The 230,686-nt window shown below is 69.2% G+C and carries 155 protein-coding genes, 1 tRNA gene, 8 pseudogenes and 1 riboswitch (2 of these 165 cut by a window edge); of the genes and pseudogenes, 102 read left to right on the plus strand and 62 right to left on the minus strand.

Annotated features, from left to right (window positions below; genetic code table 11):
* The 8 genes from QGN31_RS10450 to QGN31_RS10485 all read left to right on the plus strand — a co-directional run.
* Positions 1 to 2,524: the 3' end of a non-ribosomal peptide synthetase gene (locus tag QGN31_RS10450; RefSeq protein WP_201409449.1), read on the plus strand. The gene continues 7,739 nt to the left of window position 1, outside the view; 2,524 of the gene's 10,263 nt are visible here — the last part of the coding sequence; its start codon lies beyond the left edge, outside the window; the stop codon is at positions 2,522 to 2,524.
* The gene (locus QGN31_RS10455; RefSeq protein WP_014942394.1) at positions 2,521 to 10,179 is read left to right on the plus strand and encodes a non-ribosomal peptide synthetase; all 7,659 of its coding nucleotides are present in this window, start codon (positions 2,521 to 2,523) and stop codon (positions 10,177 to 10,179) included. The genes QGN31_RS10450 and QGN31_RS10455 overlap by 4 nt, the downstream gene beginning before the upstream one ends.
* A gap of 529 nt (positions 10,180 to 10,708) precedes the next feature.
* Complete coding sequence (locus QGN31_RS10460; protein WP_326544699.1) at positions 10,709 to 35,482, plus strand: non-ribosomal peptide synthase/polyketide synthase; 24,774 nt, start codon at positions 10,709 to 10,711, stop codon at positions 35,480 to 35,482.
* A gap of 121 nt (positions 35,483 to 35,603) precedes the next feature.
* Positions 35,604 to 36,179: a carboxymuconolactone decarboxylase family protein gene (locus QGN31_RS10465; RefSeq protein ID WP_014711947.1), complete on the plus strand. Its 576-nt coding sequence runs from the start codon at positions 35,604 to 35,606 to the stop codon at positions 36,177 to 36,179.
* A gap of 69 nt (positions 36,180 to 36,248) precedes the next feature.
* Positions 36,249 to 37,373, plus strand: a complete 1,125-nt coding sequence (locus tag QGN31_RS10470) for an NAD(P)H-dependent flavin oxidoreductase (protein WP_008257872.1) — start codon at positions 36,249 to 36,251, stop codon at positions 37,371 to 37,373.
* 82 nt (positions 37,374 to 37,455) lie between these two features.
* Positions 37,456 to 37,639: riboswitch (M-box (ykoK) riboswitch) on the plus strand.
* 286 nt (positions 37,640 to 37,925) lie between these two features.
* Entirely contained in the window at positions 37,926 to 38,171 is a 246-nt protein-coding gene (locus QGN31_RS10475; protein WP_008257871.1) for an Rv1535 family protein, read from the plus strand.
* Positions 38,172 to 38,377: 206 nt separating this feature from the next.
* Positions 38,378 to 41,491 (plus strand): isoleucine--tRNA ligase, encoded by a 3,114-nt coding sequence (gene ileS, locus QGN31_RS10480; protein WP_038536613.1) that lies wholly within the window; start codon positions 38,378 to 38,380, stop codon positions 41,489 to 41,491.
* Positions 41,492 to 41,684: 193 nt separating this feature from the next.
* Positions 41,685 to 43,085: a DNA polymerase IV gene (locus QGN31_RS10485; protein WP_038536610.1), complete on the plus strand. Its 1,401-nt coding sequence runs from the start codon at positions 41,685 to 41,687 to the stop codon at positions 43,083 to 43,085.
* Here QGN31_RS10485 and QGN31_RS10490 read toward each other — a convergent pair.
* On the minus strand, positions 43,050 to 43,976 hold the full coding sequence (locus QGN31_RS10490) for an asparaginase (protein WP_201406953.1): 927 nt from the start codon (positions 43,974 to 43,976) through the stop codon (positions 43,050 to 43,052). The two genes, QGN31_RS10485 and QGN31_RS10490, sit on opposite strands and share 36 nt — an antisense overlap.
* 70 nt (positions 43,977 to 44,046) lie before the next feature.
* Here QGN31_RS10490 and lspA point away from each other — a divergent pair, with 70 nt between their 5' ends.
* Together lspA and QGN31_RS10500 are read left to right on the plus strand one after the other, a co-directional pair.
* On the plus strand, positions 44,047 to 44,649 hold the full coding sequence (gene lspA, locus QGN31_RS10495; protein WP_080749728.1) for a signal peptidase II: 603 nt from the start codon (positions 44,047 to 44,049) through the stop codon (positions 44,647 to 44,649).
* On the plus strand, positions 44,642 to 45,568 hold the full coding sequence (locus tag QGN31_RS10500) for an RluA family pseudouridine synthase (protein WP_008257866.1): 927 nt from the start codon (positions 44,642 to 44,644) through the stop codon (positions 45,566 to 45,568). Before lspA ends, QGN31_RS10500 begins: the two co-directional genes overlap by 8 nt.
* A gap of 44 nt (positions 45,569 to 45,612) precedes the next feature.
* Here the strand turns inward: QGN31_RS10500 and QGN31_RS10505 are convergent, their stop codons facing one another.
* Positions 45,613 to 46,371 (minus strand): class I SAM-dependent methyltransferase, encoded by a 759-nt coding sequence (locus QGN31_RS10505; RefSeq protein WP_008257865.1) that lies wholly within the window; start codon positions 46,369 to 46,371, stop codon positions 45,613 to 45,615.
* A 42-nt stretch (positions 46,372 to 46,413) separates the two neighbouring features.
* On the minus strand, positions 46,414 to 46,821 hold the full coding sequence (locus tag QGN31_RS10510; RefSeq protein ID WP_009955507.1) for a group I truncated hemoglobin: 408 nt from the start codon (positions 46,819 to 46,821) through the stop codon (positions 46,414 to 46,416).
* A 221-nt stretch (positions 46,822 to 47,042) separates the two neighbouring features.
* Here QGN31_RS10510 and QGN31_RS10515 point away from each other — a divergent pair, with 221 nt between their 5' ends.
* The 4 genes from QGN31_RS10515 (at position 47,043) to dnaE (ending at position 53,279) form a co-directional block, all read left to right on the plus strand.
* Entirely contained in the window at positions 47,043 to 48,083 is a 1,041-nt protein-coding gene (locus QGN31_RS10515) for an SDR family NAD(P)-dependent oxidoreductase (RefSeq protein ID WP_008257863.1), read from the plus strand.
* A gap of 3 nt (positions 48,084 to 48,086) precedes the next feature.
* Positions 48,087 to 48,890, plus strand: coding sequence for an SDR family NAD(P)-dependent oxidoreductase (locus QGN31_RS10520; protein WP_008257860.1), 804 nt, complete (start codon positions 48,087 to 48,089; stop codon positions 48,888 to 48,890).
* 302 nt (positions 48,891 to 49,192) lie between these two features.
* Positions 49,193 to 49,624: a type II toxin-antitoxin system Rv0910 family toxin gene (locus QGN31_RS10525; RefSeq protein WP_201406956.1), complete on the plus strand. Its 432-nt coding sequence runs from the start codon at positions 49,193 to 49,195 to the stop codon at positions 49,622 to 49,624.
* 121 nt (positions 49,625 to 49,745) lie between these two features.
* Positions 49,746 to 53,279 carry a DNA polymerase III subunit alpha gene (gene dnaE / locus QGN31_RS10530; protein WP_008257857.1) on the plus strand — a complete coding sequence of 1,178 codons (3,534 nt, stop codon included), beginning with the start codon at positions 49,746 to 49,748 and terminating at the stop codon, positions 53,277 to 53,279.
* 69 nt (positions 53,280 to 53,348) lie between these two features.
* On the opposite strand, the gene QGN31_RS10535 is transcribed toward dnaE, so the two are convergent.
* The gene (locus QGN31_RS10535) at positions 53,349 to 53,810 is read right to left on the minus strand and encodes a PPOX class F420-dependent oxidoreductase (protein WP_008257855.1); all 462 of its coding nucleotides are present in this window, start codon (positions 53,808 to 53,810) and stop codon (positions 53,349 to 53,351) included.
* A gap of 60 nt (positions 53,811 to 53,870) precedes the next feature.
* On the opposite strand from QGN31_RS10535, the gene QGN31_RS10540 reads away from it, so the two are divergent.
* Positions 53,871 to 54,260: a helix-turn-helix domain-containing protein gene (locus tag QGN31_RS10540; RefSeq protein WP_020822850.1), complete on the plus strand. Its 390-nt coding sequence runs from the start codon at positions 53,871 to 53,873 to the stop codon at positions 54,258 to 54,260.
* Here QGN31_RS10540 and QGN31_RS10545 read toward each other — a convergent pair.
* Positions 54,239 to 55,110 (minus strand): annotated as a pseudogene (locus QGN31_RS10545) (class I SAM-dependent methyltransferase). The gene QGN31_RS10540 and the pseudogene QGN31_RS10545 overlap by 22 nt on opposite strands.
* A 100-nt stretch (positions 55,111 to 55,210) precedes the next feature.
* Here QGN31_RS10545 and fadD11 point away from each other — a divergent pair.
* The 6 genes from fadD11 to QGN31_RS10575 all read left to right on the plus strand — a co-directional run bounded on the left by fadD11 (position 55,211) and on the right by QGN31_RS10575 (position 63,121).
* A complete protein-coding gene (gene fadD11, locus QGN31_RS10550) occupies positions 55,211 to 57,040 on the plus strand; it encodes a fatty acid--CoA ligase FadD11 (RefSeq protein ID WP_326544700.1) in 1,830 nt (609 codons plus the stop codon).
* Positions 57,037 to 58,941: a lysophospholipid acyltransferase gene (locus QGN31_RS10555; RefSeq protein WP_095580231.1), complete on the plus strand. Its 1,905-nt coding sequence runs from the start codon at positions 57,037 to 57,039 to the stop codon at positions 58,939 to 58,941. The genes fadD11 and QGN31_RS10555 overlap by 4 nt, the downstream gene beginning before the upstream one ends.
* Before the next feature lie 87 nt (positions 58,942 to 59,028).
* Complete coding sequence (locus QGN31_RS10560) at positions 59,029 to 59,814, plus strand: DUF6065 family protein (RefSeq protein WP_201409259.1); 786 nt, start codon at positions 59,029 to 59,031, stop codon at positions 59,812 to 59,814.
* Positions 59,815 to 60,438: 624 nt separating this feature from the next.
* Positions 60,439 to 60,876, plus strand: a complete 438-nt coding sequence (locus QGN31_RS10565) for a nitroreductase family deazaflavin-dependent oxidoreductase (protein ID WP_036459140.1) — start codon at positions 60,439 to 60,441, stop codon at positions 60,874 to 60,876.
* Between the two features lie 38 nt (positions 60,877 to 60,914).
* On the plus strand, positions 60,915 to 62,198 hold the full coding sequence (ilvA, locus tag QGN31_RS10570) for a threonine ammonia-lyase (RefSeq protein WP_008257839.1): 1,284 nt from the start codon (positions 60,915 to 60,917) through the stop codon (positions 62,196 to 62,198).
* Between the two features lie 17 nt (positions 62,199 to 62,215).
* Entirely contained in the window at positions 62,216 to 63,121 is a 906-nt protein-coding gene (locus tag QGN31_RS10575; RefSeq protein WP_043955017.1) for a phosphatase PAP2 family protein, read from the plus strand.
* Positions 63,122 to 63,123: 2 nt separating this feature from the next.
* On the opposite strand, the gene QGN31_RS10580 is transcribed toward QGN31_RS10575, so the two are convergent.
* Complete coding sequence (locus QGN31_RS10580) at positions 63,124 to 63,807, minus strand: pyridoxamine 5'-phosphate oxidase family protein (protein WP_095580225.1); 684 nt, start codon at positions 63,805 to 63,807, stop codon at positions 63,124 to 63,126.
* A 28-nt stretch (positions 63,808 to 63,835) separates the two neighbouring features.
* Here QGN31_RS10580 and QGN31_RS10585 point away from each other — a divergent pair, with 28 nt between their 5' ends.
* Positions 63,836 to 65,164 carry an aminotransferase class I/II-fold pyridoxal phosphate-dependent enzyme gene (locus QGN31_RS10585; protein WP_201409260.1) on the plus strand — a complete coding sequence of 443 codons (1,329 nt, stop codon included), beginning with the start codon at positions 63,836 to 63,838 and terminating at the stop codon, positions 65,162 to 65,164.
* Positions 65,165 to 65,171: 7 nt separating this feature from the next.
* Here QGN31_RS10585 and QGN31_RS10590 read toward each other — a convergent pair whose 3' ends face one another.
* From QGN31_RS10590 to QGN31_RS10620, 7 genes and pseudogenes are all read right to left on the minus strand, one after another.
* On the minus strand, positions 65,172 to 65,336 hold the full coding sequence (locus QGN31_RS10590; protein WP_009954057.1) for a hypothetical protein: 165 nt from the start codon (positions 65,334 to 65,336) through the stop codon (positions 65,172 to 65,174).
* A 37-nt stretch (positions 65,337 to 65,373) separates the two neighbouring features.
* Positions 65,374 to 67,116, minus strand: a complete 1,743-nt coding sequence (gene treZ / locus QGN31_RS10595; RefSeq protein WP_201409261.1) for a malto-oligosyltrehalose trehalohydrolase — start codon at positions 67,114 to 67,116, stop codon at positions 65,374 to 65,376.
* Positions 67,109 to 69,418: a malto-oligosyltrehalose synthase gene (gene treY, locus QGN31_RS10600; protein ID WP_009954059.1), complete on the minus strand. Its 2,310-nt coding sequence runs from the start codon at positions 69,416 to 69,418 to the stop codon at positions 67,109 to 67,111. The genes treZ and treY overlap by 8 nt, the downstream gene beginning before the upstream one ends.
* A 3-nt stretch (positions 69,419 to 69,421) precedes the next feature.
* Positions 69,422 to 71,632: a glycogen debranching protein GlgX gene (gene glgX, locus QGN31_RS10605; RefSeq protein WP_014380376.1), complete on the minus strand. Its 2,211-nt coding sequence runs from the start codon at positions 71,630 to 71,632 to the stop codon at positions 69,422 to 69,424.
* 59 nt (positions 71,633 to 71,691) lie between these two features.
* Positions 71,692 to 73,878, minus strand: coding sequence for an acyltransferase family protein (locus QGN31_RS10610; RefSeq protein WP_201409262.1), 2,187 nt, complete (start codon positions 73,876 to 73,878; stop codon positions 71,692 to 71,694).
* 314 nt (positions 73,879 to 74,192) lie between these two features.
* Positions 74,193 to 74,861, minus strand: a pseudogene (ripD, locus tag QGN31_RS10615) (NlpC/P60 family peptidoglycan-binding protein RipD); the annotation flags it as partial.
* Positions 74,862 to 75,194: 333 nt separating this feature from the next.
* Complete coding sequence (locus QGN31_RS10620) at positions 75,195 to 75,632, minus strand: hypothetical protein (RefSeq protein ID WP_008257820.1); 438 nt, start codon at positions 75,630 to 75,632, stop codon at positions 75,195 to 75,197.
* Positions 75,633 to 75,694: 62 nt separating this feature from the next.
* Between QGN31_RS10620 and QGN31_RS10625 the strand changes: the two genes are divergently transcribed.
* From QGN31_RS10625 to QGN31_RS10645, 5 genes are all read left to right on the plus strand, one after another.
* On the plus strand, positions 75,695 to 76,999 hold the full coding sequence (locus tag QGN31_RS10625; RefSeq protein ID WP_064893630.1) for an adenosylmethionine--8-amino-7-oxononanoate transaminase: 1,305 nt from the start codon (positions 75,695 to 75,697) through the stop codon (positions 76,997 to 76,999).
* Positions 77,000 to 77,272: 273 nt separating this feature from the next.
* A complete protein-coding gene (locus QGN31_RS10630) occupies positions 77,273 to 78,430 on the plus strand; it encodes an 8-amino-7-oxononanoate synthase (protein ID WP_064893629.1) in 1,158 nt (385 codons plus the stop codon).
* A 9-nt stretch (positions 78,431 to 78,439) separates the two neighbouring features.
* Positions 78,440 to 79,120 carry a dethiobiotin synthase gene (bioD, locus tag QGN31_RS10635; protein WP_014385133.1) on the plus strand — a complete coding sequence of 227 codons (681 nt, stop codon included), beginning with the start codon at positions 78,440 to 78,442 and terminating at the stop codon, positions 79,118 to 79,120.
* Complete coding sequence (locus tag QGN31_RS10640; protein ID WP_009954660.1) at positions 79,120 to 79,629, plus strand: 2'-5' RNA ligase family protein; 510 nt, start codon at positions 79,120 to 79,122, stop codon at positions 79,627 to 79,629. Before bioD ends, QGN31_RS10640 begins: the two co-directional genes overlap by 1 nt.
* A gap of 271 nt (positions 79,630 to 79,900) precedes the next feature.
* On the plus strand, positions 79,901 to 80,410 hold the full coding sequence (locus QGN31_RS10645; protein WP_009954662.1) for a methyltransferase family protein: 510 nt from the start codon (positions 79,901 to 79,903) through the stop codon (positions 80,408 to 80,410).
* 66 nt (positions 80,411 to 80,476) lie between these two features.
* Here the strand turns inward: QGN31_RS10645 and QGN31_RS10650 are convergent, their stop codons facing one another.
* The 6 genes from QGN31_RS10650 to QGN31_RS10675 form a co-directional block, all read right to left on the minus strand.
* Complete coding sequence (locus QGN31_RS10650) at positions 80,477 to 81,892, minus strand: mechanosensitive ion channel domain-containing protein (RefSeq protein ID WP_038536589.1); 1,416 nt, start codon at positions 81,890 to 81,892, stop codon at positions 80,477 to 80,479.
* Positions 81,893 to 81,903: 11 nt separating this feature from the next.
* Positions 81,904 to 84,087: an adenylate/guanylate cyclase domain-containing protein gene (locus QGN31_RS10655; RefSeq protein WP_014385131.1), complete on the minus strand. Its 2,184-nt coding sequence runs from the start codon at positions 84,085 to 84,087 to the stop codon at positions 81,904 to 81,906.
* A gap of 51 nt (positions 84,088 to 84,138) precedes the next feature.
* Positions 84,139 to 85,503, minus strand: a complete 1,365-nt coding sequence (locus tag QGN31_RS10660) for a hypothetical protein (RefSeq protein ID WP_014385130.1) — start codon at positions 85,501 to 85,503, stop codon at positions 84,139 to 84,141.
* Positions 85,500 to 85,862 carry a hypothetical protein gene (locus QGN31_RS10665; protein WP_014385129.1) on the minus strand — a complete coding sequence of 121 codons (363 nt, stop codon included), beginning with the start codon at positions 85,860 to 85,862 and terminating at the stop codon, positions 85,500 to 85,502. The genes QGN31_RS10660 and QGN31_RS10665 overlap by 4 nt, the downstream gene beginning before the upstream one ends.
* 4 nt (positions 85,863 to 85,866) lie before the next feature.
* Complete coding sequence (locus QGN31_RS10670; RefSeq protein ID WP_014382779.1) at positions 85,867 to 87,699, minus strand: hypothetical protein; 1,833 nt, start codon at positions 87,697 to 87,699, stop codon at positions 85,867 to 85,869.
* Positions 87,700 to 87,812: 113 nt separating this feature from the next.
* Entirely contained in the window at positions 87,813 to 88,013 is a 201-nt protein-coding gene (locus QGN31_RS10675; protein WP_009954668.1) for a hypothetical protein, read from the minus strand.
* A gap of 133 nt (positions 88,014 to 88,146) precedes the next feature.
* On the opposite strand from QGN31_RS10675, the gene bioB reads away from it, so the two are divergent.
* From bioB to QGN31_RS10690, 3 genes are read left to right on the plus strand one after another with little or no spacing between them, the layout of a single operon-like run.
* Complete coding sequence (bioB, locus tag QGN31_RS10680) at positions 88,147 to 89,184, plus strand: biotin synthase BioB (protein WP_201409264.1); 1,038 nt, start codon at positions 88,147 to 88,149, stop codon at positions 89,182 to 89,184.
* Positions 89,185 to 89,214: 30 nt separating this feature from the next.
* Positions 89,215 to 89,442: a biotin synthase auxiliary protein BsaP gene (gene bsaP / locus QGN31_RS10685; RefSeq protein ID WP_008257787.1), complete on the plus strand. Its 228-nt coding sequence runs from the start codon at positions 89,215 to 89,217 to the stop codon at positions 89,440 to 89,442.
* A complete protein-coding gene (locus tag QGN31_RS10690; RefSeq protein ID WP_201409265.1) occupies positions 89,439 to 90,104 on the plus strand; it encodes a DUF2567 domain-containing protein in 666 nt (221 codons plus the stop codon). Before bsaP ends, QGN31_RS10690 begins: the two co-directional genes overlap by 4 nt.
* On the opposite strand, the gene QGN31_RS10695 is transcribed toward QGN31_RS10690, so the two are convergent.
* Together QGN31_RS10695 and QGN31_RS10700 are read right to left on the minus strand one after the other, a co-directional pair.
* The gene (locus QGN31_RS10695) at positions 90,099 to 91,430 is read right to left on the minus strand and encodes a lipase family protein (RefSeq protein WP_014380365.1); all 1,332 of its coding nucleotides are present in this window, start codon (positions 91,428 to 91,430) and stop codon (positions 90,099 to 90,101) included. The two genes, QGN31_RS10690 and QGN31_RS10695, sit on opposite strands and share 6 nt — an antisense overlap.
* Positions 91,431 to 91,593: 163 nt before the next feature.
* On the minus strand, positions 91,594 to 92,319 hold the full coding sequence (locus QGN31_RS10700) for an NUDIX hydrolase (protein ID WP_014942362.1): 726 nt from the start codon (positions 92,317 to 92,319) through the stop codon (positions 91,594 to 91,596).
* A gap of 45 nt (positions 92,320 to 92,364) precedes the next feature.
* Here QGN31_RS10700 and nadA point away from each other — a divergent pair, with 45 nt between their 5' ends.
* From nadA to nadC, 3 genes are read left to right on the plus strand one after another with little or no spacing between them, the layout of a single operon-like run.
* On the plus strand, positions 92,365 to 93,414 hold the full coding sequence (gene nadA, locus QGN31_RS10705; RefSeq protein ID WP_008257783.1) for a quinolinate synthase NadA: 1,050 nt from the start codon (positions 92,365 to 92,367) through the stop codon (positions 93,412 to 93,414).
* A complete protein-coding gene (locus tag QGN31_RS10710; RefSeq protein ID WP_014380363.1) occupies positions 93,411 to 94,991 on the plus strand; it encodes an L-aspartate oxidase in 1,581 nt (526 codons plus the stop codon). The genes nadA and QGN31_RS10710 overlap by 4 nt, the downstream gene beginning before the upstream one ends.
* The gene (nadC, locus tag QGN31_RS10715; RefSeq protein ID WP_009954930.1) at positions 94,988 to 95,848 is read left to right on the plus strand and encodes a carboxylating nicotinate-nucleotide diphosphorylase; all 861 of its coding nucleotides are present in this window, start codon (positions 94,988 to 94,990) and stop codon (positions 95,846 to 95,848) included. The genes QGN31_RS10710 and nadC overlap by 4 nt, the downstream gene beginning before the upstream one ends.
* 127 nt (positions 95,849 to 95,975) lie before the next feature.
* Here the strand turns inward: nadC and QGN31_RS10720 are convergent, their stop codons facing one another.
* Positions 95,976 to 96,389: a nitroreductase family deazaflavin-dependent oxidoreductase gene (locus QGN31_RS10720; RefSeq protein ID WP_014380362.1), complete on the minus strand. Its 414-nt coding sequence runs from the start codon at positions 96,387 to 96,389 to the stop codon at positions 95,976 to 95,978.
* A 108-nt stretch (positions 96,390 to 96,497) separates the two neighbouring features.
* On the opposite strand from QGN31_RS10720, the gene hisD reads away from it, so the two are divergent.
* The 9 genes from hisD to QGN31_RS10765 all read left to right on the plus strand — a co-directional run bounded on the left by hisD (position 96,498) and on the right by QGN31_RS10765 (position 104,213).
* Complete coding sequence (gene hisD, locus QGN31_RS10725; RefSeq protein ID WP_008257770.1) at positions 96,498 to 97,901, plus strand: histidinol dehydrogenase; 1,404 nt, start codon at positions 96,498 to 96,500, stop codon at positions 97,899 to 97,901.
* Complete coding sequence (locus QGN31_RS10730) at positions 97,898 to 99,031, plus strand: histidinol-phosphate transaminase (protein WP_008257769.1); 1,134 nt, start codon at positions 97,898 to 97,900, stop codon at positions 99,029 to 99,031. Before hisD ends, QGN31_RS10730 begins: the two co-directional genes overlap by 4 nt.
* The gene (hisB, locus tag QGN31_RS10735) at positions 99,028 to 99,660 is read left to right on the plus strand and encodes an imidazoleglycerol-phosphate dehydratase HisB (protein WP_008257768.1); all 633 of its coding nucleotides are present in this window, start codon (positions 99,028 to 99,030) and stop codon (positions 99,658 to 99,660) included. The genes QGN31_RS10730 and hisB overlap by 4 nt, the downstream gene beginning before the upstream one ends.
* Positions 99,657 to 100,277, plus strand: a complete 621-nt coding sequence (gene hisH / locus QGN31_RS10740; protein ID WP_008257767.1) for an imidazole glycerol phosphate synthase subunit HisH — start codon at positions 99,657 to 99,659, stop codon at positions 100,275 to 100,277. Before hisB ends, hisH begins: the two co-directional genes overlap by 4 nt.
* Before the next feature lie 82 nt (positions 100,278 to 100,359).
* Positions 100,360 to 101,103, plus strand: coding sequence for a bifunctional 1-(5-phosphoribosyl)-5-((5-phosphoribosylamino)methylideneamino)imidazole-4-carboxamide isomerase/phosphoribosylanthranilate isomerase PriA (priA, locus tag QGN31_RS10745; RefSeq protein ID WP_008257766.1), 744 nt, complete (start codon positions 100,360 to 100,362; stop codon positions 101,101 to 101,103).
* Positions 101,104 to 101,110: 7 nt separating this feature from the next.
* Positions 101,111 to 101,911 carry an inositol monophosphatase family protein gene (locus QGN31_RS10750; protein WP_008257765.1) on the plus strand — a complete coding sequence of 267 codons (801 nt, stop codon included), beginning with the start codon at positions 101,111 to 101,113 and terminating at the stop codon, positions 101,909 to 101,911.
* Position 101,912: 1 nt separating this feature from the next.
* Positions 101,913 to 102,701 (plus strand): imidazole glycerol phosphate synthase subunit HisF, encoded by a 789-nt coding sequence (hisF, locus tag QGN31_RS10755; RefSeq protein WP_008257764.1) that lies wholly within the window; start codon positions 101,913 to 101,915, stop codon positions 102,699 to 102,701.
* Complete coding sequence (hisI, locus tag QGN31_RS10760) at positions 102,698 to 103,045, plus strand: phosphoribosyl-AMP cyclohydrolase (RefSeq protein ID WP_008257763.1); 348 nt, start codon at positions 102,698 to 102,700, stop codon at positions 103,043 to 103,045. The genes hisF and hisI overlap by 4 nt, the downstream gene beginning before the upstream one ends.
* A 61-nt stretch (positions 103,046 to 103,106) precedes the next feature.
* The gene (locus QGN31_RS10765) at positions 103,107 to 104,213 is read left to right on the plus strand and encodes a calcium:proton antiporter (RefSeq protein WP_008257762.1); all 1,107 of its coding nucleotides are present in this window, start codon (positions 103,107 to 103,109) and stop codon (positions 104,211 to 104,213) included.
* A 9-nt stretch (positions 104,214 to 104,222) separates the two neighbouring features.
* Here QGN31_RS10765 and QGN31_RS10770 read toward each other — a convergent pair whose 3' ends face one another.
* Positions 104,223 to 104,681: a peroxiredoxin gene (locus QGN31_RS10770; protein WP_008257761.1), complete on the minus strand. Its 459-nt coding sequence runs from the start codon at positions 104,679 to 104,681 to the stop codon at positions 104,223 to 104,225.
* A gap of 53 nt (positions 104,682 to 104,734) precedes the next feature.
* Here QGN31_RS10770 and QGN31_RS10775 point away from each other — a divergent pair, with 53 nt between their 5' ends.
* The 11 genes from QGN31_RS10775 (at position 104,735) to usfY (ending at position 116,518) form a co-directional block, all read left to right on the plus strand.
* Positions 104,735 to 106,273, plus strand: coding sequence for an anthranilate synthase component I (locus tag QGN31_RS10775; RefSeq protein ID WP_014385120.1), 1,539 nt, complete (start codon positions 104,735 to 104,737; stop codon positions 106,271 to 106,273).
* A complete protein-coding gene (locus QGN31_RS10780) occupies positions 106,266 to 106,946 on the plus strand; it encodes a TIGR02234 family membrane protein (protein WP_201409266.1) in 681 nt (226 codons plus the stop codon). Before QGN31_RS10775 ends, QGN31_RS10780 begins: the two co-directional genes overlap by 8 nt.
* Positions 106,947 to 107,059: 113 nt before the next feature.
* On the plus strand, positions 107,060 to 107,878 hold the full coding sequence (gene trpC / locus QGN31_RS10785; RefSeq protein ID WP_008257758.1) for an indole-3-glycerol phosphate synthase TrpC: 819 nt from the start codon (positions 107,060 to 107,062) through the stop codon (positions 107,876 to 107,878).
* 70 nt (positions 107,879 to 107,948) lie between these two features.
* The gene (trpB, locus tag QGN31_RS10790; protein ID WP_201409267.1) at positions 107,949 to 109,211 is read left to right on the plus strand and encodes a tryptophan synthase subunit beta; all 1,263 of its coding nucleotides are present in this window, start codon (positions 107,949 to 107,951) and stop codon (positions 109,209 to 109,211) included.
* Entirely contained in the window at positions 109,208 to 110,023 is an 816-nt protein-coding gene (trpA, locus tag QGN31_RS10795) for a tryptophan synthase subunit alpha (RefSeq protein ID WP_201409268.1), read from the plus strand. Before trpB ends, trpA begins: the two co-directional genes overlap by 4 nt.
* A complete protein-coding gene (locus tag QGN31_RS10800; protein WP_201409269.1) occupies positions 110,020 to 111,639 on the plus strand; it encodes a prolipoprotein diacylglyceryl transferase in 1,620 nt (539 codons plus the stop codon). Before trpA ends, QGN31_RS10800 begins: the two co-directional genes overlap by 4 nt.
* 51 nt (positions 111,640 to 111,690) lie before the next feature.
* A complete protein-coding gene (locus tag QGN31_RS10805) occupies positions 111,691 to 112,134 on the plus strand; it encodes a DUF2752 domain-containing protein (protein WP_201409270.1) in 444 nt (147 codons plus the stop codon).
* Between the two features lie 66 nt (positions 112,135 to 112,200).
* Positions 112,201 to 113,619: a pyruvate kinase gene (pyk, locus tag QGN31_RS10810; RefSeq protein ID WP_008257742.1), complete on the plus strand. Its 1,419-nt coding sequence runs from the start codon at positions 112,201 to 112,203 to the stop codon at positions 113,617 to 113,619.
* A 26-nt stretch (positions 113,620 to 113,645) separates the two neighbouring features.
* Positions 113,646 to 114,521 carry an acyl-CoA thioesterase II gene (locus tag QGN31_RS10815; protein ID WP_026071347.1) on the plus strand — a complete coding sequence of 292 codons (876 nt, stop codon included), beginning with the start codon at positions 113,646 to 113,648 and terminating at the stop codon, positions 114,519 to 114,521.
* Positions 114,522 to 114,664: 143 nt separating this feature from the next.
* Positions 114,665 to 116,062, plus strand: a complete 1,398-nt coding sequence (locus QGN31_RS10820) for a bifunctional lysylphosphatidylglycerol flippase/synthetase MprF (protein WP_014385115.1) — start codon at positions 114,665 to 114,667, stop codon at positions 116,060 to 116,062.
* Positions 116,063 to 116,206: 144 nt separating this feature from the next.
* Entirely contained in the window at positions 116,207 to 116,518 is a 312-nt protein-coding gene (usfY, locus tag QGN31_RS10825; RefSeq protein ID WP_014385114.1) for a protein UsfY, read from the plus strand.
* 26 nt (positions 116,519 to 116,544) lie between these two features.
* Here the strand turns inward: usfY and cydC are convergent, their stop codons facing one another.
* From cydC to QGN31_RS10855, 6 genes are all read right to left on the minus strand, one after another.
* On the minus strand, positions 116,545 to 118,218 hold the full coding sequence (gene cydC, locus QGN31_RS10830) for a thiol reductant ABC exporter subunit CydC (protein ID WP_051019743.1): 1,674 nt from the start codon (positions 118,216 to 118,218) through the stop codon (positions 116,545 to 116,547).
* Positions 118,205 to 119,794: a thiol reductant ABC exporter subunit CydD gene (cydD, locus tag QGN31_RS10835; protein WP_236593115.1), complete on the minus strand. Its 1,590-nt coding sequence runs from the start codon at positions 119,792 to 119,794 to the stop codon at positions 118,205 to 118,207. Before cydD ends, cydC begins: the two co-directional genes overlap by 14 nt.
* 86 nt (positions 119,795 to 119,880) lie before the next feature.
* Positions 119,881 to 120,885: a cytochrome d ubiquinol oxidase subunit II gene (gene cydB, locus QGN31_RS10840; RefSeq protein WP_442792212.1), complete on the minus strand. Its 1,005-nt coding sequence runs from the start codon at positions 120,883 to 120,885 to the stop codon at positions 119,881 to 119,883.
* A gap of 78 nt (positions 120,886 to 120,963) precedes the next feature.
* Positions 120,964 to 122,436, minus strand: a complete 1,473-nt coding sequence (locus QGN31_RS10845; RefSeq protein WP_008257715.1) for a cytochrome ubiquinol oxidase subunit I — start codon at positions 122,434 to 122,436, stop codon at positions 120,964 to 120,966.
* Positions 122,437 to 122,522: 86 nt separating this feature from the next.
* Positions 122,523 to 123,128, minus strand: a complete 606-nt coding sequence (locus tag QGN31_RS10850; RefSeq protein ID WP_373307890.1) for an HdeD family acid-resistance protein — start codon at positions 123,126 to 123,128, stop codon at positions 122,523 to 122,525.
* Between the two features lie 38 nt (positions 123,129 to 123,166).
* Positions 123,167 to 124,498, minus strand: coding sequence for an adenylate/guanylate cyclase domain-containing protein (locus tag QGN31_RS10855; protein ID WP_008257712.1), 1,332 nt, complete (start codon positions 124,496 to 124,498; stop codon positions 123,167 to 123,169).
* Positions 124,499 to 124,695: 197 nt separating this feature from the next.
* On the opposite strand from QGN31_RS10855, the gene QGN31_RS10860 reads away from it, so the two are divergent.
* Positions 124,696 to 124,890 (plus strand): hypothetical protein, encoded by a 195-nt coding sequence (locus QGN31_RS10860; RefSeq protein WP_131810781.1) that lies wholly within the window; start codon positions 124,696 to 124,698, stop codon positions 124,888 to 124,890.
* A gap of 341 nt (positions 124,891 to 125,231) precedes the next feature.
* Here QGN31_RS10860 and QGN31_RS10865 read toward each other — a convergent pair.
* Positions 125,232 to 125,308: transfer RNA gene (locus tag QGN31_RS10865), tRNA-Leu, on the minus strand.
* 113 nt (positions 125,309 to 125,421) lie between these two features.
* Between QGN31_RS10865 and QGN31_RS10870 the strand changes: the two genes are divergently transcribed.
* Complete coding sequence (locus tag QGN31_RS10870; protein WP_008257686.1) at positions 125,422 to 126,036, plus strand: ANTAR domain-containing response regulator; 615 nt, start codon at positions 125,422 to 125,424, stop codon at positions 126,034 to 126,036.
* 171 nt (positions 126,037 to 126,207) lie between these two features.
* On the opposite strand, the gene QGN31_RS10875 is transcribed toward QGN31_RS10870, so the two are convergent.
* Together QGN31_RS10875 and QGN31_RS10880 are read right to left on the minus strand one after the other, a co-directional pair.
* Positions 126,208 to 127,410, minus strand: a complete 1,203-nt coding sequence (locus QGN31_RS10875; protein ID WP_008257683.1) for a lipid-transfer protein — start codon at positions 127,408 to 127,410, stop codon at positions 126,208 to 126,210.
* 5 nt (positions 127,411 to 127,415) lie between these two features.
* Positions 127,416 to 127,898 (minus strand): Zn-ribbon domain-containing OB-fold protein, encoded by a 483-nt coding sequence (locus QGN31_RS10880; RefSeq protein ID WP_009954952.1) that lies wholly within the window; start codon positions 127,896 to 127,898, stop codon positions 127,416 to 127,418.
* A gap of 164 nt (positions 127,899 to 128,062) precedes the next feature.
* Here QGN31_RS10880 and polA point away from each other — a divergent pair, with 164 nt between their 5' ends.
* The 5 genes and pseudogenes from polA (at position 128,063) to coaE (ending at position 135,704) form a co-directional block, all read left to right on the plus strand.
* Entirely contained in the window at positions 128,063 to 130,729 is a 2,667-nt protein-coding gene (gene polA, locus QGN31_RS10885; RefSeq protein WP_201409273.1) for a DNA polymerase I, read from the plus strand.
* Positions 130,730 to 130,742: 13 nt separating this feature from the next.
* A complete protein-coding gene (locus QGN31_RS10890; RefSeq protein WP_029384787.1) occupies positions 130,743 to 131,372 on the plus strand; it encodes a TetR family transcriptional regulator in 630 nt (209 codons plus the stop codon).
* Positions 131,373 to 131,389: 17 nt separating this feature from the next.
* Positions 131,390 to 132,925 (plus strand): annotated as a pseudogene (locus QGN31_RS10895) (carotenoid oxygenase family protein).
* 103 nt (positions 132,926 to 133,028) lie between these two features.
* A complete protein-coding gene (gene rpsA, locus QGN31_RS10900) occupies positions 133,029 to 134,471 on the plus strand; it encodes a 30S ribosomal protein S1 (protein WP_008257673.1) in 1,443 nt (480 codons plus the stop codon).
* 18 nt (positions 134,472 to 134,489) lie between these two features.
* Positions 134,490 to 135,704 carry a dephospho-CoA kinase gene (gene coaE, locus QGN31_RS10905; protein WP_008257672.1) on the plus strand — a complete coding sequence of 405 codons (1,215 nt, stop codon included), beginning with the start codon at positions 134,490 to 134,492 and terminating at the stop codon, positions 135,702 to 135,704.
* Between the two features lie 12 nt (positions 135,705 to 135,716).
* Here the strand turns inward: coaE and QGN31_RS10910 are convergent, their stop codons facing one another.
* The 5 genes from QGN31_RS10910 to QGN31_RS10930 are packed head-to-tail and all read right to left on the minus strand — an operon-like array spanning position 135,717 to position 139,491.
* Positions 135,717 to 136,130, minus strand: a complete 414-nt coding sequence (locus tag QGN31_RS10910) for a hypothetical protein (protein WP_008257671.1) — start codon at positions 136,128 to 136,130, stop codon at positions 135,717 to 135,719.
* A gap of 47 nt (positions 136,131 to 136,177) precedes the next feature.
* Positions 136,178 to 136,963, minus strand: a complete 786-nt coding sequence (locus QGN31_RS10915) for an Fpg/Nei family DNA glycosylase (protein WP_201409271.1) — start codon at positions 136,961 to 136,963, stop codon at positions 136,178 to 136,180.
* A complete protein-coding gene (ligD, locus tag QGN31_RS10920; RefSeq protein WP_008257668.1) occupies positions 136,956 to 137,846 on the minus strand; it encodes a non-homologous end-joining DNA ligase in 891 nt (296 codons plus the stop codon). Before ligD (QGN31_RS10920) ends, QGN31_RS10915 begins: the two co-directional genes overlap by 8 nt.
* Positions 137,846 to 138,844, minus strand: a complete 999-nt coding sequence (gene ligD, locus QGN31_RS10925) for a non-homologous end-joining DNA ligase (protein ID WP_201358412.1) — start codon at positions 138,842 to 138,844, stop codon at positions 137,846 to 137,848. Before ligD (QGN31_RS10925) ends, ligD (QGN31_RS10920) begins: the two co-directional genes overlap by 1 nt.
* Before the next feature lie 5 nt (positions 138,845 to 138,849).
* On the minus strand, positions 138,850 to 139,491 hold the full coding sequence (locus tag QGN31_RS10930; RefSeq protein WP_008257666.1) for a chemotaxis protein CheB: 642 nt from the start codon (positions 139,489 to 139,491) through the stop codon (positions 138,850 to 138,852).
* Positions 139,492 to 139,577: 86 nt separating this feature from the next.
* Between QGN31_RS10930 and QGN31_RS10935 the strand changes: the two genes are divergently transcribed.
* Positions 139,578 to 139,739, plus strand: a complete 162-nt coding sequence (locus QGN31_RS10935) for a hypothetical protein (protein ID WP_014385108.1) — start codon at positions 139,578 to 139,580, stop codon at positions 139,737 to 139,739.
* Between the two features lie 11 nt (positions 139,740 to 139,750).
* On the opposite strand, the gene QGN31_RS10940 is transcribed toward QGN31_RS10935, so the two are convergent.
* Positions 139,751 to 140,191 carry a DUF402 domain-containing protein gene (locus QGN31_RS10940; protein WP_014711906.1) on the minus strand — a complete coding sequence of 147 codons (441 nt, stop codon included), beginning with the start codon at positions 140,189 to 140,191 and terminating at the stop codon, positions 139,751 to 139,753.
* Between the two features lie 94 nt (positions 140,192 to 140,285).
* Positions 140,286 to 142,880, minus strand: a complete 2,595-nt coding sequence (locus QGN31_RS10945) for an FHA domain-containing protein (protein WP_225346160.1) — start codon at positions 142,878 to 142,880, stop codon at positions 140,286 to 140,288.
* A 157-nt stretch (positions 142,881 to 143,037) separates the two neighbouring features.
* Here QGN31_RS10945 and QGN31_RS10950 point away from each other — a divergent pair, with 157 nt between their 5' ends.
* The 3 genes from QGN31_RS10950 (at position 143,038) to QGN31_RS10960 (ending at position 149,074) form a co-directional block, all read left to right on the plus strand.
* Complete coding sequence (locus QGN31_RS10950) at positions 143,038 to 145,077, plus strand: serine/threonine-protein kinase (RefSeq protein WP_014380346.1); 2,040 nt, start codon at positions 143,038 to 143,040, stop codon at positions 145,075 to 145,077.
* 343 nt (positions 145,078 to 145,420) lie between these two features.
* Positions 145,421 to 147,598 carry an excinuclease ABC subunit UvrB gene (uvrB, locus tag QGN31_RS10955; protein WP_009954231.1) on the plus strand — a complete coding sequence of 726 codons (2,178 nt, stop codon included), beginning with the start codon at positions 145,421 to 145,423 and terminating at the stop codon, positions 147,596 to 147,598.
* Between the two features lie 57 nt (positions 147,599 to 147,655).
* The gene (locus QGN31_RS10960; RefSeq protein ID WP_009954230.1) at positions 147,656 to 149,074 is read left to right on the plus strand and encodes an MFS transporter; all 1,419 of its coding nucleotides are present in this window, start codon (positions 147,656 to 147,658) and stop codon (positions 149,072 to 149,074) included.
* 11 nt (positions 149,075 to 149,085) lie between these two features.
* On the opposite strand, the gene QGN31_RS10965 is transcribed toward QGN31_RS10960, so the two are convergent.
* Positions 149,086 to 150,669 carry a glycosyltransferase family 39 protein gene (locus tag QGN31_RS10965; protein WP_009954229.1) on the minus strand — a complete coding sequence of 528 codons (1,584 nt, stop codon included), beginning with the start codon at positions 150,667 to 150,669 and terminating at the stop codon, positions 149,086 to 149,088.
* A 284-nt stretch (positions 150,670 to 150,953) separates the two neighbouring features.
* Here QGN31_RS10965 and QGN31_RS10970 point away from each other — a divergent pair, with 284 nt between their 5' ends.
* Entirely contained in the window at positions 150,954 to 151,397 is a 444-nt protein-coding gene (locus QGN31_RS10970) for a universal stress protein (protein WP_009954226.1), read from the plus strand.
* An 18-nt stretch (positions 151,398 to 151,415) separates the two neighbouring features.
* Here QGN31_RS10970 and QGN31_RS10975 read toward each other — a convergent pair whose 3' ends face one another.
* Positions 151,416 to 152,114, minus strand: coding sequence for an MBL fold metallo-hydrolase (locus QGN31_RS10975; RefSeq protein ID WP_041785038.1), 699 nt, complete (start codon positions 152,112 to 152,114; stop codon positions 151,416 to 151,418).
* Positions 152,115 to 152,247: 133 nt separating this feature from the next.
* On the opposite strand from QGN31_RS10975, the gene uvrA reads away from it, so the two are divergent.
* Complete coding sequence (gene uvrA, locus QGN31_RS10980) at positions 152,248 to 155,166, plus strand: excinuclease ABC subunit UvrA (protein ID WP_014382759.1); 2,919 nt, start codon at positions 152,248 to 152,250, stop codon at positions 155,164 to 155,166.
* An 82-nt stretch (positions 155,167 to 155,248) separates the two neighbouring features.
* Here the strand turns inward: uvrA and QGN31_RS10985 are convergent, their stop codons facing one another.
* Positions 155,249 to 155,494 carry a hypothetical protein gene (locus QGN31_RS10985; RefSeq protein WP_014385102.1) on the minus strand — a complete coding sequence of 82 codons (246 nt, stop codon included), beginning with the start codon at positions 155,492 to 155,494 and terminating at the stop codon, positions 155,249 to 155,251.
* Between the two features lie 337 nt (positions 155,495 to 155,831).
* On the opposite strand from QGN31_RS10985, the gene QGN31_RS10990 reads away from it, so the two are divergent.
* Positions 155,832 to 156,566: a hypothetical protein gene (locus QGN31_RS10990; RefSeq protein ID WP_014385101.1), complete on the plus strand. Its 735-nt coding sequence runs from the start codon at positions 155,832 to 155,834 to the stop codon at positions 156,564 to 156,566.
* 83 nt (positions 156,567 to 156,649) lie between these two features.
* Complete coding sequence (locus tag QGN31_RS10995; RefSeq protein WP_009954197.1) at positions 156,650 to 157,252, plus strand: class I SAM-dependent methyltransferase; 603 nt, start codon at positions 156,650 to 156,652, stop codon at positions 157,250 to 157,252.
* Positions 157,253 to 157,290: 38 nt separating this feature from the next.
* On the opposite strand, the gene QGN31_RS11000 is transcribed toward QGN31_RS10995, so the two are convergent.
* Both QGN31_RS11000 and QGN31_RS11005 read right to left on the minus strand, forming a co-directional pair.
* Positions 157,291 to 159,156: a putative bifunctional diguanylate cyclase/phosphodiesterase gene (locus QGN31_RS11000; RefSeq protein ID WP_009954196.1), complete on the minus strand. Its 1,866-nt coding sequence runs from the start codon at positions 159,154 to 159,156 to the stop codon at positions 157,291 to 157,293.
* A gap of 139 nt (positions 159,157 to 159,295) precedes the next feature.
* On the minus strand, positions 159,296 to 160,666 hold the full coding sequence (locus QGN31_RS11005; RefSeq protein ID WP_009954195.1) for a cytochrome P450: 1,371 nt from the start codon (positions 160,664 to 160,666) through the stop codon (positions 159,296 to 159,298).
* A gap of 273 nt (positions 160,667 to 160,939) precedes the next feature.
* On the opposite strand from QGN31_RS11005, the gene QGN31_RS11010 reads away from it, so the two are divergent.
* A complete protein-coding gene (locus tag QGN31_RS11010; protein ID WP_225324252.1) occupies positions 160,940 to 161,782 on the plus strand; it encodes a class I SAM-dependent methyltransferase in 843 nt (280 codons plus the stop codon).
* Between the two features lie 40 nt (positions 161,783 to 161,822).
* Here the strand turns inward: QGN31_RS11010 and QGN31_RS11015 are convergent, their stop codons facing one another.
* The 5 genes from QGN31_RS11015 to lysX all read right to left on the minus strand — a co-directional run bounded on the left by QGN31_RS11015 (position 161,823) and on the right by lysX (position 170,150).
* A complete protein-coding gene (locus QGN31_RS11015; RefSeq protein WP_201406984.1) occupies positions 161,823 to 163,955 on the minus strand; it encodes an Rv1355c family protein in 2,133 nt (710 codons plus the stop codon).
* Between the two features lie 60 nt (positions 163,956 to 164,015).
* A complete protein-coding gene (locus QGN31_RS11020) occupies positions 164,016 to 164,681 on the minus strand; it encodes a TetR/AcrR family transcriptional regulator (protein ID WP_014380336.1) in 666 nt (221 codons plus the stop codon).
* 135 nt (positions 164,682 to 164,816) lie between these two features.
* Positions 164,817 to 165,236, minus strand: a complete 420-nt coding sequence (locus QGN31_RS11025) for a DUF6653 family protein (protein ID WP_026071355.1) — start codon at positions 165,234 to 165,236, stop codon at positions 164,817 to 164,819.
* A gap of 4 nt (positions 165,237 to 165,240) precedes the next feature.
* Complete coding sequence (locus QGN31_RS11030) at positions 165,241 to 166,719, minus strand: alpha/beta hydrolase (RefSeq protein WP_026071356.1); 1,479 nt, start codon at positions 166,717 to 166,719, stop codon at positions 165,241 to 165,243.
* A gap of 77 nt (positions 166,720 to 166,796) precedes the next feature.
* Positions 166,797 to 170,150: a bifunctional lysylphosphatidylglycerol synthetase/lysine--tRNA ligase LysX gene (gene lysX / locus QGN31_RS11035; RefSeq protein WP_372457224.1), complete on the minus strand. Its 3,354-nt coding sequence runs from the start codon at positions 170,148 to 170,150 to the stop codon at positions 166,797 to 166,799.
* A 460-nt stretch (positions 170,151 to 170,610) separates the two neighbouring features.
* On the opposite strand from lysX, the gene infC reads away from it, so the two are divergent.
* The 4 genes from infC (at position 170,611) to QGN31_RS11055 (ending at position 172,767) form a co-directional block, all read left to right on the plus strand.
* Complete coding sequence (gene infC / locus QGN31_RS11040; protein WP_026071357.1) at positions 170,611 to 171,216, plus strand: translation initiation factor IF-3; 606 nt, start codon at positions 170,611 to 170,613, stop codon at positions 171,214 to 171,216.
* Between the two features lie 50 nt (positions 171,217 to 171,266).
* On the plus strand, positions 171,267 to 171,461 hold the full coding sequence (gene rpmI / locus QGN31_RS11045; protein ID WP_008257635.1) for a 50S ribosomal protein L35: 195 nt from the start codon (positions 171,267 to 171,269) through the stop codon (positions 171,459 to 171,461).
* Between the two features lie 88 nt (positions 171,462 to 171,549).
* Entirely contained in the window at positions 171,550 to 171,945 is a 396-nt protein-coding gene (gene rplT / locus QGN31_RS11050) for a 50S ribosomal protein L20 (protein ID WP_008257634.1), read from the plus strand.
* Positions 171,946 to 171,975: 30 nt separating this feature from the next.
* Entirely contained in the window at positions 171,976 to 172,767 is a 792-nt protein-coding gene (locus QGN31_RS11055; protein WP_085978378.1) for a TrmH family RNA methyltransferase, read from the plus strand.
* Here the strand turns inward: QGN31_RS11055 and QGN31_RS11060 are convergent.
* A complete protein-coding gene (locus QGN31_RS11060; RefSeq protein WP_008257632.1) occupies positions 172,754 to 173,821 on the minus strand; it encodes an oxygenase MpaB family protein in 1,068 nt (355 codons plus the stop codon). The two genes, QGN31_RS11055 and QGN31_RS11060, sit on opposite strands and share 14 nt — an antisense overlap.
* 201 nt (positions 173,822 to 174,022) lie before the next feature.
* Here QGN31_RS11060 and QGN31_RS11065 point away from each other — a divergent pair, with 201 nt between their 5' ends.
* The 19 genes and pseudogenes from QGN31_RS11065 (at position 174,023) to QGN31_RS11155 (ending at position 208,855) form a co-directional block, all read left to right on the plus strand.
* The gene (locus QGN31_RS11065) at positions 174,023 to 174,943 is read left to right on the plus strand and encodes an adenylate/guanylate cyclase domain-containing protein (RefSeq protein ID WP_014380329.1); all 921 of its coding nucleotides are present in this window, start codon (positions 174,023 to 174,025) and stop codon (positions 174,941 to 174,943) included.
* Positions 174,944 to 174,952: 9 nt separating this feature from the next.
* The gene (locus QGN31_RS11070) at positions 174,953 to 175,771 is read left to right on the plus strand and encodes a rhomboid-like protein (RefSeq protein ID WP_020188598.1); all 819 of its coding nucleotides are present in this window, start codon (positions 174,953 to 174,955) and stop codon (positions 175,769 to 175,771) included.
* Between the two features lie 139 nt (positions 175,772 to 175,910).
* The gene (gene pheS, locus QGN31_RS11075; protein WP_014380327.1) at positions 175,911 to 176,954 is read left to right on the plus strand and encodes a phenylalanine--tRNA ligase subunit alpha; all 1,044 of its coding nucleotides are present in this window, start codon (positions 175,911 to 175,913) and stop codon (positions 176,952 to 176,954) included.
* Positions 176,954 to 179,440 (plus strand): phenylalanine--tRNA ligase subunit beta, encoded by a 2,487-nt coding sequence (gene pheT / locus QGN31_RS11080; RefSeq protein WP_014380326.1) that lies wholly within the window; start codon positions 176,954 to 176,956, stop codon positions 179,438 to 179,440. Before pheS ends, pheT begins: the two co-directional genes overlap by 1 nt.
* A 30-nt stretch (positions 179,441 to 179,470) precedes the next feature.
* A pseudogene (gene argC, locus QGN31_RS11085) lies at positions 179,471 to 180,530 on the plus strand (N-acetyl-gamma-glutamyl-phosphate reductase).
* Entirely contained in the window at positions 180,527 to 181,738 is a 1,212-nt protein-coding gene (gene argJ, locus QGN31_RS11090; protein ID WP_009954341.1) for a bifunctional glutamate N-acetyltransferase/amino-acid acetyltransferase ArgJ, read from the plus strand. The pseudogene argC and the gene argJ overlap by 4 nt, the downstream one beginning before the upstream one ends.
* Positions 181,735 to 182,619 (plus strand): acetylglutamate kinase, encoded by an 885-nt coding sequence (gene argB, locus QGN31_RS11095; protein WP_008257625.1) that lies wholly within the window; start codon positions 181,735 to 181,737, stop codon positions 182,617 to 182,619. Before argJ ends, argB begins: the two co-directional genes overlap by 4 nt.
* Positions 182,616 to 183,809: an acetylornithine transaminase gene (locus QGN31_RS11100; protein WP_014385095.1), complete on the plus strand. Its 1,194-nt coding sequence runs from the start codon at positions 182,616 to 182,618 to the stop codon at positions 183,807 to 183,809. The genes argB and QGN31_RS11100 overlap by 4 nt, the downstream gene beginning before the upstream one ends.
* Positions 183,802 to 184,728, plus strand: coding sequence for an ornithine carbamoyltransferase (gene argF, locus QGN31_RS11105; RefSeq protein WP_014385094.1), 927 nt, complete (start codon positions 183,802 to 183,804; stop codon positions 184,726 to 184,728). Before QGN31_RS11100 ends, argF begins: the two co-directional genes overlap by 8 nt.
* Positions 184,725 to 185,219 carry an arginine repressor gene (locus tag QGN31_RS11110; protein ID WP_009954337.1) on the plus strand — a complete coding sequence of 165 codons (495 nt, stop codon included), beginning with the start codon at positions 184,725 to 184,727 and terminating at the stop codon, positions 185,217 to 185,219. The genes argF and QGN31_RS11110 overlap by 4 nt, the downstream gene beginning before the upstream one ends.
* 27 nt (positions 185,220 to 185,246) lie before the next feature.
* The gene (locus QGN31_RS11115) at positions 185,247 to 186,464 is read left to right on the plus strand and encodes an argininosuccinate synthase (protein WP_014385093.1); all 1,218 of its coding nucleotides are present in this window, start codon (positions 185,247 to 185,249) and stop codon (positions 186,462 to 186,464) included.
* Positions 186,461 to 187,891, plus strand: coding sequence for an argininosuccinate lyase (argH, locus tag QGN31_RS11120; RefSeq protein WP_095763347.1), 1,431 nt, complete (start codon positions 186,461 to 186,463; stop codon positions 187,889 to 187,891). Before QGN31_RS11115 ends, argH begins: the two co-directional genes overlap by 4 nt.
* A 111-nt stretch (positions 187,892 to 188,002) precedes the next feature.
* A complete protein-coding gene (locus QGN31_RS11125) occupies positions 188,003 to 189,064 on the plus strand; it encodes a type III polyketide synthase (protein WP_201358413.1) in 1,062 nt (353 codons plus the stop codon).
* A 129-nt stretch (positions 189,065 to 189,193) separates the two neighbouring features.
* Positions 189,194 to 195,583, plus strand: coding sequence for a type I polyketide synthase (locus QGN31_RS11130; protein ID WP_201406987.1), 6,390 nt, complete (start codon positions 189,194 to 189,196; stop codon positions 195,581 to 195,583).
* Positions 195,564 to 201,959 carry a type I polyketide synthase gene (locus tag QGN31_RS11135; protein WP_201406992.1) on the plus strand — a complete coding sequence of 2,132 codons (6,396 nt, stop codon included), beginning with the start codon at positions 195,564 to 195,566 and terminating at the stop codon, positions 201,957 to 201,959. The genes QGN31_RS11130 and QGN31_RS11135 overlap by 20 nt, the downstream gene beginning before the upstream one ends.
* A gap of 2 nt (positions 201,960 to 201,961) precedes the next feature.
* A complete protein-coding gene (locus QGN31_RS11140; RefSeq protein WP_014385090.1) occupies positions 201,962 to 205,063 on the plus strand; it encodes a type I polyketide synthase in 3,102 nt (1,033 codons plus the stop codon).
* A 160-nt stretch (positions 205,064 to 205,223) separates the two neighbouring features.
* Complete coding sequence (locus tag QGN31_RS11145) at positions 205,224 to 206,285, plus strand: type III polyketide synthase (RefSeq protein WP_008257608.1); 1,062 nt, start codon at positions 205,224 to 205,226, stop codon at positions 206,283 to 206,285.
* Positions 206,286 to 206,341: 56 nt separating this feature from the next.
* A pseudogene (locus QGN31_RS11150) lies at positions 206,342 to 207,397 on the plus strand (HNH endonuclease signature motif containing protein); the annotation flags it as partial.
* An 18-nt stretch (positions 207,398 to 207,415) separates the two neighbouring features.
* Positions 207,416 to 208,855 (plus strand): recombinase family protein, encoded by a 1,440-nt coding sequence (locus tag QGN31_RS11155; RefSeq protein WP_082408944.1) that lies wholly within the window; start codon positions 207,416 to 207,418, stop codon positions 208,853 to 208,855.
* A 193-nt stretch (positions 208,856 to 209,048) separates the two neighbouring features.
* On the opposite strand, the gene QGN31_RS11160 is transcribed toward QGN31_RS11155, so the two are convergent.
* The 3 genes from QGN31_RS11160 to QGN31_RS11170 form a co-directional block, all read right to left on the minus strand.
* Positions 209,049 to 210,656 carry a replication initiator gene (locus QGN31_RS11160; RefSeq protein WP_082632479.1) on the minus strand — a complete coding sequence of 536 codons (1,608 nt, stop codon included), beginning with the start codon at positions 210,654 to 210,656 and terminating at the stop codon, positions 209,049 to 209,051.
* Between the two features lie 23 nt (positions 210,657 to 210,679).
* Positions 210,680 to 212,128, minus strand: coding sequence for an FtsK/SpoIIIE domain-containing protein (locus tag QGN31_RS11165; protein WP_054585836.1), 1,449 nt, complete (start codon positions 212,126 to 212,128; stop codon positions 210,680 to 210,682).
* 101 nt (positions 212,129 to 212,229) lie between these two features.
* A complete protein-coding gene (locus QGN31_RS11170) occupies positions 212,230 to 212,568 on the minus strand; it encodes an SCO3933 family regulatory protein (RefSeq protein ID WP_054585837.1) in 339 nt (112 codons plus the stop codon).
* A gap of 288 nt (positions 212,569 to 212,856) precedes the next feature.
* Here QGN31_RS11170 and QGN31_RS11175 point away from each other — a divergent pair, with 288 nt between their 5' ends.
* The 5 genes and pseudogenes from QGN31_RS11175 to QGN31_RS11195 all read left to right on the plus strand — a co-directional run.
* Positions 212,857 to 213,198: a putative quinol monooxygenase gene (locus QGN31_RS11175; RefSeq protein WP_224188578.1), complete on the plus strand. Its 342-nt coding sequence runs from the start codon at positions 212,857 to 212,859 to the stop codon at positions 213,196 to 213,198.
* The gene (locus QGN31_RS11180; protein ID WP_054585855.1) at positions 213,185 to 214,402 is read left to right on the plus strand and encodes a helix-turn-helix domain-containing protein; all 1,218 of its coding nucleotides are present in this window, start codon (positions 213,185 to 213,187) and stop codon (positions 214,400 to 214,402) included. Before QGN31_RS11175 ends, QGN31_RS11180 begins: the two co-directional genes overlap by 14 nt.
* A gap of 345 nt (positions 214,403 to 214,747) precedes the next feature.
* Complete coding sequence (locus QGN31_RS11185) at positions 214,748 to 214,930, plus strand: hypothetical protein (protein WP_054585838.1); 183 nt, start codon at positions 214,748 to 214,750, stop codon at positions 214,928 to 214,930.
* A gap of 71 nt (positions 214,931 to 215,001) precedes the next feature.
* Positions 215,002 to 215,961: a cation diffusion facilitator family transporter gene (locus QGN31_RS11190; protein WP_054585839.1), complete on the plus strand. Its 960-nt coding sequence runs from the start codon at positions 215,002 to 215,004 to the stop codon at positions 215,959 to 215,961.
* Positions 215,962 to 216,401: 440 nt separating this feature from the next.
* Positions 216,402 to 216,584 (plus strand): annotated as a pseudogene (locus tag QGN31_RS11195) (IS1380 family transposase); the annotation flags it as partial.
* Positions 216,585 to 216,727: 143 nt separating this feature from the next.
* On the opposite strand, the gene QGN31_RS11200 reads toward QGN31_RS11195, so the two are convergent.
* The 7 genes and pseudogenes from QGN31_RS11200 to QGN31_RS11235 form a co-directional block, all read right to left on the minus strand.
* Positions 216,728 to 217,078, minus strand: coding sequence for a hypothetical protein (locus tag QGN31_RS11200; RefSeq protein WP_224188581.1), 351 nt, complete (start codon positions 217,076 to 217,078; stop codon positions 216,728 to 216,730).
* 1,069 nt (positions 217,079 to 218,147) lie between these two features.
* Positions 218,148 to 218,495, minus strand: a complete 348-nt coding sequence (locus tag QGN31_RS11210) for a DUF732 domain-containing protein (RefSeq protein ID WP_224188582.1) — start codon at positions 218,493 to 218,495, stop codon at positions 218,148 to 218,150.
* 261 nt (positions 218,496 to 218,756) lie between these two features.
* A complete protein-coding gene (locus QGN31_RS11215) occupies positions 218,757 to 220,355 on the minus strand; it encodes an Nramp family divalent metal transporter (RefSeq protein ID WP_054585856.1) in 1,599 nt (532 codons plus the stop codon).
* Between the two features lie 77 nt (positions 220,356 to 220,432).
* Positions 220,433 to 221,725: a magnesium transporter MgtE N-terminal domain-containing protein gene (locus tag QGN31_RS11220; protein WP_054585841.1), complete on the minus strand. Its 1,293-nt coding sequence runs from the start codon at positions 221,723 to 221,725 to the stop codon at positions 220,433 to 220,435.
* Positions 221,726 to 221,909: 184 nt separating this feature from the next.
* Entirely contained in the window at positions 221,910 to 224,156 is a 2,247-nt protein-coding gene (gene ctpC, locus QGN31_RS11225; protein WP_054585842.1) for a manganese-exporting P-type ATPase CtpC, read from the minus strand.
* A gap of 10 nt (positions 224,157 to 224,166) precedes the next feature.
* Complete coding sequence (locus QGN31_RS11230; RefSeq protein ID WP_054585843.1) at positions 224,167 to 224,448, minus strand: DUF1490 family protein; 282 nt, start codon at positions 224,446 to 224,448, stop codon at positions 224,167 to 224,169.
* 95 nt (positions 224,449 to 224,543) lie between these two features.
* A pseudogene (locus QGN31_RS11235) lies at positions 224,544 to 224,698 on the minus strand (IS21-like element helper ATPase IstB); the annotation flags it as partial.
* 122 nt (positions 224,699 to 224,820) lie between these two features.
* On the opposite strand from QGN31_RS11235, the gene QGN31_RS11240 reads away from it, so the two are divergent.
* Both QGN31_RS11240 and QGN31_RS11245 read left to right on the plus strand, forming a co-directional pair.
* Positions 224,821 to 225,135 (plus strand): hypothetical protein, encoded by a 315-nt coding sequence (locus QGN31_RS11240; RefSeq protein ID WP_054585844.1) that lies wholly within the window; start codon positions 224,821 to 224,823, stop codon positions 225,133 to 225,135.
* Positions 225,136 to 225,158: 23 nt separating this feature from the next.
* On the plus strand, positions 225,159 to 225,872 hold the full coding sequence (locus QGN31_RS11245) for a hypothetical protein (RefSeq protein WP_054585845.1): 714 nt from the start codon (positions 225,159 to 225,161) through the stop codon (positions 225,870 to 225,872).
* A gap of 58 nt (positions 225,873 to 225,930) precedes the next feature.
* Here the strand turns inward: QGN31_RS11245 and QGN31_RS11250 are convergent, their stop codons facing one another.
* Complete coding sequence (locus QGN31_RS11250; RefSeq protein WP_054585846.1) at positions 225,931 to 227,070, minus strand: PPE family protein; 1,140 nt, start codon at positions 227,068 to 227,070, stop codon at positions 225,931 to 225,933.
* Positions 227,071 to 227,425: 355 nt separating this feature from the next.
* Between QGN31_RS11250 and QGN31_RS11255 the strand changes: the two genes are divergently transcribed.
* From QGN31_RS11255 to QGN31_RS11265, 3 genes and pseudogenes are all read left to right on the plus strand, one after another.
* Complete coding sequence (locus QGN31_RS11255; RefSeq protein ID WP_054585857.1) at positions 227,426 to 227,725, plus strand: PE family protein; 300 nt, start codon at positions 227,426 to 227,428, stop codon at positions 227,723 to 227,725.
* A gap of 13 nt (positions 227,726 to 227,738) precedes the next feature.
* Positions 227,739 to 228,917 carry a PPE family protein gene (locus QGN31_RS11260; protein ID WP_054585847.1) on the plus strand — a complete coding sequence of 393 codons (1,179 nt, stop codon included), beginning with the start codon at positions 227,739 to 227,741 and terminating at the stop codon, positions 228,915 to 228,917.
* Positions 228,918 to 229,010: 93 nt separating this feature from the next.
* Positions 229,011 to 229,157 (plus strand): annotated as a pseudogene (locus tag QGN31_RS11265) (IS256 family transposase); the annotation flags it as partial.
* Between the two features lie 155 nt (positions 229,158 to 229,312).
* Here QGN31_RS11265 and QGN31_RS11270 read toward each other — a convergent pair.
* Positions 229,313 to 230,686 carry the 3' portion of an NRAMP family divalent metal transporter gene (locus tag QGN31_RS11270; RefSeq protein WP_054585848.1) on the minus strand. Its footprint extends 294 nt past the window's final position, so 1,374 of the gene's 1,668 nt are visible here — the last part of the coding sequence; its start codon lies beyond the right edge, outside the window; its stop codon occupies positions 229,313 to 229,315.

Here is a 230,686-nt window from a genome sequence, read left to right on the forward strand (position 1 = left end):
GGATCGGCACGCGATGCTGCGGGTGCGCGTCGAGGACGACGGCGTGGGCGGCTGGTCGTTCGAGGTGCCCGAGCCCGGCTCGGTGCAGGCCGGCGACGTCCTGGAGACCGTCGACGAGTTGTCCGAGGAGGCCCTGGTCGAGGCCCGGTCGCGGCTGAACCTGGCCGACGGCCTCCTGGTGAGCGCCGTATGGGCAAGCGCGACAAGCCAATTGGCGTTGATCATCCACCACCTGGCCGTCGACGGTGTGTCGTGGCGGACCCTGATCGAGGACCTCAACATCGCCTGGGCGCAGCACCACAGCGGCCAGCCGGTGGCCCTGCCGGCCGGCGGGACCTCGTTCGCCCGGTGGTCGTCGCTGCTGGACGAGCACGCGCGCCGCCCCGAGGTGGTCGAGCGGGCCGAGGAGTGGCGGCAGGTGGCCGCGATCCCGGCGGTGTTGCCGGCCGCGCAGCCCGAGGACACCTACGCGACGGCCGGGCAGCTGTCGGCGTCGCTGGACGTCGAGACGACCCGCCTGTTGCTGGGTGAGGTGCCCGCGGCGTTTCACGCTGGGGTGCAAGACATTTTGCTGATCGCGTTCGGGTTGGCGTGGACGCAGTTCATGGGCACCGGCGCGCCGATCGCCATCGACGTGGAGGGCCACGGGCGCAGCGAGGAGCTCGGCCCGCAGGTGGACCTGTCGCGCACGGTCGGGTGGTTCACCGCCAAGTACCCGGTGTCGCTGCGCGTCGGCGGCCTGTCGTGGGGCCAGGTGATCGGCGGAGACGCGGCGCTGGGCCCGGTGATCAAGGACGCCAAGGAACAGCTGCGCGGCCTGCCCGACGGCCTCACCTATGGGTTGCTGCGTTACCTGAATCCCGATGTGGACCTTGGTGATTCGGATCCCGCCATCAGCTTCAACTACCTGGGCCGGCTCGGCGGCGGGGCCGCCGACCTGTCGCCCGACCTGTGGCAGCTCAGCGAGGACAGCTTCGCGTTGGCCGGTGCGGCCGGGGCGGTGGCCTTGCCGCTGCCGCACACGGTGGAGCTCAACGCCGGCACCATGGACACCGCGGACGGCCCCCACCTGCAGGCCAACTGGACGTGGGCGCGCTCGGCGCTGGACGAAAAGCAGATCGGCAAGCTCAGCGAGTTGTGGTTCGACGCGCTGGCCGGAATCTGCGCGCACGTCCGCGACGGCGGCGGCGGGTTGACCCCGTCCGACATCGCGCCCGCCCGGCTGACCCAGCGGGACATCGACGAACTGCAGCAGCAGCACCGCGTCGCCGACGTGCTGCCGCTGACCCCGCTGCAGCAGGGCTTGCTGTTCCACACCGGCACGGCGCAGGGCGCCCAAGGCTCCGAGGACCTCTACGCCGTGCAGCTCGACATCTCGGTCAGCGGCGCCATCGACCCGGAGCGGCTGCGCGACGCCGTGCAGACCGTCGTCACCCGCCACCCCAACGTGGTGGCCCACTTCAGCGAGGACTTCGGCGAGCCGGTGCAGGTCTTGTCGGCCGATCCGGAACTGGCCTGGCAGTACGTCGAGCTGGACGCCACCGGCGACCAAGACCACCGGATCGAGGAGCTGTCGGCCGCCGAACGCGTCGCCGTCTGCGACCTGGCGGGCAAGCCGCCGTTCCGGGGCACGCTGATCCGCACCGGGGACGACACCTACCGCTTCGTGCTCACCAACCACCACATCGTGCTCGACGGCTGGTCCAAGCCCGTCCTGCTGCAGGAGATCTTCGCCAGCTACTTCGGGGTGCGGCTGCCCGCGCCGGTGCCCTACCGCAGCTTCATCACCTGGCTGTCCGAGCAGGACCGCGCCGCCGCCCAGGCGGCGTGGCGCGAGGTGCTCGCCGGATTCGACACCCCCACGCTGGTGGGCCCGTCGGGCCGGATGGGACTGGGTCCGCGCGGCGTCGCCGAATTCCACGTGTCCGCGGAGACCAGCCGCCTGCTCGGCGAATTGGCCCGCTCGTGCCGCACCACCGTCAGCACCGTGCTGCAGGCGGCCTGGGCGCAGCTGCTGATGTGGCTGACCGGCCAGCACGATGTGGTCTTCGGCACAGCGGTTTCGGGCCGGCCCACCGATTTGGCCGGTTCGGAGTCCATGGTGGGCCTGCTGATCAACACGGTGCCGGTGCGGGCGACGATCGGCGCCGAAACCACCATCGCCGACCTACTTGACCAGCTACAACAGGCCTACACCAGGACCCTGGACCACCAGCACCTGGCGCTGAACGAAATTCATCGTGTAACGGGACACGATCAAATTTTCGACACAATGTTCGTGTACGAGAACTATCCCATCGATACCGCCGCGCTATCGGCCGTGGACGAGTTAACTATTAGGGGATTCACGAATCGGGAATACAACCATTACCCGCTTTCGGTTCAAGCCGTGCCGGGCCACGAAATTGGCCTCCGCGTCGAGTTCGATACCGACGTGTTCGGCGAGGCGAGGATCGAGAAGCTGGTCGAGCGTTTCAAGCGGGTGCTGGAAGCCATGACCGTGGACTTGGAGGAGCAGTCATGACCGTCGGTGCGGGACGGCGATTGTTGTCGATTGATCTACTGGATGGCGGCGAGCACGACCGACTCGACGAGTGGGGCAACCGGGCGATATTGACCAAGCCGGTCAAGGCGCCCACGTCCATTCCCGAAATGTTCGCGGCCCAGGTGGCGCGCGCCCCCCATGCGGCGGCGCTGAGTTTCGAGGGTCGCTCGATGACGTACCTGGAGCTCGATGAGGCCGCCAACCGGCTGGCGCACCTACTGGCCGAGCAGGGCGCCGCCCCGGGCGAGTGCGTGGCGCTGCTGTTCTCCCGCTCGGCCGAAGCCATCATCTCGATCCTCGCGGTGTTGAAGACCGGGGCGGCCTACCTGCCGATCGACCCCGCCCTGCCCGCCGCCCGCATGGAGTTCATGCTCGGCGACGCCACCCCGATCGCCGCGGTCACCACCGCCAGCCTGCGCACGCGGCTGGACGGCTTCGACCTGCCCATCATCGACGTCGACGAGGCCGCGGCCGACAGCCAGCCCAGCAGCGCGCTGCCCGGACCGGCGCCCGACGACATCGCCTACATGATCTACACCTCGGGCACCACCGGCGTCCCCAAGGGTGTCGCGGTCACGCACCGCAACGTGACCGAATTCCTGAAGACCCTGCACGCCAAGCTGCCGTCCGGCGCGGGCCAGGTGTGGTCGCAGTGGCACTCCCTGGTGTTCGACGTCTCCGTGTGGGAGATCTGGGGCGCGCTGCTGCACGGCGGGCGGCTGGTCGTGGTCCCCGAATCGGTCGCGGGCTCGCCCGACGACCTGCACGACCTACTTGTCGCCGAGAAGGTCAACGTGCTGAGCCAGACCCCGTCCGCGGTCGGGATGCTCTCGCCCGAGGGCCTGGAGTCCACGGCGCTGGTGGTGGCCGGCGAGGCCTGCCCCGCCGAGGTCGTCGACCGGTGGGCGCCCGGACGCGTGATGATCAACGCCTACGGCCCGACCGAGGCCACCGTCTACGCCGCGATGAGCGCGCCGCTGACGGGGGACTCGGGCGCGCCGCCGATCGGCTCGCCGGTGCCCGGCGCGGCGCTGTTCGTCTTGGACAAGTGGTTGCGGCCCGCGCCCGAGGGCGTGGTCGGTGAGCTCTACGTGGCCGGCCGCGGCGTGGCCACCGGGTACGCGCGACGGTCCGGCCTGACGGCATCGCGGTTCGTGGCCTGCCCCTTCGGCGGCCCGGGCGCGCGGATGTACCGCACCGGCGACCTGGTGCGCTGGGGCACCGACGGGCAGCTGCAATACCTGGGCCGCGCCGACGAGCAGGTCAAGATCCGCGGCTACCGCATCGAACTCGGCGAGATCCAGTCGGCCCTCGCCGCGCTCGACGGCGTGGACCAGGCCGCGGTCATCGCCCGCGAGGACCGCCCCGGCGACAAGCGCCTCGTCGGCTACATCACCGGCACCGCCGACCCGGCGGAGCTGCGCACCCAGCTCGGCAAGCGGTTGCCCGCCTACATGGTCCCCGCCGCCGTGGTGGTGCTCGAGGCGCTGCCGCTGACGGTCAACGGCAAGCTCGACAAGCGCGCCCTGCCCGCGCCGGAGTACCACAAGCGCGCCGGTGAGTACCGCGCCCCGTCCAACCACACCGAGGAGATCCTGGCCGGCATCTACGCCCAGGTGCTGGGTGTGGAGCGCGTCGGCGTGGACGACTCGTTCTTCGACCTGGGCGGCGACAGCATCCTGTCCATGCAGGTCGTGGCCCGCGCCCGCGCCGCCGGCGTGGTGTGCCGCCCCCGCGACGTGTTCGTCGAGCAGACCGTGGCCCGGCTGGCCCGCGTGGCCACCGACCGCGACGACGAGGAGGACGTGGTCGACGAGGGGATCGGCCCCGTCGTGGCCACCCCGATCATGCGCTGGCTGCAGACCGTTGACGGCCCGATCGACGACTTCAACCAGACCATGGTGCTGGCGGCCCCCGCGGGCGTCACTGCCGACGAGGTCGTCGTCGTGCTGCAGGCCCTGCTGGACCGCCACCCGATGCTGCGGCTGCGCGTCGAAGACGACGGCGAGGGCGGCTGGAAGTTGCACGCGCCCGACCCGGGCACGGTGCAGGCCGGCGACTGCCTGCAGACCGTCGACACCCTGACCGACGCCACGCTCGTGGAGGCGCGGTCGCGGCTGAACCCGGGTGCCGGCGCGATGGTGAGTGCCGTATGGGCAAGCGAGACAAGCCAATTGGCGTTGATCATCCACCACGTGGCCGTCGACGGTGTGTCGTGGCGGACCCTGATCGAGGACCTCAACATCGCCTGGGCGCAGCACCACAGCGGTCAGCCGGTGGCCCTGCCGGTCGGCGGGACCTCGTTCGCCCGGTGGTCGTCGCTGCTGGCCGAGCACGCGCAGAGCCCGGCGGTCGTCGAGCAGGCCGACGCCTGGCGCGAGGTGGTGTCCACCCCGGCCCTGCTGCCGGCGGTGCGACCCGAGGAGGACACCTACCAGACGGCCGAGCAGCTGTCGGTGTCGCTGGACGTCGAGACCACCCGGCTGCTGCTGGGTGAGGTGCCCGCGGCGTTCCACGCCGGGGTGCAAGACATTTTGCTGATCGCGTTCGGGATGGCCTGGACGGAATTCCTGGGTTCCAAGGCCGCTGGCGCGCCGATCGGCATCGACGTCGAGGGTCACGGGCGCCAGGAAGAGCTGGGACCGCACGTCGACCTGTCGCGCACCGTGGGGTGGTTCACCACCAAGTACCCGGTGGCCCTGACCATCGACGGGCTGGACTGGGCCAGCGTGGTGGGCGGTGACGACGCGCTGGGCGCCGCCGTCAAGGCCACCAAGGAGCAGCTGCGCGCCCTGCCCGACGGGCTGACCTACGGCCTGCTGCGCTACCTGAACCCCGACGTCGATCTGGGTGGGTCCGACCCGGTGATCGGCTTCAACTACCTGGGTCGGCTCGGCGCGGCCGCCGACCTGCCCGGCGAGTTGTGGCGGTTGAGCCCCGACAGCCTGTCGCTGAGCGGCGCGGCCGCCGCGGTGGCGATGCCGCTCATGCACACCGTCGACCTCAACGCCGGCACCATGGACACCGAAGAGGGCCCGCACCTGCACGCCAACTGGACGTGGGCGGCCTCGGCGATGGACCGCGAGCAGATCAGCCGGCTCAGCCGGCTGTGGTTCGAGGCCCTGGCCGGCATCTGCGCCCACGTGCAAGCCGGCGGCGGCGGGCTGACCCCGTCCGACATCGCGCCGGCGCGCCTGAACCAGCGGCAGATCGACGAGCTGAGCAAGCAGCACCAGGTCGCCGACATCCTGCCGCTGACCCCGCTGCAGCAGGGCCTGCTCTTCCACGCCAGCTTCGCCCAAGACCCGGGCGACGACGTCTACGCGGTGCAGCTGGGCATCACCGTGACCGGCGCCCTGGACTCGCACCGGCTGCACGAGGCGGTGCACACCGTGGTGAACCGCCACCCCAACCTGGCGGCCCGGTTCTGCCCGCAATTCGGCGAACCCGTCCAGGTGATCCCGGCCGACCCGGTCATGGCGTGGCGCTACATCCAGCTCGGCCCCGAAGACCTCGACCCCGAACAGCGGGTCGAGGAGCTGTGTGCCGCCGAGCGCGCCGCGGTGAGCGACCTGGCCAATCGGCCGGCGTTCCGGGCCGCGCTGATCCGCACCGCGGATAACCGGTACCGGTTCGTGCTCACCAACCACCACATCGTGATGGACGGCTGGTCGCTGCCCATCCTGCTGCGCGAGATCCTGGCCAACTACTACGGCGACCAGCTGCCCGCGCCCGCGACCTACCGCAGCTACCTGACCTGGCTGGCCGGCCAGGACCGCGCCGCCGCGCAGGCGGCGTGGCGCGAGGTGCTCGACGGATTCGACGCCCCCACCCTGGTGGGCCCGGCCGGCCGGATGCGGCTCGGCCGGCGGGCCGTGGAGTCCTACCGGCTCTCCGCGGAAACCACGCGCGCCCTGGGCGAGCTGGCCCGCTCGTGCCACACGACCGTCAACACCGTGCTGCAGGCCGGGTGGGCGCAGCTGCTGATGCGGCTCACCGGCCACCACGACGTGGCGTTCGGCACCGCCGTCTCCGGTCGGCCCGCCGACCTGGCCGGCGCCGAATCGATGGTGGGCCTGCTGATCAACACCGTCCCGGTGCGCGCCAACATCGACGCGGAGACCACCGTCGCCGACGTGCTGGACCAGCTGCAGCAGCACCACAACGACACCCTCGAACACGAGCATCTGGCGCTGAGCGAGATTCACCGCGTGACCGGCCACGACGCCCTGTTCGACACCCTGTTCCTGTACGAGAACTACCCGATCGACACCAGCGTGCCGTTGGGCTTCCACGAGTTGGCCATCACCGATGTCACCAACCGCGAGTACAACCACTACCCGCTGTCGGTGATGGCGCTGCCGGGCCGTGAACTGGGCCTGCGCGTCGAATACGACACCGACGTGTTCGACGCCGCCGGCATCGAGAAGATGACCGAGCGGTTCCAGCGCGTGCTCTCCGAGATGACCGTCGACCCCACCCGACGGCTGATGGCGCTCGACGTCGTCGACGAGGCCGAGCACGAGCTGCTCGACTCCTGGGGCAACCGGTCGGTGCTGAGCCAGCCGGCGACCGGCACGTCGATCCCGGGGTTGTTCGCCGCGCAGGTGGCCCGCATTCCGGACGCGGCGGCGCTCAGTTTCGACGGCCGCTCGATGACCTATCGGGAACTCGACGAGGCCGCAAACCGGTTGGCGCACTTGCTGATCGAGGAGGGCGCGGGGCCGGGCGAGCGGGTCGCGCTGCTGTTCTCCCGCTCGGCCGACGCGATCGTCTCGATCCTCGCCGTCCTCAAGACGGGCGCGGCGTATCTGCCGATCGACCCGGCGCTGCCGACCGCCCGGATCGAGTTCCTGCTCGGCGACGCCGAGCCGGTCGCCGTGGTCACCACGACGGGCCTGCGGTCGCGGCTGGAGGGCTGCCGCCCGACGGTCATCGACGTCGACGACCCGGCGCTGGACGCCCAGCCCAGCGACCCGCTGCCGATCCCGTCGTCGGACAACATCGCCTACCTCATCTACACGTCGGGCACCACCGGCGTCCCCAAGGGCGTGGCCGTCACCCACGACAACGTCACCCAGCTGGTGGAGTCCCTGCACGCCGACCTGCCGGAGGCGGGGGTGTGGGCGCAGTGGCACTCCCTGGTCTTCGACGTGTCGGTGCACGAGATCTGGGGCGCGCTGCTGCACGGTGGCCGCCTGGTCGTGGTGCCCGAATCGGTCGCGGCCTCCCCGGATGAGCTGCACGCGCTGCTGGTCTCCGAAGGCGTCACCGTGCTGAGCCAGACCCCGTCGGCGGTGGGCATGCTCTCGCCGGAGGGCCTGGACTCGACGGCGCTGGTGGTGGCCGGCGAGGCCTGCCCGGTCGAGGTCGTCGACCGGTGGGCGCCGGGGCGCGTGATGATCAACGCCTACGGCCCGACCGAGGCCACCGTCTACGCGGCGATGAGCGCGCCGCTGCAGGCCGGGGCAGCGTCGGCGCCGATCGGTTCACCGGTGCCGCGGGCCGCGTTGTTCGTGCTCGACCGGTGGCTGCGCCCGGCGCCCGAGGGTGTCGTGGGCGAGCTGTACATCGCCGGCCACGGTGTGGCGACGGGATATTCGCGACGGTCCGGTCTGACGGCGTCGCGGTTCGTCGCCTGCCCGTTCGGCGGCCCGGGCGCGCGGATGTACCGCACCGGCGACCTGGTCCGGTGGAGCCACGACGGTCAGCTCGAGTACCTCGGCCGCGCCGACGAGCAGGTCAAGATCCGCGGCTACCGCATCGAACTCGGCGAAGTGCAGGCGGCGCTGGCCGGGCTGGACGGGGTCGAGCAGGCGGCGGTGATCGCCCGCGAGGACCGTCCCGGCGACAAGCGGCTGGTCGGTTACATCACCGGCACCGCCGACCCGGTCGGCATCCGCATCCAGCTGGCCGACCGGCTGCCGGCCTACATGGTGCCGGCCGCGGTGGTGGTGCTCGACGCGCTGCCGCTGACGGTCAACGGCAAGCTCGACAAGCGCGCCCTGCCCGCGCCGGAGTACCAGAAGCGCGGCGGCGAATACGTCGCCCCGTCCAACCCGACCGAGGAGACCATCGCCGGCATCTTCGCCCGGGTCCTCGGGATGGAGCGGGTCTCGGTCGACGACTCCTTCTTCGAGCTCGGCGGCGACTCGCTGTCGGCGATGCGGGTGATCGCCGAGATCAACACCGCCCTGGACGGCGCCCTGTCGGTGCGCACCCTGTTCGACTCGCAGTCCATCCGGGCTCTGAGTCAGCGGATCGCCAGCGGCGCCGACACCGAGAACGCCGCGGGGCCCGGCTTCGCGGCGGTGCACGGCGCCGACGCCACCGAGGTGTACGCCCGCGACCTCACGCTGGACAAGTTCATCGACGCGACGACGCTGGCGACCGTGCCGTCGCTGCGCGCTCCCAGCTCCGAGGTCCGGACGGTCCTGCTGACCGGCGCGACCGGATTCCTGGGTCGCTACCTGGTGCTGGAATGGCTCGAGCAGCTGGAACAGGTCGAGGGCAAGCTGATCTGCCTGGTGCGGGCCCGCTCCGACGAGGACGCCTGGCGCCGGCTGGAGAAGACCTTCGACAGCGGCGACCCCGAGCTGCTGCGGCACTTCCGGGAACTGGCCGAAGACCACCTGCAGGTGGTCGCCGGCGACAAGGGCCAGGCCAACCTGGGCCTGGACGACCAGACCTGGCGGCAGCTGGCCGACACCGTCGACCTCATCGTGGACTCCGCGGCCGTCGTCAACGGGGTGCTGCCCTACAACGAGCTGTTCACACCCAACGTCGGCGGCACCGCCGAGCTGATCCGCTTGGCGCTCACCACGAAGATGAAGCCGTACGCCTACGTGTCGACGTCGGACGTGGGGCGCCAGATCGAGCCGTCGGCGTTCACCGAGGACGCCGACATCCGGGTCATCAGCGCCACCCGCGTCGTCGACGGCAGCTACGCCAACGGCTACGGCAACAGCAAGTGGGCGGGCGAGGTCCTGCTGCGCGAGGCCCACGACCTGTGCGGCCTGCCGGTCTCGGTGTTCCGCTCCGACATGATCCTGGCCGACACCAGCTACGCGGGCCAGCTCAACGTGGCGGACATCTTCACCCGGATGATCCTGAGCGTCGTGGCCACCGGCTGCGCGCCCAAGTCGTTCTATCAGCTCGACGCCGAGGGCAACCGGCAGAGCGCGCACTTCGACGGCCTGCCCGTCGAGTTCGTCGCCGAGGCGATCGCCAAGCTGGGCGCCCAGGTGATGGAGGGGTTCGAGACCTATCACGTGATGAACCCGCACGACGACGGCATCGGGCTCGACGAATACGTCGACTGGCTGATCGAGGCCGGCTACCCGATCGAGCGCGTCGGCGACTTCGGGGAGTGGCTGCAGCGCTTCGAGACCGGCCTGCGCGGCCTGCCGGAACGGCAGCGCCAGAACTCGGTCCTGCAGATGCTCCTGTTGCTGCTGCGCGATCCGAAGAACCTGCAGCCCGCCGAGCCGGCCCGCGGCGCGTTCGCGCCGACCGACCGGTTCCGCGCCGCCGTGCAGGAAGCGAAAGTCGGTCCGGACAACGACATCCCGCACGTCAGCGCGCCGGTGATCGTCAAGTACGTCACCGACCTGCAACTGCTCGGCCTGCTCTAACCGATCGCGGAACTTCAGCGCGGCGTGGCCCCTACGGACCGCGCCGCGCTGCTGCATGGGCAATTCCCGTTTGTGATTGAGTGACGCCCGACCAGCGCCCGCCGCCAATCACGCGGCAATAACGGTCACCTCCGCGAAAGGCGTCGGCGAAACCGTCAAACCCCCTGATCCAATCAATACTGTATGTAGCTACACTATCCACGATCAGTACCTCAGGTATCTGAAGTACGGGATTAGCAGGTGCAGTCTACGGTTTTGGGTAATTCACAGGACATTAAGTTTGGATAACCCTGGACTACCGGGGTTCGCGTCTACTAGCCTTCCCAACTGTTGCACTCGTGTTGAAGACGAGATTTCCGGAGTCGGTGAGCGTCGGCCGTTCGATAGCGACACCCGCCAGCCTGGTCGTCTCGGTCAACGACGAACTGCGACGCCGGGGCTACATCGAACGGAAGCGGACCGGGCTTCTGCGCGAGCGGTATCAGACAACCGGGGGGTTGAAAGGAAGACCCTGTGGTTGGGGCGTGGGATGCAGCTTGATCGTCAAGCACTTCCGCTGACGCGCGGACAGCTGGACATCTGGCTGGCGCGCGAGACAGGTCACTCCAACACCGAGTGGCAGCTCGGTCTGTTCGTACGGATCGACGGCGTGGTCCAGCGCGATGCCCTGCAGTGGGCGATCCGGCAGGCGGTGCGGGAGGCCGAGCCGGCCAGGGCGGCCTTCTTCGAGGTGGACGGCCAGGTCTTCCAGCGGGCGATCGATTACCCCGACGTCGAGCTGGCCTTTGACGACCTGACCGACGCGCCCGATCCCGTGCGGGAAGCGCGCCGGCGGGCGCTGGCGATCCAGCGCACGCCCATGCCGCTCACCGGGCCGCTGTTCCGGTTCGTCCTGTTTGCGACCCGGCGCGACGAGTTCTTCTTGTTCGCCTGCTGCCACCACATCGTCATCGACGGGACCGGCGTCGCGCTGGTCGGTCACCGCATCGCCTCGATCTACTCCGCGATCGTGTCCGCCGGACCCATTCCCACGGCCGTCTTCGGCTCCTTGCAGGAGCTGATCGACTGCGAATCGCAGTACGAGCGCTCCGGTGATTACCGCGACGACGAGGCGTATTGGACGGCGAACCTGCCCCCCGCCGGCCAGGGTCACCATCGGCCGCCCGACGGCACCACGGAGCGCGACCCGTGGCCGTCCGCCCCGACGACCCTGGACCCCGGGGTGCTGCGCCGCGTCAATCGGTTCTGCGAGGTGTGGGCGGTGTCCCAGACGTCGGTCATCACCGCGGCCTGCGCGCTGCTGGTGCGCGGGTGGTCCGCCGACGGCTCGGACGTGGTGCTCGATTTCCCGGTCAGCCGGCGCGTGCGCCCGGAGCAGAAGACGCTGCCCGGGATGGTCGCCGGCGTGGTGCCGCTGGTGTTGAGCGTCTCGCCGCAGTCCACCGTCGCCGCCTTCTGCAAGCACGTCGAGACGCGGATCGACGAAGCGATCCAGCACCAGCGCTTTCCGGTGCACGCGCTGGAGCGCAAGGTCCGCGGCCTGACGCAACCGCCCGAACGGGTCAGCGTCAACTTCATCCCGTCGGCGTTCACGCTGCCCTTCGGCGGCGTCATGGCCTCGGCGTCGTACACGAACTCCGGTCAGGCGGACGGCTTCGGGCTGATCTTCTCCGGCGACGGCGACGACCTCTTCCTCAGCACGGCGGGCGCGTGGGAACCGTGGGCCCACCTCGACGCCGCCGGCCTGGCGGACCGACTCGAACAGCTCTTGGTCGCGATGACGGCCGATCCGACCCGGCGGCTGCTGTCCCTCGACGCCGTCGACGCCGACGAGCGCGCCCGGCTCGACGAATGGGGCAACGCGTCCGCGTTGCGCCGGCCGGCGGCGCCCGTGACCGTGGTCGAGCTGCTCGCCGCGCAGGCGGCGCGCACCCCGGATGCGGTGGCGCTGACGTTCGAAGACCGGTCCATGACCTACCGCGAGCTCGACGAGGCCGCCAACCGGCTGGCGCACGTGCTGGTCGACCGCGGCGCCGGCCCGGGTGCGTTTGTGGCGCTGCTGTTTTCGCGGTCGGCCGAGGCGATCGTGGCGATCCTGGCGGTGCTCAAGTCCGGCGCGGCGTATCTGCCGATCGATCCCGCCCTGCCGGCGGCCCGGGTGGAGTTCATGCTCACCGACGCCGCCCCGGTGGCCGCGGTCACCACCGCCGACCTGGCCGACAGGTTCGACGGCTTCGACCTGATCGTCGTCGACGTGGCCGACCCGGCCGTGGCGGGCGCGCCGTGCACCGCTTTGCGGGCGCCGGATCCGACGGATTTGGCCCATTTGATCTACACCTCGGGCACCACCGGTGTGCCCAAAGGCGTTGCGGTGACTCAACACAACGTCGCGCAGTTGTTCGACGACCTGCGGCTCGGTTTCGCCTTGTCGGCCGAGCAGGTGTGGACCCAATTCCACTCCTATGCGTTCGACTTCTCGGTGTGGGAGATCTGGGGCGCGCTGCTGCATGGCGGGCGCCTGGTCGTCGTGCCGGATGCGGTGGCCCGCTCACCCGAGGAGTTCCACGCCCTGCTGGTGCGCGAGGGCGTCACGGTGTTGACCCAGACCCCCTCGGCGGTGGGGCTGCTGCCCACCGACGGCCTGGACTCCACGGCGTTGGTGATCGGCGCCGAGCCCTGCCCGCCGGAGCTGGTGGACCGCTGGGCGCCGGGTCGGGTGATGGTCAACGTGTACGGCCCGACCGAGACCACGATGTGGGCGTGCAAGAGCGCGCCCTTGACGGCGGGGTCGGGCTTCCCGCCGATCGGCTCCCCGGTGAGCTGGGCGGCGTTCTTCGTGCTCGACGAGTGGTTGCGCCCGGTGCCCGCCGGGGTGGTCGGGGAGCTGTACCTGGCCGGCGAAGGTGTCGGTGTCGGCTATTGGCGGCGTCCCGGGCTGACCGCGTCGCGGTTCATGGCCTGCCCGTTCGGCGAACCCGGCACCCGCATGTACCGCACCGGCGACCTGGTCTGCTGGGGCCGCTCCGGATCCGGGGAGGGGCAGCTGCAGTATCTGGGCCGCGCCGATGAACAGGTTAAGGTGCGTGGGTATCGCATCGAATTGGGCGAGATCCGCGCCGCGCTGCTCGAGGTGGAGGGCGTTGAACACGCGGCGGTGCTCGTCCGTGAAGATCGTGCCGGCGAGAAGCGTCTCGTCGGCTATGTGACAGGAGCCGCTGACCCGACCGATATTCGGGCCCGGTTGGGTCGGCGGCTCCCCACGTACATGGTCCCGTCGGCGGTCGTGGCGCTCGACGCGCTGCCGATGACGGTCAACGGCAAGCTCGACACCCGCGCCCTGCCCGCCCCGGACTACCAGGGCGGCAACGGATATCGCGCCCCGGAAAGCGCCATCGAGGAAATCCTGGCCGGCATCTTCGCCCGGGTCCTCGGCGTCGAACGCGTCGGGATCGACGACTCCTTCTTCCACCTCGGCGGCGACTCGCTGTCCGCGATGCGGCTGGTCTCCGCGGTCAACACCGGCCTCGACGCCCACCTCGGGGTGCGGACCTTGTTCGAGTCGCCCACGGTCGCCGAGCTGGCGCCGCGGGTGTGCGGCGGGGGAAGCACGCTCGCGCGGGTCGTCGCGGCCGAGCGGCCGGCCGTGGTGCCGCTGTCGTTCGCGCAATCCCGCCTGTGGTTCCTCGACCAGCTGCACGGTCCGTCGCCGGTGCACAACATGTCCGTCGCCCTGCGGCTGCGCGGGCCGCTGGACCCCGACGCCATGGGCACCGCGCTGGGCGACGTGGTGGCACGCCATGAAAGCTTGCGCACGGTGTTCGTCGCGTCCGAGGGGACGCCCCGGCAGGTGGTGGTCCCGGTCGAGCGCGCCCGGGTCGGCTGGCAGGTCATCGACGCCGGCGGATGGCCGGTCGGCCGGCTGAGCCAGGCCATCGAGACCGAGGCGTGCCACCGATTCGACCTTTCCAACGAAATCCCTTTGCGGGCAAAGCTTTTCCGGCTCGCCGAGGACGACCACGTGTTGGTGGCGGTGGCCCACCACATCGCCGCGGACGGATGGTCGCTGACCCCGCTGGCGCGCGACCTCGGCGCGGCCTACGTGCGCAGGTCCCGCGGGCAGGCCCCGGATTGGGCGCCGCTGCCGGTGCAATACGTCGACTACACGCTATGGCAACGCGCCCAATCCGGTGACCTCGACGATCCGGGCAGCCCCATCGCCGCGCAGCTGAGGTACTGGCAGGACGCGCTGGCCGGGATGCCCGAACGCCTCGAACTGCCGACCGATCGCCCCTACCCGCCGGTCGCCGACCACCGCGGCGCGCGCATCGACGTCGAGTGGCCGGCCGAACTGCAGCAGCGGGTCGCGCAGGTGGCGCGGGCCCACAACGCGACCACCTTCATGGTCGTGCAGGCGGCCCTGGCCGTGCTGCTGTCGAAGGTCAGCGCGAGTTCCGATGTGGCGGTGGGCTTCCCGATCGCCGGCCGCGGCGATCCGGCGCTCGACGATGTCGTCGGCTTTTTCGTCAACACCCTGATTTTGCGGGTCGACCTGAGCGGCGACCCCAGCGTCGCCGAGCTGGTGGCCCGGGTGCGCCAGCGCAGCCTGGCGGCCTACGAACACCAGGACGTACCCTTCGAAGTCCTGGTGGACCGGCTCCATCCCACCCGCGACCTGGCGCATCATCCGCTCGTCCAGGTGGTGTTGGCCTGGCAGAACCTGCCCTGGCAGCACGACGGCCCCGCCGCCGGGCTGGAGCTGGGCGACGTTCGGGTCACCCCGCTGCCGGTCGACACCCAGGTCGCCCGCATGGACCTGGTGTTCTCCCTGGCCGAACGGTGGGACGAGGAGGGCGCGCCCGCCGGCATCGGCGGCATGGTGGAGTTCCGCACCGACGTGTTCGACGCGGACAGCATCGAGACGCTGATCGAGCGGCTGCGCCGGATGCTCGCGGCCATGACCGCCGACCCCGACCGCCCGCTGTCGGCGATCGACCTGCTCGACGCCGCCGAGCGCGAACGGCTCGACGACATCGGCAACCGCGCGGTGTTGACCATGCCGTCCATGGCCGCCCTGGTGTCGATCCCGGCGTTGTTCGCCGCGCAGGTGGCCCGCGGCCCGGGGGCGGTGGCGATCACCTGCGGCGGGCGGTCGTTCACCTACCGCCACCTGTACGAGGCCACAAATCGGTTGGCGCACTTGCTCGTTGAGCGGGGCGCGGGCCCGGGCCAGCGGGTCGCGGTCGCGGTGCCGCGGTCGGCCGAGGCGATCGTGGCGATCCTGGCGGTGCTCAAGACGGGCGCCGCCTACGTGCCGATCGACCCGAGCGTGCCGGCGGCGCGGGTGCAGTTCGTGCTCGGTGACGCCGCGCCGATCGCGGCGGTGACCACCGCCGAGGTGCGGCCGCAGTTGGGTGGCTTCGCCGGGCAGATCATCGACATCGACGACCCCGCCGTCGCCGGCCAGCCCGCCACGGGCCTGCCGGTGCCGTCGGCGGACAGCATCGCCTACATCATCTACACCTCGGGGTCCACCGGCGTTCCCAAGGGGGTGGCGGTCACCCACAGCAACGTCACCCAGCTGCTGGAGTCCATCGACGCTCAACTCGACGTCGGGCAGGTCTGGACCCAGTGCCATTCCCTGGCTTTCGACTTCTCGGTGTGGGAGGTCTTCGGCGCTCTCCTGCACGGAGGTCGCCTGGTCGTCGTGCCCGACGATGTCGTGCGATCACCAGATGACTTGCGCGCCTTGCTGGTTCGCGAGCAGGTCAGCGTGCTCAGCCAGACGCCGTCGGCGTTCTATGCGCTGCAGAGTGCCGACGCGTTGGCCCCGGAGCTGGGTGAGCAGCTGAAGTTGCAGACGGTGGTGTTCGGCGGGGAGGCGTTGGAGCCGCGCCGGCTGTCGACGTGGCTGCATCACCATCCCGGCCTGCCGCGGATGATCAACATGTACGGCATCACCGAGACCACGGTGCACGCCTCGTTTCGCGAGATCCTTCGCGGCGACGTCGACAACAACGTGAGCCCGATCGGGGTGCCGTTGGGCAACCTCGCCTTCTTCGTGTTCGATGGGTGGCTGCGCCCGGTGCCGGTCGGGGTGGTCGGCGAGTTGTGCGTCGCCGGTAAGGGATTGGCCACCGGCTACGTGGGCCGCCCGGGGCTGTCGGCCACCCGTTTCGTGGCCTGCCCCTTCGGTGGGCCCGGCGCGCGGATGTATCGCACCGGTGACCTCGTCCGCTGGAGCGCCGACGGGCAACTGCAGTACATCGGCCGCGCCGACGAGCAGGTCAAGATCCGCGGCTACCGCATCGAGTTGGGCGAGATCCGTGCCGCGCTGGCCGACGTCGAGGGCGTCGAGCAGGCGGCGGTGCTCGTTCGTGAGGATCGTGCCGGCGACAAGCGTCTCGTCGGTTATGTGACCGGAGCCGCCGACCCTTCCGAGATTCGGGCCCGGTTGGGTCGGCGGCTCCCCACCTACATGGTGCCGGCGGCGGTGGTGGTGCTCGACGTGCTGCCGCTGACGGTCAACGGCAAGCTCGACACCCGCGCCCTGCCCGCCCCGGAGTACTCCGACGTCGACCGCTACCGGGCGCCGGCGAGCGCCATCGAGGAGATCCTGGCCGGCATCTACGCCCAGGTGCTGGGGGTGGAGCGCGTCGGTGTGGACGACTCCTTCTTCGACCTCGGCGGGGACTCGCTGTCGGCGATGCGCCTGATCGCGGCCGTGAATGCCGCTCTGGATGCCGGGGTTTCGGTGCGCGCGTTGTTCGAGGCGCCCACGGTGGCCCAATTGGCTCCGCGCCTCGACGAGGGTGCGGAGCGGCTCTCGCGGGTCGCGGCGGCCGACCGGCCGGCGGTGGTGCCGTTGTCGTTCGCGCAGTCCCGGCTGTGGTTCATCGATCAGCTGCAGGGGCCCTCGCCGATGTACAACATGGCAGCAGCGTTGCGGCTGCGCGGGCCGCTGCAGGTGGAGGCGCTGCGGGCCGCGCTCGTCGACGTGGTGGGCCGCCACGAGAGTTTGCGCACGGTGTTCGCCGTGTCCGACGGGACGCCACAACAGGTGGTGTTGCCCGCCGAGGGGGTCGATATCGGGTGGGAAGTAATAGATGCCGCCGGCTGGTCGCCGGCACGGATAAAGGAGGGCGTTGATGCCGCAGCCGATTATGCATTTGATCTGTCAGCCGAAATACCCTTGCGGGCCAAGCTTTTCCGTGCCTCCGACGACGAGCATGTGCTGGTGGCGGTGGTCCATCATATTGCTGCGGATGGTTGGTCGCTGAATCCTCTGGTGCACGACCTGGGGGTCGCCTATGCCGGCCGCTGCGCCGGACGGGCCCCACAATGGTCTCCGCTGGCGGTGCAGTACGTGGATTACACCCTCTGGCAGCGCGCCCAATTCGGAGACCTCGACGACCCGGAGAGCCCGATCGTCGAGCAACTCGCGTATTGGGAGCGGACGCTGGCGGGCCTGCCCGAAAGGGTCGAGCTGCCGACGGATCGACCGTACCCGGCGGTGGCCGACTACCGCGGCGCCAACGTGGACATCGACTGGCCAGCCGAGTTGCAGCAACACATCCGCGCCGTGGCGCGGGCGCACAACGCCACCAGCTTCATGGTGGTGCAGGCCGCCCTGGCGGTACTGCTCGGCAAGATCGCCGCGACTTCCGATGTGGCCGTGGGCTTTCCGATCGCCGGGCGGCGCGATCCCGCCCTGGACGAACTGGTGGGCTTCTTCGTCAACACGTTGGTGCTGCGGGTCGATCTGGCCGGCGATCCCAGCGTTGCCGACGTGTTGGCCCGGGTCCGCCGGAGCAGCCTGGCGGCCTACGAAAATCAGGACGTGCCGTTCGAGTTCCTGGTGGAGCGACTCAACCCCACCCGTTCCCTGGCGCATCATCCGCTGACGCAGGTGATGTTGGCCTGGCAGGGCAACGATCCCGCCGAGCTGAGCCTGGGTGAACTGCAGATCACCGCGGTTCCGGTGCAGACCCGCACCGCGCGTACCGATTTGACGTTCTCCTTGTTAGAACGCCGCAGCGGCGACGGCCGGCCCGCGGGAATCGGCGGCACCGTCGAGTTCCGCACCGACCTGTTCGACGCGGACACCATCCGTGTGCTCACCGAACGGTTGCGGCGGGTGCTGGTCGCCATGGCCGCCGACCCCGGTCGCAGACTCTCGTCGATCGACGTGCTCGACGACGACGAGCACGCCCGCCTTGACCAGTGCGCCAATCGTTCGGCATTGCGCCGGCCGAGCGCGGGGGCGTCGGTCCCGGCGCTGTTCGGCGCGTGGGTGCAGCGCGCGCCGCACGCGGTGGCGATCAGGTGCGCTGGGCGATCGTGGACCTACGAGCAAGTGGAGTCGGACGCGAATCGGCTGGCGCACCTGCTGGTTGGCCGCGGTGTGGGCCGCGGCCAGCGCGTGGGCCTGCTGCTCGAGCGCTCGGCCGAGGCCGTAATCGCGATTCTGGGGGTGCTGAAAACGGGGGCGGCCTATGTGCCGATGGACCCGGCGGTGCCGGCGGCGCGGATCGGCTTCATGGTCGCCGACGCCGGCATGCGGTCCGTGGTGACCAGCGCCGAGTTGCGTTCGCGGCTAGGAGAATTCGGCGGGGCGATCGTCGAGGTCGACGACCCGGCCCTGGCGGCGCATCCGGCGACGCCGGTGGCGGCGGGGCCGGCGGCCGACGACGTCGCACACGTCATCTACACGTCGGGCACCACGGGTACGCCCAAAGGGGTGGCGGTCACCCACGCGAACGTGACGCAGCTGTTCGGTGCGCTGGACGCCGGGGTGGAACTGGGGCCCGATCAGGTGTGGAGCCAGTGCCATTCGCTGGCATTCGATTTCTCGGTGTGGGAGATCTGGGGTGCGCTGCTGCACGGCGGGCGGCTGGTGGTGGTGCCCGATACGGAGGCCCGGTCGCCGGAAGAGTTGCGCGCCAAACTCATTGGCGAGCGTGTCACCGTGTTGACCCAGACGCCGTCGGCGCTGGGGATGCTGTCGCCGCGGGGCTTGGAGACGGTCACGGTGGTGGTGGGCGCCGAACCGTGTCCGGCTGAGCTGGTGGATCGGTGGGCGCCCGCCCGGGTGATGGTCAACGTGTACGGCCCGACGGAGACCACCATGTGGGTGTCGCACAGCCCACCTCTGACAGCGGGGCGGGCGCGGTCCGGGCCACCGGCAATCGGGTCGCCGGTGGCCGGAGCCGCGCTCTTCGTGCTGGACGGGTGCCTGCGCCCGGTGCCCGCCGGCGTGGTGGGGGAGTTGTACGTCGCCGGTGCCGGGGTGGGCGTGGGCTATCTGGGGCGGGCGGGGCTGACGGCGTCGCGATTTGTGGCGTGCCCGTTCGGTGGGGCCGGCGCACGGATGTATCGCACCGGCGACCTCGCCCGATGGGACCGCGACGGACAGTTGCACTATGTCGGCCGCGCCGACGAGCAGGTCAAGATTCGCGGCTATCGCATCGAGTTGGGCGAAATCCGCTCCGCCCTGGCCGAATTGGAGGGTATCGAGCAAGCCGCGGTGCTCGCCCGCGAAGATCGTGCCGACGAGAGGCGTCTCGTCGGCTATGTGACCGGAGCCGCTGACTCCGCCGACATTCGGGCCCGGTTGGGTCAGCGGCTCCCCACCTACATGGTGCCGGCGGCGGTGGTGGTGCTCGACGCGATGCCGTTGACGGTCAACGGCAAGCTCGACACCGCCGCCCTGCCGGCCCCGGACTACCGGGACGCCGGCCGGTATCGGGCCCCGGACAACGCGGTCGAGGAGACTCTGGTGGGCGTCTACGCCCGGGTGCTCGGCGTCGAACGGGTCGGCGTCGACGATTCCTTCTTCGACCTCGGCGGCGACTCCCTCTCGGCGATGCGTTTGATCACCGCGATCAACGCCGACCTGGACGCCGGGCTGACCGTCCGATCCGTGTTCGAGGCCCCCACGGTCGCGCAGCTGGCGCTCCGGGTCGAGGCCGGCGCCGGCCGCGCCGGACGATTGGTGGCCGGCGAGCGCCCGGCGCTGCTTCCGTTGTCGTTCGCCCAGACCCGCCTGTGGTTCATCGATCAGCTGCAGGGGCCCTCGCCGATGTACAACATGGCGGTCGCCCTGCGCCTTTCCGGCCGCCTGGATGCCGACGCGATGGGGGCCGCCCTGGACGACGTGGTGGCCCGACACGAAAGCCTGCGGACGATCTTCCTCGCCCCCGAGGGCGCCCCCCAACAGGTCGTGCTGCCCGCCAAACGGGCCGACGTCCACTGGCAGGTCGTCGACGCGACGCGGTGGCCCTCGTCCTGGCTGGCGGAGGCCACCCAGGACGCGGCGCGCTACACCTTCGACCTCGCCACCGAAATCCCGTTGCGGGCCTGGCTATTCCACACCGGCGAGGACGAACACGTGTTGGTGGCGGTCGTCCACCACATCGCCGCCGACGGATGGTCGGTGACCCCGCTGGTGCGCGATCTGGGGGAGGCCTACGCGGCCCGCCGCGGCGGGCGGGCGCCGGATTGGGCGCCGCTGCCGGTGCAATACGTCGACTACACCCTGTGGCAACGGGGCCGATTCGGCGACCTCGACGACCCCGACAGCCCCATCGCGGCGCAACTGGACTATTGGGAGCGCGCCCTGGCCGGGCTGCCGGAACACGTTGAGCTGCCCACGGATCGGCCCTACCCGCTGGTGGCCGACCATCGCGGGTCCAGCGTGGACGTGCACTGGCCGGCCGCCCTGCAGCACCAAGTCGCCGAGCTGGCGCGGGCACACAACGCAACGAGCTTCATGGTCGTCCAGGCGGCCCTGGCGGTGCTGCTGTCCGCGTTGAGCGCCAGTCCCGATGTGGCCGTGGGGTTCCCGATCGCCGGGCGGAGCGACCCCGCCCTGGATGAGGTGGTCGGGTTCTTCGTCAACACCCTGGTTCTGCGGGTCGACCTCAGTGGCGACCCCACCGTCGCCGAACTGCTGGGCCGGGTGCGCCGGCGCAGCCTGGCGGCCTACGAACACCAGGATGTGCCGTTCGAGGTGCTGGTGGAACGGCTCAACCCAGCCCGCGACATGGCGCATCATCCGCTGGTCCAGGTCATGCTGGCCTGGCAGAACAACGACCCCGTCGACATGAGCCTCGGCGACGTGCGGGCGACGCCGCTGCCGCTCGAAACCCAGGTCGCCCGCATGGATCTGGTGTGGTCGCTGGCCGAACGGTGGGACGAGGACGGAGAGCCCGTCGGCATCGCCGGGGCGGTGGAGTTCCGCACCGACGTCTTCGATGCGGCCAGCATCGAGTCACTCGTCACGCGCTTGCAACACGTGCTGGCCGCCATGACCGCCGACCCCACCCGGCCGCTGTCCGCGATCGACGTCCTCGACGAATCCGAGCGCGCCCACCTCGACGCCATCGGCAACCGCGCCGTGCTGACCCGGCCCGCGACCGCACGCGCGTCCATCCCGGCCTTGTTCGCCGCGCAGGTGGCACGGGACCCCGAGGCAGTCGCGATCACCTGCGGCGAGCGGGCGTGGACCTACCGTGAAGTGTACGAGATCACAAACCGGTTGGCGCACAGTCTGATTGGTTGCGGCGCCGCGCCGGGCCAGCGGGTCGCGGTGGCGATGCCACGGTCGGCCGAAGCGATCGTGGCGATCCTGGCGGTCCTCAAGACCGGGGCCGCGTATGTGCCGATCGACCCGGCGCTGCCGACCGCCCGCATCGAGTTCATGCTCACCGACGCCGAACCGATCGCGGCGGTGACCACCGCCGAGGTGCGGCCACGGTTGGGCGCATTCGCCGGGCACATCATCGACGTCGACGACCCCGCCCTGGCCACGCAGCCCGCCACCGGGCTGCCGGACCCGTCGCCCGACGACATTGCGTACGTCATCTACACCTCCGGGACCACCGGCGTGCCCAAGGGTGTGGCGGTCACGCACCACAACGTCACCCAGCTGTTGCGGTCGGTGGACGCCCAACTGGACCTGGGGCGGGTGTGGGGCCACTGCCACTCGCCGGCCTTCGACTTCTCGGTCTGGGAGATCTTCGGCGCGCTGCTGCGCGGGGGACGCCTCGTCGTCGTCCCCGACGACATCGTCGGCTCGCCGGAAGACCTGCACGCCTTGCTGATTGCCGAACGCGTCACCGTGCTGAGCCAGACCCCGTCGGCGGTGGCGGCGCTCTCGCCGCACGGGCTGGACTCGGTGGCGCTGGTCGTCGGCGGCGAGCCGTGCCCGGTCGAGGTCATGGACCGGTGGGCCCCCGGACGGGTGATGGTCAATCAATACGGCCCCACCGAGACCACGATGTACGCGGCCATGACGGCGCCGCTGACGGCGGGCTCCGCTCCGGTGCCGATCGGGTCGCCGGTGCCCGGGGCCGCCCTGTTCGTGCTGGACCGATGGTTGCGCGCGGTGCCGCCCGGCGTGGTCGGCGAGCTGTACATCGCCGGACGCGGCGTCGCCGCGGGCTACCTGGGCCGGGCGGCGCTGACGGCCTCGCGGTTCGTGGCGTGCCCGTTCGGCGGTAACGGAACGCGGATGTATCGCACCGGGGACGTGGTGCGCTGGGGCCGCGACGGTCAGCTGGAGTACCTCGGTCGCGCCGACGAGCAGGTCAAGATCCGCGGCCACCGCATCGAACTGGGCGAAATCCGCTCCGCCCTCGCCGAATTGGACGGCGTCGAGCAGGCCGCGGTGATCGCCCGGAACGACCCTGCCGCCGCGCGGCTGGTGGGCTACGTGACCGGGACCGCCGACCCGTCCGAGACCCGGGCGCGGCTCGCCGAGCGGCTGCCGTCCTACATGGTGCCGTCGGCGGTGGTGGTGCTGGACGCGTTGCCGTTGACGGCCAACGGCAAGCTCGACACCCGCGCCCTGCCGGCACCGGACTACCAGGGCGGCAACGGATATCGCGCTCCGGAAAACGCCATCGAGCAGATCTTGGCCGGCATCTACGCCCAGGTGCTGGGCGTCCAACGGGTCGGGGTGGACGACTCGTTCTTCGACTTGGGCGGCGACAGCATCCTGTCGATGCAGGTGGTGGCCCGGGCTCGCGCGGCCGGCGTAATGTGCCGGCCCCGCGATGTTTTCGTCGAGCAGTCGGTGGCCCGGCTGGCGCGGGTCGTCACGCTGGCCACCGGCGAGGACGACGTGGTCGACGAGGGGATCGGGCCGGTGGTGGCCACCCCGATCATGCGTTGGCTGCGCGACATGGACGGCCCCATCGAGCAGTTCAACCAGACCATGGTGCTGGCGGCGCCCGCCGGGGTGGGCCAGGCTGACGTGGCGGTCGTGCTGCAGGCGCTGCTGGACCGCCATCCCACGCTGCGGCTCTGCGTCGACGACGACGGGGCCGGCGGCTGGGACATACACGTTCCCGAAGCGGGCTCGGTGGACGCCCGGGCCTGCCTGCGCACCGTCGACGCGCTCTCGGAGGAGGCGCTGATGCGGGCCCGCGCGCGGCTGAACCCCGGCGCCGGCGTGCTGGTGTGCGCGGTATGGGCAAGCGCGACAAACCAATTGGCATTGATCGTCCACCACCTGGCCGTCGACGGTGTGTCCTGGCGGACCCTGATCGAGGACCTCAACATCGCCTGGGCCCAACATCACCGCGGCCAACCGATCGAGCTGCCCGCCCCCGGCACCTCGTTCGCCCGCTGGTCGTCGCTACTGGCCCAGCACGCGAAGGATCCGGCGGTGACCGAGCTGGCGGAGGTGTGGCGGCGAATCACCGAGACGCCGCCGGCGTTGCCGCCCGCCCAGCCGTGGGACACCTATGAGACGGCCGGGCAGTTGTCGGCGGCGCTGGACGCCGAGACGACCCGCCAGCTGCTGGGCGAGGTGCCCGCCGCGTTTCACGCCGGGGTGCAAGACATCCTGCTGATCGCCTTCGGGCTGGCATTCACCGAATTCCTGGGAACGGCGAGGCCGATCGGCATCGACGTCGAGGGCCACGGGCGCAACGAGGAACTGGCCCCCCACGTGCACCTGTCCCGCACCGTCGGGTGGTTCACCGCCAAGTACCCGGTGGCCCTCGACGTCGGCGGGCTGGACTGGGCTCGCGTGGTCGCGGGTGAGGCCGCGCTGGGGGCGGTGATCAAGGACGCCAAGGAGCAGTTGCGCGGGCTGCCCGACGGCCTGACCTACGGGCTGTTGCGCTACCTGAATCCCGAAGCGGACCTGGGCGGTCCGGACCCGGCCATCGGCTTCAACTACCTGGGCCGCCTCGGGGGAGCGCCCGCCGAATCGTCCGACGGGCTATGGCAACTCAGCCCGAACAGCCACGCGCTGGGCGCCGCGGCGGCGGCGGCGGCCCTGCCGTTGCCGCACACGGTGGAACTCAACGCCGGCACCATGGACACCGAGGACGGCCCGCACCTGCACGCCAGCTGGACGTGGGCGTCCTCGGCGCTCACCCACGATCAGGTAAACCGGTTGAGCCGGTTGTGGTTTGACGCCCTGGCCGGCATCTGCGCACACGTGCGCCGCGACGGCGGCGGGCTGACGCCGTCGGACATCGCACCGGCCCGCCTGGACCAGCAGCAGATCGACGAACTCGAGCGGCGATACGACGTCGCCGATATCCTGCCGTTGACCCCGCTGCAGCAGGGGCTGCTCTTTCATTCGACGACGCAACCCGACGGCGACGTGTACGCGGTGCAGCTGACCATCACGCTGCGCGGCGGCCTCGACCCCCAGCGGCTCCACCACGCCGTGCAGAACGCCGTCGCCCGCCACCCCAACCTCGCCGCCCGATTCTGCTCCGGCTTCGGCGACCCGGTGCAGATCATCCCGGTCACCCCCGAAATCGCCTACCGCCACGTCGAACTCGACGGCGACGCCGACGACATCGACGACCAGGTCCGGCGGATGTCCGCCGCAGAACGCGCCGCGGTGCGAGACCTCGACGACCAGCCACCCCTGCGGGCCACGCTGATTCGCACCGCGGACCAGGAATTCCGGTTCGTGCTCACCGTCCACCACATCGTGATGGACGGCTGGTCACTACCGATCCTGCTGCAGGAGATCTTCGCCTGCTACTACGGGTCGCGGCTACCGGCTGCGCCGCCCTACCGCCGCTTCGTCACCTGGCTGGCGGCCCGCGACGCTCCGGCCGCCCGCGCCGCGTGGCGCGACGCGCTCGACGGTTTCGACACCCCCGCCCTGGTGGGCCCGGCGGGTCGGGCGGAGCTCGGGCCGCGGGGAGCCGCCGCTGTCCGGCTCTCCGCCGAAACCACCGGTGCGCTCGGCGAACTCGCCCGCTCCTGCCGCACCACCCTCAACACCGTGCTGCAGGCCGCCTGGGCGCAACTGCTGATGTCGCTGACCGGCCGGCACGACGTCGCCTTCGGCACCGCGGTGTCCGGCCGGCCGGCGGAATTGCCCGGCGCCGAATCCATGGTGGGCCTGCTGATCAACACCGTGCCGGTGCGCGCCCAGGCCACCGCGACGACGACCGTCGCCGAATTTCTGGACCGGCTGCAACGCGCCCACAACGACACCGTCGAGCACCAGCACCTGGCGCTGAACGAAATCCACCGCGTCACCGGACACGACCAACTGTTCGACACGTTGCTGGTGTACGAGAACTATCCGATCGACGCCGCCGCGCTATCGGCGGCCGACGACCTGACCGCCACCGAATTCACCAGCCACGACTACAACCACTACCCGCTGTCGCTGCAAGCCGTGCCGGGCGACGAACTGCGCCTGCGCATCGAATTCGACACCGACGTCTTCGAACCCGCCGCCGTCGACGCCCTGGCCGACCGCCTGCGCCGGCTCCTGACGGCCATGCCCGCCGATCCGGATCGGCCGTTGCGATCACTGGATGCGCTCGACGCGCCGGAGCGCGCCCAGCTGCAACTGTGGGGAAACCAAGCAGTGCTGGCCGCCGAGTCGAGCGCCGCCCTATCGCTCCCGGCGCTGTTCGCCGCGCAGGTCTCCCGCGTCCCCGACGCGGGAGCGGTCACTTTCGAGGGCCGTTCGATGACCTACCGCGAACTCGACGAGGCATCGAACCGATTGGCGCACAGGCTGATCGAGCGCGGCGCGGGGCCCGGGGAGTGCGTGGCGCTGCTGTTCCCGCGTTCGGCCGAGGCGATCGTGGCGATCCTCGCGACGCTCAAGGCGGGGGCCGCCTACCTGCCGATCGACCCCGCGCTGCCCGCGGCGCGCCTCGAGTTCATGCTCGGCGACGCCACCCCGGTCGCCGCGGTCGCCGCCGCCGGCCTGCGGGCCCGGCTGGACGGATTCGAGCTGCCGGTCCTCGACGCCGGCGAGGCCGACGCCGGGCCCACCGGGCCGTTGCCGGCGCCCGCGCCCGAGAACATCGCCTACGTCATCTACACCTCGGGGACGACCGGCGTCCCCAAAGGTGTTGCGGTGACCCACCGCAACGTCACCCAGCTGCTGGAATCGCTGCACGCGACGCTGCCCGAGGCGGGGGTATGGTCACAATGCCACTCGTACGGCTTCGACGTCTCGGTGCAGGAGATCTGGGGCGCGCTGGCCTGCGGCGGTCGGCTGGTGGTGGTGCCCGAGTCGGTGACACGCTCACCGGACGAGCTGCACGCCCTGCTGGCCGCCGAGCGGGTGAGCGTGCTGAGCCACACCCCGTCGGCGCTGACCGCTCTGTCACCGCGAAAGCTGCGCTCGGCGTTGATCATCGGCGGCGAGCCCTGCCCGGCCGCGCTCGCGGACCAATGGGCGCCGGGCCGCGTGATGATCAACGCCTACGGCCCGACGGAAACCACCGTGGACGCGACGCTCAGTGCGCCGCTGACCGCGGGCGCCGGAGCGCCGCCCCTGGGGTCGCCGGTGCCCGGGGCGGCGCTGTTCGTGCTGGACGACTGGCTGCGGCCGGTGCCCGCCGGTGCGGTCGGTGAGCTGTACGTGGCGGGGCACGGGGTCGCCGTCGGGTATCCGCGCCGTCCCGGTTTGACGGCGTCGCGGTTCGTCGCCTGTCCGTTCGGCGCGGCCGGTGCGCGCATGTACCGCACCGGGGACCTGGTGCGGTGGGCGCCGGACGGGCGGCTGCACTACGTCGGCCGCGCCGACCACCAGGTCAAGATCCGCGGCCACCGCATCGAGCTGGGCGAAATCCAGTCCGCGCTCGCCGAATTGGACGGCGTCGGGCGGGTCGCGGTGATCGCCCGCGAGGACACGCCCGGCGACAAGCGGCTCGTCGGCTACATCACCGGCACCGCCGACCCGGTCGAGCTGCGCGCCCGGCTGGCCGACCGGCTGCCGGCCTACCTGGTGCCGGCCGCGGTGGTGGCGATCGAGGCATTGCCCCTGACACCGAACGGCAAACTCGACACCGGGGCCCTGCCGGCGCCCGAATACACCGGCGGCCGGTATCGGGCGCCGGCCACGCCCACCGAGGAGATCTTGGCCGGCATCTACGCCCAGGTGCTCGGGCTCGAGCGCGTCGGCGCGGACGACTCCTTCTTCGACCTGGGCGGGGATTCGCTGTCGGCCATGCGGGTGATCGCCGCGATCAACTCCGGTCTCGACGCGCACCTCGGCGTGCGAACGCTGTTCGAAGCGCCCACAATCGGCGAGCTGGCGGCGCGCGTCAGCGCGAACGGCGGGCGCCTGGCCGGCGTGGAGCCGCGCGAGCGGCCGGCGGTGGTGCCGTTGTCGTTCGCCCAATCGCGGCTGTGGTTCATCGATCAGCTGCACGGCCCGTCGCCGGTGTACAACATGGCGGCGGCACTGCGCCTCGCCGGGCGCCTGGACGCAGGTGCGCTGGGTGCCGCGTTCGCCGATGTGGTGGCGCGGCACGAGAGTTTGCGGACGGTGTTCGCCGCCACCGAGGGCATACCGCAGCAGGTGGTGCTGTCGCCCGATCGGGCCGACGTCACATGGCAGACCATCGACGCCACCGGCTGGTCACCGGCCCGGCTGGAGGGCGCCATCCGCGACGCGGCCCGGCACACCTTCGACCTGGCGACCGAAATCCCGCTGCGGGCAATGCTTTTCCGGGTGAGCGACGAGGAACACGTGCTGGTGGCCGTGGTGCACCACATCGCGGCCGACGGGTGGTCGCTGACTCCGCTGGTGCGCGACCTGGCGCTCGCCTATGCCAGCCGGTCGGTCGGGGATGCGCCGGGCTGGGCGCCGCTGCCGGTGCAGTACGTCGACTACACGCTCTGGCAGCGCGCCCAGTTCGGTGACCTGGAAGACCCGGGCAGCCCGATCGCCGCGCAGCTCGCGTACTGGGAGGAGGCGCTGGCCTGCCTGCCGGAACGGCTGGAACTGCCCACCGATCGTCCGTATCCGTTGGTGGCCGATTTCCGCGGGGCCAGCGTGGCCATCGACTGGCCCGCGGAGTTGCAGCAGCGGGTGCGCGCGGTGGCGGGCGCGCATAACGCGACGAGCTTCATGGTGGTGCAGGCCGCGCTGGCGGTGCTGTTGGCCAAGATCAGCGCGAGTTCGGATGTGGCGGTGGGCTTCCCGATCGCCGGGCGGCGCGATCCGGCCCTCGACGATGTGGTGGGCTTCTTCGTCAACACCTTGGTGCTGCGCGTCGATCTCGGCGGCGACCCCACGATTGCCGAACTACTGGCGCGGGTGCGCCAACGCAGCCTGGCCGCCTACGAGCATCAGGACGTGCCGTTCGAGGTCCTCGTCGAACGGCTCAACCCGGCCCGCAGCCTCGCGCACCATCCGCTGGTGCAGGTCATGCTGGCCTGGCAGAACGACGAACCCACCGACGTGAGCCTGGGCGACGTGCGCGTCACCGCGCTGCCGGTCGACACCCGCACCGCCCGCACGGATCTCGCGTGGTCGCTGGCCGAACGCTGGAGCGCCGACGGCCGGCCCGAGGGCATCGGCGGGGCCGTGGAGTTCCGCACCGACGTGTTCGACACCGCCACCATCCAAAGTCTGATCGAACGATTGCAGCGGGTGCTGGCGGCCATGACCACCGACCCCGCCCGGCGGCTGTCGTCGATCGACGTGCTCGGCCCCGACGAGCACGCCCGGCTCGACGCGATCGGCAACCGGGCGGCGTTGACCCGGCCACCGCACGCATCGGCCTTGACCCGGGCCTCGATCCCGGCACTGTTCGCCGCCCACGTCGCGCGCACCCCCGAAGCGGTGGCGCTGAGCGACCGGGACCGTTCGATGACCTACCGCGAATTCGATGAGTCCACAAACCGGTTGGCGCACTTGCTCGTTGAGCGGGGAGCGCGGCCGGGGCGGTGCGTCGCCGTCCTGATGGAGCGCTCGGCGCCCGCGATCGTCGCGATCGTGGCGGTGCTGAAGACGGGGGCCGCCTACCTGCCGATCGACCCGGCGATGCCGGACACCCGGGTCGCATTCATGCTGACCGACGCCGCACCGATCGTCGCCCTCACCACCGCGGAACTGCGAGACCGGCTCGACGGTTTCGACGGAGCTGTCATCGACGCCGACGACCCCGCCGTGCACACCCGGCCCGCCACCGCCCTGCCGCCGCCGGCCGACGACAACATCGCCTACGTCATCTACACCTCCGGCACCACCGGCACCCCCAAGGGCGTGGCGGTCACCCACCACAACGTCACCCACCTGCTCGCCTCGCTGCACGACCGGCCGGCGCCGGCGGGGGTGTGGAGCCAGTGCCATTCGCTGGCCTTCGACTTCTCGGTGTGGGAGATCTTCGGCGCCCTGCTGGGCGGCGGACGCCTGCTGGTCGTGCCCGACGAGGTGGTGCGCTCGCCGGAAGACCTGCACGCCTTGCTGATCGCCGAGAACGTCAGCGTGCTGAGCCAAACCCCGTCGGCGTTCTCGGCGCTGCAGAGCCTGGACGGCGCGCGGTCGGGCCCGCGGCTCAACGTCCGGGCCCTCGTGTTCGGGGGCGAAGCGCTGAGCCCGCAACGGCTGGCGAAGTGGCTCGACAGCCATCCCCACCGGCCGCGCGTGATCAACATGTACGGCATCACCGAGACGACGGTGCACGCCTCCTACCGGGAGATCGTCGACAACGACATCGACACCAACGCCAGCCCCATCGGAATGCCATTGGCGCATCTGGGATTTTTCGTGCTCGACGCGTGGCTGCGGCCGGTGCCCGAGGGTGTGACGGGCGAGCTGTACATCGCCGGTTCCGGCGTCGCGGCCGGTTACGTCGGCCGGGCCGGCCTGACGGCGTCCCGGTTCGTCGCCTGCCCGTTCGGCGAGGACGGCGCGCGCATGTACCGCACCGGGGATCTGGTGCGGTGGGGCCCGGGCGGACAGCTGCACTATCTCGGCCGCGCCGACGAGCAGGTCAAGATCCGCGGCTACCGCATCGAGCTCGGCGAGATCCAGTCCGCGCTCACCGAATTGGACGGCATCGAACAGGCCGCGGTCGTCGCCCGCGAGGACCGGCCCGGCGACAAACGGCTCGTCGGCTACATCACCGGGACCGCCGATCCGGTCGAGGTCCGCGCCCGGCTGGCCGAGCATCTGCCGGCCTACATGGTCCCGGCCACGGTGCTCGCCGTCGACGCAATGCCGCTGACCGCCAACGGAAAACTCGACACCCGCGCGCTGCCCGCACCCGACCACTCGCACCGGTCGCAGGGCTCCGATCACTACCGCGCCCCGACCACCGCCGTCGAGCGGGCCCTGGCCGACATCTACACCCACGTCCTGGGCGTCGAGAACGTCGGGATCGACGACTCCTTCTTCGACCTCGGCGGGGACTCGCTGTCGGCCATGCGCCTGGTCGCGGAGGTCAACGCCGGCCTCGACGTCCACCTCGGCGTGCGGGCCCTGTTCGAGGCGCCCACCATTCGCCGGCTGGCGGCGCGCCTGGGCACCGACGGCGGAGCGCGCGCGCCGCTGGTGGCCGCCGAGCGGCCGGAGATGGTGCCGTTGTCGTTCGCCCAGTCGCGGCTGTGGTTCATGGGCCAATTGCACGGGACCTCACCGGTGCACAACATGGCGATCGCGTTGCAGCTGCACGGGCGCCTGGACGCCGAGGCCTTCGGCGCGGCGCTGGCCGACGTGATGGCCCGCCACGAGAGCCTGCGGACGAGGTTCCCGGCGCGGGAGGGGATACCGCGGCAGCTGGTCGTCGATGTGGACGACGCCGACTGCGGCTGGCAGATCAGCGACGCGCGCGGGTGGTCGACCACCCGGCTGGGCAACGCGGTCGAGACCCTGGTGGGTCACCGGTTCGACCTGGCCACCGAAATCCCGCTGCGGGCAATGCTTTTCCGGGTGAGCGACGACGAACACCTGCTGGTGGCCGTGGTGCACCACATCGCCGCCGACGGGTGGTCGCTCACCCCGCTGGTGCGCGACCTGGGGGAGGCCTACGCCAGCCGCTCGGCCGGCTGCGCCCCGGACTGGGCGCCGCTGCCGGTGCAGTACGTCGACTACACGCTCTGGCAGCGCGCCCAATTCGGCGAACTGCAGGATCCGCACAGCCTGATCGCCGGACAGCTGCGGTATTGGGAACACACCCTGGCCGGAATGCCCGAGCAGCTCGAATTGCCCACGGACCGTCCGTATCCGTTGGTGGCCGATTTCCGCGGCGCGAGCGTGGCCATCGACTGGCCCGCGGAGTTGCAGCAGCGGGTGCGCGCGGTGGCGGGCGCGCATAACGCGACGAGCTTCATGGTGGTGCAGGCCGCGCTGGCGGTGCTGTTGGCCAAGGTCAGCGCGAGTTCTGATGTGGCGGTGGGCTTCCCGATCGCCGGGCGGCGCGACCCGGCCCTCGACGATGTGGTGGGCTTCTTCGTCAACACCTTGGTGCTGCGCGTCGATCTCGGCGGCGACCCCACGATGGCCGAACTACTGGCGCGGGTGCGCCAACGCAGCCTGGCCGCCTACGAGCATCAGGACGTGCCGTTCGAGGTCCTCGTCGAACGGCTCAACCCGGCCCGCAGCCTCGCGCACCATCCGCTGGTGCAGGTCATGCTGGCCTGGCAGAACACCGACTCAGCGGAGCTGAGCCTGGGCGACGTGCGCGTCACCCCGCTGCCGGTCGACACCCGCACCGCGCGTATGGATCTCGCGTGGTCGCTGGCCGAACGCTGGAGCGCCGACGGCCGGCCCGAGGGCATCGGCGGGGCCGTGGAGTTCCGCACCGACGTGTTCGACACCGCCACCATCGAGGCGCTGATCACCCGGCTGCATCGCGTACTGGAAGCCATGACCGCCGACCCCGCCCGGCGGCTGTCGTCGATCGACGTGCTCGGCCCCGACGAGCACGCCCGCCTCGACGCGATCGGCAACCGCGCGGTGCTGGACGGCCCGTCGCGCCCGCCGATGTCGATACCCGAGGTGTTCGCCGACCACGTCGCGCGCACCCCGCAAGCGGTGGCCGTCACCCACGGTGCGGATTCCTGGACCTACCGCGAACTCGACCAGTCAGCAAACCGATTGGCGCACTTGCTCGTTGACCACGGCTGCGGGCCGGGGCAGTGCGTGGCGCTGCTCACCGAGCGCTCGGCGCGGGCCGTCGTCGCCATCCTGGCGGTGCTCAAAACCGGGGCCGCGTACGTCCCGATCGACCCAGGCCTGCCCGCCGCCCGAATCGACTTCATGCTCGCCGACGCCGCACCGGCGGCGGTGCTCACCACCGCCGAACACCGCTCGCGCCTCGACGATTTCGACGTGCTCGTCATCGATATCGATGACCCGGCGATCCAGCACCGGCCCACCACGGCGTTGCCGGCGCCCGCGCCGCACCACATCGCGTACACGATCTACACCTCGGGCACCACCGGAGTTCCCAAGGGCGTGGCGGTCACCCACCACAACGCCACGCAATTGTTCGCCTCCCTGGGGGCCGCCGGTCTGCCCGCGGCACCGGCACGGGTGTGGAGCCACTGCCATTCCCTGGCGTTCGACTTCTCGGTGTGGGAGATCTTCGGCGCGCTGCTGCACGGCGGGCGGGTGCTCGTCGTACCGGACGAGGTCGTGCGTTCCCCGAAAGACCTGCACGCCTTGCTCGTCGCCGAACGCGTCGACATGCTGACCCAGACACCGTCCGAGGTGACGATGCTCTCGACCGAGGGCCTGGAGTCCGCGGTGCTGGCGGTCGCGGGCGAAGCGTGCCCGGCCGAAATCGTGCAGCGGTGGGCGTCCGGGCGGGTGATGGTCAACGTCTACGGCCCCACCGAGATCACGATCGTCGCGGCCGTCAGCGCGCCGCTGACACCGGGACCCGAAGCGCCGCCGATCGGTTCGCCGGTATCCGGGGCCGCGCTGTTCGTGCTCGACGGATGCCTGCAGCCGGTGCCCGCGGGCGTGGTCGGCGAGCTGTACGTGGCCGGGGGCGGCGTGTCGACCGGTTACCTGGGCCGGCCCGGTCTGACCGCGTCCCGGTTCGTGGCGTGCCCCTTCGGCGGGGAGGGCGCGCGCATGTATCGCACCGGCGACCTGGCGTCGTGGGGTTCCGACGGGCAGCTGCGCTACGTCGGGCGCGCCGACGAACAGGTCAAGATCCGCGGGTATCGCATCGAACTCGGCGAAATCCAATTGGCGCTGGCCGCGCTGGACGGTGTGGAGCAGGCGCTGGTGATCGCCCGCGAGGACCGCCCGGGCGACAAGCGTCTGGTCGGCTACATCACCGGGACGGCCAACCCGGCCGAACTCCGCACCCTGCTGGCCGACCGGCTGCCCGCCTACATGGTGCCGGCCGCGGTGGTGGTGCTCGACAGGCTGCCGCTGACACCCGCCGGCAAACTCGACGTCCGCGCCCTGCCCGCCCCCGATTACCAGGGCGGCGACGACTACCTCGCCCCGGCCACCGCGGTCGAGGAGATCCTGGCCTGGCTCTACGCCCAGGTGCTGGGCCTCGAGCGGGTCGGGGTGCAGGAGTCGTTCTTCGACCTGGGCGGGGATTCCCTGTCGGCCATGCGCCTGGTCGCCGCGATCTACAACGCCCTCGACATCCACCTGCCCGTGCGCGCCGTCTTCGAGGCGCCGTCGGTGCGCAGCCTGAGCCAGCAGCTCAACCGCGATCACGATGCCGGGGAAGGCCACCAGGGCGACTTCGCGTCGGTGCACGGCCGCGACGCCACCGAGGTGTACGCCTGCGACCTCACGCTGGACAAGTTCATCGACGCCCCGACGCTGGCCGCCGCGCCGTCGCTGCCGGGGCCGAGCGCCGAGGTGCGCACGGTGCTACTGACCGGGGCCACCGGCTTTTTGGGTCGCTACCTGGTGCTGCAATGGCTGGAACGGTTGGAACTGGCCGACGGCAAGCTGATCTGCCTGGTGCGGGCCACCTCCGACGAGGACGCGCGGCGCCGGCTGCAGAGGACCTTCGACCCTCCCGGTTTTGCAGGGGACCCCGCTTTGCGGCGGTATTTCGACGAGCTCGCTTCCGACCACCTCGAGGTCATCGCCGGCGACAAGGGCCGCGCCAATCTCGGCCTGGACGAACAGACCTGGCAGCGGCTGGCCGACACCGTCGACCTCATCGTGGACTCCGCGGCGGTGGTCAACGGCGTGCTGCCCTACAGCGAGCTGTTCGCCCCCAACGTCGCCGGCACCGCCGAGCTGATCCGGCTCGCGCTGACCACCAAACTCAAGCCGTACACGTATGTCTCGACCGCCAACGTCGGCGACCAGATCGAGCCGGCCGCGTTCACCGAGGACGCCGACGTCCGCGTCGCCGGCCCGATCCGCACGATCGACGGCAGCTACGGCAACGGCTACGGCAACAGCAAGTGGGCCGGCGAGGTGCTGCTGCGCGAGGCCCACGACCTGTGCGCGCTGCCCGTCGGCGTGTTCCGCTGCGACATGATCCTGGCCGACACCACCTACGCGGGCCAGCTCAACCTGTCCGACATGTTCACCCGGTTGCTGTTCAGCGTCGTCGCCAGCGGCGTCGCGCCGCGTTCGTTCTACCAGCTCGACGCCCGCGGCAACCGGCAACGCGCGCACTTCGACGCCCTGCCGGTCGAGTTCGTCGCCGAGTCGATCACCACGCTGGGCGCCCAGGTGGGCCGCGATTCGGCCGCAGGGTTCGAGACCTATCACGTGATGAACCCGCACGACGACGGCATCGGGCTCGACGAGTACGTCGACTGGGTCATCGAGGCCGGATATCCGATCGAGCGGGTCGACGACTTCGGGGAGTGGCTGCACCGGATGGAGACCGCGCTGCACGCCCTGCCGGAACGCCAGCGCCACCAGTCGGTGCTGCAGCTGCTGCAGTTGCGCAACGCCCAACACGTGCCGCCGGCGGACCCGGCGCGCGGCTGCCTGGGACCGACCGAACGGTTCCGCGCCGCGGTGCAGGAAGCCAAAATCGGCCCCGATAACGACATCCCGCACATCACCGCGGCGGTGATCGTCAAATACGTGACCGACCTGCGGTTGCTCGGTCTGCTCTGAAATATTTTGGGCTGCAGCGTATTTCGCCGCCGCGTCCGAAGTCGTCGTCGCCGCGCCTCCCGCTGACTACCATGACCCGTAGAACGCGACGGTCCCGCCGCCGGAGAGGAGTGCTCATCCGATGACAACAGCGCGCCTGCCCAAACTGCCACTGGACGAAGCCAAAGCCGCCGCCGACGAAGCGGCCGTCCCCAACTACATGGCCGAACTGAGCATCTTCCAAGTGCTGCTCAACCATCCGCCGCTGGCGCGCGCCATCAACGACCTGCTCGCCACCATGCTCTGGCACGGCGCCCTCGACGCGCGGTTGCGCGAGTTGGCGATCATGCGGATCGGCTGGCTGACCGCCTGCGACTACGAGTGGACGCAGCATTGGCGCGTCGCGTCCCGGCTCGGCGTCCCGGGTGACGACCTGCTCGGCGTGCGAGATTGGCGGAACTACGCCGGGTTTGGGCCCGCCGAGCGGGCCGTGCTGGCGGCGACCGACGACGTGGTGCGCGACGGCGCGGTCAGCGCCGCGAGCTGGGCGGCCTGCGAGCGCGAATTCGACGGCGACACAACGGTTCTCGTCGAGCTGGTTACGGTCATCGGCGCGTGGCGCATGGTCTCCTCCATCCTGCAGAGCCTCGAGGTGCCGCTGGAGGAGGGCGTATCGAGCTGGCCTCCGGACGGCCGGCCGCCCGGGCCCAAGGGTTGAGCCGGCGGCGCGAATTGCACAGGGCCGTAAGCGATTGACTTATCAAGCGGGAACTCTTAGCGTCGGGCAATGAGAACCAGGGTCGCCGAGATGCTCGGTGTCGAATTCCCGATCTGCGCCTTCAGCCATTGCCGCGACGTGGTGGCCGCGGTGACCAACGCGGGCGGATTCGGCATCCTGGGCGCCACCGCGCACAGCCCGGCGCGACTGCGCAGCGAGCTGACCTGGATCGAGCAGCAGACCGGCGGCAAGCCCTACGGGGTCGACCTGCTGCTGCCGCCCAAATACGTCGGCGCCGAGCAGGGCGGGATCGACACCAACCAGGCCCGGACCCTGCTGCCCGAGGAGCATCGCGCGTTCGTCGACGACCTGCTGGCCCGCTACGGCGTGACGGCGCCCGCCGGGGACGCCCGCCCGTCCGTGGGCGGTTTGAACATCTCGCCCAAGAGCTACCAGCCGCTGCTCGACGTGGCCTTCGACCACGACATCCGGCTGATCGCCAGCGCGCTCGGCCCACCCCCGGCGGACCTCGTCGAACGCGCCCACGACGCCGGCGTGCTGGTGGCCGCGCTGGCCGGCACCACCCGCCACGCCCAGCGGCACGCCGCCGCCGGCGTCGACCTGATCGTCGCGCAGGGCACCGAGGCGGGCGGCCACACCGGCGAGGTGGCGACGATGGTGCTGGTGCCCGAGGTCGTCGACGCCGTGGCCCCGGTGCCGGTGCTCGCCGCCGGGGGGATCGCCCGCGGCCGCCAGATCGCGGCGGCGCTGGCGCTGGGCGCCGAGGGCGTGTGGTGCGGGTCGGTGTGGCTGACCACCGAGGAAGCCGAGACGGTGCCCGTGGTCAAGGAGAAGTTCCTGGCCGCCACGTCGTCGGACACGGTGCGGTCGCGCTCGATGACCGGCAAGCCGGCGCGCATGCTGCGCACCGCGTGGACCGAGGAGTGGGACCGGCCGGAGAACCCCGACCCGCTGGGCATGCCGTTGCAGACCGCGCTGATCACCGAGCCGCAGCTGCGCATCAATTCCGCCGCCGCCCACGACGGTGCCAGGGCGCGTGAGCTGGCGACTTACTTCGTCGGGCAGGTGGTGGGCTCGCTCGATCGGGTCCGGCCGACGCGCTCGGTGGTGCTGGACATGGTCGAGGAATTCATCGACACGATCGGCCGGCTCGACGGCCTGGTCGAGAAGTGATCGCGGTCCGGTCGGTAACGAATCGCGGACACGCTGTCCAGGGATTTGACCGCGTCAGACCGCTCGTGCATTATCGGTCGGGTAAGCACCTCGTTAGGTGAGGCGTCTACACGAATACAGGCCACTGACCCCGAACGTCGAAAGACGCCCCGGGTCAGGACAGCTCCTCCCGGCTTAAGGGTTGAGCCCAGGTGGCTTCCGGTTTGGATTTTTTCCAGGCCAGGACACGTCGTGTGGTGCCGAAGCTCTGACGAGAGGGGTGCGGATCTCCGGCGGTCGTCGGATTCTGCTCCTTTTGCTGCGCCTAGATCGCATGCGACCCCGCATGCGTCGCGACCGCGAGGAGGTGAGGGACACATGAGTTCTTGCGATAGTCCGGATCGAAGTCCGAACCCTGTTTCGTCCCGATCCGTTCTCCGGCGCGACCTCCTCGGCTGAGGCGTCGCACACGCTAAGTGCTTATCCGCCAAGCGTTCTGAGATCGGACCCACCCGGGACGGGACACGTCAGTCCTTTTTGGTCCCCGTTGGAATTCTCCTCTAGGAGTCGATCATGACCGCAGCTCTCTACGACGACGTCGTCACCGTCGCGCCCGCCCGCACCCTGAGGGTGGTACGCGACGTCCCCGAAATCCACGTCCCCGAGCCCGTGGAAGAGCCGCGCCGCAGCGACTTCCCGCTCTTCGGCCCGGGCGGCGACCCGCTGATCCACGGGGCCTGCCGGTTGCTCAGCATTCCGCTGCGCCACGTGTACGCGGCGCTGTGGCGGGTGGGTGTGCTCGAGGTTCGGGGCCAGTAGAATCGTTCCATTGGCGTCGATCCGGCCATCACCGGGGAGCTTTCGGAAGAACAGCCGTTCCGGCTCAGTAGAACCGAACGGGTAGGCCCGTCACAGCCTTCGATGAGCGGTCGCGCGTGAGCGCGGCAAGCGGGGTGGTACCGCGGCGCTCGCGCAGCCGGCGCGTCGTCGTCCCCAGGCCTGGAGACTGGCACAGGAGACGACGTTTGACCGAGCACACATACCCGAAGCCGGCGGGCGGGGCGCCCGACTTCCCGGCCCTCGAGGTCGAGGTGCTGGACTACTGGGCCCGAGACGACACCTTCCGCGCCAGCATCGCCCGCCGCGACGGCTCGCCGGAGTACGTGTTCTACGACGGGCCGCCGTTCGCCAACGGCCTGCCGCACTACGGGCACCTGCTCACCGGCTACGTCAAGGACATCGTCCCGCGCTACCGCACCATGCGCGGCTACAAGGTGGAGCGCAGATTCGGCTGGGACACCCACGGGCTGCCGGCCGAACTCGAGGTCGAGCGCCAGTTGGGCATCACCGACAAGTCCCAGATCGACGACATGGGCATCGCCGCCTTCAACGACGCCTGCCGCGCCTCGGTGCTGCGCTACACCGACGAGTGGCAGGCCTACGTCACCCGCCAGGCGCGCTGGGTCGATTTCGACAACGACTACAAGACGCTGGACCTGCCGTACATGGAGTCGGTGATCTGGGCGTTCAAACAGCTGTGGGACAAGGGCCTGGCGTATGAGGGCCACCGGGTGTTGCCCTATTGCTGGCGCGACGAAACCCCGCTGTCCAACCACGAATTGCGGATGGACGACGACGTCTACCAGAGCCGACAGGACCCCGCGCTCACCGTCGGATTCCGGGTGGTGGGCGGTTCGCTTGATGGCGCGCATCTGCTGGTGTGGACGACGACGCCCTGGACGCTGCCGTCCAACCTCGCCGTCGCCGTCAACCCCGACGTGACCTACGTGCAGGTGCGGGTGGGCGAGCGTCGTTTCGTGCTGGCGGAGGCGCGGCTGGCCGCCTACGCCCGCGAGCTGGGCGAAGAGCCCGAGGTGCTGGGCACCTACCGGGGCGCGGACCTGCTCGGCACCCGATACCTGCCGCCGTTCCCGTATTTCGTGGACACCCCCAACGCGTTTCGGGTCCTGCCGGGCGAGTTCGTCACCACCGAGGACGGCACCGGCATCGTGCACATGGCGCCGGCCTACGGCGAGGACGACATGGCGGTCGGCGAGGCGGCCGGCATCGCGCCGGTCACGCCGGTCGACTCCAAGGGCCGATTCGACGCCAGCGTCCCGGATTACCAGGGGCAGCACGTCTTTGACGCCAACCCGCACATCATCCGCGACCTGAAGAACGGCACCGGCCCCGCCGCGGCCAACGGGGCGGTGCTGGTGCGCCACGAAACCTACGAGCACCCCTACCCGCACTGCTGGCGGTGCCGCAATCCGCTGATCTACCGGGCGGTCTCGTCGTGGTTCGTCGCGGTCACCGAATTCCGGGACCGCATGGTGGAGCTCAACCAGCAGATCACCTGGTACCCCGAACACGTCAAGGACGGCCAGTTCGGCAAGTGGTTGCAGGGGGCCCGCGATTGGTCGATCTCGCGAAACCGCTACTGGGGCACCCCGATTCCGGTGTGGAAGTCCGACGATCCGGACTACCCGCGCATCGACGTGTACGGCAGCCTCGACGAGCTGGAGCGCGATTTCGGGGTGCGGCCGACCAACCTGCACCGTCCCTTCATCGACGAGCTGACCCGGCCCAATCCCGACGATCCGACCGGGCGTTCGGTGATGCGGCGCATCCCGGACGTGCTCGACGTGTGGTTCGACTCCGGGTCGATGCCCTATGCCCAGGTGCACTACCCGTTCGAGAACTCCGACTGGTTCGACACGCACTACCCGGGCGACTTCATCGTCGAGTACATCGGCCAGACCCGCGGCTGGTTCTACACGCTGCACGTGCTGGCCACCGCGCTGTTCGACCGGCCCTCCTTCAAAACCTGTGTGGCCCATGGCATCGTGCTGGGCTCCGACGGCCAGAAGATGAGCAAGTCGCTGCGCAACTATCCCGACGTGTCCGAGGTGTTCGACCGCGACGGCTCCGACGCCATGCGGTGGTTCCTGATGGCCTCGCCGATCCTGCGCGGCGGCAACCTCATCGTCACCGAGCAGGGCATCCGCGAGGGCGTGCGCCAGGTGCTGCTGCCGTTCTGGAACGCCTACAGCTTCCTGGCCCTCTACGCGCCGAAAGTCGGTAGCTGGCGCACCGATTCGGCTCAGGTGCTGGATCGCTACATCCTGGCCAAGCTCGCCCAACTGCGCGACGACCTGACCCGCGAGATGGACAGCTGTGACATCTCGCGGGCCTGCGAGCAGCTGCGCCTGTTCACCGAGGCGTTGACGAACTGGTATGTGCGACGGTCGCGTTCGCGGTTCTGGGCCGAGGACGTCGACGCCATCGACACCCTGCACACCGTGCTCGAGGTGACCGCGCGGCTGGCCGCGCCGCTGCTTCCGTCGGTGACCGAGGTCGTCTGGCGCGGCCTGACTTCTCAGCGCTCGGTGCACCTGACCGATTGGCCGGCACCCGGTGACGTGCCCGCCGACCCCGAGCTGGTCGCCGCGATGGATCAGGTTCGCGAGGTGTGCTCGGCCGCCTCGTCGCTGCGCAAGGCCAAAAAGCTGCGGGTGCGGTTGCCGTTGCCGAAACTCACTGTGGCCGTGGAGAACCCGCACCTCCTGGAGCCGTTCGTCGACCTGATCGCCGACGAGCTCAACGTCAAGACCGTCGAGCTGACCGACGCGATCGACACCTACGGCTCCTTCGAGCTCACCGTCAACGCGCGGGTGGCCGGCCCGCGGCTGGGCAAGGACGTCCAGGCGGCGATCAAGGCGGTCAAGGCGGGGGAGGGCGTCGTCAACGACGACGGCACCCTGACCGCCGGGCCCGCGGTGCTGCAGCCCGGTGAGTACAGCTCGCGGCTGGTGGCCGCCGACCCGGAATTCACCGCGGCCCTGCCCGGCGGCGCGGGCCTGGTGGTGCTGGACGGCACCGTCACACCAGAACTCGAAGCCGAGGGCTGGGCCAAGGACCGCATCCGCGAACTGCAGGAGCTGCGCAAGTCGAGCGGGCTGGACGTGTCCGATCGCATCAGCGTGGTGATGTCGGTGCCCACCGAGCGCGCCGACTGGGCGCGGGCGCACCGCGACCTCATCGCCGGCGAAATCCTGGCCACCAGCTTCGAATTCGGCGACCCGGCCGACGGCGCGGACATCGGCGACGGCGTGCGGGTGAGCATCGCCAAGGCCTGAGCCGTCACATCCGCCACTTTCGTCTCTCCGCGAGACGACACGTTTTGTGCCCACCTCCGAGCGACAATCGCCACCGCAGCGTGTCGGCGTGACCAACTGTCGCTGTGAGGCGGGCACAACACCATATGGTCGGACGCGGCTTTCGGCGGCCAAGCGAGCCGGGCGCGCGTCCGGAGGCCCCTAGCATCAATCTGTGGAGTCGCGTTGGGTGCTGCACCTGGACATGGACGCGTTCTTCGCTTCCGTCGAGCAGCTCACCCGGCCGACCCTGCGCGGTCGGCCGGTGCTGGTCGGCGGTTTGGGTGGGCGCGGAGTGGTGGCCGGCGCCAGCTACGAGGCCCGGGTGTTCGGCGCCCGGTCGGCCATGCCCATGCATCAGGCCCGCCGGCTGGTCGGCGTGAGCGCGGTGGTGTTGCCGCCGCGCGGCGTGGTGTACGGGGTGGCCAGCCGACGGGTGTTCGACACCATCCGCGCCGTCGTCCCCGTCGTCGAGCAGCTCTCCTTCGACGAGGGATTCGGCGAACCCGCGCAGCTGGCCGGCGCGTCCGCCGCCGACGTCGAAACCTTCTGCGAGGACCTGCGCCGACGGGTCCGCGACCAGACCGGGCTGATCGCCTCGGTCGGCGCGGGCTCGGGCAAACAGATCGCCAAGATCGCCTCCGGTCTGGCCAAGCCCGACGGGATCCGCGTCGTCCGCCGCGACGAAGAACGGTCGCTGCTCGGCGGGTTGCCGGTGCGCCGCCTGTGGGGGATCGGTCCGGTCGCCGAGGAGAAGCTGCATCGCCTCGGCATCGAGACCGTCGGCGAGCTGGCCGCGCTGAGCGACGCCGAGGCGGCCAACATCCTGGGCGCGACGATCGGGCCGGCGCTGCACCGGCTGGCCCGCGGCGTCGACGACCGCCCCGTCGCCGAGCGCGCCGAGGCCAAACAGATCAGCTCCGAGTCGACCTTCGCCGTCGACCTGACCAGCCTCGAGCAGCTGCGGGAGGCGATCGAACCGATCGCCGAGCACGCCCATCACCGGCTGCTGCGCGATGGCCGCGGCGCGCGCACGGTCACGGTCAAGCTGAAGAAGTCCGACATGAGCACGCTGACCCGGTCCGCGACGCTGCCCTATGCCACCACCGAGGTCGCCGCGCTGGTCGGCGTGGCCCGCCGCCTGTTGCTCGATCCGCGCGAGATCGGGCCCATTCGCCTTCTCGGCGTGGGGTTTTCGGGGTTGAGCGACGTGCGCCAGGAGTCGCTGTTCCCCGATTTGGAATTGCCGCAGCCGCAACCGGATTCGCCGTCGGTCGAAACCGCGACCGAGGTGATGTTCACCAAGGGGCCGGAAGAGGCTGGGTGGCGGGTGGGCGATGACGTCGTGCACCGCGAGCTCGGGCACGGCTGGGTGCAGGGCGCGGGCCACGGCGTGGTGACCGCGCGGTTCGAAACCCGCACCTCCGGGCCGGGCCCGGCCCGCACGTTTCCCGCCGACGGCGGAGAGCTCGCCCGCGCCAACCCGGTCGATTCGCTGGACTGGCCGGACTATGTGGGCGATCTGCAGACCGACGCCGCGTCAGCCCCACCGGCCGATGACGTCGGCGACCGGTAACCCGGCGGCCAGCGCGGCGATCAGCAAAACGCGCGCCTGGGCCGGGCGCAGCCCGGGCACCATGATCGCCCCGGCCGCCGCCATGTCATGGCCGGGGCCGTAGCTCGCGCCGACCCGCCCGCCGGGGACCCGGGTGGACACCGCGACGACGACCCCGTCGCCGCAGTGCCGGCGCACCGCGTCGACCACCGCGGGACCGGCGTTCCCCGAGCCCAGCGCCTCGAGCACCACGCCGCGCGCCCCGGCAGCCACGCAGGCGTCGAGCGCGACCGCGTCACTGCCCAGGTAGGCCGCGACGATGTCCACCCGCGGCGCCGAGCGCGCGCGCACCTCGCCCACGTACGGCCTCGTCTTCGACCCGGTCAACGCCACCTCGCCGGCGACGGTGCCCAGCAGCCGGCCGGTGAAGCCGCTCAGGTCCTCGGTGGCCACCTTGTACATGCCCAGCGGCTGCAGCACCCGGCCCGCGAAACACATCACCACGCCCAGGCCGCGGGCGGCGGGGCTGGCCGCCACGGCCAGGGCGTCGCGCACGTTCGCCGGACCGTCCGCGTCGGGCGCGTCGGCGCTGCGCATGGCGCCGGTCAACACGACCGGCGCGTCACCGCCGTAGGTCAGGTCGAGCCACAGGGCGCTTTCCTCCATGGTGTCGGTGCCATGCAGGACGACCACCCCGTCGGCGCCGGCGTCGAGCGCGGCCGTCACCGCGTCGCGGATCCGGTCCCAATCGGCCAGCGTCAGCTCCGAGCTGTCGACCGCCAGCAGGTCCACGACGTCGACGTCGAGACCGGACGTCAGCTCCGCCGCGCCGTAGGCCGGCCGATGCACCCCGTCGGCGCCGGTGGCGGTCGATATCGTGCCCCCGGTGGCGATCACGGTGAGGCGGGCCATGTTCGAATCATTGCGCATCGCCGTCGCGGACGTCGCTCGCCCGCGCGGGGCGGTAGGGGATGATGGGAGAGTGCCTGAAGAACCAAGCGGATCGACTGAGCCGGTGACCTCGGCCGACAAGCCCGAGGACGCCGCGGCGACCGACCCGCAGCGGCCCCCGCGCCGACTGCGCCTGCTGCTGTCGGTCGCGGCCATCGTCCTGGCCCTCGACATCGTCACCAAGGTGCTCGCCGTCAAGCTGTTACCGCCCGGCCAGCCGGTGCCGATCATCGGCGACACGATCACCTGGACCCTGGTGCGCAATTCGGGTGCCGCGTTCTCGATGGCCACCGGATACACGTGGATGCTGACCTTGATCGCGACCGGCGTGGTGGTCGGCATCTTCTGGATGGGCCGGCGGCTGGTATCCCCCTGGTGGGCGGTCGGTCTGGGGTTGATCCTCGGCGGCGCCATGGGCAACCTGGTCGACCGCTTCTTCCGGGCCCCCGGACCGCTGCGCGGCCACGTCGTCGACTTCCTCTCCGTCGGTTGGTGGCCGGTGTTCAACGTCGCCGACCCCTCGGTGGTCGGTGGAGCCATCCTGCTGGTGGTGCTGTCGATCTTCGGCTTCGACTTCGACTCGGCCGGTCGGCGTCGCAAGGACGACGACACCGGGGACAGCGCGGGTGAGTGACCGCTCGATGCCGGTCCCCGAGGGACTGGCGGGCATGCGCGTCGACGCCGGGCTGGCCCGCCTGCTGGGGCTGTCGCGCAGCGCGGCGGCGGCGCTGGCCGAAGACGGCGGCGTCGAGCTGGACGGGGTGCAGGCCGGCAAGTCCGATCGTCTGACCGGCGGGGCGTGGCTGCAGGTGCGCCTGCCCGAGCCGCCGGCGCCGTTGCAGAACACGCCGGTCGACATCGAGGGCATGACGATCCTGTATTCCGACGACGACATCGTCGCGGTCGACAAACCGGCCGCGGTGGCCGCGCACGCGTCGGTGGGCTGGAGCGGGCCGACGGTGCTCGGCGGCCTGGCGGCCGCCGGTTACCGGATCACCACCTCCGGCGTGCCCGAGCGGCAGGGCATCGTGCATCGCCTCGACGTCGGCACCTCCGGGGTGATGGTGGTGGCGCTCTCCGAGCGCGCCTACACGTTGCTCAAGCGGGCGTTCAAGCAACGCACCGTCGACAAGCGCTATCACGCGCTGGTGCAGGGACACCCGGATCCGTCCAGCGGCACCATCGACGCGCCGATCGGGCGCCACCGCGGCGGCGAGTGGAAGTTCGCGATCACCAAGGACGGCCGGCACAGCCTCACCCACTACGACACCGTGGAGGCCTTCGTCGCCGCCAGCCTGCTCGACGTGCACCTGGAAACCGGGCGCACCCACCAGATCCGGGTGCATTTCTCCGCGTTGCACCACCCGTGCTGCGGAGACCTGGTCTACGGCGCCGACCCAAAGCTCGCGAAAAGGCTTGGGCTGGAACGTCAATGGCTGCACGCCCGCTCGCTGTCGTTCGCCCACCCGGCCGACGGCCGGCGGATGGAGATCGTCAGCCCCTATCCGCCCGACCTGCAGCACGCGCTGGACGTGCTGCGCGACGAGGGCTGACTCAGTCTGATGGTCGCGCCCGGCTTCGCCGCGCTTGCGATCGCTCAGCTGGGCTTACGGGCCTCGACGAGCAGCCGCACGGAGTCGGTGACGAACGGCCCCTCGGACTCGATGCGCTCGTGCAGTTCGGCCAGCCGGTCGCGGTAGCGCTGGACGGTGAAGTCGGGCACCGACCAGATCACCTTGCGTAGGAAGTAGACGATGGCGCCGATGTCGAAGAACTCCGCGCGCATCCGCTCCATGCGCAGATCGACGATCTGCAGCCCGGCCGCCTCGGCCTGCGCGCGCACGGCGTCGGGGTGAAACTCGGTCCCTTTCTCCGGTTGGGGCCCGATGAAGTACTCGACCAACTCGGCCATCGTGGCGGGGCCGATGTGCTGCGCGAAGTAGCTGCCGCCGGGGCGGAGCACCCGAAAGATCTCGGTCCACCAGACGGAGATCGGATGGCGCGTGGTCACCAGGTCGAACGCGTCATCGGCGAACGGCAGTGGCGGCTCGTCCCGCGTCGCGACGACCACCGCGCCCAGCGGATGCAGGCGTTGCGTGGCCAGGGCGGCGTTGGGAGGCCACGTCTCGATGGCCGCCATGGTGGGCGGGAAGGGGGCGGCGCCGGCGAGCACCTCGCCGCCTCCGGTGTGAATGTCCAGCGCGGCCGACACGCTCGCCAACCGTTGCCGCAGCAGGCGCTGGTAGCCCCACGACGGGCGTTCCTCGGTCGCCCGGCCGTCCAGCCACGAGAAATCCCAGCCGTCGACCGGGGCGGCCTCCGCCTCCGCGATCAGGTCGTCAAATGTGCGCCGCATGTCAGCATGCTAGGCACCGTTCGAGACGGATAGCACGCGCGCTCAGACCGTCGCCTTGGCGTCGCCCGTCGCGATCTCGGGCGCCAACGGCGCGATCGCACCGAGGATCTCGGTCACCGTCTCGGGCGGCACCCCGGCGGCTGCCAGCGCATCGGCAAGATGCGCGGCCACCAAACCGAAGTGGTGCATGGTGATTCCGCGGCCCTGATGCACCTGCTTCATCGGTGCGCCGGTGTAAGGCTCCGGGCCGCCCAGCGCCGCGGCGAAGAACTCGACCTGTTTGCCCTTGAGGCGGTTCATGTTCGTGCCGGCGAAGAAGCCGGCGAGTTCGTCGTCCGCAAGCACTCGGACGTAGAAGTCGTCGACGGCGACCTCGATCGCCTCGTGCCCGCCGATCCGGTCGTAGATGGTGCCCGGTTCAGGCTTGCGGAAGCGCGCCAGAATTTTCATAAGGCCGATTGGAACATCCGGGCGTTGCCCGTCGGTTAGTGCGCGATCACGTCCGGATTGCTGTGTGTAACAAGCGGATTGCCTATCGGTGGCGATCGTGATGGGTGGACCGTGAGAGGGCGTGGCGGGCCACATGAGTGCAATCCGCATCGGGGCGGGGGCCTGATGACCTAGGTTGGCGGTATGACCCGCGTCACATCACTGTCCAGGAGCGAACGCCGATGAACCTTGGCGACTTGACGAACTTGGTGGAGAGCTCGCTGGGGAGCTTGGTGGAAAAGCCGCTGGCGACGGTGTCTCACCTCGTCAACACCCCGAACTCGGCGGGCCGGTATCGGCCGTTCTATCTGAGGAATCTGCTCGACGCGGTGCAGGGCCGCACGCTCGAGGAAGCCGTCCGCGACAAGACCATCCTGATCACCGGGGGATCGTCGGGCATCGGCGAGGCCGCCGCGAAGAAGATCGCCGAGGCCGGGGGGACCGTGGCGCTGGTCGCCCGCACCCGGGAAAACCTCGAGAAGGTCGCGGACGAAATCAGCGGTGCCGGCGGGGCCGCCCACGTCTACCCCTGCGACCTGTCCGACATGGACGCCATCGCGGCCATGGCCGATCAGGTGCTCGACGAGCTCGGCGGCGTCGATGTCCTGATCAACAATGCCGGGCGGTCGATTCGCCGATCGCTGGAGCTGTCCTACGACCGCATCCACGACTATCAGCGGACCATGCAGCTGAACTACCTGGGCGCGGTCCAGCTGATTCTCAAGTTCATCCCCGGGATGCGCGAGCGGGGGTATGGGCACATCGTCAACGTCTCCTCGGTGGGTGTGCAGACGCGGGCGCCCCGCTTCGGGGCCTACATCGCCAGCAAGGCCGCGCTGGACAGCCTGTGCGACTCGCTGCAGGCCGAGACCGTCAACGACGGCGTCAAGTTCACCACCGTGCACATGGCTTTGGTGCGCACGCCGATGATCAGCCCGACCACGCTGTACGACAAGTTCCCGGCGCTGACGCCCGAGCAGGCGGCCGGGGTGATCGCGGACGCGATCGTGCACCGGCCGCGCCGGGCCAGCTCGCCGTTCGGGCAGTTCGCCGCCGTCGCCGATGCGGTCAACCCGGCGGTGATGGACCGGGTGCGCAACCGGGCGTTCACCATGTTCGGTGACTCCAGCGCCGCGAAGGGTGATCAATCGACAAGCGACACAACGGAATTCGATAGACGAAGCGAAACGTTTGTGCGGGCGACCCGCGGGATACATTGGTGAGACATGAGCCTTCCGAAACCTGACATCCAGACCACCGTCGTCATCACCGGGGCCTCCTCGGGCATCGGCGCCGAACTGGCTCGCGGCCTGGCCCGCCGCGGCTTCCCGCTGCTGCTGGTGGCGCGGCGCCGCGAGCGCCTCGACGAGCTGGCCAACGAGGTCGGCCAGGAGTACTCGGTGGCGGTCGAGGTGCTCCCGCTGGACCTCAGCGACGAGCAGGAGCGCGCCAAGCTGGCGAGCCGGCTGCGCGCGGAGCCGATCGCCGGGCTGTGCAACAGCGCCGGCTTCGGCACCAGCGGCGTCTTCCACGAATTGCCGGTGGAACGCGAGAGCGAGGAGGTCACCCTCAACGCGCTGGCGCTGATGGAACTCACCCACGCGGCCTTGCCCGGGATGGTCGAGCGCGGCGCCGGCGCGGTGATGAACATCGCCTCGATCGCCGGCTTTCAGCCGGTTCCGTACATGGCCGTCTATTCGGCCACCAAGGCGTTCGTGCAGACGTTCTCCGAAGCCGTGCACGAGGAGCTGCACGACACCGGGGTGTCGGTGACCTGCCTGTGCCCGGGGCCGGTGCCGACCGAGTGGGCGGAGATCGCCAACGCCGAGCGGTTCAGCATTCCGCTCGCTCAGGTTTCGCCGCGCGACGTGGCCGAGGCGGCGATCGGCGGCATGCTGTCCGGCCGCCGCACGGTGGTGCCCGGCGTGGTGCCCAAGGTGGTCAGCACGGGCGGGCGGTTTGCGCCGCGCAGCCTGCTGCTGCCGGGCATCCGGATCGGCAACCGATTTCGCGGCGGGCCCAAACACTGAGGTATATGGCGCGTGCTCGACACGCTGTGTTTCGTCTCACGCGCCACACCCGTCCCTCTGTCGGGAGAATGACGAATTGCCCACCTCCGAGCGACAAATGTGATGGCGCGCGTCGCCTCCTGTTGTTGCCCGCGCGTCGCCTCTCGTAGTTGCCCGCGCGTCGCCTCTCGTTGTCGCCCCGCGTCGCCTCCCGTTGTCGCGCGGAGGTGGGCACAAGGCCATATCCCTCCCCGGCGCGACCCGAGTGACGGATGTGAGGCGCGACCCGAGTGACGGATGTGACGCCGGGCTAAGCTCAGTCGGTGGCCGCCGTGGAGATGACCGCCGACGTACCGATGAGCCCCCAGCAGATGTGGGACCGGGTCTCCGATCTGTCGGACCTGGGCGACTGGCTGGTCATGCACGAGGGCTGGCGCAGCGAGCTGCCCGGCGAGCTCGGCGAAGGCAGCCAGGTCGTCGGCGTGGCCCGCGCCAAGGGCTTCCGCAACCGGGTGACCTGGACGGTGACCAAGTGGGACCCGCCGCACGAGGTCGCGATGGCGGGCTCGGGCAAGGGCGGCACCAAATACGCCGTTTCACTCACCGTGCGGTCCACCGGCGAGGGCTCGACGCTCGGCCTGCGCCTGGAACTGGGCGGGCGCCCGCTGTTCGGTCCGGTGGGCGCGGCGGCGGCCCGCGCCGTCAAAGGCGACGTGCAGAAGTCGTTGAAAAACTTCGTCGAGTTGTACGGATAAACCCTGTGGCGATCGCAAGCGCGGCGAAGCCGGGCGCGGCGGGTCACCTCCGAAATCATCCGTGACACACGCGGCGACACGCCCAACTCGTGTCGGTCCGCGGTCATAGACTGGCGTCCCTATGAACCACTCGTCCTTCGTGCACCTGCATAACCACACCGAGTACTCGATGTTGGACGGGGCCGCGAAGATCGCGCCGATGCTCGCCGAGGTGGACCGGCTGCAAATGCCCGCGGTCGGGATGACCGACCACGGAAACATGTTCGGCGCCAGCGAGTTCTACAACGCGGCGACCAAGGCCGGGATCAAGCCGATCATCGGCGTCGAGGCCTACATCGCGCCCGCGTCGCGGTTCGACACCCGGCGGATCCTGTGGGGTGACCCCGGCCAGAAGTCCGACGACGTCTCGGGCAGCGGCTCCTACACGCACATGACGATGGTGGCCGAGACGCCCACCGGCCTGCGCAACCTGTTCAAGCTGTCCTCGTTGGCGTCGTTCGAGGGCCAGCTCGGCAAGTGGTCGCGGATGGACGCCGAGATCATCGCCGAACACGCCGAGGGCATCATCGCCACCACGGGCTGCCCCTCGGGGGAGGTGCAGACCCGGCTGCGCCTGGGTCACGACCGCGAGGCGCTGGAGTCGGCGGCCAAGTGGCGCGAGATCTTCGGCGCCGACAACTACTTCCTCGAGCTGATGGACCACGGGCTGTCCATCGAGCAGCGGGTCCGCGACGGGCTGCTCGAGATCGGCCGCAAGCTGGGCATTCCGCCGCTGGCCACCAACGACTGCCACTACGTCACCCGCGACGCCGCCCACAACCACGAGGCGCTGTTGTGCGTGCAGACCGGCAAGACGCTCTCGGACCCCAACCGGTTCAAGTTCGACGGCGACGGCTACTACCTGAAGTCGGCCGCCGAGATGCGCCGCATCTGGGACGACGAGGTCCCCGGCGCCTGCGACTCCACCCTGTTGATCGCCGAGCGGGTGCAGCCCTACGACGAGGTCTGGGCGCCGCGCGACCGGATGCCGATCTTCCCGGTGCCCGAGGGGCACGACCAGGCGAGCTGGCTACACCACGAGGTGATGGCGGGGCTGGCGCGCCGCTTCCCGTCCGGCGTCGGCCAGGACTACATCGACCGGGCCGAGTACGAGATCAAGGTCATCTGCGACAAGGGTTTCCCGTCGTACTTTTTGATCGTCGCCGACCTGATCAACTACGCCCGGTCGGTCGACATCCGGGTGGGGCCGGGGCGCGGTTCGGCGGCGGGCTCGCTGGTGGCCTACGCGCTGGGCATCACCAACATCGATCCCATTCCGCACGGCCTGCTGTTCGAGCGGTTCCTCAACCCGGAACGCCCGTCCGCGCCCGACATCGACATCGACTTCGACGACCGCCGTCGGGGCGAAATGGTGCGCTACGCCGCCGACAAGTGGGGCTCCGACCGCGTCGCCCAGGTCATCACCTTCGGCACCATCAAAACCAAAGCGGCCCTGAAGGACTCGGCACGCATCCACTACGGCCAGCCCGGCTTCGCCATCGCCGACCGGATCACCAAGGCGCTGCCGCCGCCGATCATGGCCAAGGACATCCCGCTGTCGGGGATCACCGATCCCGCCCACGAGCGGTACAAGGAGGCCGCCGAGGTCCGCGGCCTGATCGAAACCGACCCCGACGTCCGCACCATCTACCAGACCGCGCGCGGCCTGGAAGGCCTGATCCGCAACGCCGGGGTGCACGCGTGCGCGGTGATCATGAGCAGCGAGCCGCTGACCGAGGCCATTCCGCTGTGGAAGCGGCCGCAGGACGGCGCCATCATCACCGGCTGGGACTACCCGTCGTGTGAGGCCATCGGCCTGCTGAAGATGGACTTCCTGGGCCTGCGCAACCTGACGATCATCGGCGACGCCCTGGATAACATCAAGGCCAACAGGGGAATTGACCTCGACCTGGAATCCGTCCCGCTGGACGACGGACCCACCTACGAGCTGCTGGGCCGCGGCGACACCCTGGGCGTGTTCCAGCTCGACGGCGGGCCGATGCGCGACCTGCTGCGCCGCATGCAGCCCACCGAGTTCAACGACATCGTCGCGGTGCTGGCGCTGTACCGCCCCGGCCCGATGGGCATGAACGCCCACAACGACTACGCCGACCGCAAGAACGGCCGCCAGCCGATCAAGCCGATTCACCCGGAGCTAGAGGAGCCGCTGCGCGAAATCCTCTCCGAGACTTACGGTTTGATCGTCTACCAAGAGCAGATCATGTTCATCGCCCAGAAGGTCGCCTCCTACACGATGGGCAAGGCCGATGCGCTGCGCAAGGCCATGGGCAAGAAAAAGCTCGAGGTGCTCGAGGCCGAGTACAAGGGCTTCTACGAGGGCATGACCGCCAACGGCTTCTCCGAAAAAGCGGTGAAGGCGTTGTGGGACACCATCCTTCCGTTCGCCGGGTACGCGTTCAACAAATCACACGCGGCCGGCTATGGCCTGGTCTCGTACTGGACCGCCTACCTGAAGGCCAACTATCCGGCCGAGTACATGGCCGGGCTGCTGACCTCGGTGGGTGACGACAAGGACAAGGCCGCCGTCTACCTGGCCGACTGCCGCAAGCTGGGCATCACTGTGTTGCCGCCCGACGTCAACGAATCGCTGGTGAACTTCGCCTCGGTCGGAACGGACATCCGTTTCGGGCTGGGTGCGGTGCGCAACGTCGGCGCCAACGTGGTGGGTTCGCTGATCAGCACCCGCAACGGCAAGGGCAAGTTCACCGACTTCTCGGACTACCTGAACAAGATCGACATCGCCGCCTGCAACAAGAAGGTCACCGAGTCGCTGATCAAGGCCGGCGCGTTCGACTCGCTCGGTCACGCCCGCAAGGGCTTGTTCCTGGTGCACACCGACGCGGTCGATTCGGTGCTGGGCACCAAGAAGGCCGAGGCGATCGGCCAGTTCGACCTGTTCGGCGGCGACGACGGGTGCACCGAAGCGGTGTTCACCATCAAGGTGCCCGACGACGAGTGGGAGGACAAGCACAAGCTCGCGCTGGAGCGGGAGATGCTGGGCCTCTACGTGTCCGGGCATCCGCTCAACGGGGTGGCGCACCTGCTCGCCGCGCAGGTGGACACCCAGATCCCGGCCATCCTCGACGGCGACGTGCCCAACGAGACCCAGGTGCGCGTCGGCGGCATCCTCGCGTCGGTCAACCGGCGCGTCAACAAGAACGGGATGCCTTGGGCGTCAGCGCAATTGGAGGACCTCACCGGTGGCATCGAGGTGATGTTCTTCCCGCACGCGTATTCCACCTATGGCGCCGACATCGCCGATGACACCGTCGTGCTGATCAACGCCAAGGTGGCCATCCGCGACGACCGGATCAGCCTGATCGCCAACGAACTTGTGGTACCGGACTTTTCCAGCGCCCAGGTGAACCGGCCGATCGCCGTCAGCCTGCCGACGCGGCAGTGCACCATCGACAAGGTCAGCGCGCTCAAGCAGGTGCTGGCCCGGCACCCGGGGACCTCGCAGGTGCATCTGCGGCTGATCAGTGGGGACCGGATCACAACCCTGGAACTCGATGCCTCGCTTCGGGTGACGCCGTCGCCGGCGTTGATGGGTGACCTCAAGGAGCTGCTGGGCCCGGGCTGCCTGGGCGGCTAGCGGCGCCGAGTGTGCAGCGGGCCGCGCACTCGCCGACGAGTGTGAAGCTGGGCGCACGCTCGCAAACGCTCAGGCGAGCTGCACCCGCACGATGACGCTGTCCGGCCACACCCCGCGGTCACGGGCGCGCCGCACCTTCTCACGCAGACACAGATCCCGGTGCACGTTGGTCACGCCCGGCACCTTGAGCAGCGGCACGATGTTCCACTGCCAGCCATAACGGCGGTGCAGCACGCGGTTCGCCCGCTCGGCGTCGGCGCCAGACAGGACCGTGGCGCGGCCGGGCACCCACGGCGCCCGATCACCCGGACGCACCCGGCCCCGGTAATCGCAGGCCACCAGTTCGACGTCGCCGCGCGCGGCCAGCCGCCGGGTCTTAGGGCCCACCTTCGTTCGGAACACCAATCCGTCGCCGTCGAACGCGAACCAGATCGGGGTGTCGACGGCGGTGCCGTCGCGGCGAAAGGAGCGGAGCAGGGCGTAGCGGGATCCGTCCAGTTCCGCTCGTGAGGGGCGTGAGGGGATAGCCATAACCACAGTCAAGGACTTAGAGTTGGCTCTAAGTCAAGCATCGAATCGTCGGGAGGCGCCATGGCCGGTGGCCGCACCATCGGGGAGATATCCCGCCAAACCGGGGTCGCCGCGACGACGCTGCGCTACTACGAGCAGATCGGCCTGGTGCCCGAGCCGACGCGGCGAGGCGGCCAGCGTCGCTACGACGACTCGATTCTGTCCCGGCTCGAGGTGATCGCGCTGTGCAAGTCCGCGGGGTTCTCGCTCGACGAGATCCAGCTGCTGTTCGCCGACGACGCGCCAGGACGGCCGGCCAGCCGCGCCCTCGCCGAGGCGAAACTCGCCGAGATCGACGCCCAGCTGGAATCGCTGGCCCGCGCCCGCGCGGTCATCGAGTGGGGGATGCGCTGCACGTGTCCGTCAATTGACGCCTGTACGTGCGGCATTCACACCGCACCGCCGGTCTGAGCCGGCTCGAACCGGTAACGGAGTATCCGCGCTTTACGGGCAGACGCCTTGAACTTTCCGGACATCTTGGTAGCCAACCGAATCCAGCCCGGAAACAACTCGACCTCAGGAGCGTGCGCCAGGCTGGATTCTTCGACCAACCTCAACCGCGGATTCCACGTCTGCGGCACCCGCGCGTCTTTGAAGCCCGAATAGCCCCACTGCGCACCAACCTGGCTGAACATCTGCTGTCGGGCCAGCCTGACCGCAAGCCGGCTGAACCAACCGATGTGCCCGTAGTCGTTGAAGGCCAGCTCCCCGGATTTGAAGTGCTCGGTGATGCGACGGAAGACGCCGACGATCACCGCCTCGGACAAAAACGCGAACAGCCCGTCCGCGATCACCATGGTCGGCCGATCGCTGGGGATGGTCTGGGCCAGCTCTCGTCGGCCACCGATGCGACGACCGAGTGGGCTTGCCGGCTCGTCGGCAGCAGCTGGTCGCGCAACGCGATGACACCCGGCAGGTCGACGCTGTACCAGTCCACCGTGGCGGGCGGGGCGACTCGAAACAGGCCCGTGTCCAAACCGGCGCCGAGGTCCACCACGACCGCATCGGGGTGGACGGCGGTGAAACCCCGGACCCGGTCATCGAGCATCTTGGCGCGCAGGGCCGACTGGCACACCACGCTCCTGGGGATGCCGAGCGCGCCGAAGTCGTAGTCGATTTTTCGGACGGTCTCGTCGGCGAGCGTGTCGCCCAGGATGGGCCGTGGCCAACGGCTGTCGAGCGCTCGCGCGTATTGGGTCAGCAACGCGGTCTGCTCAAGTGGGGAAAGATCGTGTACGTCAAAACCCGGTTCGGACCGCATAATCGCCAACGTACTCGGTGACCCGAGCGGCGTCGTTGCCGCACCGAAGAATTCGATCAATGTATTCCGTGCTCGCTGACCACCGACGTACGCTACGGAAATGACGACTGCCGCGCATCCGGCCACCCTGTGCGAGGCGTTCCAGCGCACCGCCGCGATCGACCCGAATGCCGTCGCGCTCCGCACGCCCGGCGACACCCAGACGTTGACGTGGCGAGAGCTCGCGACCCAGGTGCGCAAGGTCGCCGCCGGGCTGGCGGGCCTGGGGGTACGGCGGTGCGACACGGTGTCGCTGATGATGGCCAACCGGATCGAGTTCTACCCCTTCGAAATCGGCGCCCAACACCTCGGCGCCACATCGTTTTCCGTGTACAGCACGCTGCCGGCCGAGCAGCTGACGTATCTGTTCGACAACGCCGGCACCAAGGTCGCCATCTGCGAGGCGCAGTACGTGGACCGCATCCGCGCCAGCGGCGCACCCATCGAGCACATCGTCTGCATCGACGGCTCGCCGCCGCCCGGCACCCTCTCCGTGGATGACCTGTATGCCGCCGCGCAGGAGGATTTCGACTTCGAATCCACCTGGCGGGCAGTGCAACCCGGCGACGTCGCCACGCTCATCTACACTTCCGGGACCACCGGAAACCCCAAGGGCGTGGAGATGACCCACGCCAACCTGCTTTTCGAGATGTATGCCTTCGACGCCGTGCTGCCCAGCCGGTACGCCGACCGCGTCACGTCGTTTCTGCCCACGGCGCACATCGCGGACCGGGTGATGGGCCTGTACAGCCTGGAGGTGTTCGGCGCCCAGGTGACGGTGGTCTCCGACCCACGCGCCATCGCCGCCGCGCTGCCCGACGCGCGGCCCACCGTGTGGGGAGCGGTGCCCCGGGTCTGGGAAAAGCTCAAGGCGGGAATCGAATTCGCGATCGCCAACGAGGCGGACGAGGCCACCCGGCAGGCGTTGCAGTGGGCGATGTCGGTGGCCGCCAAGCGCGCCGCCGCACTGGTGGCCTCAGAGCCGATGCCGGATGACCTGGCCGCCGAATGGGCCACGGCCGACGAGCTGGTGCTGTCGAAGCTGCGCGAGCGCCTCGGCTTCGGCGACCTGCGTTGGGCGGTCTCCGGGGCGGCGCCCATCCCCAAGGAGACGCTGGCCTTCTTCGCCGGCATCGGCATTCCGATCGCCGAGGTCTGGGGGATGTCGGAGCTGAGCTGCGTCGCCACCGTCAGCCACCCCCGCGAGGCGCGGCTCGGCTCCGTCGGCAAGCTGCTCCCCGGGCTCGAGGGCAAGATCGCCGACGACGGCGAGTTTCTGGTGCGCGGCCCGCTGGTGATGAAGGGCTACCGCAAGGAGCCGGAGAAGACGGCCGAGGCGATCGACGCCGACGGGTGGCTGCACACCGGCGACATCCTCGAGGCCGACGCGCAGGGCTACCTGCGGGTGGTGGACCGGAAGAAGGAGCTGATCATCAATGCGGCCGGAAAGAACATGTCGCCGGCCAACATTGAGAACTCCATCCTGGCCGCGTGCCCGATGGTCGGGGTGATGATCACCATCGGCGACGGACGGCCCTACAACACCGCGCTCATGGTTTTCGACGCCGACTCGGTCGGCCCCTATGCCGCCCAACGCGGGCTGTCCGACGCGTCGCCCGCCGCGCTGGCGGCCGACCCGGAGGTCGTCGGCCAGATCGCCGCCGGGGTGACCGCCGGCAACGCGAAACTCTCGCGGGTGGAACAAATCAAACGGTTCCGCATCCTGCCGACGCTGTGGGAGCCCGGCGGCGACGAGATCACGCTGACGATGAAACTCAAGCGCAAGCCGATCATGGCCAAGTACGCCGAGGAGATCGAAGAGCTCTACGCGCTGGACCCGCCGCCCGAGGTGCACGAGCCCTCCGGCGCCGCAACGGTGCAGCCGGCATGATCGGCGGGCCGGCGGGCACCGCCCGTGAGCTCGGTCGCGTCGGAGCGCGAAAGCTGTTGCAGCGCACCGGCCTCATCGAGGAGTCGACGACGCCCCTGGCGACCGACCCGGCCGAGGTCGCCCGATTGCTGCGCGCGCCATGGTATGACGAGCGGCTGAGCAAGCTGGCCGACGACCTCGGCCGCGACCCTTCCGCCGTGCGCGCCGAGGCCGCGTCCTACCTGCGGGAGATGGCGCCCTCGCTGGACGAGCGAGCGGTGCGGGCCTGGCGCAGCTTCAGTTGCTGGCTGATGCGGGCCTACGACGTGCTGGTCGACGAGGACCAGATCGCCCAGCTGCGCAGGCTGGATCGCAAAGCCACTCTGGCGTTTGCCTTTTCGCATCGCTCGTATCTGGACGGGCTGCTGCTGCCCGAGGTGATCCAGGCCAACCGGCTCTCGCCGGCGCTCACGTTCGGCGGCGCCAACCTGAACTTCTTCCCGATGGGCGCCTGGGCCAAGCGAACCGGGACGATCTTCATCCGGCGTCAGACGAAAGACCTTCCCGTCTACCGCTTCGTCTTGCGGGCGTACGCCGCGCAGCTGGTGCAAGACCACGCCAACATGACGTGGTCCATCGAAGGCGGCCGAACCAGGACGGGCAAACTGCGGCCCCCGGTGTTCGGGATCTTGCGGTACATCGCCGACGCGGTCGACGAAATCGACGGCCCCGAAGTGTATTTGGTGCCGACCTCGATCGTGTACGACCAGCTGCACGAGGTGGAGGCCATGACCACCGAGGCCTACGGCGCGACGAAGCGGCCGGAAGACTTCCGCTTCCTGATCCGGCTGGCGCGCCAGCAGGGTGAGCGGCTGGGCCGCGCCTACCTCGACTTCGGTGAACCGCTGCCGCTGCGCAAGCGCCTCGAGGAGCTGCGCGCCTTGCAAAAAACATCAGAGTCCGGCGCCAGCACCGAGATCGAACGCATCGCGCTGGACGTCGAGCACCGGATCAACCGCGCCACCCCCGTCACCCCGACCGCGGTGGTGAGCCTCGCGCTGCTGGGCGCCGACCGCTCGCTGTCGATCAGCGAGGTGCTGGCCACCGTGCGGCCGCTGGCGAGCTACATCGCGGCGCGCAACTGGACGGTGGCCGGCGCCGCCGACCTGACGAATCGCTCCACCATCCGCTGGACCCTGCACCAGCTGGTCGCCTCCGGCGTCGTGAGCGTGTATGACGCCGGCACCGAACCGGTCTGGGGCATCGGGGCGGAGCAGCACCTGGTCGCCGCGTTCTACCGCAACGCCGCCATTCACATCGTGGTCGACCGCGCGATCGCCGAGACGGCGCTGCTGGCCGCCGTCGAAGACGCCGAGGCCTCGGTCGAGGGCCTGGTCCAGCCGACGGCCGTGCGCGATGAGGCGCTGCGCCTGCGCGAGTTGCTGAAGTTCGAGTTCCTGTTCTCGGCGCGCGCGCAGTTCGAGAAGGAGCTCACCGACGAGGTGCGCCTGATCGGACGGGTGGACGACACCCGCAAGGCCGCCCACGCGGCCGACGTACGCGGCCTGCTGGAGAAGGCCGACGTGCTGCTGGCGCACCTCGTGCTGCGCCCGTTCCTCGACGCCTACCACATCGTGGCCGACCGGCTCGCCGCCTACGACGACGAATCGTTCGACGAGGACGCGTTTCTCGCCGAGTGCCTCGAGGTGGGCAAGCAATGGGAGTTGCAGCGCAGGATCGCCAGCGCCGAGTCGCGGTCGATGGAGTTGTTCAAGACGGCGCTGCGACTGGCCCGGCATCGCGAGTTGGTCGACGGCGTCGACGGGCCGGACATCGCACGACGCCGGCGTGAGTTCGCCGACGAGATCGCCACCGCGGTCCGGCGCGTCAACGCCATCGCGGAGCTGGCCAGGACCTGCTGATCACTCGTCCACCGGGCGCGCGGGTTCACGGACCATTAACGTTTGGTCGCGATAGTGCGTTGGCCCTATCGGTGAAGCGAGGATCTGATGAGTGACGAGTCGACCGGGCAGGCCCGCCCGCTGATCGGGTACATCACCCATGAGATCGCGCCGCAGATCACCCCCGCGCCGATCGGGCGGACGTGGATGTCGGAGATGCGTCAGGGCTGGCCCCACCGGTGCCTGCCGATGCTGATCGCCAATCAGAGCGGCTGGGAGGTGCGCAACCGCAACGCATTCACGGCGACGTGGATGGGCGGGGACGACCGCACCAGCCTGATGATCGCGCCCGACACCCGCGAGGGCGGCCAGTTCCTGCCCTCCAGCCACTTCGGCTACGGCATCTTGACCTGGCATCTGCCGATGCTGTTTCGCACCCCGCCGGGCTACAACCTGTTGGTGCGGGGTCCGGCGAACCATCCCAAGGACGCCATCTCCGCGTTGGAAGGCGTCGTCGAAACCGATTGGTCCAGTTCGAGTTTCAGCATGAACTGGAAATTCACCCGCGAGTTCATGCCGGTGCGCTTCGAGGTCGACGAGCCGATCTGCATGATCGTCCCGCAGCGCCGCGCCGAACTGGAGGAGTTCGCCCCCGAACTTCGGCCCATCGAGTCCGACGAGGAACTGCATCGCAAGCACGAGTTCTTCCTGGGCTCACGCGGCGCGCTGGGACGCGAGCAGGAGACGGCCGACGGCGCCCCCGGCGAGCGGGTGCCGTGGCAGGGCGACTACACCCGGGGCCGCCACGCCGACGGCGAGTCCGGGGCCGACGACCACCAGACGAAGCGCCGCCTGCGTCCCTTCGCCGCGCACGAACCCGAGCACCGGGACTAGCGCGATTGCCCGCCTCCCAGCGACAGCGGTGTGGACGAGCCGTAACCAACCTGGGGGTCCTGGCCGGACCTACACTTTCTAGTTATGAACAAGGTTACGAGGGTCTTGTTTGCGCTGTTGCTCGCGTTCGCGGTCTCAACTACCTCGGTGAGCTGCGTACCTCCCTACTGCCCCCTCACCGGCGGCCCGGCCGTCATCTGCTAGTCACCCGCGGCCACTGAGGGGTGAAACCGCTCGCCGCACGGATAAGCCAACCGCGTGGCTGGCCTTCGGCAGCGCAGCCGTCGGGCGGCCGCTGATCGTATTTGGCGAATCAGGCTGGGCGGTCATAGATCTGGGACCTCGAGCGCGAAGCCCATGTTTTGAGTGTGGCTGGGCGCGCCGCGGTTCACAGCCTCGATGGTTTGCGTCTTGGTGTGCTTGACCGCGTCGCGTGACGGCCGCAGCGCCACGAGGGGGAGCAAGGTAGAGATCGCCATGTGCCACGAACAATGAGAACCGGCCGTTGTCGCTCGGAGGTGGGCATTAGCACTATGTCCGTCGAGCCGTGACCCGTGGGGCCGGTGCGGCCCCTGTGGCGAACTCAGTCACCGCAGACCGGGCGCCGCGCTTAAAGTTGGTGGCATGCCGCTTTCTGGAGAGTACGAGCCGTCGCCCTGGGACTGGTCTCGCGAGCAAGCCGACAAGTACGCCGCGTCGGGGGGCGCCGAGGCTGCCGACATGAAGGGCAAGCCGATCATCCTGCTGACCACGGTCGGCGCCAAGACCGGCAAACTCCGCAAGACCCCGCTGATGCGGGTCGAGCACGACGGCCAGTACGCCGTCGTCGCCTCGCTCGGCGGAGCGCCGAAAAACCCGGTCTGGTACCACAACATCAAGAAGAACCCCCGGGTGGAGTTGCAGGACGGCTCCGTCACCCGCGACTACGACGCCCGCGAGGTGTTCGGTGACGAGAAGGCCGTCTGGTGGGAGCGGGCCGTCGAGGCCTGGCCGGAGTACGCCGAGTATCAGACCAAGACTGACCGCCAGATCCCGGTGTTCGTGCTGACCCCGGTCGGCTGAATTCCGGAGTTGGCCAGCTGGCATGGCACCATTAATCAGTGTCCGCTGAATTGAGCCGCCCTCCGAGCGTCGCGCCGCTGACCGCGGCGGACATCGACACCGCGGCCAAGCGGATCGCGGCCGTCGTGACGCCGACCCCGTTGCAGTTCAGCGACCGGTTGTCGGCCATCACCGGCGCGCGGGTCTACCTCAAGCGCGAGGACCTGCAGATCGTGCGCTCCTACAAACTGCGGGGCGCCTACAACCTGCTGGTTCAGCTCTCCGAGACGGAGCTGGCCGCGGGCGTGGTGTGTTCGTCGGCGGGCAACCACGCCCAGGGCTTCGCCTACGCGTGCCGGATGTTGCAGGTGCACGGCCGCGTCTACGTGCCCGCCAAGACGCCCATGCAAAAGCGTGACCGCATCCGCTACCACGGCGGGGACTTCATCGAGCTGATCGTCGGTGGAACGACCTACGACCTTGCCGCCGAGGCCGCGCTGGCCGACGTGGAAAGCACCGGCGCCACCCTGGTCCCGCCCTACGACGACCCCCGCACCATGGCGGGCCAGGGCACCATCGCCGTCGAACTGCTCGACCAACTCGAGACCGAGCCGGACCTGGTGGTGGTCCCGGTGGGCGGCGGCGGCTGCATCGCCGGCATCACCAGCTACCTCGCCGAGCGGACCGAGAACACGTCGGTCCTCGGCGTCGAACCGGCCGGCGCCGCGGCGATGATGGCCGCCCTGTCCGCCGGCGAGCCGGTGACCCTGGATCACGTCGACCAGTTCGTCGACGGCGCCGCGGTGCGCCGCGCCGGCGACCTGACCTACGCCGCGCTGGCGGCCGCCGGCGACATGGTGTCGATCACCGCGGTCGACGAGGGAGCGGTGTGCACCACGATGCTCGACCTCTACCAGAACGAGGGCATCATCGCCGAACCCGCGGGCGCCCTGTCGGTGACGGGATTGCTGGATGCCGATATCGAGCCCGGCTCGACGGTGGTGTGCCTGATTTCCGGAGGCAACAACGACGTCTCGCGCTACGGCGAAGTGCTGGAGCGTTCGCTGGTCCACCTCGGCCTTAAGCACTACTTCCTGGTCGACTTCCCGCAGGAGCCCGGCGCCCTGCGCCGGTTCCTCGACGAGGTACTCGGACCCAACGACGACATCACGCTCTTCGAGTACGTCAAGCGCAACAACCGGGAGACCGGCGAGGCGCTCGTGGGCATCCAGTTGGGATCCTCGGCCGACCTGGACGGCCTGCTGTCGAGGATGCGCGCGACGGAGCTGCACGTCGAAACCCTGAAACCCGGGTCGCCCGCCTACCGCTACCTGCTGCTCTAGCCGTCGGGCCGCGTTACATGCACGAGCCGTATGGACCCGGGACCCCCGGATTCGGGGTGGTCAGCGCCGCCACCATCGCCTTGCTCGTGCTGCTCGCGTGGGCGGCCATCTGGGTCGCCCGGCGCGGGCGCCTGCTGCGGGGCCTGCGGGAGAGGGTGTCGGGCGTCGCCGTGATCGGCGAGACCCTGGCGTGGGCGCGCGAGCGGATCAGCGACCGCTGGCGGGCGCTGGCCGGCCGGCTGCCGATCAGCGAGGTCGCCGCCGTGGCGCTGCTGCTCGGGCTGGCCGTGGTCGTGACGCTGGCGGTCGGCTTCACCGAAGTGCTCGACGACGTGCTGGAGGGCGACGGCATCGCCGTGATCGACCACCCGGTGACCCGGTGGCTTGCGACCCATCGTGACCTGTGGCTGACCACCGTCCTGCGGACGATCACCGTCGCGGGCGGCCCCCTGTTCCTGGCCGCGTTCGCCCTGCCGATTGCCATGGTGGCCGGTTGGCGGTGCGGGTCGTGGCGCCCGGTGGTGCTCGCCCTGGCGTGCGGCGCCGGGGTCCCGTTGATGCTCTTCACCGCCAAGGCCTTGGTGGGGCGGAATCGCCCGGCCCTGCCGTTCGCCCTCGTCGACGCGGACGGGTACTCGTTTCCCTCCGGACACGCCACCGGCACGGCGGCGATCATGGTCATCTCCGCGTGGATATTGACCCGCTGGCTGATCCGGGGGTGGACCGGGCGCGTGACGGTGTGGGCCGTCACGATCGGCGCGGGGTTCCTGATCGGATTCTCGCGCGTCTACCTGGGCGTCCATTACCTCAGCGACGTGCTCGCGGGCTGGCTGCTGGGCATGGCCTGGGCGGGCGCGGTCATGGTCGTCGGCACCTGGTGGGACAACACCCGACGGGCCCGCGACCGGCAACCGGGGGCGTGAGCTCAGCCTCGGCGCCGGCCGAGGTATGGCGGCGCGGGAATGGCGGGATCGAGGTCGGCGGCCGGCACCGGCGTCCCGGCCGTCAGGGTCAGCGGCACCACGCCGGCCCAGTGGGGCAGCGGGAGGTCCTGCGGGTCGTCGGCCGGGGGACCGCCGCGCACCTTGGCCGACACCTCGGCGAGGTCGAGCGCGAGCACCCCGGTCGCGGCGAGCTCGCGGGCGTCGGGGGCCCGGCAGTCGGCGGCGCGCCCGGGCGCGATGTGGTCGAGCAGGCAGCCCAGCGCCCGCGACTTCTCCGCCGGGTCGTCGACCACGCGCGCCTCACCCACCGCGACCACCGAGCGGAAGTTCACCGAGTGGTGCATCGCCGAGCGCGCCAGCACCAGCCCGTCGACCAGGGTGACGGTGACGCACACCGGCAGGCCCGAACCCGCTGCCTGGGCCGCCCGCGCCGCCAGGAGCGGGCCGCTGCCGGTCGAACCGTGCAAATAGAGCGTCTCGTCCAGCCGGGCGTGCGTGGTCGGCAGGACCACCGGGCGGCCGGCGCTCAGGTATCCCAGATGGCAGACCAGCGCCTCGTCGAGGATGTCGTGGACGGTGCGACGGTCGTAGCGGGCGCGTTCCCGGTAGCGGGTCGGGGTGGTGCGTGAGGTCGGCGGGTATGCGGTGTCCGCGGAATTGCCCATTGATTTGTCCTAGTACATAATGTAATGCGTGCCAGTACAAAACAGCATAACCGGAACCGGCGCGGATTCCATAGCCGCGAGCATCGAAGCGGCGATCTCGGCCGGCTCCCTGACCCCCGGCGACGCGCTGCCGCCCGTCCGCGAGCTGGCCACGCAGCTCGGCGTGAACGCCAACACCGCCGCCGCGGCCTACCGCCTGCTGCGCGATCGCGGCGCCGTCGAAACCGCCGGCCGCCGGGGCACCCGGGTGCGGCACCGGCCGGCGACCAGCCCGCGTTCGCTGCTCGGGCTCGACGTGCCCGCGGGCGTGCGCGACCTGTCGACCGGCAACCCGAACCCGCGCCTGCTGCCCATCGCGGGCACCGCCCCGCCCGCACCGGCGCCCGCCGCGCCCGTGCTCTACGGTGGGCCGGCGATCTCGCCGGCGCTGGAGGAGTTCGCCCGCCACGCGCTGATCGCAGACGGGGTGCCCGCCGAACACCTGGCGGTGACCAGCGGCGCGCTGGACGGCATCGAGCGCGCGCTCACCGCGCATCTGCGCCCCGGCGATCGGGTCGCCATCGAGGATCCGGGGTGGGCGAACCTGCTCGATCTTCTTGCCGCCCTGGGGCTTTCGGCCGAGCCGGTGCGCGTGGACGACGACGGGCCGTTGACCGCCGACCTGGCCCGGGCCCTCGGGCGCGGGGTACGCGCGCTGGTCCTGACCAACCGCGCGCAGAACCCGACGGGCGCCGCGCTATCGGCGCAACGCGCCGAGGGCCTGCGTGAGGTGTTGGCCCACCGCGCCGAGGACCTGCTGGTGGTCGAGGACGATCACTGCGCGGGCATCGCCGGCGTACCGCTGCGCACCCTGGCCGGCTGCACCGCCCACTGGGCGTTCGTCCGCTCGGCGTCCAAGGCCTACGGCCCGGACCTGCGCGTGGCCGTGCTGGCCGGTGACCACCGGACCGTCGAGCGCGTGCATGGCCGCCTGCGGCTCGGGCCGGGCTGGGTCAGCCACCTGTTGCAACGGCTGGCCGTCGGCCTGTGGTCCGACAGCGCGGCAGCCGAGCTGGTCGCCGACGCCGAGCGGCACTACGCCGACCGCCGGTCGCGGCTGTGCGACGCCCTGGCCGGCCGCGGTCTCGACGCGCACGGACGGTCCGGGCTCAACGTGTGGGTGCCGGTTCCCGACGAGGCGGTCGCGATCTCACGGCTGCTCGGCGCGGGCTGGGCGGCGGCGCCGGGCGCCCGATTCCGCATGCGGACTCCGGCGGGGATCCGGCTGACGATCTCGGACCTGGCGCCCGCCGAGATCGATCCACTCGCCGACGCGGTCGCCCAGGCGGTGCGCCCCGACGGCCGGCCCATCGTGTAGCCGCAGGTCAGGCGGTCTCGTCGTCACCCGGGCCGGGGCCGGTCCATAACAGCTCGATGGTGGGGTTGGGTGGCGCGTCGCGGCGCACGGTGCGCCGGGTGTTCAGGCCGCGGCGGGTCGGATTGTGCGAGCAGATCCGCCGCAGTTTGTGACCGAATTCAGAATGATTCATGGCCGCATCATCGGGGTCGACGCCCCGCGGCCGCCACTCAGTTATCCACAGCCCGCGCGGGTGCGGCGAGGATGGCGAACGAATGGCCTTGCAGCACAGCGCCGTCGGCGTCGACGGCCGGCTCCTCCCAGGCCAGCACGACCTCGCCGCCGACCGGCACCCGCACGGGCTCGGCGCCCAGGTTGCACACGATGCGCAGCCGCCCGCGCGACACGGCGATCCAGCCCTGGTCCTCGTCGTAGTCGACCGCGAGGTGCTCGAGCCAGGGATCGGCGAGGTCGGGGTCGGTGCGCCGCAACGCGATCAGGTCGCGATACAGCCGGCGCAGGCGGGCGTGTTCGCCGGTGTCGACCTCGTCCCAGTTCAGCTTGGAGCGCGCGAACGTCTCGGGGTCCTGCGGGTCGGGGATCTCGTCGGCGTCCCAGCCGTGCTCGGCGAACTCGGCCTTGCGTCCCTCGGCGGTTGCCCTGGCCAGCTCCGGTTCGGGATGGGAGCTGAAGAACTGGAACGGCGTGGCCGCCGCGTATTCCTCACCCATGAAAAGCATTGCGGTGTAGTGGGATCCGAGCGCCAGAGCCGCCTTGATGGCCAGCTGGCCGCCGGTCAGGTTCTGTGAGGGGCGATCCCCCAGGGCGCGGTTGCCGACCTGATCGTGGGTGCAGGTGTAGGCGACCAGGCGGGTCGCCGGAATGGCTCCGGTGTCCAGCGGGCGGCCGTGGCGGCGACGCCGGAACGACGAATAGGTCGCGGCGTGAAAGAAGCCCTGGCGCAACGTGTGCGCCAGGGTGGCCAGGCTGCCGAAGTCGCCGTAGTAGCCCTGGCGCTCGCCGGACACCGCGGTGTGGATGGCGTGATGAACGTCGTCGGCCCATTGCGCGGTCAGACCGTAGCCGCCGCGATCGCGCGGGGTGATCAGCCGCGGGTCGTTCAGGTCGCTCTCGGCGATCAGCGACAACGGGCGCCCCAACTGCTGTGCCAGCCAGTCGGTTTCGGTGGCAAGTTCTTCGAGGATATGGATGGCGGTGGTGTCCACCAGTGCGTGGACGGCGTCCAGCCGCAGACCGTCGGCATGAAAATCGCGCATCCAGCGCAACGCGCAGCCGATGATGTAGCGGCGGACCTCGTCGGAGTCGGCGTCGGCGATGTTGATGCCCTCGCCCCACGGGTTGCTCGCCGAGGACAGGTAGGGGCCGAACCGCGGCAGGTAGTTGCCCGACGGGCCCAGGTGGTTGAACACCGCGTCGATCAGCACGCCCAGCCCCTTCGCGTGGCAGGCGTCGACGAAGCGCACCAGCGCGTCGGGGCCGCCATAGGGCTCGTGCACGCTGTACCACAACACCCCGTCGTATCCCCAACCGTGGCTGCCGGCAAAGGAATTCACCGGCATCAGCTCGACGAAGTCCACGCCGAGATCCACCAGATAGTCCAGCTTGTCGATGGCGGCGTCGAGGGTCCCGGCACCGGTGAACGTCCCCAGGTGCAGCTCGTAGATCACCGCGCCTTCGACCGACCGGCCGGCCCACCCGGTGTCGGTCCACGTCGCGCCGGCCGGGTCCCACAGCTGGGAGCGGGCGTGCACGCCCTCGGGCTGGCGCGCGGAGCGCGGGTCGGGCAGCACGGTGGGGTCGTCGTCGAGCAGGTACCCGTAGCGGGCGTCCGGCGCGGTGTCCACGCTCGCATGCCACCAGCCGTCCCGCGAGCGCGTCATGGGGTGCACCTGGCCCTCGACGTCGAGCCGGACCCGTTCGGGTTTGGGCGCCCACACCCGGAAGTCAGTCATGGTGCCGCTCCAGCAGCACGACCGGCAGGTCGGCGAACAACTGGGCCGCCGAGGTCGGTCCGTCCGCGACCGCCCCGGTGAGCGCGTCTTTCCAGGTGCCGTCGGGCAGCGGCAAAACGGTGTTGCCCCAGCCGCTTTCGGCCAGCCGCACCGTCCAGCGGGTCACCGCGACCACGATGTCTCCGCCATTTGAGCCCCGGCGGAAGGCCACCACGTGGTCGGCGGCGTCGCCGTCGGCCAGCACCGGGACGTAGTCGCCCCGCAAGAAGCTGTCCGGGTGGGCGCGGCGCACGCGCAGCGCGGTGGTGACGACCCGGATCTTCGGGTGCTGCAACTCGTGCAGGGCGGCGCGCCGGGCCGCGTAGTCGACCGGCCGGCGATTGTCCGGATCGACCAGGCTGTCGTCCCACAGCTCGGTGCCCTGATAGACGTCCGGAATCCCCGGCACGGTCAGCGCCAGCAGCTTCTGACCCAGCGCGTCACTGGCGGCGTGCGGATTGAGTTGCGCGACAAGCTCGGTCAGTTGCCCGGCCACCGGGCCGTCGAGCACCGTGTCCAGCCAGCGGTGGATCGCGTCCTCGAAGTCGGTGTCGGGGTCGTTCCACGAGGTGTGCCAGGCCGCTTCCCGGATGGCCTTCTCCGCGTAGCCGTGCAGCCGCTCGCGCAGCTCGCGGGTGACCTGCCCGCTGACCGGCCACACGCCGAAGATGTTCTGCCACAGGAACTGTCCGGTCGCCGGGTCGGGGGAGGGGGCGCGGGTCTCCCAGCGGGCGACGAACTCGGCCCACAGCGACGGCACCTGCGACAGCACCCCGATCCGGGCGCGCACGTCCTCTCCGCGTTTGGTGTCGTGGGTGGTCAGCGTCGTCATGGCCTGCGGCCACATCCGGGCGCGGCTGGCGGCGCTGTGATGGAACTCGGCCGCGCCGACCCCGAAGCGGTGCGGCTCGCCGCCCACCTCGTTCAGCGATACCAACCGGGCGTCGCGATAGAACAGGCAGTCCTCGACAGACTTTGCGGTGACGGCCCCGCACAGCTGCTGTAGCCGGGTGGCCGGCTCGCCGCCGCGGGCCAGCGCCGCGGCCAGCACCTGCAGCGCCGGGCCCAATTCCGGTGCGGCCGCCTCGGTTTCGGCCAGTGCGGTGGGCAACAGCGCGACCAGGCCGGGGTAGTCGCTGCGGTAGACGCCGAGGTGGGTGAGCAACGCCGCCACCGCCGCGGGCAGCTGCGGGTGGTCGGCGCCGGCGGCGGCAGCGATGCTGCGGCGCAGCCGGGACAGCTCGCTGCCCAACGTGTCGGTGGCCGAACGGATCTTGAGGTCGGCCAGCATGTCCGGCAACGCCCGGTAGTCCACGCCGGAGGACTCCACCAGCGCGGTCAGCGCCGGGGCGCCCTGCGGATCCACGAAGAGGCCGCCGACCTCACGCAGCACGTCGTAACCGGTGGTGCCGCCGACCGGCAGGGTGGGCTCGAGCGCCTCGTCGACCGCCAGGATCTTCTCGATCACGATCCAGGCCGAGGGGCCGACCAATTCGCGTAACCACGCCAGGTAGCCGCACGGATCGGACAGGCCGTCGGGGTGATCGATGCGCACACCGTCGACGAGCCCCTCGGCGAACCACCGCCCGACTTCGGCGTGCGTGGCGTCGAAGACCGCGCGGTCTTCCTGGCGCAGCCCCGCCAGCGAGGTGATCGAGAAGAACCGGCGGTAGCCGCACACGCCGTTGCGCCAGCCCACCAGGCGGTAGTGCTGGCGATCGTGCACCTCGGGACCGGTGCCGCCGGCGGTGCCGGGCGCGATCGGCAGCGCCAGATCGCCCAGGCGCAGCACGTCCCCGTCGACGGTCAGGTCGGCGGCGTCCTCGTCGGAGCCCAGCACCGGCAGCACGATGCGGCCATCCTGGTCGAGGTCCCAGTCGATGTCGAAAAACGTTGCGTAGGGCGAAGAACGGCCGTTCCGCAGGACGTCCCACCACCAGGGGTTCTGCCGGGGCTGGTCGATTCCGACGTGGTTGGGCACGATGTCGACGACCAGTCCCAGGCCACGCGCCCGCGCCGCCGCCGACAGCCGCGCCAGGCCGTCACGGCCGCCGAGCTCGGGGGACACCGTCGTGGGGTCGGTGACGTCGTAGCCGTGGCTCGACCCGGTGGTCGCGGTCATGATCGGGGACAGGTACAGGTGCGTCACCCCGAGGTCGTCCAGGTAGTCCAGCAGGTCTTCCGCGTCGGCGAAGGTGAACGCGGACCCGCTCGACTCACCACGCAGCTGCAGCCGATAGGTGGACAGGATGGGTAAATCCATGCGTCACAGAGTCTTACGCAAGATGAGCAACGAGCGTGAGGGCAACGACACCTTCTCCTCGGCGGTCACCACCTGGTCGGGACCCTCTTTGCTGCCCGTCGGTTCGTTGGTGTCCAGTTCCACCGTCCACTCCTGCGCATAGTCGTCGGGCGGCATCGAGAACTCCACCGGATCGTCGCCGGCGTTGAAGCACAACAGGAATGAGTCGTCGACCACCCGCTCCCCGCGGGCGTTCGGCGCGGTGATGGCGTCACCGTTGAGGAAGACGGCCACGCACTTGTGAAAGCTCTCGCCCCAATCCTCGTGCGTCATCTCGCGGCTGCTCGGATTCAGCCAGGCGATGTCACGCACCTCGTCGCCGCTGCGGATCGGCTCGCCCTCGAAGAACCGGCGCCGGCGAAACACCGGGTGCTGCTTGCGAAGGGCGGTCACCTTGCGCGCGAACGCCAGCAGGTCGGAGTTCTTGTCGACCAAAGACCAATCCATCCAAGACAATTCGGAGTCCTGGCAGTAAACGTTGTTGTTGCCGTTCTGGGTACGCCCGAGCTCGTCGCCGTGGGCGATCATCGGCGTGCCCTGGCTGACCATCAGCGTCGCCCAGAAGTTGCGCATCTGTCGGTAGCGCAGCTCGGTGATGTCGGGGTCGTCGGTGGGGCCCTCGACGCCACAGTTCCACGAGCGGTTGTGGCTTTCGCCGTCCCGGTTGTCCTCGCCGTTGGCCATGTTGTGCTTTTCGTTGTAGGACACCAGGTCATTGAGCGTGAAGCCGTCGTGCGCCGTGACGAAGTTGATGCTGGCGCTGGGGCGCCGGCCGGTCGCCTCGTACAGGTCCGACGACCCGGTCAGCCGGGAGGCGAACTCACCCAGGGTTGCGGGCTCACCCCGCCAGTAATCGCGCACAGTATCGCGATACTTCCCGTTCCACTCGGTCCACAAACCCGGGAAGTTTCCGACTTGATAGCCGCCCTCGCCGACGTCCCACGGCTCGGCGATCAGTTTGACCTGGCTGACGATCGGATCCTGCTGCACCAGATCGAAAAACGCGCTCAACCGGTCGACGTCGTGCAGTTCGCGGGCCAGCGTGGCGGCCAGGTCGAAGCGGAATCCGTCGACGTGCATCTCGGTCACCCAGTAGCGCAGCGAGTCCATGATCAGCTGCAGTACGTGCGGGTGGCGCGGGTTGAGGCTGTTACCGGTGCCGGTGTAGTCCTTGTACAACCGCAGGTCGCCGTCGACGAGCCGGTAGTACGCGGCGTTGTCGATGCCCCGGAAATTGATGGTCGGCCCCAGGTGATTGCCCTCGGCGGTGTGGTTGTAGACCACGTCGAGGATCACCTCGATGCCCGCCTCGTGGAAGCTGCGCACCATGGACTTGAACTCGGCGACGCTGGAGTTGCGGTTGGCGGCGTATTGGTTGTGCGGGGCGAAGAACCCGAACGTGTTGTAGCCCCAGTAGTTTCGCAATCCCAGGTCGAGCAGTCGCGAGTCGTGCATGAACTGGTGCACCGGCATCAGTTCGATGGCGGTGACGTTGAGCGACTTGAGATGGTCGATGATCGCCGGGTGGGCCAGGCCGGCGTAGGTGCCCCGCAGCTCCTCCGGGACGCTGGGGTGGTTCTGCGTCATGCCCTTGACATGCGCCTCGTAGATGACGGTTTCGTGGTACGGGGTCAGCGGGGCTCGGTCGGATCCCCAGTCGAAGAACGGGTTGCTCACCACGCTGGTCATGGTGTGGCCCAGCGAGTCGACCATGGGGGGAGTTCCCGGGTCGGCTCCGTCGGCGTTGGGTCCCTCGGGGTCCCTTTCCCGGTAGGCCTTCAGGTCGTAGGAGAACAGCGCCTGGCCGAACGCGAAATCGCCGTGAAAAGCCTTGCCGTACGGGTCGAGCAACAACTTGCTGGGGTCGCACCGGTGACCCGCCGCCGGGTCGAAGGGGCCGTAGACGCGAAACCCGTAGCGCTGGCCCGGGTTGATGTTGGGCAGATAGGCGTGCCAGACGTATCCGTCCACCTCCTCCAGGGGAATCCGCGACTCGCCGCCCCGGTGGTCGATCAGGCACAGCTCGACCTTTTCGGCGATTTCGGAGAACAGGGAGAAGTTGGTCCCGGCGCCGTCGTAGGACGCCCCGAGCGGATATGGGTTTCCCGGCCAGACGGTGGCGAGTTTGGGTTCTTGGTGACCGCCTGGTTCTGAAGCGGAATTGTTGGTGGACACCTATCGACCTTATCCGCGGCGCGGGATCCTCACGAACGTACGGCGGTCCGCGAGGCGGTTCACCACCAGCCGGTGTTCTCGGCGATCTGGCGGCCCAGTTCTGGCGCCATGGTCCGCATGTAGGTGGGGGAAAGGTGGTGGGCGCCGTGGTAGACCAGGATGTTGCCCTCGACCGGGCGGCACACGTCGGCGCGGCAGATCGCGTCGGACATGTCGAGCACCTTGAGCTGCGGGAATTGGCTGACGAAGTCGAGGGTCTGGTTGCGGTCGGAGAGCAGGTCGGACCGCTTGATCGCGCATGACTGCGCGGTCGCGCCCCGTTTGGCCAGGCAGTCCGCCGGGTCGAACGGCTGGCCGTTCTTCACCAGCCACGGGGTGTCTCGCATTCCGAGGATGGGAATGTTGTTGTCGGACAACGTTTGCCAAATCCCGATGTAGGTGGCGGGCATCACGTCGCCGGACTTGATGTTCCACGGCCGGGTGGTCGTAGTGAAGACGTAGTCGGGGCGGTCGGTGACCAGTTTGGTCATCGTCTGTTGCACCCACTCGCGGCACTGCGGGTAGGGGGCGTTGTTGCCCATGATCAGCGGGACCTGCTCGGTCGACAGCGGGCAGCCCATCTTGAGATACGTCACGACCTTGAAGTGGTGCAGCTTGCCCAGGATGTCCAGCGCGGGCAGCCAGTGCTCGGCGTGCGACCCGCCCGCCAGCGCGATCGTGCGCTCGGCGGCGGCATCGCCGTAGGTGCAGTTGACCACCGCGGGGTTGACGAAGTCGCTGATGCACCCGTCCTTGGTCGAGGCTGGCAGGTCCTGCTTCACCTCCAAGACCGTGGGCCGCATCGGCAGTTTCGGCACGCGCACGCGTTCGGTCAGGGCCCGTGCGCCGGGATAGTCCTGCGGGTTGAGGACGCTGAGCTCCTTGCCCGCCGACCGCACCACCGTGACGTGTTGACGCCACGTGAACGACGTCGCCGTCAGCGTCACGCCCAGCAGCACGACCGCCGATCCCAGCACCAGCGTCGGTCGCCGGAGGCGGGCCAGCCACCGGGTGGTCGGCGCGGCCGGACGGGGTGCCGGCTTCGAGGCGGCCCGGTAGCGCAGGGGGTCCTCGACGAGCCGGTTGGTCAGGTACGCCAGCACGCCCGACACCACCAGCAGCACCGCGCCTTCGAGGAACGTGGCGTGCTTGTGACCGGTATAGGACAGCCAGAAGATGAGCAGCGGCCAATGCCAGAGGTAGAGCGAATACGCCATGGCGCCCAGCTCGACCAGCGGACGCGTCGCCAGCAGCCGATTGGGCAGCGGCAGCCGGCCCTCGGCGCCGCGCTCGCCCGTCGAGCCGGCTCCGACGAGGATCAGCAGCATGGCGGCGCCGACGGGGACCAGGGCCCACGGGCCGGGGAACTCGCGCACGCCGTCGATGAGCGCCCCGCACGACAGCACCGTGCCCAGCGCGACCGTCGCCAGCGCCGTGCGCAACCACATGGGCCAGCGGATGCGGGTCACCAGCGCCCCGACCAGCGCCCCCAGCAGCAACTCCCAGCCGCGCGCGAAGCTGTCGTAATAGGCGGCCGTCTGGTTGTCCTGGTGCGCGATGATCGCGTAGACGAACGAGGCCAGCGTCAGCGCGCTCAGCACCACCAGGAACACCGTCTTCAGCCGGGCGCCCGGCCGACGCCCGCACAGGTACGCCAGGCCGGCGATCACGACGAGGAAGCTGACGTAGAACTGGCCCTGCACCGACATCGACCAGATGTGCTGCAGGGGGCTGACGGCCTCGCCGGCGCGCAGGTAGTCGGAGGCGGTGTTGGCCAACTCCCAGTTCTGGTAGTAACCGAGGCTGGCGAGGCTCTGGTCGGCGAAGGCCTCCCAGCGGGTTTCCGGCTGAACCAGGATGGTGAGCACCGCGCACCCGGCCAGCACGACGACGAGGGCCGGAACGAGGCGACGGACGAGCCGGATCACCTCGGCCACCGGCGACAGGGTGACCGCCGGGTTCAACGCGGCGCGAATGATCTTGCCGCCGAAGAAGAATCCGGACAGCGCCAGGAAGACGTCGACGCCGCCGGAGACGCGGCCGAACCAGATGTGGAACACGGCGACGAGCGCGATCGCAATGCCGCGCAAGCCGTCGAGGTCGTCGCGATAGAACCCCTGCGACCCCCAGGATTCCGCGGTGGGCGCCCCCGAGTCCCCCGGATCGGCGGCGGCGATCGGTGCGGAAGGACGTGTCGGGGTCTGCATGATCGACCGCTAATTTACCCAAAACCCGCCACCCGTTCCCGACCGCGCGCGGCGGGGGAGCGAGTGGCGGGCGTCGGAAGGCAGCGGACGACCCGTGGGAATTACCGGGTGAGACCGGCGCCCGCCGGCTGCAACGGGGCCTGCTGGGTGGGCAGCTGCTGCACGGGTGCCTGCTGTAACGGCGCCTGTTGTGTCGGTGCCAGCTGCAACGGCGCACGCTGGGTCGGCACCTGCTGCGCCGGCGCCTGCTGCGTCGGGACCTGCTGCAGCGGCGCCTGCTGCGTCGGGACCTGCTGCAACGGCGCCTGCTGGGTGGGCAGTTGCTGCTGCGGCGCTTGCGTGAACGGGGACTGCTGCACCGGCGCCTGCTGCAACGGCGCCTGTTGTGTCGGCGCCTGCTGAGCCGGTGCCTGCTGCAATGGCGCCTGCTGAGCCGGAGCCTGCTGGGTGGGCAGCTGCTGAGCCGGGGCCTGTGGCGTCGGCGCGGAAGCGCCGAGGATGCGGACCATGTAGGGCGTCATGCCGTTGGCGCGCACCGGCGAGACCTGCACGACGTCGCCGACCTCGAGCATCTGGTTGTTGCCCAGGTACATCGCGACGCTTTGCGTGCCTTCGGGTCCGTAGAAGATCAGGTCACCCTTGCGGGCCTGCTGCGGCAGGATCTTCTGGCCGACGCGGTAGATCGCCCCGGAGGAACGCGGCAGCTTCACGCCGGCACCGGCGTACGCGTACTGCATCAGCCCCGAGGCGTCGAAACCGACGGTGTTGGCGCCCGTACCGGTGCCGCGGGTGGGGCCGTTGATGCCGCCCCCGGCCCAGGAGAACGGCACGCCGCGCTGCGACAGACCGCGGGCGATCACCACGTCGGTGGCCTGCTGATAGTCCATCGACCTGGCGCCCGGGTCGGCGGTCGCGACGGTGGGAACCACCATCGGCGCCCCGAGCAGGGCCAAACCGATCGCGAGGGCGTAGATGCGTTTCATGTTTCTGGCCTCTCAGGCGCTCGTGGGGCCTCGACGCGGTGACCTCGCGCGTCCGCCCCCGGTTCATGGATCGGGCGACGGCCCCCACGCTGGGGCCGCGCCGTCCATGGCACTTGCGTAGTGAACCGGCCCGTCAGACTGGCCGTATTCACATCAGTCACAACCGTAACTTTGACAACAGATGGTTTTAGCCGCCAGGGCCCCGGGGGATTATTTGTCGTACCGTGACCGGACGGTGACTGGCGCGGCCCAATCCCGTATGCGCAGTTGTGATTTCGGTCTCAGCCGGCTACGACGTAGCCATCCCGTCACGGGGCGGAGACGCCGGCCCGATCAGAGCCAATAGCGTTCGCTGAACAAGGTCAGCATCGTTCCCGCCGCCGAGCTCACCATGACCAGCGCCAGAGCCAGAACCGGCCAGAAAGACATGTACCAGCCCTTCAGGATGGACACCACCGGGCCGATGACGGCGGCGGTGAGGGCCGCCCCGATCCCGCCCCACACCACCGGGTGGATGTACAGATCCAGCCCGAAGGGAACCGGCCCGCAGGTCTCGTCCGCGCAGACATGCGCCAGGAAGCCGAAAAGCCGCGACGGCCAGGTCGTCGCCGTGGCCAGCACGGCGAGCAGGACCAGCAGGGTGACGGTGCAGACGACGTCCCACACCGCCAGCCGCACCCGGATCACCCGCGGCGCCCCGGGGGCCTCGGCGTCGTAATCCACCAGGTCGGGTGCGGGCCCTGCGCTGTCGGGCTGCTGCGGCGTGGCCATGATGTCCCATGCTTCCCGACGGCCCGGGTTTGCGCGAATCGGCTGCTTTACCCTCGATCACTATGCCCGCGGCCAAGGCCGGGCTAACGCCCGAGCAGATCAGCGCGATCGACGCCGCGCACCTGTGGCATCCGTACAGCACGATCGGCGCCGAATCCATCGCACCCGTCGTCGCGGTCGCGGCGCACGGCGCCCGGCTGACCCTGATCCGCGACGGCGAACCCGTCGAGGCGCTCGACGCCATGAGCTCCTGGTGGACCGCGATCCACGGGCACGGCCACCCGGTCCTGGACGCGGCCCTGTCCGCCCAGCTCGGCGCCATGAACCACGTCATGTTCGGCGGACTGACCCACGAGCCCGCGGCCCGGCTGGCCCAGCTGCTGGTCGAGATCACCCCGGCCGGCCTGGAGACGGTGTTCTTCAGCGACTCCGGATCCGTGTCGGTGGAGGTGGCGGTGAAGATGGCGTTGCAGTACTGGCGCGGCCTCGACCGGCCCGGCAAGCACCGGCTGATGACCTGGCGCGGCGGCTACCACGGCGACACCTTCACCCCGATGAGCGTCTGCGACCCCGACGGCGGCATGCATTCGCTGTGGACCGACATCCTGGCCCGGCAGGTGTTCGCCCCGCAGGTGCCCCGGGACTACGACGCCGCCTACAGCGCGGCGTTCGAGGCGCAACTGGCCCGCCACGCCGACGAACTGGCCGCGGTCATCGTCGAACCCGTCGTGCAGGGCGCCGGCGGCATGCGCTTCCACCACCCGCGGTACCTGCGCGACCTGCGCGAGATCTGCCGACGGCACGACGTGCTGCTGATCTTCGACGAGATCGCCACCGGCTTCGGCCGCACCGGCGAGCTCTTCGCCGCCGACCACGCCGGCGTCAGCCCCGACATCATGTGCGTCGGCAAGGCGCTGACCGGCGGCTACCTGAGCCTGGCCGCCACTCTGTGCACCACCGAGATCGCGCACACCATCAGCGCCGGCGAGGCCGGCGCGCTGATGCACGGGCCCACGTTCATGGCCAACGCGCTGGCCTGCGCGGTCTCGGTGGCCAGCGTCGAGCTGCTGCTCGGGCAGGACTGGCGGTCGCGGGTCGCCGAGATCGGCACCGGGCTGGCGGCCGGGCTCGAACCCGCCCGCGCATTGCCCGGCGTGACCGACGTCCGGGTGCGCGGGGCCATCGGCGTCATCGAATGCGCGCGCCCCGTCGACCTCGCCGTCGCCACGCCGGCGGCGCTGGACCACGGCGTCTGGCTGCGCCCATTTCGCAACCTGGTCTACGCGATGCCGCCCTACATCTGCACGCCCGACGAGACCTCTCGGATCGCCTCGGCGATGGTGCAGGTCGCCCGCCTCGTCGGCTAGCAGTGGCGACCCGCTGCGCCCGGCGTGGACTATGCGGCGACCCGCTGCGCCCGGCGTGAACTATGCGGCGACCCGCTGCGCCCGGCTACGCCGCGCTGGCGGTCGCCGCGGCCGGGCTGGCGGTCGCCACTGACGTTGATGGCGGCGACCCGCTGCGCCCGGCGTGAACTATGCGGCGACCCGCTGCGCCCGGCTACGCCGCGCTGGCGGTCGCCGCGGCCGGGCTGGCGGTCGCCGCGGCCGCGCTGGCGATCGCCACTAGGCTGAGCCCCTATGAACGCCTCCCCGCAGGCACCGATCGACGTCTCCCCGCTGGCCTGGCTGGAGGCGGTGGAACGGCAGCGCCGCGAAGCCGGGCTGCGCCGCTCGCTGCGGCCGCGCCCCGCCGTGGCCACCGAGCTGGACCTGGCATCCAACGACTACCTGGGTTTGTCCCAACACCCCGACGTGATCGACGGTGGGGTCGCCGCGCTGCGCATGTGGGGCGCCGGGGCGACCGGGTCCCGCCTGGTCACCGGCGACACCGAGCTGCACGAGGAATTCGAGACCGAGCTCGCCGACTACGCCGGGGCGGCCGCGGGGTTGCTGTTCTCCTCGGGCTACGCGGCCAACCTGGGCGCCGTCGTCGGGCTGTCCGGCCGGGGTTCGCTGGTGGTGTCCGACGAGCTTTCGCACGCCTCGCTCGTCGACGCCTGCCGGCTGTCGCGGGCCCGGGTGGCGGTGACGCCGCATCGCGACGTCGGTGCCGTGGAGGCGGCGCTGCGATCGCGCGACGAGGAACGCGCGGTCGTCCTTACCGAATCGGTGTTTTCCACCGACGGCGCCCTGGCGCCGCTTCGCGAACTGCACGACGTGTGCCGTCGGCATCGCGCCCTGCTCATCGTCGACGAGGCGCACGGCCTCGGGGTGCGCGGCGGCGGGCGCGGGCTGCTGCACGAGGTCGGGCTGGCCGGTGCGCCGGACGTGGTCATGACCACCACGCTGTCCAAGGCGCTGGGCAGCCAGGGCGGCGCGGTGCTCGGGCCGGCGTCGGTGCGCGCCCATCTGATCGATTCGGCGCGCACGTTCATCTTCGACACCGGACTGGCCCCGGCGGCGGTGGGTGCCGCGCGCGCCGCGCTGCGGGTGCTGCGGGCCGAACCGTGGCGCGCGGACGCCGTGCTGCGCCATGCCGGCATCCTCGCCGAGGCCTGCGGGGTACGCGAGCTACCGCAGTCGGCGGTGGTGTCGGTGATCCTCGGCGACCCCGACGTGGCGGTGGCCGCCGCGACCGCCTGCCTGGACGCCGGCGTGCGGGTCGGATGCTTCCGGCCCCCGACCGTGCCCGCCGGCACCTCGCGGCTGCGGCTGACCGCGCGCGCGTCGCTGGACGACGCCGAGCTGGACCTCGCGCGCCGGGTGCTCACCGACGTGCTCGCCGGGCTTGGCTAGGGCACCCCGGTGACGGTCCTGGTCGTCACCGGCACCGACACGGGGGTCGGCAAGACGGTCGTCACCGCGGCGCTGGCCTGCCACGCCCGCCGGGCCGGCCTCGACGTGGCGGTGTGCAAACCGGTCCAGACCGGCACCGATGACGGCGACGACGACCTCGCGGAGGTGGGCCGGCTGTCCGGGGTGACCGAGCTGGCCGGGTTCGCCCGGTACCCGCAGCCGCTGGCGCCGGTGGCCGCGGCCGAGCAGGCCGGGATGCCGCTGCCCACCCGCGAGCAGCTACTGGGGCTCATCGGGGAGTTGGACCGGCCGGGGCGGCTGACGCTGGTCGAGGGCGCCGGGGGCCTACTGGTCGAACTCGGCGAAAACGGTGTCACCGCACGCGATCTCGCCGTCGCGCTCGGCGCCCCGGCGCTGGTGGTGGTCAGCCCGTCGCTGGGCACCCTCAACCACACCGCGCTCACGCTGGAATCACTTGCCGCACACAATGTTTCGTGCGCCGGGCTGGTGATCGGGGCGTGGCCCCGGTGCCCCGGGGTGGTGGAGGCGTCCAACCGGTCCGCGCTGGCCCGGTTGGCCGCGCTGCGCGCCGCGCTGCCCGCGGGGGCGGCGTCGCTGGACGCGGCCGACTTCGCGGCGCTGTGCGCAGGCGCATTCGACCGCGACTGGGTCGCCACGCTGGCCGGCTGATGGTCCACTCCATCGAGCTGACCTTCGACCGCGACACCGAGGCCGCGATCCGAAACATCTGGGAAGCGTTGGCGGCGGCGGGAATTCCCAGCCAGGCGCCGGCCAGCCGCCCGCACGTGACGCTGGCGGTGGCCGAGGGCATCGCCGCCGACGTCGACCCGTTGCTGGCCCCGCTGAGCAACCGGCTGCCGCTGGGCTGCCTCGTCGGCGCGCCGGTGTTGTTCGGCCGCGGCAGCGCCGTTTTCGCGCGGCTCGTGGTGCCGACGGGCGAGCTGCTGGCCCTGCACGCCCGGGTGCACGAGTTGTGCGCCCCGCATCTGGTGCCCGGCCCGATGCCCAACAGCCTGCCCGGTCAATGGACCGCGCACGTCACGATCGCCCGCCGGGTCGGCGGCGCCCAACTCGGCCGCGCGTTGCGCATCGCGGGCCGGCCCGCCCAGATCGACGGCAGCTTCGCGGGTTTGCGCCGCTGGGACGGCAACAAGAAGGTCGAGCACCTGATCGGTTAGTGGCGACCGCAAACGCGGTATGGCGGGGCGCGGGGGCCACCCATCGGCGCATCGCACAGAAATTCTACGGTCGTTGACTTATCTCCGCCGATGTCGTTAGCTTGGACGCGGAGAAACTCCGCAGTCGGGGAGTTATGCGGTGCCAGGTTTCACGACGGGTCGTGCGCCGGGTCATCAAGGTGCCCGACTTCCCGCGGCGGGACGCCGTCGCCGTACCTGGCGTGAAAACCATTGGGAACGCGCGAGTTACAGGCTCTGAGCGAAGGGGAGCATGATGCGTACAACGACTGCGGCGCTAGGCAGCGCGGCGTTTTTTCTCGTCGCCCCGGGGACCGTCGCCGGACTGATCCCCTGGCTGATCACCGGCTGGCATTGCCATCAACCGCTGCCACACTGGGTGATTGCCCAGATCGTCGGGGTGCTGCTGATCTGTGTGGGCCTGGTACCGGTGGTGTCGGCGTTTGCGGAGTTCGCCAAGGCGGGCGGCACCCCAGCACCCGTCGCGGCGCCCCGACGACTCGTCGTCAGTGCATTCAACCGGTATGTCCGCAATCCGATGTACGTCGGCCTCCTGGTGGTCATCGTCGGCCAGGCCCTGCTGTTCGGCAGCCTCGGCACGGCCATCTACGCCGCGGTGATGTGGGCGGTGACGGCCTCGTTCGTGCGCTGGTACGAAGAACCCACCCTGCAGCGCCAATTCGGGACCGACTACGAGGCCTATCGGCAGGCGGTGCCCGCGTGGTTTCCGCGACTGCGCCCGTGGACGCCCGGCCCAAGATGACATCGCCCGCTGGGCCCGGCGCTCCGGCCGCACATCAGCGTTCGTCGCGCTGCGGCGCCGCCCGGCTCATGGGGTGGCCGACAGTGCGAACTCCTGCCCCATGGCCTCGTGCACCCTGGCGCGCCGCTCGTCGATGGCGCGGCCCAGGTCTTGCAGCAGCAGCGGCTTACTGGTCACCAATTCGACGAGGTGGTCGCGATCGATTTCCAGCGCGGTGATTTCGTCGATCGCCTGCGCGTCGGACAGGTTGGGCTGCCGGGTCAGCGCGGTCACCCCCAGGAACGAGCCCTCGTCCAGCCCCCCGACCGCGACCGCCGTTCCGTCCCTGGCGGTGGCGGTCAATCGCACACCGCCCGCGAGCAGAAACGTCATCTTGTCGGGAACCCGGCCGGCGTGCTCGACGATCTCGTTCGCACCGTAGCGAACGATCCTGGCGTGCGACGTCAGCGCCTGCTGATCCGGTTGGCTCAGCCGCAACGCCGGGGCCACCACGGTCCGCAAGGCCTTCTCGATGCGCTCGGGCGTCGAGATGTCGTCCTCGGCGCCGTCGAGGCGCAGGCCTTCGCGCCGCGCGGCGTACCAGAGCCAACGCAGAAACGTCGCCTGCGCGGCGGAATCGTCTGCGGGCGACCTCAACCCGACGGTGAGGAGGTACTCGGCGGCCCCGGCGGGCGTCGCGGCTGCCACGGCGTTGGGCCTGCGCTGCGGCAGCGCGTTGGCCACCCGTTCCAGCAATGCGCACACTCGGTCGGGCGGGTCGACCTCGGAAAACGTTGTGGTGATTGCCAATTGGTGGCCCCCGGGCGGGCGGCTGAGGTTGGTGAACGAGGTGGTGGCCAGCACCGAGTTCGGGGTGATCTGTAGCCCACGGCCGGTCTGGATGTGGACGGAGCGCCAGTTCGCCTCCACGATGCGGCCCCGGGCCGCGGGGGTGTCCAGCCAGTCGCCGATCCGGAATGGCTGTTCGAACAACATGAACAGCCCCGACACGATCTGGCCGACGGAGTTCTGCAGCATCAGCCCGATCACCACCGAGGTCACGCCCAGCGCGGTGAAAAGGCCGCCGACGCGGACACCCCACACGTAGGAGAAAATGACCGCCAGCCCGACTCCGATCAGCACGAACCGGGTCACGTCGAGGAAGATGCCCGGAATGCGCTGGCGCCACGTCCCTTGCGGCGCGCCCTCGAACACGGTCGCGTTGAGCCCGGACAACAGCAGCACCAACACCACGAAGCCGAACACCGTCGCGAGGACCCGAACCGAGGTGAACTGCGCCGGCATCCGCGCGACGTTGACCAGCAACACCAGCAGGGCGCCCAGTGGGATCAGGTAGCTGCGCAACAGGAACGCCGGCCGGGCCAGCGGGCTGTCCCTGCGGACCAGGCTCTGATGCCATTCGGTGAGGGCGATCAGCAGCAGCGGCAGCCCGATGACCACACCGGCGGCCCAGTACAGCGACGACGAGTCCAAGGATGTCACGGCCCTGCCCCTTACCCTTCCGACAACTTCCAGATCTGCTGCTCGACGCCGCCGACCGTGATGGTGCCCGCGGGCGTGAACTGACGGATGTCGTGCATCACCTCGTACACCTTCGAGGTGACGTAAATCCCCGTTTGCGTTGTGCTGCTGCGTGTTTGATGCGCGAGGTTGACGGCAGCGCCCCACATGTCGTAGACGATGCTGGATCGCCCGACCAGTCCGCTGATGACGTTTCCGGTGTTGATGCCGGCCCGCAGCGCCAGGTGGTAGCCCGTCCTGGCGTTGAAGCGCGCGATGATGTCTTTCATCTCGACAGCGAATTCGACGGTGCGGTGGACGCTGTCCAGGCGGGGAAAGTTCAGGCCGCAGCTGGCGAGGTAGCCGTTGTGGAGCGTGCGAATCGGCTCGATACCAAGGGATTCGGCCGCCGAGTCGAGTTCGCGGATCAGCTCGTCGACGATGCCCACCAATTCGCGCCCGGAAAGCCTGCCCGAGATCTCGTCGAGGCCGACGAGGTCGGCGAAGATGACGGTGACGTCCTGGTGCTCCTGGGCGATCGTGTGTTCGCCCTCGCGGTATCGCCGCGCCACCGGCTCGGGCATCAACGACCCGAGCAGCCGGTCGTTTTCCTTGCGTTGTTCGCCCAGCAGCTCTTCCTTGATCTGCAGGTTTCGGCTCATCTCGTTGAAAGCGGCCGTGAGTTCCCCGATTTCATCGTGGGAGGTGACCGGGATCGCGACGTCGTAGTTTCCGGCGCCGATCTCCTGGGCGCCGGCCTGCAACCTGCGGATGGGTCGCACGAAGATCTGCGCGACCAGCAGCGCCGCCACACAGATAACGAAAACCATTGCGGTGGTGGTGATCACGAGGGTCTGGGTGAGCGACATGACGCGGGCGTTGGCCTCGGCGGTTTCCCTGGTCGCGACGATCGACCAGTGCAGGTCGGAATTGGGCACGGACAGCGGGGCGTAGGCGGCGAGTTCGCGCCGGCCCAGATAGCTGGTGTCGGTGAGGGTTCCCGACTCTCCGCGGTCGGCGGCGCGCACCGCCGCGGTGGCCACGGGCTGAACCAGCGTGGTGCCGCCCCACCTGATCGCCGTGTCGACGGCGGCCGGCCGGGTTCCGGCCGCGACCGCATCCCGTTTGTATCGCTGGGGGTCCTCGAGGAACAGCCGCGAATCCGAGCGCATCAGGTGGTCCGGACCGGCGAGATACGTTTCGGCGGTGTCGCCCATGCCCGCGGCCTTCCACTGCTTGTCGGCGGTCATGATCCGATTCACCTTGGCGATCGGCAGGGGCAGCGCCAGCACCCCGGCCGCGTTGCCGGGTGGACCGATCGGTGCCGTCAACCACGCGATGGGCTGACCGAGTTGAGCCTGATAGGGCGCGAAGTCGGTGATCCACACGAAGTCCACCGAGTTGGCGGCCATCGCCTTCTCGTAGGCGTCGCGCAGGTTGGATTGGCGATACGGGCCGGTGCGGACGTTGGTACCGAGGGACGCGGATTTCTTCACGCTGTAGACGACGTTGCCGCGGGTGTCGAGCAGCAGCGCGTCCCGGTACTCGAATCGGGTTGCGATCTCGCGAAAGTAGTCGTTGAACCGCGCATTGGCGGCCGACCATGCGCTGCCGTCGCCGGCGTCGTCGGGCGCCGAGCCCGTCTGATTGGAGGACCGATTCGCCGCCACGGTGTAGTGCGCCTGCAGGTACTTCTGTGCGTTGTTGCTCGGCAGCACGGCGTCGAGTGCCAGCTTCTTGCCGGTGTCGCGCTCGATCGGTTCGATCAGCTTTTTGGTGTAGAAGTCCACCAGCGCGCGTTGCTGCCCGGGGTCGACGGGAGCGTTGGCCAGTTGGTCGAAGCCGGCGGTGAACTCGCGCACCGCGTCCAACGCGGTGGTTCCGTGGCTGTAGACGACCAGCGAATCCGACAGATCCGAGAACAGGGTCTCGATGGCCCGTTTCTGCGCCGCGCGCATCTGGGTCATCCGCTCGGAGGCCGCGGGCAACAGCGCGTTGCGCGCCGCGACGTATTCGACTGTTCCGATCACTCCCAGCGACGCCAGGCTGGCCACCAGCAGCATCAGCATCACCTTGGACTGAATGCTGAATCGGGACAGCGCTCGTAGGCGACGCCACGTCGTCCGGGCCGGGTTCTGCTCGTCCGGGGGGACCGGCTCGGTCGAGCGCCCCGCCATCAATCGAGTTCGGTCAGGGTTCGCGTTACGGAGGAGCGCACGCCGCAACGCCTACCCACCGAAGAGCAGATACAAACCGGTGAAGGTGTAGCCGACCATCACCAGCATCATGGTCAGCTGTCCGGTGAGCTGATGGCCGGCGGGCAGCAGTCGCAGGGCTTTGTCGTGGGCGGCGATCACCGCGACGATGTGCCCGGTGACCACGCAAATCACCTTGATCGCCGCCAGCAGCGGCGGATGCATGGACAACACGTAGGCCACGTGTAAGTGCGCCAGGCCGAACAGGTTCCAGCCGCGGCCGAACGGGTCGGCCAGCGCGAACACCGCCTGCTGCCCGCGTTCCACCAGGTACGACAGGTAGTGCGCGAAGATGTAGCCCACCACGATCGGGATCAGCGAATGCGCCATCTGGCCGGGCAGCGCGCGGCGCCGCTCGCGGTCCACGCCGCCGGTGGCCCGCGCGGCCAACGAAAACGTCACCGCCACAACGGAAATGAAGACGATCAGCCCGGCGGTGCGTAGCGCCGACGACGCTAAAGTGGGGGACACGCCGACGTCTCGCGTGAGCCGATCGGCGAAGCCGCGCCAGGTCGGCGACGACGAGAAGCTGTCGAAGGCGGTGGACCCGAGCAGCACCGCCAGCAGCACGACGACGCCCGGACGCACCGGCAGCGACGGCAGATGGTCGAGCGGGTTGCCGACGACGATCCGCCCGGTCTCCCGATTGCGGCGAAACGGTGAGAGCCGGGAGACGGCCATGCTGTACACGCCGAACGGGTCGGCGCGCGCCAGCCAGCGCTGCCCGCACAGCCAGGCCCCGGCGAGCATCAGCACGGCGTAGGCGGCGATCCACGTCCTGATCCAGGGCAGCGACGCCGAGTTCGGGCTGGCCAGTTCCATCCAGACGAACGCGAACAGGCCGACCGCGGCGGGACGGTAGCCCCAGCCTTCCGGGTAGGACCGCCGCGGCCGGCCGATCCGCCGCGGCGTGACGCGGCGCAGCAGCAGGTACACCGTGCGCATGGGCGAAATCACCCGCCACACCGGCCCGAAGGCCAGCGACAGGGCCACCAGCCCGACCCACAGCAGCACGTAGAACGCGCCGAGCAGCGCGTTGGTCTCCGACTGGGGGCCCCAGATCCCGGCCGACACCGCCCACAGCGCGAACACCAGCGCCAGCGCCGCGGCCGCCCAGCGGCTCGCCCGGGCGTCGACGAAGGCCGTGAGCGCCGCCGGCAAGGGCCTGCCCGGCTTCAGCGGATCGAACCGCGGTTGTCGCCAGGCGAAAGCGACCAGGGCGAAGGTGAACGTCAGCGCCCATGCCGCCCCGACCATCGCGTAGGCGTACGGCACCGGAAGGTCGCCCGACCCGCCGAGCCCATGCGCGAGCACCACCGCCGCGTGGGCGGAGGTCACGGCTGCACTTGGATGGTGGCGATGGTCCGGTCGAGGTGGTGCAGTTCCACCGCGACGTTGCCGGGCACCTCGACGGCGAAGTCAAACGTCTGGTGGGGCGCCGCCGCGACCTGGAACTTGTGATCGGGCGTCGAGTGCACGTGCAGCTCGTCGGTGGCGTCGCTGGTCACGTGCAGGGTGATCTGCTGGCGCACCTTGGCCTGCAGTGTGGCGTTGGTCGGGGTCACCTGACCGTGGGCGATGGTCACGTCGATCACCAGGGGAGCCGCCGGCGACTTGTCGGTGGAACCGCCGCAGGCGACCAGCCCGCAGACCAGCGCCGTCACCCACGCCGCGAGGAGAGTGCCGCGAATCGTCATCGCCCTACGCCGCCCGGGGAGCGGGCTGCTTGTCCTCGACGGGCTCCGGCTCGGTGACGGCGTTGCCGAGCCGCCCCGCACCCCACGTCAGGCCGGCGATGACCATCAGCGTCATGAAGAGCACCACGATCGAGCCGGCGGTGAACAGCCACACCGGCGCGTTCTGGTCGCGTTCGCGCTGCAGGATCGTGATCTCCTGCACGAACGGGCGGTTCATCGCCGGCAACGCCGGAACCTCGGGCGCCGGGATCGCCTCGTCGGCCGGTTCGTAGATCGGCACCGCGGTCATCGTGTAGCCGTCCTGAACCCGCAACAGCGTCTTCCACGTGCCCCACACCGGAAGCGGGCGCGTCGACCGGTAGTGCCCGGGACCCACCTGCTCGAGCTCGTCGATCTGTAGACCGCGATTGTTCTCCATCCGGCCCTGCCAGGACAGGATCGTCACCCACTCCGGATGCCGGCCGACCATGTCGGACGGTTGCAGTTGGACGTCGGCCGAGACCATGCGCTGCCCGGGCGCCGCGGGCAGATCGGTCAGCGTGATGGCGGCGTTGTTCTGGCGCGGCACGACGATGTGCAGGCCGTTGGCCACCGCGCCGCCGATCACCAGCACCGTGACCACCACCACCGAGATGCCGGCGGCGCGGCCGGGGAGCCGCTGGCCGGTGAGCACCATGCCGAACAGCGCGCCGCACATGCCCATCAGCACCGCGACCGGCACCGCCATGGCCAGCGCCTCGCCCCACATGCCGACCGGCCACGGGTAGTGGTAGACCGCCGCGATCCACAGCGATTCCAGCCACAGCCCGACGGTCCCCACACCGAGGCCCGCGACGGCGCCAAATGCGATGGGGCGCTTGATCAGCGGAGTCAGCGCGATCAACTCGACCGCGAGGGCGGGGCCGAGATACAGGGGGAACCAGTTGATCGGGGCCCCCAGGATCGGCCCGACCAGCAATGCCACACCACCGCGCAGCGCGATGGCGAAGACGGCCGCGATCAGGGCCGCACCCCGTCCCATGGTGATGCGGGCGGCCACCGCCGCCAGCGCCGCCGCGGCGGCGATCATCATGGGCTGCAGGACGAGGCGGAATTGCTCGACGCCGAAGTCGTATTCGATCTGATAGACCGACAAGCCGATGAACATGCCGCCGAACGACAGGTAGCGCAGGAACGTGATGAACGCGCCGTGCAGGACGTCGGCGCCCAGTTGGGCCTCACCCTCGCGCTCGAGCATCAGCACCGCGAACAGCGAGAAGCAGGCGCCGCCGATCATCATCAAATGCGTTGGGCCCCAAAGTGTTACGTCCTGGCCGAAGATGCGGTGCCAGATGTCGTCGAGCGGGAACCCGATCAGTGCGTACAGGCCGCAGCCGGCCATCAGCACACCGCCGACGGGGGCCTGCCAGTTCCGGGTGATGCGCACCGCCGCCGGGCCGGGCTGCTCGAAAGGCAGCACGACCGCCGTCATCCCGCCGAGGAAGATGCCGAACAGCCCGATGATGATGAAGTAGTGCGCCGGGTTGGCCAGCGGGCCGGGGTCGCGGCCGTTGCCGATATGCCAGCTGACGTCCCAGATGAAGCCGAACAGCGCGCAGATGATCGATGTGGTGAACACCAGCACCGGCAGGGCGACCCAGCTCGGTCGGTGGAATTTTTCGCCCACCTTGTCCGCGAGGCGGGCCAACCAGGTGATGCGGTGCGTGCGGTGGGCGTGGCCCACCCACAGCATCAGCAACGTGATCACCACCGCGGCGATCGAGAGCCCGATCACCTGGTCCAACCCCGCACCGCGCGCCGGTGCCTCAGCAACAATCGTCAGTTCATTCGGCCGCATCGTCGTGCCTCCCACTCGCGCCGGGCTGCCCCGGAAGATCCGATTGAAGTCAACCGCTTATTACTGTCAAGTAGGTTCGTGATTGTTTGTTTAATGCCCAGATCCGGCGCCCGTCAATCACGCTCTTGATCGGGCGTGTCGGGTTTCGACGCGTCGGAGGTGGCCTTGGTGGCGCCCGTGACGTTGCGGCCTTCGCGGCGGTCGCGCAGCGCGATGTACAGGATGACGGCGACGACGATCACCGCAGGCAGGAATGCCGGCGCCGCCAACAGCAGGTAGTGGTGCGCCAGGTATTCGACGTGCGGGGTCACCATGGTCGTATACCCAGGGATAGGCGGAGTTCTTCGGCCGTTACCCTACTTTGAACACCTTTTCGTTCCGGCTGCCACCACCACGGGGCAGATGTGTCCCCACGCGCGGACACGAGAAAGAGGCAAGGAGTACCTGGTGACCCAAGCGGCAACCCGACCGACGGCCGAAACCGGCAACGGCGAGGACATCCTGGCGGTGGCCCGGCAGCAGGTGCTGGAGGACGGCCAGGGCCTGAGCCGCGACCAGGTCCTGCAGGTGCTGCGGCTGCCCGACGACCGGCTCGACGAACTGCTGGCGCTGGCCCACGAGGTGCGGATGCGCTGGTGTGGCCCCGAGGTCGAGGTCGAGGGCATCATCAGCCTCAAGACCGGCGGCTGCCCCGAAGACTGTCACTTCTGCGCGCAGTCCGGCCTGTTCGAATCGCCGGTGCGCAGCGCCCGGCTCGACATCCCCAGCCTGGTCGAGGCGGCCAAGCAGACGGCGAAGTCCGGCGCCACCGAGTTCTGCATCGTGGCCGCGGTTCGCGGTCCCGACGAGCGGTTGATGGCCCAGGTCGCGGCGGGCATCGAGGCGATCCGCAACGAGGTCGAGATCAACATCGCCTGCTCGCTGGGCATGCTGACCGCCGTGCAGGTGGAGCAGCTGGCGGCCATGGGTGTGCACCGCTACAACCACAACCTCGAGACCGCGCGCTCGTACTTCACCAACGTCGTGACCACCCACTCCTGGGAGGAGCGCTGGGAGACGCTGTCGATGGTGCGCGACGCCGGCATGGAGGTGTGCTGCGGCGGGATCCTGGGCATGGGCGAATCCCTTGAGCAGCGCGCCGAATTCGCCGCCGAACTCGCCGAACTCGGACCCGACGAGGTCCCGCTGAACTTCTTCAACCCCCGGCCGGGCACGCCGTTCGGCGACCTGGAGGTGCTGCCGGCCAGCGAGGCGTTGAAGTCCGTCGGCGCGTTCCGGCTGGCGCTGCCGCGCGTCATGCTGCGCTTCGCCGGCGGCCGCGAGATCACCCTGGGCGACCTCGGCGCCAAGAAGGGCATGCTGGGCGGCATCAACGCCGTGATCGTCGGCAACTACCTGACCACGCTGGGCCGTCCGGCCGAATCCGACCTGGAATTGCTCGGCGACCTGCAGATGCCCCTCAAGGGGCTCAACGCCAGTTTGTAAGCGACTCGCCGCGGCTAGGGTTGGACACTTGTGGTTGGCGATCTGGGTGCTGCGGTCAGCGCCGGCGTCTACAACGTCTACACCGGCGAGTTAGGGGGCACCGCCGTGCCGACAGCGGCTCAGCTGGGCCTCGAGCCGCCCCGGTTCTGCGCGGCGTGCGGGCGCCGGATGGTGGTGCAGGTCCGCCCCGACGGGTGGCGGGCGCGCTGCTCGCGTCACGGTGAGGTCGACTCCGCCGACCTGGAGGCGCAACGGTGAGCGAGCAGGCCAACCCGGACGCCCCGGCCCCGCCCGTCGCCGTAACCCGCCGGGCGCGGGTGCGCGCGCTCGTGCTCGTCGCGGCTGGCTCGGCGGTGACCGGTCTGCTGATCGGCGCGCTGTGGGCGTGGATCGCGCCGCCGATCCGCGCCGTGGTGGCGCTCACCCGCTCCGGCGAGCGGGTGCATGACTATCTGGGCAACGAGTCCGAGCATTTCTTCGTCGCTCCCGCCCTGATGCTGGGCCTGTTGACCGTGCTGGCGGTGGTCGCGTCCGTGTGGGCGTGGCAATGGCAACAGCACCGCGGCCCGGGAATGGTCGTCGCCCTGTCGGTCGGCATGCTGACCGCCGCCGCCGCGGCCGCCGCGGTCGGGGCGGGGCTGGTGCGGCTCGCCTACGGCGCCTTGGACTTCGACGCGGTGCCGCTGAGCAAGAGCCCGTCCGTCGCCTACGTCACCCAGGCGCCGCCGGTGTTCTTCTCCGACCGTCCCCTGCAGATCGCGGTCAGCCTGATGTGGCCGGTGGGCGTCGCCGCGCTGGTGTACGCCGTGCGGGTGGCCGCGGACGCCCGTGACGACCTGGGGGCGCTGCCGCCGGAGCGCCGGGCCTCCGACGCGCTGCCCGTGGGAGGGGGCGGCGCGGCGGAAGCGGCCGTGTCATAGCGGACGGCGGCGAATCCTGCGGCCCGTGACCACCTTGGCCGCGATCTTGAACAGCCGGGCCATGCCGATGTAGGTCATCGGGTTGAACATCGTCGGCCAGGTGGTTCGCACCAGGTGCTCGGTCAGCGGGCGACCCTCGAAGCGGTCCGTCAGCCAGCGCAAGGTCATCGGCGCCGACAGCGGGTGCAGCATCATGTGTTCGTTGAACGCGTCCCGGTGGTAGGTGACCCGCGCACCGCCCGCCGAATAGGCGTCGGCCAGCACGTCGATGTCGTGGACGTCGATCAGGTAGTCGTGCACGGCCTGCACGATCAGCACCGGTGGCGTCGGGACCGCGGCGCCCAGCTTGATGTGGTCGAAGACGTACGAGACTTCCGGGGTGGACAGGATCTTCTCGAGGGGCTCGTCGAGATAGTCGCCCATGTTCTTGCCGGCCATGCGGACGACGGCCCCGACGGTCGTCATCTTCTCCAGCGAGTCGAGCAGGGCGCGCCCCTCCTCGTTGGCGTGCTCCTTGATCACCCGGTCCAGATCGGGATAGATGTGCGCGAGCGCGGCCACCACCAGCGCGGGCAAGCCCGACAGGAAGCTGCCGTTGAGCCGCCGGAAGGTGTTGCCCAGGTCCCCGACGGGCGAGCCGAGCACCGCGCCCACGATGTCGAGTTCCGGCGCGTATTCGGCGCACACCTCGGCGGCCCATGCGCTGGCCAGGCCGCCCCCGGAGTACCCCCACAGCCCGATCGGGGCCGACTTGGACAGCCCGAGCCGCTCCGAGCCCAGCGCGGCCCGGATGCCGTCCAGGACCCGGTAGCCGGGCTCATACGGCGCCCCCCACAAGCCGCGCAGGCCTTCGTGGTCGGGCACGGAGACGGCCCAGCCCTCGGCGACGGCGGCGGCGATCAGGAAGAGCTCGAACTGGCCGATCGCCCCGAACGCCTTCGCCCGGCGGCGCAGCGCATAGGACGGGAAGCAGCGCGACGACACGGCGTCGATCGCGCACTGGTACGACAGCACCGGGCAGGGGGCGAGGTCGGTCGGGACGATCACCGTCGTCGCGGTCGCCTCCGGCTGACCGTGCATGTCCATGGTCCGGTAGAGCAGCTGGACGGCCTTGATGGGCTGCGGGATCAGGCCGAGGAAGGCCAACTCGACGTCGCGCGAGCGCAGCACCGTCCCGGGCTCGGCGTGCTGGAATCCCAGCGGCGGCTGGTAGAACGGGTCGTCCGAGGGCAGCAGCGGACGCACCTTGGGCTGCAGTTCCTCGTGGGGCGGCCGGGCGATCCATTCCGCGCCATGCGTGCCTGCCAGGTTGCCGAGCTCAGCCATTGAGGCTCCCTTCGTGGCCACCCGGCATTCTCGCGTACGAACGGCAGGTAACCAAAACGTCATCGCCGCGCTGTGAGCGACTTCTCGTCACCTGCGGGCGGGCCAGACACGTCACGGGTGCCGACCGGATGGCGCGTCGCTACAACGACGCGTTCGGGTAAGCCTAGCCGGGGACCCCGGGCGGCCTCAGCGCGGCGAATTCGTCGGTGACCCGCAACGCGGCGTCGGTGAACCGGTACAGCGCGGCCGGGCGCCCGCCGCTGCGGCCGGATTGCGCGATGGTGCCGGTCGCGGTGATGACGCCGCGCCGCGCCAGCACCCGCTGCAGGTTCGTCGCGTCGACCTGATACCCCAGCGCCGCTCCGTAGATGTCGCGCAGCGTGGAGAGCGCGAATTCCCTTGGCGCCAAAGCGAACCCGATGTTGGTGTAGGACAGTTTGGCGTTCAGCCGGGTGCGGGCGTGATCCACCATCGGGGCGTGGTCGAAGGCCATCGGTGGCAGGCGGTTCACCGGGTGCCAGCGGGTGTCCGGCGGGAGCTCGGGGCTGGCGGGGGAGGGCACCAGGCCCAGGAAGGTGGACGCGATCACCCGGGCGCCCGGCACCCGGTGCGGGTCGGAGAACACCGCGAGCTGTTCCAGATGCGCCAGTTCCTTGAGGTCGACCTTCTCGGCGAGCTGGCGGCGCACCGAGGTGATCATGTCCTCGTCGTTGCGGACCTGCCCGCCCGGCAGCGACCACGCGCCGCGTTGCGGGTCCTTGGCGCGCTGCCATAACAGCACGTTCAGCTGCGGTTTCGCCGTCGGTCGCCCCTTGGCAACCCCGTCGGTGACTTCGCGAACCTGGAACACGACCGCGAGCACTTCGTGGGCGGTGCTACGATGGGCCATGTTTTCGATTATAAGTCGAAAACCTCCTGGCTGAAAGGAGCCCCCATGACGGTGATCAATCGCATGGACACGCTCGCCGAAGACATGGTTGCCGACATCACGAATTCGCCCACCGGCTACGCCGGCGTGGTCGCCGATGCGCAGTGGGCCGCCGAGATTCGCCGACTGGCTAAGTTGCGCGGCGCCACCGTGCTCGCGCACAACTACCAGCTGCCCGAGATCCAGGACGTCGCCGACCACGTGGGCGACTCGCTGGCTCTGTCGCGGATCGCCGCCGAGGCGGCCGAGGACACCATCGTGTTCTGCGGCGTGCACTTCATGGCCGAGACGGCCAAGATGCTCAGCCCCGACAAGACGGTGCTCATCCCTGATCAGCGCGCCGGCTGCTCGCTGGCCGATTCGATCACCGCCGACGAGTTACGCGCGTGGAAGGACGAGCACCCCGGCGCGGTCGTCGTCTCCTACGTCAACACGACGGCGGCGGTCAAGGCGCTCACCGACATCTGCTGCACATCGTCCAACGCGGTCGACGTGGTCGAGTCCATCGACCCCGACCGCGAGGTGCTGTTCTGCCCGGATCAGTTCCTCGGCGCCCACGTGCGCCGGGTCACCGGCCGCAAGAATTTGCACGTGTGGGCCGGCGAATGCCACGTGCACGCGGGGATCAACGGCGACGAACTGGGCGACCAGGCCCGCGCGAATCCCGACGCCGAGCTGTTCGTGCACCCCGAATGTGGTTGTGCCACATCGGCCCTCTACCTCGCCGGCGAAGGCGCGTTCCCCCCGGACCGGGTGAAGATCTTGTCCACCGGCGGCATGCTCGACGCCGCGACCCAGACCAACGCGCGAAAAGTGTTGGTGGCCACCGAGGTCGGCATGCTCTATCAGCTGCGGCGGGCCGCGCCGCAGGTCGACTTCCGCGCCGTCAACGACCGCGCCTCCTGCAAGTTCATGAAGATGATCACCCCGGCGGCCCTGCTGCGCTGCCTCGTCGAGGGGGCCGACGAAGTCGACGTCGACCCCGACATCGCGGCCGCCGGCCGGCGCAGCGTGCAGCGCATGATCGAGATCGGGCAGCCGGGCGGTGGCGAATGACCGCCCGTCCCCAGTGGACTGACAGCGCCGACGTCGTCGTGATCGGCACCGGTGTCGCGGGATTGGCCGCCGCGCTGGCCGCCCACCGCGCCGGGCGCCGCGTCGTCGTGCTGAGCAAGGCCGATCAGGCGCGCGGCGCGACGGCGACCCACTACGCGCAGGGCGGCATCGCGGTCGTCCTGCCCGACAACGACGACTCGGTCGAGGCGCACGTCGCCGACACCGTGGTCGCCGGGGCGGGCCTGTGCGATCCGCAGGCGGTCTACTCGATCGTCGCCGACGGGTACGCGGCCGTGACCGAATTGGTCGGCGACGGAGCACGATTCGACGAATCCGCGCCCGGCCAGTGGGCGCTGACGCGCGAAGGCGGGCACTCGCGGCGGCGCATCGTGCATGCCGGGGGTGACGCCACCGGCGCCGAGGTGCAGCGCGCACTCGACCACGCCGCGCGCACGCTGGACATCCGCACCGGGCACGTGGCCCTGCGCGTGCTGCACGACGGCGCGGCCGTGACCGGCGTCCTGGTGGGCAACCCGCAGGGATACGGAATCATCGGCGCGCCCTCGGTGATCATTGCCAGCGGCGGGCTCGGGCATCTGTACGGCGCGACCACCAACCCGGAGGGATCCACCGGCGACGGAATCGCGTTGGGCCTGTGGGCCGGCGTCGCGGTCAGCGATCTCGAGTTCATCCAGTTCCACCCCACGATGCTCTTCGCGCCCGGGGCCGCCGGCGGGCGGCGCCCGCTGGTCACCGAGGCCATCCGCGGCGAGGGCGCCAGACTGATTGACCGGCAAGGGGATTCGGTAACCGCCGGTGTTCATCCGATGGGCGACCTGGCCCCCCGCGATGTCGTCGCCGCGGCCATCGACGCGCGGATGAAGGCCACCGGTGACCCGTGCGTCTTCCTCGACGCCCGCCACATCGGGGACTTCGCAAACCGGTTCCCGACGGTGACGGCCGCCTGCCGGGCCGCCGGCGTCGACCCCGTCCGTCAACCCATTCCCGTTGTGCCCGGGGCGCATTACAGCTGCGGGGGCATCGTCACCGACGTGTGCGGCCAAACCGAGCTGCCCGGGTTGTTCGCCGCCGGTGAGGTCGCCCGTACCGGCCTGCACGGCGCCAACCGGTTGGCGTCCAACAGCCTGTTGGAAGGTTTGGTGGTGGGCGGCCGCGCCGGCAGGGCGGCGGCCGCGCACGCCGCGGCGGCCGGGCCCGCCCGGGCGGTCGCACCCGAGCCCGTCGCGCACACCGCGCCCGAGCGCGCCGAGCTGCAGCGCGCGATGAGCCGCGACGCGTCGGTGGTGCGCGACGCCGCCGGGCTGACCCGGTTGTCCACCACGCTGTCGCGGGCCAAGGTGCGCGCCGTCGCGGGTCGTCGCGACTTCGAGGACGTCGCGCTGGCCGTCACCGCCCGCGCGGTGACGGCCGCGGCCCTGGCCCGCACCGAAACCCGGGGCTGCCACCACCGCGAGGAACACCCGCAGACCGTGGCCGAGCAGGCGCGCAGCAACGTGCTGCGACTGGCCGACGACCAGAACTCGGTGCTGGTGGAGGCCTTGGCGGCGGTCGTATGACCTCGATGTCCGACTGCGAACTCACCGCCGCGCGCGAAACCATCCGGCGCGGCCTGGTCGAGGACCTGCGCTACGGGCCCGACGTCACCACGCTGGCGACGGTGCCCGCCGACGCGGTGGCCACCGCGTCCATGGTGCCCCGGCAGCCCGGCGTGATCGCCGGCATCGACATCGCGCTGCTGGTGCTCGACGAGGTGCTCGGCGCCCGCGGCTACCAGGTCGTCGACCGCGTCGAGGACGGCGCCCAGCTGCAGGCGGGCCAGCCCGTGCTGACGGTGCGGGCCGAAACCCGCGGCCTGCTGACCGCCGAGCGGACCATGCTGAACCTCATCTGCCACCTGTCGGGGATCGCCACCACCACCGCGCACTGGGTGGCCGCCGTGGACGGCACCAAGGCCAAGGTCCGTGACACCCGCAAAACCCTGCCGGGCCTGCGGGTGTTGCAGAAATATGCGGTGCGCGTCGGCGGGGGCGTCAACCACCGCCTCGGGCTCGGCGATGCCGCGCTGATCAAGGACAACCACGTGGTGGCGGCGGGCTCGGTGGTCGAGGCGCTGCGCGCGGTCCGCGACGCGGCGCCGGACGTGCCGTGTGAGGTGGAAGTGGATTCACTCGAGCAGCTCGACGAGGTGCTGCCCGAAAAGCCCGAGCTGATCTTGCTGGACAACTTCCCGGTGTGGCAGACGCAGATGGCGGTGCAACGCCGGGATGCGCGCGCGCCGGCCGTCCTGCTCGAGTCCTCCGGCGGCCTCAGCCTGGAAAACGCCGCCGCCTACGCCGCGACCGGCGTGGACTATCTGGCCGTCGGCGCGCTGACGCATTCGGTGCGGGTGCTCGACATCGGCCTCGATATGTAGCGCGGCCGCATCGGGTGTGAAACCTGGGCGTTGAGTCTGAATCGTCGGCGCGATTCTTCGGCGTGTCGGCGCCGTGGCCGCACACTGAAAGCCACTGGCGCACACTCAAAGTCGGCGCGCCCCGGTCTCAGACGATGTCGGCGACGAAAACCCCGATCCGGCGCAGCTGCATGCGCGCCAACGCGGGCAGCCCGTCGCCGTCGGAGCCGGCGGGCAGGATCCGCGGGTTGATGAGGTGCAGCACGCGGTTGCGGCTCAACTCCACGTCCGCCTCGCCCGCGGCCAGCACGTTCTTCACCCAGTTCGTCTTGCCGTGGCCCAGCGCGATGGCCAAGGTGTTGCCCTTGCGGTACGTGGTCACGATGGTCTCGTAGGGCTTGCCGGAGGTACGGCCACGGTGCTTGATCGTCGCGGTGCCGGGCAGGTAGCGCACGATCGGCTTGACCGCCGGGTTGAAGTACTTGATCTGGAAGCGCTCGAACCAGGGCGGGAAGACCATCGGGACGCCGGGGGCGTTGTTGGGGTGATCCTTGGCGGACATGGCGGCTCCCTGGGTCGGCTCTATCGTCTCAGCGTCATTTCAGCGCGGGGCATGGCCTCTTCACCGGCACACTACCGGTCGGATATCGATTTGAGTTCCTCTGGGACAATGGACACCGTGAGCACCATCCGACCGTCGCCGATGGCCCGTATCGACCTGCGGGGCGCGGAATTGACGGCTGCCCGTTTGCGGGCGGCGCTGCCGCGTGGCGGTGCCGACGTGGAGGCGGTGCTGCCCAAGGTGCGCCCGATCGTGCAGGCCGTCGCGGAGCGCGGCGCCGAGGCCGCCCTCGAATTCGGGGAGTCCTTCGACGGGGTGCGGCCCCCGGCCGTCCGGGTGCCCGCGGAGGCGCTCGAGAAAGCCCTCGCCGAACTCGACGCGGCGGTCGCCGAGGCCCTGCGCGTGATGATCGAGCGCACCCGCGCGGTGCACGCCGACCAGCGCCGCACCGACGTGACGACGACGCTCGGCCCGGGCGCGACGGTCACCGAGCGGTGGGTACCGGTCGAGCGGGTGGGCCTCTACGTGCCCGGCGGCAACGCCGTCTACCCGTCCAGCGTCGTGATGAACGTGGTGCCGGCGCAGGCCGCCGGCGTCGCCTCGCTGGTGGTGGCCAGCCCGCCGCAGGCCCAGTTCGGCGGCCTGCCGCACCCGACCATCCTGGCCGCGGCCCGGCTGCTGGGCGTCGACGAGGTGTGGGCCGTCGGCGGCGCGCAGGCCGTCGCGCTGCTGGCCTACGGCGGCACCGATACCGGGGCCGAATGGCCCGGCTTCTCCTCGGATCGCGCACGATCCGCATCGTCGCCGGGGGCAGACGCCGAGTTGGCGCCCGTCGACATGATCACCGGGCCGGGCAACATCTACGTCACCGCCGCCAAGCGGCTGTGCCGTTCGCGGGTCGGCATCGACGCCGAGGCCGGGCCGACGGAGATCGCGATCCTGGCCGATAACACCGCCGACCCCGCGCACGTGGCCGCCGACATGATCAGCCAGGCCGAACACGACGAAATGGCCGGGAGCGTGCTGGTGACCCCCAGCGAGGACCTGGCCGCGGCCACCGACAAGGAACTGGCCGCCCAGTTGCGGACGACCGTGCACCGCGAGCGGGTGACCGCCGCCCTGGGCGGGCGCCAGTCGGCGATCATCCTCGTCGACGACGTGGACGCCGGCGTCAAGGTCGTCAACGCCTACGCCGCCGAACACCTGGAGATCCAGACCGCCGACGCGGCGAGCGTGGCCGGGCGAATACGCGCGGCGGGAGCCATTTTCGTCGGCCCGTATGCGCCGGTGAGCCTCGGCGACTACTGCGCCGGATCCAATCACGTCCTGCCGACCGCCGGCTGCGCGCGGCATTCCAGCGGCCTGTCCGTGCAGACCTTCCTGCGCGGCATCCACGTCGTCGACTACACCGAGGCGGCGCTCAAAGACGTGTCCGGGCACGTGATCACGCTCGCCGAGGCCGAGGACCTGCCGGCGCACGGCGAGGCGGTACGGCGGAGGTTCGAGCGATGACCGGGCCGCGGCAACCGACACTGGACGACCTGCCGCTGCGCGACGACCTGCGTGGCAAGTCGCCCTATGGCGCACCGCAATTGGCGGTCCCGGTGCGGCTGAACACCAACGAGAACCCGCACCCGCCCAGCAAGGCGCTGGTGGACGACGTGGTGCGCTCGGTCGCCGACGCCGCCGCCGACCTGCACCGCTACCCCGACCGCGACGCGGTCGCCCTGCGGACCGATCTGGCCGAATACCTCAGCGCCCAGACCGGCGTTGCACTCGGGGTCGAAAACCTCTGGGCGGCAAACGGTTCCAACGAGATCCTGCAGCAACTGCTGCAGGCGTTCGGCGGCCCGGGGCGCACGGCGATCGGGTTCGTTCCCTCCTACTCGATGCACCCGATCATCTCCGACGGCACCCGCACCGAATGGTTGCAGGCCGCCCGGGCCGACGACTTCAGCCTGGACGTCGAGGCCGCCGTCGCCGCCATCACCGACCGCCAACCCGACGTGGTGTTCGTCGCCAGCCCGAACAACCCGTCCGGGCAGAGTGTTTCGCTGCCGGATCTGCGGCGGCTGCTCGACGTGGTGCCCGGCATCCTGATCGTCGACGAGGCCTACGGCGAATTCTCGTCGGAGCCCAGCGCGGTGGCGCTGGTGGGGGAGTATCCGACCAAGCTCATCGTCTCGCGCACCATGAGCAAGGCGTTCGCCTTCGCCGGGGGACGGCTCGGCTATCTGATCGCCACGCCGGCGGTGATCGACGCGATGCTGCTGGTGCGGCTGCCGTATCACCTGTCGTCGGTCACCCAAGCCGCCGCGCGCGCCGCGCTGCGGCACGCCGACGACACGCTGGGCAGCGTCGCGGCGCTCATCGCCGAGCGCGAACGCGTGGGGGCGGCGTTGACCCGCCTGGGTTTTCGGGTGATCCCCAGCGACGCCAACTTCGTGCTGTTCGGGGAGTTCGCCGACGCGCCGGCCACCTGGCAGCGCTATCTGGATGCCGGCGTCCTGATCCGCGATGTCGGAATCCCCGGCTATCTACGGGTCACCACCGGCCTGGTCGAGGAGAACGACGCCTTCCTGCGGGCCAGCGCCCAGATCGCCGCCACCGAGCCGGCCCCCGTCAACGTAGGAGCGCCATGACCGCCGTCAACACCGACAAAGCCGCCCGCCGTGCGCGCGTCGAGCGCCGCACCAAGGAATCCGACATCGTCATCGACCTCGACCTCGACGGCACCGGCCAGGTCGACGTCGACACCGGGGTGCCGTTCTACGACCACATGCTTACCGCGCTGGGCAGTCACGCCAGCTTCGACCTGACGGTGCGCACCAAGGGTGACGTCGAGATCGAGGGCCATCACACCATCGAGGACACCGCCATCGCGCTGGGGCAGGCGCTCGGCCAGGCCCTGGGCGACAAGCGGGGCATCCGCCGGTTCGGGGACGCCTTCATCCCGATGGACGAGACGCTGGCCCACGCGGCGGTCGACGTGTCCGGCCGGCCCTACTGTGTGCACAGCGGGGAGCCGGATCACCTGCAGCACACCACGATCGCCGGCAATTCGGTGCCCTATCACACCGTCATCAACCGGCACGTGTTCGAGTCGCTCGCCATGAACGCGCGCATCGCGCTGCACGTCCGCGTTCTGTATGGGCGCGACCCGCACCACATCACCGAGGCCGAGTACAAGGCCGTGGCCCGCGCGCTGCGCCAGGCGGTGGAGCCCGACCCCCGGGTGTCGGGCGTGCCGTCCACCAAAGGTGTTCTGTGACAAAGAAATCGGTTGTTGTCCTCGATTACGGCTCGGGCAACCTGCGGTCGGCTCAGCGCGCCCTCGAGCGGGTCGGTGCGTCGGTCGAGGTGACCGCCGACGCCGGAGCCGCGGCCGCGGCCGACGGCCTGGTGGTGCCCGGCGTCGGCGCGTACGAGGCCTGCATGACGGGGCTGCGCACGATCAACGGGGACCGCATCATCGCCGATCGGGTCGCGGCCGGGCGTCCGGTGCTGGGCGTGTGCGTCGGGATGCAGATCCTGTTCGCCCGCGGCGTCGAGTTCAGCGTGGAGACCGAAGGGTGCGGGCAGTGGCCGGGATACGTGACGCGGCTGCAGGCGCCGGTGATCCCGCACATGGGTTGGAACGTCGTCGATTCCGGGCCCGGCAGCGTCCTGTTCAAGGGGCTCGACGCGGACACCCGGTTCTACTTCGTGCACTCCTACGCCGCCCAGCAGTGGGAGGGATCGCCCGATGCGGTGCTGACCTGGGCCACCCACGAGGGGCCTTTCCTGGCCGCGGTCGAGGAAGGGCCGTTGTCGGCCACCCAGTTTCACCCGGAGAAAAGCGGAGATGCCGGCGCGGCCGTCTTGAGCAATTGGGTCCAGGCACTGTGATGGCTTCCGCGAAACTGTATTCCACGACACAAACGCCGAGGGGACCCGCAGCCAGTTGCAGTCTCGGCGTGAAGGAGAAAGCGTGTTGATCTTGTTGCCCGCGGTCGACGTGGTCGACGGCCGCGCCGTGCGTCTGGTGCAGGGCAAGGCGGGCAGTGAAACCGAATACGGCTCGGCGCTCGACGCCGCTCTGACTTGGCAACGCGACGGCGCCGAATGGATCCATCTGGTCGATCTGGACGCGGCGTTCGGGCGCGGCTCCAACCGTGAACTGCTCGCCGAGGTGGTCGGCAAGCTCGACGTGCAGGTGGAGCTCTCCGGGGGGATCCGCGACGACGACTCGCTGGCGGCGGCGTTGGCCACCGGCTGCGCCCGGGTCAACCTGGGCACGGCGGCGCTGGAGAACCCGCAGTGGTGCGCGCGGGCGATCGGCGAGCACGGGGACAAGGTCGCCGTGGGGCTCGACGTCCAGATCGACAAAACCCATCCGGGCGGCACCCACCGGCTGCGGGGACGCGGCTGGGAGACCGATGGCGGTGACCTGTGGGAGGTGCTGGAACGCCTTGACCGCGAAGGGTGTTCGCGGTTCGTGGTCACCGACGTCACCAAGGACGGCACGCTGGGCGGCCCCAACCTGGAGCTGCTGGCGGCCGTCGCCGACCGCACCGACGTCCCGGTGATCGCGTCGGGCGGGGTGTCCAGCCTGGACGACCTGCGCGCCATCGCCACCCTGACCGGCCGCGGCGTCGAGGGCGCCATCGTCGGCAAGGCCCTCTACGCCGGGCGATTCACGCTGCCGCAGGCGCTGGCCGCGGTCGGAGAGTAACAGCGGCATGGACTTGGACGCGTTGGTCGAGACGGCATCGGCAATCCTCGACGACGCCACCGAACCCTTCCTCGCCGGTCACCGAGCCGACTCCGCGGTGCGCAAGAAGGGCAACGACTTCGCCACCGACGTGGACCTCGCGATCGAGCGTCAGGTGGTCGCCGCGCTGACCGAAGCGACCGGAATCGGCGTCCACGGCGAGGAATTCGGCGGCTCGGCCGTCGATTCACCCTGGGTATGGGTGCTCGACCCCGTCGACGGCACCTTCAACTATGCGGCCGGGTCACCGATGGCCGGGATCCTGCTCGGGCTGCTGCACCACGGCGACCCGGTGGCCGGGCTGACCTGGTTGCCGTTCATGGACCAGCGCTACACCGCGGTGTCGGGTGGACCGTTGCGCAAGAACGGGATCCCGCAGCCGCCACTGGCGGCCATCGACCTGTCCGACGCCCTCGTCGGCGCGGGATCGTTCAGCGCGGACGCCCGGGGCCGGTTCCCGGGCCGCTACCGGATCGCGGTGCTGGAGAATCTCAGCCGGGTCTCGTCGCGGTTGCGCATGCACGGTTCCACCGGCCTCGACCTCGCCTACGTTGCCGACGGAATCCTGGGCGCGGCAATCAGTTTCGGCGGCCACGTGTGGGACCACGCCGCCGGGGTCGCGTTGGTGCGGGCCGCCGGCGGTGTCGTCACCGACCTGGCCGGCGAGCCCTGGAGCCCCGCGTCGGATTCCGCGCTGGCGGCGGGCCCCGCCGCGCACGCCGAGATCCTCGACCTTTTGCGCAGCACCGGCCGACCGGAGGACTACTGACATGCACGCCAACCACAGCGGCCTCGCGGTCCGGGTGATCCCGTGCCTGGACGTCGACGGCGGGCGCGTGGTCAAGGGGGTCAACTTCGAAAACCTCCGGGACGCAGGCGATCCCGTGGAACTCGCGGCCGCCTATGACGCCGAGGGCGCCGACGAGCTCACCTTTCTCGACGTGACCGCGTCGTCGTCGGGACGAACCACGATGCTGGACGTGGTACGGCGCACGGCCGAGCAGGTCTTCATCCCGCTGACCGTCGGCGGCGGGGTGCGCACCGTGGCCGACGTCGACGTGTTGTTGCGCGCCGGGGCGGACAAGGTCTCGATCAACACCGCCGCGATCGCCCGGCCCGAGCTGCTGGCCGAGATGGCGCGGCAGTTCGGATCCCAATGCATCGTGCTCTCCGTCGATGCGCGCACGGTGCCGCCGGGCTCGGTGCCCACCCCGTCGGGCTGGGAGGTCACCACCCACGGCGGGCGCCGCGGTACCGGGCTCGACGCCGTCGAATGGGCTTCCCGCGGAGCCGATTTGGGGGTGGGGGAGATCCTGCTGAACTCGATGGACGCCGACGGCACCAAGGCGGGGTTCGACCTCGAGATGCTGCAGGCGGTGCGCTCGGCGGTCACCGTGCCCGTCATCGCCAGCGGCGGAGCCGGGGCGGCCGAGCACTTCGCACCCGCGATCGCGGCCGGCGCCGATGCGGTGTTGGCGGCCAGCGTGTTCCACTTCCGGGAGCTGACCATCGGGCAGGTGAAGGCGGCCATGGCCAAAGAGGGGATCACCGTTCGATGACGCTCGACCCGCGGATCGCCGCGCGCCTGAAGCGCAACGCCGACGGCCTGATCGCCGCCGTCGTGCAGGAGCGCGGGAGCGGCGACGTGCTGATGGTCGCGTGGATGGACGACGCGGCCCTGGCCCGCACCCTGGAAACCCGTGAGGCGACGTACTATTCGCGGTCGCGGCGCGAACAGTGGGTGAAGGGCGCGACCTCCGGCCACACCCAATACGTCCACTCGGTGCGATTGGACTGCGACGGGGACACCGTGCTGCTGACCGTCGACCAGGTCGGCGGCGCCTGCCACACCGGCGATCACAGCTGCTTCGACGCCGACGCGCTGCTGCAACCGGAGCGCTAGCGCGTGGCCCGCGTCACTTTCGGCGGGCGCGGGCGCGTGACTTCGACAAGAATGGCGGGCAATGTCGAAATGGGTGTCCCGGGACGTCTTGTCCTGGAACGTGGTGGTTCCGGTGCTTGCCGTCGTCGTGCTGGCAGTGATCTGGGGCGAGAAGCTGGGACCGGTGCTGGTCGCGGTGGCCGCGCTGTTTCTCGTCGGTGCCGTGGTCGCCGCGGTGCATCACGCGGAGGTGGTCGCGCACCGGGTCGGCGAGCCGTTCGGGTCGCTGATCCTCGCGGCCGCGGTCACCATCATCGAAGTGGCCCTCATCGTCGCCCTGATGACCTCCGGCGGCAACGAGGCCGCGACGCTGGCCAGGGACACCGCGTTCGCCGCGCTGATGATCACCACCAACGGGATCGCCGGTTTGTCGCTGCTGCTCGGGTCGCGGCGCTACGGCGTGACGCTGTTCAACGCCGAGGGCGCCGGGGCCGCGCTGGCCACAGTCACCACGGTGGCCACGCTGAGCCTGGTCCTGCCGGCCTTCACCACCGGGCATCCGGGCAAGGAGTTCACCTCGAGCCAGCTCGCCTTCGCCGCGATCGCCACGCTCTTGGTGTACCTGCTGTTCGTGTTCACCCAGACCGTGCGGCACCGCGACTTCTTCCTGCCGATCGCGCAGCGGGGCCAAAAGCGCGTGTTCGAGGACGAGAGCCACGCGGATCCGCCCAGCAGGCGGCAGGCGCTGAGCAGCCTGGTGCTGCTGCTCTGCGCCCTGGTGGCGGTGGTCGGCCTGGCCGAGGAGGAGTCGCCGGCCGTGGAACACGCTGTCATGGTGGCGGGTCTGCCGCAGTCGTTCGTGGGTGTGATCATCGCGGCGCTGGTGCTGCTGCCCGAGACGCTCGCGGCCGCCCGGTCGGCGCGAAAGGGCCGCATCCAGATCAGCCTGAACCTGGCGTACGGCTCGGCGATGGCCAGCATCGGGCTCACCATCCCGACGATCGCGCTGGCGTCGATCTGGCTCAAAGGGCCGCTGGTGCTCGGCCTCGGCCCCATCCAGCTGGTGCTGCTCGCGCTGACCGTGGTGATCAGCATGCTGACCGTGGTACCCGGGCGGGCCACCCGGCTGCAGGGCGAGGTGCATCTGGTGCTGCTGGCCGCCTACGTCTTCCTGGCGATCAGCCCCTGAGGGCCGCCGCTAGGACCGGGCGCGCAGCGTCGCCAGCGCCTTGTCGGCGTGGGTGTCCATGTTGAACTCGCTGGAGATCACGTCGAGCACCGTGCGGTCGGTGTCGATGACGAACGTGGTGCGCTTGACCGGCATCAGCTTGCCCAGCAGGCCGCGCTTGACGCCGAATTGGGCGGCGACGGTGCCGTCGGTGTCCGACAGCAGCGGGTAGTCGAACTTCCGCAGGTCGGCGAACTTGGCCTGCTTGTCCACCGGGTCGGCGCTGATCCCCACCCGGTTGGCCCCGACCGCGGCGAATTCGGCGGCCAGGTCGCGGAAATGGCACGCTTCCTTGGTGCAGCCGGGCGTCATCGCCGCGGGGTAGAAGAACAGCACGACGGGCCCGCTGGACAGCAATTCGCTGAGCTTGCGCGGCGTGCCCGTCTGGTCGGGCAGTTCGAAGTCGGCGACGGTCTCACCAGGTTTCATGGCGGACACGCTACGCGCGCGAGCCGTCCGCCCGCGTCTGGGAGGATGGGTCGGTGCACGCCCACCTCGCCGCGACGACCTCACGAGAGGATTTCCGCCAGCTGGCCGCCGAGCACCGCGTGGTCCCGGTGACCCGCAAGGTGTTGGCCGACAGCGAGACGCCGCTGTCGGCCTACCGCAAACTCGCCGCCAACCGCCCGGGCACCTTTCTGCTGGAGTCGGCCGAGCACGGCCGCTCCTGGTCGCGGTGGTCGTTCATCGGCGCCGGAGCGCCCTCGGCGCTGACCGTGCGCGACGGCGAGGCGATCTGGCTCGGCGTGGTGCCGCAGGACGCGCCCACCGGAGGCGACCCGCTGCGGGCCCTGCGGGCCACCCTCGAGCTGCTGGCCACCGGGCCGCTGGCGGGTCTGCCGCCGCTGTCGGGCGGCATGGTCGGGTTCTTCGCCTACGACCTGGTGCGGCGCCTGGAGCGGCTGCCCGAGCTGGCCGTCGACGACCTGGGCCTGCCGGACATGTTGTTGCTGCTGGCCACCGACGTGGCGGCGGTGGATCACCACGAGGGCACCATCACGCTGGTCGCCAACGCCGTGAACTGGAACGGGACCGACGAGCGGGTCGACGAGGCCTACGACGACGCGGTCGCCCGGCTGGACGTGATGACCGGGGCGCTGGGCCAGCCGCTGTCGTCGACCGTCGCCACGTTCGACCGGCCCGAGCCGCGCTACCGCGCGCAGCGCAGCGTCGAGGAATACGGGAAGATCGTCGACTACCTCGTCGAGCAGATCGCCGCGGGTGAGGCCTTTCAGGTGGTGCCCTCGCAGCGATTCGAAATGGACACCGCCGTCGACCCGATCGATGTGTACCGGATGTTGCGGGTGACCAACCCGAGCCCCTACATGTACCTGCTGCACGTGCCGAATGACGCTGGGGGAACGGACTTTTCGATCGTCGGGTCGAGCCCGGAGGCGCTGGTCACCGTCGCCGACGGCGTCGCGACCACCCATCCGATCGCCGGAACCCGCTGGCGCGGGGACACCGACGAAGAGGATCAGCTGCTGGAAAAGGAGCTGCTGGCCGACGAGAAGGAACGCGCCGAGCATTTGATGCTGGTCGATCTGGGCCGCAACGATCTCGGCCGGGTGTGCGCGCCGGGCACCGTCCGCGTCGAGGACTACAGCCACATCGAACGCTATAGCCACGTCATGCATTTGGTGTCGACGGTGACCGGGCTGCTCGGCGAGGGCCGGACCGCCCTGGACGCGGTCACGGCCTGCTTCCCGGCCGGCACGCTGTCGGGCGCGCCGAAGGTGCGGGCCATGGAGCTGATCGAGGAGGTGGAGAAGACGCGCCGCGGCCTGTACGGCGGCGTGGTCGGCTACCTGGACTTCGCCGGCAACGCCGACTTCGCGATCGCCATCCGCACCGCCCTGATGCGAGCCGGCACCGCCTACGTGCAGTCCGGGGGCGGGGTGGTCGCCGACTCCAACGGCCCCTACGAATACACCGAGGCGACCAACAAGGCGCGCGCGGTGCTCAGCGCGATCGCGGCGGCCGAGACGCTGACCGAGCCCGGGGCCGGCCGCGATGGCTGAGGCCTCGGCGCGCCGCCTGAACAGTCCCTGGTTGATCCGCATCGCCCAGGCGACGCTGGTGGTGGCCGCGGGCGCGCTGTGGGTGGCCTCGCGCCTGCCCTGGGTGGTGATCCGGTCGTTCGACGGGCTGGGGCCGCCCAAGGAGGTGACGTTGTCCGGCGGGGCGTGGTCGACGGCGCTGCTGCCGTTGGCGATGCTGCTGCTGGCCGCGGCCGTCGCCGCCATCGCCGTGCGGGGCTGGCCGCTGCGCGCGCTGGCGGGGTTGCTGGCGCTGGCCAGCCTGGCGGTCGGTTACCTGGGCGTCAGCCTGTGGGCGCTGCCCGACGTGGCGGTCCGCGGCGCCGAGCTGGCGCACGTCTCGGTGATGTCGCTGGTAGGGAGCGAGCGACAGTACTGGGGCGCCGGGGTCACGGTGGCCGCCGCCGCGTGCGCCCTGATCGCGGCCGTCCTGCTGATGCGGTCAGCGTCGGACTCCGGGTCGGCCCGATCCAGCGCCATCAAGTACACGACGCCGGCGACGCGCCGCTCGATTGCCCGACGCGACGACGCCTCCGGGGCGATGCTGGAGGGGCGACAGACGCCGGAAATGTCGGAGCGGATGATCTGGGACGCGCTTGACGAGGGGCGTGACCCAACCGATGCGCCGAGCGAGTCTGACACCGAGGGTCGGTGACGGGCCGCAAGCCGCGGGCCGCTACCCTTCATTGACGTCGTCGCAATCGGCCGGGGACAACCGAGTGGCCGTGGGATGACAGCGGGGCGACAGGGCGAAGGGAAACGACAGGCATGAGTCCGGCAACCGTGCTTGACTCCATCCTCGAGGGAGTCCGGGCCGACGTTGCCGCGCGCGAAGCCCTCATCAGCCTGTCCGAGATCAAGGCCGCCGCGGCGGCCGCGCCGCCGCCCCGCGACGTAATGGCCGCCCTGCGCGAGCCCGGAATCGGCGTCATCGCCGAAGTCAAGCGCGCCAGCCCGTCGGCGGGTTCCCTGGCGACCATTGCCGATCCGGCCAAACTGGCCAGGGCGTACGAGGACGGCGGCGCGCGCATCATCAGCGTCTTGACCGAAGAGCGCCGCTTTCACGGTTCGCTCGACGATCTCGACGCGGTTCGGGCGGCGGTCTCGATACCGATTTTGCGCAAAGACTTTGTGGTGCAGCCCTATCAGATCCACGAAGCGCGTGCGCACGGCGCCGACATGTTGTTGCTCATCGTCGCCGCGCTGGAGCAGTCGGCGTTGGTGTCGATGCTGGACCGCACCGAATCGCTGGGCATGACGGCACTCGTCGAGGTGCACACCGAAGAGGAAGCCGACCGCGCGCTCAAGGCCGGGGCCAACGTAATCGGCGTCAACGCCCGCGATCTGGCCACGCTGGCGGTGGACCGGGATTGCTTCGCGCGCATCGCTCCCGGGCTGCCCAGCAACGTGATCAGGATCGCCGAATCCGGTGTGCGCGGTACCGCAGACCTGCTGGCGTACGCCGGTGCGGGTGCCGACGCCGTGTTGGTGGGCGAAGGTCTGGTCAAAAGTGGTGACCCGCGCGCCGCGGTCGCCGATCTGGTCACCGCGGGCACCCATCCGTCCTGTCCGAAACCCTCTCGCTAGTCGCTGCGTCACTGAAGAGCCCCTTCGCTGTAACGTTGAACCCCATGAGCCATCCCCGCGTAGAGCCTTGGTGATGGTGGATCTGTCCCGCCCGGACCTTCCGCTTCCGAGCGCAGCCATCGCCGAACCCACCCGCCACGAACCCGATGCGGGTGGCCATTTCGGTGTGTACGGCGGCCGCTACGTCGCCGAGGCGTTGATGGCCGTGATCGAAGAGGTCACCGCGGCCTACGAGAAGGAGCGCGTCAACCAGGATTTCCTGGACACCCTGGACTATCTGCAGGCGCACTACGCCGGGCGGCCGTCACCGCTGTATGAGGCGCCTCGGCTGTCCGAGCAGGCCGGCGCCCGCATCTTCCTCAAGCGAGAAGACCTGAACCACACCGGTTCTCACAAGATCAACAACGTGCTCGGCCAGGCGCTGCTCGCTCAGCGCATGGGCAAGAAGCGGGTGATCGCCGAGACCGGGGCCGGTCAGCACGGCGTGGCGACCGCCACCGCGTGCGCCCTGCTCGGCCTGGAGTGTGTAATCTACATGGGCGCCGTCGACACCGAACGCCAGGCGCTCAACGTGGCCCGGATGCGCTTGCTGGGAGCCACGGTCGTCTCGGTCCAGAGCGGTTCGAGGACGCTCAAGGATGCCATCAATGAAGCCTTCCGGGATTGGGTTACCAATGCCGACAACACCTTCTACTGCTTCGGCACAGCGGCGGGGCCCCATCCCTTTCCCGCCATGGTGCGCGACTTTCAGCGCATCATCGGCCTCGAGGCGCGCGCCCAGATCCAGGCGCAGGCGGGCCGGCTGCCCGACGCGGTGCTGGCCTGCATCGGTGGCGGATCGAACGCCATCGGCATCTTCCACCCGTTCATCGACGATCCCGGCGTGCGGCTGATCGGATTCGAGGCGGCCGGCGACGGCGTCGAAACCGGAAGGCACGCCGCGACCTTCAGCGGCGGTTCCCCCGGGGCGTTCCAGGGATCGTTCTCCTACCTGCTGCAGGACGAGGACGGGCAGACCATCGAATCCCATTCCATCTCAGCGGGTCTCGATTACCCGGGGGTGGGTCCGGAACACGCGTGGCTGCGCGAGAGCGGACGCGCCGAGTACCGGCCCATCACCGACTCCGAAGCGATGGAGGCATTCCGCACCCTGTGCCGCACCGAGGGGATCATCCCCGCCATCGAATCCGCGCACGCGGTGGCCGGGGCCCTGAAGGTCGCCCCCGAATTGGGGAAGGCCTCGATCATCGTGGTGAACCTGTCCGGCCGCGGGGACAAGGACGTCGAGACGGCCGCGCAGTGGTTCGGGCTGTTGGGATCCAGCGACCGATGACCGTCAAGCAGAGCGAAGCCAGCAGGCTCGGGCCGATCTTCGATGTGTGCCGCGACGACGGTCGCGCCGCGCTGATCGGCTATCTGCCCACTGGGTACCCGGATGTGACGACGTCCGTACACGCGATGGTCGCCCTGGTCGAATCCGGTTGCGACATCGTCGAAGTCGGGGTGCCCTATTCGGATCCCGGCATGGACGGCCCGACCATCGCCAAGGCCACCGAGGCCGCGCTGCACGGGGGAGTGCGCGTCCGCGACACCCTGGCCGCGGTCGAGGCGATCAGCGCCGCCGGTGGCCACGCCGTGGTGATGACCTACTGGAACCCCGTGTTGCGCTACGGAATTGACGCCTTCGCCCGCGACCTGGCATCGGCCGGCGGATACGGCCTGATCACTCCGGACCTCATCCCCGACGAAGCCGGGCAGTGGTTGGCGGCGTCCGAGGAGCATCGGTTGGACCGGATATTTCTGGTGGCGCCGTCCTCGACGCCGCAGCGCTTGGCGATGACGGTCGAGGCGTCCCGCGGATTCGTCTACGCGGCGTCGACGATGGGCGTCACGGGAGCACGCGACGTGGTGTCCAATGCCGCGCCCGAATTGGTGGGCAGGGTCAAGGAGATATCGAACATCCCCGTCGGTGTCGGGCTGGGGGTGCGGTCGGGTGAGCAAGCCGCCCAGATCGGCGGCTACGCCGACGGTGTCATTGTCGGTTCCGCGCTGGTGTCGGCGCTGGGGGACGGGGGTTTGACCGCATTGCGCGCACTCACTGAGGAACTCGCCGCCGGTGTACGTCAAAGGGCGGCCGCGTCGTGACGAAGTTGCTCGCCTATTTTCCGAGTCCGGCGCAGGGCGTCTGGCACGTCGGGCCGCTGCCCATCCGGGCCTATGCCCTGTTCATCATCGCCGGCATCGTGGCCGCCCTGCTGATCGGCGACCGGCGCTGGGAGGCGCGCGGCGGTGAACGTGGGGTGATCTACGACATCGCGCTGTGGACCGTGCCGTTCGGGTTGATCGGTGGTCGGCTCTACCACCTGGCCACCGACTGGCGAACCTATTGGGGCCCGGGCGGAGCCGGGCTCGGGGCGGCGATCCGGATCTGGGACGGCGGACTGGGCATCTGGGGTGCGGTGGCGCTCGGGGGTGTGGGCGCCTGGATCGGCTGCCGCCGGCACGGCATTCCGCTGCCGGCCTTCGCCGACGCGATCGCCCCGGGAATCATTCTGGCGCAGGCCATCGGTCGGCTGGGGAACTACTTCAACCAGGAACTCTATGGCCGCGAGACCACGCTGCCGTGGGGGCTGGAGATCTTCTACCGCCGGGACCCCTCGGGATACATCGACCCGCATTCGCTGGACGGGATCTCCACCGGGCAGGTGGCACTCGTCGTGCAACCGACGTTCCTCTACGAATTGCTGTGGAACCTGCTGATTTTCGCCGTGCTGATCTATGCGGACCGGCGATTCACGCTGGGACATGGCCGGCTGTTCGCGCTCTATGTGGCCGGCTATTGCGTGGGCCGGTTCTGTGTCGAGCTGCTGCGCGACGACACCGCCACCCACATCGCCGGCATCCGGATCAATTCGTTCACATCGACTTTCGTGTTCATCGGGGCCGTGGTGTACATCATGGCGGCGCCCAGGGGCCGCGAAGATCCCGAGAGCCTGCGCGGAAACCAATACATTGACGAGGAATCCGCCGAACTGGAGCCGGCGACCGTTGCGGCGACTATGGCCGCGGCGGGTGCGACGGCCGCGGCGGGTGGCGGTGACGACGACGTGCCGACCGAATCCGCGCTGGGGACCGCGGCCGTCGCCGACGCCGACGAGGCACAAGCCGAAGAGCCGCAGTCCGAGGCGGTGGCCGAGGAGGCCGAGGCGGAGGAATCCGAGGCCGACGGGCTCGGGCTTGACGAGCCGGAGGCCGCCGCGGAAGACGAAGCGCCGCAAGGGAAAGAGACCGACGAGGCGGTAGCCGACACGGCGGACGCCGAAGAATCCGAGGGCGACGCCGAAGAGCCGGAGGCCGAGGCGGTGGCCGATGAGGCCGAGGCGGAGGAATCCGAGGCCGAAGAGCTCGAGCTTGACGAGCCGGAGGTCGCGACGGAAGTCGAAGCGCCGCAAGCGGAAGCCGACGAGGCGGTAGCCGAAGGATCCGAGGGCGACGCGGACGAGCCGGAGGCCGAGGCGGTGGCCGATGAGGCCGAGGCGGAGGAATCCGAGGCCGAAGAGCTCGAGCTCGACGAGCCGGAATCCGAGGCGGAAGCCGAAGCGCCGCAACCGGAACCCGCCGACGAGGCGGAAGACGAGGAACCGGAAGCCGAAAGCGCAGAAGCCACTACGGAAGAGCCCGTCGCCGAAAAGATTTCGGATCAACCGGAAACCCGGCGGCGATGGGGCTCGCGTCTGCGGAACCGACTGTCGGGCCGCTGACCACCCGCTCATGACGTCGGGGCGCGGTGCATCTGGCATGCTGGAAGCACTGTGACCAACGCGAGGCCCGCCCTGCCACCCACGCATGCCGATGCGCACGGTCTGCGTCATCATCTCGGCTACGTCGGGGCCGCGACCGGCCTCGCGCTGGGCGGCGCGCTCGGCTACGTCGCGCTGGCCGACCCGCACAATCCCGCGTCGATCTATCCGCCGTGTCCCTTCAGGTGGCTCACCGGCTGGAACTGCCCGTTTTGCGGCGGGCTGCGGATGACGTATGACGTGGTGCACGGTGACCTGGCGGCCGCCCTCCACGACAACGTTTTCGTGCTGGTCGCAATCCCGATGCTGGCCGCGTGGCTGGTGGTTCGCCGCGCGCGCGGCGCATCGCCGCTGTCACGGCCGGCGCTGCTGACCGTCGTGGTCGCGACGGCCGTTTGGACGGTTGCGCGTAACTTGCCCGCCTTCCCGTTGATTCCGACCGTTCTTGGTGGGTAAAAGCACACTGCCCCGGCGGCGTTATGTGCACGCCCCGGGGGTCACACGCGACTATGCTGGGTCGGCGTGAGTAGACGCGGGAAGATCGTCTGCACCCTTGGGCCTGCGACCAATTCGGACGAGTTGATCTTGGCGCTGGTTGAGGCGGGAATGGACGTCGCCCGGTTGAACTTCAGCCACGGTGATTACGCCGATCACAAAGCGGCCTACGAACGGGTCCGGGTGGCCTCCGACGCCACCGGCCGTGCCGTCGGCGTGCTCGCCGATTTGCAGGGCCCCAAGATCAGGCTGGGACGCTTCGCGACCGGCCCAACCTACTGGGCCGACGGTGAGACCGTCCGGATCACCGTCGCCGACTGCGAGGGCAGCCACGACCGGGTGTCGACCACCTACAAGAAACTGGCCGAGGACGCCGCCGTCGGTGACCGGGTTCTGGTCGACGACGGCAAGGTCTGCCTGGTGGTCGATGGCATCGAGGGCGACGACGTCATCTGCACGGTCGTCGAGGGCGGCCCGGTCAGCAACAACAAGGGAATCTCGTTGCCGGGCATGAACGTGTCGGCACCGGCCTTGTCGGAGAAGGACATCGAGGACCTCACCTTCGCCCTGGACCTCGGCGTCGACCTGGTCGCCCTGTCCTTCGTGCGCTCGCCGGCCGACGTCGAGCTGGTGCACGAGGTGATGGACCGGGTCGGGCGACGGGTTCCGGTGATCGCCAAGCTGGAAAAGCCCGAAGCCGTCGACAATCTGGAAGCCATCGTGCTGGCCTTCGACGCCATCATGGTGGCCCGCGGCGACCTCGGCGTCGAGCTGCCACTGGAAGAGGTTCCGCTGGTGCAGAAGCGGGCCATCCAGATGGCCCGGGAGAACGCGAAACCGGTCATCGTGGCCACCCAGATGCTCGATTCCATGATCGAGAACTCACGCCCGACCCGCGCCGAGGCCTCCGACGTCGCCAACGCCGTCCTCGACGGCGCCGACGCGGTGATGCTGTCCGGGGAGACGTCGGTGGGCAAGTATCCGATGGCTGCCGTGCGGACCATGTCGCGCATCATCTGCGCGGTCGAGGACAATTCCACGGCCGCCCCGCCGCTGACCCACGTGCCGCGCACCAAGCGCGGCGTGATCTCCTATGCGGCCCGCGACATCGGCGAGCGGCTCGACGCCAAAGCCCTGGTCGCCTTCACGCAATCCGGCGACACGGTCAAGCGGCTCGCGCGCCTGCACACCCCGCTGCCGCTGCTGGCCTTCACCGCCTGGCCCGAGGTGCGCAGCCAGCTCGCCATGACCTGGGGCACCGAAACGTTCATCGTCCCGATGATGACCTCCACGGACGGCATGATCCGCCAGGTCGACAAGTCGCTGCTCGAACTCGGTCGCTACAAGCGCGGCGACCTGGTGGTCATCGTCGCCGGCGCGCCACCTGGCACAGTAGGGTCGACCAACCTGATCCACGTGCACCGGATCGGGGAGGACGACGTCTAACGCCCGGACCCGAAGGAGAGGCCGCCATCAGCACCGATTCTGATTTCCAGGAACTGCTGGCGACACTCGACCTCGATCGTCTCGATGATGACCTGTTCATCGGCTCGCATCCCAGCAAGAACCCGATGCGGACGTTCGGTGGTCAGCTCATGTCGCAAGCGTTCGTCGCGGCCAGCCGGAGCCTGGTTCGCGGCGACCTGCCGCCGAGCGCGCTCTCGGTGCACTTCATCAACGGTGGCGACACCGGCAAGGACATCGAATACCGCGTGACCCGGCTGCGCGACGAGCGGCGGTTCGCCAACCGGCGCGTCGACGCGACGCAAGACGGCACGTTGCTGTGCTCGGCCATGGTCTCCTACATGGCCGGCGGCCGGGGCCTCGAGCACGGCATCGAGCCGCCGCAGGTCGCCGAACCGCACACGCAACCCACGATCGGCGAGCTGTTGCGCGGGTACGAGGAGACGGTCCCGCACTTCGTCAACGCCCTGCAGCCCATCGAGTGGCGCTACACCAATGACCCGGCGTGGGTGATGCGGACGAAGGGGGATCGGCTGCCCCACAACCGGGTCTGGGTCAAGGCACTGGGCGAGGTTCCCGAGGACCCGGTATTGCACACGGCGACAATGGTGTACTCCTCGGACACCACGGTGCTGGACTCGGTCATCACCACGCACGGCCTCTCCTGGGGCTTCGACCGCATCTTCGCCGCGTCTGCCAACCATTCCATCTGGTTTCACCGGCAGGTCAACTTCAACGACTGGGTGTTGTACTCGACGTCGTCGCCCGTGGCCGCGGATTCGCGTGGCCTGGGCACCGGGCACTTCTTCGACCGGTCCGGGCAGCCGCTCGCCACGGTGGTGCAGGAGGGCGTGCTGAAGTACTTTCCGTCTTCTCCCCGATAAACCGTTACCCAATAGCTGCAGGATATCCGCGCGAATCTCTCCCGAATGGGCCGTGATCGGGCGTAGCTTTGACGTAGCCGGGTATTCGGTGCAGAGGCGGCAGACATGCCGCCCAGCTGTTGTCAGCGCATCGGGAGGTGAGTGTGAACGGGCCGGTGGTGGACGTCACAGCACGACCTCGCGTGCGCGAACGTGTTGTCGTTTCGGCCGATTCGCGGGCGGCCCGGCTGATCGGCGCCCTGGCGCTGCTGTGCGCGGCGTGCTGGCTCATCGAGATACTCGCCCGCCACCACAGCCAACCCAACTGGCATTTCGCCGACCGGTTGGCGTGGTCGTTGACGGTCCTGGTCGCGGTGGCGTGGATCGCGCGCGGCGTCTTCCTGGGCCGCCCGGTGACGACGATGCACGCCATTGCGGCCGCGTTTTTCGTGCTGGCGGGGCTGGGCATGCACGTGCTGTCCTTCGATCTGCTCGGTGACGTCGTGATCGCCAGCTCGGGCCTGGTGTTGATGTGGCCGATGACCTCACACCCGCGGCCCGCCGACCTGCCGCGCGTGTGGGAATTGATCAAGGTGACCCGCGATGACGCGTTGGCGCCGTTCACCATGCAGACCGGCAAGAGCTACCACTTCACCGCCGACGGCTCCGCGGCGCTGGCCTACCGGACGCGGATGGGAATCGCCGTGGTGAGCGGCGATCCCATCGGCGACGAGAAGCGTTTCGGCGAACTGGTGGCCGATTTCGCCGCCACCTGTCATGCCCACGGATGGCGCATCGCGGTCGTGGGGTGCGGCGAGCGGCGGCGTGAACTGTGGACCGACCCGGCCACCCTGGGACAAACGTTGCGGGCCATACCGATTGGGCGCGACGTCGTTGTCGACGTGTCGGGCTTCGACATGGTGGGCCGCAGGTTCCGCAACCTGCGTCAGGCGGTTAAGCGCACCCATAACTGCGGTGTCACAACCGAAATCGTCGCCGAGCAGGAGCTCGACCACACGTTGCTGGCCGAGCTGACCGAGGTGGTGCGGGAATCGTCCAAGGGGGCGCGCGCCGACCGCGGATTCCACATGAATCTCGACGGCGTCCTGGAAGGCCGTTTCCCGGGGATACAGCTGATCATCGCCAGGGACGCCACCGGCAAGGTGCAGGCCTTTCACCGATACGCCACGGCCGGCGGCGGCAGCGACATCACCCTCGACGTCCCGTGGCGACGCCGCGGCGCCCCCAACGGGCTCGACGAGCGACTCAGCGTCGACATGATCATGGCCGGCAAAGACAATGGGGCACAGCGGGTTTCGCTCGCCTTCGCCGCTTTCCCCGAGATATTCGACGACAAGAACCGCGGCTGGACCCAGCGCGTGTTCTACCGGCTGATCCACATCCTCGACCCGCTGATCGCGCTCGAGTCGTTATACCGATACGTGCGCAAGTGGCACGCGCTCGACGCGCGGCGCTACGCGCTGATCTCCATGACACAGATCGTCCCGCTACTGTTCGTGCTGCTGTCGCTGGAGTTCATGCCGCGCCGCCGACACCTCTGAGCGTGCCGCCGGCCATGGGGGACAGCCTGATTGGCAGCGGCCGTCCAGTTACCCGACAGCACATTCTCACCCTTCGTCGCTACCGTTGAAGAGGTAGGCACCCCCCGGATACCGCGGTGGACACTCGGGGAAAGGCACTTTGTCATGGGTGACACGTTTCGCGACCCCATCGACCATGCGAGGACGACCAGGCCGCATGCGGGTGAGTCGCTGATCGACGTGATGAGCTGGCCTGGCTACCTGTTCATGCTGGTGGGCGTGATCGCCGTCTTTCGGTGCCTCGTCGCCCTCGGCACCGGCCACGAAGGCCGCAGCCTGATCGGCGGCGCGATCGCGATCGCGGCGATCACGGTCGGGTTGGTGTGGCTCAAGGTCGAACGCGGGCGGGTCCGCAAGCTCGAGAACCGCTGGTATGACGAGCACCCGGACGCCCATCGGCAGCGCCCGGCCAGCTGACCGCTGCCCCTCGGACACGCGGTAGTTCAGGCTTTGTGATCGACGCGCAGCTCGTCGCAGCCAATTCCCTTGGGCAGGTGGTGAGTGGCCACCACCACGGTGCGCTCGGGGGACAGCAGCCGGGAATCCTGGGCCAACAGGTCGCGCAGGACCTTGTCGGCGTCGGTGACGTCGAGGTGTTCGGTGGGTTCGTCGAGCAGCACGATCCGCGCGGGCGATAGGACCGCCCTGGCCAGCAACAGCCGCCGGCGCTGGCCCGCCGAAAGGGATTGCGCGCCACCGATCAACACCGTGGCCAAGCCCTCGGGCAAGCCGGCGAGCCACCCGCCCAGCCCGACGGCGCCCAGGGCCGCGGTGAGTTCGTCGTCGCGGCAGTCGCCGCGGGCGACCAGCAGGTTGTCCCGGATCGTGGTGGCGAAAATGTGGGCGTCCTCCGCGAAAAAGCCGATGGCGCAGCGCAAATCGGCTTCGTCGAACCGAGTCACGGCGACGCCGTCGAGCAGCACCTGCCCTTCGCGCGGCGGCAGCAACCCGGCGAGCGTCATCAGCAGCGTCGTCTTCCCCGAGCCGCTGGCGCCGGTCACCGCCAACCGCGCGCCCGGGGGCAGGTCCAGCGCGACGCGGATCGAGCCTGCCGCGCTGTGACCCGAACGCACGTCCGCGGACAACCGGCAGGTGCCGACCGGCCTCGGTGTCGTCTGCGTGGCGTCGACGGTCTCGCGCGGGCCCTCGGCCGCCAACTCGAGCAACCGCCGCGCGGCGATCCGCGACCGGGTCAGCTGCACGGCCGCCGCCGGCAGCGGCGTCATCGCCTCGAACGCGGACAGCGGCAGCAACATCAGCACGGCGAGCGTGGTGGGCGCGACCGCGGATGCCAACCCGATCCCGGCCACCACCGCACCCAGCACGCTGGCCCCGACGGCCGCCGTGGGCATCGCCTCGGCAATGGCGGCCGGTTTGGCCGCGGTGTCCAGGGCGTCACCCCAGGCGCGGTGCCGGCGTTGCGATTCGGCGATGACGCCGGGGAGCAGGCCGGCGACGCGAAGCTCGGGCGCGTGTTCGAGCGCGACGAGCGCCGAGGTGTCGCGCTCGGAATGCTGCTGCCGCGCGATCTCCTCCTGGGTCGCGGCGGCCCGCCCGGCGAGGCGAGGGGCGACGAAACCGGCGATGAGCAGGCAGATGGCGAGCACGACGGCCGCCGCCGGCGAAATGGCGGCGACGACCGCGGTGGCCGCGAGCGCCAGCACCGCCGCGACGCCGATCGGGACCAGGGCGCGCACCAAGACGTTGGCCAGCTCGTCGACGTCGGCGCCCACCCGGGACACCAGCTCACCGCTGTGCAGCCGGACGGCGGCCGCCGCGGGCCCACGCGCCAGCCGCTGATAGACCTGCACCCGGGCGGTGCCGGCGGCGCGCAGGGCTGTGTCGTGGGTGACCAGGCGCTCGCAGTAATGCAGCACGGCCCGCGAGATCGCGAACAGGCGCACCGCGACCGCGGCGACCGAGAGGTCGAGCACGGGCGGCATCTGCCAGGCGCGGGTGATCAGCCACGCCGCAACACCGGCCAGCGCCAGCGCGCTGCCCAGCGAGAGCACCCCGAGCGTGATCGCGGCCAGCACGCGCGGCAACCGGGGCCGCAGCAGCACCGCGGCGGCAAGTAGGGGTTCAGGGCGAGTCGCCGCCGAATCAGACCGGGGCATAGTGCACCCCACGGTCGGCGATCACCTCGACGACCCGATCGCCGATGGCCAGCACCGGCTCGCGGTGCCCGACCACGATCACGGTCGCACCGGCGCGCGCCCGCGCCGCGATGGCCCGCAAGACCCGTTCCTCGGTGCGCGCGTCCAGGTGCGCGGTCGGCTCGTCGAGCAACAGCACGTCGGCCGTCGATCCGAGGGCCCGCGCGAGACCCAGCCGTTGCCGCTGTCCCAAAGAAAGCCCGACGCCGCCGCGCCCCAGCACGGTGTCGCCCCCTTCGGGAAGTTCGGCCAACACGGCGTCGAATCCGGATACCGCACAGGCGGTTTCGCGGTCCTCGAGCTCTCCGAGCAGCGCCAGGTTGTCATCGACGGTGCCGGGAACGAGCACCGGGCGTTGGGGCAGCCAGGACAGCTGAGCCCACCACCGGGCCGGCTCGAGATCCGCGACATCGACCCCGGCGACGGTGACCCGGCCCGACGAGGCCTCGGTGATGCCGGCGATCGCCTGCAGCGTGGTGCTTTTCCCGGCACCGTTGCGCCCGGTCAGCACGGTCACGGCGCCGGGCTCGATCACCGCGTCCAGATCCCACGGTGCCCGACCGTCGCGGCCGGCGACGGTGAGACGTTCGAGGCGGATCGGCGCGCCGCGCGCGGTCACAGTCCGGGTGCGGCCCTTGGCCGGGGCGCGCTCGCCGATAAGGGCGAACGCCGCACCGGCCGCGGCCCTTCCGTCTTGAGCGGCATGGAACTCCACGCCGATGCGGCGCAGCGGCCAGTACACGTCCGGCGCCAGCAACAGCACCGTCAAACCCGTGGTGAGGGTCATCTCGCCGAACACCAGGCGGAGCCCGATTCCGACGGCGATCAGCGCCACCCCCAGGGTGGCCAGCAATTCCAGCACCAGAGCCGACAGGAAGGCGATCCGCAGCGTCGCCATGGCCGAGCGCCGGTGCGCGGCGGCGAGTTCGGCGATGCGCTGTTCGGGGCCGGCGCCGCGTCCCAACGCGCGCAGGGTGGGGATCCCGGCGATCAGGTCCAGCAGCCGCGCCTGCAGGGTGGTCATCGCGGCCAGGGCGGCCGCCGAGCGGTCCCGGGTCGCCAGCCCGATCAGCACCATGAAGACCGGTATCAGCGGCAGCGTGATCGCCACGATCGCCGTCGATTTCAGGTCGTAGGCCGCGATCACGGCGACGGTGGCCGGCGTCAGGATCGCGGCGAGCAGCAACGTCGGCAGGTATCCGGTGAGGTAGGGCCGCAGGCCGTCGAGTCCGCGGGTGACCACCACCGCGGCGGCGTCGCGTTGCGCCGCGAGCTCACCGGGCTGCCTGGCGGTCACCGCATCGAGCACCCGGCCGGACAGGTCCGCGATGACGGCGCTGGCTCCCCGCTGCCCCAATCGGGCCTGAAACCAATGCGCTATCGCGCGAATCACCCACAGCGCCAACAGGAGTGACAGCGGACCCCACCAAGCGTGCAGGCCGCGCGCGGGGGGATCGTCGACGACGCGTGCGACGATGCGCGCCAACACGATCGCCGAGCCGATTGCGCAGCCGGAGATCAAAACCCCGCAACCCACCGCGGCGACCAGGTAGCGGCGCAGCGCCGCCGATGCCCGCCACAGTCTCGGGTCCAGTGGCGCCCGGCTCGCGCGGTCGTTACCGCTCAGGACGGGCGCCTTGCCAGACCGATGGGTGCGGGTATCCGCTCGGCCGAGATCCGTTGCCGGAACACCCAGTACGTCCATGCCTGGTACACCACCGTCAGCGGCGCCATGAAGGCGGTCACCCACGTCATGACCTTGAGCGTGTAGTGCGTCGACGACGCGTTGTAGATGGTGAGACTCCACTGCCTGTTCAAGGTCGAGGGCACCAGGTTCGGATACAGCGAGCCGAACAACAGGATCACCACGGCCGCGACGACCAGCGCGACGCACGTGAACGCCCAGCCGTCGGAGGCCCGCCGCCACACCAGCAGCACCGCGGCCAGTTGTGCGACCACCGCGGCGCCCAGCACCGCCCAGGTCCAGTCTTTGCCGTACGCCAGTTGCGTCCAAAGTCCAAAGCCCGCAACCAGTCCGGTCACCGGAAGCGAGAGCCACACGGCGAACCGGTGGGCGTCCTCACGGATGGCGCCGGACGTCTTCAACGCGACGAACACCGCTCCGTACAGCAAGAACAGACCGGCGGTCGCCAAGCCGCCCAACACCGTATAGGGGTTCAGCACGTCGGCGACCGACAGGTGAATGTGGCCCGCGGCGTCCACCGGAAGCCCGCGGACCAGGACGGCGAACGCGACACCCCACAAGACCGCCGGCAGCCACGAACCGGCGGCGATGCCGAAATCCGCCCAGCCGCGCCACTTTGTGTCGTCGATCTTGCCGCGCCACTCGATCGCCACGGCACGCACGATCATGCCGAACAGGATCGCCAGCAACGGCAGGTACAGCGTCGAGAACACGGTGGCGTACCACCCGGGAAAGGCGGCGAACATCGCCGCGCCGCCGACGATCAGCCACACCTCGTTGCCATCCCAGACCGGGCCGATGGTGTTGAGCGCCGTGCGCCGCAACGGTTCGGCTTCACCGATGCCCACGCGCGCGAACGGCTCCATCAACATGCCCACGCCGAAGTCGAAGCCCTCGAGGATGAAGAACCCCAGGAACAGCATCCCGATGATGCCGAACCACACTTCTTGCAGTCCCACTGCGATCAGCTCCTTTCGGCGTCGAAAAGCCCCATCACGCCCTTAGTAGGCGAACGACAGGGGCGCCACCTCGTCAGCGTCGGGCGCCTGCGGGGGAGCGGGTTCCGCGTCGTGTTCCAGCGGCCCTTCGACGGTGTAGCGCTTGAGCAGAAAGAACCACACGACCGCCAGCACCGCGTAGACGACGGTGAAGGTCACCAGCGACGTGATGACCATGCCCGGCACGTGGTTCGACACGCCTTCGCGGACGGTCATCCGGACCAGCGGGTCACCGGTCGGGTTCGGCGCCACCACCCATGGCTGCCGACCCATCTCGGTGAACACCCAACCCGAGATGTTGGCCAGAAACGGCGTGGGGATGGTGAGCAGCGCGAACCAGGAAACCCAGCGGCCCTTGGGGGTTCGCCCGGCGCGGGTCAGCCACAGCACGGCCAGGGCGAACGCCACGGGGAACACCAGGAACCCGATCATCAATCGGAACGACCAGTAGGTGACGAACAGGTTCGGCCGGTAGTCGTCGGGTCCGAAGCGGTGCTGGTACTGCTGCTGCAGCTCGTTCACTCCCTGCAGCGTCACGCCGCTGAGCTTGCCCTCGGCCAGGAACGGCAGCACGTAATGTACCTTGATCACTTCCGTGACGCTGCCGCAGTTGTTGTGGGTGCCGATGGTCAGCACCGAGAAGTCGGGGTCGGTTTGTGTGCGGCACAGCGCTTCTGCCGACGCCATCTTCATCGGCTGCTGGACGAACATCAGCTTGCCCTGGCGATCGCCGGTGAAGAACAGGCCGACCGCGGCGAGCAGCACTACGCCGCAGCCCAGGATTGCCGCGGGGCGAAACATGGTGCGGGCCTCGGTTTCCGCTGTGGGGGCGGTGGATTCGGTCCTGCGTGAGCGCACCATCCACCACGTGCTGACGGCGGCGACGAAGGTGCCGGCGGTCAGCAGCGCTCCCGCCACGGTGTGTGAAAACGCCGCTTGCGCAGTGTTATTGGACAGCAGGGCGAAGATGCTGTCCAGCTCGGCGCGCCGTGTCGCCGGGTTGTAGTGCGCGCCGACCGGGTGCTGCATGAACGAGTTCGCCGCGATGATGAAGAACGCCGAGGCGTTGACACCGATCGCGACGATCCAGATGCAGGCCAGGTGGAGCAGCTTCGGCAGCCGGCTCCAGCCGAAGATCCACAAGCCGATGAACGTGGATTCGAAGAAGAAGGCGAACAGCCCTTCCATCGCCAGCGGTGCACCGAAGATGTCGCCGACGAACCGCGAGTACTCGCTCCAGTTCATCCCGAACTGAAATTCCTGGACGATGCCGGTCGCCACACCGATGGCGAAGTTGATCAAAAACAGCTTGCCGAAGAACTTGGTCAGCCGGTACCACGCGGTGTTCCCGGTAGCCACCCACACCGTCTGCATGATGGCGATCAGTGGGGCCAAACCGATCGTGAGCGGCACAAAGATGAAGTGGTAGACGGTAACAATACCGAACTGCCACCGCGAAATATCGACGACATTCATCTGTCATCTCCCGACTGCGGAGGCCCGATCAACGGCTACGACAGAGTGTAGTAGATGGGTCGGCGCCTGCGCCACCGGCGCCCGCGTCAGCTGCCGAGGGAGTTGGACGCCTTGCGGATGCCGAAGGCCGAAATGACCTCGAAGATCCCGATGACCACGAACCACGCGCCGACCACGATCGCCAGGGTGACAATCGATTCGAACGGCGACGCCACGACCACGATGCCGGCGAGGAGGCTGAGCACGCCGAGGAAGATGTTCCAGCCCCGGCCCGGCAGGTGCGGGTCGCTGACGGCCGAAATCGTCGTGGCGACACCACGGAAGATGAAGCCGATGCCAATCCAGATGGCCAGCAGCAGAATTGCGTAGCCCTGACCGAAGTGGCGGAACGCGAGCAACGCCAGAATCAGCGACGCGGCCCCGCTGACGAACAACAGAACTCGGCTCCCCGCCGAGACGTGCAGTGAGAACGCGAACACGACCTGCGCGATACCGGTGATGAGCAGGTACACGCCGAAGGCGACGGCGGCCACCAGGATGGAAATTCCCGGCCACGCCAATACCAGGACACCGAGGACGATCGACAGAATTCCCGACAGCAGAGCGGATTTCCACAGATGCGGCAGCAAGCTTGGAACGGGGTGGGTTCCAGGAGAGCCAGGGGAGATAGTCATGGCCGCAGTCTGACACAAACGCGGGCCCTGGTACAGGGACCGTACAGGGGCTTTGATCAGACGTGGACGGTGTGTGGCCGCCCGGTGAGCAGGTCGGCGGGCTCTTCGTCCGCCTTACGGCCGATGAGGTACCAGGTGCGCATAACGCCCTTGCCCTTGACTTCGATGCGGCCGCGCTCCTGCAGGACGAACTCGTTCTTGAGTCGCTCGTACATCGCCTCGGGCACCTGGATTCGGCCCACCGAATCGGTGGATTCCATCCGCGACGCGACATTGACCGCGTCGCCCCAGACGTCATAGAAGAAGCGGCGCGAGCCAACGACGCCCGCGACCACGGGCCCGCAGGCCATGCCCATCCGCAGCGCGACCGGATCGCCGTGCGGATCCTTCAGTGCGGCAGCGACATTGGCCATGTCGAGCGCGAAATCGGCAAGAGCGAAGGCGTGATCCGGCCGAGCCCGCGGGACCCCGCTGACCACCATGTAGGAGTCGCCGCTGACCTTGATCTTCTCGAGGCCGTGTTTGTCGACCAGTTCGTCGAAGGCGCCGTACAGCCGGTTCAAGAACCGCACCAGGTCGGCCGGGGTGGTGGTGCTGGCGCGTTCGGTGAACCCGACGATGTCGGCGAACAGGACGGAGACCTCGTCGTACTTGTCGGCGATGACGCTGCGCGACGAGCTCTTGAGACGCTCGGCGATGCTGCCCGGCAACATGTTGGCCAGCAGCGCTTCCGAGCGCTCGTACTCGGCCTCCATCACCGCCTCGGCGCGCTGCGTGTCGCGCAGCGCGAACCACACCGCCACGAACACCATCACGCAGGCCGAGACGATGGTGACCACGAAGGTCATGGATTGCGCCCACGCCGGCTGTAATCCGGTATCGCGGGGGACCAGGAACTCCAGGGCGATCACCAGCCCGGCCCCGACCGCCGTCAGGCCGGCCGCCAGCACGGTGTGTTCGATGCCCAGCAACAGCACCACCAGGCACGCCCCGACCAAAAAGAAGAACTGCGCGCCCGTACCCGTGCCGGCGTCCCAGGTGCTGACGAAGACCGTGACGTAGGCGGCGCCGATGAAGGTGAGCGGCGCGATGAGGTCACCGAAACGGTGCAGCCACGGCACCGCGGCGAAGATCATCGCGGCGAGGGCGTTGAGCGAGATGATCTGCCACGTCCAGACTCCGGTGATCAACTGCAAAGCGACGAAGTCGACGCAGACCAGCACGGCCAGCCACGCGGCGATCGCGAGCACCCGGTATTGGCGCGCGGCGCTGTCGGCGTAGTGCTGGTTGCGTGCGCGCGACTGGGCCCGCGCCGCGGCTACACAGTCCGGGCGCTTCGACGAGCCGTCTGGCCATCGCGGTGGGCCACCACAATCCTTGGCCGCCACGCAGCAAGCCTAACCGCTGAGCAGGGTATTTGTCGGCTGTCTAATGAATATCACCGTTTTCGCCCCCGTAAGTTTCCGGATCTGATAACCATCTAGTTATCGGGTTTTTGTCGGGTTTACGAGTCATTTGGTTCGGTTATTCAACACGTGTTGGACGCTCTGCGTGACGCGTGTTCGCCTCGACTAAGGGGTGCCTGATGGCGGTTCTCAGAAGAATCGTTCTTGCGTCGCTCATTGCCCTTACCGCCATGCTGATGGACGGCTGCAGCGTCGCCTGTAGTGATCCGAGTTGGCTGCTACGGGTGGCCGGCGATTCCATCGGCAATTACACCGCGGGGCCGGAGGTTTCGGCATCCGGCCAGGTGTGTGTCACGCGATCATTCGGCGACTGACGGTTCCGAACCCGCCCGGGGTTCCCGCGGATCGCCGGGACCGCTAGCGGGGCCGACGGTGGACGTCACCGATTCGATTCGGGATCGTCGCCACCGAAATCGCGATCGGCCGCGTCCTGCCCGCGCCGAATTATGAATTCAAGTGATCTTTTGCGCGCCATATTCTTGCCTGCAATACGAAGAGCTATAAATGCGCAGAGTTTATAAATGCGGCCGAATTCATACCATTGGAAGGTATTGGACTCGATATGGAAACTTGTGAACCGGTTGCGTCGGCCGGAACCGCTACTTCGGTACCGAAGAAAGCCGGCCGAGCCGATGGCGCCACCGACCGCGGTCGCTGGTGCCCTCGGTGAGATTCGAACTCACACTGGACGGGTTTTGAATCCGTTTCCTCTGCCAGTTGGGATACGAGGGCGTGCCGGCCTCTTACCTTAGAGGCAGCCTCCCACCATAGAGGATTTGGTGTCCTCACCTGCCACACCGCCCCCGCGCACGCTGGTCTGAGGCGTTCGCGACACAATATTCGTCATGACAGGCCCCACGACCGACACCGACGCCGCTGTGCCGCGCCGGGTCCTGATCGCTGAAGACGAAGCGCTCATCCGACTGGATCTCGCCGAGATGCTCCGAGAGGAGGGTTACGAGATCGTCGGCGAGGCCGGCGACGGGCAGGAAGCCGTCGAGCTGGCCGAGCGCCATCGGCCGGACCTGGTGATCATGGATGTGAAGATGCCGCGCCGTGATGGCATCGACGCGGCCTCGGAGATCGCCAGCAAGCGCATCGCACCGATCGTCGTGTTGACCGCGTTCAGTCAGCGCGACCTGGTCGAGCGGGCCCGGGATGCGGGGGCGATGGCCTACCTGGTGAAGCCGTTCACCATCAGCGACCTGATCCCGGCCATCGAATTGGCCGTCAGCCGATTCGGTGAGATCGCCGAGCTGGAACGCGAGGTGGCGTCACTGTCCGATCGGCTGGAGACCCGCAAGCTCGTGGAGCGCGCCAAGGGGCTGCTGCAGACCGAACAGGGGATGACCGAGCCCGAGGCGTTCAAGTGGATTCAGCGGGCAGCCATGGACCGGCGAACCACGATGAAGAGGGTGGCCGAGGTCGTCTTGGAGACCCTGGACCCGCCCAAGGAATAGCTCTCGGAGTACCCCGAGGAGCACCCGATCCGTCGAGTGTGAATCGTTGGCTTTGGATGTGAACCCCCGGCGGCGACACGCCGACAATCCGCGCCCACGCTTCACACTGAAAGCCGTGGCTTCACACTCAAAACCGTGGCCGCACAACGCAAGCCAACGCGGCGGCAATCCCTAGCGGGCGACGATCACCGACGAACCGTGCCCGAACAGCCCCTGGTTGGCGGTGATGCCGACCGTGGCGTTTTCCACCTGCCGGCCCGTGGCCCGACCGCGCAGCTGCCACGTCAGCTCGCAGACCTGAGCGATCGCCTGCGCGGGGATGGCCTCGCCGAAGCAGGCCAGCCCGCCGGACGCGTTGACGGGCACCCGGCCGCCGATCGTGGTGGCGCCGCTGCGCAGCAGCGCCTCGGCCTCGCCCTTGGGGCACAGGCCCAGGTGTTCGTACCAGTCGAGCTCGAGCGCGGTGGACAGGTCGTAGACCTCGGCCAGGCTCACGTCCTCGGGCCCGATGCCCGCCTCGGCATAGGCCGCGTCGAGGATATGGTCCTTGAACGCCCGATCGGGTGCGGGCACCGCGGCGGTGGAATCCGTTGCGATGTCCGGCAATTCGGGCAGATGCTGCGGATAGTTCGGGGTGACCGTGCTGACCGCCCGCACCGACGGCACACCGGCCAGCGAGCCGAGGTGTTCGCGGGCGAACTTCGCGCTGGCCACGATCAGCGCGGCCGCGCCGTCGGAGGTGGCGCAGATGTCCAGCAGCCGCAACGGGTCGGCCACCACCGCGCTGGCCAGCACGTCCTCGACCGACACCTCCTTGCGGTACCGGGCGTTCGGGTTCTGCAGGCCATGCCGCGAGTTCTTGACCTTGACCTGGGCGAAATCCTCGAGCGTGGCGCCGTAGAGGTCCATCCGCCGCCGCGCCAACAGCGCGAAGTACACCGGGTTGGTGGCGCCGATCAGGTGGAACCGCTGCCAGTCGGGATCGTTCTTGCGCTCACCGCCGACCGGGGCGAAAAAGCCCTTCGGCGTGGTGTCGGCGCCGATGACGAGGGCGACGTCGCAAAAGCCGGCCAGGATCTGGGCGCGGGCGCTCTGCAGCGCCTGCGAACCGCTGGCGCACGCGGCGTAGCTCGAGCTGACCGGCACGCCGTTCCACCCGAGCTTCTGGGCGAACGTCGCGCCCGCGACGAACCCGGGGTAGCCGTTGCGGATGGTGTCCGCGCCGGCCACCAACTGGATCTGTCGCCAGTCCAGGCCCGCTTCGTTCAGCGCGGCCCGGGCCGCGGCCACCCCGTATTCGGTGAAGTCGTTGCCCCACTTGCCCCAGGGGTGCATCCCGGCGCCCAGGATGTACAGCGGTTCGGGAGCGCTCATGGTCGTCATTTGCGCCGCTCCTTCTCATCGCTTCGCTCTGCATCGTCGCCGGCGCGCTTCCACGCGTGCACGATGCGCTGCACGCCGTCGTCGTCGGTGTAGAGCGGCATGGTGGTCAGTTCCATCTCCATGCCGACCTTCAGGTCGGCGGCCAGCGTGCCCTCGACCACCTTGCCCAGCACGATCAGGCCCTCCTCGGCCAGCTCCACGGCGGCGACGGCGAACGGCTCAAAGGGGTCCGGCGACGGGTAGGGCGGCGGTGGCGCGTACCGGTTCTCGGTGTAGCTCCACAACTTTCCCCGCGTCGACAGCGCGACCGATTCCAGCGTGTCGCTGGCGCAACCCGGATTGGGGCAGTTGTTCGCCCGCGGCGGGAAGACGTAGGTGCCGCACTCGGGGCACTTGCTGCCGATCAGATGCGGGACACCGGCGTCGTCGGTGGCGAACCATCCATCGACCGCCGGTTCTTGTCGGATGACTTCTGGCACCGGGCCAGCGTACCCAGCCCGCGCACAAAACTGAAACGTGTTGCAGTTCTGCGGACGGCGCGGTCGGGGCGCGCAACTCGTCACACCGGGTGCCTAAAGTGAAAGCCGTGCCCGCCACGAAAACCGCTACGAAGGCCAGCGAGGAACAGACCAGGCCGACGCTCATGCTGCTGGACGGCAACTCCCTGGCGTTCCGGGCGTTCTATGCGCTGCCCGCCGAGAACTTCAAGACCCGCGGGGGGCTGACCACCAACGCGGTCTACGGCTTCACCGCCATGCTGATCAACCTCCTGCGCGACGAAGCCCCCACCCACATCGCCGCGGCCTTCGACGTGTCGCGGCAGACCTTCCGCTCCGAGCGCTATCCGGAGTACAAGGCCAATCGGTCGGCGACGCCCGACGAGTTCCACGGCCAGATCGACATCACCAAGGAGGTCCTGGCCGCCCTGGGCATCACGGTGCTCGCCGAGCCGGGCTTCGAGGCCGACGACCTGATCGCCACCCTGGCCACCCAGGCCGAAAACGAGGGCTACCGCGTGCTGGTGGTCACCGGCGACCGCGATTCGTTGCAGTTGGTCAGCGAGAACGTGACGGTCCTCTACCCCCGCAAGGGGGTGAGCGAATTGACCCGCTTCACCCCGGACGCGGTCGTCGAGAAGTACGGACTGACGCCCACGCAGTACCCCGACTTCGCCGCGCTGCGCGGCGACCCCAGCGACAACCTGCCCGGCATCCCCGGTGTGGGGGAGAAGACCGCCTCCAAGTGGATCGGCGAGTACGGGTCGCTGCAGGCGCTGGTCGACAACGTCGATTCGGTGCGCGGCAAGGTGGGCGACGCGCTGCGCGAACATCTGGCCAGCGTGATCCGCAACCGCGAGCTCACCGATCTGGTCAAAGACGTGCCGCTGGCCCAGACTCCCGACACGCTGCGGCTGCAACCGTGGGACCGCGACCAGATCCACCGGCTCTTCGACGACCTGGAGTTCCGGGTGCTGCGCGACCGGCTGTTCGAAACCCTGGCCGCGGTGGAGCCCGAGGTCGACGAGGGCTTCGACGTGCGCGGCGGCGCGCTGGAAGCCGGCGAGCTGGCGGTGTGGCTGGCCGAGCACAGCTCGGGGAAGCGCTTCGGGCTGGCCGTCGTCGGCACCCACCTGGCCTACGACGCCGACGCCACCGCGCTGGCCATCGTCTCCGCCGACGGCGAGGGCCGCTACATCGACACCGCGACGCTGGATCCCGAAGACGAGGCGGCGCTGGCGTCCTGGCTGGCCGACCCCGGGCCGCCCAAGGCGCTGCACGAAGCCAAGCTGGCCATGCACGACCTGGCCGGGCGGGGCTGGACGCTGGCCGGCGTCACCTCCGACACCGCGCTGGCGGCCTACCTGGTGCGCCCCGGGCAGCGCAGCTTCTCCCTCGACGACCTGTCGCTGCGCTACCTGCGTCGCGAGTTGCGGGCCGAAAACCCTGAGCAGCAACAGCTTTCGCTGCTCGACGACACCGACGGCACCGACGACCAGGCGGTGCAGACGCTGCTTTTGCGTGCCGTGGCGGTGCTGGATCTGGCCGACGCGCTCGACGAGGAGCTGGCCCGCATCAACTCCACCTCGTTGCTCAGCGGCATGGAGCTGCCGGTGCAGCGGGTGCTGGCGGGGATGGAAAACGCCGGCATCGCCGTCGATTTGGAGTTGCTGACCGAACTGCAGAGCGACTTCGCCCACCTGATCCGCGACGCGGCCGAAGCGGCGTACGCGGTGATCGGCAAGCAGATCAACCTGGGCTCGCCGAAACAGTTGCAGGCGGTGCTCTTCGACGAGCTGGAGATGCCGAAGACCAAGCGCACCAAGACCGGATACACCACCGACGCGGACGCGCTGCAGTCGCTGTTCGACAAGACCGGTCACCCGTTCCTGCAACATCTGCTGGCCCACCGCGACGCCACCAGGCTCAAGGTCACCGTCGACGGGCTGCTGAATTCGGTGGCCTCCGACGGGCGCATCCACACCACGTTCAACCAGACCATCGCGGCCACCGGCAGGTTGTCCTCGACCGAGCCGAACCTGCAGAACATTCCGATCCGCACCGAGGCCGGCCGGCGGATCCGCGACGCGTTCGTGGTCGGCGACGGCTACAGCGAGCTGATGACCGCCGACTACAGCCAGATCGAGATGCGGATCATGGCCCACCTGTCCAAGGACGAGGGACTCATCGAGGCGTTCAACACCGGGGAGGACCTGCACTCGTTCGTCGCCTCCCGCGCCTTCGGCGTGCCGATCGAGGAGGTCACCGCCGAACTGCGCCGCCGGGTCAAGGCCATGTCCTACGGGCTGGCCTATGGATTGAGCGCCTACGGGCTGTCCGCCCAGCTCAAGATCTCCACCGAAGAGGCCAAAGACCAGATGGAGCAGTACTTCGCCCGGTTCGGCGGAGTCCGCGACTACCTGATGGCCGTGGTGGAACAGGCCCGCAAGGACGGCTACACGTCGACGGTGTTCGGCCGCCGCCGCTATCTGCCCGAACTCGACAGCAGTAACCGCCAGGTGCGCGAGGCCGCCGAGCGGGCGGCGCTCAACGCGCCCATTCAGGGCAGCGCCGCCGACATCATCAAGGTGGCGATGATCGAAACCGACAAGGCGATCAAGGACGCCGGGCTGTCCTCCCGGATCCTGCTGCAGGTGCACGACGAGCTGCTGTTCGAGGTCGCGGCGGGGGAGCGCGAGCAGCTCGAAGCGTTGGCCCGCGACAAGATGGGCGGCGCCTACCCGTTGGCGTTGGACGTCCCGCTCGAGGTTTCGGTGGGCTACGGCCGCAGCTGGGACGCTGCGGCGCACTGACAGGCCACCGTCGATGCCCCCGGCAAAGCGCAGTCGTGGTCGCCCGGCGGGCTCGCGGGTGGATCCCGGCGCGCGGCGCTCGGAGCTTCTCGACGCCGCCGAGCGGGTGATCCGCGCCAAGGGGCCGTCCGCCGGACTGGTCGACATCGCGGGCGAGGCCGGCTTCGTCCGCTCGGCGGTCTATGCCATGTACCCCGGCCGTGACGCGCTGCTGGCCGAGCTGAGCAAACGCACCTCGCAGCGGCTGCTCGCCGAAATCACCACTCGGGCAGCCGGTTCCACCGACCTCAGGGAGCGGATGGCGTTGTTCTTCGACGTGATCAGCGCGTGGATGGAAGCCGAGCCGAATCTCTACCGGGCCCTCACCGGTGACCCGTCGACCAGTGTCTTCGAGCAGCTGGCCGGCGCGGTCGAATGGATGCTGGCGTCGTCGTCGGGCTCCGAGGCCGCGCGCATGGCGGCGGCGCCCTGGTCGCGGGCCATCGTCGGGTCGGCGGTGGCGGCCGCGGAGTGGTGGTGCCGGACGGGAACCATGCCGCGGGAGGCGCTCGTCGAACACCTCACCGCGCTGTGCTGGGACGGCGGGGCGGCCCTGCCGTTCAACGCCGACGACATCAAGACCATTGACAACGCCCAGCGATAATAGACACACTGTCTTTTATGGTTCTGGCAGACGTTCAAGCTCCGTCGCGCTACTGGGAAAACATCGTCGGCGAAACCGACGTCGACGTCACCGAAATCACCGGAACGATCCCCGACGGGCTCCTCGGCACCCTGTACCGGAACGGGTCGGGCCGCTGGACGCTCGGATCGACGCAGGTCGAGAGCATTTTTGATGCCGACGGGATGGTCAGCGCGTTCGTGCTCGACGGGTCGGGGGTGCGTTTCCGCAACCGCTTCGTCCGCACCAAGCACTACCTGAAGTCGACGGCGGCCGGACAGCTGGTGGACCGCGGCTTCGCCTACCAGCGCGACGGCGGCACGTTGGCGAACGCGCTGCGGCTTCCGGCCAACACCGCCAACACCAGCGTCATGGTCAACCGCAACCAGCTGCTGGCGCTCTGGGAGGGCGGACCGCCGCACGAACTCGATCTCGACACCCTGGACACCATCGGGCCGTCAAACCTCGGCGGGGCGCTCAAGGGTGCGGTCCGGGCCTATTCGGCGCACTACACCTACGACCCGGCCACCAACACCAAAATCAACTTCGGGTTCGACCCGTACTTCCCGCGGATCGACCTGCGCCACGCGCTGCGCGGGGCCCGCGGTCGCGAGCGGTGGCGCCGGCTGCGGGAGCTGGCGGGCGAGGCGGTGCCGCGGATGCGCCTGCGGCTCTACGAGACCGGCGCCAACGGTGTGACCCGCTACCTGCGGGCGGTGCCGCTGCCGGGGATGGGCGTGGTGCACGACATGGCGTTGACCCGGCGCTACGCGATCTTCGTGGTGTCGCCGCTGCGGATCAACCCGTGGGCGCTCGTCGGCCACCAATCCTATTGAGACTCCATATTTTTCAAGCGGGATGCGCCGTCGTACTTCGTTCTCGCGCCGCGCGACGGGGGCCGGGTGCGGGTGGCCGAGACCGATCCGTTCTATCACTGGCATTTCACCAACGCATATGACGACGGCGACGATGTCGTCGTCGAGCTGCCACGGTTCGTGCCGCAGACCTACGCGGGCATGAAGAAATACACCGCCCACATCCGCTCCGACATCGCCCAGCTCGACGACTACGGGGCCATCGACGACGCCGTGGTGCTGACGCGGTTCCGGATCGCCCCGTCGGGGCGCGTGTCCCGCGAGCCGTTGGCCGATTTCGGGTGCGAGTTCCCCCAGATCGACCAGCGGCGTTCCGCGACCCGGCACGACGTCTCCTACGTGACCGTCCAGGACCCGGCCAGGTTTGCAGGCCAGGGAATCGCCCGCATCGATCACAGCACCGGCGCGGTCCAGACCTATTGTCCGCCCGGGGACGTGCTGGTGGAGCCGACGTTTGTGCCGCGACCCGGCGGAACGGCCGAGGACGACGGCTGGCTACTCACCGTCGGATACCACGAATCGCAGCATCGCAGCAGGTTAATGGTGGTCGACGCGGCCCACGTGGCCGACGGCCCGATCGCCGAGGCGTGGCTGCCGTTCCACGTGCCGATGAGCTACCACGGCGCCTTCACCAACCGGGTGGCCCATCGAACCGGGTGAGCCGCCGGGACTGGGTTTGGCCAGCGTGTGCACAGTCGAGTAGCCTCGATGGGTAAATCCCAATTGTCCCTACGACCAAACCTGTCCGGAGCACCCCAACAATATGCCGAGTCCCGCCGTCACCTCGCCCCAAGTAGCCGTCAACGACATTGGCTCCAGCGAGGACTTTCTCGCCGCAATAGACAAAACGATCAAGTACTTCAACGATGGCGACATCGTCGAGGGCACGATCGTCAAAGTGGACCGGGACGAGGTGCTCCTCGACATCGGCTACAAGACCGAGGGGGTCATCCCCGCCCGCGAGCTCTCGATCAAGCACGACGTCGACCCCAACGAGGTCGTTTCCGTGGGCGACGAGGTCGAGGCCCTGGTTCTCACCAAGGAGGACAAAGAGGGCCGCCTGATCCTGTCCAAGAAGCGCGCGCAGTACGAGCGCGCCTGGGGCACCATCGAGGCGCTCAAGGAGAAGGACGAGGCCGTCAAGGGCACCGTCATCGAGGTGGTCAAGGGTGGCCTGATCCTCGACATCGGGTTGCGCGGCTTCCTGCCCGCCTCGCTGGTCGAGATGCGCCGGGTGCGCGATCTGCAGCCGTACATCGGCAAGGAGATCGAGGCCAAGATCATCGAGCTGGACAAGAACCGCAACAACGTGGTGCTGTCGCGCCGGGCGTGGCTGGAGCAGACGCAGTCCGAGGTGCGCAGCGAGTTCCTCAACCAGCTGCAGAAGGGCGCCATCCGCAAGGGTGTCGTCTCCTCCATCGTCAACTTCGGTGCGTTCGTCGACCTCGGCGGCGTCGACGGTCTGGTGCACGTCTCCGAGCTGAGCTGGAAGCACATCGACCACCCGTCCGAGGTGGTCCAGGTCGGCGACGAGGTCACCGTCGAGGTGCTCGATGTCGACATGGACCGCGAGCGGGTTTCGTTGTCGCTCAAGGCGACTCAGGAAGACCCGTGGCGCCACTTCGCCCGCACCCACGCCATCGGCCAGATCGTGCCCGGCAAGGTCACCAAGCTGGTTCCGTTCGGCGCGTTCGTCCGCGTCGAGGAGGGCATCGAGGGCCTGGTGCACATTTCGGAGCTGGCCGAGCGCCACGTCGAGGTCCCCGACCAGGTGGTTGCCGTCGGCGACGACGCGATGGTCAAGGTCATCGACATCGACCTGGAGCGCCGCCGGATCTCGTTGTCGCTCAAGCAGGCCAACGAGGACTACACCGACGAGTTCGACCCGGCGAAGTACGGCATGGCTGACAGCTACGACGAGCAGGGCAACTACATCTTCCCCGAGGGCTTCGACTCCGAGACCAACGAATGGCTCGAGGGATTCGACAAGCAGCGCACCGAGTGGGAGGCCCGCTACGCCGAGGCCGAGCGCCGGCACAAGATGCACACCGCGCAGATGGAGAAGTTCGCGGCGGCCGAGGCGGCCGGCCACACGGCCGGCGAGCAGTCGCCGGGCAACGGTGCGCCCGCCGAGAAGGCGGGCGGATCGCTGGCCAGCGATGCCCAATTGGCCGCGCTGCGGGAGAAACTCGCCGGCAACGCGTGATCCTGACCTGAGGACGCCATGCTGCGTATCGGGTTGACCGGTGGCATCGGCGCCGGCAAGTCGGCGCTGTCGTCCACGTTCGAGCGATGCGGCGCCGTCATCGTCGACGGGGACGTCATCGCGCGTGAGGTGGTCCAGCCGGGCACCGAAGGGCTGGCGGCGCTGGTCGAGGCGTTCGGTGCCGACATCCTGCTGCCGGATGGATCGCTGGATCGACCGGCGTTGGCCGCCAAGGCCTTTCGCGACGACCAGGCCCGCCAGACGCTGAACGGAATCGTCCACCCGCTGGTGGGCCGGCGCCGCGCGGAGATCATCGCCTCGGTGCCCGAGGATTCGGTTGTGGTCGAGGACATTCCGCTGCTGGTGGAGTCCGGGATGGCGCCGCTGTTCCCGCTCGTGGTCATCGTGTACGCCGACGTCGAGGTGCGGCTGCGGCGACTGGTCGACCAGCGCGGCATGGCCGAAGACGACGCCCGCGCCAGGATCGCCGCGCAGGCCAGCGACGAGCAGCGCCGCGCGGTCGCCGACATCTGGGTGGACAACTCGGGCAGCCCGGAAGACCTGGTGCAACGCGCCCAACAGGTGTGGGACAACCGCATCGTGCCGTTTGCTCACAACCTGAGCACGCGTCAGATCGCCCCGGCGCCGGTCCAATTGGCGCCGCCCGACCCGACCTGGCCGGACCAGGCGCAGCGAATCCTCAACCGCCTGAGGACGACCTGCGGGCAGCGGGCGTTGCGCGTCGACCACATCGGGTCGACGGCCGTGCCGGATTTCCCCGCCAAGGACCTCATCGACATCCAGATCACCGTCGAATCCCTGGCCGTCGCCGACGAACTCGCCGAACCCTTGTTGTCCGCCGGGTACCCGCGCATCGAGCGCATCGTCGGCGATGTCGCCAAGAGCGACGCGCGCAGCACCGTCGGCCGCTACGACCGCGATGACGATCCGGCGTTGTGGTCCAAGCGGATTCACGCCTCGGCGGATCCCGGCCGGCCCACCAATGTGCACATCCGGGTGGAGGGGTGGCCCAATCAGCAGTTCGCCCTGCTGTTCCCCGACTGGCTGACCGCCGATCCCGATGCGCGGGCGGAGTACCTGAGCGTCAAGCGCACCGCCGAAACCGACGGCGGGGGAGACATTGCGGCCTATGTTGCCGTCAAGGAGCCGTGGTTTCTCGACGCCTACCGGCGGGCCTGGGAGTGGGCCGACGCGACGGGCTGGCGTCCCTAGCCACTACGCCACTCACGGCAGGGGCGCCCCGCACTGCAGCGCGCCGTTGTTGGGATCGGCGTTCCCCGCCACCGGCCGGACCATTTGGTCGGCCTGGACGAAAACGTTGTCGTCCACGTCGATCTCGCAGTGCACGTTCGCCGAGTACGGGAAGTGCAGCACGATGCGCATGCCGGCCTGCTGCGGATCGGACAATACGGTGTCGGCCTCGAATGCGTTGCCGGGCATCGAGCTCAGCCCGGCCGTGTTCGTCTGGCCGCCGTTGATGACGAACGTGGCCTGACTGCCGGTCGTGACGCCGTCGATCCTGGCCCGATAGGTGATGTTGTGCAGGTCCGCGCTCGCCGTCGCCGGATACAACTGGGCCCCGGCGGCGATCACCGTCACCGCGGCGACCGGCAGGAACCTGTGGCCTTTGCAGCTCATAGCCGGTGACATTACAACCCGCGTGATTTCCGAGCCAGATCGTTTGGCTACGGCTGGCAGCGCGGACACCACAGCGTCGCCCGTCCGCCCACCCGGGCGCGCTCGAGCCGCGTCCCACAGCGGGGGCAGCGCGGGTCGGGCTCGTCACGCACCCTGGTGAGCCAGCGCGGCAGGCCGGGCATCCGGCCGTGGCGCACCGCGGTGCGCAGCACCCGGGTCATCGCGGCGTGCAAGGCCTTTACGTCGTCGTCGCCCAAGTCCGCGACCGCCACGGTCGGTCGGGTTTTGGCCCGCCAACAGATCTCGTCGACCAGCAGGTTGCCGAGGCCGGCGAGCACCGACTGGTCCATCAGCGTGGGTTTGAGCTGCCGCGAGCGGGCCGACCGCGAGGCCAGCACCGCGCGGAACTCGCGCAGGCCGAGACCCAACGCGTCGGGTCCCTGCGGGCCGGTGATGTGCCCGATGTCGTCGGCATCGTCGGCCAGCCACACCCCGCGCAATTTGCGGAGGTCGGCGTAGCGCAGCTCGCCCCCGTCCAGCGACACCACCAGCCGCTCGTAGGGGTCGTGGGCGGCCCCGTCGGGGGCATAGTAGGGCCGGCCGGTCATGCCGCTGTGGATCAGCAGCGCCGGGCCGTCGGTGGGGAGCACCAACCACTTGCCGTGCCGGCGTGGGTCCGCGAAGCGGTGACCGGTCAACCGGCGCGCCAGCGCTTGTCCGGTGGTGTTGCGCAGGATCCCGGGATCGTGCACCTGCACGTGCCGGATTCGCCGCCGCGGCAGGGACGCGGCCAGTTGCCGCCGAAACCCTTCCACGTCGGGCAGCTCAGGCACGTAGCCTCGCCAATCGGCGCAGCGGGCCGGCCAGTGAGCGGGCGTGCCGCGACATGTGCGCCCACGGATCCGGTTGTCCGGCAAGCCGTTTGGGTACGTCGCGGATGGTGAACCGGTCGGCCCGCAACCGCCCGGCGTCCAGCTCGTCCCATTCCAGCGGTGTGGCTACCGGTGCGCCGTTGCGGGCCCGAACCGAATACGGCGCAACCGCCGTCTGCGCGTAGGCGTTTCGCATGATGTCGAGGTATACCCGCCCGTCGCGCTTGTCCTTGCGAGCCTCGACGGTGCGATGCGCGGGATCGTCCGCGGCGACCACTTCGCTGACGTCACGGGCGAACTGCCGGGCGGTGTCGAAATCGGTGTCGGCGCGCAAGGGGGCGACCACGTGCAGCCCCCGCGAGCCGGTGGTCTGGACGTAGCACGCCAGGCCCAGGTCCCCGAGCACCCCGGCGGTGGCGCGTGCGGTCGCTCGCACCACGGCGAAGTCGCCGTCGGACGGGTCGAGATCGAAGACGAGTCGGTCCGGGTGGTCCAGCCGGGCCCGGCGCGACTGCCACATGTGCAGGGTGATGCAGCTTTGATTGGCCAGCCAGCGCAGCGCCTCCGGCCGTTCGACGACCGGATGCTCTACGGTGCCGCCCTCCTTGGCCACCCGGACACTGCTCATCCAGTCTGGTAGCGAATCGGCGAAATCCTGCTGGATGAACCCTGTTTCGGCGATGCCGCGGGGATAGCGCTGCACGTTGAGGGCCCGGCCCCGCAGGTGCGTCAACATGGTGTCGGCCACCTGGTCGTAATAGGCGGCGAGATCGCGTTTCGTGATCCCGTCGGCCGGAAACAGGACGCGGTCCGGGTGGGTGATCTCGACGTCGACGCGGGCCATCAGTGCGTCTCCCGCACCACTTCGCCGGGCTCCTTGTCGGTGCGCATGCCGAGGTAGCGCGGATGGCGCAACTTGCCATCACGCGTCCACTCGCTGAATCCGATCTGAACCACCATCTCGGGGGATACCCAGTTCGCGCCGGCCTCGCGCACCAAACCGCGGGCGAACGGCGGCCTGTCCCGGGTGATCGGCGACAGGCGCGCGTGCAGCCGGCGCAGCGTGGCGTCGTCGAAACCGGTGCCGACCTTGCCCGCGTAGACCAGGTCCCCGCCGTCGTAGTAGCCGAGCATCAGGGCGCCCAACTCGACTCGACTGCCCTTGGGACTGGTGTAGCCCCCCACCACGAACTCCTGATCGCGCACGCATTTGAACTTCAGCCAGTTTTTCGAGCGACCGCCCTGGTAGGTGGAGTCGGCCCGCTTGGCGATCACTCCCTCGTCCCCGCGCTCACATGCGCGCCGGTAGGCGGCGATCCCGTCCCCGACGCGGTGCGGTGCACAGCGCAGCGGGTCGGCAAAGTCGATCGCTTTGCGCAGCAACCTCTTTCGCCAGAGGAGCGGCACCTCGACGGTGGACATGCCGTCGAGATGCAGCAGATCGAATACGTAGTAGAAGACACGCACCGGCGACGCCCGGGCCACGTCGGGGTCGGTGAGGCCCAGCCGACCCTGCAGCCGGGCGAAGCTGGTCCGCCGGCCGTCGAAGGCCACCACCTCTCCGTCCACGACGAACCGCGTGACCGGTTGCGCGGCAAGCGCATCCACCAATTCGGGATAGGTTCCATTGAGCGGCTGACGATTACGCGACAACAGCCGGACCCGATGGCCGTCGCGGAACGCCAGGCAGCGCATGCCGTCGAACTTGCGCTCGAAGATCCAGCCCGGATCGGAGAACCGGTCGTCGGTGAGGGTTGCCAGGGTGGGCGAGCGCCAGTCGGGCACGGGTTCGTCGTACAGCGCTTCGCGCACCGCACCGGGCAGGCTCGCGAAGTCCGTCATGCCGACTAGTTAAGACATGCCCACGGCGGCACGGGAACCGTCAGCAGTTCGGCGCCCCCGGGTGCGGTGGTCAGGGCGAGCACCGCCGCCGCGAGGCGATCGGGCGGCAGCACGAAATCCACGCAGCCGGTGGCGATCGCGTGCGCCGGCATGCTCGACGCCTCGGCGGTCGCCGGGTCTTGGACGAGCACGCGCCCGCCGTTGCGCTTGACCGCGCGACATCCGTTGGCGCCGTCGGCCAGCCGCCCGGTCAGGATCACGGCGACCGTCGGCACCAGCGCGGCGGAGCTGGTCAGGACGGCGTCCCCGACGCTGGCCTTGGCCGCTTCCTCGGCGAGCATCCAGGCGCCGTCCGCATCGATGGTTGCCGTCTTTCCGGCGGGCACGATGGTGATGCCCGGTTTGTCCGCCGGCGCCCCCGGCTCGGCGACTCGAATCGGCAGAGAGCTCGCGCGGGACAAAATCTGGGCCAGCGGATCGTCGCCGCTGAGCGTGGGGCGGCGATGCTGGGCGACGACGACGGGTACCGCAAAATCACCCGGCAGACCCGCGAGCACGGTGCCCAGGGCTTTCATGCCGCCCAGCGACGCCACCAGCACCACTCGCCCAAACGCCGCCTGGACGGGCTTGTGTTGGGTCGCGGACATAGCGCCAGGGTAATCCTTGTGTCGGGGCGCCGACATAGTTCCTGGAACCGTGGGTCGCCGTCGAACGTGCCGCATCCCGAGCCACCGTGTCCCAGACGGCACAACGCATCCAGGCCCAGCACCTGACCCGCTACAGCCGCGGCATCGTGACCATCACCGACCGTCAGGGGCTGGAACGACTAGCCTGCGGCTGCTACCGCATCGTCAAAGACGAGTTCGACAGCATCACCAACCACCGGCCAGGGTAGTGCGGTCGCGCTCAGCGGCCGCGCCAGGTGAGCTCCATGCCGCCGGCGGCCAGCCACCGCGACAGGTCATAGCCGTTGCGGGCCAACCCATCCACGGCGGCCACGGCGCGTCGCACCGCCAGCTCCGCGACCTCGGGGGTCAGCAGGCCGTGGCGGACCGCATCGAGCAACTCGTCGATATCGCACAGTTCCGCGCGGGCGCCGCTGCGGACCTCGATGTCGAGGTAATGATCCTCGGCGCGCCACACCTCGGGCCCAGGCGTGTATTCGCCCACATCCAGGTAGTAGTCGTGGTCGCGTTCGTGGCCGGGGTTGAAGTGAAAGACCGTGGCGCGCAGGCCCAACGACGGCAGCAGCCACGATTCGAGGTAGTGAAACTGGGCGCGGCCGGGGGTGGGGCGGGCGACGTAGAGACCCCACGGGTGCACCGCATACTCGTCCACGGCCCGCACGATTCCCTTGGGATCGGTGTTGGTGCGGCCCACTAAGTCGAACGTCTCGTGTTTCGGTGGGTGAATCTCGCTGTTCCTCCTGAATGATCACACCCTACCGGCGCAACCGGATCTTCCACCGCACAAACCCGCCATACAACAGTGACAGCGCGGCCAGCATGGCCATGTCCAGCAGCCAGGTCTTCGGCGCGTGCTGCCAGAACCGGTCCTGGGACAGCAGCGAATCGGGCACCAGGTGCCGCAGGTCCACCGTCGACGAGGCGGCGGCGTAGCCCCAGCGCGCCGGCATCGCCCACGACAACTGGTTCAGGCCGAGCCGGCCGGTCACGGGCACCATGCCGCCGCACAGCACCAGCTGCGCCATCACCGTCACCACGAACAGCGGCATGATTTGCTCGCTCGAGCGCACCAGCGACGAGATGGCCAGGCCCAGGATGGCCGAGGCGACGCACGTCGCGGCCACCGTCGCGAACAGCTCGACCGTGGCCCCAATCGTGGAGTGGCCGAACAGATTTGCGCCGCGCGTCGGTGCGCCCTTGCCGGCCACCACGATCGCCGTGACGATCGCCGACTGCAAAATGGCGAACGCGCAGAACACCGCGGACTTGGCGAGCAGGTATGCGGTGGTCGACAGGCCGACCGCCTGCTCCCGCTGGAAGATGGCCCGTTCGCCGACCAGATCGCGAATTGTCAAGGCGGTGCCCATGAATGCCGCGGCCGGCATCAGCAGGGCCAGTATCTGTGCGGCCTCGTCGGGCGTTCCCGCATTGGGCCCCGGCGCATGAAATCCGTTGCTGCCCGGGACGGTCAGGGACAGCGAACCCAATACGAAGGGCAGTAGCGCCAGGAAGACGAAGTAGGCGCGGTCGGCGACGACGAGGCGGAACTGCCGCCGGGCGATGGTCGAGATCTGGCGTCGCACGCTGGTGTGCACCGGCTCACCCAGGCCGCTCGGCTCATCGGCCTTGTCCGGCATGCGCTTTTGGGCCTCGCTGCGTTCCACGAAGCGGCGATTGGCTTCGTCCGGGTCGGCGCCGACCTGGGTGAAGATCTTGGCCCAGTTGGTGGTGCCCATCGCGTCGCCGATCTGCTCGGGCGAGCCGCGGTAGGCCGTCTTGCCGCCGGGGGCCATCAGCAACACCTGGTCGCAGACGTCCAGGTAGGACAGCGAGTGCGTCACCACCAGCACCACACGACCGGCGTCGGCCAACTGGCGCAGCATCGTCATGACCTGCAGGTCGAGCGCGGGGTCCAGGCCGGACGTGGGCTCGTCGAGGATCAGCAATGACGGGCCGGTCAGCAGTTCCAGCGCCACCGACGCGCGTTTGCGCTGCCCGCCGGACAGCTTGTCGACGCGGGTGTCGGCGTGTTTGGTCAGGTCGAGCTCCTCGAGCACCTGGGCGACGACCCCGGCGCGGTCGGCCTTTCCGGTGTCGGGCGGCAGCCGCAGCTCGGCGGCGTAGCCCAGCGCCTGGTTGACGGTCAGCTGGCGATGCACGACGTCGTCTTGGGGGACCATGCCGATCCTGCTGCGCAGGGAGGCGTACTCGGCGTGAATGTTGTGTCCCTCGAACGTAACTGAGCCCGAGCTGGGTGTGGTGTAGCCGGCGATGAGCCTGGCCAGGGTGCTCTTTCCGGCGCCCGACCCGCCGATCACCGCGGTGAGCGTTCCGGGACGTGCGACCAGCGAGATGTCGTCGAGCAGTTGTTTGCCGTTGTCGACGACGTACTTGACGTTGCGCACCTCGAGCCCGCCGCTCCGCGACGCGGCTTCGCTGCGCTTGGTGAGCGTGCCGCCACGGAACACCAGGTCGACGTTGCCGATGGTGACGACGTCGTCCTCGGACAGGATCGCCGACCCGACCCGGGTGCCGTTGACGAACGTGCCGTTGACGCTGTTGTCCCGGATCTCGGTGCCCAGCGGTGTGGGCACCAAGGTCGCGTGCCGGCGCGACGCCAATACGTCGGGGACGACGATGTCGTTTTCGGGGGCGCGCCCGATGGTCAGGGCGCCGGTCGTGCCCGCGGCGGACGACGCGCGCGGCGAGAGCAATCTCACAAAGCGCGTCGCCAGGTTCGACACGTCGGCCGTCTTTGCGTCGATCACCGTGAATTCCGTTGCCGGCGCGGCCCGCAACCTGGCGGGCGAGCCGGGATCGATGACGGTCAGCTCCTCCGGTGGTGCGCCGCGCACTGGCGAAGGCGCCGCGAGCGGCAGCGGGGGCGCGGGGCGAGGCAGCGGACCTCGGGGAACGCCGCGGCGCGGCGGGGGCCGATGATGCGTCGGATTCGTTTGCTCGCCAACCGCGGACCACGTCAGGGTCGGTGGCCCGGAATCGTGGCTGGGCCGGGTGCGGGCCGGGCGGGTCGCCTGGCCCTGCCGGGGCCCGATCGCGAAGGTCAGGTGCGGGCCGCGCGGGTTTCCGACGTGAATGCTCTGGCCGTCGTGGATATCGATGACCGGCATCCGGTAACCGTTGAGATAGGTCCCGTTCAGCGAACCGTTATCGATTGCCAGCCAGCGGCCTTGATCGAAACGCAGGATCAGATGCGCGCGCGAGATGCGCGGATCGGCGATCTGCACGTCGGCCTGCGCGTCGCGTCCGACGACCACTTCGTGTCCGGCCGCGAAGGATCGTTGGGACCCGTCGTGCCGAATGGTCAGCAGAGGCGGGGCGGGTCGAGTCACCACTCAAGTATCGGGTCGCGCCGGCCGTGCTTCTATGGGATCCGGCTGTGACTTCCCTTTGTTTCGGCACGGCTATTCATAGCTGTTTCATAGTCGGCGGAGTCGAATCGCCTACGGCCGTGCGGCATTATTCGATCGGAGGGGGACCAACGCATTGATGGATGAGCACAAGCGAACGACCCGGCGCATCGGCACCGGGCGACGACTGCTGACCAACCCGCGCCAGGCCCGCGACGCCCTGCGCGCGGGTTTTCACTCGTTACCCGCGATGCCGATCGGGCAGCTGTTTCGCCGGATACCACCGGTGAGTTCCCTGCCGAACGCGGAACCCCAAGCGGCGCAACCACACAGCGATTCCGGTGCGGTGGGGAATGGTGCGTCGTTTGCCGGCTACACGATCTTGCGGCAACTGGGCGCCGGTGGCATGGCCGAGGTCTACCTGGCATTGCATCCCCGGCTGCCGCGCCGCGACGTGATCAAAGTCCTCGCCGAGGCGGTGACGGCCGATCCCGAGTTTCGCGAAAGGTTCAATCGGGAGGCCGATCTCGCGGCGACGCTGTGGCATCCCCACATCGTCGGCGTCCACGACCGCGGCGCTTTCAACGGGCATCTGTGGATCTCGATGGACTATGTCGAGGGCACCGATGCGTCGCGGTTGGTCAAGCAGAGCCACCCCGAGGGCATGCCGATCCACGAGGTGTGTGCCATCGTGCAAGCGGTCGCGGGTGCGCTGGACTACGCGCACGACCGTGGCCTGCTGCACCGCGACGTCAAGCCCGCCAACATCCTGCTCACCCACCCGGAAGACGGGGAACGCCGAATCCTGTTGGCGGACTTCGGTGTCGCGCGCCACCTGGGCGACGTGAGCGGGATCACCGAAACCAACGTCGCGGTGGGAACCGTGGCCTACGCCGCGCCCGAGCAGCTTGCCGGCGCTCCGATCGACGGGAGGGCCGACCAATACGCGTTGGCCGCAACGGCTTTCCATCTGCTGACCGGTGCGCCACCGTTTCAGCATTCCAACCCGATCGCGGTGATCAGCCGGCACCTGCACGAGACGCCTCCCCGCCTCAGCGACTTTCGGCCGGAGCTGGCGGAGCTCGACGACGTGTTCTCGACGGCGCTCGCCAAACGGCCCGAGGACAGGTTCGCGCGGTGCCGGGAGTTCGCCACCGCCGTCAGCGCGCGGGTTTCCGAAGCCCGCCGCCCGCCGCCGCGCACCGCCCCGTTGGCGCCGCACCGCCGGCGCGGGCTCGCCGCCTTGAACCACCGGTTCTCGTCGAAAACCCGGTGGGCCGCGGCGCTGGTGTGCGCGGTGCTCGTCGCCGTCGCGGCGACCTGGTCGATCCTGTACTCGTTTGAGCCCACCACGCCGCCGCCCAGCCCCGCGCTCGCCTCCAAACCGTCCCTGCCCGCTCCCAGCGCCGCACCCGCCGCCGGGGGACCGGCGCTGAATGGGACCTATCGGCTGGACTATGACCAGACCAAGCGGACCACCAACGGCATCGGCATCCGGCACGGCGGAGCCACCACCGACTGGTGGGCGTTCCGGTCGGCCTGCACGACCAACGGATGCGCGGCCACCGGGACCCAGCTGGACGATGCCACCCACCAACTGGCCAGCACCACCGGCGGCGGCCAGGCCGACACGTTGCGCTACGTGGGTGGCTACTGGCAAGGCGCGCCCGAGCAGCTGCGAGTGGGCTGCGCCCAGCCGAACGGACACGCGCCTGCCACCCAGCAGGAAACCGTCGCGTGGTCGCTGGCGCCGCAGGCCGACGGCACGCTGCGGGGCACGCAGACCGAGACCGTGCTCAGCAACGAGTGCGGCGCTCAGGGGGCGGTGGTCCGGGTGCCCGTGGTGGCCACCCGGGCCGGCGCCGCGCCGGCCGGCGTGGCGTTGGGCGACCCCACCCAGGTCATCAACGCCTCGACCACCGCGTCCGCCCCGGCGCCGCCCGTGCTGGGCGGGTTGTGCGCCGATGTCGGCAAGGTCGCCTACGACCCGACCAACAACGAGCAGATCGTGTGCGAGGGCAGCAGCTGGGCCAAGGCCCCGATCACGATGGGCGTGCACGCGGCCGGTAGCTCGTGCGACCGGCCGGGCACCTCGGTGTTCGCCATGAGCACCTCCAGCGACGGCTACCTGCTGCAATGCGACCCGGTCACCCGGACGTGGACGCGTCCCGCGGGTTAGCCGAGGACGGCCGCGGGGGCCGTCCTGTACTACTTTCTGGTCGACTTCGAGGAAAACCAGCCGTCCTCGTCCTCCCGCCAACCGGGAGAGCCAGACACTATTTGGTGGTTCGGCTATCCGCGCGAGAACCTCCCTGACCGGACGTCGAGCATCTCTGAGGCGTATCGGTATACGCCGTCGACCGGAGCGCCCCCGTCTAGCGCCAGCCAAAACCAAGCTCGACCAAAGACGCAGCCTCGTCTTTACCAAGATCCTCCATGAGCGAATCCCTCAACCGTCAGGACGACGACCTGCAAAGACCAGCTCCAAGGCACTTGTCGGTGATCGCCTCTACCCTGGTGGCATGGCATTCGCCACGGAACATCCGGTAGTCGCTCATTCGGAATATCGCCCGGCCGAAGAGGCCGTGGCGGGGCTGGTGCGCGCCGGCGGCCGCTTCGAGGTCGTCAGCCCGCACGACCCCGCCGGGGACCAGCCGGCGGCCATCGACGAGCTGGAGCGCAGGATCAGGGCGGGGGAGCGCGATGTGGTGCTGCTCGGCGCCACCGGCACCGGGAAGTCGGCCACCACCGCTTGGCTCATCGAGCGCCTGCAGCGGCCCACCCTGGTGATGGCACCCAACAAGACGCTGGCCGCCCAGCTGGCCAACGAGCTGCGGGAGATGTTGCCGCACAACGCCGTTGAGTACTTCGTGTCGTACTACGACTACTACCAGCCCGAGGCCTACATCGCGCAGACCGACACCTACATCGAAAAGGACAGCTCGATCAACGACGACGTCGAGCGCTTGCGGCACTCCGCGACGTCGTCGCTGCTGTCGCGGCGCGATGTGGTCGTGGTGGCGTCGGTGTCGTGCATCTACGGCCTGGGCACCCCGCAGTCGTACCTGGATCGCTCGGTGGAACTGCGGGTCGGCAACGAGGTGCCCCGGGACGGGTTGCTGCGGCTACTGGTCGACGTCCAGTACACCCGCAACGACCTGTCCTTCACCCGCGGCTCGTTCCGGGTGCGCGGCGACACCGTGGAGATCATCCCGTCCTACGAAGAACTGGCGGTGCGCATCGAGTTCTTCGGCGACGAGATCGAGGCGCTGTATTACCTGCACCCGCTGACGGGCGACGTGATCCGCCAGGTCGACTCGCTGCGCATCTTCCCGGCCACCCACTACGTGGCCGGCCCCGAGCGGATGGCCCACGCCATCTCGACGATCGAAGAGGAACTGGCCGCCCGGCTGGCCGAACTCGAGGGCCAGGGCAAGCTGCTCGAGGCGCAGCGCCTGAGGATGCGCACCAACTACGACATCGAGATGATGCGCCAGGTCGGATTCTGTTCGGGCATCGAGAACTACTCCCGCCACATCGACGCCCGGGGGCCGGGCTCGCCGCCGGCGACCCTGCTCGACTACTTTCCGGAAGACTTTTTGATGGTCATCGACGAGTCGCACGTCACCGTGCCGCAGATCGGCGGCATGTACGAGGGCGACATGTCGCGCAAGCGCAACCTGGTCGAATACGGGTTCCGGTTGCCGTCGGCGTGCGATAACCGCCCGCTGACGTGGGAGGAGTTCGCCGACCGGGTCGGGCAGACGGTGTATCTGTCGGCCACCCCGGGCCCCTATGAGCTCAGTCAGTCCGGCGGCGAGTTCGTCGAGCAGGTCATCCGGCCCACCGGCCTGGTGGACCCGAAGGTGGTGGTCAAACCGACCAAGGGGCAGATCGACGACCTGATCGGCGAGATCCGCAAGCGCACCGACGCCGACCAGCGGGTGCTGGTCACCACGCTCACCAAGAAGATGGCCGAGGACCTCACCGACTACCTGCTCGAGATGGGCATCCGGGTGCGCTATCTGCACTCGGAGGTCGACACGCTGCGCCGGGTGGAATTGCTGCGCCAGCTGCGGCTCGGCGAGTACGACGTGCTGGTCGGCATCAACCTGCTGCGCGAGGGCCTGGACCTGCCGGAGGTGTCGCTCGTCGCCATCCTGGATGCCGACAAAGAGGGCTTCCTGCGGTCATCGCGCAGCCTGATCCAAACCATCGGCCGCGCCGCCCGCAACGTCTCCGGCGAAGTGCACATGTACGCCGACACGATCACCGACTCGATGAAGGAAGCCATCGACGAGACCGAACGGCGCCGGGCGAAGCAGATCGCCTACAACGAGGCCAACGGGATCGACCCGCAACCGCTGCGCAAGAAGATCGCCGACATCCTCGACCAGGTCTATCGCGAGGCGTCTGATACAGAAGCCAGCGTGGTGGAGATCGGCGGGTCAGGGCGCAATGCGTCCCGCGGTCGGCGCGCACAGGGCGAGCCGGGCCGCGCGGTCAGCGCCGGGGTGTTCGAGGGCCGCGACACGACCAGCATGCCCCGCGCCGAACTGGCCGACCTGATCAAGGACCTGACCGCGCAGATGATGGCCGCCGCCCGGGACTTGCAATTCGAGCTGGCCGCGCGGTTCCGGGACGAGATCGCCGACCTGAAGAAGGAACTGCGCGGGATGGACGCCGCCGGCCTGAAATGAGTTTGCTGGCAACCGATCTGCGCCGGGTAACCCCGCGGCACCCCATACGGTAGAGGGGTGACCGACGCGGCGACTATCACCGGCGGCTGGCGAGAGCTGCTGGGCGCCCGGTATCTGAGGACGTCAATCCTGCTAGCCGGTGGGGTAGCGCTGTACGCCACCAACGAGTTCCTGACCACCAGCTTGTTGCCCAACACGATCGCCGAGATCGGCGGAAGCCGGCTCTACGCGTGGGTGACGACGCTGTACCTGGTCGGGTCGGTGGTCGCGGCGACGATGGTCAATCCGATGCTGCTGCGCGTCGGGGCGCGGTCGTCGTATCTGTTCGGACTCGCCGTGTTCGGCATCGCCAGCATGGTTTGCGCGGCCGCGCCGACCATGCATGTTCTGATTGCTGGCCGCGCGATGCAGGGGGTGGCCGGGGGCTTGCTGGCCGGCCTGGGCTACGCGGTGATCAACTCCGCGCTGCCCCGCTGGCTGTGGACGCGGGGCTCGGCGCTGGTGTCAGCGATGTGGGGCGTCGCGACGGTGGTCGGGCCCACGACGGGCGGCCTGTTCGCGCAGCTCGGGATCTGGCGGTGGGCGTTCGTCACGATGGCCGTCCTCACCGTCTTGATGGCCCTGCTGGTGCCGGTCGCGCTGGCCAGCGTCGACCCGACGAACGGCATCCCGCGGATGAAGGTGCCGGTGTGGTCGCTGCTGATCATCGGTGTGGCCGCGCTGGCCGTGAGCGGCGCGCAGATTCCCCGCAACACCGTCGCGACCTACGGCCTGCTTGCGGCCGGCATCATGCTGGTCGGCCTGTTCGTGATCGTCGACTGGCGCATGCACGCGGCCATCCTGCCGCCCAGCGTGTTCTCTCCCGGCCCGTTGAAGTGGATCTACCTCACCATGGGTGTCCTGATGGGCGCGGCGATGGTGAACACCTATGTGCCGCTGTTCGGGCAGCGGTTGGCCCACCTCACGCCGATCGCGGCCGGCTTCCTGGGCGCGGCCCTCGCCCTCGGCTGGACCGTCAGCGAAATCGTCAGCGCCTCGCTGGAAAATCCGCGCACGATCGGGCGGGTGGTCATGGTGGCGCCGCTGGTGGCCGCGTCCGGCCTGGCGCTGGGCGCGGTCGCCCGGCACGGCGACGGGTCAAACTGGACCGCCGCCCTGTGGGCGGTGGCCCTGCTGGTCGCCGGCATCGGCATCGGGATGGCCTGGCCGCACCTCTCGGCCCGCGCGATGGCCTGCGTCAACGATCCGGCCGAGGGCGGCGCCGCCTCCGCGGCGATCAACACCGTCCAGCTGACCTCCGCGGCGATCGGCGCCGGACTGGCCGGAGTGGTCGTCAACACCGCCACCGGTGGCGAGGCGGTCGCGGCCCATTTGTTGTTCACGGTCTTCACCGCGGTGAGCGCCGCGGGTGTGGCGGTGTCGTACGCCGCGACCCGGGCCACGCGCCAGGCGCGGCCGGTCGCCAGCGTGGGCTGACCCGTCGGGGATTACCGGGTGGATTTCACCACCTGCGAGTAATGGAATTGCCAACGCTCGACGATGTGGAAGCCCAGGTAGCCCGGGAATCGGTATGCCGGGGCGCGCCCGAATGCGCTTCCGGGCGGGAGCGATTGTCCCGCTTGGTGATCCGGCAGCGAGGCGTCTTTATTGGTAATGGTCCAGATGGTGGGGCATTTGTCGATTTTGGCCGTGGTCAGCCAGACGGCCACATGGCCGTCCCACAGCGAGCCGACCTTCGGGCCGTACACGCCGCGCTCGACGTCGATCAGCGACCGGAAGGCCGCCGGCCGGGTGGCCAGCAGCGCCCGGATCGGGCCGGGCCGCCACGGCACGGTGTTGTCCACCATCAGGCAGTCGCCGGGGGCGGCGTGTGCGGCGATCAGGTCGGCGACCTGGCTGTAGTCCCAGCCCTCCTTGGCGTACGGCCAACGCTGGACGAACAGGTAATTGGGCACCGCGGCGATGACGAACAGCAGCACCGCGCCGACCATCGGCCAGGGCCGGCGGGCCAGCGTGACGATGCAGACGGCCAGGACGATGGCCATCGCGGGCGCGGTGAAGATCAGGTAGCGCGGGTAGTAGATCGGCTCGCTGACGGCGGAATAGATGACGACCAGCGCGGTCGGAATGACCATCCACACCACACAGAAGGTCAACAACCGGCGCAGGTCACCGGCCGGGGCCGGCGCGCCGGCCAACCGGGCCAGCGCCGCCGCGACGATCACGACCGCGCTCAGCACCGCGAAGGCGACGCTGTGGTCGAAATACTGCCGCAGGATGATGTCGAACGCGTAATGCCAGCTCACCGGGTAGATCCAGCCGACCTGCCACACCTGGCCATGGGCGAACAGCGCGAACGGGATCATCGCCCCGACCGCGACGGCAGAGCTGGTGGCCCACCACACGACCGGGGACCTGCGGGACCCTCCGGGAAGCAACAGCGGCAGGATCGCGCCGTACACCGGCACCAGCAGCACCAGGTTGACGTTGAGCAGGATCGACAGCGCCAATGCCAGCGCGTAGCAAATCCACCAGCGGGGCCGATTGCGCCGGACGGCGGCCACGAACAACACCGTCAGCCATACGGACGCGGCCGCGACGAAGCCATAGGAACGCGCCTCCATGCCGGCCCACGTCGTGCGGGGCAGGATGGCGAAGACGACGCCCGCGCACACCGCCGTCGGGCGCGTCGCGAACTTCTTGGTGAACACCGTGACCCCGGCGGCCGCGGCGCCCACGGCAAGGGCGCTGGGCAGGCGCGAGAAGAACTCGGTGGGCGGAAACAGGGCGAACCAACCGTGCATCACCAGGTAGTACGCACCGTGGACGGCGTCGATGTGGCCCAGCAGCCGCCACAGCTCGGGCAGCGTCCGGCTCGCCGCGGCCGAAATCGTGGCCCCCTCGTCGAACCACAGCGAAGGCCGGCAGGCCCAGGCGGCGCTGACGGCCGTGGCGAACAGGGCGATCGCCCACGGATCGAGCAACCTGCCGCGGGGGCCCGCTGCGACGGTTTTATCGACAACATCCCCGGCGCGCGGCTCGAAAATCGGCTCGAGGGTGGGCATGGACATGATGCTTGTTACTGTAGGGCGCGGTCGGTCGAACCGGTCACCAACAGCACCCGCCGCATTTGCAGTTCGCGCCCGTATTCACGAAAAGCGGCGTCATGCAATGCTTTCCGTCGCCGAATCGCGCATTCGATTGTTTTGCCATTTCCGATATTGTCCGTTGGCCCAGCCAGGCGCCGCAAATTGCGGGGGCGCCACGCCACACTGTGTCGCAAATCTTTCTCCTCTGCGCCGAGCAAACGCGATACTGTCTTGGGTTGGCTGACCAACCGAAACTGGGAGGGTAAATGGGCGCCTATCGGACTGTGGTGGTAGGAACCGATGGCTCGGACTCGTCGATGCGTGCGGTAGAGAAGGCGGCGCAGATCGCCGGACCGGACGCCAAGCTGATCGTCGCCTCGGCGTACTTGCCGCAACACGAGGACGCCCGGGCCGCCGACGCCCTCCGGGACGAAAGCTACAAGGTTTCGGGCACCGCGCCGATTTACGCGATCCTGCGCGACGCCAAGGACCGCGCCCAGGCGGCGGGTGCGCAGAACATCGACGAACGCCCAATCGTGGGGGCGCCGGTCGATGCGCTCGTGCACCTCGCCGAGGAAGAGCAGGCAGATCTGCTCGTGGTCGGCAACGTCGGTCTGAGCACCATCGCCGGCCGGCTGCTGGGATCGGTGCCGGCCAACGTCTCGCGGCGGGCCAAGACCGACGTGTTGATCGTGCACACCACGACGTAACCGCCCGGCCGGCTGGGGCTACCAGCCCCGCGCGCGCCATTCGCTCAGATGGGGGCGTTCGGCGCCCAACACCGTGTCGTCGCCGTGGCCGGGGTAGATGACCGTCGCGTCGTCATACACGTCGAACACCCGGGTGGTGACGTCGTCGAGCAGCTGGTCGAAATCGCCGGGCTGCCACGTCTTGCCGACGCCGCCCGGGAACAGGCAGTCGCCGGTGAACAGCTGCGTGACCCCACCGGTCGCGGGTCCGTCCAGGGCCAGCGCGATCGATCCGGGGGTGTGCCCCCGCAGGTGGATGACGTCGAAGTTCAGCTCGCCGATCCGCACGGTGTCGCCGCCCGCCAGCAAACGGTCGGGTTTGACCGGCAGCGCCTCGGCGTCGATCTCGTTCGCGGCGGTCGGCGCGCCGGTCGCCTTCGCCACGGCGTCGAGCGCCTGCCAGTGATCGAAGTGCTGATGGCTGGTCACGATCAGCGACACCTTCGGTGCGTGCTGCCGGATCAGGCCGATCAGGTCGTCGGCGTCGTTGGCGGCATCGATGAGCAGGGTTTCGCCCGTGGCGGAACACGTCACCAGATACGCGTTGTTGTCCATGGGGCCCACCGACGCCTTTATGATCGTGGCGCCGGGTAGGGTCCGGCGGGCCGCGGTACCAGGGTCGACGTGTCCCGTGTAGGTGTCGACAAGCTTGTCAGTGGGGCCGTCCTGGGCAGTCATAGCGGCCACGTTACTGGTCACAGACTGCTTGTCGGTATGGGCACATAGCATGGAATGCGCCGTGCGCAACTCCGATCCGGGATCGGCATTGTGGCTGCGGAAAAGTAGCAGATAGTTCCTGAGAGGGGCGGCGTTGGCTGACCGTCTGATCATCAAGGGCGCCCGCGAGCACAACCTGCGCGGCGTCGACCTCGACCTGCCCCGCGACGCGCTGATCGTCTTCACCGGGCTGTCGGGTTCGGGCAAATCGTCGCTGGCCTTCGACACGATCTTCGCCGAGGGGCAGCGGCGTTACGTGGAGTCCCTGTCGGCCTACGCCCGCCAGTTCCTCGGGCAGATGGACAAGCCGGACGTCGACTTCATCGAGGGCCTGTCCCCGGCGGTGTCGATCGACCAGAAGTCCACCAACCGCAACCCGCGATCGACGGTCGGCACCATCACCGAGGTCTACGACTACCTGCGGCTGCTGTACGCCCGCGCCGGCACCCCGCACTGCCCGGTGTGTGGCGAGCGCATCGCCCGCCAGACGCCCCAGCAAATCGTCGACCAGGTGCTGGCGATGCCGGAGGGCACCCGGTTTCAGGTGCTCGCGCCGGTGGTGCGCACCCGCAAGGGCGAGTTCGCCGACCTCTTCGAAAAGCTCAACGCCCAGGGCTACAGCCGGGTCCGGGTCGACGGCGTCGTGCATCCGCTGACCGATCCGCCGAAGCTGAAGAAGCAGGAGAAGCACGACATCGAGGTCGTGGTGGACCGGCTCACCGTGAAGGCCAGCGCCAAGCAGCGGCTCACCGACTCGGTGGAGACCGCGCTGAACCTGGCCGACGGCATCGTGGTGCTGGAGTTCGTCGATCACGAGCACGACGCCCACAACCGCGAGCAGCGGTTCTCCGAGAAGCTGGCCTGCCCGAACGGGCACGCGCTGGCCGTCGACGACCTGGAGCCGCGGTCGTTCTCGTTCAACTCGCCGTACGGCGCCTGCCCGGAATGCAGCGGCCTGGGCATCCGCAAGGAGGTCGACCCCGACCTGGTGGTGCCCGACCCCGAGCGCACCCTGGCCGAGGGCGCGGTGGCGCCGTGGTCGACGGGCCACACCGCGGAGTACTTCACCCGGATGATGGCCGGGCTGGGGGACGAGCTGGGCTTCGACGTCGACACCCCGTGGCGCAAACTGCCCGCCAAGGCCCGCAAGGCGATCCTCGAGGGCTCCGACCACCAGGTGCACGTGCGCTACCGCAACCGGTACGGCCGGACCCGCTCCTATTACGCCGATTTCGAGGGCGTGCTGGCGTTTTTGCAGCGCAAGATGGCGCAGACCGAATCCGAGCAGATGAAGGAGCGCTACGAGGGCTTCATGCGTGACGTGCCCTGCCCGGTCTGCGAGGGGACCCGGCTCAAGCCGGAGATCCTGGCGGTGTCGCTGAGCGCGGGCAATCGCGGCAAGAAGTCCATCGCCGAGGTCTGTGAGCTGTCGATCTCCGATTGCGCAGACTTCCTCAACACCCTCACCCTGGGGCCGCGCGAGCAGGCGATCGCCGGGCAGGTGCTCAAGGAAATCCAGTCGCGGCTGGGATTTTTGCTCGACGTCGGTCTCGAATACCTGTCGCTGTCCCGCGCGGCCGCCACGCTGTCCGGTGGTGAGGCGCAACGCATTCGGCTGGCCACCCAGATCGGGTCCGGGCTGGTGGGCGTGCTGTACGTGCTCGACGAGCCATCCATCGGGCTGCATCAGCGCGACAATCGTCGTCTCATCGAAACCCTCACTCGGCTAAGGGGTTTGGGCAACACGCTGATCGTCGTCGAGCATGACGAGGACACCATCGCGCACGCCGACTGGATCGTCGACATCGGCCCGCGGGCCGGTGAGCACGGCGGCCAGATCGTGCACAGCGGCACCTACAGCGAGCTGCTGGCCAACAAGGAGTCGATCACGGGCGCCTACCTGTCGGGCAAGGAAAGCATCGAGATGCCGGCGATCCGGCGTCCCGTCGACCGGCGCCGTCAGCTCACCGTCGTCGGCGCCCGCGAGCACAACCTGCGCGGCATCGACGTCTCGTTCCCGCTCGGCGTGCTCACGTCGGTGACCGGCGTGTCCGGTTCCGGCAAGTCGACTCTGGTCAACGACATCCTCGCGGCGGTGCTGGCCAACCGGCTCAACGGCGCAAGGCTGGTCCCCGGCCGCCACACCCGGGTCACCGGGCTGGACCACCTGGACAAGCTGGTGCGGGTGGATCAGTCGCCGATCGGCCGCACGCCGCGGTCGAACCCGGCCACCTACACCGGCGTGTTCGACAAGATCCGCACCCTGTTCGCGGCGACCACCGAGGCCAAAGTCCGTGGCTACCAACCGGGCCGGTTCTCGTTCAACGTCAAGGGCGGCCGCTGCGAAGCGTGCACCGGTGACGGCACCATCAAGATCGAGATGAACTTCCTGCCCGACGTGTATGTGCCGTGCGAGGTGTGTCAGGGGGCCCGCTACAACCGGGAAACCCTCGAGGTGCACTACAAGGGCAAGACCATCTCCGAGGTGCTGGACATGTCCATCGAGGAGGCGGCGGAGTTCTTCGAGCCGATCACCGGCATCCACCGCTATCTGCGCACCCTGGTCGACGTCGGTCTCGGTTATGTGCGGCTCGGCCAGCCGGCGCCGACGCTGTCCGGCGGCGAGGCGCAGCGCGTGAAACTGGCCGCCGAACTGCAAAAGCGATCCACCGGGCGCACCGTGTACATCCTCGACGAGCCGACCACGGGTCTGCATTTCGACGACATCCGCAAGTTGCTCAAGGTCATCAACGGCCTTGTCGACAAAGGCAATACGGTCATCGTCATCGAACACAACCTGGACGTCATCAAGACCTCGGACTGGATCGTCGACATGGGGCCGGAAGGCGGCGCCGAGGGCGGAACCGTTGTCGCGGAAGGCACTCCGGAGGACGTCGCGGCGGTGCCGGAGAGTTACACCGGGAAGTTCCTCGCCGAGGTCATCGGGCGCAGCGCGCCGCCGGCCAGCGCTCCGACGCGCCGGCCGGCCCGCCGCCGTAAAGCCACCGCCTGAGTCCGCTTTCGCGACAAGGCCCGAATGACGTTGTCGGGCAGGGCATCTGGCGAGCACTGAGGGGACACACGCCCGGCGTCGCTCACGGCTGGTCGTCGCGCCGCATCGACTCGCGGATCTGGGCCAGCCGCTCGGCCGCCGCGCGACGGCGCTCGTCGTACTCGGCCTCGACCGATCGTCCCTCGGGTGACTCCGCGTCGAGTTCGGCCGAGCCCTGTGCCGTCGCGTACCGGGCCTCGATCTTGTCGCGCACGGACTCGAACGTCGGCGTACCGGCGTCGTCGTATCCGGCGTCGGCGGCACCTTCAGTGCTGGGTTCGTCGGGCATGCCGCCACGGTACTGCGCGCCGCGGTCGAAATCGGCAACATCCGTTGTCAGTTCTTGGAGTCGCTGCGGTTCGCATTTCCCGTGCTCTAGCCCCGACCGGCGTTAACCATAATTCGGCCGCGGTCGCGTGTTACTGAACAGTAGCTGACGTTTTCGCCAAATCCCGTGCGGCGCCTAACAAGCCCGCGTTGATATTTTCCGCCCGCGCTGCACAGCCGCCATTAGCTTGTTATGTCACAATCTCCTTGGTTATTTGTCGCGAGTCGAATTGAGAAACGATTCAAGACGCGTTCACGAAATAGTTCAGTTCGCACGGTTAATAGGTGGAGGCAAACCCATGGAAGCGGCTCAGCTCGAAGCAAGAGTGTTTGATGCCCCGCGGTCGGACGTTCGGTCCGGCTGGCGCGATCACGCGACGGGATGTTGGGTCGTCGCGTCCACGCCGAGGGGGGAGCCCGATCTGTGGAATCAATACCTGGAAGGCGCAGCGCACAGCTATCGCAGGCACGGCTTGGATTGGGTGCTCGACGTGGACGCGATTTCGGACGGCGCGGACACGGCGCTGTTCTTCGCGGCCCTTGACCCGGAGGGGCGCGTGGTCGGGGGCACGCGCGTCGTGGGGCCGTTGCGCTCGCCCGAGGACTCCCACGCTCTGGTGGAGTGGAAAGGCAATCCCGGCCTTTCCCTGCTGCGTCATATGATCGCCAACCGGCTTCCGTTCGGCGTCGTGGAGGTGAAAAGCGCCTGGGCCAATTCCCGCGAATATGGCAATCAGTCGCTTTCCCGAGTATTGGCCCGCACGGCCCTGCCGACGATGACGCTGCTGGGTGCTCAATTTGTGATGGCTACCGCGGCGGCCCATGTGCTGGAGCAGTGGCAATCCTCCGGGGGCGTCGTGGCCGCACGCGTTCCGGCGGCCGCCTATCCGAATGAAAACTATCGAACCAAAGTGATGTGGTGGGACCGTCGCACCCTTTCCGCTCATGCCGAGCCGGCGCAATTCAAGCTGATGTGCGCCGAGAACGCCGAAATCCTCAGCCGCTTTTCGGCATTGGAAGAAATCACGTGTTGATGGCACGGTCCCGGTTGGCCGCGAAAGTGGTAAACCGGGAAGGTGGTGTCGGGCCGGTTGCCGCGGATGCCATCATTGCGGCTATGGCATCTCGACACACGCGATTTCGGTTCTTCTACCGCGTCGGCTTCACGCCGTGGGAAGGACACCCGATCGGGCAGGGGCTGCGGGATCTGGTCGAGGGAACTGGTGACACGCCGGCGCTGCCCAAGGGGCGGGCTCTCGACGTGGGATGCGGCACCGGGGACTGCGCCATCTATCTCGCCCAGCAGGGCTGGCAGGTCACCGGGGTCGATTACGTCGCGAAACCGCTTGAAAAGGCGCGGGCGAAAGCGGGCAAAGCCGATGTCTCCATCAATTTTGTTCGTGCCGATGTGACGCAGCTGAGTCAGTCCGGGATCGGGACTGGCTTCCAGTTGATCGTCGACAACGGTTGCATCCACAACATGAGTGGCGGCGACCGTGAGGCGTACGTCCGGGAAGTCAGCGCCGTGGCGGCGCCCGACGCGCGGCTGTTCATCGCCGCGTTCCCTCCCGGCGGCCGGTTCGGCGTGCCGGGGATCGATCACCCCGAGATCGAACGACGTTTCACTCCCGGCTGGACGCTGTTATTCAGCGGCGACGAGCAGGAACTCGACGACAGGAAGACCCCGGCGTATTACTACCTGTTCCAACGTCGCGCCTGAGTGCCCGACCGTCTCCCGTGCTGCACTTTCTGGCGGATCTAAACCGCGTTTCCCGTTCCAGGAAACCGCGTGCTGGAGAAGTTCATCGGGATGACGCGTTTGGCCAGGAGTGATTCCATCGCCGCGCTGTCGATGGGGCGGGACAGCAAAAAGCCTTGCGCGCGATGGCAGCCCAGGCTGAGCAGCCTTTCGGCCGCGGCCACGGTTTCCACCCCTTCGGCCACGACATCGAGCCCGAAGGCGTCGGCCAGGGCCATCGTCGAGCGCACGATCGCCAGATCTCCGGCGTTGGTGTCGAGATTCTGGACGAAACCCTTGTCGATCTTGAGTGAATCGACGGGAAGAGATTTCAGATATGTCAACACGCTGTAGCCGGTGCCGAAGTCATCGATCGCGATCTGTACGCCAACATCCTTCAACCCGAACAACGTCTGACGTGTCGCGTCGATGTCTTGGACCACAACGCTTTCGGTGATCTCCAGACATACGGTGCTGGGATCAAGACCGAACTCGTCGAGGGTGGCGGCGACCGTGTCAACGATACCGGCCGTGACGAGCTGCACGGGAGATACGTTGATTCGCAGCACCGTGCCCTTGCCGACACCGTGCGAGCGCCATAGTCCGAATTGCGCACACGCGGAGCGCATGACGAGGCGGCCGAGCTTGGCGCCGAGGTTGATCGATTCCACGACCTGGATGAACGAATCAGGCATCAACAGGCCCAGAGTTGGGTGTTGCCAACGGATTAGCGCCTCGGTGCCGAGAATCTCGCCGGTACGCATGTCGAATTCCGGAAGGTAGTGGAGGACCAGCGCACCGCCACCGCCCTCGATCATCCCTTCCAGATGCAGCTCGATGTCGTTGCGGATCATGTCCGTTGTAGACATCTCCGGGCGGAAGGTTGCGACGTTGTTGCCGCCGGAGGCCTTGGCCGACCGGGTGGCCTGGTCGACCCGCCGTAGCAGGTCTGACGTGGTCTCGTCCCCGGGTAGGCCTGCCGCGACGCCGATACTTACGGTGCGACTGAGCATTTCGCCGTCGATGGGGATCTGTTGGTGAACCCGACCGTGCAATGAGTGTGCGAACGCTTCGGCGGCCTCGACGTCCATGGCCGCGGACGGCACGACGCCGAACTCGTCGCCGCCGAAGCGGGCGATGACGGAGGGAACGCGGGTGGCCTCACGTAGTAGCGCGGCGAAGGACTCGATGAATCGGTCGCCGGCGTCTTGGCCGAGGCGACTGTTGATGACCTTGAAGCGGTCGATGGCGAGGAACACGACCGACACCGGGCCGGGCTGTCCCTTCGCCAGCCGGTCGTCGAGGTGTGCGATGAGCGCCCTTCGGTTCAGCAGCCCGGTGAGTTCATCGTGCTCGGCGAGGTAGTGAATTTGCTGTTCGGCGACGACGCGGGCTTGCAGCTGCGCAAAAAGCGCGGCGATCGCCTGTAGCGCATTGAGTTCTTCGGGTAGCCATTCGCGGTCTCCGAGTTTGCCGAAGGCGAGTGTGCCGGTGGTGACGTCGCCGGACAGCAGCGGAACGGCGGCCAGCGAGACGGCGGGAACTCCGGTGCCCGCTTCGATGCGGTTCTGATAGTCGGCGTTCTCCGGCTCGGGGCGGACCACCTCGGGCACCTTGAGGTGTTCGGTGCGCGCGAAGATGGAGTCGGCGTCGGCGAAATACACCAACCCGATCGGGTCGGGGTCGGCGTTACGCGGCGGGAATTCGGCGATGAGGATGGTCGCGCGGATGGTGTGATCGTTGTGGCGCAGGAAGCTGAAGTCCACCCCCAGGTCGCGAACCAGGTTGCCGAGCACGCGTTCGCTGATTGAGGCGGAGTCCGCCGCGGTGGCCGCCATCAACTCGGCGGCGGCAGCGGTGACCAGGTGGTCCAGTGTGCCCGACATTGCCCTAACGGTAGCGGTAACCGGTGCGCCGCGTTTGGCATTGCCTAGTGCGTCTAGCAATGATTCGCTCACGTTGACGCCCGAGTGTGATCGGGGTCGCGTGGACTCGGTAGCGACGGGGAAGGCGCGGCGGGCTGGGTTAGCGGCGCGGTCGGACGCGCGCGCGGATCGGACCGCCGGCGATCATGGTGAAGTGCAACGCGAGCGGAAATTCGTCGTCGAGTGAGCGAATTTCGACTCCCCGGATGAGTGTCGCCAAGGCGAGTGTGACTTCGAGCATGGCGAAATGGTCGCCGATGCACGAGCGGGGGCCGCCGCCGAAGGGCACGTATTGCCACCGATCGAGAGCCTTGAAGTTCTCCGGGCTGAATCGTTCCGGGTCGAATCGAAGCGGGTCGTCCCAAAGCTGCGGGTCGCGTTGTACGGCCATTCGCCCCACGATGAGCATCGTGCCCTTGGGCACCCGGTAGCCGCCGACTTGGACGTCGCGGGATGCCATGCGTGTCCCCGTAGGCGCCGGGGGGCACAGGCGCAACGATTCCCGTATGACCTGCACCGTGTAGCCGAGCTGTGGAATGTCGTCGGACGTCAGCGGCCGATCCGGCAGGGCCGCGACTTCCGCGGCCACGCGGTTCTGGCAATCGGTGTGGTGTCCCAGAGACCACAGCGCATACGTCAACGCGGTCGTCGTGGTGTCGTGGCCGGCGAAGAGGAACATGACGAGCTCGTCGCAAATCTCGTCATCGGACAACCGTTTTCCGGTTTCTGGATCCTCGGCGGCGAGCAGGGCATGGACCAGGGGCGCGACTCGTGTCGGATCGGCGCGACAGTCCCGCAGGATCTCCCGTGTCAGCGCGTGAAGTTTGGCGCTCGCCGCTCGCGCGCGATGACGCGCGGGTGTGGGCAACCAGCGCGGCGCACGGAGTGGGCGCGTCGCGCGCCTGACCGCGTAGGCCAACGCGATTCGCAGTGGCTCGACGACCTCGTCGGCCCGTTGTTCCAGGTCGAGCCCGAGCACCGATCGGCCCAGCGCGCGCAACGTGATCGTGCGGCATTCGGCGTCCAAATCGATCAGGGCGTCCTCGTGCCAGCTTTCGCTCACCGATTGCGCCGCCTGCTCCATGTGGCCGCCGAACTCGCTCACCCGCTGCTTGGTGAACACCGGCTGTAGGGTGCGCCGGCGTGGCTTCCATTGCTCGAAGGGAAGATCGGTGAGGCTGGCGCCGATGACGCGGCGCACTTGGTCGAAGACCGGGGTGGTCTTGTCCACGGAATCGTCTTTGGTGCTGAGGATGTCGCGGATGGCCTCCGGAGACGTCGCCAACACCATCGGGGGCATCAGCCATCGCGGCCCTAACTTGAACGACGTCACCCGCCCGCCGGCGTCACGCAGCCGTTCGGTTCCCGTGCTGAATTCCCGTACCGCCGCGAGGCGCTGACGGTAAGGCATCGGATTCACCGGCGGCAGGGGCAGGCATTCGATGCCGTCACTTGCAAGGGCCTGAACCACGCCTACCTCCTGCGGAAATGCTGTTGCCTACGCCGGTCGAACGACCGCGCAGGCCGAAAGCTTGCCGGCCCCCGCTGACCGGACAAGTATTCCAGGACGTCCGTTTCGACGCAGCGAAATTCAACGGGACGCCGGTGCAGACTGCGCGGACAGGTTAATAATCATTTGCGACACTTCGGCCGGGTAGCTGACTGCCGCCAGAGCCTGACGAGAAATCGATCATGCGGACCCCATGAAAGGTTGAGGGTGAAGAGAATTCGGCCGCTGTGGCGAATGCCTGGGATCGTTTTGCGTGAGCGGTCGCATCCGCCGGGGCGGGAGCGCATTCCTGAGCCGATGGTGGTGGACGATCCGGAGTCCGTCGCACAGTTCCACACCGGTGGCGCATCCAACCCCGGCATGTGCGCGGTGTACGACTTGTGCGCTCGCGCGCTTGATGCGCTGCTGCCTCCAGGCGGCCGCCTGCTGGATCTCGGCGTCGGCTCCGGTCGTGCGTTGAGCGCCGTCCTGCGCCGACGACCCGACGTTCGGGCCACAGCCGTCGATCTCGCCCCCAACATGCTGTCCACGGCGCGGGCGCTGTTCGACGCCGAAGGGATCGGAGAACGTGTCGAACTGCGTCGGGAGGACATCACCGCGTTGCCGGAGCGGGTTTCAACGGCCCCGTGGGACGCCGTCTCGTGCATGTGGACCTTGCATCAGCTACCCGATTTCGACACCTTGCGCGGCGCCCTTCGACAGATCGAAGCGATCCAACGCCGCAGTGGGGCCGCAGTGTGGATTTCCGATTTTCAGCGACTCCGGGACCCGGCGGCCGCCCCCAGCATGCTGGCGATCGCCGACCCCGACTCGCCGGCCGTCCTGCGCCAAGACGCCATTGCGAGCGAGGCGGCGGCGTTCACCATCGCGGAACTGTCGAATGAGCTTGCCGCAGCGGGTCTGCAAGCAATGCACCGCGGTCATTCGACACCGGTGCCCTACCTGCAGGCGTACTGGATGTACGGGGCGCGCGGCGGACCGAGCGCGCTGACCGGCGCGCGGGACCCTCGGCTGAGTCGTCAAGCCCGCCGCGAGTCGGCTTTGTTGCGATGGGGATTCACGGCGAAACCGTTCTGAGGTCCGATGGCCCCGGCGCGCTCGTCGCACGACGGGCGCATCACGGGCGCCCCGAACGGACCCGGCTCGGGCTGCGGCGACTGGACACCGACGGTGGCGGCGCGGAGGCCAAGCGCAAGACCAGCACGATCGATTCCTCGGGATCGGTCGCGATCAGGCGCGCAAATCCGTCTTGTAATCGGGCTAATTCGTCGCCGAAAGCGCCCGATAACTCATTGAGATCAGCAGCATTCCGCGCATGCAGAAAGACCGGCGACAGCGGCCTGACGGCGAGGCCTTCGCGCTGGGCAACGATCCATACCGCCTCGACCGCCGACCCGCCGCGGGCGTAGTCACGGAGGCGCCCCCCGGTCACGGTGAGCACGGCCAGGGCGGAGCCGGCGAGGACTTCGTCGCGCATCCCGTCGCCCAGCGCGCTGCCGGCGTCCCATTCCGCAAGATAAGCCATGACGTCGGCCCGGCGCACGATATCCATCAGCGCCAAGTCGCTGGCGTCGAGTTCGAGCAAGCGCACGTCGATACCGGTGTCGGGGTCGGGGTCTCCGGGCCAGCGCAGTTCCGAGACCATCTCCGCGTGCAGATGCGGCGTCAAGTACCGGATGCGGTCGGCCGCGCCGAAAATCGTTGCGGCCCGCGAAAGCTCGTCTCGCCCGGTGAGCAGGTGCAGGCGTGCGCCCTCCCGCTCGGCCGTGACGGTGAGTAACTTGGTCGTCTGATCGTCGAGCGGTTGAGGTGTGCCGCGATGCCGGTTGGTCTCCCGCACGATCATCGGTTCATAGAGATCGGCCAGGGCCGGGTCGCTGCCGGTTCCAAAGTGCATGGTGGCCCGCAGCGGAGACCCGGCGCCGTCTTCGGATACGGTCACCGGGCCGAGCACCCCGCGGGCGGCGGCGGCGATTCTGACGTTGTACAGCGCCGCGCCCACCGCGACGGCGCTGCCGCGGAAGCCCACGTCCATCGTCGAAGTATGTTCTGTGGCAATGCTTATGGTGAGCTCGGTCGGTTGCGCGTCGATGCGCCACGGCTGACTGTTTCCGCCCGAGGGGGCGCGCATGGCGGCGGCGACAATCGTGTCGTCGACCGCGGGGGCCGCCGGGTCGTCTCCCTGGTCGTTGTCACGCGCAGGGCGATGCTGGGCCGCGTCGACCTCGCGCAGCTGGTCGAGCGCCCAGCCTGTGTCGATGCGGCACCGGCCGGATCGAAGCTGTTCGCCCAGTCCGATTCTGCGGACGGCCTCGGCCAGGGCCGAGGCGCCCACAATGACATCGGATGCCAGCTGCGGCCACGTCGACAGCGACCGGTCGATCTCGATGAGCGATGCGGCGGTGCGCGGCGAGATGTGCTCGGCTTCGTCGTAACGCAGCATGTGAGGGAGCTTGTCCCGGGTACTCATGCCTGCCACCAGCTCGACGTCGAGCCCGTCCAGCAATCCGTGCATGATCGGGCGTTCGGGATGTTGATCGAAGCGTTCAACATCGACCCGCCCCCGGTCGCTGGTCGCCATCAACACGGGGATACGCCTGTCACGGGCCGCCAGCCGCAAGGCGACCTTCATGTCGAGCGAATCGCATTCTTCGACGGCGATGTCCAGTCCATCCAAGAACGCATCGATGGTGTCTGCGGTGATTCCGGTGTCGAGCACATCCACCGCCAGGTAGGGATCGAGCTCGGCGATCCTGCGCGCCGCCACCTGAGCTTTGTTCAACCCGAGGTCGAACACAGTGGCCGGCACCCGATTCAGATTCGATAGTTCCAAATGATCGAAATCCGCCAGGCGAAGCCGGCCACACAATCCCTGGACCGCCAGGGTGTGCGCGATGACATGCCCGACGCTCAGGCCGGCGACGCCAATGGTCAGCGAGCTGAGCCTGGCCTGTTCCGCAATGGTGATGTTGTTCCTGTTGCGATCAAGTCGTAACGCCCGAAACCCCCGCGGCCCCAACACCGCAACGACGGCGCGCCGCCACGGGTAGTACGCCCACCGGGTTCCCTCGCCGAGGAGGGTCGAATCCGGTGGCGGGTGGAGGCCGCGCAGATTGGCCAGCTGCGCGTCGAGCCGGTCGACGACCTCGACGGTGGGATCGGTTCGAAGTCGGTCCAGTACCAGACGATCGCCGGGCTCTTCGGGGTCGAGAATTTGTGCGCTATGCGCGGTTACCGTGCGCTCGTCCATGGTGTTTCGTGTATAGCACCTGACCGGCGTGCCGGCCGTCTTAACGCTGCGTTTGGCCGCTCACCGGGCGATGACGTCCTTGTCCTGCAGCTCGGTTTCCTCGGCGAATTGCCCGCGCCGTATCAGGCTCGTGACCGCGGCGTCCCACCGTCGCAGCTGTGGCGCGCTGAAGAACGACTCACCCAGGTAAAGCTCGATGTAGGGATGCAGAATGATGGCGCCAATGCGCAGGATGAGCGGGTTGAGCACCCCCCAATCGGGATCGAGGTCGGGCCGAAGCTTGCCCTGTTGCCCGAACTGATCACCCTGCCCCGCGCTGATACCCACCAGACCGGTGAAGATGACCGAACCCAATGCGCCACCCTCGGCGAGCGCACGCCCGAGGTAGGACATCACATCGGGACGTTCGACCATCAGCGCGGTCAGCCGCCGCCCTGCCTCGTTGAGATTGTCGGACGGCGGTTCGGGCAGCGTAGCGGGTTCCAATGCCTCACTCACCGTTTGCAGGACGTATTGATCGACGGCGGCGCTCAGCGCGGCCTTGGTGCGAAAGTGGTGCTGTACCAGCCCAATCGAAACGTCCGCGGTCTCGGCGACCGCGCGCAACGTCGTGGCGGCGATGCCGCGAACGGCAAAGCAGCTCAGCGCGGCGTCGCGAATCCGCTCCTTGGGCGAAGGGTCTGCTGGAGGGGGCGGGTCGTACGGAAACAGCCGGGTGGGTCCCACGGCCGGACAATACACCCGCATCGCCTCACGATACGGAGGTATCGGATAACCATACCTGCGTATCGTCACCGCGCTTACGTGGCGGCTGCCGTCCTCGGCGACGAACGGTGTTCTCGCCCACAAGGTCCCGTGAGGCTACCGCGCCCGCCGCTCGAGATACCGGACCATCTGCTGCCAGTACACCAGGGTCAGCGCCATCTGCACGGCGACCGCGATCAGCGCCGGCCGCAGCCGGTGGCGGCGGGCGGCGAGCACCGCGCCCAACGCGGCGGCCGACGTCGCCGCGCTGACCAACGCCGCCGCATCGCGGGGGCGACGACTGATCCACAGCTCCTCGCCCAGCATCGCCCGCGTCGACCATGCGCGGTGATGGGCGGGCTTGCCGAAAACGAACGGGTTCGCGGCCAGCCACAGCGCGATCCACGCCGCGTGGCTCCACCGCCGCGTCCACGGCGGCACCAGGATCAACGGCGTGCTCGCCCACCGGCTCCACGCGCTCCACGGATGGCAGTGCCGCGCGAAGACCGCACGCCGAACGCGCGCAACGGATACCACCGAGCTACCGCATCGCGGTCTTGGAACGTTCGGCCGGAACGACGACCGGGGCGCCGGCGGCCGGGGCGGAGGGCAACGGCGTCCGCGAAATGCCCGGGGTGCCCAGCGCTCCGGCCAGCCAGGGCAGCGCGGCGGCGAACACGCGGTCCGCGAACGGCCAATCGTGCCGGCCGGGCTGCGGAACGACGGCGCAGTCGATTCCGTTGGCGCGGCCGAGCGCGCACAGCGAATAGGCGGCCGCGGTCTGATTGGCGGGGTTGGCGGCCGCCTCGCGTCCGGCCAGACGGATGGCGCCGCTGTCGGTCAATGTGATGTCCCGGCGCGCCGTCGGCGGACCGTCCGACGAAATCGCGAACCAGCCGGCGACGTCGCGGTACGGCCCATGCCGGGTGATCACCGTGGACGGATCGAAAGCCGCCCAGGCATCGGCGTTTCCGCCGAACAGCCGGGTGATGGTCTGGGCCTTGTTGCCGGCATTGGGGAAGAAGTCGCCGGCGACGTCGACGAACGCGCTGAACATATCGGGATGCATGACGGTCAAGTCCACGGCGCAGGTCCCGCCCATGGACCAGCCCGCCACACCCCAGTTGGACCGCAGCGGGCTGACACCGAACGCCGAAACCATATAGGGCACGACGTCTTTGGTGAGGTGGTCGGCGGCGTTGCCCCGAACCCCGTTGACGCATTCGGTGTCGTTGTTGAAGGCGCCGCCGGAGTCCACGAACACGAACACCGGCGCCTTGCCGTCGTGCGCGGCCGCGAAGTCATCGATCGTCTTGACCGCGTTGCCCGCACGGGTCCAGTCCGCCGGCGTGTTGAACTGCCCGCCGATCATCATCACGGTCGGCAACGGCGGCGGCGGGGACGTGGCGAACCATTCGGGCGGCAGGTACACGAGCTCGCCACGGTGTTTGAAGTGCGACCCGTCCGAGGGGATCGCGACGGGCACCACGGTGCCGTGCGGTGGCCGGGTTCCCTTGGCGGCCATGGCGGTAACGGTCGCCTGGTCGGTCTGATCGGGCAGCGGGCCCGACGTCAGCTGGCTCCACGCGGACTGGACGGTGGGGAAGTAGCCCACCCACAGGTTGAGCACCAGCGCCGCGCTCAGCAAGCACAACGGCACGGCCAGCATCCCCGCGCCGCGCCGCCAGCGGCGCGCGCTGCCCCAGCCCAGCACCAGCACCGCCGCCGCCACGCCCGTCAGCGCGATCCACACCCACAGCGCCGTCGGCGCCGGCTCCTCGGAGAGTCCATGGTCGACGACGTACCAGTGGGTCAGGTAGGCGGCGGCGCCGCCGCTCAGCGCCGCCACCGGCATCCGCACCGCGCGCCAGCGACGCGACCGCCACCCGACCGCCAACGTCAGCACGACGGCGGCCAGCACCTGGATCGTCGTCGGCACCCAGCCATGCATCAGCGAGGTGTGACTAAGGGCCAGGAACTGCGCGGGCGCACCGTTCGTCGAGGCTGTCACGTGAGTCATTGTGATCTATTGTTTACCGGCCCGGAACCTGTTTGCCTAATGTTCGCCCACTACGAGCGCAGTGTTGCTGACCTCGATCAATGGGGTTTGGCCAGCGGGAACGGCAGCGTCTCCCGGATGCTGCGACCCGTTATGAGCATGACGAGGCGATCGACGCCCATCCCGAGTCCGCCGGTGGGCGGCATCGCGTATTCCATCGCCTGCAGGAAGTCTTCGTCGAGCTCCATCGCCTCGGGATCCCCACCCGCGGCCAACAGCGACTGCTCCTGCAGGCGGCGACGCTGTTCCACCGGATCGGTGAGCTCGCTGTAGGCGGTGGCCAGCTCGACACCCCACGCCACCAGGTCCCACCGCTCGGCGACGCCGGGCTCGCTGCGATGCGGGCGGGTCAGTGGCGACACCGACGTCGGGAAGTCGATATAGAACGTCGGCTCCTCGGTCCGGTCCTCGACCAGATGCTCGTACAGCTCCAGCACCACCGCCCCGGCGTCCCAGTGCGCCCGATACGGAATGTGCGCGGCATCCGACAGCTTGCGCAGCGCGGGCAGCGGCGTGGCGGGGTCGATGTGCTCGCCGAGTGCTTCGGAGACGGCGTCGTACACGGTCTTGACCGCCCACACGCCGGAGATGTCGACCGGCTTGAGGCCGCCACCGGTGCCTTGGTCGCGGGGGCGCATGACGGCCTGCTCGCCGTGGGCGGCCTCGGCGGCGTTCTGGATCAGCTCGCGGCACCCGTCGATCCAGACCTTGTAGTCGGCGTGCGCCTGATACGCCTCCAGGAGGGTGAACTCCGGGTTGTGGCTGAAGTCCACGCCCTCGTTGCGGAAGGCCCGGCCCAGCTCGAAGACCCGCTCGACGCCGCCGACGCATAACCGCTTGAGGTAGAGCTCCGGCGCGATCCGCAGGAACAGGTCCATGTCGTAGGTGTTGATGTGCGTGACGAACGGCCGGGCGGTGGCTCCGCCGTGGATCTGCTGCAGGATCGGGGTCTCGACTTCGATGAACCCCTTGTCGAACAGCGTCTGCCGGACCGAGCGCAACACCTCGCTGCGTGCCGTGATCAATTCGCGAGACTCGGGATTGACCGCCAGGTCGACGTAGCGGGTCCGCACCCGGGCCTCCGGATCGGTGAGCCCCTTCCACTTGTTGGGCAACGGCCGCAAGCACTTACCGATCATCCGCCAGTCGCCGACGATCAGCGAGCGGGTTCCCTTCTTGGAAAAGCCCATGTGGCCGGAGACCTCGACCAAGTCGCCAAGATCGATGGCCGCCGTGAAGTCGGCCGTTCGCCCGCGCTGCAACTGCGAATTGTCCAGCAGCACTTGCATTTCCCCCGACCAGTCACGAAGGTGGGCGAATAGCACCCCGCCGTAGTCGCGTATTCGCAGTATCCGGCCGGAGACGGTGATCGTCTCCCGGTCGTCCGTGTCGAGCGCCGCGGCGACGGTGTGACTGGGCGGATGGCCCACCGGATACGCGTCGATGCCCTTGCGCCGCAACACCTTCAACTTGGCCAGGCGCACCCGAACCTGCTCGGGCAGCCGGGATCTCGCCTCTTCCTCGTCGGCCGACTCCTGGCGCCTCTGCAGCCCGCTGACGTCCGGCGCGCTCCCGTCGTGGTGCAGCAGCCCGGACGCGGCCAGCCGGGCGGGGACGGCCGGGTGGTGACCCGTGTGCGGCTTGCGCCGGCCGAACGGCAGGACGAGGAAGCCCTCGGCCAGCGCCGAGGCGACCCCGACCCGCGGGATCAGGCGGGCGTCCTCGTAGCAGGCATACCGCGGCACCCATTCGGGCTGGTACTTCATGTTGGAGCGATACAGCGTCTCCAGCTGCCACCACCGCGAGAAGAACAGCAAAAACCCGCGCCACAGCCGCGCGACGGGGCCGGCGCCCAGTTGGGCACCCTGTTCGAAAGCCGAGCGGAACATCGCGAAGTTCAGTGAAATGCGGGTGATGCCAAGGTTTTCCGCGTTGAGTGCGAGGTCGCTGACCATCAGCTCGATGGTGCCGTTGGGGGACTGGGGCGATCGGCGCATCAGGTCCAGGGAGACGCCGGTGGTTCCCCACGGGACCAGCGACAGCATCGCGACGACGGCGCCGTCCCGGTCCAGGGCCTCGACCAGCAGGCAGTCCCCGTCGGCGGGGTCGCCGAGGCGGCCCAGCGCCATGGAAAACCCGCGCTCGGTTTGGGTGTCGCGCCAGGCGTCGGCGCGGGTGATGGTGTCGGCCATCTCGTCGGCGCCGATGTCGCGGTGCCGCCGGATCCGCACGGTCAGGCCGGCCCGGCGGGCGCGGGTCACGGCCTGTCGGACTCCGCGCATGTCGGGGCCGGACAGCTTGAAGTCGGCGGTCCGCAGGATGGCCTCGTCGCCGAGCTCCAGCGCGTTCAGGCCGGCTTCGCGATATGTCCGCGCCCCCTGGGTGCTGGCGCCCATGACGCCGGGCGCCCAGCCGTAGGTTTGGCACAGACCCAGCCAGGCGTCGGCGGCCTGGGACCACGCCCGGGGATCGCCGATCGGGTCGCCGCTGGCCAGGCAGACGCCGACCTCGACCCGGTAGGTGATGGCGGCGCGCCCGCTCTGGGCGAAAACCACCGACTTGTCGCGGCGGGTGGCGAAGTAGCCCAGGGAGTCGTTCTTGCCGTACAGCTCGAGCAGCCCGCGGATGGCCGATTCGTCCTCGCCGGTGAGCGCGTTCTCCGCGCGCTGAGATTGAAAGAGCACGATCGTCGCCATGATCAGCGCGAGCGCGCCGAACAGACCGAAGATCGCGTTGAGGAACACGTGCGGCCGGCCGGTGAACAGGTCCGGATCGGCGAGCGCGAATCCGACCACCCGGTTGGCCACGTAGGGCAGGCGATCCGGGCGGGCCAGCGTTCCGGGGAACAACTCGACCAGGCCCCAGGACACCAAGATCCCCACCACATCGCCGGCCACCAGCACGCCGGCCGCCTTGACCAGCGCGCCCCGGCGGACCTTGGCCCAGAACTCCCGATAGGCCAACACCAGCAGGACGATCGCGACGATGTGCAGGGCGAACCCGAGATTCTCGCCCAAGATCTCGGCGGCGGTGTTGTCCCCGGCGGCGATATCGGCGGCGTTCAGGCCGGCGGCGAGAATCATGTTGCCCAGCAACAGCAGCCAGGCGATCCGCTTGCGCGCGGTCAGGGCCGCGGCCAACAAGGCCAACACGAACGACCACGCGATGCTGGTGTCGGGGAAGTTGAACAGATAGTCGTTGATGAACTCGCGCGGAACCTTGATCAGGTAACGGATCAGGGGGGACACACTGCCCAGCAGCGACACGGTGGCGATGACACCCACGGTCCATCCGGCCGCCGCGGGCACCCAGCGATACCGCGAGTTCGATCGGCTACGGGGCCCCAAGTGCGGCCCCGAACGGGGGCCTGAACGAGGAGAAGCGAGTGTCACAGACCGCGAGGATATGCCCTCAATCCGTGAAAAGCTTGCCGAAGCGCTAAGAGTGGCGGGCGCGAGTTTGCACGCGTTTTTCGGGGCCGGTCGGTGGCCGGCGCGGCGCCGCCGACCGGCCGAAGTGCTAAAAGGCACCTCAAGGCTGCTAAACTGACGCCTGCGACCATCCCGGCGAACGCCAGGAACAGTTAAGTGGAGTCCCACTCCCACCGCGAACCGACGAGATCCCTGTGCGGATCTGCGGAAGGTTCGACGGTCCGGTCACAGGCAGCGCGTATGCCTGTTCCGCGTCCAGCGCGGGCGGCCCGAGTAGCCCTCGGCCGCGATCGGTCGGCATTGGGCCCTGCTTGTGCAGGGCTTTTTTGCTCGTGGTGTGGTGTTTCCGCCGCTGCTTCCCGACGAACCCAGGCAACGGTCGTCACCGCAGGACATAGAGAAGCCCAACAAGGGAGGCCCCATCAGCACTGAGACCCGCGTCAACGAGCGCATCCGCGTACCTGAAGTCCGATTGATTGGCCCAGGGGGAGAGCAGGTAGGCATAGTGCGCATCGAAGACGCACTGCGCGTCGCTGCGGACGCCGATCTGGACCTTGTCGAAGTTGCCCCGAACGCCAGGCCGCCGGTCTGCAAGATCATGGACTACGGCAAGTTCAAATACGAAGCGGCGCAAAAGGCGCGCGAATCCCGCCGCAACCAGCAGCAGACCGTCGTCAAGGAACAAAAGCTGCGACCCAAGATCGACGATCACGACTACGAGACCAAAAAGGGCCACGTCATCCGCTTCCTGGAGGCGGGATCGAAGGTGAAGGTCACGATCATGTTCCGCGGACGTGAGCAGTCGCGGCCCGAGCTGGGCTATCGGTTGCTGCAGCGCCTGGGCGCGGACGTCGCCGAATACGGTTTCGTGGAGACGTCGGCCAAGCAGGACGGCCGCAACATGACGATGGTGCTGGCGCCGCACCGCGGCGCGAAGACCCGCGCCAGGGCGCGGCACCCCGAAGAGGTGGGGGGCGCAGCGGCACCGGATTCCGACGCCGCCGACGCCGAACCGTCGTCGAACTGACCTAGTCGAACTGACCTAATAACGAGAACCGAGCGAGAACCAGAGGAAACATGCCCAAAGCCAAGACCCATAGCGGGGCGTCAAAGCGCTTCCGGCGCACCGGAACCGGCAAGATCGTCCGGCAGAAGGCCAACCGCCGGCACCTGCTCGAGCACAAGCCGACGAAACGGACCCGGCGGCTCGACGGCCGCACCGTGGTGGCCGCCAACGACGCCCAGCGGATCAATCGGCTGCTGAACGGCTGATCACCACGCCGGCCAGACCCGCATCGCGAGCTGGCACGGCGAACCCATTTATCGACCCACTACGCATGAACGAGAGTAGGAACATCCAATGGCACGCGTGAAGCGGGCGGTCAACGCCCACAAGAAGAGGCGCAGCATTCTCAAGGCCTCGAAGGGCTATCGCGGCCAGCGATCCCGGCTCTACCGCAAAGCCAAAGAGCAGCAGCTGCATTCGCTGCAGTACGCCTATCGCGACCGCCGCGCGCGCAAGGGCGAGTTCCGCAAGCTGTGGATCTCGCGGATCAACGCGGCGGCGCGCGCCAACGACATCACCTACAACCGGCTGATCCAGGGCCTCAAGGCCGCCGGCGTGGAGGTGGACCGCAAGAACCTGGCCGACATCGCGGTCGCGGACCCGGCCGCCTTCACCGCGCTGGTCGACATCGCCCGCGCGGCGCTGCCCGAGGACGTCAACGCCCCCTCGGATTCGGGAGAAGCCGCCTAACCGGCCCGACCGAAGATGCCCGACCGGCAGGTGCTGACCGAACGTTCGGCCAGGGTCGCCGCGGCGGTCAAACTGCATCGCCACGTCGGGCGCCGTCGGGCGGGGCGTTTCCTCGCCGAAGGCCCGAACCTGGTCGAGGCGGCCTCGCGTCGCGGCCTGGTCCGCGACGTCTTTGTCACCGAGGTCGCCGAGCAGCGCCATGCGTCGTTGCTGGCGGGGCTGGACTGCCCGGTCCACCCGGTCACCGAGCGCGCCGCGAAGGCGCTCTCCGACACGGTCACCCCGGCGGGGCTGGTCGCGGTGTGCGACATGCCGGCGACCCGCCTCGACGACGTGCTGGCGGGCGCGCCGCAGCTGCTCGCGGTGGCCGTCGAGATCGGCGAGCCCGGCAATGCCGGCACCCTGATCCGCCTCGCGGACGCGATGGGCGCGGCGGGCGTGATCCTCGGCGGCCACAGCGTCGATCCGTACAACGGCAAATGCCTGCGCGCCTCGGCCGGCAGCATCTTCTGCGTCCCTGTCGTCGTCGCGCCGGACGCCCTCGCCGCCGTGGACGCGGTGCGTGCCGCGGGTCTGCAGGCGCTCGCCACCACCGTGGACGGTGAGCGACGGCTGGACGAGGCCGGCGAACTGCTGGGCAGGCCGACGGCGTGGCTGTTCGGGCCCGAATCCCACGGCCTGCCAAGCGAAATCGCGTCGGCGGCCGACCACCGGCTGCGCATCCCGATGTCCGGCGGCGCCGAGAGCCTGAATGTGGCGTCGGCCGCGGCCATCTGTCTGTACCAGAGCGCGCGGGCCCTGAAGCTGCCTACGCGGCCTTGACCGCGCGCTTCGGGCGGCCCCGCCCGGCGCGCAGGCCGGCCAGCGACAACGTCGTGTGCACCAGCGATCCGGCCCGCTCCAGCAGCGCCCGGGCGGGTTGCAGGGCGGGGTCGAACGGCAACTTGGGCGGCGGCGGGAAGTAGTGCATCGGCAGCCCGCGGCGGTCGCGCGGCGGCGCCATGAACGGCGGGGCCTCGACCAGCGGCGCGTCGCTGGGCAGCCGTCCCTCGGCGCGGCGGTAGGCGGCCAGCGCGCGCGGGTGCAGCCGGATCTCGTCGGGCACCGCCAGGAACGCGAGTTCGACGATCTTGCCGAACAATCGCAGCAACACCTCGTCACCCGGAGTCCAACGCATACCGGCTTTTTCGCGGACCGCGGGCTCGAACAGCCCGGCCGCGATCCAGCGCTGCCCGGCCACCAGCGGTTTGAAGATCTGGTCCCAGATCGGTGTCGGCATCAGCACGAACCTGGGTTTGGGAATGCGGATGTCGAAGATGTCGAGGACCGCCTGGTTGATCTCCAGCTCCTCGCGACCGACCCGCTCCCAGTACTCCTGGAATTCGTCCCACGACCCGGGCACCGGCCGCATGCTCATCCCGTACATCCGGTACCACTGCACGTGCTCGTCGAACAGCTGCCGCTTCTCGGCCTCGGTCAGGCCGCCGCAGAAGTACTCGGCCACCTTGACGATCAGCATGAAAAACGTGGCGTGCGCCCAGTAGAAGGTGTCGGGGTCGAGCGCGTGATAGCGGCGGCCCTCGGCGTCGACGCCCTTGATCGTGCGGTGGTAGCCCTTGATCTGCTGCCCGGTCTGGGCCGCGCGGTCGCCGTCGTAGACCACGCCCATGATCGGGTAGACCGACCGGGCCACCCGCTGCAGCGGCTCGCGCAGCAGGATCGAATGCTCCTCGACGGCGGCGCCCAGTTCGGGGTACATGTTCTGGATCGCACCGATCCACACGCCCATCATTCCGGTGCGCAGATCGCCAAAATACTTCCAGGTCAAAGAATCTGGTCCGAGCGGATCAGCGGGGGTAGTCGATCTGGCAGTCATCGCGGCCTCCTGCACCGATTGGCCTCACGATAACTTTTGACAACGAGTGTTGTCTACGATTTCGGTGATGTGTCCCCGCAGCTGTTATCGAGGTTCCACACCGGTGTGCCGCCACCGTGATCAGGCGGTGAGGTGCGACTTGTGACACACCCGCCGGGGCCGTCGTTGCCTGCCTCTGACGAAACCAAATAACCTGGCCAGGTGGAACTCGCGCGTCGCGATCTGAAGCCGGGCGAGCCCGACGAATCCCGCGCGGCGCACTCCGCTTCGCGGCGCACGCCGCTGTCGGTGCACAACGCGACCCAATGGCTGCACGGCCGCAATCACAGCCCCGGGGCGGTCGCCCTGGTCCGGCGGGCACGCCGGCTGTTGCCGGGGGACCCCGAGTTCGGCGATCCGTTGTCCACGGCCGGCGACGGCGGTCCGCGCGCCGCGGCGCGCGCGGCCGACCGGCTGCTGGGGGACCGCGACGCGGTGTCGCGTGAGGTCAGCCTCGGGGTGCTGCAGGTGTGGCAGGCGCTGACCGAAGGCGTTTCCCGCCGGCCGGCCAATCCGGAGGTGACGTTGGTCTTCACCGACCTGGTCGGGTTTTCGACGTGGTCCCTGCGGGCCGGCGACGACGCGGCGCTGGCGCTGTTGCGTCAGGTGGCGCGGGCCCTCGAGCCGCCGCTGCTCGACGCCGGCGGGCACATCGTCAAACGCATGGGTGACGGACTCATGGCCGTGTTCGGCGATCCGACGGTCGCCGTGCGGGCCGTGTTGGCCGCCAAGGAGGCGGTCGGATCGGTCGAGGTGGAGGGCTACACACCGCGGATGCGCGTGGGGATCCACACCGGACGACCGCAGCGGCTGGCCTCGGATTGGCTCGGCGTGGATGTGAATATCGCCGCACGAGTTATGGAACGGGCCACCAAAGGTGGAATCATGGTGTCGAGTTCAACGTTGGATCTCATACCGCAAAGCGAGTTGGACGCATTGGGCGTCGAGGCCAAGCGGACCCGCAAACCGGTTTTCGGGCCGAAGCCCGCCGGCCTGCCCGCCGATTTGGCGATATATCGCCTCAAGACTTTTAGGGAGTTGTCAGGCTCTGATGACACAGCCGAAACAAAACCGCAGCCATAATGGGTGCCAATGCTAGGGGGCATCGTGTCCCGGCTCGCCCGGGTCCAATTCACCGTGGGGTATGCGGCGCTGCTGCTTGCCATCAGCTGCGCCATCCTGGTGCTCGGCCCGGACGCACATGACGTCATCGTCGCCCGCGCCAGCACCAACCTGCACAACCTGGCCCACGGGCACCTCGGCACGCTGCTGGGCAGCGCGCTGGTCGTCGACGCCGGGCCGCTCTACTTCTGGCTGCCCTTCCTGACCTGCCTGCTGGCGCTGGCGGAGCTGCATTTGCGCACCATCCGGCTGGTGGTGGCGTTTCTCGTCGGCCACATCGGCGCGACGCTGCTGGTGGCCGCCGCCCTGGCCGGGGCGGTCGAATTCGGCTGGCTGCCCGTGTCGATCACCCGGGCGAGCGACGTCGGGATGAGCTACGGCGCGCTGGCGGTGCTCGGCGCGATGACGGCGGTGATCCCGTCGCGCTGGCGGGCCGCCTGGGTCGGCTGGTGGGTGGCGGCGGGCATCGCTTCGGCGATCGTCGGCGGCGACTTCACCGACGCCGGTCACACCGTCGCGGTGATCCTGGGCGTGCTCGTGTCGGCGCGGTTCCGGCAGCCGATCCACTGGACACCGGCGCGGTACCTGATGCTGGCGGCTTCCTCGGGCTTCGGTTTCCTGATGCTGGCCCACCACTGGGGGACCATGGCGGCGACCCCGGTGTTCGGTCTCCTCGGCGCCGTGGTCGCCTACGCGGGGGCGAAGTACGTCACCGGCCGGGGCCTGCCGGTCGCGCCGCTGGACGGCGACGACACGCTGCCCGGTCCGGCGCCGGCCGTCGCCGGCTGAGTCCCGCCGCGCAGTTGCCCAGCGCCCGCCGGGCGCCGCGGATCCGATCACTATGATCAGCAGTCGTCCCGTGCCGCGCGGAATGCACCATCGATGCGGGCAGCCCTAATAGCCTCGTCAGCAAGGAGAGTGTCGCCGCGTGGGTGAGCAACCCGTCGACCTGTCGCCCGAAGCGTTGACCGCGGCGGTCAACGCCGCGCGGCAGGCCTTCACCCGGGCCGACGACCTCGACGCGCTGGCGCGCGCCAAGACCGAGCACCTCGGCGACCGCTCACCGCTGGCGCTCGCGCGCCAGGCGCTGGGGAGCGTTGCCAAAGACCAACGCGCCGATGCCGGCAAGCGGGTCAACGCCGCGCGGGGCGAGGCCCAGCAGGGGTACGACGAACGCCTCGCGGCCCTGCGCGCCGAACGCGACGCCGCCGTGCTCGTCGCCGAGCGCATCGACGTCACGTTGCCGTCGACGCGGCAGCCGACCGGGGCGCGGCACCCGATCACGATCCTCGCCGAACACGTCGCCGACACCTTCATCGCCATGGGTTGGGAAGTGGCCGACGGCCCCGAGGTCGAGAGCGAACAGTTCAACTTCGACGCGCTCAACTTTCCCGCCGACCACCCCGCGCGCAGCGAGCAGGACACCTTCTACATCGCGCCCGAGGATTCTCGGCAGCTGCTGCGCACCCACACCTCGCCGGTGCAGGTGCGCACGCTGCTGGCCCGCGAGTTGCCCGTCTACATCGTCTCGATCGGCCGCACGTTCCGCACCGACGAGCTCGACGCCACTCATACCCCGGTCTTCCACCAGGTCGAGGGCCTGGCGGTGGACCGCGGCCTGTCCATGGCGCACCTGCGGGGCACGCTCGACGCGTTCGCGCGCGCCGAGTTCGGCCCCGAGGCGCGGACCCGCATCCGCCCGCACTTCTTTCCGTTCACCGAGCCCTCCGCGGAGGTCGACGTGTGGTTCGTCGGCAAGAAGGGCGGCCCGGGCTGGGTGGAGTGGGGCGGCTGCGGGATGGTGCATCCAAACGTGTTGCGGGCGGCCGGAATTGACCCCGAGGAATACTCCGGCTTCGCGTTCGGCATGGGCCTGGAACGAACGCTGCAGTTCCGCAACGGGATTCCGGACATGCGCGACATGGTCGAGGGCGACGTCCGGTTCTCGCTGCCGTTCGGGGTGGGTGCCTGATGCGCGTTCCGTACAGCTGGCTGCGCGAGGTCGTGAACGCCGGCGCGCCGGGCTGGGACGTGGCCCCCGCCGAGCTGGAGCAGGCGCTGGTGGACATCGGCCACGAGGTCGAAGAGGTTCTCACCCTCGGCCCGGTCGAGGGCCCGCTTACGGTGGGCCGCGTCACCGACATCGAGGAACTCACCGGTTTCAAGAAGCCGATCCGGTTCTGCCACGTCGACGTGGGCGAGGATAAAGACCGCGAGATCGTCTGCGGCGCAACCAACTTCGTGGCCGGTGACCTCGTGGTGGCGGCGCTGCCGGGCACCACGCTGCCCGGCGGATTCGCCATCGCCGCGCGTAAGACCTACGGCCGCACCTCGGAGGGAATGATCTGCTCGGCGGCCGAACTCGGTTTGGGCGCCGACCATTCCGGGATTCTGGTGCTGCCGCCGGGCACCGCCGAACCCGGCGCCGACGGCCACGCCGTGCTGGGCCTCGACGACGTGATCTTCCACCTGGCCATCACCCCCGACCGCGGTTACGGCATGTCGCTGCGGGGCCTGGCGCGCGAGGTCGCCTGCGCCTACGACCTGGACTTCGTCGACCCCGCGGACGTCAAGCCGTTGCCGGCCAACGGGGAGGCCTGGCCGCTGACGGTGCAGCCCGACACCGGCGTGCGGCGGTTCGCGCTGCGCCCGGTCACCGGCATCGAGCCGGCTGCCGTGTCACCGTGGTGGCTGCAGCGCCGCCTGCTGCTCTCGGGCATCCGCCCCACCTCCCCGGCGGTCGACGTCACGAACTACGTGATGCTCGAGCTGGGCCACCCCCTGCACGCCCACGACCGCAACCGCATCACCGGCGGCTTCGGCGTGCGCTTCGCCCGTCCCGGCGAGACCGTCGTCACCCTCGACGACATCGAACGCAAACTGGAACCGGCCGACGTCCTGATCGTCGACGACACGGCGACCACGGCGATCGGCGGCGTGATGGGCGCGGCGAGCACCGAGGTGCGCGCCGATTCCACCGACGTGCTGCTCGAGGCCGCGGTCTGGGATCCCGCCGCGGTGTCGCGCACCCAGCGCAGATTGCACCTGCCCAGCGAGGCCGCCCGCCGCTACGAGCGGGGCGTGGATCCGGCCATTTCCGTTGCCGCGCTGGACCGCTGCGCCACGCTGCTCGCCGAGATCGCCGGCGGCGCGGTGTCCGACACGCTGACCGATTGGCGGGGCGACCCGCCCCGCGACGAGTGGGCCGGGTCGCCGATCGACATCGCCGCCGACCTGCCCGGCCGCATCGCCGGTGTGGCCTACGCTTCGGGCACGGCCGCCAAGCGGCTGTCCCAAATCGGTGCCGGCGTCGCCGAACGCGGCGACACGCTGACGGTCACCCCACCCAGCTGGCGACCCGACCTGCTGCAGCCCGCCGACCTCGTCGAGGAGGTGCTGCGGCTCGAGGGCCTGGAGGTCATCCCGTCGGTGCTGCCGTCGGCGCCGGCCGGCCGCGGGCTGTCCGCCGTGCAACAGCGCCGCCGCGCCATCGGCAGGTCGCTGGCCCAGTCCGGGTACGTCGAGATCCTGCCGACGCCTTTTCTGCCCGCCGGGGCGTTCGACCTGTGGGGGCTGCCGCCCGACGATCCGCGGCGCGTCACGACCGACGTGCTCAACCCGCTGGAGGCCGACCGCCCGCACCTGGCCACCACCCTGCTGCCGGCGCTGCTGGAAGCCTTGGTGCGCAACGTATCCCGCGGTTTGGTCGACGTTTCGCTCTATGCCCTTGCGCAGGTGGTGCAGCCGACAGCAGAGACCCGCGGCGTGACGCCGATCCCCGTCGACCGCCGGCCCACCGACGCCGAGATCGCCGCGCTCGACGCGTCGTTGCCGCGCCAACCCCAGCACGTCGCCGCGGTGCTGACCGGCCTGCGGGAAGCGCGCGGCCCCTGGGGGCCGGGCCGGCGCGCCGAGGCCGCCGACGCGTTCGAGGCGGTGCGCATCATCGCCCGCGCCGCCGGCATCGACGTCCGGTTGCGGGCGGCGCAGCAGCTGCCGTGGCACCCGGGCCGCTGCGCCGAGGTGCTCGTGGGCGACACGACGGTCGGGTACGCGGGCCAGCTGCACCCGGCCGTGACCGAGCGCTCCGGGCTGCCCAAGGGCACCTGCGCCCTCGAGCTCGATCTCGACGCCGTGCCCCTCGCCGCGGCGCTGCCCGCGCCCCGGGTGTCTCCGTTCCCGGCCGTCTTCCAGGACGTCAGCCTGGTGGTGCCGGCGGACGTACCGGCTCAGGCGGTGGCCGACGCCGTGCGCGAAGGCGCGGGCGAGCTGCTGGAAGACCTGCAGCTGTTCGACGTTTTCACCGGCCCGCAGATCGGGGAGGACCGCAAGTCGCTGACCTTCGCGCTGCGGTTCCGGGCGCCGGACCGCACGCTGACCGAGGACGACGCCACCGCGGCCCGCGAGGCCGCCGTGCGCCGGGCCGCCGAGTCGGTCGGCGCCGAGCTCCGCGCCTGATGGAATGGATTTGCAAACTACTGCATAACCATGCAAAATCGTCGAAATGGCCGACGTGATCAAGGTGGCAGTTGCCGGTGCCAGCGGCTATGCGGGCGGTGAAATCCTCCGCCTGCTGCTCGGGCACCCGGCCTACGCCCAGGGGCGCCTGTCGATCGGCGCGCTGACCGCCGCTGCCAGCGCCGGCAGCACGCTCGCCGAGCACCATCCGCACCTGACGCCGCTGGCCCAGCGCGTCGTCGAGCCGACCGAGCCCGCCGTGCTCGCGGGCCACGACGTGGTGTTCCTGGGCTTGCCGCACGGCCATTCGGCCGCGCTGGCCTCTCAGCTCGGCCCCGACACCGTGATCATCGACTGCGGCGCGGACTTCCGGCTCACCGACGCCGCCGCGTGGGAGCGGTTCTACGGCACCCCGCACGCCGGCAGCTGGCCCTACGGGCTGCCGGAGCTCCCGGGCGCGCGCGAGCGGCTGCGCGGCGCGCGCCGCATCGCGGTTCCCGGCTGCTACCCGACCGCGGCGCTGCTCGCATTGCTGCCCGCGCTGGCCGAGGACCTCGTCGAGCCAGCCGTCACGGTCGTCGCCGTCAGCGGCACCTCCGGGGCCGGGCGGGCGGCCAAGACCGACCTGCTGGGCGCCGAGGTCATCGGGTCGGCGAGCGCCTACAACATCGCCGGGGCGCACCGGCACACCCCGGAGATCGCCCAGGGCCTGGGGGCCGTCACCGGCCGCGAGGTGACGGTGTCGTTCACCCCGGTGCTGATCCCGACGTCGCGCGGGATCCTGGCCACGTGCACCGCCCGCACCCGTGCGCCGTTGCCGCAGCTGCGGGAGGCCTACGAAAAGGCTTACGACCCAGAGCCTTTCATCTACCTGATGCCCGACGGTCAGCTGCCCCGCACGGGTGCGGTGATCGGCAGCAACGCGGCGCACATCGCCGTCGCGGTGGACGAGGCGGCCCAGACATTCGTGGCGATCGCCGCGATCGACAACCTGGTCAAGGGCACGGCCGGGGCCGCCGTGCAGTCGATGAACCTGGCACTGGGTTGGCCGGAGGCGGAAGGCCTTTCGGTGATCGGGGTGGCGCCGTGACGCGCACCGAGACGCCGCGGTTGCTGCGCGAGCAGGGCGTCACCGCGCCGGCCGGATTCCGGGCGGCGGGCATCGCCGCCGGCATCAAGGCCTCGGGCAAGCGCGACCTGGCCCTGGTCTTCAACGAGGGCCCCGATTACGCGGCCGCCGGGGTGTTCACCCGCAACAGGGTCAAGGCCGCGCCGGTGCTGTGGAGCCAGCAGGTGCTGAGCACGGGCGCGCTGCGCGCGGTGATCCTCAACTCCGGCGGCGCCAACGCCTGCACCGGGCCGGGCGGGTTCCAGGACACCCACGCCACGGCCGAGGCCGTCGCGGCCGCCCTGTCGGACTGGGGCACCGAGACCGGGGCCATCGAGGTCGCGGTGTGCTCCACCGGGCTGATCGGCGACCGGCTGCCGATGGACAAGGTGCTGTCCGGGGTGCGCGCGATCGTGCAGGACATGGCCGGCGGCCTGTCCGGCGGCGACGATGCGGCCCAGGCGATCATGACCACCGACACCGTGCCCAAACAGGTTGCGCTGCACCACCCGGACAGCTGGACGATCGGCGGGATGGCCAAGGGCGCGGGCATGCTCGCGCCGTCGCTGGCGACCATGCTCTGCGTGCTGACCACCGACGCGGCCGTCGACGCCGCGGCGCTGGACTCCGCGCTGCGCCACGCCACCGCGCGCACCTTCGACCGGCTCGACATCGACGGCGCGTGCTCGACCAACGACACGGTGCTGCTGCTGGCCTCCGGGGCCAGCGGGATCGCGCCGGATCAGCGTGATCTGGACGACGCCGTGCTGCGTGTCTGCGACGACCTGTGCGCGCAGTTGCAGGCCGACGCCGAGGGCGTCACCAAGCGCGTCAACGTCACCGTCACCGGCGCCGCCTCGGAGGACGACGCCCTGGTCGCCGCGCGGACCATCGCCCGCGACAGCCTGGTCAAGACGGCGGTGTTCGGTTCGGACCCCAACTGGGGACGGGTGCTCGCCGCCGTCGGCATCGCGCCCATCGCCCTGGATCCCGATCGGATCACGGTGTCGTTCAACGGCTCCACGGTCTTCGCCGACGGGGTGGGGGCGCCGGGGGCGCGCGAGGTGGATCTCTCGGGAGCCGACATCGACATCGCCGTCGATCTGCGGCTCGGCGACGGACGGGCCACCATCCGGACCACCGACCTGTCCCACGGCTACGTCGAAGAGAATTCGGCCTACAGCTCATGACCCGCGCCAGCGACTTATCCACCGCGGTCAAGGCGCAGGTGCTCGCCGAGGCGCTGCCCTGGCTCAAGCAGTTGCACGGCAAGATCGTCGTCATCAAGTACGGCGGCAACGCCATGACCGACGACACGCTGCGGCACGCGTTCGCCGCCGACATGGCGTTCCTGCGCAACTGCGGCGTGCACCCCGTCGTCGTGCACGGCGGCGGCCCGCAGATCAGCGCGATGCTGCGCCGGCTCGGCATCCAGGGTGACTTCAAGGGCGGATTCCGGGTCACCACACCGGAAGTGCTCGACGTGGCGCGGATGGTGTTGTTCGGCCAGGTCGGCCGCGAGCTGGTCAACTTGATCAACGCGCACGGACCGTACGCGGTCGGTATCACCGGCGAGGACGCCCAGCTGTTCACCGCCGTGCGCCGCAGCGTCACCGTCGACGGCGTGGCCACCGACATCGGCCTGGTGGGCGACGTCGAGCGGGTCAATACCGCCGCGGTGCTGGATCTTATTGCCGCACGGCGCATTCCGGTGGTGTCGACGCTGGCGCCGGACGCCGAAGGTGTGGTGCACAACATTAACGCCGACACCGCCGCGGCGGCGCTGGCCGACGCGCTGCACGCCGAGAAGCTGTTGATGCTCACCGACGTCGAAGGCCTGTACACGAGTTGGCCCGACCGCGATTCGCTGGTCAGCGAAATCGACACGGCCACACTGTCGCAACTGCTACCCACGCTGGAGGCGGGCATGATTCCCAAGGTCGAGGCGTGTCTGCGGGCCGTGACCGCGGGCGTGCCGAGCGCGCACGTCATCGACGGCCGGGTCGAACATTGTGTGCTGGTGGAGCTTTTCACCGACGCGGGCACGGGCACCAAGGTGGTACCGGCATGAGTAATACCGACGCCCTGAAGCGGCGCTGGGAAGCCGTGATGATGAACAACTACGGCACCCCCGCGATGGCCCTGGCCAGTGGCGACGGGGCCGTGGTCACCGACGTCGACGGCAAGAGCTACCTCGACCTGCTGGGCGGCATCGCGGTCAACATCCTGGGCCACCGCCACCCCGCGATCATCGAGGCCGTCACCCGGCAGATGGCGACGCTGGGCCACACGTCCAACCTGTACGCGACCGAACCCGGCATCGCGCTGGCCGAGGAACTGGTGGCCCTGCTGGGCGCGCCCGAGGAAACGCCGGCGCGGGTGTTCTTCTGCAACTCCGGCACCGAGGCCAACGAGGTGGCCTTCAAAATGTCCCGGCTCACGGGCCGCACGAAACTGGTTGCCGCGCACGAGGCTTTCCACGGCCGGACGATGGGATCGCTGGCGCTGACCGGACAGCCGAGCAAGCGGGCGCCGTTCGCCCCGCTGCCCGGCGACGTCACCTACGTGCCGTACGGCGACGCCGCGGCGCTGGCCGCGGCGGTCGACGACGACACCGCGGCGGTGTTTCTGGAGCCGATCATGGGGGAGAGCGGCGTCGTCGTCCCGCCCGAGGGATACCTGGCCGCCGCGCGCGATGTCACCGCGCGGCACGGCGCCCTGCTGGTGCTCGACGAGGTGCAGACCGGGATGGGCCGCACCGGAACGTTTTTCGCCCACCAGCATGACGGCATCACCCCTGACGTGGTCACGCTGGCCAAGGGGCTCGGCGGCGGCCTGCCCATCGGGGCGTGCCTGGCCGTCGGGCGCGCCGCCGAGCTGATGACGCCGGGCCTGCACGGCAGCACCTTCGGCGGCAATCCGGTCTGCACCGCGGCGGCGCTGGCGGTGCTGCGGGTGCTGGCGTCCGACAACCTGGTCCGCCACGCCGAGGTGCTGGGCAAGTCGTTGCGGCACGGCATCGAGGGGCTCGGTCACCCGCTCGTCGACCACGTGCGCGGGCGCGGACTGCTGTGCGGGGTGGTGCTCACCGCGGCGCGGGCCAAGGACGCCGAGGCGGCCGCGCGCGAGGCCGGGTTCCTGGTGAACGCCGCCGCGCCCGACGTCATCCGGCTGGCGCCGCCGCTGATCATCACCGAAGACCAGCTCGACGGGTTCATTTCCGCGCTGCCGGGAATTCTCGAGGGGGCCGCACGTGGTTAGGCATTTCCTGCGCGACGACGACCTGTCGCCCACCGAGCAGTCCGAAGTGCTGCAGCTGGCCGCCGAGCTGAAGAAGGACCCGTTCAGCGCCCGCCCGCTGGAGGGGCCGCGCGGGGTCGCGGTCCTGTTCGACAAGAACTCCACCCGCACCCGGTTCTCGTTCGAGGTGGGCATCGCCCAGCTCGGCGGGCACGCCGTCGTCGTCGACGCCCGCAGCACCCAGCTGGGCCGCGACGAGACCCTGGAGGACACCGCGCGGGTGCTGTCCCGCTACGTCGAGGCCATCGTCTGGCGCACGTTCGCCCACGAGCGACTCGAGGCGATGGCCGGGGCCGCGACGGTGCCGGTGGTCAACGCGCTGTCCGACGAGTTCCACCCCTGCCAGGTGCTCGCCGACCTGCAGACCATCGCCGAACGCAAGGGAGCGCTGCGTGGCCTGCGGATGACCTACCTCGGCGACGGCGCCAACAACATGGCGCACTCGTTGATGCTCGGCGGGGTCACCGCCGGCATCCACGTCACGATCGCCGCCCCGGACGGCTTCGCCCCCGATCCGGCGTTCGTGGCCGCGGCCCGCCGGCGCGCCGAGGACACCGACGCCTCGGTCACCGTCACCGCCGACGCCGGGGCGGCCGCGCGCGGCGCCGACGTCCTGGTCACCGACACGTGGACGTCGATGGGACAGGAGGGCGACGGCCTGGACCGGGTCAAACCGTTCCGGCCGTATCAGATCAACGCCGACCTGCTGTCGCTGGCCGACCCGGAAGCCGTTGTGCTGCACTGCCTTCCGGCTCATCGCGGCGACGAGATCACCGACGAGGTGATGGACGGCCCGGCCAGCGTGGTCTTCGACGAGGCCGAGAACCGGTTGCACGCCCAAAAGGCGCTGCTGACATGGCTTTTGGAGCGGCGGTCATGACCCGCTCGAAAACCACGCCCGAAACCACCCGGGCCGGGCGCCAGGACCGCATCGTGGCGATCCTGTCGTCGGCGTCGATCAGCAGCCAAAGCGAACTGGCGGCCCGGCTGGCCGGCGAGGGCATCGAGGTCACCCAGGCCACCCTGTCGCGCGACCTGGAGGAGCTGGGCGCGGTGAAGCTGCGCGGCGCCGACGGCGGCGTCGGCGTCTACATCGTTCCCGAGGACGGCAGCCCGGTGCGCGGCGTGTCGGGCGGCACCGCCCGGCTGTCCCGGTTGCTCGGCGAGCTGTTGGTGTCGGCCGACTCCAGCGCGAACCTCGCGGTGCTGCGCACCCCGCCCGGCGGTGCCAACTATTTGGCCAGCGCGATCGATCGCGCGGCGCTACCGTACGTCGTCGGCACCATCGCCGGCGATGACACCGTCTTCGTGGCCGCCCGAGAGCCGATGACCGGCGCCGAACTGGCCACCACATTGGAAAAACTCACGTAAGCGATTTCAACCTAAGGAGATTGGTTCATGTCAGAACGCGTCATCCTGGCGTATTCCGGCGGTCTGGACACCTCGGTGGCCATCAGCTGGATCGGCAAGGAGACCGGCCGTGAGGTCGTAGCGGTGGCGATCGACCTCGGCCAGGGCGGCGAAGACATGGAGGTCATCCGCCAGCGGGCCCTGGACTGCGGGGCGGTGGAGGCCGTCGTCGTCGACGCCCGCGACGAATTCGCCGAGGGTTACTGCCTTCCCACCATCCTGTCCAACGCCCTCTATATGGATCGCTACCCGCTGGTGTCGGCGATCAGCCGGCCGTTGATCGTCAAGCACCTGGTGGCGGCGGCGCGCGAGCACGGCGGCAGCATCGTCGCGCACGGCTGCACCGGCAAGGGCAACGACCAGGTCCGGTTCGAGGTCGGATTCGGTTCGCTGGCACCCGATCTCGAGGTGCTGGCGCCGGTCCGCGACTACGCCTGGACGCGCGAGAAGGCGATCGCGTTCGCCGAGGAGAACGCCATCCCGATCAACGTCACCAAGCGCTCGCCGTTCTCGATCGACCAGAACGTGTGGGGCCGCGCGGTGGAAACCGGCTTCCTGGAACACCTTTGGAACGCGCCCACCAAGGACGTCTACGCCTACACCGAAGACCCCACGCTGAACTGGAGCACCCCAGACGAGGTGATCGTCGGGTTCGAGCGCGGCGTGCCGGTGACGATCGACGGCAAGCGGGTGTCGGTGCTGGACGCCATCGAGGAGCTCAACACCCGCGCCGGCGCGCAGGGCGTCGGCCGCCTCGACGTCGTCGAGGACCGGCTGGTGGGCATCAAGAGCCGCGAGATCTACGAGGCGCCCGGCGCCATGGTGCTCATCACCGCGCACACCGAACTCGAACACGTCACGCTCGAGCGCGAGCTGGGCCGGTTCAAGCGGCACACCGATCAGCGTTGGGCCGAGCTGGTGTACGACGGGCTGTGGTACTCCCCGCTCAAGGAGGCGCTGGAGAGCTTCGTCGCCAAGACCCAGGAGCACGTGACGGGCGAGGTGCGAATGGTGTTGCACGGCGGCCACATCGCGGTCAACGGGCGGCGCAGCGCCGAATCGCTGTACGACTTCAACCTGGCCACCTACGACGAGGGCGACAGCTTCGACCAGTCGGCCGCGAAGGGTTTCGTCTACGTGCACGGCCTGTCGTCGAAGATCGCGTCCCGCCGGGACCAGACGGTGACGGGCCCGGCCGAAGCGTGAGCACGCGCGAGGGGTCGCTGTGGGGCGGGCGGTTCGCCGACGGCCCGTCGGATGCGCTGGCCGCGCTGAGCAAGTCCACCCATTTCGACTGGGTGCTCGCCCCTTACGACATCGTCGCCTCGCGGGCCCACGCCGTGATCCTGTTCCGGGCCGGGCTGCTGACCGAAGAGCAGCGCGACGGGCTGCTGGCCGGCCTGGACCAGCTCGCCTCCGACGTCGCCGACGGCAGCTTTTCGCCGCTGGTCACCGACGAGGACGTGCACGCGGCGCTGGAACGCGGGCTGATCGACCGCGTCGGGCCCGAGCTGGGCGGGCGGCTGCGGGCCGGCCGGTCGCGCAACGACCAGGTGGCCACCCTGTTCCGGATGTGGCTGCGCGACGCGGTGCGCCGGGTCGCCGCCGGGGCGCTGGACGTCGTCGGCGCGCTGGCCGCCCAGGCCGCCGCCCACCCCGACGCCATCATGCCCGGCAAAACCCACCTGCAGTCCGCCCAGCCGGTGCTGCTGGCCCACCACCTGCTCGCGCACGCCCACCCGCTGCTGCGCGACGTCGACCGCCTCGTCGACTTCGACAAGCGGGCCGCGATCTCCCCGTACGGCTCCGGGGCGCTGGCCGGGTCGTCGCTGGGCCTGGACCCCGGCGCGATCGCCGCTGAGCTCGGCTTCACGGCCCCCGCCGACAACTCCATCGACGCCACCGCGTCCCGAGATTTCGCCGCGGAGGCGGCGTTCGTCCTCGCCATGATCGGCGTCGACCTGTCCCGGCTGGCCGAGGACGTCATCCTGTGGAGCTCGACCGAATTCGGCTACGTCACCCTGCACGACTCGTGGTCCACCGGCAGCTCGATCATGCCGCAGAAGAAGAACCCGGACATCGCCGAGCTGGCCCGCGGCAAGTCGGGTCGGCTGATCGGAAACCTGGCCGGCCTGCTGGCCACGCTGAAGGCCCAGCCGCTCGCCTACAACCGTGACCTGCAGGAAGACAAGGAACCGGTGTTCGATTCGGTGGCCCAGCTGGAGCTGGTGCTGCCCGCGATGGCGGGGCTGGTGGGAAGCCTGACGTTCGACGTCGACCGGATGGCCGCCCTCGCGCCGGCCGGCTACACGCTGGCGACCGACATCGCCGAATGGCTGGTGCGCCAGGGGGTGCCGTTCCGCTCCGCGCACGAGGCCGCCGGTGCGGCCGTGCGCGCCGCCGAGCAGCGCGGCGTCGGGCTCGACGAGCTGACCGACGACGAGCTGGCCGCCATCAGCGGCGACCTGACACCGCAGGTTCGCGAGGTCTTGACGATCGAGGGCTCGGTGGCGTCGCGCGACGCGTGGGGCGGCACCGCGCCGGTCCGGGTCGCCGAGCAGATCGAAAACGTCCTGGCCAGCGCCGGAACGCTCAAAGAGCGGCTCGAGGACCGGGCGCGCGGGAGCCGTTGAGATGACGTCGGTTTCCGTGCCCCGCGCTGTCTCGCCGACTAGACTGCGGGCTCAAAGCGATCCGGATGAACGTTTCGGGCCGGATCCCCGTGACCAAGGGGTGGGAAACCAATGAGCGTCGTCGCCGGCGTCTTCGGTGCGCTACCGCCGCACCGTTATTCGCAGCGCGAGCTCACCGACTTCTTCGTCAGCATCCCCGAGTTCGCGGACTACGAAGACATCGTCCGGCAGCTGCACGCCAGCGCCAAAATCGACAGCCGCCACCTGGTGCTGCCGCTCGAGCAATACCCCACGCTGACCGACTTCGGCATGGCCAACCGGATCTTCACCGAGCACGCCGTGAACCTCGGCTGCGAGGCGCTGTCCGGCGCGCTCGACGAGGCGGGACTGCGGGCGCAGGACGTCGACGTGCTGATCACGACGACCGTCACCGGACTGACGGTGCCGTCGGTGGACGCCCGGATCGCCGCGCGGCTCGGCCTGCGCGACGACGTGCGCCGCGTGCCGCTGTTCGGCCTCGGCTGCGTGGCCGGCGCGGCCGGTGTCGCCCGAGCGAACGACTACCTGCGTGGCGCGCCCGACGCCGTCGCCGCCCTGGTCTCGGTCGAGCTGTGCTCGCTGACCTACCCCGGATACAAGCCGTCGCTGGCGGGGATGGTCGGCAGCGCCCTGTTCGCCGACGGCGCCGCGGCGGTGGTGGCCGTGGGCGACCGGCGCGCTGAACAGCTCGCCGCCGCCGGGCCCAGCGTGCTGGATTCGCGCAGCCACTTGTATCCCGATTCGCTGCGCACCATGGGCTTCGACGTGCGTTCGGGCGGATTCGAGCTCGTGCTGTCGAAGGACGTCGCGGCGGTCGTGGAGCAATACATCGAGGACGACGTCACCCAGTTTCTCGGCGCCCATGGCCTGACGCCGACCGACATCGGCGCGTTCGTCAGCCACCCCGGCGGACCCAAGGTCATCGAGGCGATCAACGCGGCGCTCAGCCTGCCGCCGGAGGCCCTCGAACTCACCTGGCGTTCGCTCGGCGAGATCGGCAATCTTTCGTCGGCGTCGGTGTTGCACGTGCTGCGCGACACCCTCGCCAAGCCGCCGCCGAGCGGAAGTCCCGGCCTGATGCTCGCGATGGGGCCGGGATTCTGTTCCGAATTGGTGTTGTTGCGTTGGCACTGATGGTCGCTCGTGTACCTCCGTTCCTGCCCTGAGGCGCCCTCTTGGGGCGGCGGGGAGGTTGTGACGGTGGGTCGACCGACGGCCCGTTGGAGGAGCCGGCGCTGTGAGTGACACGAAAGGCCGCGTTCGATGAACGGCAACACCGAAGAGCTCGTCCGGGCCCTTCGCCAATCGCTGAAGGAAAACGAGCGGCTCAAGCGCGAGAACCGCCAATACCTCGCCGCCACCACCGAACCGGTGGCGGTGGTGGGCATGGGATGCCGCTATCCCGGTGGGGTGGACTCGCCAGAGGCGTTGTGGGAGATGGTGGTTGAGGGCCGCGACGTCGTCTCGGAGTTCCCGTCGGACCGCGGCTGGAGCCTGGCCGGGCTCTTCGATGCGGATCCGGACGCGGTCGGAAAGTCCTACGCGCGCTGCGGCGGGTTCCTCTCGGACGTCGGGGATTTCGACGCCGCCTTCTTCGGGATCGCGCCCAGCGAGGCGCTGGCGATGGACCCGCAGCAACGCCTGTTGCTCGAGGTGTCGTGGGAGGCGTTGGAGCGGGCCGGAATCGATCCCGTCACCCTGCGCGGTTCCTCGACCGGCGTGTTCGCCGGGATCTTTCACGGCTCCTACGGGGGACAGGGCCGGGTGCCGGGACACTTGGAGCGATACGGCCTGCGCGGCTCGACGCTCAGTGTGGCATCCGGGCGGGTGGCGTACTCGTTGGGGCTCGAGGGCCCGGCGGTCTCCGTCGACACGGCGTGTTCGTCGTCGCTGGTGGCCCTCCATTTGGCGGCGCAGTCGTTGCGTTCCGGTGAATGCGATCTGGCGCTGGCCGGCGGCGTGACGGTGATGGCCACGCCGGCGATGTTCATCGAATTCAGTCGCCAGCGGGCGCTGGCCGCCGACGGCCGCTGCAAGGCCTACGCGGGCGCGGCCGACGGCACCGGGTTTTCCGAGGGCGTCGGCGTGCTCGTGCTGGAGCGGCTGGCCGACGCGCGCCGGCTCGGGCATCCGGTGCTGGCCGTGATACGCGGGTCCGCGGTGAACCAGGACGGCGCGTCCAACGGGCTGGCGACGCCCAACGGGCCCTCGCAGCAACGGGTGATCCGGGCGGCGCTGGCCAACGCGCGGCTGGGCACCGCGGACGTGGACCTGGTGGAGGGCCATGGGACCGGCACCACGCTCGGGGATCCGATTGAGGCGCAAGCGCTTCTGGCCACCTACGGGCAGGACCGGCCCGCGGACCGGCCGCTGTGGCTGGGGTCGATCAAATCCAACATGGGTCACACGTCGGCCGCGGCCGGCGCCGGCGGAGTGATCAAGATGGTGCAGGCGATCCGCCACGGCGTGATGCCCAAGACGCTGCACGTGGATGAGCCGACGCCGCACGTGGATTGGTCGGCCGGCGCGGTATCGCTGCTGACCGAATCGCGCCCCTGGTCCACGCCCGACCGGCCGCGCCGCGCGGGCGTCTCGTCGTTCGGCATCAGCGGCACCAACGCGCACGTCATCGTCGAGCAGTATGCGCCGGAGCCCGAAAGCGACTCGCCCCCAGGCGATGACGTGGTGGCGCCGTGGGTCCTCTCGGCCCGGTCGGCCGAGGCGCTTGCGAACCAGGCGGCGCGGCTGCTGGCGCACGTGAAGGCCCACCCCGCGCTGCGGGTGGTCGACGTGGGCTGGTCGCTGGTCGCGACGCGGTCGCGCTTCGAGCACCGCGCGGTGGTCGTGGGCGCCACCGGCGCGCAGCTGCTGCGGGGGCTGGCCGAGTTGGCGGTCGGCGAGCAGGGGGCAGGCGTCGCGGTGGGCCGGGCGCAGTCGCCCGGCAAGACGGTGTTCGTGTTCCCCGGCCAGGGCTCGCAATGGGCCGGCATGGGCGCCCAATTGCTGGACGGCTCAACGGTGTTCGCCGAGCAGCTGCACCGGTGCGCGGGGGCGCTCGCCGATCACGTCGACTGGTCGCTGATCGACGTCATCCGCGGCGCGCCGGGCGCGCCCGGACTGGACCGGGTGGACGTGGTGCAGCCGGCGCTGTGGGCGGTCATGGTGTCGCTCGCGGAGTTGTGGCGTTCGGTGGGCGTGGTGCCCGATGCGGTGATCGGCCATTCCCAGGGCGAAATCGCTGCGGCCTGCGTGGCGGGGGCGCTGTCGCTGGAAGACGCCGCCCGGGTGGTGGCGCTGCGCAGCAGGCTGCTGGTGGGGCTGTCGGGCCGGGGCGGCATGGTCTCGCTGGCCTGCGCCCTGCCGCGCGCCGAGCAGCTCATCGCGCCGTGGGGTGAGCGATTGAATATCGCCACGGTCAACGGTGTTTCGGCGGTGGTGGTCTCCGGCGAGGTGGGCGCGCTGACCGAATTGATGCGGCGGTGCGAAGCCGACAACATCCGCGCCCGCCGCATCGATGTCGACTACGCCTCGCATTCCGCCGCGGTGGACGCGATCCGCGAGCCCCTCGCCGCGGCGCTGGACGGCATTGCACCGCGGTCGTCCTCGGTCGCGTTCTTCTCCACCGTGACCGGTGAGCTCATGGACACCGCGGGACTGGACGCCGACTACTGGTTCCGCAGCATCCGGCAGACGGTGCAGTTCGAGCGGGCGGTCCGCGGCGCCTGCGACGCGGGCTATCGGGCGTTCATCGAATCCAGCCCGCACCCCGTGCTGATGGCCGCCATCGAAGAGACCATGCCCGACGACGAACAGGGCTGCGTCATCCCGTCGTTGGGCCGCGACGACGGCGGCCCGGACCGCTTCTGGCTCTCGGCCGGGCAGGCGTTCGTAGCGGGCGTGGGTGTGGACTGGCGCGCCGCGTTCGACGGCCTGGGCGGCCGGCGTGTCGACCTGCCCACGTACGGGTTTGTGCGGCAACACTTTTGGCTTCCGGGCGGATCGACGGGCTCGTCTGACGCCGCCACCCTGGGGGTTAGCGGTGCCGAGCACGGGCTGCTCGGCGCGGTGGTGCCCCGGCCCGACTCCGGCGGTGTGGCGCTCACGGGCCGGGTGTCGACGGCCGCCCACCCCTGGTTGGCCGATCACGCGGTGGGCCAGACCGTCTTGTTCCCCGGCGCGGGATTCGTCGAGCTGGCCATCCGCGCGGGTGACGAGGTCGGCTGCGGCGTGCTCGACGAGCTGACGCTGTCGGCGCCCTTGGTGCTGCCCGCCGGCGACGGAGTGCAGGTGCAACTCGTGGTCGGGGCGGCCGACGAGTCGGGTCGGCGTCGGCTGTCGGTGTATTCGGATGCCGCGCAGCCGGGTTCGGAGTGGGTGTTGCACGCCGAGGGACTGTTGCGGCCGGGGGCGGTGACGCCGGCCGCGGACCTCTCGGTGTGGCCGCCCATCGGGGCGACCGCGGTCGAGGTCTCGGGCGCCTACGCCGCGCTCGCCCGGCGCGGCTACGAATACGGCCGCGCATTCCAGGGATTGCGGGCGATGTGGCAGCGCGGGGACGAGCTCTTCGCCGAGGTCGCCGTGCCCGACGCCGCCGCGGCCGACGGCGGCTTCGGAATCCATCCCGTGCTGTTGGACGCCGCGCTGCACGCGATCGGGGCCGCCGGCGAGCAGGACATGACCGTGTTGCCGTTCTCCTGGCAGGGCGTGTCGTTGCACGCGTCGGGCGCGGCGCGGGCGCGGGTACGGATCGCGCCCGCCGGCGCCGGGGCGGTCTCGGTGGAATTGGCGGACGGAGCGGGGCTGCCGGTGCTGTCGGTGGGCGCGTTGGCCATGCGCCCGGTCTCCGCCGAGCAATTGGCCACCGCGGCGGTTCCCGCGCAGCGCCCGCTCGCCCAGGGAGTGCTCGACGTGACCTGGTCACCGATCACGCTGGGCGGCGAGGACGACGGCGCGAAGGCCACGGTGTGGGAGCTGGCCGATCACGGCGGCGACGTGGTGAAGTCGGTGCACGCGGCGGCCGCCGAGGCCTTGGAGGTGCTGCAATCGTGGTTGCGCGCCGACGGCGACGGGGTGCTGGCCGTGCGGACCCGCGGCGCGGTCGCGCTTGCCGGCGAAGACGTTTCGGACCTTTCCGGCGCCGCGGTGTGGGGCCTGGTGCGCTCGGCGCAGGCCGAGCACCCCGGCCGCATGGTGCTGATCGACTCCGACGGGTCGCTGGATGCCCACGCGGTAATCGGTTGCGGTGAGCCGCAAGTGGTGGTCCGCCGGGGTGTCGCCTATGCGGCCCGGCTGCGGCCGGTGCGGGCGGACTCCGCGATCGGCCTGCCGGCCGGCGGCTGGCGGTTGGACGCCGGCGGCGAGGGCACCCTGGAGGACCTCGTCGTAAGCCCTTGCCCGCGAACCGAATTGACTGCCGGGCAGGTGCGGGTGGCGGTGGCCGCGGTCGGGGTCAACTTCCGCGATGTGCTGGTGGCGCTGGGGATGTATCCCGGCGGCGGCCAGCTGGGGGCCGAGGGCGCCGGTGTGGTCGTCGAGGTCGCCCCCGACGTGACCGGGTTGGCCGTCGGTGATCCGGTCATGGGGTTGTTGGGGGTCGTCGGCTCCGAGGCGGTGGTCGACCAGCGATTGGTGACACCGGTGCCCGACGGGCTGTCGCTGGTCGCGGCCGCCGGCGTGCCGGTGGTGTTCCTCACCGCGCTGTACGGGTTGTCGGTGCTGGCGGGGCTGCGCTGCGGGGAGCGCGTGTTGGTGCACACCGCCACCGGGGGAGTGGGCATGGCCGCGGTGCAACTGGCGCGGCACTGGGGTGCGGAGGTGTTCGTCACCGCAAGCCGCGGCAAGTGGGATACCTTGCGCGCGATGGGATTCGACGACGACCACATCGGGGATTCCCGCACGCTCGAGTTCGAGGAGAAGTTCCGCGCGGTGGCGGGTGACCGCGGCTTCGATGTCGTGCTCAATTCCCTGGCCGGCGATTTCACCGACGCCTCGCTGCGGCTGTTGGCGCCCGGTGGGCGATTCATCGAGATGGGCAAGACCGACGTCCGCGACCCGCGCGTCGTCGCCGAACAATATGGGGGCGCCCAGTACCGGGCCTTCGACCTGTTGGAGGCCGGCCCGGACCGGACGGCGGCCATGCTGGCCGAGATCGTCGGATTGTTGACCCGCGGGGTCTTGACACCGTTGCCGCAGAGGACATTCGACGTCCGCTGCGCCGCGGCGGCCTACCGGTACGTCAGCCAGGCCCGCCACGTCGGCAAGGTCGCGCTCACCGTGCCGTCGGGGCCCGGCGAGGTGCTCAGCGGCTGCGGCGGCGGGCTGGCCGGGGGCAGTGTGGTGATCACCGGCGGCACCGGGATGGCCGGTTCGGCGCTGGCCCGCCACCTCGTCGACCGCTACGGGGTGGCCCACGTGGTGCTGGTCAGTCGGGCCGGCGCGGAGGCCCCCGGTGTCGCGGAACTGGTGGACGGGCTGAGGCGGGCCGGCGCCGACGTGTCGGTGGAGGCCTGCGACGTCGCCGATCCCGACGCGGTGGGGGCGATGCTTTCCCGGATACCGGCGCACTATCCGCTGCGCGGCGTCGTTCACGCCGCCGGGATCCTCGACGACGGGTTGATCTCGTCGCTGACCCCGGACCGGGTGGACGCGGTGCTGCGGGCCAAGGTCGACGGTGCCTGGAACCTGCACCAGCTCACCCGCGATCTGGATTTGTCGGCGTTCGTGGTGTTTTCGTCGATGGCCGGGATCGTGGGGACCCCGGGACAGGCCAACTACGCGGCAGCCAACAGCTTCCTCGACGGGCTGGCCGCCTACCGGCGCGCCCACGGCCTCGCGGGCCTGTCACTGGCCTGGGGCCTGTGGGAACAGGCCTCGGCGATGACGGCGCACCTCGGCGACCGGGACAAGGCCCGGATGAGCAGGATCGGCCTGGCGCCGCTGCCCACCGGGCAGGCCTTGGCGGCCTTCGACGCCGCCATGCTGGTCGACCGTCCGGTGCTGGTGGCCGCCGCCGTGGACCGGGCCGCCCTGTCGGACAACGTCGCCGCGCTGCCGCCGTTGCTGCGCGAACTCGCCGCCGGCCCGGCCCGGCGCGTGGTCGACGACACCGGCGCCGCCGCGTCGAGCACGGGTCTGAGCGCACGCCTGAACGGCCTGAGCCCCGAGGCCCGGCAGCGCGAATTGATCGACCTGGTTCGCGGCAACGCGGCGATGGTGCTGGGCGTGCCGAACCCGGCCGACATCAACGTCGGCCGCGCGTTCCAGGAGCTCGGCTTCGACTCGCTCACCGCGGTCGAGCTGCGTAACCGGCTCAAAAACGCGACGGGCCTTACCCTTTCGCCAACACTCATCTTCGACTACCCCACGCCGACCGTGCTGGCCGGGCACCTGGACACACAACTGGCGGGGGCCGGCACCGACGTGCAGCCGAACCTGATGGCCCGGGTCAACGACATCACCCGCGAACTGCAGGCGCTGCTGGGCGCGCCCGACTGGAATGCCGACGACCGCTCGGTGCTGCGGGCGCGCATCCACACCCTGCTCGGCGCCATTGCGCCCGCCGATCCGGCCGACTCCGAACACCTCGACGATGACCTCGATGCCGCCACCGAAAGCCAACTCTTTGCGATCCTCGATGAAGAACTCGGCCGCTGACACCCCGCCAGGAGCGGCAACGCCCGGCACCGCGCAGCACGTCGACTACCTGAAGCGCCTCACGGCGGATCTCAGGCGGACCCGGCGGCGCGTCGCCGAGCTGGAAGGCCAACTGTCCGAACCGGTCGCGGTGGTGGGCATGGCCTGCCGCTACGCCGGCGGCGTGGACACCCCGGACGCCCTCTGGGAGCTGGTCGCCGAGGGGCGGGACACGGTGTCGGACTTCCCGCTCGATCGCGGCTGGGACGTCGAGGGCCTCTACGACCCGGACCCGGACGCGAAAGGCAAGATGTACACCCGCCACGGCAGCTTCCTGCAGCACGCGGGGGACTTCGACGCCGGGTTCTTCGGCATCGGGCCCAGCGAGGCGCTGGCCATGGACCCCCAGCAGCGGATGATGCTGGAGATCTGCTGGGAGGCGTTGGAGCGCGCGGGAATTGACCCCTTCGCGCTGCGCGGCACGGCGACCGGAGTCTTCGCGGGGGTCATTCACGCCGGGTATGGCGGCGAGGTGAAAGGCGAGCTGGAGGGCTACGGGCTCACGGGCTCGACCTTGAGCGTCACCTCGGGCCGGGTGTCGTACGTGTTGGGGCTGGAAGGCCCGGCGGTCTCGGTGGACACCGCGTGCTCGTCCTCGTTGGTCTCCATGCACCTGGCCGCGCAGTCGTTGCGGTCCGGGGAATGCGACCTGGCGCTGGCCGGGGGAGTGACCGTCATGGCGACCCCGGCGGCGTTCGTCGAATTCAGCCGGCAGCGGGCGCTGGCGCCCGACGGTCGCTGCAAGGTGTACGCCGGGGCGGCGGACGGGACTTCGTGGTCGGAGGGCGCCGGTGTGCTGGTGCTGGAGCGGCTGGCCGACGCCCGGCGCCTGGGACACCCGGTCCTGGCGCTGCTGCGGGGCACCGCGGTGAACCAGGACGGCGCGTCCAACGGCTTGACCGCACCCAACGGGCCGTCGCAGCAGCGGGTCATCCGGGCCGCGTTGGCCAACGCCGGACTGACGGCGGCGGACGTGGATGCCGTGGAGGGCCACGGGACCGGGACCGTGCTCGGGGACCCCATCGAGGCGCAGGCGCTGCTCGCGACGTACGGACAGGACCGCCCGGCGGACCGCCCGCTGTGGCTGGGATCGATCAAATCCAACATCGGCCACACCTCGGCCGCGGCGGGCGTGGCCGGGGTGATCAAGATGGTGCAGGCGATGCGGCACGGGGTGTTGCCCAGGACGCTGCACGTGGATGTCCCGTCGCCCCACGTGGATTGGTCGGCCGGGGCGGTGTCGCTGCTGACCGACCCGCGGCCCTGGCCGGATCACGGCGGGCCGCGGCGGGCAGGCGTCTCCTCCTTCGGGATCAGCGGCACCAACGCCCACGTGATCGTCGAGCAGGCACCCGCCGAACCCAACGACGTGCCCGCGGCGCACGACGGCTCGAATCCCATTGTCCCGTGGGTGGTTTCGGCACGCTCGACCGACGCGCTGGCCGGTCAGGCCCAACGCCTGCTGGACCACCTGGGCGCCACACCGGATGTGCCCGCGGTGGACGTGGGCTGGTCGTTGGCGACCACCCGGGCGGCGTTCGAGCACCGCGCGGTGCTGATCGGCGCCGACCGTGCGGGCCTGTCAGCCGGCCTGGCGGGGTTGGCCGCGGGGGCGCCGGTCCCGGGCGCGATCACCGGGCGCACCCGCGCGGCGGGCAAGCGCGTGTTCGTGTTTCCCGGTCAGGGTTCGCAGTGGCTGGGCATGGGCGCGGCCTTGTACGAACGCTTTCCCGCGTTCGCCCAGGCTTTTGACGAGACGGTGACCGCGGTGGACGCCCACTGCCGGCTGCCGTTGCGCGAGGTGATGTGGGGCTCCGACGCGGAGTTGTTGCAGAGCACCGAATTCGCCCAGCCGGCGCTGTTCGCGCTGGAGATCGCGATGGCCGCGCTGTGGGAATCCCTGGGCGTCACACCGGATGTGGTGATCGGCCACTCCGTGGGGGAGATCGCCGCGGCCTGCGTCGCGGGCGCGCTCTCGCTGTCCGACGCGGCGCGATTGGTCGCGAGCCGGGGCCGGTTGATGGCGCAGTTGCCGCCCGGTGGGGTGATGATGGCCGTGACCGCGACCGAGGCCGACGTGGCGCCGCTGCTGAACGGCGACGTCGGCATCGCGGCGGTCAACGGCCCGCAATCGCTGGTGCTTTCGGGCTCGGAGTCGGCGGTGAAGGTGGTCGCGGACCGGCTGGCGGCCGGGGACGCCCGGGTGCGGCAGCTGGCGGTCTCGCACGCGTTCCACTCGCCGCTGATGGAACCCATGATGGGGGACTTCGCCGCGGTGGTGGCCGGCGTGTCGGCCCGCGAGCCGCGGATCGCGTTGGTGTCCAACCTGACCGGGCAACTGGCCGGGCCCGACTATGGGACGGTCGCGTACTGGGTTGACCATGTGCGCAAGCCGGTGCGGTTCGTCGACGGCGTGCAGCTGGCCGAATCGCTGGGCGCCGGTGTGTTTTTAGAGGTCGGCCCCGGGGCGGCGTTGACGGCCGCGGTCGACCAATGCCTGACGACCGACCGCGCGATCTCGGTGGTGTCGATGGCCAAGGGCCGCCCCGAGGTCGACTCGCTGCTGTCGGCGGCCGGACAGCTGTTCGCGACGGGTTCGGACCTGGACTGGTCGGCGGCGTTCACCGGGCTGAGCGCGCGGCGCATCCCGTTGCCGACGTATGCCTTTGTGCGGCGCCGGTTTTGGCTGTCGAGCGATTCGGTGGGATCGGCGAACATCGCCAGCCTGGGTCTGACCGAGGCCGAGCACGCGTTGCTGGGGGCGGTGGTGGACCGGCCGGATTCCGGCGGTGTGGTGTTGACGGGCCGGCTGTCGACGGCCGCCCAACCGTGGCTGGGCGACCACGCCGTGGCCGGCACGGTGCTGTTCCCCGGGGCGGGCTTCGTGGAGCTGGCGTTGCGGGCGGGTGACGAGGTCGGCTGCTCGGTGATCGAGGAACTGACGCTGTCGGCACCGCTAGCGGTCCCGGTGGGCGGGGTCGTGCAGCTGCAGGTGGTGGTGGAGGCGGCCGACGGCACCGGAGCGCGGGCCGTCTCCGTGTATTCGCGTGCGGCGCAAACGGATTGGATTTTGCACGCCGAGGGCTTGTTGCGCGACGGCGCGACCACCCCGGTGACGGATCTGTCGGTGTGGCCCCCCGTCGGCGCCGAGGCGGTGGACGTGGCCGGCGCGTACGACGGCCTGGCGGACCGCGGCTACGGGTACGGCCCGGCCTTTCAGGGGTTGCGGGCCGTGTGGCGGCGGGGGGCCGAAACGTTCGCCGAGGTCGAGCTCCCGCAGCACGCCGGTGTCGCGACCGGCGGCTTCGGCATCCACCCGGTGCTGCTGGACGCGGCGTTGCACGCGCTCGGGGTGGCCGACGAGCGGATCGAGACCGTGTTGCCGTTCTCCTGGCAGGGCGTGAGCCTCTACGCCGCCGGTGCATCGCGGGTCCGGGTGCGGCTGGCACCGGCGGGCACCGGCGCCGTGTCGGTCGACCTGGCCGACGCGTCGGGCCTGCCGGTGCTCTCGGTGCGGGAGTTGGTGACGCGCGCCGTGTCGGCCGACCAATTGAGGGCGGCGCTGGCGGCCCGCGCCGGGAGCGGCGAGCTCCTCGACGTGGTGTGGTCGCCGATCTCGCTCCCGGGCAACGGGGTTGGCCAGGGCGTGACCGTATGGGAGCCGCCCCCCGGCGCTTCGATCACCGCGGTCTACACCGCGGCGCACGAGGCCCTCGGCGTCTTGCAGTCCTGGCTGTCCGGCGACGCGGCCGGGACGTTGGTGGTGCAGACCCGTGGTGCGGTGACCCTGTCCGCTGACGACGTCTCCGACCTGGCCGGCGCGGCCGTCTGGGGGCTGGTGCGCTCGGCGCAGGCCGAGCATCCGGGCCGCATCGTGTTGGTCGACACCGACGGCTCGTTGGACGTCGCGACGGTGATCGGTTGCGGCGAACCGCAATTGGTGGTGCGCGACGGCATCGCCCACAGTGCCCGGCTGAAGCCGGCCGGCCAGCGGGCGCTGTTGTCGCTGCCCGAGCCGCCGTCGGTGTGGCGGCTGGCCGCCGGCGACGCCGGGACGCTGGAGGATCTGGCGGTCCAGGAGTACCCGCCGGCGGAGCTGGAAGCCGGACAGGTGCGGGTGGCGGTGGCCGCGGCCGGGGTGAATTTCCGGGACGTGCTGGTGGCGCTGGGCATGTATCCCGGTGCCGCGCAGTTGGGTGCCGAGGGCGCCGGCATCGTGACCGAAGTCGGTTCCGGCGTCACCGATGTGGCCGTCGGCGACGCGGTGATGGGGATCTTCGGGCTGGCGGGTTCGGAGGCGACCGTCGATCGGCGGCTGGTCACGCGGGTGCCGCGGGGCTGGTCGATGGCTCAGGCCGCCGGCGTGCCGGTGGTGTTCCTGACCGCGTACTACGGGCTCTCGGTGTTGGCCGGACTGCGGGCGGGCCAACGGGTGCTGGTGCACGCGGCCACCGGCGGGGTCGGCATGGCCGCGGTGCAGCTGGCCCGGCATTGGGGCGCGGAGGTGTTCGCGACGGCCAGTCGCGGCAAATGGGACACGCTGCGCGCCATGGGTTTCGACGACGCCCACATCGCGGATTCGCGGACGCTGGAGTTCGAGCACAAGTTCCGCGCGGCGGTGGGCGCCGGGGGCTTCGGCGTGGTGCTCAACTCCCTGGCCGGTGAATTCAACGATGCGTCCCTGCGGCTCTTGGGCCGGGGTGGTCGTTTCATCGAGATGGGCAAGACCGACCTGCGTGATCCGGATATCGTCGCGCACGCCCACCCCGGGGTGGGGTACCGCGCCTTCGACCTGATGGAGGCCGGCCCGGATCGAATCGCGGAGATGCTGGCCGAATTGATGACATTGTTCGCCGGCGGGGCCCTGGCGCCGTTGCCGGTCAAGGCTTTCGACGCGCGGAGCGCCGCCGACGCCTACCGCTTTGTCAGCCAGGCCCGTCACATCGGGAAGGTCGTGCTCACCATGCCGGACGGCCCCGCGGGGCTGGCGGGCGGGACCGCGCTCATCACCGGCGGCACCGGCATGGCGGGGTCGGCGGTGGCCCGCCACCTCGTCGAGCGGCACCGGGTGCCCCACGTGATGCTGGTCAGTCGCGGCGGGGAGCAGGCCGCCGGAATCGCCGAGCTGGCAGGCGAATTGCGCGACCTGGGCGCCTCGGTGTCGGTGGCTGCCTGCGATGTCGGCGACCGGGACGCGGTCGCGGCCCTGCTGGCGCGGGTGCCCTCGCACTACCCGCTGCGGTCGGTGTTCCACGCCGCGGGGGTGATCGACGACGCGATGGTCGCGTCATTGACTCCCGCGCGTATCGACGCGGTGTTGCGCGCCAAGGTCGACGGCGCGTGGCACCTGCACGAGCTGACCAAAGAACTGGACCTGGCCGCGTTCGTGGTCTTTTCGTCCATGGCCGGCATCGTGGGTGCGCCGGGTCAGGGCAACTATGCAGCGGCCAACAGCTTCCTCGACGCGCTGGCGGCCCATCGCCACGCCCGGGGACTGCCGGGATTGTCGGTGGCGTGGGGGATGTGGGAAGAGCCGTCGGCGATGACGCACCACCTCGGCGAGGCCGATCGGGCCAGGATGAGCCGGGCCGGGCTGAGCGCGTTGTCCACCCGGCAAGCGCTGGACCTGTTGGACGCCGCGCTGCTCGGCGACCGGCCCATGGTGGTGGGCACCCGCCTCGACCGGGGCGCGCTGGCGCACCACAGCGCCACGCTGCCGCCGCTGCTGAGCCAGCTGGCCACCCGCCCCGCCCGGCGGGTCCTCGAGCACACCGACATGGTGTCCCTGACGGGCCTGCGGGCGCGCCTGGACGGCCTGAGTCCCGAACAGCGACAAGCCGAATTGGTGGAACTGGTCTGCGGCAACGCGGCCACGGTACTGGGGCACACCACCGCCGACGTCAACGCCGACGACGCGTTCGGTGACCTCGGTTTCGACTCGCTGACCGCCGTCGAACTGCGAAACCGGCTCAAAATCGCTACCGGGCTTACCCTTTCACCCACGCTGATCTTCGATCACCCCACGCCGGCCGCCTTGGCCGAACACCTCGGAACCGAACTGGCCACCGGCTCCGTCGCCGCCCCGGCCACCGAGCCCGATCGCATCGCCCGGTTCGACGACATCGCGCGGGAACTGCAGGCACTGCTGGGCCGGCCCGGGCTGAGCCCCGCCGACCGGGCACAGCTCGTCGCCCGGCTCGAGGGTCTGCTGGCGACGGCGACCGGTCCGACACCGTCCGCGCTGCCGGATCAGCCTGAGGACGCGTTCGACGACGACCTCGCCACCGCCACCGAGAGTCAGCTCTTTGCCATCCTCGACGACGAAGTCGGCCCCTGACCTTGGCCTCGACAGACGTAGCGATCATCGGGCTGGCGTGCAAGTTCCCCGGAGCGGCCGGCCCCGAGGCCTTGTGGCGGCTCATCCGCGACGGGCGGGAGAACACCCAATTCGCCGGGGAAGCACAGCAATTCGATGCCGACTTCTTCAACCTGTCGCCGCGCGAGGCGTGCGCGATGGACCCGAGGCAACGGCTGGCCCTCGAACTGACCTGGGAGCTGTTCGAGAACGCATTCATCGTTCCCGACACACTGCGGACAGAACCGGTTTCGGTGTACCTCGGGGTGATGACGGATGACTACGCCGCGCTGACCCTGCGCGACCTCGCCGACAACCTCGACCACCACACGTTCACCGGCATCAGCCGGGCGATGATCGCCAACCGGATCTCGTATGCCTTCGGGCTGCAGGGGCCCAGCATGACCGTCGACTCCGGCCAGTCCTCGTCCCTGGTGGCGGTGCACCTCGGATGCGAAAGCGTGCGGACCGGGCAGTCGTCGCTGGCCATCGCGGGCGGGGTTCACCTCAACCTGGCCGACGAAATCGCCATGCTGGAACGGGAATTCGGCGCCGTGTCGGTGTCCGGCCACACCTACGCTTTCGATCGGCGCGCCGACGGTTACGTGCGCGGTGAGGGCGCGGGGCTGGTGCTGCTGAAGCCCCTGCCGGCCGCGCTCGACGACGGCGATCGCATCCACGCCGTCATTCGCGGCAGCGCCGTCGCCAACGCCGGGCACAGCCCGGCCGGCCAGACCGTGCCGTCGGCGCGTGGCGAGGCCGACGTGATCCGCCGCGCGCTCGCCGACGCCGGCCTCGAGGCGGCGGACATCGACTACGTCGAGGCCCACGGCACGGGAACCAAAGTGGGTGACGCGATCGAAGCCCAAGCGCTGGGTGAGGTTTTCGGCGTGCGCGCACACGATCCGGTTCGGGTGGGATCGGTGAAGACCAACATCGGCCACGCCGGCGGCGCCGCCGGGGTGGCGGGTCTGCTCAAGGCCGTCCTGTCGATCCACCATTCGACGATTCCGCCGAGCCTCAACCATGCCGGCCCAGATCCCGAGGTGGATCTGAATCGCCTTGGACTGCAAGTCAATACCGTGGCGGTGCCCTGGCCGTCCACGCGCCACCCGCGGCGGGCCGGGGTGTCCTCGTTCGGCATGGGCGGGACGAACGCGCACCTCGTCGTGGAACAGCCTCCCGCCCAACCCGATGCGGCGCAATCGAACTCAGGCTTCACGGTGCCGTGGGTGCTCTCGGCCCGATCCGAACGCGCGCTCACCAACCAGGTGCGGCGGCTGTCGGACCACCTGGCCGAGCGGGAGGATCTCACCCCCCTCGACGTGGCCTGGTCATTGGTCAGCACCCGGGCGTCTTTCGAGCATCGCGCGGTCGTGGTGGGTGGCGATCGTGGGGAGTTGGCAACGGGATTGGCGGCGCTGGCGGCGGGGCAGCCACATTCGGGTGTGTCGGTGGGCCGGGGCATGCCGCCGGGCAAAACGGTGTTCGTCTTTCCCGGCCAGGGTTCGCAGTGGCTCGGGATGGGGCGCCAACTCTACGACCGCTTCGAGGTGTTCGCCCGCGCCTTCGACGAGGCCGTCGAAGTGGTGGACGGGCATGTGCGGCTGCCCTTGCGCGAGGTGATGTGGGGCGCGGGCCCGGAGTTGTTGCAGAGCACGGAGTTTGCCCAGCCGGCATTGTTCGCGTTGGGGATCGCGCTGGCGGCGTTGTGGCAATCCTTCGGTGTCGCACCGGATGTGGTGATGGGACATTCGGTGGGGGAGATCACCGCGGCGTGCGTGGCCGGGGCGCTGTCGCTGCCCGATGCGGCCCGGCTGGTGGCGGCCCGCGGCCGGCTGATGGGACGGCTGCCGGCCGGTGGGGTGATGGTGGCGGTCGGCGCCGGCGAGGCCGAGGTGGCCGCGTTGATGGACGGTGGGGTGAGCATCGCGGCGGTCAACGGCCCGCAGTCGGTGGTGCTCTCCGGCGAACAGACACCGGTCGCGGCGCTGGCCGATCGGCTGGCGCAAACCGGTCGGCGCGTACACCGGTTGGCGGTCTCCCACGCGTTTCATTCGCCAATGATGGAGCCCATGCTGGGCGAGTTTTCCGCGGTGGCGGCCGGCATCGAACCGCGGCGCCCCCGAGTCGAGTTGGTCTCGAACCTGACCGGGCGGCCGGCCGATGCCGAGTACGGATCGGCGCAGTACTGGGTGGAACACGTGCGCCGGCCGGTGCGCTTCTTCGAGGGGGTGCGCGCCGCCGAGGCGGGCGGCGCCGCGATTTTCCTCGAGCTGGGACCGGGCGCGGCGCTGACGGCCGCCGTGGACCAATCGCTGAGCGCCGAGCGGGCGGCGTCGCTGGCCACCATGCCCAAGGACCGCCCCGAGACGGAATCGACGCTGGCCGCCGCCGGGCAGCTGTTCACCCGCGGACTCGACCTCGACTGGGCGGGCGTCTTCGCCGGCCTGAACGCGCGGCGGGTCGAATTGCCGACGTATGGCTTTGCGCGAGAGAGGTTTTGGCTCGGCGACGGGCGCGGGCCGGGGGGATCGGGGGCCGCGCCCGCCGCCGTGACGCGCTCGCCCGACTTGGCCCAGCGGTTGCACGGCCTGCCGCGCGACGAACAGCAGCGTGTGCTGCTCGGGTTGGTGTGCGAGCACGCGGCGGCCGTGCTGGGATATCCGGGCGGACAGGCCATCGACCACGACCGCGCCTTCGGCGACCTCGGGTTCGACTCACTGACCGGGGTCGAATTGCGCAATCGCCTCACCACACATGCCGGGACGGCGTTGTCACGCACGGTGATCTTCGACTACCCGACCCCGGCCGCGCTGGCCGATCATCTTCGCCGGCAACTACTCCATGACGATCGCGAGGAATCCGACGACGAAAAACTATGGTCCGCGCTGAGGAGGATTCCTGTGCGTGAACTTCGCAGAACGGGATTGCTCGACAAACTCCTATTACTCGCCGGTGTGCCGGAAACACCCGAAGGCGACGCAAATGAACCCGGTCCCAGCGGTGACGATATCGATTCTTTGAGCCCCGACGATTTAATCGCCATGGCGCTCAATGCGGCGGAAGACGACGAAATCGAATGACGAATTCCCCGCTGGCGGACATGATTACGCGTACACCACGCGCAGTCAATCTGACATGTGTTGAATACCAGAAACTTTTGCAAGACCACAGCCAACCGAATAAACTTCCGGCATTACGCGGAATCGTGTTCACGTTGGTTGGCAATCAAGAGAGTAGAGCATGAGCGTCATCGCGGGTGTGTTCGGCGCTTTGCCGCCGCATCGGTACAGCCAACGCGAAATCACCGACCACATCGTCGAGTTCCCCGCGTTGAAGGAACACGAAGAGATCGTCCGGCGTCTGCACGCCGCCGCCAAGGTCAACAGCCGCCACTTCGTCCTGCCGCTCGAGCGGTACCACGCGCTGACCGACTTCGGTGATGCCAATGAGGTCTTCATCGACAAGGCCGTGGAACTTGGCTGCGACGCGCTGCTCGGCGCCCTCGACGAGGCGGGGCTCGTCCCGCAAGACATCGACACGATCGTCACCACGACCGTCACCGGCGTCGCGGTGCCGTCGCTCGACGCCCGGATCGTGGGGCGCCTCGGCCTGCGCCCGGACGTGCGCCGCGTGCCGCTGTTCGGGCTGGGCTGCGCCGGCGGGGCGGCGGGGGTCGGCAGGCTGCACGACTACCTGCGTGGCGCCCCCGACGGCGTCGCCGCCCTGGTGTCGGTCGAGCTGTGCTCGCTGACCTTCCCCGCGGTCGGCCCGACGGTGTCGGGGCTGGTCGGGACCGCGATGTTCGGCGATGGTGCCGCCGCGGTGGTCGCCGTCGGCGACCGTCGCGCCGAGCAGCTGAGCGCGGCCGGGCCCGACATCCTCGATTCGCGCAGCCGCCTGTACCCCGAATCGCTGCACATCATGGGCTGGAACGTCGGCTCGGCCGGCATTCAGCTGGTGATGTCGCCGGAACTGCCCGCCGTCATCGACCGGTACCTGGCCGACGACGTGAGCCGGTTCCTCGCCGCGCACCAGCTGACCAAGGACGACGTCGGCGCCTGGGTGACGCACCCCGGCGGCCCCAAAGTCATCAATACCATCGCCAAGTGCCTCGAGCTGCCGCCGGAGGCGCACGAGCTGACCTGGCGCTCGCTCGGCGAAATCGCGAACCTGTCGTCCGCGTCGGTGCTGCACATCCTGCGGGACACCATCGCCAAGCCACCGCCCGGCGGAAGCCCCGGGCTGATGATCGCGACGGGACCCGGCTTCGGGTCCGAACTGGTGCTGCTGCGCTGGCACTGAGCGGGTCGCTTCCGTAGGCGGCCGGTGTTGTCGGTGGTGGCTGTGATGATGACAGCATGTCGTCGATCGCGTCCGCTGAGGCCGTGGTGGTCACTGCGAGTGACCGTCTTGAGGTGCTGTTCGGGGAGTTGGCGGAGTTGGCGGGTCAGCGCAATGCGATTGATGGGCGCATTGTGGAGATCGTCGCCGAGATTGATCGTGACCAATTGTGTGGTGTGACCGGGGCGCGCTCGGTGCCGGCGTTGGTGGCCTGGAAGCTGGGCTGCTCGTCGGCCAACGCGCACACGATCGCCACCATCGCGGGCAGGCTCGAGGAGTTCCCGCGCTGCACCGCCGGCCTGCGGGAGGGTCGGCTGTCGGCCGATCAGGTCGGGGTGATCGCGGCGCGCGCCGGGCAGGGATCCGATGAGCATTACGCGCAGCTGGCCGCGGTCGCGACGGTCAATCAGCTGCGTACCGCGGTCAAGCTGGAACCGCGACCCGAACCTGAACCTCGGTCCGAGTCAGAGTCCGAGTCCGAGCTCGAACCTCGGCCCGAGATCGAGCCTGAGCGTTCGATCACTACGACCGCCACTGAGTGGGGCGCCTGTTATCGGATCACGCTGGGCCACTTGGATGCCGCGAAGTTCGACGCCGCTTTGGCGTCTCATCGTGAGGCGCTGATCGCCGAGTGGAAACACGACCACGCAAACGGCGCGGGCGTTTCCGATCAGCGGCCCCCGTTGCCCAGCACCGTCGATGCGTTCATGCGGCTGGTCGAGGCGGGTTGGGACGCCGAGGCCGCCCGTCGCCCGCATGGGCAGCACACCACCGTGGTGGCCCACCTCGACGTCGGGCAGCGCGTGGCAACCCTGCATCTGGGTCCGCTGCTCTCGGATGCCGAACGCCGCTTGTTGACCTGCGATGCCACCTGTGAGGTCTGGTTCGAACGCGACGGGCAGGTTATTGGGGCCGGGCGGGTGACGCGGGTGATCAATCGGCGGCTTCGCCGCGCGCTGGAATATCGCGACCGCACGTGCGCGGTGCCCGGCTGCGGGGCCACCCGGGGCCTGCACGCGCATCACCTGTGGCACTGGGAGGACGGTGGCCCCACGGAGTTGGCCAAGGTCATAAGCTGTTAAACTACCCCCATGTCGCCGAGGAAATCTGCTGGTCAGCGCGTTGGGGTGAGGTCGGCGGCGATTTATGCCCGGATTTCCTCGGATGCGGAGGGCACCGGGTTGGGGGTGGCGCGGCAGTTGGAGGATTGCCGCAGGCTCGCTGCTGACCGGGGTTGGCCGGTGGGCGCGGAGTACGTGGATAACGATGTGTCGGCGTTCTCGGGCAAGCTACGCCAGCAGTATGCGCGGATGCTGGCCGATCTGGAATCGGGTGATCGTGATGCGGTGATCGTCTACAACCTGGATCGGCTGCATCGGCGTCCGGTGGAGTTGGAGGAGTTCGTCACGCTGTGCGAGTCGGTGGGGGTGCGTGATGTGGCGACGGTGACCGCCGATATCGACTTGGGTAATGATGACGGGTTGTTCATGGCACGGATTTTCGCGGCGTTCGCCGCCAAGGAGTCGGGTCGCAAGTCGGCGCGTGTCCAGCGGAAGATGTTGCAGAACGCCCAAGCGGGGTTGCCGCACGGTTCAGCACGGCCGTTCGGCTACGAGGACGACAAGATCACCGTGCGTGAGTCGGAGGCCGCGGTGGTGCGCGAGATGGTGGATCGGTATCTGGCTGGGCAGTCGTTGCGGTCGTTGACGATCTGGCTCAACGAGACGGGCATCGCTCCGAGCGTGGCGAAATCGTGGCAGACCACATCGGTGCGCCAGGTGATGTCGTCGGGCCGGATTGCGGGGTTGCGGGAGCATCGCGGGGAGGTGATCGGGGCGGCGGTGTGGCCGGCGATCATCACCGCCGCTGAGCGTGATCGGGTGCTGGCACGACTATCGGCACGCTCGGTGACGAAAACCCGCACGGCCCGCACGTATCTGTTGTCGGGGATGTTGCGCTGCGGCCGCTGCGGTAACCGGCTGTATTCCCAAGCACGGCATAGTAATCCGCAGAATCGGGTGCGTCGGTATGTGTGTTTGAAAGGCCCGGATCATGGTGGGTGCGGCCGGTTGACGGTGGTCGCCGCCCCGGTGGAGGAGCTGTTGACCGAGTCGGTGCTGACCCGACTGGATTCACCGCAGCTGGCTGATGTGCTGGCGGGTAAAGCCAGTGCTGATCACGATGTGGCCGCTTTGGCCGCTGCGGTCGAGGCGGATCAGGAACGCCTTGATGAGTTGGCCGGTTTGTATGCCGATGGGGCGATCAGCGCGCGGGAGTGGATCGCTGCGCGTGATCCGATCACCGAGCGGATCACGGCGGCCCGCCGCGATATCGCCGCGGCCACCAACACCACCACGATCTTTGAGCTGGTGGGTACTGGCGGTGCATTGCGTGCCGGCTGGACTGATCTGGATTTAGGGCGTCAGCAAGCCATCGTCAAAGCGGTGCTGGATCACGCGGTGATCGCACCGGGCACCCCAGGTGTTCGCCGTCTGGATATCGGCCGGGTGGCGCCGGTGTGGCGGGTCTGACCCGCCGGCCGCGCGGGGTGGTCTGCGCCGATCAGGGTGGCGATGCGGGCGATGACGGCCGGGTCGGTGACGGTGACCGACAGGCCTTGGCGTTCACATGAGGCGGTCAGCCAGGCGATGAACTCCGGGCGCTCGTGCAGCGGGACCGCGCCGGCATCGCTGTTGCCGGCCGCTGGCGGGGGTGATGTGGCCATCACCCGGCGCCCCGTGGCGCCGGCGGGATGCGGGTGACGACAGTCCGGGATTCGGTGATACCGGTGATGCGGGCGCCGATGTGTCGCAGGGCTGCGGAGACGACCAGGACGCGGTCCCCAGCGCTGGTGTGTCCCTCGCGGTCGAACTCCCACAGCACCGCATCGGTGTCGATCGGTTGCTGCCGCCCGCCTGCCGTCAGGTCGTCAGCGAAATAGGAGGATTGCGAATCATCTTGTCGTTGTGAGTGTTTGGCGATCTGCTGGCGGGTCCAGGAGGCGCGGGCGGCGCGCAGGGCTCCCATGGTGGTCGAGTAGCGCCGCGATTTGGTGGTGATATGGCCGCGGTAGCCCAGGGTGTGCAGCCAGCGCCCGATCCCCACCAACGACGGGCCTGCAGACGCGGTGTGTTCGGCGAGTTCGGCGATGGTGACCAGGATGGCACGTATATGTTCGCTGACTGCCAGCTCGCTGATCGCCTCGGCGGACAGCCGGCGCGCGGTGATGCCGAAGTCGTGCAGGGATTTGGTGACGTATTTCGCCAGATACGCCGCGACCCGGCGCGGCGACAACCGCGATACCGTCATGCGTGCGGTGTCGTCGACTTCGGAATCGCTTGCAGTTATCGGCGTTTCGGGTGCCAGTGGTTGGGTGTCGATCTGGGTGCCAAACCGTACGGTGCGCACCCCGTCCTGGTTGGGGTAATCGTCGTCGCCGGTGGGTATGTCGATGCGGACGTGACCGGCAGCGCGCTGGATTAGGGCGGCCAGCTCGGCCGCGGTGATCGGTGACGACCAGCCGGTGTGCTGGTCGGCTACCGGACGGGGCTCCCCACCACCCCACGGGGCGGCGGGGCCGTAACGGTTGTGGTCACCCGATCCGGTGGCGTCGTTGTCGGCTTGTGGTGGGTCGAGGCGAATCAGAGCGTGGACATGAGGGATGGCGCGGGCTTGCAGTTCCACGACTTTGACGAAACTGACCCGCACCGAACCGGGCTTGACGCCAAGGGTTTTCAGATGTGTCGAGACGGCTCGCCGTAACGCGATGGTGAACCGCCGCCACAGCTCGGGCAGATGCCAGGTGAACAAGACATGCCCGACGTAGTCATAGCACTGACGACACAACGGCTGGCCCACGATCGGGTCATCAATGCCGTGGATTATGTTGCACCGCGACAGTTTTCCGTGCGAGCACCGCGTGGATGAGCTGGCGCCATTGCGAGGGCGGCAGCGTGTGCCGGTGGCGTTGTGCACGGCCCCGTAGCTGGGGGCGGTCAGGGTGGTGAACACTTGTGGTCGGGCCGCGACCTCAACCGGGATCTCGTGGTGGCCGCCGGCGGCTCCGGCGTGCACGAGTTGCCAGGTGTCACGGGCGTAGAGGTCTGAGCATGACGGGCACACGGTCGCGCGGCGGTTGTTGCAGCGTGTCCACACGGTGTGACGACGCCCGCCGGTGTCGGCACCGGAGAGCTGGATGGGGTGGGCGCAAAACCCGACCGATTCAGCACGGCGCCACCACGTATCGAAACCGGGTGAGGAGGCGCGGCGCAGCATCTGGGTGATCACCGGCCCGGTATCAGCGGTGGTGGGTAGCCCCGGCAACACGATCATCGGGCTGTCCGCCGCGACGGTGTTCACCGCTGCCCCCGATGGTCACCGTTGTCGGTGCCGGGTGTGGCGTCTCCCGCGTTGCCTCGTGTGCGGGGGCGGGGTGCGGGAAAGGCGCGGGCCAGGACGGTGATGTCGCGGTCGCTGACGTGAAACGCCCGCACCCGGATCGGGTCGGCGGTGCCGTCGATCATCATGTATCCGACACCGGGTGTGGCATCAGCGATGAGATCGCATTCGGCGCCGGCATCGCGTGCTCCTTGGCCCAGGACCATCGCGGTTTGGGTGGCTTCGGTCATGCGCAGCCCGATGCGCACGGTGAACAGCTGCCGCACCGGCAGGGTGTCTTTGGCCGGGTCTTGCACCGCGGCGACCACCGATATCCCGACGGCGCGGCCCTGGGAGAGCAGCAGGCCGAGCAGTTGTTCGGTCTCGGTGCGAATTTTGCGGTCGGTGAGGTAGGCGGTCAGCGCGGCGATCTCGTCGATGACGACCACGATCAACGGCGCGGCCGGGGTGGGGGTGTGCAGGCGGGTGTGTCCGCGCAGCCGGTTGGCCCGGGCCTGCATGACTGCCACCAACTCGCGCAGCAGCTCCAGGGTGGGTTGGCCGGTGTGGTGGCAGAACCGGGAGAACATCGGGGCACCGGCGCCCAGTTCCATGCCGCCTTTGGGGTCGATCACGCATAACCGCACCCGCCCGGTCACGACGTGTGGCGCCAGTCCGGCGATCAGCGACCACAGCACCGAGCCCTTCCCGGCTCCGGTGGCACCGGCGATCAGGATGTGATGTCCCACAACGGGAAGCCGCCACCAGGTCCGCATCTCGGTGATTCCGACCCGCACCGCAGCCAGGTCAACCAGGGTTGCCCGCGTCGGCATCGGCAGGGCGATGGGTTGGGCCAATGCGTCGCCGCGACTGATGATGATCCGCAGCTCGCCAGGGGTGGTGGCACGGATCGTGAGCCGCTCGGCCCGCCACGCCGCCGCCAACGCATCGCCGCGCTTTTGCCAGTCAGCGATGGACTGGCCGGCCACCACCCGCACGATGAGCACGTCGGCATGATGCCCGATGCGCACCGACCGCAAGGCTGGAACCAGGGTGCGCTCGCCCAGCTTGGCGCACAAGCCGTGCAGGGTGCACACCGATTCCCAAGTGCGGCGGTAGCGCCACCACGACAGCCAGCGTTGCCGCACCGGGCCGCTCACCCACGCGGTGAACGAGGACGGCTCCACGACTGCCCAGCCGATATAAGCCGCGGCAGCCAACCCGGCGGTCAGCAAGCCCGCGCCGGGCCCGTGAGCGATGGCAACCCAGATCGAGACGATGACCGGGATACTGAGGACGGGGAACAGGATTGCCCACCACAGCAGCTGCCCGGCGGCTTTGACCAGTCCCCAGATCAGCTCGCCGACCCAGTCATCATCAGATGCTTGATTAGTGTTGCGGTTATTACGGTTTGGAGTATTCGACACGACGGTCTGCCTTCGCTTGCGACGGAAAAAGAAGGGGCGGGAGCGCCCGGCCGGCAGCCCACACGGACACGCTGTCGTGGGGCTGCCGGACCGGCGCGCGGTTACCGGGCCTGCTGGCCCGCCTTCGCGGCGGCTGCCGGGTCGGCGGCGGTGATGGCCTCGGCGCGATACGCGATGCCCGAGCGGCCGTCCTGTGACCACGGCAACGCCACCAGACCCGACACCGCAACCGGTTGCCCGACAATCACTTTCGGCTCACCAACCACGGTGACTGCCAGCACCTCACCGCCGGTGGCGTCTAGGGCGATCAGCTGGACCTGCCACAACACCTGCCCGGTCGCCTTGTCGATGCGTGGGGCGCCGGTGTCGAAATTGGTGCGCTGCTCGGGAATCCGGGTGCACAGAAACGTCACGCCGGTCGTCTCGATTCGCAGTTTCATGATGGTGTGTCCTGTCTTCTCGGTGAGCGGCCCAACGGTGTTGTTGGACGCGCCACCCAGTGCAGCCCGACACCAGCCCAGCTCACCAACGGAGGACTGAAACACACACCACGGCTGTGCAAAACTGTGCGCCGCCCACGCCGTGGGGGGTGGATTCACGGCGTTGACGCCGCCCCACCAGTGCGCGCGCTTCTTGTGTCAACGTCGCCATCGAGGCAGCCGGGTAGGGTGTGTGGCAACCGCGCACGCCACAACGTCGACAGTGCTGCGCGGAATCGGCTCGCGGGGGTGACATTGTTCGCACTGCTGGTCAGGTTCAGTCTTCGCCCTGGACACGAGGACGCCTTCGACGCGCTTGTGGCCGAAACATTGGCCGCGATCACTACCGAGGAACCCGACACAATCGTTTATGCGACTCACGCTCACGCCGCCGAGCCCAGCGTGCGGGTGTTCTACGAGTGCTACCGAAGCCACGACGCCTTCCAAGCACACGAAGCCGCGCCGCACACCCGCCGATTCCTGTCCGAGCGAACCCAGCACCTGGGTGGCCCGCCGGCAGTGTGGACCCTGACCCACGTTGCCGGTGCGATCAATGGGCAGCCGCTTCGAGGTGACGGTGCCTCGCGCTGACCCCACAGCCGGCGATCTGGTTCGTATCTACCGAGAGGAAAAGAACTGGTCCCAGAAGCGCCTGGCAGGCCAGATGCACAAATCGGTCAGCTGGGTCTCCCAGACCGAACGCGGCGAACTGCCGCTGAACGACCTCACCGTCATACAACGGCTGGCCGCAGTGCTCGGCGCACGGCCACAGGAACTCATCGAAGCCGCCCTGGGACCCGACGCCGAAACCATCCGCAACCGCCCGTACGTCGAACAGCTTCGTCTGGCCATCGCCGGACACCCCGCCCCAGACCACATCATCACACCGGCGGCCGATGGCCCTTCCTGCGATCTGGAATCACTACGACAGCGCACCCTGCATATCTGGGAGCGCGTCCACGCCAGCGCCTACCGCGACATGGGACCAGCCATCGCCGCCCTGATCAGCGAACTCGAACACACCAGCCGCACTGCCGCGAAAACCCAACGCCCTCAACTTCTTTCGCTGCTCGCCCAGACCTATCAAGCCGCCGCGGCGATGCTGGTCAAAGTCGGCGACCGCGGTGCCGGATGGGTCGCCGCCGACCGCGCTATCGCCGCCGCCGAACGCACCCACAACCCCGCCCTGATCCTGGGCGGTCAACTGCGCATGGCCCGCACCCTGCTCGACTCCAGCGAACAAGCACTGGCCCGCCACGTCTTAACCCAAGCAACCCAACGACACGAAGCCATCATCGCCGGCGGCGATCACGCCCTGACCTCGCTCGTGGGCTCCAGCGCGCTGCTGCTGGCGATCCTGCACGCCCGCGACGCCAACACCGCAGACGCCGAACAGTGCCTGACAGTGGCACGCCGGCTCGCCGCCGTCCTGGGCGCCGACCGCAACCACCACGACACCGAATTCGGCCCCACCAACGTCGCCATGCACTCCGTCGGCGTCGCGGTCGAACTCGGCAACGGACAACAAGCCCTCGACCGCGCCGCCCACGTCCACCACCCCGAACAGCTCTCACCCGAACGCCAAGCCCGCTACCTCATCGACATCGCCCGCGCCCACCTGCTGACCCGCTCCGGCCGCGACGCACTACGCGCCCTGATCAAAGCCGAACAGATCGCTGTCGAAGAACTCGCCGAATCACCCCGCGTCGCCGAACTCATCGACGACATCGAAGCCCTCAACCGACGACCACGCCTGCCCGGCCTGCGCGAACTCCGCCAACGCCTCTACGGATAAACGCGCACACCCGCGACACGGCCGCTGCCATCCCGCCGCCTCGGCCACCGCAGCACCCCTCCCACAGCTCAACCGCCCACCCAAGCAGATCCACCCCTGCGGGCGGCTACCCCCGGGCTCCGCTGCGCTCCCTCTGCTTCCGTCCGCTGACGCTCCCGTCCGCGCCGGTCGCTGCACTGCGCCCCGCGTCCGCCGCCCGCCACAAAGACCAGCCCACCAGCGAGCCGCCGGAGAGCTTCCGCCGTCCAGACAACGGGCAGCGACGACCGTGTACACGGCCCCAGCAAGCCGCAACCGTCGAGTCGCCCTCGCTGCCACAGATCAGGTCGCGACCGACTCCTGAAAATGATGTCTGACTTCGGCGGTGAGGACTTTCTTTACTGGTATCAAGCGGCCTGGTCAGCCATTTCCTGGATTGGCTTGCTGCGTGGCGCCAAGCGCACCGGGCTGACGCTCACCAGCTTGGGCGCAACCTGCTTTCTGCGGCCGCTGCTGGCAGTATGGCAGGTGAACTGCGCCAAGCGGTGAAGGCGATGAACCCTCAGCTCGCCAGCGTGAAACATGTAGTGGTCATTTAGCTAAACGCGGGAGACATGTAGATGAGCTCATCCAGCAAGCGTGATAACGCTGTCGAGCCCACTGTCGGCGGGCCCGATGGCGACGGGCACGCGCGCGGCCTGCGCATCGGCAGCGCCGGTGAACGCCACCAGAAACCGTTGATGATCGCATTCGCGTTGACCGCCACCTATGCCATCGTGGAGGTCATCGGCGGTATTGTCACCGGCTCCCTGGCGCTGATCAGCGACGCTGCTCACATGGGTACCGATGTGCTCGGACTCGCGCTCGCCTTGTCCGCGATCTACATGGCGAAGCGGCCGGCCGCAGACCAGCGCACCTACGGCACATACCGGTTGGAGGTGCTGGCCGCGATCATCAACGGGCTGCTGCTATTCGGCGTCGCCTTCTACGTCCTCTACGAGGCGGTGCGGCGCTTCCTCGCGCCGCCAGAGGTGCTGGGTGTGCCGATGTTGATCGTCGCCACGGTTGGGCTGGCGGTCAACGTTCTTTCCTTCCGGCTGCTCACCGTTGGCGCCAAGGAGAGCCTGAACGTCAAGGGCGCCTACCTGGAGGTGCTCTCCGACATGCTCGGTTCGATCGGGGTCATCGTCGGGGCCATCGTGATTGCGGTCACCGGATTCCGCTACATCGACGCCATCGTCGCCGCGGCTATCGGCCTGTTCATCCTGCCGCGTACCTGGCAACTCATGCGTCACGCCCTGCGCATCATCATGGAGGTCGCACCTCCCGGAGTCGACGTCAACGGTGCCGCCCGTGACCTGACCGCGCTTCCCGGTGTTCGTGAGGTCCACGACCTGCACATCTGGACGGTCACCAGCGGCATGGAGGCTGCTACCGCGCACGTGGTGATCACCGATGGCGCCAACTGGCACGCCGTGCTGGACTCAAGTCGCCAACTCCTTGCCGAACGCTACGGGGTCACCCATTCCACAATCGAGGTCGAGCCTGCCGGGCACGTCGAACAACCCACCGGCTTCTGACCGCAGCGCGCAAACGGGCGTGTGAAGCGAAGCCGCGATACCAAGGTGGGCCGCCGGGGCGCGCGCTGACCGACACCTTGGATCTGTCGTGAACCACGCTTGCGCTAGGCGAAAATCGTTGACACCGCGCAGCCCCAACGACCACCAGAAAACGGCAGTGTCGTCGCTTCTCGTTGGCTCAACCGCCAGCCCGCCGGGTATCCGCCTGCTGCACAGTCCGCTCTAAACCTCAATCCCTAGGCCCGGGAAGCCGGCATGGCGCTGACTAGACCCGGGGGGCTTAAGGCGATGACCAAGGCGGTCATCGAGACCGCTTGCCCATCTACGCCGCATCCAACGCCATCGCTGCCGCTGAAGCGTTGGATGCGGCGCTAGCACCCGTTTTCACTGACCCCCACCGCCAGTCGCTGATATCACCCACCCCCCCAACGCTCCGCTACCTGTTGCGCGCCGCGCAACACTGGCGGGTCAGCCGCAACTCCGCCGCGCGCGAGGCTACACGGCGCCAAAAGGTCGTCAACGTTCCGCCCGCCTGGCCCGACCGCAACGCCGACATCTTGCATCTGCCCGGCCACTGGCCCTGGGCTGACGCATGGTTTACGTTGTGGCGCAACATCATCGGACAGCACCGCCAGACCTCCGCCGGAAGGACGGAACGGAGCAAAGGAAAGCGGAGCAGACCAGCGGATACAGCACGCCATCCACCGAAAATCCCGATCAGACCAGGCGGCATCAGTTCAACGCCAGCCCCGTCGGTGGATTCAGGCTAAGGCAGCGACGGCAGCGTGATCTCCGATGGCAGCGTAATTTTCGATGGCAGTGATGGGAGGGTGATATCCGACGGCAGCGACGGCAGTCGAAAGCCGCCCGAGGTGCTGGTCGTTGGCGCGGTAGTTGTCGTAGTTGTCGTTATGGAAGGGCTGCGGCCCTGACTGGCGGTGAACAGCGCGATGATGCCCCAGGTGATCAGCGCGATGAGGATCGCGAGGACCGCTGCTAACAACACCACGGGCCTGCGATACCAAGGGCTGAGATACGGCTGTTTTCGACTCTGGCCGAGACTTGCATAGCTAGGCTGGTCATCGCCGCCGTCGTTTGGAGATTCGTAGCGGGCCACGGTGCCCGATCGTAGCAGCCACCATTCATTCGGCGGAACGCTTCCGGCCCGATGACCGCAAGCCCGGTGGTATCGCTGGCGCCCAGCCGCAGTCGTACATTTGAGAGCAAATCGATGAAACCACTGGTGAACTGGCTCTGAATGAGGCCAAGCTTCAAGCCCAGACGGTTACACCATGAAGAACCGCCTACTTCGCGTGCTTAATCCACATTGCCGAGGTGCGGCGTCTTCGCGATCGTACCTAAACCACATTTGAGCGCCATACTCGCAGTCCGCGTGCATCGCCCTCATGACACGAATTCGTAAGCCATCAAAAGGGGGGTTGGACTACCAGGGCGCGGCAGTGCCCACACGGATGAACAAACTCGGCGCCGGCGGCGCCCCCGGCACCGGCAGTTTCGTGTGGCCAGATCCGGCCGAGGAAAGCGACGCGCTCGCCCGCGCCGCGCAATCCGCTGAACGGCACGCTTTCGCTGAGCTGCGGCAACGCCAGACCATCACTAGTTCAGGCGACGGCCAACCAGCCAGAGACGACAGCGAGAAAGCTGAGATTCCCCCGAGATCGTGGAAGGGTCAGCGATAAAGAGTACCGATGTCAGAGAAACCGAAGAAGTACGACCAGGGGGTTCTGTGAGGGAACGGTTCCGATCGTCTTGTGCGTGAGACGCACAAGACGATCGCCGCGAATGCGCGAGGATGTATGAGGGCACTCCCATCGGCCGACGAACTGACAGCTGCCAAAAGACAGGGCCGCCAACGGATTCGGCGGAGGAGCGGCTGTGCTTGGTCGCTCGGCTGAGTCGGCCAACGGGCTACCGAGGGCCGCCGTCAAAACAACGCGCCGCGCGCCCGGTGGCCAATCCCAGTCCTTATCTACCAGCGCGAGCACGCGCTCGGCTTTGGCCCGCAATCGCACTCGGCCCATCAGGGCCGCATGGGTCGATCCGGTCAAAACACGCCTCGATATCGGCGTCCAGCACCCACTGATAGCCGCGGGAACCGAACATCTGGCCGTCGCCTACTGGGAGCCCCGTGGTCCATCAGTGGCGCACTATTTGCCCGTCCCGTTCTATGCTCCCGGCTGGGGGGTATCGGGGCGGTATTGCGGGCAGTAGGAATTCACCGCGGCGCCGAAGAAATATCCGGCCTCGTGCGCCGAAAGATCGGTGTTCTTTACCAGTGACAAAATCAGGTTGGCCGGCGTCTGGTCTGCATCGAGCCCGGTGCACACCCTGTGGCCGGCCGCGATCGCGGCATCGCGGTTGGCAAAGACGATCCCGTGTTTCTTGAGCGCGGCGAGGAAGTCATCATCAGTTTGATCCGCTGATGCAGGCGTAGCGAATTGCAGCGCAGCAGCAAAGAGCAGGATCACGCTCGTGATCGACCACTTCCCACGAGACATATTCGATTGGGCCACTAGTTTTTCCTCCGAGTGCCGGAAGATCTTGAAAAGCGGGAGCGTCGCGAACCTCCGACGTGATGTCGTGTGGTGCGCGCGCGGCGTCGTCGACGTTCAATGATGATGAATGCCGCTGCCAGGCAGACCGCAATGGAGGCGAGGATGGCCGTTCCGGTGATCTGCTGGATGTCGTTGTAGTGCGGTAGGTAGTTGGCTTCGGCGGCCACCCCCGCGCTGTGTGGCCTGCTCATTTTGGTGACCTTCCGGGTTGGCCCAAATTCATCGGCCGCTGAGCTGGACAGCTTTGACGATGAGCAGGACGGCGCCGACGACGAGGTAGCCGCGCAGCGCAATCATGCCCAGACGGGTCCCCGGCGACCAGGTCACAGGCTCTAATAGGGTCAGCGGCGGCATTCGCCAGCTATTGCGGTCAAGCGGTCGCACCGGGCGTGATGCGGCCGGTGGCGAGGGCTGACGACGGCCCATCCAACGAAGTGTCGGTACCGCGGCAGCGGCCAGTATGACCAACGTCAGCGCCAAGTAGCCGGCGACAACGATCACATTGAGGCCCGGGAACAAGGTCGTTGTCATCAAGATTCCCGACAACAGCAGCAGGACGCCCACGATCAGCCCGGCAACCCAGTTGAGCCAGGGCCGATTCACCCAAGGGCCCAATACTTCCCGGTCGTTGCACAGCAGCAGGAGGAACACACTGGCGCTGGGCAACAACAAGCCCGCCAGGGCCTGCACGGCGGTGGTGATCAACCCGAGCGGGGCACCGGGAATCAGCACGATCGCCGCCGCAAACGCCACCATCGTGCTGTAGGAAAGGTAGAACGGTTTGGCATCGGCGAACCCCCGGTGCAGCGAGTGTTTCAGGCCGAATACGTCGCCGAAGGCGTAGCTGGTGGCCAGGGTGACTGCGGCGGCGCCGAGGATCGAGGCGTCCATCAGCACGATCGCGAACAACCAGCCGAGCGTCGGATTGTGTTGGCCCAGCAGGTGCGAGATGACGCCGGCGTCGATGAAACCGCCGGAGGTGCTAGTGGAGCGCGCCGCCCAGTCGCCGATCATGACCAGTGCGGTGGCGCCGATCACCACGATGAACGCCCCCAACACGGTGTCGGCGCGCTCATAGCCCATAAATCGAGGTGTGATGCGCTTGTCGACGACGTTGGACTGTTGAAAAAACAGTTGCCAAGGCGCCACGGTGGTGCCGACGATGGCGATGATCAACAGCACCGCATCCGAGGTCACGCCACCTGAGATGTTCGGCGCCACAAATGACTTGGCGGCCTGGGCCCACTGTGGGTGCGACATCAGCAGGGCTGGGATCTGAATCAAGGTGATGGCAATGAAGACGAACATGGCCCGCTCCCACCAGCGGAAGCTGCCGCTGGCCATGATCGCGATGAGCGCGACCGCTGAGATCGGAACGACAATGTATTTGGAGATCCCGATGTAGGCGGCGGCCAAAGTGATGCCGATGAACTCGGTGACGATCGTGAGGAAGTTGAGCAGGAACAGGTCGCCGACGGAGAACCAGCCCCAGCCGCGGCCGAAGCGTTCGTTGATCAAGCGGGCGTGTCCGACCCCGGTAACCGCGCCGAGGCGGACCACCATTTCTTGGTTGACGATGAGCACCGGGATGAGCAGGAGTAGCACCCACAGCAGGGAGTAGCCGTAATTTTGGCCTGCCTGGGTGTAGGTGGCCACCCCGCCGGCGTCGTTATCGCCGACCATGACGATGATTCCGGGGCCGACGATGGCCAGCAGTGTCAGCAGCCGCGTCTTGAACGTGCGGGGATGGTCGGTTTCACCGACGTTGATGCGCCCGAAGGCGCCCTCGATATCACCGAGGTGAGCCGAGTCAAGCACCGCGGTGCGCGGCGGCGGCGGCGGCTCAGCGCGGCGCGTCGCTGCGGGGTGGCTGGTGACGTTCTCCTCGCTGAAGCTCACTGCGCCTCACTGTCGGATGCAGGGGCGTCGGGATCGTCATCTGGTGGGGTGATTTCGCGGACCGGGCGCGGGGCGGGTTCGCGGCGGCGCCAATCTTCGGGGATGGTGGCTTCGAGCACGTCGTCGACGGTGACGATCCCGAGGACGCGGTCCTGGCCGTCGACGACGGGGATGGAGTAAAGATTGAAGTCGGCCATTAATAGGGCGACGTCGGTCAGATCGGCTTCGGCGCCGACCCGGATTGGGTCGCAATCCATCAGTGCTTCAACGGTTTGGCCGGGTTCGGCTTGCAGCAGGTCGATCACTGACACGACACCGGCCAGGCGGTTGTCCTCATCGAGGACATGCATCTTGACCAATGCCTCGGGCTGTATTGTTGTGGCGCCCGCGATTAGCGCCAGGGCCGTGCCCGCAGTGGTGCTTTCTGCGCAGGAGACGAAGTCGACATTCATCAGGCCGCCGGCGCTGTCGGGGTTAAAGCCCATCAGGGTGATCACCTTCGTGCGCTGCGGGCCCGGCATCAGCTCCAGCACGCGCCGGCGCCGCGCTTGACGCAGGTCCGCGATCGCGTCGGCGGCATCATCGGCGCGCATCCGGCCCAATAGTGCTGCGACATCGCCATCGGCCATGTCATTGAGCAGCCGGCTGGCCTTATCAGGGTCGAGTTCTTCGAACACGTCGGCTTCCAATTCCGGGTCGCTGCGGACCCGGTCGAGGATCTCGCCGCCCTCGGCTTTGTCAGCGTCTTCGAGAAGATCGGCGATGTCGGCGGGTTTGAAGCTGCCAAGCCGGCCTGACTGACGTCGCGAGGCACCCGAGCGGGCGTGTCCGATCAGCGGTTCAAATGCCTTCCAATCCCGGGCCGCGTGCCCACCCCGGCTTTTGATTAGTCCGAAGAACCGTGCCGGACGCCGGGTATCCAGGCGGGCAAGAATCCATCCGGCGCCGCTGTCTTCGAGTTCGACGTCATAGGCGCGCACCAGCTCCACAGCGGCCACATCGATCAATCGGTGTCCGAGCACATCAGTGCGCAGCAACACCTCGCCGTCGCGGCGTTCGAAGCCGCGCAGATCGATTTTGTGTGTCGCTAATACCACGCGATCCGGAGCGTACTGGGAAATGGAGGGGCTGCCGATGAACACCCGCCGCCTGCCCACCACAGCGACGATCCCACTCACTAGCGGATACTCGTCGAGACCGCGCAGCCGCACGATCACGTCGTGCACCCGGCCCACAGCATCGCCCGACCGGGCCAGGACCGGCGCGTGCAGCAACTCTGAGAGATGCATAATCGGGTGCGCCCCGACCTGCTCGGCCGACGTCTCGGGTCCACTCACTTGTTGCTTACCTTTCTTGCAGGGCACTCGTCGGCCTTAGGTGTTATGCGGTAGCCCACTCGAACGGGTCGCTCCGCGAATCCAGACGCGCGCACTTTGGCGATTACGCTGCGGGGAGGCGCGGCAGCATGGGCAATTAGTCGGCAACCGCGGGGGACGTCGCGTTCTGCTGGTGACCGTTGGTCGCGGCGGGTGATGTGGTCGGGTGTCCGTTGGGGGTCGCGGTTTGGCCGTTCATCAGGCGGTAGCGGATCAGGCGAGAACTGTTGGTGACCACCGCGACCGAGGACGCGTTGTGCAGGATCGCGGCCAGCACCGGTGACAGGGCGCCTCCGGCGCCCATCAACAGGCCGATTGAGTTGACGGCGATGGACATGCCGTAGTTCTGCCGGATCACCGCGACGGCTCGCGCCCCCAGATCGGGTACGTCAAGCAGGCGCTGCAGGTTGTCGTTGGCCAATGCGATATCGGCGGTTTCCACAGCGACATCGGTGCCGGCCAGGCCCATGGCGATCCCGATGTCGGCGGTTGCCAGCGCCGGGGCGTCATTGACGCCGTCACCGATCATCGCGACGACGTATCCTTCGTCTTGAAGTTGGCGCACCGCCTGAAGTTTGTCCTCGGGTAGCACCTCGGCGCGCCATTCGTCGATGCCGAGTTCGCCGGCGACGACCTCGGCGGTGTCGGGATGATCGCCGGTGAGCATGACGATGCGCCCAATGCCGTTGCTGCGCAACTTGTTCAGCACGTCGGCGGCCTCGGGGCGGATTTCGTCGCGCAGGCTGATCAGCCCGACCAGGGTGCCGTCCACCGCCAGCAGTAGCGGGGTCTCGGCTTGGCGGCGCAGTTTGTCAACCCACTCGGTTGCCTTCTTGGACACGCGGACTTTTTCGGCACGCAGCAGCGACGGGCTGCCCAGTAGCAGGACGCGGCCATCAGCCCAGGTGCGCATGCCCAGGCCGACCAACACTTCGCACTGTTCGTGCGGCGGGATAGTGATGTGGCGTTCGGTGGTCGAGCGGATCACCGCTTCGGCCAGCGGATGACGCGAATGGATCTCCGAGCTGGCCGCGTAGGCCAGGACCTCTTCAGGTTGCCAGTCCTTCTGGAAAGCAACAACATTCGTCACGACGGGGCGCCCAACGGTGAGCGTCCCGGTCTTGTCGAACACGATGGCGTTCACCCGCCCGGCTTGCTCGAGGTGCGATCCGCCCTTGATCAGGATGCCGCGGCGCGCACCGTTGCCGATCGCGGCGCTGATCGCGGTCGGGGTCGACAATCCCACCGCGCACGGGCACGCGATCAACAGCATGGTCATCGCGCGCCGGATGTCGCCGGTCAGCAGCAAGGTGGCCGCGGACACGAGGAACGAGATCGGAACAAAGCGGCGCGAGAAGTTTTCACCGACCGTTTGGATCGGTGCCCGATCGTTCTGGGCCTCTTCGACGCGGGAAATGATGCGCCCGATCGTGGTGTCGCTGCCCACCGCGGCGGCGCGCACCACCAGCCGTCCGCGCACCACCACCGATCCGGCGTGCACGCGGGAGCCGACGACCATACTCACGGGCAGCGTTTCCCCGGTGATCGCCGACTGGTCGACCACCGCTTCCCCGTCGAGCACCTCGCCGTCCACCGGGATCGCCACGTGATCGTGGATCACAACCTCGTCGCCGATTTGCAGGGTATCGACGGGCACTTGGACTTCGCTGCCATCATTGGCCCTGATCCAGGCGGTGTCCGCGGTGCCCCGCAGCAGGTCGGCGATGGCGCGGCGGGTGCGGCGCAGGGTCAGGTCCTGCAGATATTCCCCGATGTTGAGTAGCCACAACACCGTCAGCGCCACCACGTTCTCCCGCAGCACCATGCTGGCCACCGTGGCCACCGTCACCAGCGTGTCGGTGCCCGCGCGACCAGAACGCAGCGAACGCAGCGCCCCGCGGAAGAACGGATAGCCCATGAACACCGTCGCGCCAGTGGCCACCAACTGACCCTTGGGGCCCAGAAGCGGCGGGCGCCGGAAACCGTAGCGGCGCACACCCAACAACACCAGTGCCGCCCCGCCGATCGCGATGCGCAGTACCTCGGTGTTGCGGACGTCGGCCGATCGCGGCGTACGCGCGGGAATAAGCTCGGCCGCTACGCCTTTGGCCGCCGAGACGGCCGCCATGATCGCCGCGCGATCGCAACGCTTGGGTGAATACCACACCACAACCGAACCGGTGTGGGGGTAGGCGTGCACCGCGCGCACCCCGGTCTGCTTATCCACCTCGTCTTCGACAGCCACCGCACGACGGGAATCCGAACGCACCCACGGCACATGCAGTCGCATCCGCCCCGCCGCGTCGGACAGAATTTCTACGGCGGTGTCATCGACAACAGTCATCGTTGAGCGATCAGTGGTCGTGGTCGTGGTCCGCGGCGGCAGCCGGCGGGGAGGCCTCTTCACCGATGCGTTCACGCGCCTCGGCCACCACGTCGGCGGCCTTCAGGCGGGCCGACTCCGCTGCCACTTCTGCGCGCCGCGTTCCTCGCAGACTCAATTCCGCGGCCGCGACCGTCGCCCGGCGCACCGGCGCCCCGCCGGCGACCTTCCGCAACAGCTCATAGGCGCTTACGCCGACCAGTCCGGTGAATACCGTAGCGGCTGCCTTTGCCGCTAGCGCATGCGGAAACATCAAGTTCCTCCTCGTGTTAGGCCCAGATCGGGCGCACCTTCGTGACGTACCCCTCCGACCCTAACATAGATACATCGCAATATCACTATGTATTTGCGGTTGGTTAAGGCCAACAGGGGCGTACTCAAATATCGTTGGTAGACAACCTGATACAGTGTCAAGGGCGCTTCAGCCGGCAACGGCAAATATTCGAGTTTATCTATCACGAGCAGGGTCGGGCCGTTGAGAACCGCATGATGGTGGCCCATCGGTCTCGATGGCGCAAACGCGCCCTGCTGGATTTGGAAAAGGTTCACGGTTGCGCAACGCTGTTCGATTGATCGCTCGCGTTTCTTTTGCGAGGTCCGGCGAGCGGGGCTATCGTCCATCATTGTGGACGACAGTGCGAAGGACCCCGCCGTGGTGCTGCCGTATCTGGTCGGTCGGCCCTTGGCGGCTACCGAGGTCTACGAAGCGTTCGGCTACCGCAAGTCCGCGTACTACAAGGCGGCTCGCGAGGGCAGGCTGATCACCGCGGACAACCTGATCAGGGCGGCCAAGTATTTGGGGTTGAACCCGGTTGACCTGCAAGTCCGCTATGGCTTGATCGACCCGGACTCGGTTAGCGAATATGTGGAGTCCCAGGCCGGCCCGCCCCCGCCCAGGCTGCGTGATCTTCGTCCCGATCCCAACAGTCCGCCCGTCTGAGCGGCACTGCCGGGACCGTTTGAATGATCAAAACCGTACTCATCAGCGTCACGCTGGCGGCCCTGATGTGTAGCCTGTGGATCCGGCGCGACACCTGGCGCTCCCGGTGGGAGGCCGGCGCTACCCGCAACATCGCATTGCACGGCTGCGCGGTGCTGTTGATGTCGCACTGGGCCGCGGCGGCGCTCGGGCCGCCCCTGCACCGCGTCTTCGGGCTGTGGAACGTGCAACATCTGCTCGGTCACATCTGCTGGATCTTCGCGGTGACGGCGATCATTCGGCACGGGCTCATCCGTCTCGTCGACGAAACCCACGAGCGCGAACTGTTGCGCAAGCACGTCACGCGCCCTTTGAGGCTTGCGGTTCCGTTGCTGGTGGCGCTGTTCGTCATCGCCGACGAGGGCCATCACCTCGACTTCTTCGCGGCCCCCGCCGACTTCTGGCTGCTGGCTTACTGGCTGGTCTTGGGCGCCCTGATGATTTACCTCCTCTTCTACGCCGGGCGAGTGCTGCTGATCCTGCGCACGGATCCCCGGTCCACGACGACCGTCGACCTCTATCTGATCTCGGCGGGTTTCGGGGTGGCGGCGAGCGTGATTCAAATCGGAACCGCCTGGGCGGGCACCGATATCGCCTTGCCGGTCTGGTTGTGCGCCTGCCTGAGCGCCATCGGTTTCGCCTACGCGTCCGCCCGATCTTGGCAGGCCAAGGTCGCCTGGTTCACGTCCGGCAAATAAGCCACCCGCGCGTGCGGCGACCCGCTCGCGGCGCGGTGCGGCGCGGGGCTCTGGGCGTCTATCCGCCGACGACGTGTCGTGCCACCACCATCGGACGGAACCCGTACCGCTGTCCGACGATCTTGCCGCCGGCACCGCGGCCCGTGCCCGTCAGCGGCATGCCGCGCAGCAACCCGCTTCCATTGGCCTCGGGGCCGGCGCTGACGGTGCTGACCGCCGGCGGCGCAGTTTCCGCGTTAGCCGCGGGGGCCGCGGCGGCCCAACTCTGCGGGACCGACAAGTGGCCCACCGTGCCCGCCCTGCCCAGACCCGCCGAGACAGTCGAGGATGCACCGGAGGACATCGGGCCACCGCCCAGAGTTCCACCCAGACGAGGCACGGCCGTCGCGGCCGCCGCGCCTTTGCTGGCGGCGGCCGGCATCCCACCTAGCCGGAGCTTCATAAAGTGGTCATAGTCGCCCGATTGGTAATATAAGATCTTGAGGCTGTTGGTGTACATGGATACCCAGTCTTTCCAGGCCACCGGTTTGGACGATCCGGACGACCCGGACGATGCATTCAGTAGTGCGCTGGACGCCGAGTTGAGGTTTGCCGGCCCAGGGGTGAACGTGCTGGATTGTGCACTTGTGTCGGCGGCGTGGGAGACGGCGGCGGCTTGACCGGCCTGGCCCGCCGGGTTGGTGGTCGTCGGCGACTGGTCGAAGGTGGGCAGCGCTGAAGCGCCGGCCGACGCCGCGGCGTAGCCATACATCGCCGCCGCGTCCTGGGCCCACATCTCGGCGTACTGGGCCTCGGTGGCCGCGATCGCCGGCAGGTTCTGGCCGAAGAAGTTCGTCGCGATCAGCATCATCAGTTGCGCGCGGTTGGCCGCGATCACCGGGGGCGGAACCGTCATCGCGAACGCCGCCTCGTAGGCACCCGCGGCGGCCTTCGCCTGGACGGCCGTCTGCTCGGCCTGCGCGGCCGTCGCGGTCAGCCACGCCGCATACGGGGCCGAGGCGGTGGCCATCGTCGCCGACGCCGGACCCAGCCACGCGCCGGTGAGTTCGGCGATCACCGAGCTGTAGGAGGCCACCGTGGTGTACAGGTCGGTGGCCAAGCCGTCCCAAGCCGCCGCAGCCGCCAACATTGGCCCCGCGCCTGCGCCGACATACATGCGCCCGGAGTTGACCTCCGGCGGAAGCGCCCCGTAATCCACTAATCGATCCTCTCGCCCGGTCGACGGCTGTCGCACGCACCCCAACGCCGCCCGAAACTGTGGTCAGATACTGGTGCGCGGATTCCGTCCAGCGCAGCCGACACCATCGGCCGTGGAGTCACGAACGCGACGCCGTTCTTCGGCCGCGCCGACTACCCCTCAAGTGTGGATGTTTGTGCACATGTGTGATCGTAAAGACATATATGTACGTGAAAGTTTATGTGTATGAACTGAATCTAGCTGAAGATGAACATTAGTCTGTGGCAATACACTATTGATCGCGCAGCGCCTAACCTCGCTGGGGGAGCGGCTTTGGCGGCCGCTGAAACAAGATCCAGCGAGGAAAGAGATCACCGTGTCGTTCGTGACCACCCAACCCGAAGCGTTATCCGCAGCAGCCAGCAAATTGGGCATGATCGGTTCGGCGCTGGCCGCGCAGAATGCCGCGGCATCGGCGCCCACGATGGGAGTAGTTCCCGCGGCAACCGATGAGGTCTCGGTGCTGATCGCGGCGCAGTTCGCCACGCACGCCCAGATGTATCAGACCGTCTGCGCCCAGGCCACGATGATTCACGAGAGCTTCGTGAAAATGCTGCACCTCGGCGCCGGTTCGTATGAGGCCACCGAGGCCATCAACGCCGCCGCGGCCAGCTGAGGAGGGTGAACAGGTGCTGGATTTCGGAGCGTTAGCCCCCGAATTCAATTCTGCGCGCATGTATTCCGGACCGGGACCGGGATCGATGATGGCCGCGGCCTGGGCCTGGAACATGCTGGCCGCCGAGCTGGACTCCGCCGCCACTGCCTACGACACCGTAATCACACAACTGACCAGCGAAGGATGGCTGGGCCCGGCATCGACACAAATGGCTGAGGCAGCCAAACCCTATCTGGTATGGATGCGTACCAGCGCCGCGCAAGCCGAACAGGCCGCCACTTCGGCCAGGGCCGCCGTGGGGGCCTACGAAACCGCGTTCGCCGCTACGGTGCCCCCACCGCTGATCGAAACCAACCGCACCCTGCTGGCCCAGGCGATTTCGACGAATGTCCTCGGTCAAAACATTCCGCTGATCACGCAGCTGGAGGCCCAATACGGTGAAATGTGGGCCCAAGACGCCGCCACGATGTACGGCTACGCCGCCCAAACCGCACCGACTGCCGAAGTGACGCCGTTCACCGAGCCGACCCAAACCACCAACCCCGCCGGAGGGGCCATGCAGGCCGCCGCGGTTAACCGAGCCGCTAGCACGTCGGCCAGCGCGGGCACGCAGGCTACGCAGTCACAACTGTTGTCCTCCACGCCTTCTGCACTGCAAAGCCTCGCATCACCCAGTGCAGCACCTGCGTCCACAACACCGATCACGGACGCGTTAAAACAGAACGAGTTTGTGAGCTTGTGGTCGCAATACGTCAGCCCCACCCAAAACACCCTCGCAATGATGTATCGCGCTACCGGCATGACAACGCACTTTCAATCACTCGGCAAAGCACTAGCACCCGCCGCCAAGGCCGCCAGCGACGGCGCCAAGGCCGCCGCGGCCCTGCCCACCGTCGGCGCGTCGCTGCGCGGCCTGACCGGTGGCGGCGGCGCCATATCGGCAAGCTTGGCCTCGGCCGCACCGGTCGGCGGCCTGTCCGTACCGCCCACGTGGTCGGCCGCGACCCCGGCGGTCACCTCCGGGGCATCGTCGATTCCGGTCAGCCGCTTCATCACCACCCCGGACACGTCAGGGCCCGGAAACCTGCTGGGCGGGATGCCGCTGGCGGGCGTCGGCGGGGGTTCGACCGGCACCGGTCCGCGCTACGGAATCCGCCCCACGGTGATGGCACGCCCGCCCTTTGCCGGATAGCTCGGCAACCACATCGCGGGTCCTTTCGGTCGAGATCCTGTTCTGGGCAACGCCGTTCGATCGGCCCACGGACACTGCTGCCCTCTCAGGCACGGCTGGGCCATCCGTGTCCGCGGACACTTCCCGACCAGCAGGCCGCACTCGAATGCCTCTACTTAATCACGCGGTCACCGCACCTGACCGGGACCGGACAGAAGCGATGGACCAATGCGGTGGAAACCGGCGGTGACCGCCTTCGCGCGATCTGCTTTGCTGACGCGCGCCAAGGTTTTGTTGCCCAGACCTGATAGCGCAGCGACGCTGCGGCTACAAATGCGTTGGGAAGTAAGAGAAGCTGTAATTCGCGCTGGCGGTGCCGCCAGGTGAGCTGCTGCGTCCGACGCATACGGTCGTCGTCAGGTGCTGCCGAGTTGGATGGCTTTGGCCACGAGCAGGATCGCCCCGACGACGAGATAGCCACGCAAGGCCAGCATGCCTAGCCGAGTTCCGGCCGACCAGGACACCGGTTTCAACGAGGTCAACGGCGGCATCCGCCAGGTGGCCCGTTCGGTTCTGGCCAGTTCAAAGGAGGGCTGGTCAGGCCACTGTTTTTTCGGTCGGCGGCGGCCAGACCACCGCAGCACACCGAAAACGGTTGCGGCGCATATGGCGAGACCGACGGTGAGGTCGGCGGCGAGTGAGACGATGTCGAGGCCGGGAAACACCGTCGTCGCCATCAGTATCCCCGAGAGCAGCAACAGCACACTGACGATGAGCCCTGACACCACGTTGAGCCACGGCCGGTTCACCCACGGGCCCAGAACTTCCCGGTCGTTGCACAACAGCACCAAAAAGACAGTCGCGCTGGGCAGCAGCAACCCGGCCAGCGCTTGCACGCCGGTGGTGATCAACCCCAACGGCGCGCCGGGGATAAGCACGATCACTGCGGCGATCACGACCATCCCGGTGTAGGACAGGTAGAACGGCTTGGCGTCACCGAAGCCGCGGTGCAGCGAATGCTTGAGTCCGCACACATCCCCGAAGGCATAGCTGCTGGCCAGGGTCACCGCAGCCGCCCCGATGATGGAGGCGTCGAGCAACACGATCGCGAACATTGACCCCAGGGTGGTGTCGATTTGGCCGAGCAGATGCGCAACCGCGCCGGCGTCAACGAAGCGCCCCCCGCTGTTGGTGGCCCGCGCGGCCCAATCGCCGGTCATGATCAACGCCGCCGCCCCCATCACCACGACGAAGGCACCCAGTGTGGTGTCGGCGCGCTCGTAGCCGATGAAACGCGGCGTGATGCGCTTGTCGACAATGTTGGACTGCTGAAAGAACAGCTGCCACGGGGCGACCGTGGTGCCGACCATCGCGATGATCAACAGCACCGCGTCCGAGGTGACTCCACCACTCATGCCGGGGGTGACAAGCGATTTCGCGGCGCGCCCCGCGTCCGGATGGGACAGCAGCAACATTGGGATTTGCAGCAGCGTGATCGCGATGAACACGAGCATCGCGCGTTCCCAGCGACGGAAGCTGCCGCTGGCCATGATGGCGATCAGCGCGATCGCGGCGAACGGGACGACCACATATCTGGGGATGCCGATGTAGTCAGCCGCCAGGGTGACGCCGATGAATTCGGTGACCAGGGTCAAAAAGTTCAGCAGAAACAGATCACCCACGGAAAACCAGCCCCAGCCGCGGCCGAACCGTTTATTGATCAACCGCGCGTGTCCGACCCCGGTGACCGCACCGAGCCGGACCACCATCTCCTGGTTGACAATCAGCAC

The organism is Mycobacterium sp. 2-64, assembly GCF_035918375.1.
Taxonomy (GTDB): Bacteria; Actinomycetota; Actinomycetes; order Mycobacteriales; family Mycobacteriaceae; genus Mycobacterium; species Mycobacterium intracellulare.

Bases quoted from the DNA above. Each gene is read 5' to 3' on its own strand.
- QGN31_RS10695 (WP_014380365.1), bottom strand. From the start codon at position 91,430: ATGGCTGAGCTCGGCAACCTGGCAGGCACGCATGGCGCGGAATGGATC.
- hisD (WP_008257770.1), top strand. From the start codon at position 96,498: ATGGACACCGTGAGCACCATCCGACCGTCGCCGATGGCCCGTATCGAC.
- usfY (WP_014385114.1), top strand. From the start codon at position 116,207: ATGGGTGACACGTTTCGCGACCCCATCGACCATGCGAGGACGACCAGG.
- QGN31_RS11070 (WP_020188598.1), top strand. From the start codon at position 174,953: ATGCTAGGGGGCATCGTGTCCCGGCTCGCCCGGGTCCAATTCACCGTG.
- QGN31_RS10620 (WP_008257820.1), bottom strand. From the start codon at position 75,632: ATGGCCACGCCGCAGCAGCCCGACAGCGCAGGGCCCGCACCCGACCTG.
- QGN31_RS10995 (WP_009954197.1), top strand. From the start codon at position 156,650: ATGGCATCTCGACACACGCGATTTCGGTTCTTCTACCGCGTCGGCTTC.
- QGN31_RS10520 (WP_008257860.1), top strand. From the start codon at position 48,087: ATGAGCCTTCCGAAACCTGACATCCAGACCACCGTCGTCATCACCGGG.
- treY (WP_009954059.1), bottom strand. From the start codon at position 69,418: ATGGATTTACCCATCCTGTCCACCTATCGGCTGCAGCTGCGTGGTGAG.
- QGN31_RS10930 (WP_008257666.1), bottom strand. From the start codon at position 139,491: ATGTCCGCGACCCAACACAAGCCCGTCCAGGCGGCGTTTGGGCGAGTG.
- pheT (WP_014380326.1), top strand. From the start codon at position 176,954: ATGCGCGTTCCGTACAGCTGGCTGCGCGAGGTCGTGAACGCCGGCGCG.
- QGN31_RS10990 (WP_014385101.1), top strand. From the start codon at position 155,832: ATGGAAGCGGCTCAGCTCGAAGCAAGAGTGTTTGATGCCCCGCGGTCG.
- uvrB (WP_009954231.1), top strand. From the start codon at position 145,421: ATGGCATTCGCCACGGAACATCCGGTAGTCGCTCATTCGGAATATCGC.
- QGN31_RS10565 (WP_036459140.1), top strand. From the start codon at position 60,439: ATGCCGCTTTCTGGAGAGTACGAGCCGTCGCCCTGGGACTGGTCTCGC.
- QGN31_RS11220 (WP_054585841.1), bottom strand. From the start codon at position 221,725: ATGCATCTCTCAGAGTTGCTGCACGCGCCGGTCCTGGCCCGGTCGGGC.
- QGN31_RS10720 (WP_014380362.1), bottom strand. From the start codon at position 96,389: ATGTCCGCCAAGGATCACCCCAACAACGCCCCCGGCGTCCCGATGGTC.
- QGN31_RS11130 (WP_201406987.1), top strand. From the start codon at position 189,194: ATGAACGGCAACACCGAAGAGCTCGTCCGGGCCCTTCGCCAATCGCTG.
- QGN31_RS10975 (WP_041785038.1), bottom strand. From the start codon at position 152,114: ATGACTGCCCAGGACGGCCCCACTGACAAGCTTGTCGACACCTACACG.
- dnaE (WP_008257857.1), top strand. From the start codon at position 49,746: ATGAACCACTCGTCCTTCGTGCACCTGCATAACCACACCGAGTACTCG.
- QGN31_RS10860 (WP_131810781.1), top strand. From the start codon at position 124,696: ATGGCGGTTCTCAGAAGAATCGTTCTTGCGTCGCTCATTGCCCTTACC.
- QGN31_RS11160 (WP_082632479.1), bottom strand. From the start codon at position 210,656: ATGATCGTGTTGCCGGGGCTACCCACCACCGCTGATACCGGGCCGGTG.
- QGN31_RS10890 (WP_029384787.1), top strand. From the start codon at position 130,743: ATGCCCCCGGCAAAGCGCAGTCGTGGTCGCCCGGCGGGCTCGCGGGTG.
- QGN31_RS11145 (WP_008257608.1), top strand. From the start codon at position 205,224: ATGAGCGTCATCGCGGGTGTGTTCGGCGCTTTGCCGCCGCATCGGTAC.
- QGN31_RS10750 (WP_008257765.1), top strand. From the start codon at position 101,111: ATGGACTTGGACGCGTTGGTCGAGACGGCATCGGCAATCCTCGACGAC.
- QGN31_RS11125 (WP_201358413.1), top strand. From the start codon at position 188,003: ATGAGCGTCGTCGCCGGCGTCTTCGGTGCGCTACCGCCGCACCGTTAT.
- QGN31_RS10700 (WP_014942362.1), bottom strand. From the start codon at position 92,319: ATGGCCCATCGTAGCACCGCCCACGAAGTGCTCGCGGTCGTGTTCCAG.
- QGN31_RS10645 (WP_009954662.1), top strand. From the start codon at position 79,901: ATGATGCGTACAACGACTGCGGCGCTAGGCAGCGCGGCGTTTTTTCTC.
- QGN31_RS10670 (WP_014382779.1), bottom strand. From the start codon at position 87,699: ATGCGGCCGAATGAACTGACGATTGTTGCTGAGGCACCGGCGCGCGGT.
- QGN31_RS10465 (WP_014711947.1), top strand. From the start codon at position 35,604: ATGACAACAGCGCGCCTGCCCAAACTGCCACTGGACGAAGCCAAAGCC.
- QGN31_RS11100 (WP_014385095.1), top strand. From the start codon at position 182,616: ATGAGTAATACCGACGCCCTGAAGCGGCGCTGGGAAGCCGTGATGATG.
- nadA (WP_008257783.1), top strand. From the start codon at position 92,365: ATGACGGTGATCAATCGCATGGACACGCTCGCCGAAGACATGGTTGCC.
- QGN31_RS11230 (WP_054585843.1), bottom strand. From the start codon at position 224,448: ATGTTTCCGCATGCGCTAGCGGCAAAGGCAGCCGCTACGGTATTCACC.
- hisF (WP_008257764.1), top strand. From the start codon at position 101,913: ATGCACGCCAACCACAGCGGCCTCGCGGTCCGGGTGATCCCGTGCCTG.
- QGN31_RS11170 (WP_054585837.1), bottom strand. From the start codon at position 212,568: ATGAAACTGCGAATCGAGACGACCGGCGTGACGTTTCTGTGCACCCGG.
- QGN31_RS10590 (WP_009954057.1), bottom strand. From the start codon at position 65,336: ATGAATCATTCTGAATTCGGTCACAAACTGCGGCGGATCTGCTCGCAC.
- QGN31_RS11000 (WP_009954196.1), bottom strand. From the start codon at position 159,156: ATGTCGGGCACACTGGACCACCTGGTCACCGCTGCCGCCGCCGAGTTG.
- QGN31_RS10965 (WP_009954229.1), bottom strand. From the start codon at position 150,669: ATGTCCATGCCCACCCTCGAGCCGATTTTCGAGCCGCGCGCCGGGGAT.
- rpmI (WP_008257635.1), top strand. From the start codon at position 171,267: ATGCCCAAAGCCAAGACCCATAGCGGGGCGTCAAAGCGCTTCCGGCGC.
- hisB (WP_008257768.1), top strand. From the start codon at position 99,028: ATGACCGCCGTCAACACCGACAAAGCCGCCCGCCGTGCGCGCGTCGAG.
- QGN31_RS11155 (WP_082408944.1), top strand. From the start codon at position 207,416: ATGTCGCCGAGGAAATCTGCTGGTCAGCGCGTTGGGGTGAGGTCGGCG.
- QGN31_RS10625 (WP_064893630.1), top strand. From the start codon at position 75,695: ATGCCCGCGGCCAAGGCCGGGCTAACGCCCGAGCAGATCAGCGCGATC.
- QGN31_RS10910 (WP_008257671.1), bottom strand. From the start codon at position 136,130: ATGAGCTGCAAAGGCCACAGGTTCCTGCCGGTCGCCGCGGTGACGGTG.
- QGN31_RS10460 (WP_326544699.1), top strand. From the start codon at position 10,709: ATGCAGCTTGATCGTCAAGCACTTCCGCTGACGCGCGGACAGCTGGAC.
- QGN31_RS10655 (WP_014385131.1), bottom strand. From the start codon at position 84,087: ATGGCGGGGCGCTCGACCGAGCCGGTCCCCCCGGACGAGCAGAACCCG.
- QGN31_RS11015 (WP_201406984.1), bottom strand. From the start codon at position 163,955: ATGGACGAGCGCACGGTAACCGCGCATAGCGCACAAATTCTCGACCCC.
- QGN31_RS10765 (WP_008257762.1), top strand. From the start codon at position 103,107: ATGTCGAAATGGGTGTCCCGGGACGTCTTGTCCTGGAACGTGGTGGTT.
- cydC (WP_051019743.1), bottom strand. From the start codon at position 118,218: ATGCCCCGGTCTGATTCGGCGGCGACTCGCCCTGAACCCCTACTTGCC.
- QGN31_RS10710 (WP_014380363.1), top strand. From the start codon at position 93,411: ATGACCGCCCGTCCCCAGTGGACTGACAGCGCCGACGTCGTCGTGATC.
- QGN31_RS10675 (WP_009954668.1), bottom strand. From the start codon at position 88,013: ATGGTGACCCCGCACGTCGAATACCTGGCGCACCACTACCTGCTGTTG.
- QGN31_RS11245 (WP_054585845.1), top strand. From the start codon at position 225,159: ATGATCAAAACCGTACTCATCAGCGTCACGCTGGCGGCCCTGATGTGT.
- QGN31_RS11185 (WP_054585838.1), top strand. From the start codon at position 214,748: ATGATGTCTGACTTCGGCGGTGAGGACTTTCTTTACTGGTATCAAGCG.
- QGN31_RS11030 (WP_026071356.1), bottom strand. From the start codon at position 166,719: ATGACTCACGTGACAGCCTCGACGAACGGTGCGCCCGCGCAGTTCCTG.
- QGN31_RS10770 (WP_008257761.1), bottom strand. From the start codon at position 104,681: ATGAAACCTGGTGAGACCGTCGCCGACTTCGAACTGCCCGACCAGACG.
- QGN31_RS10475 (WP_008257871.1), top strand. From the start codon at position 37,926: ATGACCGCAGCTCTCTACGACGACGTCGTCACCGTCGCGCCCGCCCGC.
- coaE (WP_008257672.1), top strand. From the start codon at position 134,490: ATGCTGCGTATCGGGTTGACCGGTGGCATCGGCGCCGGCAAGTCGGCG.
- QGN31_RS10845 (WP_008257715.1), bottom strand. From the start codon at position 122,436: ATGAATGTCGTCGATATTTCGCGGTGGCAGTTCGGTATTGTTACCGTC.
- QGN31_RS10730 (WP_008257769.1), top strand. From the start codon at position 97,898: ATGACCGGGCCGCGGCAACCGACACTGGACGACCTGCCGCTGCGCGAC.
- QGN31_RS11010 (WP_225324252.1), top strand. From the start codon at position 160,940: ATGCCTGGGATCGTTTTGCGTGAGCGGTCGCATCCGCCGGGGCGGGAG.
- QGN31_RS10665 (WP_014385129.1), bottom strand. From the start codon at position 85,862: ATGACGATTCGCGGCACTCTCCTCGCGGCGTGGGTGACGGCGCTGGTC.
- nadC (WP_009954930.1), top strand. From the start codon at position 94,988: ATGACCTCGATGTCCGACTGCGAACTCACCGCCGCGCGCGAAACCATC.
- QGN31_RS10535 (WP_008257855.1), bottom strand. From the start codon at position 53,810: ATGGCTATCCCCTCACGCCCCTCACGAGCGGAACTGGACGGATCCCGC.
- QGN31_RS10540 (WP_020822850.1), top strand. From the start codon at position 53,871: ATGGCCGGTGGCCGCACCATCGGGGAGATATCCCGCCAAACCGGGGTC.
- fadD11 (WP_326544700.1), top strand. From the start codon at position 55,211: ATGACGACTGCCGCGCATCCGGCCACCCTGTGCGAGGCGTTCCAGCGC.
- QGN31_RS10610 (WP_201409262.1), bottom strand. From the start codon at position 73,878: ATGCAGACCCCGACACGTCCTTCCGCACCGATCGCCGCCGCCGATCCG.
- polA (WP_201409273.1), top strand. From the start codon at position 128,063: ATGCTGCTGGACGGCAACTCCCTGGCGTTCCGGGCGTTCTATGCGCTG.
- QGN31_RS10555 (WP_095580231.1), top strand. From the start codon at position 57,037: ATGATCGGCGGGCCGGCGGGCACCGCCCGTGAGCTCGGTCGCGTCGGA.
- QGN31_RS10575 (WP_043955017.1), top strand. From the start codon at position 62,216: ATGCACGAGCCGTATGGACCCGGGACCCCCGGATTCGGGGTGGTCAGC.
- QGN31_RS10875 (WP_008257683.1), bottom strand. From the start codon at position 127,410: ATGAGCGCTCCCGAACCGCTGTACATCCTGGGCGCCGGGATGCACCCC.
- QGN31_RS10505 (WP_008257865.1), bottom strand. From the start codon at position 46,371: ATGCGGCGCACATTTGACGACCTGATCGCGGAGGCGGAGGCCGCCCCG.
- QGN31_RS11190 (WP_054585839.1), top strand. From the start codon at position 215,002: ATGAGCTCATCCAGCAAGCGTGATAACGCTGTCGAGCCCACTGTCGGC.
- rpsA (WP_008257673.1), top strand. From the start codon at position 133,029: ATGCCGAGTCCCGCCGTCACCTCGCCCCAAGTAGCCGTCAACGACATT.
- trpC (WP_008257758.1), top strand. From the start codon at position 107,060: ATGAGTCCGGCAACCGTGCTTGACTCCATCCTCGAGGGAGTCCGGGCC.
- QGN31_RS10640 (WP_009954660.1), top strand. From the start codon at position 79,120: ATGGTCCACTCCATCGAGCTGACCTTCGACCGCGACACCGAGGCCGCG.
- QGN31_RS10490 (WP_201406953.1), bottom strand. From the start codon at position 43,976: ATGGCCCGCCTCACCGTGATCGCCACCGGGGGCACGATATCGACCGCC.
- QGN31_RS10510 (WP_009955507.1), bottom strand. From the start codon at position 46,821: ATGAAAATTCTGGCGCGCTTCCGCAAGCCTGAACCGGGCACCATCTAC.
- QGN31_RS10870 (WP_008257686.1), top strand. From the start codon at position 125,422: ATGACAGGCCCCACGACCGACACCGACGCCGCTGTGCCGCGCCGGGTC.
- ctpC (WP_054585842.1), bottom strand. From the start codon at position 224,156: ATGACTGTTGTCGATGACACCGCCGTAGAAATTCTGTCCGACGCGGCG.
- QGN31_RS10515 (WP_008257863.1), top strand. From the start codon at position 47,043: ATGAACCTTGGCGACTTGACGAACTTGGTGGAGAGCTCGCTGGGGAGC.
- treZ (WP_201409261.1), bottom strand. From the start codon at position 67,116: ATGACTGACTTCCGGGTGTGGGCGCCCAAACCCGAACGGGTCCGGCTC.
- QGN31_RS10455 (WP_014942394.1), top strand. From the start codon at position 2,521: ATGACCGTCGGTGCGGGACGGCGATTGTTGTCGATTGATCTACTGGAT.
- hisI (WP_008257763.1), top strand. From the start codon at position 102,698: ATGACGCTCGACCCGCGGATCGCCGCGCGCCTGAAGCGCAACGCCGAC.
- QGN31_RS11110 (WP_009954337.1), top strand. From the start codon at position 184,725: ATGACCCGCTCGAAAACCACGCCCGAAACCACCCGGGCCGGGCGCCAG.
- QGN31_RS10780 (WP_201409266.1), top strand. From the start codon at position 106,266: ATGGCTGAGGCCTCGGCGCGCCGCCTGAACAGTCCCTGGTTGATCCGC.
- ligD (WP_201358412.1), bottom strand. From the start codon at position 138,844: ATGACGGACTTCGCGAGCCTGCCCGGTGCGGTGCGCGAAGCGCTGTAC.
- QGN31_RS10970 (WP_009954226.1), top strand. From the start codon at position 150,954: ATGGGCGCCTATCGGACTGTGGTGGTAGGAACCGATGGCTCGGACTCG.
- QGN31_RS10630 (WP_064893629.1), top strand. From the start codon at position 77,273: ATGAACGCCTCCCCGCAGGCACCGATCGACGTCTCCCCGCTGGCCTGG.
- ligD (WP_008257668.1), bottom strand. From the start codon at position 137,846: ATGGCCCGCGTCGACGTCGAGATCACCCACCCGGACCGCGTCCTGTTT.
- rplT (WP_008257634.1), top strand. From the start codon at position 171,550: ATGGCACGCGTGAAGCGGGCGGTCAACGCCCACAAGAAGAGGCGCAGC.
- QGN31_RS10580 (WP_095580225.1), bottom strand. From the start codon at position 63,807: ATGGGCAATTCCGCGGACACCGCATACCCGCCGACCTCACGCACCACC.
- argB (WP_008257625.1), top strand. From the start codon at position 181,735: ATGACCCGCGCCAGCGACTTATCCACCGCGGTCAAGGCGCAGGTGCTC.
- QGN31_RS10985 (WP_014385102.1), bottom strand. From the start codon at position 155,494: ATGCCCGACGAACCCAGCACTGAAGGTGCCGCCGACGCCGGATACGAC.
- QGN31_RS11135 (WP_201406992.1), top strand. From the start codon at position 195,564: ATGAAGAACTCGGCCGCTGACACCCCGCCAGGAGCGGCAACGCCCGGC.
- trpA (WP_201409268.1), top strand. From the start codon at position 109,208: ATGACCGTCAAGCAGAGCGAAGCCAGCAGGCTCGGGCCGATCTTCGAT.
- QGN31_RS10470 (WP_008257872.1), top strand. From the start codon at position 36,249: ATGAGAACCAGGGTCGCCGAGATGCTCGGTGTCGAATTCCCGATCTGC.
- QGN31_RS11115 (WP_014385093.1), top strand. From the start codon at position 185,247: ATGTCAGAACGCGTCATCCTGGCGTATTCCGGCGGTCTGGACACCTCG.
- QGN31_RS10950 (WP_014380346.1), top strand. From the start codon at position 143,038: ATGGATGAGCACAAGCGAACGACCCGGCGCATCGGCACCGGGCGACGA.
- QGN31_RS11060 (WP_008257632.1), bottom strand. From the start codon at position 173,821: ATGACTGCCAGATCGACTACCCCCGCTGATCCGCTCGGACCAGATTCT.
- QGN31_RS10560 (WP_201409259.1), top strand. From the start codon at position 59,029: ATGAGTGACGAGTCGACCGGGCAGGCCCGCCCGCTGATCGGGTACATC.
- cydB (WP_442792212.1), bottom strand. From the start codon at position 120,885: ATGCTGTTCCTGGGGTTCTTCATCCTCGAGGGCTTCGACTTCGGCGTG.